This is a genomic window from Lignipirellula cremea (genome assembly GCF_056501455.1).
On the sequence record NZ_CM151415.1, the window covers coordinates 6,035,842 to 6,266,527 of the forward strand.

Here is a 230,686-nt window from a genome sequence, read left to right on the forward strand (position 1 = left end):
CTTCGCCGACGTGCTCATCATCGGCGGCGGACTGGCGGGGCTGCGGGCGGCGATCGCCGTCGACCCGTCGCTGACCGTCGTGGTCGCCACGAAGGACCGCCTGCGGGAATCGAACAGCCAGTACGCCCAGGGCGGCATCGCCGGCGTGCTCGATCCCGAAGACCGCTTCGAGGATCACGTCGAGGACACCCTCTCCGCGGGCGGCACCCTCTGCCATCGCGACGTCGTGGAGAAGGTCGTCCGCGAGGCGCCCGAGCGGATTCGCGAACTGGTCGGCTGGGGGACGCAGTTCGACGAGGCGGACGGCGCCATTTTGCTGGGTCGCGAAGGGGGGCACAGCCATAACCGAATCGCCCACGCGAACGGCGACTCGACCGGCAAGGAGATCATGCGGGCGGTGATGCAGCGCGTCCGCGAACTTCCCAACGTGATCGTCTGGGAGAACAGCTTCACGATCGACTTGCTCACCGACGACGAAGGCTGCCGCGGCGCGATCGTCGATCTGCCGTCAGGCGGGCCGACCCTCGTCTGGGCCAAGCAGACGATCCTCTGCACGGGCGGCGCGGGGCAGGTCTATCGCGAGACGACGAATCCGCCGGTCGCGACCGCCGACGGCCAGGCGATCGCCTTCCGCGCGGGCGCCGAAGTTCGCGATATGGAGTTCATGCAGTTCCACCCGACGGTGCTCTACATCGCCGGTTCGTCGCGCAGCCTGATCACCGAAGCCATTCGCGGCGAGGGCGCCTACCTGCTCGATCGCAACGGCCACCGGTTCATGCAGGATTACGATCCGAGGCTGGAACTAGCTCCCCGCGACGCGGTCAGCCGGGCCATCTTCAGCCAGATGGAGAAGACGCGGCACCCGAACGTCTACCTGAGCCTGCGACATCTCGATCCCGATCTGGTGCGACAGCGCTTCCCCGGCATCGACGCCACGGTTCGCGACTTCGGCTTCGACGTGACGCGGGATCTGATCCCGGTCCGGCCCGGCGCTCACTACATGATCGGCGGGGTCACCGTCGACATGGACGGACGGACCACCGTGCCCGGTCTGTGGGCCGCGGGCGAGGTGACCTCCTCGGGCCTGCACGGGGCGAATCGTCTGGCGTCGAACAGCCTGCTGGAGGGCCTCGTGTTCGGCGCGCGGGCGGGCGAGCAGGCTTCGCAGGCGGCGCTCGATTCGCCCGATTCGTTCGTCGTGTCGCCGATTCAGGCGGTCGCTCCCAAGCCGAGCGAGGCGACCCTCGACGTCGACGACCTGACGCGGGCGCTGAAGGCGCAGATGTGGCGCTCGGTCGGCGTCCGACGCGATCGGCCCGCTCTGCAAGAGGCCGACGAACAGTTGGCGACCTGGTCCTTCTTCGCCCTGTCGCAAACCTTCTACGCCCACGCCGGCTGGGAACTGCAAAACCTGCTGCAGGTCGGCACCCTGATGACTCGGGCCGCGCTCCTCCGCGAAGAGACTCGCGGCGTCCACTGGCGGGCCGACTTTCCCGATCTCGACCCTTCGTTCGAGCGCCACATCGCCTTCTCCGGCGGCGCCCTCGATCCCGTCGACACGACCATGCCTGCGCTCAAGCAGGAAACGGCGTGAGCGAAGGCTCGGTCGGCAAGGATTCTTCCGTCCGCACGACAGGTAAAGTCGCCCGGGCGACAGGTCGGCGTCTCTACCGCTCGATACCGCCGCATGAGTTGCGGGCGATCGCGGTGCGGCGGCGCTTCCTTTCGCTGGCGACGGTCGAACTCCTACATTCGATTCTGCTGACGATCTTCCTCTGCGTGCGGCACGCCGTCGTCACGTCGCCGCACCGACACGCTCCGATCTCTTCGGTGTCGGACGAAGCGTACGGTCTGTTGTTCATGGCCGGGCAAGTCGGCGTATGGGTCGGCCTGATCGCGATGTTCCTCGCCGGCAGACGCCTGCTGGAGACGACCGACGCGAGCCGAGTCGGCCTGAAGACGCTGGGTCTGCTGATCCCGGGGCTCAACGTGTTCGTCGCGCTTTCGATCCTCCGCGACGCGAAGCGGACGCTTCTCGATCGAGGCGTGCGCTTCCTCTGGCTCGGCTGCGACTATTCGCGACCTGACGCCGACTGGACCGCTTTCGTCCTCCGCGCGAGCCCATCCTCGCTCTCGCGTCTTCCCGTCGACGACGATCCGAACTGGATCTTCCGGAGCGCGACCCCGGAAGCGATCGTCCCCGAGCAGCCGAGCGGCTGGCTGTCGCTTCGGGACCTGAAGTCCGTCTCGGCAGGTCGTCGCTCGATCGTCCTGTTTCTGGCCGTTCAGATCGCGGGAGCGATGCTGTGCGGCGTCGCGGCCGCGCTCGATCCGTATAGTCAATTCATCGTCCTGAAGGACCTAACGCTGTTCGAGGGCCTCTCGATGATCGCCTGCCTGGTCCTCGGCGCCGCCGCGATCGGAACGCTCCTCTCCGGCATCCGCGTCATGGAGGCGCTGCGTTCGTCACGCTTCGAGTACAAAACATGCGGATTGATCTTCCCGGGCTCGAACGTCGTCGTCTCGATCCTGATCCTTCGCGAGGCTCGGCAGGCGCTCGAAGAGCGAAGCGTCCGCGTCGGCTGGCTGCGGTCCGACTTCTCCCGAGCCGTCGAGGAGGAAATCACGCTCGCCTCCGTGGTCGAACCATGAGCGAAGAGGACAATCCCTATCGATTCACCGGCGGCGCGCCTGAAGAACCGACGACAGCGTCGGAGATTCGCCGGCGTCTGACCCTGGCGGAACTACGAAGCATCTCTCGTGGGAGACGCTATCTCGCCGCGCTCGCGGGAACGATCTGCGGATGCTGCGCAACGTTTCTCTTCGTCCATTATCTGGTCTGGGCCCACGGAAAATCGGTCCAGGGCGTTCCCCATGGCACGTCGCTGCTGCACGATGTCGCGGGCATCCTCTGCTTGATCGCCGTGGTCGGCCTCTACGTCGTCGGCACGAAGATGATCCCGCTTCTCGACCGACGCGTCGCATGGCTGGAGTCGATCGGGCTGCTTTCTCCCGGAACGAACGTGTTCCTGGCGCTGCTCCTGATACGCGACGCGAAGCGAACGCTCCTCAGGCACAACGTCCGCTTAGGGTGGCTTAAGGACGACTTCTCCCAAGCGGACTCCGAACGCTCCTTCTGGCGACCCAGTTCGCTATGACCGACGACGCGAACAATCCCTATCGCTTCGCCGCGGTCGAAAGCGATCGCGAAGACGGCGACGACCCTGAGTCGCCCTTCCGGCAGCCGGAGACGGGAAGAAAGCTGAGCGCGAACGACGTCCGGATCCTGGCGTCCTCGCAGCGAGGCCTCTGGATCTGCGCGGTTCCGCTGGCGCTCTGGTCGTTCGTCTGGGTCGTGACGGCCGTCGCTCCGATCGAGGCTCCGGCGGCTTTCGCCAGCATTCCTGAGGGACAGCAAGCCCTCGTCGCGGCGCTGTTCGGGGCGATGGGCCTCGTCGTGCTGGTCGCGTGGGTCGGCGGCCTGGTCTTCGTCCTCGCGATCGCGTCGCGCACGCATCCGACCTGGCTCGGCTTCGTTCTCTGGTTCGTCGCGATGTACCCGCCGATCCTGCTGCTGATGCTGCCCTACCTGCAATCCCGGGCGGCATGGGCGCTGAACCGGCACGGCATCCCGGCGAACCTCTTCGGCGCCGACAGGAAGTCGCTTCCGAAAGCAGGCGCTCAGCCGCTCCCTTCGACGCCGACGCCATGACCGACGACGGGAATCCGTATCGCTTCTCCGGCGACGACGCAGCGAGCGCTCTGCCGGCCGACGGTTCGCTGGGGACGTACGTCCGTCCGAGCGGTCCGCCGATCCTGTCGCCGCGGGAGATCCGTCGCCTGGCGTTCGATCGCGGGTGGTTTCTGATCGCGTTCCCGCTGGCGATCGCCTGGACTTTCGTGGACTCGTACGTGCTGCCCGCAAGCGTCGTCGAGCGAGTCCCGGTCAATCCGCAAACGGCGCGCGAGATCGTCTGGTCGTTATCGCTCGCCATGCATGCGCCGGCGGCGATCCTCGCCTACCGCATGCAGGCGTTCTCCAACCGTTCGCGTCTGGCCGCCTTCATCCTCGCGGCGCTGATCTGCGTACCGCTGATGAAGGTGGTCGTCGCGTTCTTCCTCCTGCGCGACAGCCGGCAGATCCTCCGGCGGCACGGCATCCGAATGGGCCTGTGGAAGGTCGCGCACGGCTCGCTGCCGGGCCCGGGCGCGCGATGAGCGTCGCTTCGGCGGAAAGCCCCGGCGATTCGACTGCTTCGGCGTCAAATGAAAAAAGCCCTCGACGACGATCGTCGAGGGCGCAGAGCAGGCCTTCCGCGCGGGCCTACTTCACGAAAGAGACGGCGTAGTAGAAGTACTGCTGAGCCAGGTCTTCGTACGCCACGGCTCCGGAGACGACGTCCATGATCGTCTGCAGCTTGGTCGGGTTCTTCTGATAGGTCGGCAGGAGATAGTTGTAGATGGCCTGCTCGTAATTGCGCGACGCGACGGCCATATCGCCCGCCATGACGACCCAGTCCCGGTAGCCGTACTCGTAACCGTAGTAGCCGTAGTAGAAGCTGGAGTAAGCGTACTCCTGGCCCTTGGTGAAGGAGCCCTGGGTCGAGGCGTCGCCGTATCCGTTGTACAGAGCGATCTGCCGGGCGTAGTCGCAGTACTGCCAGCCGGTGTAGCTGAGCGTCGCCCCGGTCATGGAGTAGATCTTGAAGTACTCCATCGGCGTCTTGCTAGCCGGACGCTTCGGGCCGTTCGGACCCTTCTGAGCGAAGGCGTCGCTCGAGAACGCCGACAGAGCGATCACCGCGATCAGCGCGGGCAACAGGACTTTTCGAAACATCGATGCGGTCTCCGGAGACGGGGGCTTAGCTCGCTCGGGGGAAGCGGCTGCCGGCCCCCTCGCGTCGTCGTTCTGGAAGAGTGACGCGAAGCGAGCGCCGAGAAGCGCCCCACGCCCGTCCCTTCCTGCCGACGAAGCCGGTTCCCGGCGCCTCCAGCGCCTTCCCGATACGCCTCTGCTGTCGCGTTCACCCGGTATTTCGCGGGTTTTCGCAGCCTTTCTCCCGTCGTCAGAGGTCGCGGAAAAACTCTCCGCCCGCGGCTGGATCGGGCCCGATCGCGGAAACCGGACTTGCTCGCCGCGTGGCGAAAAGCGAACGGACGTTGCCGGGGCTCACCGGTTCGTTGCGTCAAGTCTCACCAGGAAGCGCTCGGTTTTCGGGTGGCGCCGGTTGTCTCAACCGGCGCGGGCGTAGCCCGTCGGAGGCCTCAGATCGCGTATGAAACAAAGTCGCCGTCTCGCTTACAAAAGCGCCGGAACCGACCCGGGCGAATGCGGCCCGGCTGCATGGGTTCTGGCACGCCCTTGAGGCCTCCGATCCGCTGCGCGGACGCTGGTTGGAGACAACCAGCGCCACCCGACGCTTTCGACTTGCCTCCCGACCGACAGCTTCCGGGCAATAAGCCAAAAGGGATGCAGCGACGCCCCCGAACTTTCCTCCGCTCCCGCTCAGGTTGTTGGCGGACGGGAAGAGACGATAATGTCGCGAGATGCGCCGGCCTCCCCTGCCCTCCCCTCGCTTCTGAGAGGGGCCGGAACCGCCGGTCGCGACGCTCTCTCCCCGACTCGCAACTGCCGCCCTGAAAGCATGGGCGTCGCATCGAAAGGCTCGCATGTCCGCCGTCACCGCCGATCGGATCGCGCTCGTCAAGGAGCAGCTCGCCGCCGCCCGCGAGGCTGGCCTGATGTCGGAATCGTCGGTGCGGAACGTGGAGATCTGGCTCGATCAGCCGCTCTACGCCCTCGCCGTTCCCGAGATCGTCGCCCACGTCGAACAGGCGAAGTGGAAGGAGCTCGACGCGGCCTTCCTGGAGGTCCTTCCCTTCGGCACCGGCGGGCGCCGCGGGCGGATGTACCCCATCGGATGCAACCGCATCAACGACATCACCATCGCCGAGAGCGCCCAGGGCCTGGCCGACTACGTCCGCGAGATTCTGCCGACCGAGTCGGGCCTGAAGTGCGCGATCGCGTACGACGTCCGGCACAACTCCCGGCGGTTCGCCGAGCTCTGTGCGGAGGTCATGGTCGCCGCCGGGTTCAAGGTCTTCTTCCTGGAAGACTATCGCAGCACGCCGGCGCTCTCGTTCCTGGTCCGGCTCAAGGGGTGCCACTGCGGGATCATGGTCACCGCCAGCCATAACCCCCCCAGCGATAACGCGGTCAAGGTTTACTGGTCGACCGGCGGACAACTGGTTCCGCCGCACGACAGCGCCGTGATCGAACGGGTGAAGCGAGTCAGCAAGATCGAACGCGTCCCGTTCGAGGAAGCCCTGCAGAAGAGCGACGTCATCTACTGTGCGGACGAAACCGATCGGGCGTACGTCGAAGCGGCCAGCGCCCAGGGCTTCCCCGGTCCCCGCGACGCGAAGATCATCTTCTCCCCGCTGCACGGCGTCGGCGCCTCGGCGGTCGTTCCGCTGCTCGCCCGGGCGGGCTTCAAGGAGGTCGAGATCTACGGCCCGCATGCCGAGACGCATCCCGACTTCCCCAACGTTCCCGGCCACAGCAGCAACCCGGAAAACGTCGCCGTGTTCGACGCGATCGTCGCGCACGCGAAGCAGACCGGCGCCGATCTGATCCTGGCGACCGATCCCGACGCCGATCGCATGGGCGCGGCCGCGCCGGTGACGACCGATACCGCCGGCGAGTGGAAGACCTTCACCGGCAACCAGCTCGGCGCCCTGCTGACGGATTACATCTGCGAATCGAAGAAGAAGGGGGGCGGTCTCTCCCCGAAGTCCTACGTCGTCAAGACGCTCGTCACGACGGAGATGATTCGCAAGATCGCCCACTCCTACGGCGTCCGGACGGAGGGCAACCTGCACGTCGGGTTCAAATGGATCGGCGAACGGATGGACGAGGTCGGTCCCGAGGGCTTCGTCTTCGGATCCGAAGAGTCCCACGGCTACCTCGTGGGAACCTACGCCCGGGATAAGGATGGCGCCGTCGCCTGCATGCTGATGGCGGAACTCGCCGCGCAGCTCAAGAGCCAGGGCAAGTCGCTGCACGAGAAGCTGGACGATCTTTACTGGCAGCATGGCCTGCATGCCGAGCGACTGATCAACCTGGGCATGGAGGACGGCGAACCTGGCGCGCGGAAGAAGGCGGCTTTGATGGCCATCTTCCGCGAGCAGCCCCCCGCGACGCTGGGCGGCATGGCCGTCGCGACGTCGCTCGATTTCGAGAATCAGCGCGCCTTGCCCGAGCGAAGCTCGACGAAAGAATATGCCTGGCCCCCCCGGGCGGACATGGTGATTCTGGAGCTGGCCGAGCCGGGGAATTACCTCGCTGTCCGCCCGTCGGGGACGGAGAATAAGGTGAAGATCTATCTCTTCGCCTGCCTCCCTGCCGAGCAGCTTTACGACCTGGACGTGCAGAAGGCCGAGCTGGAAACCCGCCTCGACGCCCTCTCCGCCGACCTCGCCGGGATGCTGAAGAGCCTGTAGGGGCGGGGCGAAAGCGTGACGCGGAAGCTCCTCTTTCGTAGGGTGGGTCTTGACCCACCTGTCGTTCTCACTGCGATTCGACACGGATTCGCGAAAGGCGCTTTGCGCTGCCTACGATCCCGACGAATCCAAGGCTTTTCTTCAACCGCCGGTAGCAGGCACCTTTCAACTCTAAGGATCGTCGAACCATGTTGAAGTTGTCGAGCCAGTCTTGTGTCGGCTTCGCGGGAACGCTCGTAGCCCTGCTCTTGTTCGCCTCGGCGGCGTATGCCCAGCCGCAGTTGATCGATAAGGAAGGCAGCGACGCTTCGAAGGCTGCCCAAGAAGACGGCGAGAAGGCCCCGGGGTTTTTCATTCCCGTTCCTGAGGCCAAGGACTGCGTTTACGACCACATCCGCGAGCGTCTCTACGTCACGACCCTCAAGCAGCTGGTCGTGGTCGACATGAAGGAGCGCAAGGTCCTGGAATCGATCGACCTCCTGGGCAATCTCCAGGGCATCGACATTGCGTCCGAAGCCAAGTTTCTGGCTATCGCACCCATCGAGGGGGAATACGTCTACAAGCTGAACCTGGACTGGAAGACTGCCGATGACATGGAATTCATTCGGATCCGATACAAAGCCGGACACGGCGAGCTAGGCGTATTCAGCGTCGGAGTCGGCGCCGACGACTCGATCCTGTTCTCGACCACCTATTCCGGTTCGGGCGGAGTGACGCTGCGCAGGATCAATCCGGATGACTCGGTCGAGGAGCTCGGCAGAGTCAGGATGGATTCTGTCATCGCGGTCAGCGGCGATCGTCGGACGGCTTTCATCGGCGAGGGAAACACTAGTTCCGGAGCGCTTCATCGGTACGACTTCGCAGGCAAGTCCTTGATCGAGCTGGCCAATCTGCAGTGCTTCTACTACGAGTTGGCTAGTTCCGCCGATGGGTCGCGCATGGCCCGCCCTGAGGAAGACGGATGCCACCTGTACGACGCGAAAGGCGGAAAACTCGGCACGCTTAGCGGAGCCCCCGTCATCGCTGCCGCATTCAATTCGAAGTCCGATTCGCTCTATGTAATGCGGCACAACCAACTCAGCATTCAGGAGTACGGCCCAGACGGTAAGCTGCTCGCCGATTCCTACCCTCTCGACAAGCCTCTGGTTATCGAAGGGGACGTGCGCAGCACGGTGATCGCCAATCTCCATCCCGTCGGTCGGGATTCGGTCATGGCTAATTTTCGGCGGGTCGTGAACGTCAACTTCTCGATGTACGAATCGGGCCGACTGCGCGTTTCCGAAGACGGCAAGTCGCTGTGTGCCGTGGTGCCGACGGGCGTCTACATCTTTCCCGTCAAGGAGCGCGAAGCGCAGGGGACGACTTCCAAGCCCAGGGTGAAGATCATCGACAAGTGAGTCAGACGCTTGAACGCTCTCTCGCCGGCTGCGTGCAGACGAAGATTTTCGCTGTCGACGGACTGACGACGGCTTCCTGAGTTCGACAGGTGCGGTTTGCCGGAATGGACGACACGGAGGAAGATCGCGAAGGCGATACGGAGCGCGACGACGAACCTTCCGCCGAAGATCCGATCGTCGCCGAAGCTGAAATCGTCGCCGAGGCCCTGACCCGCGAGAACTTCTCCCACGGCGAGGGGGGGCCGCGCGGCTGGGGGTTCGCCTCGGAAAAGGTCCGCAAGTTTCCGCAGACGCCCGGCGTCTACCTGATGAAGGACGCCCACGGTCGCGTCATCTACGTCGGCAAGGCGAAGAACCTCCGCAGCCGCGCGACCAGCTACTTCCTCAAGGCCGCGACCGAGGACGCCCGCACCGCCGTCTGGGTCGGCGAGATCGCCGACATCGACTTCCTGGAATGCGAAAGCGAGGTCGACGCGCTCCTGACCGAGTCCCGGCTGATCAAGGACATCCAGCCGAAGCACAACAAGGAGCGGAAGGACGACAAGACCTTCCCCTACCTGCAGATCACCACGCACGAGGATTACCCCCGGGTGGAGATCACCCGCACGCCCCGCTCCTCCGGCGTGAAGCTCTACGGCCCCTTCACCAGCGTCGGGGCGCTCCGCGGCGCCATGCAGGCCCTGCAGCGCGTCTTCAAGTTCCGCACCTGCGGGCTCGACATCGAAGAGGGCGACCAGAAGTGGCGCTGGTATCGCCCCTGCCTGCTGGCCCACATCGGCCAGTGCACGGCGCCCTGCAACTTCCGCATCTCGGTCGAGGATTACAAGCGCGACATTAAACGCCTGCAGCAGTTCCTCGAAGGGGGGAAGCGCAAGCTGCTGAAATCGATGACCGAGGAGATGATGGCCGCTGCCGAGGCCCGGCAGTTCGAACGGGCGGCGAAGCTGCGCGACGAGATCCGCATGCTCGAGAAGCTCGACAACCGGGGCGAACTGGACGAGCATGCCCAGCCGGAAGTCTTCTGGGTCGATCCGAAGAAGGGGCTGACCGGCCTGAAGAAGGCGCTGAAGCTCGACAAGACGCCGCGCACGATCGAGGGGATGGACATCGCCCATCTCGGCGGCACGCATACCGTCGCCAGCGTGGTGACGTTCCTCGACGGCCTGCCGTTCAAGCCCGGCTACCGGCGTTACAAGATCAAATCGGTCGCCGGCGTCGACGACTTCCGCAGCATGCACGAGGTCGTCGCGCGTCGCTTCCAGCGCCTGTCGGAGGACGACCAGCCCTTCCCCGACATCCTCCTCATCGACGGCGGCAAGGGCCAACTCAACGCCGCGCAGGCCGCTTTCGACGCGCTCCGCATCGTCCCCCCCACGCTCATTTCGCTGGCCAAGCGCGAGGAACTGATCTTCCGCCCCGGCGAGTCCGAACCCCTCGCCCTCACCCGCCGCAGCTTCGCCCTCCGCCTGCTCCAGTACGTCCGCGACGAAGCCCACCGCTTCGCCCAGCACTATCATCATTTGCTGAAGCGGAAGGCGGATTTGGAGTAGGGCGCGATCTCTTCGCGTGCAGTCCGCGTCCCGCTCATGCAGATCGTTAACGCTCTTGAATGACCTCCCAGAGCATGCAAACCCGTAGTAAACCTGACCGCGAACGCCGCGAAAGTGGGTCAGTCGCCTTGTCCAAGTGAAGCGTCATCCGTGAGCCTGAGGGAATGTTTCCCGTAGCCATACGACTTCACGATTTCCTTCGTTCTTGCCACTACGTCGTCTGTCATTCGCGTCGCGAATCCTGACCTCCCGCCTGAGACTTTCTTGCTCAGAATGCCAGCGACCAAGCGGTACTCGCCCTGCTGCCAGAACATCGGTCCGCCGCTGCATCCGTCATCGTTCGAGTGATAGTGAAAGAATTTGCGCGGAAAGACGCCGTGGTCTCGCTCTTCGAAATCCTCTCGCATTTGGGTCCCCGGGTAACCCAGAGACCTCAAGTCGCGTTTGCCCAACAACCCGTTGGGAAGACCTTTCCACGCCGGTTCGTCCTTGCCTTGTTTCGGATTCTTGATCGCATACTGAAAGGCGTACTTGATCCGACTTTTCCAAAACGTTTCGTCCGGCAGAACAATCCAGCCGAAGTCGTAGTCCGCAGAGTCCGGCCTATTTATGTACTCTTCCGTTATAAGAAATCCCTGAGACTCGATGGTCCCGTAAGGCGTAGCGGCGCCGTTCTGTCCGGGGGTGACATAAATCTTCTCGCAGTAGCCTGGCGACCAATGATTCTTTCCGGCGCGCGAGGTGTCCCAGATGTTGTGCGCGCAGGTCAAGAGTACGCGCGGCGCAACGAAGAACGCGGTGCCGAAGGTGTCACGACCTTTGTCCCATTCCGTACGAATGCGACAGACGGCGCGATACGGCTTCTTTCGGGTGTTTCGAACGATCGACCAGTTCCCGTCGCCTTCGGGCTCGAGTGACTCGCTCAGTCCGATCACGCGGTCGAAGGAAACTTTTGTTCGGTAGACGTAATCCTCGGCGATCGCAGCACCGAGGCCGCCAAGCTTGTTTTCGATCGACTTCGGCGGAAGCGGCACGAAGCAGGGAGGAAGCTCGGGCTCCGGAGCCAGCCGCCCGTAGACCATTTCGGCTACGACGAACGGGTAATACTCGGCTTGCGGCGCCTCGTCGTCGAACGCCGTTTGCCCGCGCACGGCGGCAACGATCGTAAGCGAGATTGTCGCGAGGATCGCTAGGCAGCGAATGGGCCGAGAGTCTCTCATTTCGATCTCCTTGACGCCTCGTGTGAACGGCGACGGCGATATCGAGGGCTGCTCGCACCTTCCACGAGAGGCGCTCGTGCCCGCCCATCTTAAACAATTGCGCGCGCAAACGGCCCCTTTCGCGGCTGAAAGTCGGCCGTGGGCGGCCCAGGGCGCTCGTCAACCTGGGCGGCGTAGCCGCAAGAAAGCTTGATGGCGCTGTGCCTTGAGCATCTGGGCCGGCGACGTCGATTTTCTTGTCGCCTGCGGCGACCCGGCTTGACGAGCAAGCCGGGCCACCCAACGTGCGAGACGACATCGGTCAGAGGACCGCCACAGCGAACGACAGCATCAGCAGCAGGCCGAGCAGGACGAAATTCAGAAAGACGGCCAGCATCGCCAGACATCCCGTCTCTTCGGCGGAAGTCAGCTCCAGCCCCGCGCAGGCGAAGCCGGCAGCGGCCAGCGCAATCGGGACCGCGACGCCCGCCGGCGGAATCAGAAGAGCGGCGATCGCGAGGAGGAACGCGATCCACGCGAAGATCGTTAGAAACGGAAGGCGGAGGATACCGGCGTTCGGTTTCGGTTCTTCGACCACTGCGCCGCCGATGTGAATGAGAGCGAAGTCGGGAGACCCGCGTCCGGCGTTGAGCAAGAATCGACGCCCCCTACGGATATAGAATCCGCGTCTCCTTCAAAATCCGCTGGAGCATGGCGAGGCCCTCGGGCGTGAGGCGGGTCTGCTCCAGGGAGAGGGTCTTGAGGCTGGAGAACCTGCCGAGGTTCTCGACGGAGGCGTCCGTGATCGGGGCGCCGTAGAGCGAGAGGGTGTTGGTGAGCTGCCGGGCTTCGGCGAGGGAGGCGATGTCGGCGTCGGTCAGCTCGTTCTCGTCCAGGTAGAGCGATTGCAGCGTCTTGATCTTCTCCAGCGACGCCAGCGATTCGCCGCCGACGCCGGTCGACTTCAGCGACAGGTAGACCAGCGACGGCGACGCGGAGAGCCGCTGCGGCGCGTCGGCATCGAGCGTCGTGCCGTCCAGCCACAGGCTCCGCAGCGCGGGCAACTTCGCCACGGCGTCGAGGCCCGGACCCTTCACCTGCGTCCGCGTCAGGTCGAGCCGTTCCAGCCGGGGAAGCGCCGCCAGCAGGACGAGCCCCTTATCCGAAACGAACGTATCGGCCAGATACAGGGCGTGAAGCTCCTTCAGGCCGGCGAGGTTCGCCATCGTCGCGTCGCCGATCTGCGCGCCCGAGAGGGTCACCTTCTCCAGGGTCGGCAGCTCGCTCAGTCGGGCCGCCGCGGCGTCGTCGACCGCGGGACCGGACGCGACGATCGCCGTCGGCGCGGTGAAGAACTCCTCGCCGAACAGGTCGGCCAGCCATCCGGCCGACGGCGCGGACCGCTCGTCCACCTTGAACCCCGCCTGCTGGAGCGCCGCGACGACCTCGCGCTGCCTCAGCCCTTCCGACCGGATCCTCCAGGCCTGAATCGACCCGAACAGCAGCGCCGCGAGCCCCGCCAGCACGAGCAGTTGCAGCGCCCGGCGCTTCAGCCGTTCCTCCACCGTTCCGCGCACGAACGAGCCGTCGGACGGCGCGTCGAAAGTCGACGGGTTGTCGGCGACTTCGAGATCGTCGCGGTCGTCGCTGGCGGAGGAAGAAGGCGGGGCGATCATCGCGAGTCGAAGCGGAACGAGAGCAGGTATCCGTAGGGTGGGTCATTGCCCCACCGTTCTCAGCTTTCGTGCAACCCAGGAGGAGGTGGGTCAATGACTCACCCTACGGTTTCGAAGCATTGTCCGCGACGCCTGAAGCGACGTCGCGGCTGGCTCTCATCCCCTCACGGACGGAACAGGATCTGATCGAGCTGCTCGACGATCTGCGGATCGGGCAGGTCGGGCGAGTCGAAGATCGCGTGGACGAAGTTCTCCGCCAGGATTTCGTCGGGATGGATGATGTAGGGGGTGTTCTTGCCGATCTTTTCGCCGAACGTCGGCACGCTCCGCGGATCGACCAGCAGAGGACGCTCGTCGGCCCGCATCGGCTTCCACGCGTCGCCGGACTTTTCGACCAGGAGCAGCTTGAACTCCATCGCCTCGAACAGGCTTCCTTTCGTCTGCGGCTCGCCGTCGCGAACGCGAGCGAGCAGAACCGGCACGCCGTCGACCTCTTCGCCCGCTTTGCCGATCTGGATCCGGGTGTTCCAGAGCGGCGCGTCGGGATTGGTGATCTTCCGCGACAGGAGCGACTCGGGGACTTCGGTCAGCTCGCACGGTTCGAAGCCGATGATGCGATAGAGATCCCACCGCACGGTCGGCTGCGCCCGGCTCAGGACATGGAACAGCTCATGCGCCAGCAGCCGCGCGAGCTTCGCCGGATCGCGGGCGAGCGCGTTTTCCGGCAGGATGATCGCGTTCGCCCTAGTGTAGGCGGCGTTCGATTCTTCGGCGCCGGTGGTGCGGATCATCAGGACCTCCGCCGGTAGCTTCGCCCTCAGATTCTGCAACGCCGGGACGACCTTATCCCACGCGGCGTTCAGCGCGGTCAGTTCCTCGGGCGACCAGTCGCGGGCGGCCTCGGACGCGTGTTTACGAAAGGCTTCGTCGCCCGGATCTTCCGCGGCCTGCATCCGGATCCGGCGGTCGACGCCGCTCAGGCTCTGCGTGTACTCGTCCTCCTGCCCCAGAAACTCCGCCGCCTGTTCTTTCGACGCATAGACCAGCGTCGTGCCGTCGACGAGGGGACGCGAGTTCGCGACGGGCTCCTCGGCGAGAAGCGGCACGACGAACAAGAGCAAGGCCATGCCGACCATCGGAGCGAAGAAACGAAGGCAGATGGGGAGCAAAGGAATGTCGGGTTGTAGGATGGAAACGCGAGGGCGAGCGCCGAGGGATCTGCCTTTCAGCATAAGCTCCGCGAACGGCGCCTGCATGTCAGCGACTCCGTGTGCCATCGCTGCCGCTCCGCACGGCTGGACAAGCCAGCCATGGCAAGCGAACGAATCGCAAGGTCCATCTCCGCAGAGGGGCGCCGCGACAGGGCTGTCGAATCCTCTCCGTCAAGAGCCGGGCTTGCTCCCTCCCGATCTGGCCTAGAATGGCCCGTCTGAACATTTTCGGATAACGGCCTGCCTTCGGGCCGAGCCCCGACGAGCCTTCTCCGTCGGCGAACAGGAACGCAGCGATGATTCACGCTCTTATCATGGCCGGCGGCACGGGCACGCGGTTCTGGCCTGCCAGCCGACGCGCTCGCCCCAAGCAGCTTCTCGCGCTCTCGGGTCAGAGGACGATGATCCAGGATACGGTCGCCCGACTCGACGGGCTGACCTCGCCGGAGAACGTGCTGATCATCACGAACCGGCAACTGGTCGACGCCGTTCGGGAGCAGGTCCCGCAGGTGCCCGAGAGCCAGATCGTCGGCGAACCGTGCAAGCGCGACACGGCGCCCTGCGTCGGGTTGGCCGCGCTGCAAATGCTGAAGGCGGACCCCGACGCCACGATGGTGGTGATGCCCTCCGATCACGTCATCCGCCCGGCGGCGACGTTCCGCCAGGCGCTGACGACGGCGGTCGATTTCGTCGAACGCAACCAGGACGCGATCGTCACGTTCGGAATCCTGCCGAGCTATCCCGCGACGAGCTTCGGCTACATCGAAGGGGGCGAGACGCTCGAGGCGACGCCGATGGGCGACGTGCAGCGAATCAAGACCTTCCGCGAGAAGCCCAACAGCATGGTCGCCGCCGAGTACATCGCGTCGGGCCATTACTACTGGAACGCGGGCATCTTCGTGATGAAGGCGAAGACCATCGTCGAAGCGCTGCGCAAGTTCGAGCCTGAGATGCTCGCGGCGCTCGAGCGCATCGAGGCCGCGCGCGGGACGCCGCAGGCGCGGGAAGTCTTCGATCGGGAGTTCGAATCGCTCTCCGGGAAAGCGATCGACATCGCCGTAATGGAACGCTACGATCGTGCGGCAGTGATGGCGGCGCCCTTCCAATGGGACGACCTGGGCAACTGGCAGGCGCTCGGCCGCATGGTCGAGAACGACGAGAACGCCAACGCCCGGCTCGGCCCGCACGTCGCGATCAGGACGCGCAATTCCATCGTGCGAACGGAGGACGATCACCTCATCGTGACCGTCGGCGTCGAGGATCTGATCGTCGTCCATACGGACGACGCGACCCTCGTCGCGCGGCGCTTCGACGAGGAGTCGCTGCGCGACGTGGTGAAGGAACTCGAAGCGCAGGGATACGATCGTTATCTGTAACGACGCGAAAGATGCGGTGTCCTGCTAAACGCGTGCGTGCCATGCCCACGTCGCTTAGCGGCGCTGGCATGCTACGCAGTCGGAAGCGCGTCAGCGCCCTCAGAACGATCGGCGTCGCAGACGATTCCGCTCGTCGATATCGCTTCGGCTGAGCGGATAACTAGCATGGAGCGATCGCCGATTCGTCTCGTTCGAAGAGCGCTCGCGGCGGGGATCCGCTTTCTTCGACAGCGACTCGGTATCGATTTCGTCAGGAGTTCCTTTCCCCTCGGACGGCGGAAGATGGCTCGCTCGCGAAACTCGTTCAAGGCGACTCTCCCCTCGGCAGCTTCGCCGAGGAAGAAGTCTGCCGCATCGTCCTACGCCGGCAGACCGCGGCTGGTCGTGTCGCGTCGGACCGCAGGTCCCGGTCGCAGTTCCATGGGGGGTTCGCCCGCTGCGGAGTCGGTGGAGGATTCGGAAGAGAGCCCCTACGAACGCCCGCTGGTTCCGATGCTTCGCGAAGTGAAAGCTCCCCGGCGGGGACGACGGGGGTGAAGGAATCTCGCTTCTCGTAGCGGTCCGTCGATCGTTCGGCGTCACTGATGTGTGCCATGCCCACGTCGCGCAGCAGCGTAAGCATGTTAGGTTCGGGCGGCCCATTGCATGCCCGCCCTGCCTCCGGCGATGTGGGCATGGCACACAGCGGCGCACGGCGACGAACCTCGGGCTGACGCTCCCCCTTCGACTTGCTTATCGAACAGTCGTGACGACGACAGGTGGGTCAAGACCCACCCTACGAAGAAGAACGCTCATGGCCTTCGCGACGCTCGACGTCAAGCTTCATCCTCCCTCGGGCACGATCATCCTGAGGCGGCCCGAGCGAAAGAACGCGCTCTCGCGACGGACGATCGCCGATCTGGAACTGGCGTTCTCCGATCTGCACCAGACGAAGTCCGTGCGGGCGGTGATCCTGGCGGCGGAGGGCGACGTCTTCTGCAGCGGGTCCGATCTCGTCGAACTCTCCAAGGCGCAGCAGGACGAGGATCCGTTCGAGATCTACCGCGAGGACGTCGCCGCGGTCCAGGCGCTGCTGGAGACGATTCTGCGATTTCCCAAGCCGGTCATCGCCGCGATCCACGGCCCCGCGATCGGCTGGGGCGCGGCGCTGGCGCTGAGCTGCGATCTGATCGTCGCCACGCCCGAGGCCAAACTCGGTCTGCCCGAGGCGAGGCGGGGACTGGCGGCCGGACACGCGGCGGCCCTCCTCGCCTTTCGCGGCGGCGCGGGACTCGCGGCGCGGGTCGCGCTCACGGGGGAGCCGCTCGACGCAGAGTCCGCCCGCGCGGCAGGCATCTTTCACGAGATCGTTCCGGAGCGGCAACTCTGGGTCCGAGCGCATGCTTTCGCCGAGACGATCGCGCAGAGCGCTCCCGAGGCGATCGCCATGACGAAGCGCCTGCTGAACGAGACCGTCGGCGAGGACGTGCTGACGTGGCTGGCCGCCGGTTCGGCGATGACCGCGACCGCCCGCACAACCGAAGCGGCACGTAACGGCGTACTCGCCTTCGTCGAGAAAACCGATCCGCCGAGCGCCTGAGGCGTCCGTTCCTGCGGACTTTGCGGACTGGGCGGACTGCGCACGCTAGCTGGTTCCCCGCGGCGTCTGATGGGGCGCCGCGATCCCGCAGACGGGAAATATGATGATCGGCAGCGTCCGACCGCGTCCGGCGCTGGCGCGGAGGCGTTCGGGCGGTCGATAAGTCGCTCATCGCGGATTCCGCGCCCTTCCCTCCCTGTGACTTATTCGAGTTTCGTCGAAATCGGGCCCGCGATTTCCGGGGCCGGCCGAACGGAATCCGAACGAGACTGACCAGGCGTCGCCGATCTCTATGTCCTTCTCCAGCCTGGTGACGCTCGCCCTGTCGTTCGACCTGCACGCCGCGGTTCATGCCTATGCCTGGCTGCCGCCGGCGATCGTGATCGTCGTGACGTGCCTGCTGCTGGCGACGCTGATCTGGGATCTGGTCGCGGCGGACGTCGCATTTCTGACCGCGGCGCTGACGTTCGCCATTCTGGGAATCGTCACGCCGACGGCGGCGTTCGACGGGTTCGCCAATCCCAGCGTCATCACGGTCGGGCTGCTCTTCATCGTCGCGGCCGGCATGCGCGAGACGGGCGTGCTGGATGTCGTCGGCGCGAGAGTTCTCGGAAAATCGTCGAGTTCCGCCGGAGCGCTGGCGCGGCTGTCGTTCGTGATCGTGCCGGCCTCCGCGTTCCTGAACAACACGCCGATCGTGGCGATGTTCGTCCCGATCGTGCTGGAGTGGTGCCGTCGACGAGAGATCAGCCCTTCGCGCCTGCTGATTCCGATCTCGTTCATGGCCACGTTGGGCGGCACCTGCACGCTGATCGGCACGTCGACCAACCTGCTGGTCAACGCCGAGATGCAGGAGAAGGGGATGCCCGGCATCGGGCTGTTCGAGATCTCGATGGTGGGCATTCCGTACGCGATCGTCGGCGTGCTTTACATGCTTGCGCTGTCGAAGCCCCTGCTTCCCGACCGCAAGGAACTCGTCGAGCAACTGGGCGAATCCCGCCGGGAGTACCTGGTCGAGATGCTCGTTCAGCCGACTTGCCGGCTCGCGGACAAGACCGTCGAAGACGCCGGCCTGCGACAGCTTCCCGGCCTGTTTCTGATCGCCATCGATCGGGGCGGCGAAGCGATCGGACCGGTCGGCCCGGAGGATTTCATTCGCCCGAACGATCGCCTGATCTTCACCGGCGTCGTGAGCAGCATCGTCGAACTGGAGAAGATCCCCGGCCTCGTTCCGGCGGTCGATCCGACTTACGAAGTCAATCCGAAGAAGCAGGTCAACCGCCGACTGGTCGAAGCGGTCGTCTCCCGGATGTCGCCGCTGACGGGCAAGACCATTCGCGAGGCCGACTTTCGTGCGGTCTACGGCGCCGCGGTCGTGGCCGTTCACCGCAGCGGCAATCGTCTGCGCGAGAAGCTGGGCGACGTCAGCCTGCGACCGGGCGATACGCTGCTGCTGCAGACCGATCCGCACTTCGAACGGGCCCATCGCAACGACCCGGCGTTCTACCTGGTCAGCGGCATCAGCGAGTGGCGCCCGCTCCGCCGCGATCGGGCGTGGCTCTCGATCGGCATCTTCGCCCTGCTTCTGCTGCTGATGACGACGGAACTGATTCCGCTCGTCGTCGCTGCGGCGCTGGCCGCGGTGCTGATGGTCCTGTTCGACTGCATCAGCGCGGGCGACGCGCGGCAGAGCGTCGAATGGTCGGTGCTCGTCACGGTGGCCGCCGCGATGGGCGTCGGCGCCGCGATCGAGAATACGGGCGTCGCGACCATGATCGCCGGCGGCCTGGTCGACATGGCCCTGCTGGTCCCCGCTGACTGGAAGCCCTACGCCGCCGTCGCGGCGATCTATATCGCGACGACCGTCCTCACGAACGTCATCACGAACAACGCCGCGGCGATCCTGATGTTCCCCATCAGCGTCGCGGCGGCGCATCAGTTGGGCGTCGATTCGCGACCGCTGCTGATGACGCTCTGCCTGGCGGCGAGCGCCGCGTTCGCGACGCCGATCGGCTACCAGACGAACATGATGGTCTACGGCCCGGGCGGCTATCGCTTCTTCGACTTCGTCCGCTTCGGCGTGCCGCTGAACCTGATCCTGGGCGTGCTCGCCACCGCGCTGGTGCCGCTCGTCTGGCCCTTCCAGCCGGAGGCCGTCACGGAGCCGAAGACCGACTCTCCTCCTGCCGCGGTCGCAGGCGAAATACCCAGAGTGGACGCCACGGAAGCGAGCGAGGCCGGAGAGCGAACCGTCGATGGGCCGGCGGACGCGGACGCGAGCGAGCGGTGAATCATTCCGGCGTCGACAGCCGGTCATCGTACAGCGAGCGCGGTCGATAGAACTTCCTGAGCGTCAGCTTCGCCGTGGTCATGACCAGCAGCGAAGGCGCCGCGATGCCGAGGAACGCCATCCAGGTCGGATGCGGGATCATCCAGAGATTGGCGATGCAGGCCGCGACGAACAGCAAGCCGAAGGCGTAAGCGGGGATCAGCGACCGACGCCGCAGCCAGCGAGCGGTGAGCAGCGCCGCGACGAACGATCCCGCCGCCGCGCCGGCGCACCAAGCGACGAGCACGATCGCGACGGCGTCGGCAGGGATCTCTTCCACGCGCAGCTTCGTGGGCTCCTGCATCTTCTCGGCAAGTTCCGGATGCAGGAGCGAACCGATCGCCTCGATCGCTGCCACGACCAGGCCCGCCGCCAGCAAGCCCGCGAGCGTCGCCGCAAGTCCCAGAAGCGCTCGCTTCGCCATCGTCGTCGTCGCCTGTCGCAGGAAGATCGTCGTCAGGCGTAGCGTAGCGCCTTGGGGGCGTCATCGGCGAAGCGAAGAGCGCGAGTACGCCGCGCGACGGTCGCTCCGCAACCGCGCGGGGCGACCGGCAACCCGAACGTACCGCAGAACGACCTCGTAAGCGTGCGACGAACTCTTGGCGCCTCGTTTGCGACCCTTCTTCTCGCGTAGTCACTTCGTCGAATGCACGCTCGGACGCGACTCTGCGTCGAGCGCTCGACGGCTCGAGAAGGAGAAGCATCATGTTGAAACGAACCTTTGCGACGATCGCGCTCGGCGCCTTAGTCGCGGCGCCCTTCGCGGTCGCCCAAGACCAGCCCGAGGCGCGTCCGGGCGTGAAAGTCCAGGCGCAGGCGGACGCCGACGCGAACCGAAGTTCGTCCTCGAATCTCGCCTTCCGCGCTTCGGACCTCGAAGGTCTCGACGTCCGGAACCAGCAGGGCGATACGGTAGGCTCCGTACACGATCTGGTCGTCGACGTCGAATCGGGCAAGATCCGTTACGTCGCCGTCTCCTACGGCGGCTTCGCGGGCCTCGGCGATAAGCTCTTCGCCATCCCGCTGAAGCAGTTCAAGGTGATGAAGGACACGGAGGACGACGTCTACTTCTTCTCCACGAGCCTGACCGAAGAGAAGCTGAAGAACGCGCCGGGCTTCGACGAAGACAACTGGCCCGCCATGGCCAGCCAGACCCAGTGGACGCAGCAGGTCGACGAGTACTACGGCGACGGTGACGACGTCGATCTGGTCGCTCCGCGCGTCGACGTCGACGTCACTCCGCCGCGCGTCGAACGCGATCGGTAAGAGGCCAACGATCCGGTTCTTACAGCCAGGGGCGCGGCGTCGCGAAGACGCTGCGCCCCTTCTTTTTTGAGCTAGCTTCACCAGGAGAAGGCGGCTTCATCCTGTGTGCCACGGCTGGCTTGCCCGGCCGTGATAGCGCTGCCGGACTCGGCACGACTGGACAAGCCAACCGTGGACCGCCGGACCATTCAAGACGCTGCACGGAAATGAAGAACGCGGCGCGGCGACTCAGCCCAACTCGTCCATCGTCACGACCACCTTCCCCTTCGCATGCCCCTCCTCGAGATGGGCGAAGGCCTCGGCGGTCCGGGCGAACGGGAAGGTCCGGTCGACCACCGGCTGCAGCGTTCCGGCTTCGATCATCCCGGTCAGTTCTTCGAGATCGCTGCCGCTGGAGTGCATGAAGTAGTACCGGTACTTCGCGCCGTTCCGCCAGGCCGCGAAACGCTCCCGGACGCTGATGGCCGCGAACATGGCGGCCAGCGCCGCTCCGCCGCCCAGGTCCTTCGCCGTGTGCGGCTCCGGCACGCCGCCGATGGAAACGACCGTCGCTCCCTTCTTCACGACGCGAAAACATCTTCGCAGCGTCGCTCCGCCGATCAGGTCGAAGACTCCGTCGAGGTCGGAGAGAACGTCCTCGAAGCTCTCCTGCTCGTAGTCGATCACGCGGTCGGCGCCCATTCGCTTCGCGAGCTCGGCCCCGCGCGAAGAAGCCGTCGTGACGACCTCCGCTCCCCTGCTCTTCGCGAGCTGAATCGCGAACGTACCGACGCCGCCGGTTCCGCCCGTGATGAGCAGACGCCATCCCGGCTGCACGTTCAGCACGTCGCGCAGCGCCTGAAGGGCCGTCAGCGCGGCGAGCGGAACGGCGGCGGCCTGTTCGAAGCTCGCGTTCGCGGGGATCTTCGCGACGACGGTTTCCGGGATCGCGGCGAACTCCGCCAGCGCGCCCATATTCAGCTCGGGCGTGCGGGCGAAGACGCGGTCTCCGACGGCGAACTTCGTCGCCCCGGCGCCGACGACCTCCACCGTACCGGCCAGGTCGCTCCCCAAAGTCATCGGCAGCCGGGGGCGATGGATCGCCCGCAGCATGCCCTGCCGGAACTTGTAATCGACCGGGTTCAGCGCCGCGGCATGGACGCGGACGAGGATCTCTCCCGCGCCCGGCTCGGGCCGTTCGATCGACTCCATCCGGCCACGTTCGGGACCGCCGTACGCATGAATTCGGAAAGCCTGCATGGCGCCGTTCTCTCCAGGGTCGGGCATCGATTTCTAAAGGGCATGCTAGCGATCGATCGCCGGATTTCTCAGGCGCCTGTCGACGTTTCGAACATCGAGAGCTGCGATCGAAGCCGCTACGGCGAGTCCGCTTCGCGACATGCGACGGAAGTTCGCCGAAGCGATTAGGATGAACGAGCTGCTTCTGGCGTCGAAGTCGGGCGGCCCGTGGAATCCGCTGCGCTCCCGCGGATCCGGGAACCGTCGCCTCGGTCCCCTGCTCGATCGTTCATTCCCTCGTTTACTCGCTTAAGAGCCTCTTCGATGCGAAGACGCGATTTTCTGCGAACCGCCTTCGCGGCATCCGCCGCCGCGCCTTTGCTCGCCAGCGGACCGTCGGGCCGGGCGCAGGATGCGGCGTCGCCGACTTCGAGCGGCGATCGACCCGTCCTCGCAGGCGCGCCCGTGCTGAGCGGGCCGGCGCCTGACGCCCTGACGATTCTGCAGGCGATCGATAGGCCGGCGACCGGCTTCGCGGAGATACGCGTCGGCGACGAAGCGTGGCAGCGAATCGATGCCGAGGCGGCGGGACTGCTGCCGTACGACTCGCACGTCCTGAAGTTCCGACTCCCTCCGCTGCCGGGCGGCGCCGCCGTCGCGTACCGCGTGACCGCGACGGCGATCGACTTTCAGAACGCCTACAAAATCGTGCGAGGCGGGACGGAAGTCTCCGAAGAGCGTACGTTTCGAACCCTCGATGCTCAGACTGACGCGACTCGCTTCGTCGTCTGGAACGATACGCACGAAAACCAGGAGACGATCGCGGCGCTTCATGCCCGAACGATCGCTGCGGCGCCTGACTTCGTGCTGTGGAACGGCGATCAGACGAACGACGTCTACGACGAAGCGAAGATGGCGAACCAGTACCTCTGTCCCGGAGGTCTCGCCATCGCTGACCGGAGCCCCCTCGCGTACGCCCGCGGCAATCACGACGTTCGCGGTCCCGCCGCGCGGTCGCTCGCGCGGTTTACGGGAACGCCGGACGATCGCTTCTACTACGCCTTTCGCAGCGGGCCGGTCGCCGTCCTGGTGATGGATACGGGCGAGGACAAGCCGGACGACCATCCCGTCTTCGCCGGTCTGGCTGACTTCGAGACGATGCGGCGCCGGCAGGCGGAATGGCTGGCGCGAATCGCGCAGGAAGCCTGGTTCGCCGAGGCGCCTCATAAGATTCTCTGCTGCCACATTCCGCTCTGGTGGCACGAAGAGTCGCCGTACGGACCGCCCTGGACGTACAGCAAGCCATGCCGCGAAGCGTGGCAACAGGCGCTGATCGACGCGGGCGTGACGCTGGTGATTTCGGGCCATACGCATCGCCACGCATGGCTGCCCGCGGAGAACGACCGCCCGATCGGCCAGCTCGTCGGCGGCGGCCCCCAGCCGAGCGGCGCGACCTTCACGCTCGCGACCGCGACTCGCGACCTGCTGACGGTCGAGATGAACGACCTCGCAGGCAAGTCGATTTATCGCATCGAACTTCCTGCAGGAAGCGCCTAATCCCGTAGCGCCTCCCTGCCGAAGGCTCAGGCGCTCCGGCCCGCCGCGAGTAAAGGAATGCGACCAGCCTCGGCGTCCTCCGTAGACGACTTCGGAAAATATCGCCTGTAATCCTCGAAACCGAACGCTGATCCGGCATCTTGGCGCTTCGCTTGCGTGGCCTCGTTCAGCGCCCTTCGATCGTGACGCGGCAGGAACGCCGCTCCGCGAGGGCGAAGCACCTAAAGGTCGAACCAAGGCGCGATGACGAAGGACGCGTATTCCCTGCTCCTGCTCAACGGGCAGTCGATTCCGATTTCGAACTTCGTCGGCGAGCTTGACCGCTTCGAGTTCGACTCATCGACGGACCTGACGAGCGAGCGCTCCTGCTGGCTTCGCGATTCGCGCGACGGAGAGCTCACCGAGGTCCGTATTCTCCGCTCCGACAACCAGTCGCCGCGAAGCTGGCGCTATGTCGCCGAGGCGATGAACGGCGCCCGCAAGACGGCTCCCCCGGCTGCCGAGGGACGTCGCGGCCTTCGCCGCTTTCTGATGCCCTGGAGCCGTGCCTGAGCCCGAACCCTGGCGCCTGATCGAGGGCTTCTCTTCGGTGCCTCCGACCGGCTGACGCGGTAGGATGAAAGCGTAGGCCGCCGAGTCGATGTGCGCGATCCTTGAGCGGGTCGTGGCGGATCGCCGGCGCTCGACGCTTCTCTCTCCCCTCTACCGATCAGGAGGCCGCAATGGCTGTCGTCGATCGACCGACGAAGGCTCCGCAGATTCGTCGCACCGAATGCTTCATCGGCGGGAAATGGGTTCCCGCCAAGAGCGGCAAAACCTTCGTCACGTATAACCCCGCGACCGAAGAGCCCATCGCCGACGTCGCCGAAGGAGACGCCGCCGATATCGACGCTGCCGTGCAGGCCGCGCGGAAGGCGTTCGAGTCGGGACCCTGGCGCCGGATGGACGCTCGCGACCGGGGCAAGCTGATGTACCGGCTGGCCGACCTGATCGAGGAAGAGATCGACGAACTCGCGGCGCTCGAATCGCTCGACAACGGCAAGCCGATCCGCGACGCGAAGGCCGCCGACCTGCCGCTGGTGATCGACACGCTCCGCTACTACGCCGGCTGGGCCGACAAGATCCACGGCAAGACGATTCCCGTTCGGGGCAACTACTTCGTCTATGGCCGGCAGGAACCGGTCGGCGTCGTGGGCCAGATCATCCCGTGGAACTTCCCCATGCTGATGGTCGCCTGGAAGTGGGGGCCCGCCCTCGCCGCAGGCTGCACTATCGTCATGAAGCCGGCGGAGCAGACGCCGCTCACCTGCCTGCGCATGGCGGAACTGGCTCAGGAGGCCGGCTTTCCCGACGGCGTCATCAACGTCGTGCCCGGCTTCGGACCGACGGCGGGCGGAGCGCTGGTCGCCAATCCCGACGTCGACAAAATCGCCTTCACCGGAGAGCATCGCACGGCCCAGCTCATCATGAAGAACGCCGCCGACTCGCTGAAGCGGCTGACGTTCGAACTGGGGGGCAAGAGCCCCAACATCGTACTGGCGGACGCGAATCTGGACGCGGCGGCGAAGGGCGCTCACTTCGGGCTCTACTTCAACCAGGGGCAGTGCTGCTGCGCCGGTTCGCGAGTCTTCGTCGACGCCAAGGTGCATGACGAGTTCGTCGACCGGATCGTGGCGAAGAACAAGACGGTCAAGCTGGGCGACCCGCTCGATCCCGCGACCGAACAGGGTCCGCAGGTCGACAAGGCGCAGTTCGACAAGATCCTCTCCTACATCGAGAAGGGGAAGAGCCAGGGCGCCGAGTGCCGCACCGGCGGCGGACGCTTCGGCGACCGGGGCTTCTACGTCGAGCCGACGCTCTTCACCGGCGTGACCGACGACATGGCCATCGCGACCGACGAGATCTTCGGGCCCGTGATGAGCGTGCTGAAGTTCGAGGACGAAGCCGACATCCTCCGCCGGGCGAACGACACGATGTTCGGACTCGCCGCCGCGGTCTGGACCCGCGACGTCGCGAAGGCCCATCGCATCGCCCACGGCCTGCGAGCAGGCACCGTCTGGGTCAACTGCTACGACGTCTTCGACCCCGCCGCGCCGTTCGGCGGCTTCAAGATGTCGGGCATGGGTCGCGAGCTGGGCGAGGAAGGCCTGAAGCCCTACCTCGAGCACAAGACGATCACGGTCAGCATGGATTGACGAGCCGCAGCGTCCGGCCCGACTCGCTTCGTCCGCTCGGATTGACGCAGCGATCCCGGTCGATAATCGTGAGGCCGGATCTGCCGCGGCGGGTCCGGCCCTTTTCATTTTTGACTTCGAGTCCCCCGCCCTCCCGTTATCGTTCTTCGCCGGAAGCTTACTCGTGAGCCGACCGTCCGACGCCTCGATCGATCCGACTGCCCCCTCGCGCGCCGACGATCCGCAGTGGCGGAAGTACGTCGACAGCCCGGGCCTGGTGCTGCTGTCGTGCTTCACCGTCTTCGCGGTCTTCGGGATCCCGCTGATCTTCATGTGCCGGAAATTTTCGCCGGTCATGAAGGTCTTCTGGTCGGCGGTCGTGATCCTCTACACGCTCTTCCTGTTCGCCTGCGTGGGGGGCATTCTCTACTGGACGTGGCTGCAGGTGACGCAGGCCTTCGCCTGAGGAACGGCCGAACCAAAGTGAAATAACGCCCCTAAGACAGGGCGACTGGGAGCGTCCGGCGGACTGCCAGAATCCTATCGCAATTCTCCGATGCAGTACGGCGCCGTGCATCGGGCGAGTCGCGAGGGTGGACGCCATGCGGACTGACGCCCCCTTGGATCCGCTTATCCGTGCCCTAAAGAGAACTTAACGTTCGCTAGCGACCGCGGGTCCTTCGGCGAAATCGCTTGACCCGCCGATTCGGCTCCTCTATAGAAGACGTACCTCTCCCACTGAATCGTCATTCGCTGCGAACGCTAACGGAATTCTAATTCCCGTTCGATAACGTAGCGGCGGCTCCCCACGCCGCGTCGACGGTTCGCGCTTCTCCGTCTCTCGCTTCGAGGACGGACCGCTGCCGGTTTCATCGGTTTCATCGCCGTTCGGAGAGAGGTCCGCATGCTCCTGCTCGCTTCCGCTCGCTTTCTTGCGCGCCCTTTAGCTCGCGTTCTCGAGTCCCCTGCGGTGCACGCTTCGGCGGCGACCGATTCGGCCTCTGCCTCGCGTCAGCCTCGCTTCGGCTCCGCTCGCGGCGGCTTCACGCTGGTCGAGTTGCTGGTCGTCATCGCGATCATCGGCGTGCTGGTCGCGCTCCTGCTGCCTGCGGTTCAGGCGGCCCGCGAGGCGGCCAACCGCATGTCGTGCAGCAACAACTTCAAGCAGATCGGCATCGCGCTTCATAACTACCACGACACGCACAAGAAGTTCCCGTACGCGTGGGTGGACAACGCCGCCATGATCACGCGCAAGCGCGATTCCTGGATGCAGCGGTCGCTGGCGTTCATCGAACAGCAGCCGATGGCCGACGCGTACGAAACCCAGAACCCGCAGTGGATCATGGACGTCGCCGCCGCGATCAAGGACAAGGAAGTCTCCGGCTTCCTGTGCCCCTCGGACGGCCAGTTGCCGGCAGTCGGCGCCAACGGCGGTCTGCGTGCGGGCGGGTACGGTTTCCAGGGGAACTACGTCCTCTGCTCCGGCAACGACATCATGCGGTTCGGCACGAACAACAACGGCATCGCCTATCCCGACTCGAAGCGCAACATGGCGAGCATCACCGACGGCACGTCGAACACCGTCATCGCCAGCGAAAGCATTCGCCGACCGGGCGACGCCGGCTGGGGCGGAGCGGGCGCCTACTGGGGCGGAGCCCGGTGGGGCGGCTTCGGCTTCACGACGCTCGAAGCGCCGAACACGAACCTGCCTGATCGCCACTACCAGTGCACGTCGACCACCTTCGTCCCGGCGCCCTGCACGTCGCTGACCGGTACGGACGACACCCGGAACTACGCCCGGAGCTGGCACTCGGGCGGCGTGAATGTCCTGCTGGGCGACGCGTCGACCCGCTTCGTGCCGGAGACGATCGACATCCTGGTCTGGCGGGCCTCCGGTTCGGTCAACGGCGGCGAATCGCTGCAGCTTCCGTAAGGAACTCGCCGCCGTCGGTCGCTTGCTTGATGAAGGGCGGACGAAGCAGCGCTTCGCCCGCCCTGCTCTGCTCTGACGTTCCGTCTTTCGTCGATCTGTTCGAAGGGATCTGGCCTTGAAGCGTTTTTCGTTCGTTCTCGCGCTCGGTTCGATCGCGCTGCTTTCGCTCGCCGGGTGCGAGCCCTCCGGTCCTGAAACGGTCCGCGTCACCGGCGCCGTGACCTTCGAGGGAACGCCCGTCGCGGAAGGCGACATCGTCTTCATCCCGCCCGATCCGACCGCCCTGTCGACCGCCGCCCGGATCTCCGGAGGCGTGTACGCCATGGACGCGACGCCCGGCGAAAAGAAGGTGGAGATCCGCGGCACGCGCGTCATCCCGGGAAAGGCGAACACCGACAATCCCGGTTCGAGCGAGCCGGCGATGGAGATGTTCATCCCCACGAAGTACAACACCGAAACCACGCTGAAACAGACCGTTCCTCCCGAGGGGGGCAAGATCGACTTCGCACTGACGAAGTAGGAGATCGCGCTTCGCGCTCGACGGATCGCTGACGGACGAAGTACAACGAAGGGGTTGCGCCGCGAGGCGCGACCCCTTTTTCGTACGAACTTCGCCGGCCCCTGCGACTACCGAATGGATTCGCTCTCGCTCCGTCCCCCCCTTTCGTCGCTTGCGCTGCACGTCGTGGCTTGGGCGGCGCGTGCGCTTCGCCTTGTCGCGCTGCTGATCGTTTCGTGCGGCGCCGCGTTCGCCGCGGACTTCCGCGAAGAGCGGGCGTTCCTCGACCGACTGCGCGAGACCCGGCTCTACTCCGTCGCCGAAGAGTATCTCGACGAGCGTGCGACGGCAGGGGATCTCTCTCCCGAACTGCGGGAGTTGTACGTCAAGCAGCGGATCGAGCTGCTGCGGGCGGTCGCGCTCGACGCCCCGGCGGAAGAGCGACCCGCGCGGCTGGCCAAGATCGAGCAGATCGCGACCGACTACCAGGCGACCGATCCGCCGCTCGAACCGGCGGTCGAGGTGACGCTCGCGGCGGCGAGGTCCCGACTGGCGCTCGCGGATCAGTGGCGTCAGGAGGCGGAACTCGGATCGGCGGACGCACGCGACCGGTCGCTCGCGGCGCTGCGAGCGATCGAGCGGGATCTCGACCAGGGGCGGGCCCTGTCGACGACCCTATCCGCAGAGGCCGCACGGAGGCCGGGATCCACCGCGGAACGCAGAGCCCTGGCCCTGTCGCAGGAGATCCGCTTCGTCTCGGCGCTCGTCTATCGCGTGCGAGCGCTTTCTTATCCGCCCAGCAGTCCCGACCGCTTCAACGCGCAGGGACAGGCGGCTGAATGGCTGGACGACCTGGCCAGTCGTATGACGCCCGATCAGGCCGCGTGGGTCCGCACGCTCTCGGAGCGTGCGCGGGCGTATCGCGAGATTCGGCAGTTCGACCAGGCGCGAGCGACGCTCGAACGGATCGCCGCCGAACGGAAGCCCGCCGAGTTCGACGCCGCGGAACGGGACGCCTATTACGAGGAGCGTCTGCGGCTGCTGATGGACGAAGGAGATCCGGACGCCGCGCTCGGTTTGTGGGAGCGAATCGCTCCCGGCGACGAACCCCCTTCCGCCGAACTGGGGCTCGTGGCCGTCGACCTGTTTCTCGCGAGGGCGAAGCAGCTTCGGGAGGAAAAGGACGAAACGCGAGCGGCCAACTGGGAACGCAAGGCGCAGGATGCGGCCAAGTACCTGGAGACGCGCTTCGGTCCCTACTGGGGCAGACTCGCCGGCAGGCGCCTCGTCGAAAGCGGCGGATCCTCCGTCGGCGGCGCGGGCGAGCTCGTGCGGCTGGCCGAAGTCCATCTCCGGCGGAAGAACCTGACCGAGGCGATCGCCGCGTACGACCGTGCCGCCGAACTGGCGCGCGAAGCCGGATCGCCCGACGCGAACCTGTTCGCCTACCGCGCGGCGCTCGTCGAGCAGGCGCGAAAGAACCATGGCCTGGCCAGCGATCGCTTCAGCACGCTCTCGCAGAAGTCGATGACGGCCGCCGAAGCGTCGGAGCGGCACTACCTCGCGATCTGGAACGCGGCCCAGCAGGCGCGGATCGAACCGGAGTGGACGCGCCGGTACGCCGATCTGCTCCTGGAACATCTCGACCGTTTCCCAGCCAGTCCGAAGATCGGCGCCGTGCGCCTCTGGAGCGCGCGGCTGGCTCTCTATCAGGGCGACTTGCGCAAGGCGTTCGACCTGCTCGTCGCCGTCCCACCGACCAGTGATGCCTTCGCCGAAGCGGCGCCCGAGGCTGTGCTCGCGGCGGAGCGTCTGCTCGCGAAGACGAAGCTGGAGGGCGCGAGCGTCGTCCGGGCCGCGTTGCAGCGAAGTCTGGAACAGGCCCTCGAGACGGCAGAAGCGAAGGCGCGCGGGCCGATCGATGCAGACGCGACCGAAGAGGGAGCGATCGTGACCGCCGCGCTCGGCGGGGCCGCGCTCGCGACCGGTGCGGGTCGCCTGGCGCTGGAAGCCGAGCCGCCTGCGTCTGCCGCAGCGGGCGCGCTTGCCGATCGCGCGCTGGCGATCCTGGAGCTGGCGGAGGGTCAGGACGTCTCGGCCCTGCGGTCGCACGCGCTGGCCGTGCGGGTGATCGCCGGCTTCGACGATCCGAAACGAACGCAGCAGATCGACGACGCGCTAGCCGAACTGGCCGCCAGCGGAACGGCCTCGCTCGAACCCGCGTCAGCCGGACTGGAGCGTGCGCTGCAGGACGCGGCCGTGCCGCGGCGCCAGGCGGCGGCGAACCGGATTCTGCAGGGTCTCGCGCTGCTGCCCGACAGCGAGCGGAACGACGCGACCCAGTCGGCCCGGGCGGCGGAGCTCCGCGCGAAAGCGCTCTCCGCGCTGGGACGCGGGAAGGAAGCCTTCGACGATCTGAAGCGTCTGGCCGCGGAGCGTGCGGACGACGCGGAGATCCAACTGCTCTACGCCCGCGTTCTGGGCGAATCAGCCGCAGCGAGCGATCAGCGTGCGGCGCTCGACCGGTGGCGAAAGATCGCCGCGACCGCCAGGCCGCGCTCGGAACTCTGGTTCGAGGCGAAGCTCGCCGTCGCGCAGCGGCAGATCGCGCTGGGGGAAACGGCCGAGGCGGCGACCCTGCTGCGGTACGTGCAACTCGCTCCGCCCGGCGTCGCCGGAACGAAGTGGGAGGCGCCCTATCGCGAAGCCCTGCGCCAGGCGGAAGCGAAGTAGCGCGTCGCGTGCAGCGTCAGTCCCTGGCGAGCGGAGGGTGTAAGCCCTCCGTGGCAGAGCCGACCTGGTTTTCGTCGATGAGACTTCTCGTCAAACGCAAGGGATCAGATCTCGTGGTTCTCGTAGTCGCCGATCGGACGGCAGACGCAGAAGAGGACGGAACCGACGCAGATCCAGGAACCCACGAACATCAACGCCGTTTCCAGCAACATTCTGCAAGACTTTCGGAGAGAGCGATTCAGCGACGCGGCGACTAAAAGGCACGTACCGGGCCGCACGACGCTCGCATTAAAGCAACTCTTCCGATGGTCTTGCCGGATATAGCGTTACGAATATCCAAAGAAATCGAACAGGCGAGCTCCGACGAAAAAAGCGCCGTCGAATCGACGGCGCCTTGAGGTAGTAATGACGGCGCGTCAGGCCGCCCGGCTTATGGTTCGCCCTTCGCCCTAGGGGGACTCGGGCTCGCCCTCTTCCGTCGTCGGTTCGGCAGCGGGAGTTTCCTCTTCGCTCGTCTCTTCAGCAGGAGCAGGCTCCGCCGAAGGTTCGGGCGACGTTTCTTCAGCATCAGCAGCAGGCGTTTCGGCGGGCGCATCGCCCGGTTCCGCAGGCGAGGTTTCCGCCTCTTCCGCAGGGGTCTCGGCGGCGGCGTCCTCTGCGGGCGTTTCGGTGCGGGGGGGCGGATAGGGCGACTCGCCGTCGACGATGGGACGAACCGTCGCAGGATCCGGCATGGGAGCCTTTCCGCCGCGGGAATTTGCGGCGTAGATCGTGTCCGGCTTGCCCTCTTCGCCGAGCTGCGAAACGAGCATTTCCTTGCTCTCGTCGCCGCGATAAAGCACCCACAGGTCGTACGTCATCCAGGGGATGCCGCGGCGCCACGAATAGCGCTCGTAGATCACGCCGTCTTCGGTCGTCGTTTCCGCCGGCTCCGTGCCGACTGCCTTATGCACGTCCGCCTGGGTCGTGGCGGGCTGGCCCGGATCGGTGATCCCGCCGGGAGAGCCCTGCACGGCGAGCACGCGGTCGTAAGCTTCGTCGCGCGGCTGCTTCGCGCCGTACCAGTCCCACAGGCCGCCCGCCACGATCAGCAGCAGCAGGCCGAGCAGAATCAGCGTCCTCAGCGCGGCGGAGGATTTCTTGGGGGGGGGAGCGGAGGGATCGTGCGCTTCCGACATGGAACGGTTCCTCGAAGAGACGGCGTGGAGGGGAGATTCGATGAGCGGCGCGCCCGATCGCTTAGGCAGCGACTTCCGGGCGTCGGACCGGTTCGCGTTCAGGAGTCGTCGGCAGGAGCGTCAGCCGCATCACCCGCGGGAGCGTCTGCCCCGGCATCATCGGAGGCGTCAGCCGGGGTTTCGGACGGCTCGTCCATCGGAGCTTCTGCCGCGTCGGCCGAAGGGCCGGCAGTAGATTCGATCGCAGGATCGGTCGCAGGGGCTTCGGGCGGGAGGGCCGTCGCGTAGTAGAGATCGGCCTCTTCGCGCACCGAAGTCGCGTTTCGGAGCGTGCGCCCGGCGTCGTCATCATAAATGACCCACAGGTCGTAGGTCCGCCAGGGAATGCCGCGGCGCCAGGAGTAGCGTTCCACCAGGTAAGCGCCCGCGGACTCTGTCACCGCCGGCGTCAGTCCGAGCACGGCGTGGACGTCCTCCTGCGTGGAAACCTTGAAGGGAGGCGACGTGGGAGATTCGCCTGCGACCTCGGCCCCTTCCTCGTCGTCGGCGTCGCCGCCCGGGAGCAGCGGCTCGACCTTCTCCAGCGCCTGTTCGTAACCGGGCCGGGCGATGAGGTAATCCCAGCCGGCGGCCAGGCCGACGACCAGCAGGATCAGCAGCAGGACGACCAGCCGGGTCGATGAACCGCTCGAGCGTTTGGCGGCGCCTTCGGGAGCCGACCGGGACTCGGGAGCGGACGAGCGAGCGTCAGGCGCGGACATGGCCTGGAACCGGAGAAGAGTGGGAAGCGACGGCCCTGCCCGTTTGCCCGGACGCGAACGATCGCGGCAGACGGCGGCGAATCGATCGCCAGTCTAGTCGGACGCTCGCGCGCGAACTACGGGCGTGCGAATGCGGAGAGCGCTTTGCGAGACGGAGGAGGCCGAACCAGTCCGTCCGACGGGCGCATTCGAGTGGCCCGTGTGCCATGGCTGGCTCGTCCAGCCGTGCAGCGCCTCGTACCGCTCGGCCCGATGCGAATCAACGCGTGGGGGAAGTTCGATTCGGCGACGGATGACCGTGGCGGACCGGGCCTGGATGCCGGCACGGCTGGACAAGCCAGCCATGGCGCACGGCGAACTTCACGATAGCCGCCGCTCAGCGACGCTCGCTACCCGGCAGCAGCGACGCGGCGGGAGCGGCCGGCGGCTTTTCCGACGCGGGAGCCTTCGCTTCGGTGGCTCCTGTGGTCGACACGGGCAGGAACTCGAAATTCTCCACGACCCAGCGATCGGCGTCTCCGAACGTCGTCTCGAACTGCGGTTCGTAGACGAAGATCATCGCCACGTGCCGGCCCGACGGCTCCGACAGGTGGTAATAGATCCACCGCATTTCCAGGTCCTGGGCCATACCGTCGACGTGCAGCTTCATCACGCGGACGCCCTTCTTCGTCTCGAACTCCCGCGTGTCGACGAAGCGTCCGAAGCTCTCGCCCAGCTTCTCCTGCACCTCGGCCTTGTAGTCGTCGAGCGAGTACACATCGTCCTTGGCCACGGGGGGGAGGCGAACCAGGCTGCACTGCGCGACGAGTTCGCCCCGGTCGATCAGCTTCAGCACGGCGCTCGTTTCGTCCGGCGCGGTCACGAACCACCGCCGGTCCTGCACGAAGCGGAAGTCCTTCGACGGCGACTCGTACTTCAGCAGGCCCATCTCCATGCGGTACTTCTTCGGCAACGGCTCGATGCGATCGTCCGCGAGCGCCTCGCTCGCATCGATGCGGGAGGTCGCCAGGCGAATGGTGGCCGTGACGTCGAACCCCGGCTCCGCATGCGCGATCGAGCGAACTTCCCGCCAGGTCATGGCGAACGTGAGCGGACGACGCTCCTTGAGCGAATAGACGGTCCGGGCGCGCAGGTTGACGTCCGTCGCGACGCCCGAGGCGGCGCCGGCGACTTCGCCTTCGCTGACGAGCGAGACGTTATCGCCGTCGACCGAGTCGATCCGCGTGGCGACGTCGCTTTCGCTCACGGCGTCGATGACCAGAAGCTTGGTCAGCGCCGTATTCTTCGCGGGCCAGGTCGCGTCTTTGGCGACCGGCTCTTTGGTGAGCAGATCCGCGACGAAGCCCGGGTTCCCCGGCACGTCGAGCATCTCCATCTCCTGCCGGAAGACCAGCCGGCGGGGACAGACCAGCGGCTGCGCTCCTTCGCGATCGAACAGCAGCCAGTCGGGACCGAACTTGGCGAGCGTCGGCTCGGCCTCGAGATCGCCGTAGCGGTAATCGCCGTCGGCGCTCGTGTAGTACCGCATGCTCCGCAGGATGCGTCCGTCGGGCGTCGTTTCCAGAATCCGCTCGTCGTACCGCTGCTTGATCGAAACCTTGAACGGCTTGCTCACCGGGTCGGCGTCGGGCGACGGCTTGGAGGAGAGCTCCCCCTTCAGTTCGACGATGATGTCGGTCCGGAACAAATCGCCTACGCGGTAAGCGGGCCGCAGGTCGTACGTCTGCCCGACGGCCGGCGAGATGGCGGGCGAAACGAGCAAGGCGCCGGCGAGGGCGCAGAGAATCCGAACGGCGGCGCGATTCGCGGCGAACTTCATGGAACGATCCATCGTCTCATTCAAGGATCGAATCGGCATCGACCGGGGCCGATTCGTGCGCGGACGGCAGCAACGCGACCAGCAGCGGTCCATCCGAACGGACGAATGCGGGCAACGCCATTGGAATTCGGCTGAAATATCCCGATGCGTTCGTGCGTTCGCGATCAGAACCGTAAGCGCCCCGGCGGGGTGAAACGCCCCGTTCAAGTTTTCCCGGATCGATCCACCGGTTTTGACCGCACGCGACTGCTGGCGCAGACAGACTTGTTACCGCGGAGGGCGTGTCGAGACAAGGCGAGTCGTCTGGCACGCGGATCCTCGTCCGGGCGCTTGCAAGCGCTCGATTTTGCGACGCAGCAGGGGCAGAATTCCCCATCGCGCGTCGGGCCGGAAAGTCCAGACGCTTTCCGGAAAAAGGGCGAATCTGCCGGCTTTCTGTCGCATCCAAAGGATACTTCTCCGCCGGCATAGTGCCCGGAGACGGCCAAAATACCGCGTTTCCGCGATGCTGGCCGAATCGGGGGAGATTCCGGCAACGAATCGAGTGGAATACCCGCAGGACACTTCGGACGGCTCTTCTGCCGGCCACGTTTTGCGGCGCAACGTTTGCGACTCTGACTGGCTCGGCTTCATCTCAAGTTCATCGACTTCATCTTTCGGACAGTTCTGTGACGACCAGGGATCCGTCGTTTTCGTCGCCCCGGAAGCGCCGGGGAGCCTCGCTCGCTTAACGGCCGAGGCCGCATCTTCTGCGGCGGGCTGTGGAGAGAGGTTTCCTGGGTGCGGTTGACATGTGCAGTCCGTTTTTCGGCGTCAGCGAACGCATGGACGAAGAACGGGCTCGAGCGCGAAAGCGAGAGGGAATCATGCAAAGCAATTATCTAAGTCCCGCGCTTCGGCAACTGCGCGACCAGCAGGTCCGCTTCACGCCGCGCGACAAGCAGATCGAACAGATGGATCGCGCCCAGTCGCTCCTTTCGGAGATCGACGCCGAGCGAGACTATCCGTACGACTATCTCTGCTACCGCATCACGGGGTACCGACCGTCAGCGGACGGTTCGTCTCCCGAACCGATCGCGGGCGAAGTCGTGCAGCACGACCTGCGGCGCTTCGTCGAGGACCTGTCCGACAAGATGAACCTCCGCGTGGAGGATCTCACGGACCGGGTCTACACGATCGAAGAGCTTGCCAAGCAGTTCAACGTATCGACCAAGACCATCTCGCGGTGGCGCGAGCAGGGCCTGGTCAGTCACCGGTTCATCTTCGACGGACGCAAGCGCGTCGGCTTCACCGACACGAACGTCCAGCGATTCGTGACCGACAACAAGGACCGGATCGAGCGCGGCGAGCGCTTCAGCCAACTGACGGACGAGAACCGGCACGAGATCGTCGACCGGGCCCGTCGCCTCGCGCAGCGCGGCGATTGCCCGAGCGAAATCGCGCGTCAGATCGCGTCGCAGATGGGGCGCAGCGTCGAAACGATTCGGTACACGCTCAAGAACCACGACGAACGAAACCCCGACCGGGCCGTCTTCCCCGACCGATCGCAGCCTCTCAACGAGGCGATGCGCGAGGCGATCTACAATCGTCACCGCGCAGGCGAAACGATCGAGGGGCTGGCCCGGCGCTACGGACGCACGAAAACGAGCGTCTATCGCATCCTCAGCGAAGTGCGTTTGCAAAAGATCGGACTGCTGCCGCTCGACTTCGTACCGAACGAGAGTTTCGACGACCCGGCGATGGAGGCGGAGATCCTCGCGGATATCTCCCTCGAAAACCCGGACGCCAAAAAGATTCGCGTCCCCGCAGGGCTGCCGCCGTACCTGGCGTCGCTCTACGAGGTGCCGCTCCTCAGTCGCGAACAGGAATACCACCTGTTCCGGAAAATGAACTTCCTCAAGAGCCGGGCTGCGAAGCTCCGCGAGGAACTGGAAGGTCGGCCCCGCGCCGCCCTGATGGACAAGATCGAGTCGCTCTACGAGGACTCGGTCAAGGTCAAGAACCGGATCGTGCAGGCGAACCTGCGCCTGGTGGTTTCGATCGCCAAGCGCCACGTCACGCCGTCGAACGACTTCTTCACGCTCATCAGCGACGGCAATATGTCGCTGATCCGCGCGGCGGAAAAGTTCGACTTCTCGCGGGGCAACAAGTTCAGCACCTACGCGAGCTGGGCGATCATGAAGAACTTCGCCCGGACCATTCCGGAGGAGTACAAGCGACAGGATCGTTTCCGCACCCTTCAGGACGAGGTCTTCCTCGCTCGCGAAGATTCGCGGAGCGATCAGTACGAACTCGAATCGGCGCAGGCGATGCGTCGCGAACAGGTGGCCAAGATCCTGAGCCGGCTGGACGATCGCGAAAAGCAGATCATCATCAGCCGCTTTGGCCTGAACCACAGCGACGAACCGCAGACCTTGAAGGAGGTCGGCGCCGAAATGGGCGTGACCAAGGAACGCGTCCGTCAGATCGAGTTCCGGGCGCTGAACAAGCTCCGGGCCGCGGTCAAGGACGAGAAGATCGACACGCCGGACTGACCTCCGGCGCGAACCGGTCGAGCCTGAATCCGGAAGCCCTCCGTCGCCCTGCGGCGGAGGGCTTTTTCGTAAACGCCGATCGCGGAGAGAACCTCGGATATTCCAAGGCGCTCTCTATCTCTTGGCGAGCGGGGATGTGAATCCCCCGAGTTCCCCGACGCTCGTCCGATTCGGGCTCGGGGGTTCACCTTCCCCGCTCGCCGAGTGCGAAGTTGATCGACGGATAACGGGAAAACGACGAGCGTTCCGACGATCGGCCTTGCGACGGTTCGGCCAAGCTGTAAAATCCCGGTTTTCGACTTTCGGCGTTCCGCCGGCGTAGCTCAATCGGCAGAGCAACTGATTTGTAATCAGTAGGTTGCGGGTTCAACTCCCACCGCCGGCTCTCGACGCCTCGCCGAAGAAGATTCGCCGGGAAGACTGACGCAAGAAACGCGATACCCCAAAGTCGCTGGACCCAAGCGATCGGAACGGCGAAAACGACGGATCGCGAGAGCCTGACGGGCGACGACGACCGCGACGGAAACTTGCAGGAGTCGGCACGAAAGAGACTGAGACGCGGCGACGAGAAACGGCGCAGAAGAGCGACGACGAGAAGAATCGCCGGGGGGTTACCGAAGCGGTCAAACGGGACAGACTGTAAATCTGTTGGCTATGCCTTCGCAGGTTCGAATCCTGCACCCCCCACTGGAATTCGCTTTTTCAGCGCCATACAAACGCGAGTCCGGCCCTGGTCGGACTGCGTAAGATTTGCCGCCAGCATGGCGGACGCACTTGCGGGCGTTGCCCGGAGAAGAATGATTCGCGGGTGTAGCCCGAAAAAACGATTCGCGGGTGTAGCTCAATGGTAGAGCAATAGCCTTCCAAGCTGAAGACGAGGGTTCGATTCCCTTCACCCGCTCATCCGTCCGGGGCATCCGTTCGACCGTGCCCTGGATACGTTTTGCGATACGAGATCCGCTGCTGTAGCTCAGTTGGTAGAGCGCTTCCTTGGTAAGGACGAGGTCATGGGTTCAAGTCCCATCAGCAGCTTTCCGTAGTCCGCGGCTGGTCGGTCTATCGAGTTAGAGTTTTCAACACTTTCCATCGGGTGAAGAAGCATGGCCAAGGAGGAATTCGTACGTACGAAGCCTCACCTCAATGTGGGCACCATCGGCCACATTGACCACGGCAAGACGACCACGACCGGCGCGCTCCTCGCGGTCCAGGCGGGCAAGGGTCTGGCGCAGGCGAAGAGCTACGCCGACATCGCCAAGGGCGGCACCGTCCGCGACGCGACCAAGACCGTCACGATCGCCGTCTCGCACGTCGAGTACGAGACCGAGAAGCGGCACTACGCCCACATCGACTGCCCGGGCCACGCCGACTTCATCAAGAACATGATCACCGGCGCGGCCCAGATGGACGGGGCGATCCTCGTCGTCTCCGCCGCCGACGGCCCGATGCCGCAGACGAAGGAGCACGTCCTCCTCGCCCGCCAGGTCGGCGTGCCGTCGATCGTGGTCTTCCTGAACAAGGTCGACCTGGTCGACGACCCGGAACTGCTCGAACTGGTCGAGATGGACATCCGGGACCTGCTCAACAAGTACGGCTTCCCCGGCGACGACACCCCGATCGTTCATGGCAGCGCCCTCCCGGCCTACCAGAACCCGAAGGATCCCGCCGCGAACAAGTGCATCAGCGACCTGCTGGATGCCGTCGACAGCTTCATCCCCGAACCGAAGCGGGAAGAGGATAAGCCCTTCCTGATGGCGGTCGAAGACGTCTTCTCGATCGAAGGCCGCGGCACCGTCGCGACCGGTCGTATCGAGCGCGGCGTCATCAAGCCGGGCGAAGAAGTCGAAATCGTCGGTCTGTCGGCCTCCCGCAAGGTGGTCTGCACGGGCGTCGAAATGTTCCGCAAGTCGCTGCCGCAGGGCATCGCCGGCGACAACGTCGGTCTGCTCCTCCGCGGTATCAAGCGCGAGGAAATCGAGCGCGGCCAGGTCATCGCCAAGCCGAACTCGATCACGCCGCACACCAAGTTCGAGGCGGAAATCTACTGCCTGTCGAAGGAAGAAGGGGGTCGTCACACCCCGTTCTTCAGCGGCTACCGTCCGCAGTTCTACTTCCGCACCACGGACGTCACCGGCACGGCCAACCTGTCCGGCGCCGAAATGTGCATGCCCGGCGACAACGTCAAGGTGACGGTCGAACTGCTCAAGCCGATCGCCATGGACGACGGCGTTCGCTTCGCGATTCGCGAAGGCGGACGTACCGTCGGCTCGGGCGTCGTCTCGAAGATCATCTCCTGATCTGAAAACGCTGCGGGCTCTCGCAGGTCGCTGCAAGAGCCCGGACCCGTCGCGGACGGTCGCCGATCGGCGTTCTTTTCGACCGTCAGAATCGGCGTCGCCCCGGCGAGCGGGAATCTATTACAATACGATCGACCTGGCGATCTTCGCCGGGTCGAGTCGTTTCGGCGAGGGAGTTTTTCCTCGCCGGACGAACGACCATCGCGGCGTCGGGCTTCGCGGCTCGCGCAGCGCGGTCGAAACAGGGGTGTAGCTCAATTGGCAGAGCAGCGGTCTCCAAAACCGCAGGTTGCGGGTTCAAGTCCCTCCGCCCCTGCTTACGCTACTGCGACTTTCTGCCTGTCGCATCGCGACCGAACCTGGAGGGGCGACCTTCGGGAGCCCCAGGCCGTCCGACATTCGGCGGACGCTCCAGGCGCGGTCGAACTGCGGCGGAAAACGAGTCGACCTTTCGCGACGAAGGTCGGCGCCTGATCTCCCGATGCCGCGCTCCGGCGTCGAACGTTCTGCCGAAAGCTCCTGACGAACTCCGTCCGGTCCGCGGCGACGCTTCCGCCCTCCGGTTCCGGATCGGCTGAGAAGCAGGAGCGAACGAGACGGGGCGACCGGCCTCCGAAGCGCTGACGAAACGGAACGACGAGCCGAACGACCGACGATTCGGAGCATCCGCCGAAAATCGCCGGATCCTCTCGGACAGAAGCCCGCGGCGAATCTCCCTGCGAGAACGCGGGAACGGAAACGGCGGACGAAGCGACCACGCACGGAACGTACGTAGCTGCCGAGGGATGGGCGGCAAGAAAGCGGATTCGATGGCCAAACAGAAGACGATGCCTGCCAACGCCCTGTTGCAGGCGATGTTCCAGTTCGACCTGTACAAACCCACGCAGGGACGTACGACGCGCAAGATCGTCGGCGGCGTGATCTTCTTCGGCGCGGCTCTCGCGTCGTGGCAGATCTACAACGCGCTGTCGAGCGATTTGGGCTGGCTCAGCCCGATCGAGGCCGTCTTCCCGCAGTACACGATCCCGCTGGCGGTGACGCTGCTCGGGCTCTGGCTCGGGTTCCGGATCGTCAACCTGCCGTCGTTCGCGGACTTCCTGATCTCGGTCGAGGCCGAGATGGACAAGGTCACCTGGCCGTCGACGGCGCAGGTCTACCGCGCGTCGCTCGTGGTGATCTTCGTGATCTTCGCGCTGATGTTCTCGCTCTTCTTCTTCGACATGGTCTGGCAGTGGCTGTTCCGCCTGATCGGCGTGCAGCAGTTCTGATCCGCGTTCCCTGCGCACGTTTCGTTCGCAGGGCCCCTGCCGACGGGAGAGCGACGCCGAATCGCGATCGGCTCCTCGTCTGACCGCTCTTTTAGAAATCTGCAGCCCTGCCGGTCATGACAGACGACAACGCCGACCGCCCTCGCGACGAAGCCCTCGACGCATCCGATCAGAACCCGACCGGTGACGATCCGCAGTACGTCGAACATGCAGGGGACGCTCCCGTGACCCAGGCCGACGTCGACGCGGCGGACATCGTTCCCCGCCCCGAGGACAGCGAAGAAGGCGAACAACTGGGCGCCGGAGCCCTCGACGAGATCGGCACCGTCTCGATCGACGGCGATCAGGCAGCGCCCGCGGCCGAATCGCCCGAAGAAACGCTCGCCCGCCTGGAAGCCGCCCCCGCCGCTGCCGAGGAAGCGCCTGCCGCGTCGAAGCAGCCGACGCCCGGCAAGCCGATGTTCTTCGAAGACGAGGAAGAGGCGAAGGGCGCTCCCTCCGAAGGCGAGAAGGACTGGTACATCGTCAAGTGCGCGGTCAACCGCGAAACGTCGATTAAGGACGCCCTCCAGCGGAAGATCCGGCTGGAGAAGATGGAAGAGTGGATCGACGACGTCCTGATTCCGGTCGAAGAGCAGATCGAATTCACCAAGGCGGGCAAGCGCCGCACGGTGAAGAAGAAGCTCTACCCGGGCTACCTGGTCGTCCACATGGCGATCACCGACGAGACGCGACTGCTCGTGCGCGACACGCCCGGCATCGTGGACTTCACCGGCGCCGTGGGCAAACCGACCCCGCTGGGCTCGGAAGAGGTTTCGCGGATCCTCGCCAAGGCTCGCCCCCCGAAGAAGGAAGAGGGCGCTGCTCCTGAGGAAGTCTTCGTGAACATCAAGTTCAAGGAAGGCGACAAGGTTCGCGTCAACGAAGGCAACTTCCAGAACTTCGAAGGCGAAGTCTCGGGCCTGGACCGCTCGAACGGCAACGTGACCGTGATGATCACCATCTTCGGTCGCTCCACTCCGGTCGAGCTGAAGCACTGGCAAGTCGAGCAGATGTAGTCGCGCTTCCCGCCGACGGCGTCCCGCGTGATCCACGCCGGCGAACACGGACTGCGTAACGGCGAACGCTTCGAGCGACCGCCTGCGATCCGTCGACTCCCGTCTCGCGTCTCTCCTGGGGATGCGAGGGCGGCTTCCGTGGCGATCGCCCTGCCGCCCGCCCGTTCTGAATGTCGTCAGGCGGGGGGAACTGCAGCGACTCCCGGGAGTTTTCCGGAAAAACTTCCGGGGCGGTCCTTCGCGCCGGCGGGGGCGCCGGGTACAAACAGCCCTTTTCCGGTTTTCCGCGGATCGGGCCCCTTTCGGCACGATTCCGCCACGGATCGAAGCGAAGAACTGGCAAGCGGCGATGGCCAAGCAACAAATCGGAGAGGCGAAGTTCAACGTCAAGGGAGGGCAGGCTACGCCCGCTCCCCCGGTCGGTACCGCCCTCGGTAAGTTCGGCATCAACCTCGGTCAGTTCGTCTCGCAGGTGAACGAGCGGACTCGCGAATTCAACGGGATCCCCATCCCGGTGGTCGTGCGGGTCTTCAACGACCGCTCGTTCGAGTTCGATACCAAGAGCCCTCCCGCCGCGGCGCTGCTGAAGATCGCCGCCGGGATCGCCAAGGGATCGGGCGTTCCGAACAAGACCAAGGTCGCCACCGTCACTCGCGAGCAGCTCGAATCGATCTGCGAACAGAAGAAGGCCGACCTGAACGCGCGCGATATCGACCATGCCCGCCGCATGATCGAAGGAACCGCGCGGAGCATGGGTATCGAGGTGGCCGAGGGCTGATTCGATCCGCTGAACGCCGAAACGGCAGTCGGAATCCTGACACGGGTTCCCCGCCCGGTTCGGCTGGAGCAGAACGAAAAGCTCGCGGCTCGCCGCGACTGAAAGCACCGCGTCCTCCGAAGTCGAGCCGAGGCCCAATGCCTTCCGGCTTTCGGGCGGTTCGCGGGAGGACTTACGAACACATACGCTCACCGCGAACATCGTCGCGATCGAGCGGTCCGTTTTCAGACGAAATCAGGAAACACATGACGAAGCGCTCCAAGCGTTACGAGGCGCTGACGGAGCTTCTGCCGAAGGGGCCTGTGGCTCCCGCGGAAGCGGTCGCGACGCTGAAGAAGTTCGCGACGACGAAGTTCGACCAGACGGTCGAAGTCCACATGCGTCTCGGAATCGATCCGAAGCAGGCGGACCAGATCGTCCGCGGCTCGATCGTGCTGCCTCACGGCATCGGCAAGATCCAGCGCGTCGTGGTCTTCGCCAAGGGCGACCAGGCGAAGGCGGCGGAAGCGGCCGGCGCCGATCAGGTCGGACAGGAAGACCTGGCCAACCGGATCAAGGAAGGCTGGACCGACTTCGACGTCTGCATCGCCGCCCCGGACATGATGGGCCTCGTCGGTCCGCTCGGTCGCGTGCTCGGCCCCCGCGGCCTGATGCCCTCCCCTCGCGCCGGCACGGTCACCCCCGACGTCGGCGGCGTGGTCAAGGAATACAAGGCCGGTAAGGTCGAGTTCCGCAACGACTCCTCGGGCATCGTGCACGCCCAGGTCGGCAAGCTGAGCTTCGACGACGGCAAGCTGCAGGACAACGTGCGGGCCTTCATCGATTACATCCTCGGCCTGAAGCCCAACTCGGCCAAGGGTCACTACGTCAAGTCGATCTACATCACCGCGACGATGAGCCCTTCGATCCAGGTCGCCGCCTAGCGGCGACGAGCGATCCAGGTCGCTGCGTAAGCGTCTTCTGGAACGAACTGCCATCCCTCGCGTCACGAACCACCCGACTCCGAACTGCTCTGCCTGATCTGCCGGCCGCGTCCTTCCCTGAGGAGCGACGATTCGGCCCGGACAGGCGGAGCGCCCGACCGGCCCCGCGTCTGACTTGCGGAGCGCCCGGTTAACAGAGCCAAAGAGAGCTTCCCATGAGTCGATACGTCAAAGGCCTGGTGATCGACGACATCCGTCGGCGTCTCGAAGGCATCGAAGATGCCGTCGTCGTCAACGTCGTCGGAATGACGGCGAACAACGCGGTCAAGCTTCGCAAGGAACTTCGCCAGAAGGAGTTCGGCCTGCTCGTCGTGCGGAGCAATCTGGCCCGCCTGGCGACGAAGGGGACGGGCCTCGAAAGCGCGTTCTCCGCCGGCACCGAAAGCAAGAATCCCTACTCGGGTTCCACGGCGATCATCTGGGGCGGGGCGGACTTCGTCTCCCTGGCCAAAGAGGTGACCCGCCTGGCCGACGGCTCGGACTACAAGCAGTTCGAGACCAAGGGCGGCGTGATGGACGGCGAGCATCTCTCGTCGGATCGCGTCAAGGAAATCAGCAAGTGGCCCAGCCGCGAAGAGCAACTCTCGCTGCTGGTCGGACAGATCCTCGGACCGGGTCGCAACCTGGCCGCGGCCCTGCTCGGACCGGGAGCGGCTCTCGCCAGCCAGGTCAAGAAGAAGAGCGAAGAAGCGGCCTGACGCTTTTTCGCTTCGATACGAACACGCGAGCCGACTGCGGCTCGATGCGAATAACGCGAGCCGACTGCGGCTCGACAGGAAACTCGGCGGGCCCCCGGGCTCGACACGAACTAAGGCGGGCGACAGGGCCCGGCTCCAATTCTCGGTAACGGTTCTCGGAAAGGGCATTAGCCAGCCATGTCGGACACTGCCACCCTCGAAGTCTCGGAAGATCTGAAGACGATCGGCGACAAGATCGCCGGCCTGACGCTGAAGGAAGCCAAGTCCCTCAGCGACTACCTCAAGGATGCCCACGGCATCGAGCCGGCCGCCGGCGGCGGCGTCATGATGGCGGCCCCGGCCGCTGCCGAAGCTGCCCCCGCGGCGAAGACCGAGTTCGACGTCGAGCTGACCAGCTTCGGCGACAAGAAGCTCGACGTCGTCAAGGTCGTCAAGGACCTGTGCGGCCTGTCCCTGATGGACGCCAAGAAGACGACGGAGTCCGCTCCGACCGTCCTGAAGCCGGGCGTCGCCAAGGACGAAGCCGAAGCGATGAAGAAGAAGCTCGAAGAGGCCGGCGCCACCGTCACCCTCAAGTAAGGGTTACGGCGCGACCAGCGCTACCGAGAAGATTCGCAGGGCGTTCGCGTTCGCGCCCTGTCGACGTCCCGTGCCGCGGCGGATCCGAGAGGCTTTTCCGCGGTTCGAACGGGACGTACGACGGGGTCCGGGGCGAGCGCCTTCCGAGTTTCCAGACTGTCCCGGCCTCTCCAGAGTTCGGTCGGGGCTCTTTCGTCGTCGAGATCCGGGATTTCGTCGGCACACCTGGCTCCGCGTCGGGAAAAACTGGCTTCGGGCTTGCATAATTCGGGCCAAACGATTTGCAACCCCTGCCCTTCTTTCCTAGAATGCGGATTGTCGGGTCGGCTCCGCGCCAGGTTCTGCGCCTCCGTCGTTCGCTGGAAGTTCGCCTGCGGGCTGCTGGCGGATGGATGACGCCTCCCGACCTGCCTTTCCTCGACGGGTGGTTCCTGTTGTTTTGCTGGTCGCCCCCGGAAGCAGCTCTTCGGAACTGTTTTTCCGCGCTACCCGGGTTGCCGCGCTTCCGGTGCGCGCACTTGGCGTCGCGCATCGCCGCGTCCGTCCTGTACTCGGTCTTGCCCGCGACCGCGGGGTCGTCGTTAGCGGCTCGCTGGGGCCTCGTCGCGATCGAAACGTTATCGGCATCGGTTGCCGGGATCCGCTCGATTTCGACGCTCGCCCGCCCGCTAATTTCGTACGGCTCCGCCTCCCGTTTCTCGCGTGCCTCTTGAAGGAGCTTTCGCGCTTATGGCTACTACGGCCCACCGCAGGTTGCAGCCGCAAGAGATCCGTCGCTTCGGCTCGGGTCTCGGGATCGATTTCGACCGGGTCAACCTGACCGAGATCCAGACTCGCTCCTACAAGGCGTTCCTGCAGGAGGACAAGGAGCCCACCGGTCGCGACGACGTCGGCCTGGAGGCCGTGCTGCGCGAGATCTTCCCGATCGAGAGCTACGACGGCTCGACCAAGCTCGAGTACCTCCGGTACGAACTGGGCAAGCCGCGGTTCACTCCCGAAGAGTGCCGCCAGCTTCGCCTGACGTACGGCAAGCCGTTCCGCGTCTGGCTGCGCCTCAACAAGGAACAGCCGGTCGAGGAAGAGGTCTACCTGGGCGACCTGCCGATCATGCTCGGCGGGGGCGAGTTCATCATCAACGGCGCCGAGCGCGTCGTGGTGAGCCAGCTTCATCGCAGCCCCGGCGTCGACTTCGTTCTCGAACAGGACGTCACCACCGATCGCAAGCTCCCGAGCTGCCGGATCATCCCGGAACGGGGAAGCTGGATCGAGATCAATATCACGAAGAAGGACTCGCTGACGGTCCGCATCGACCAGTCGGGCAAGTTCCCCGCCACGACGTTCCTCCGCGCGATGGACCCGCGGTACTCTTCGGACGCCGACATCCTCCGCGCCTTCTACAAGGCGGAATCGGTCAAGATCGTCGACAGCCGCAGCGCGGCGAAGATCGAAGGCAAGGTCGCCGTCGACGACGTCATCTACCCCGCCAGCAGCGACCGCGCGGGCGAGGTCATCGTCGAGGCCGGCAAGCGGATCACCCGCGACAGCGCGGAGACCATCGCCACCTCGGGCGTCACGACCGTCGAGATTCTCGAGCCGCCGAAGGGGAACCTCCTCTTCAACTGCCTCGACGATCCGCAACAGCCGCGAAGCCACGAAGAAGCCCTGCTCCGCATCTACCAGCGTCTCCGTCCGGGCAATCCGCCCAACCTGGAGAAGGCGCGGCAGCTCTTCAACGAAAAGTTCTACGACGTCAACCGCTATCGCCTCGGTCGCGTCGGTCGCTTCCGTCTGAACCGCAAGCTCGCGCAGAGCGTGCCGGAAGACGTGATGACCCTCCGCCCCGAGGATCTGATCGCGGCCCTGCAGTACCTGATCGAGCTCGGCTCGGGCGGGGACAATGCGGAAATCGACGACATCGACCACCTGGGCAACCGGCGCCTCCGCACGATCGACGAGCTGGCGGCCGAGGAAATGCGGAAGGGCTTCCTGAAGCTCCGCCGTACGGTCCAGGAAAAGATGAACATGAAGGACGTCACGGACCTCAGTCCGCGAAGTCTGATCAACCCCAAGAGCGTCTCGGCAGCGATCGAATACTTCTTCGGACGGGGCGAACTTTCGCAGGTCGTCGACCAGACCAACCCTCTGTCGCAGCTCACGCACGAGCGGCGTCTGTCGGCGCTCGGCCCGGGCGGTCTGAACCGGAAGCGTGCCGGCTTCGAAGTCCGCGACGTCCACATCTCCCACTACGGACGCATCTGCCCGATCGAAACCCCGGAAGGGACGAACATCGGTCTGATCTCCAGCCTGGCGATCTTCGCCGGCGTGGACGACTACGGCTTCCTGATCACGCCGTACCGGATCGTCAAGGACGGCAAGGTCACGGAGAAGACCGTCTGGCTTCGCGCCGACGAGGAAGGCGACGCCTTCGTCGCTCCGGCCGACGTCCGGATCGAGAAGGGGAAGATCGTCGGCAGCGAGATGATGGCGGGCAACGTCATCGCCCGCTTCCGGAGCGACTTCAAGCTCGTGCAGCCGAGCGAGATCAGTTACATGGACGTCGCCCCCAGCCAGATGGTGGGCGTCTCCGCGGGTCTGATTCCGTTCCTGGAGCATGACGACGCGAACCGCGCGCTCATGGGCTCCAACATGCAGCGTCAGGCCGTTCCGCTCCTCGTCACCGAGCCGCCGATCGTCGGCACGGGACTGGAGAAGGAAGTCGCCCGCAACTCGTCGATGGTCGTCGTCGCCGCGAACGCCGGCACGGTCTCCTACGCCGACGCCGAGCGGATCGAGATCGGCAACGACATCTACCGCCTGAAGAAGTACGTCGGCCTGAACGAGCGGACCTGCCTGAACCAGAAGCCCCTCGTCAAGCCGGGCGACAAGGTCAAGCAGGGCGACGTGATCGCCGACGGCGCCGCGACGTTCCAGGGCGAACTGGCCCTGGGTCGCAACGTCCTCGTCGGGTTCATGTCGTTCGACGGCTACAACTTCGAGGACGCGATCATCATCAGCGAAGAGCTGGTGAAGGCCGACACGTACACGTCGATCCACATCGAAGAGCTCGACGTCGAAGTCCGCGACACCAAGCTCGGACGCGAAGAGTTCACTCGCGACATCCCCAACGTCAGCGAGAAGGCGCTTCGCAATCTCGACGAACAGGGCATCGTGCAGGTCGGCACCTACGTCCGACCGGGCGACATCCTGGTCGGCAAGATCTCGCCGAAGAACAAGACGGAGCTGACCCCCGAAGAGAAGCTCCTGCACGCGATCTTCGGCAAGCACGGCGACGACGTGAAGAACGAGTCGCTGGAGGTCCCCTCCGGCATCGAGGGGATCGTCATCGACACGATGAAGTTCTCCCGCCGGCTCGGCATGTCGGACGACGAGCGCAAGGCCTTCGACAAGACGGCCCGCGACATGGAGTCCAAGGGGAACGAGCGCGTCGCGGCGATCTTCACCGAAATGGTCGAGGCCATGGAGAAGGTCACCGGCAAGGCGCTGACCGACGAGGACGAAGTGCCGCTGGTGCGCGACCAGACCACCAAGGCGGTCTACGAGCACGCGACGAAGTTCAAGCTGTCGCAGATCGTCGGACGCCTGCGGAGCGAGGAGCGCGTGGCCCAGATCGAAGAGATCTACGGCCAGTACTCCGGCAGGCTCGAAAACGCGATCGACGAACGCGACCGTTCGCTGAACAGCCTCAAGCGGGGCGACGAGCTCCGCCAGGGCGTGCAGCAGATGGTCAAGGTCTACATCGCGACCAAGCGGGTGATCTCGGTCGGCGACAAGATGGCCGGTCGTCACGGTAACAAGGGCGTCATCGCCAAGATCCTGCCGGTGGAGGACATGCCCTTCCTGCCGGACGGTACGCCGCTGCAGATCCTGCTCAACCCGCTCGGCGTGCCGAGCCGTATGAACGTCGGGCAGATTCTGGAGACCCACCTCGGCTGGGCCGGCTCGAAGCTCGGCTTCCAGTCGATCACGCCGGTGTTCGACGGCGCCTCGGAAGAGGACATCAACGAGGCGCTCGAGGCGGCGGGACTTCCGCGGCACGGCAAGGCCCGTCTGCACGACGGACGGACCGGCGAGCCGATGGATCAGGAGACGACCGTCGGCTACATCTACATGCTCAAGCTGCATCACCTGGTGGACGACAAGGTCCACGCCCGCAGCACGGGCCCCTACTCCCTCATCACCCAGCAGCCGCTGGGCGGTAAGGCCCGCTTCGGCGGTCAGCGGTTCGGCGAGATGGAGGTGTGGGCGCTCGAGGCGTACGGCGCCGCCTACATCCTGCAGGAGCTTCTGACGGTCAAGTCGGACGACGTCGAAGGCCGCACGAAGATTTACGAGTCGATGGTCAAGGGCGAGAACACGCTCGAAGCCGGCACGCCCGCCAGCTTCGACGTGCTCACCAACGAGATCCGCGGCCTCGCGCTCAACATGCAGCTCGAGAAGCGCAGCTCGTAAGCGACGTCGAAGCAGTCCCTGCCTGAGCGGAGGGCGTAAGCCCTCCGAGTCTGGATCCAATCAGCGACATCGGCCTCGGGGGACTCTCGTCCCCTGCTCGGGAAGATTCGCTTTCGAAATACAAGGTCCGCGCGGCGGACGGCTCCGGCGACCCCGGAACGTCCGCCTACTTTTCGGAGCCGTTCATGAGCGCAACAGAGACGTCGTACGACCGCATCAACGACTACGCCTCGGTCAAGATCAGCCTGGCCCGGCCCAGCGACATCCGCGGCTGGTCGTTCGGCGAAGTGAAGAAGCCCGAGACGATCAACTACCGCACGTATCGTCCGGAAAAGGACGGCCTGTTCTGCGAGAAGATCTTCGGGCCGGAGAAGGACTGGGAGTGCAGCTGCGGCAAGTACCGCGGCATGAAGTACAAGGGGATGATCTGCGACCGCTGCGGCGTGAAGGTCGCCCACTCCCGCGTGCGCCGCAAGCGCATGGGCCATATCGAACTGGCCGCCCCGGTCGTCCACATCTGGTTCTTCAAGGCGATGCCCAGTCGCTTGGGGAACCTGCTGGAGATGAAGACGACCAGCATGGAAAAGATCATCTATTTCCAGGACTACGTCGTCATCGATCCGGGTCAGACCGACCTCAAGCCGCAGCAGTTGCTCACGGACGAGGACTACCGCAGCGCCGTCGCGCAGTGGGGCGTCGGATCGTTCGAAGCCGACATGGGCGCCGAGGCCGTTCGCAAGCTCCTCATGCGGCTCGACCTGGTTCCGTTGTCGGAGCAGCTCCGCATCGAACTGGGGACCTCCAAGTCGCAGCAGCGCAAGAAGGACCTGGTCAATCGCCTGAAGATCGTCGAGTCGATCCGCGACAGCGATAACCGTCCCGAGTGGATGGTGCTCGACGTCGTCCCGGTCATCCCTCCCGATCTGCGCCCGCTGGTTCTGCTCGAATCGGGCAACTTCGCGACGAGCGATCTGAACGATCTCTATCGCCGGATCATCAACCGCAACAACCGCCTCAGGAAGCTGGTCGACCTGAACGCGCCGGACGTCATCATTCGCAACGAGAAGCGAATGCTGCAGCAGTCCGTCGACGCGCTGTTCGACAACAACCGCTGCAAGCGCCCGGTGCTCGGCTCCAGCAATCGCCCGCTGAAGTCGCTGACCGACATGATCAAGGGCAAGCAGGGTCGTTTCCGCGAGAACCTGCTCGGCAAGCGCGTCGACTACTCGGCCCGTTCGGTCATCGTGGTCGGTCCGCGGCTCAAGCTGCACCAGTGCGGTCTGCCCAAGAAGATCGCGCTGGAGCTGTACCAGCCCTTCATCATCCGCAAGCTCAAGGATCTCGGCCACGCCGACACGATCAAGAGCGCCAAGAAGATGCTGGAGCGCAAGGACGAGGAAGTCTGGGACATCCTCGAATCCGTGATCCAGAACCACCCGGTGCTGCTCAATCGCGCTCCCACGCTTCACCGCATGGGCATCCAGGCGTTCGAGCCGGTGCTGGTCGAAGGGAACGCGATTCACCTCCATCCGCTCGTCTGCCGCGGCTTCAACGCCGACTTCGACGGCGATCAGATGGCGGTCCACCTGCCCCTCTCGATCGAGGCGCAGGTCGAAGCGCACACGCTGATGATGTCGACCAACAACATCTTCGCGCCCTCGAACGGCAAGCCCATCATGAGCCCGTCGCAAGACACGGTCATGGGCTGCTACTTCATCTCGCTCATCCTTCCCGTCCGCAAGGGCGAGGGGATGACGTTCGCATCGCTGGAAGAGGCGGATCTGGCGTACTCGCAGGGGGTCATCGACCTGCATGCGAAGATCCGGGTGCGTCTCCCCGGCCATCGCAAGCTGAAGCTGGACGAGGACACCCTGATCCAGCCGAAGGGTCTCGTCGAGACGAGCTTCGGGCGCATCATGTTCAACCTGATGCTCCCCCCCGGCATGCCCTTCTACAACCTGCCGATCCGCGGCGCCGAGTTGTCGATGGTGATCTCGGATACTTATCAGTATCTGGGTCGCCGGGCGACGATTCAGCTCCTCGACGACATGAACCAGCTCGGCTTCCGCGAAAGCACGCGGTCGGGCCTCTCGTTCGCCGCCGACGACCTGATCACGCCGGTCGAGAAGGTGAAGATCATCGAGGAGGCGGAGAAGAAGGTCCTCAAGCTGAAGAAGGCGTACGAGAAGGGCGCCATCACCGACGACGAGCGTTACCGCCAGGTGCTCGACATCTGGACGCAGGTCCGCGAGAACATCTCGAAGACCATGCTCGAGCAGATGAAGAACGACGACCACGGCGGCACCTGGTACGTCAACCCGGTCTACCTGATGGCCCACTCCGGCGCCCGCGGCGGTATCGAACAGATCCGCCAGCTCGCCGGGATGCGCGGACTGATGTCCAAGCCGACGGGCGAAATCATCGAGACGCCGATCAAGGCCAACTTCCGCGAAGGCCTGTCGGTGCTCGAGTACTTCTCCTCGACGCACGGCGCCCGTAAGGGTCTGGCCGATACGGCTCTGAAGACCGCCGACTCGGGTTACCTGACCCGTAAGCTGGCGGACGTCGCTCAGAACGTCGTCATCACGGTCGAAGACTGCGGCACCAAGCAGGGCATCACCAAGGGCGTCATCTACCGCGGCGAAAAGGTCGAGGTGCGTCTGGCTCACGCGATCAAGGGTCGCGTCAGCCGGCACAACATCGCCGACCCCGTCACGGACGAGGTCATCGTTCGCGAGAGCGAGATGATCACGCCCGAGATCGCCCAGAAGATCGAGAAGCTCGGCCTGGAGAAGATTCAGGTCCGCAGCCCCATGACCTGCGAAGCGGCCCTCGGCGTCTGCCAGAGGTGCTACGGCATGGACCTCTCGACGAGCAACCTCGTCGAACAGGGCATGGCCGTCGGCATCATCGCGGCCCAGTCCATCGGCGAGCCGGGCACCCAGCTCACGATGCGAACCTTCCACATCGGCGGCGCCCACACCGGCGAACTCGAAGAGAAGGAAATCAAGAGCGGCAAGAAGGGCATCGTCAAGTTCACCCGCGTCAACGTCGTGTTGAACGAGGAAGGCAATCGCGTCGTCCTCAATCGAAACGGCGAAATCTCGATCGTCGACGCCAAGGGGCGCGAGCTCGAGAAGTACGCGATCCCCACGGGCGCCGTGCTGCGGGTGGCCGAAGACGAAGAGGTGAAGGAAAGCCAGGTGCTCCTCGAGTGGGACTCCCACTCGATCCCGATTCTCTCGGCCGTCGCCGGTCGCGTCCGCTACGAGGACGTCATCGAAGGCGAATCGATGCGGACCGAGCGCGACGCCGCGGGCGGTACGCGCCGCACGATCATCGACCACAAGGGCGATCTGCGTCCGCAGATGGTGCTCGAAGACGCGCAGGGCAAGGCGCTCGACGTCTACTACCTGCCGGAACGCGCGACGCTCGTCGCGGACGAAGGCGCCGAAATCCGCGCCGGCGCCGTGCTGGCGAAGATGCCTCGCGAAGCCCGCGGCATCGCCGACATCACCGGCGGTCTCCCCCGCATTACGGAAATCTTCGAGGCTCGCAAGCCGAAGGATCCCGCCGTGATCGCCGAGATCGACGGCGAGGTCGAAATCCTGCAGGAGAAGCGCCGCGGCAAGCGGACGTTCGTCGTCCGCAGCGACGCGGGGATCGAGCGGGAACATCTGGTTCCCCAGGGCAAGCACAACCTCGTTCACACCGGGGATTACGTGAAGGCGGGTCAGGCCCTCGTCGACGGGCCGCTCGTCCCCCACGACATCCTCCGCGTGTCGGGCGAGGAAGCCGTGCATCAGTACCTGATGCACGAGATCCAGCAGGTCTATCGCAGCCAGCGGGTCGACATCAACGACAAGCACCTGGAGATCATCGTCGCCAGGATGCTCCGCAAGGTGAAGATCGAGAACCCGGGCGACACCAAGCTCCTGTCGGGCCTGGTGATGGACAAGTTCGAATTCCGCAAGGCGAACGACGCCATCGCCAAGTGCGTCAAGATCGTCGAATCGGGCGACAGCGACTACGAAGTGGGCGCCATCGTTCCGAAGGAAGCGTACGAAGAGACGAACCAGCGGATCGAAGGCCTGGGAGGCGCTCCCGCCAAGGGAACGCGCACCAAGAAGGCGACCGCAAGCACGCAGTTGCTCGGCATCACCAAGGCCTCGGTGCAAAGCTCCAGCTTCATCTCCGCCGCCTCCTTCCAGGAGACGACGAAGGTGCTGACCGAAGCGGCGCTCGCCGGCAAGGTCGACCACCTGGTCGGCCTGAAGGAGAACGTCATCCTGGGTCACCTGATCCCCGCCGGCACCGGTTTCCGCCGGTTCCAGGACTCGGAAGTGAAGATCAAGCTGGAAGCCCTGCAGCAGTCCAGCAAGTCCGCCGGCAGCGTCCTGGAAGCGAGCTACCCGCTCCTCTCCAGCGCTCCCAAGCCGGGCGAAGAAGGCGAAGCCGAAGGCTGAACGCCTTCCTGACGATCGCCGCCTGAAAACGGCGAGTTGAAAACCGAAGAGCCCCGGCGGAATCCGCCGGGGCTCTTTCTTTATCCTGGCGAGCGGAGGGGGGAGCGTTCCGCGCAGGCCACGCCGGTCGTCGGACAACCCGCGATTCGGAACGAAACGCGGATCGAACCGCGTTCCGAGAGAAGCGAACGTCGCGAAACCCGAAAGATCACGGAACCTGCGCGACTTCGCCGCCGCCGACGCTGGATGCGTTGCGGTAGACGTTGATGTCGATCGTCTCCGAGACGAACTTCACGGCTCCGTCGCCCATGCAGAACTGGGCGCCGCCGGGATGCCGGCTGCGGAAGGAATAAACGTTCGGCCAGTCGCCGGCGTTGTTGTAACCAGGCTGTCCCGCCTTCAACGCGTTGTTCAGCGGAATCGCGCAGGTTCCGGTCGCATGGTTGGAATAGGCCCAACCGGAGTGAACGTTCCTGGCCGGAAGGTCCTCGCCCACCATCAGCGTATTGCTGAGACCGTCGGTGACGATGGCAAGGCGCCGCTTGCCCTTGAATACGTCGCGACGATAGAAAAACCCGTTGCCGGCGTCGAGACCGTTGTTGCCTCCGGTGGGCGGCGTGTAGACGAAGGTGCCCCACGCCCAGTTGGAGCCCGCCACGCCCTTGTAAGACGAGCCGGAGTATTGCGTGCCGCCCGGGAAGTTCGCACGGTCGGTGTATATTTCCGACCCATCGTCGCTCGGGCAGCGAAGCGTCGGAAGCACGGTAGCGAACAGAGGAAGCACGAGATCCATGCTGCCGTTCGCGATGTTCATTTGATCGTATAGCGGTTGCTGCTCCATGTAGGGAAGGCTCCGCGCGATCCAACTCCATTGCCTGACGCCGGTCGCGTAGCAGCACCCGCTGTTCGTGATCTCATCTCCGTTGTACGGCAGGCGTCGTTGGGTGTCATGGAAGTTATGAACCATGATCCCTGTCTGCTTCAGGTTGTTGCCGCAACTCATGCGGTTGGCCGCCTCGCGGGCCGCCTGGACGGCAGGCAGCAGCAGCGCCACCAGGACGCCGATGATGGCGATCACTACGAGCAATTCGACGAGCGTGAAGCCGCCGCGAGTCCTGGGATTCATGCGCGAGCCCTTTCGAATGACAGACGAGAAGATCGAATTAGAAAGCGATACCGAACGCCGCATTCCGAACGATCCCGCCTGGAACGTCGTCGACCGAGGCTGCCGGGCTCCGTGCGTTCGCCCTGGGTTCGTATTGGATGCGGAGAGTACGAGTCGTCAGGGTTTCCCGACGAGCGTCAGGTCGTACGCGCCGGGCGCCGCGTCGGAGACGACGTCCACGCGCAGGTCGGTCGTCTCGGCCTTGCCGTATTTCGCCGGAATGATCGACTTGGGAAGCGAGTAGGGATCGCCGGGGTTCATCGGCACCGACGAAGTGACGACGACCTTATACGCGCCGACCGGCGCGCCCGGGACGTCGCCCGTGATGAGCGTGTAGGTTCCGTCTTCTCCGATGGTTCCCACGACGAGAGGCATCGGTGTCGGAGGAGGAGTCTCCGGGACGAACGTGACCGATCCGCCTTTTAGCGGGACGCCGTCATGTGTGACCTTGCCTTCGACCTGAGACGTCGCGATCCCTCCGCAACCCGAGAGGCAAACAGCGACCAGCGCAAGACAGGCATAGAGAGGGCGTGCGGAGTTCATAGCGACCATCGCGAAAATGATTGAACTCGCCGCGCGGAATCCGTCGAACGATGGCGCGCAGAGCCGATCCGCTCATGAAGCGCGGCAGGTGCGGGGACGGCCGTACGGCGACCGAGTCGAAGAACGAGAGAAGAAGCTTCGACGTCTGCCGAGCGATCCGGACAGACGAAGAAGGTCGGTTATCAGATGAGCGATAGAAGAGGCCGTCTAAGCGTCCCCAACCGAGCGGAGGGGGGCGGTCGCACGCAACTCAGTCGCTCCCTGGCGAAATGTTTGCGTGCTTTCGATCGGCAGCATTCGTTGTAACCGGCGTCTTCGACGCCAACAAGAATAATTCTCTCCATGCGCCCTTTACGCACCGGGCGCTCCGCCATCCGGAAATGCCGCCCCAGCGTTCCTCACCCATCGGCCTGCGAAACCGGCATTGAACCGTTCCACGTATTTTTCGTACTCTCGCACGGAAGAAGGGACTTTTCTCTCCTGCGCGAGGGCGTCGGGACATGCGCGGACTTGCGGTCCATCTCGTCGCGCTCTGGGCGATCTGCGGCGGCGTTTTCTTTTACAGCCTCGATCGATTCCCGCTCTGGGATCGCGACGAACCGCGAAACGCGGGCGCCGCCATCGAGATGCTGGAACGGAACGACTGGGTCGTGCCGTATTTCAACGGCGAGGTCCGGGACGCCAAGCCCGTCCTGCTGTACTGGCTCATCATGGGCGCGTACCAGGTCTTCGGGGTCGGCGAGTTCGGCGCCCGGTTCTTCTCCGCCGTCGCCGCGACCGGGACGGTTACGTGCACCTACCTGATCGGTCGCCGCATCTGGAACGCCCGTGCGGGCGGCATGGCGGCGCTCGCGCTCGCGACGACGTTGATGATGAACGTCGCGGCGCACGCGGCGACGCCTGACAGCCTGCTCGTCTTCTGCGTCTCGCTCGCCCTCTGCCTGTACGTGCGCGGAACGTTCGCCCGGTCGGAGGCGAAGGATTTCGACGACAGTCTGGCCACCTGCGGCAAGCTGGAACGCGACTTCCCCCGCCTGGGAACGGCGACGCTGATGTTCGCCGTGCTGGGCGTCGGCCTGCTGGCCAAGGGGCCGGTCGCGTTTCTTCTGCCGATGGCGGCGATCGGGCTCTTTCGCCTGATCGTGCGACTGCCGAAAAGCGACGTCCCCCCCGTGGCGAACACGACCCGCGGCTCCTGGCTGATCGCGGGACTGGCCGTCGGCTGGATCGCCGCCGTGATGCTGGTCGAAGCGACGCTCGGGATGAAGCTCGCCCTGCTCGTCGCCGCCGCGATCGGTGCGACGCTCTGGTTCGTCGGGCCGCCGCAACTGACCAGTTGGCTGCGCGTCTTCGCGCCGCTCCATTTCTGGAAGACGCTGACGACGATGCGTCCGCTCTACGGGGCGCTGATCGCCTGCGTCGTCGCGGCGCCCTGGTACGTCTGGGTCGGCATCCGCACGAACGGAGAATTCCTGGAAGCCTTCTTCCTGTACGAGAACCTCGCCCGGGCGTCGACGCCGATGGAGGGTCACGACGGCGGCCTGTGGTTCTATCCCGGTACGATTCTGGTCGGCGCCTTCCCGTGGAGCGTGCTCGCCCTGCCGATCGTGATGGCGACTGTCCGGCGCCTGCGCGATCGCGGGGAGCCTTCGCGGCAGGCGCTGCTGTTCGCGATCTCCTGGTTCGCGGTCGTGGTCGGCCTGTTCAGTCTCGCACAGACCAAGCTCCCCAGCTACGTCACGCCCTGCTATCCCGCGCTCGCCCTGCTCTGCGGCCACTTCCTGTCGCGGATGCCGCGGCCCGGATTCGAGCCGCTGCCGTGGGTCCGTCGCCTGGCGTTCGGATCGATGATCGCGGTCGGCGTCGGGATGCTGATCGGCCTCCCCTTCGCGCTCGTGGACCTGCTGCCGAACTCGGTCTGGCTCGCGTCGCTGGGTCTGATTCCGCTGCTGATCGGCATCGCGTGCCTCTACTTCGCGGAGCAGCATCGCTGGTCCAGCGTACGCAACGTGTTGGCCTTCGGCGCCTTCGCCTGGACCATGCTCGTCTTCTCGGTCGCGCTCGCCGAAGTCGGCAAGTACCAGCGCTGCCAGGGGATGCTCTCCACCGTGCGCGTCGATTACGAGCGACAGAATCTGGTCGCCTTCGCGCGGCTGGAACCGAGCTGGGTCTTCTACAGCCGGCATCGCATTCCGCTCTTCGCGGGCGAAGAGTTCGAGAAGCTGAAGAGCCACCTGCAGGAACGCCCCGAGACGCTGGTCATCACCACGCGGACGCTCTGGGACCAGATGCCGGAGGAGTCCGCCCGCGACTTCGAATCGGTGATGGAGACGCCCTACTTCCTGCGGGACGAGACGCTGGTGCTGCTGGAGCTTCGCAAGGACTCCGCCATCGCCCGAGCGGACGCGTCCACCGACGGCGCGAGCACGAACGCCGACCCGGATCGAGACAAGGGCGACGCGCCCGTCGACGTCGCCCGCCGGCCGGACGAGATCGGGACGACGCGGTGACGCGACGGTCGATCTCCGACGTCGGCAGGCCTTCTTCGATCAACGCCGCCGCACGCAGACGACGGAGCGAAATCGCACGCGTCATGAGCCGATTCGCTTAACCGCGGTAGCGGCGAAACCTACAATCGGCAGGAACGCCAGTCGCGGCGCGGGAACGGTTTCACGCCCCGTGACTTCGGTAGCAGCCAAAGCGAAGAAGGGCGCGGAGCGCCGCCAGGAGGCGGTTCGGCTGACGAGTTCGGATGCCGTGGCGAAAAGTTCTGGACTGTCGGCGTCCGCCTTGAGATCCTCAAGGGAAGGCGACATCGATAGCCGTCGAGCAGTCCTCGGCCGCTCAAGCTGGTTCGAATTCGCGGTCCCTTGCGAGAGCGGCTACTGAACTCTAGCGTGAGGCGGGACGCGACTTTCGCCCGGAGGAGCGCTCGATGAAGCGGACAATCCGTCCACCGAAGCCGCTGAGCCCCGACGATCGGCTGAGACACCTTCCTTACGCATTCCGGCACACGAGCGCGACGCTCGGCTGGCATGGGCTTCGTGTCGAACACAACTCGCAGCAGCCCGCGAGCGACATCGTCCACCCGCCCCTCGAATGTCTGTGGCTCATGCTCACAGGCGAGACCTTTCCGGAGCGTACCGATCACGGTTGCGATGATGCCCGGCACCACGGGGACGGCATGCCGCACGCGGTGAATCTCCTGCCGCCAGGCGTGGAGAGCCGATGGCGGTGGCGCAACACGATCGACTCGACCCACTACCAGTTGTCGTTGACTCTGGTCGCCAAAGTGGCTGAAGAGGCATTCGATCTCGACCCGGACCGCGTTCATTTTCCGGTTCGCTACTACGACCGATCCAGCCCCGAGGTGATCGACACCCTCAGAGCCCTTCGCCGCGAGCTGCTCACCGGCGGGCCAGGCGGGCGACTATGTGCCGAGTCGCTGGCGAACGTGCTGGTCGTCCAGCTGATTCGACAGATGTCCAATCGGCAGAGTTCGAACGGGGTGGTCCGTGGGTCGGGCGGCCGACTGTCGCGACATACGTTGCGGGCGGTCGAAGAGTACATCCAAGCCCACCTCGACCGAAACATCGCCCTGGCCGACCTCGCCGATGTCGCCCACCTGAGCGAATTTCACTTCGCCCGGCTGTTCAAGCGGACGACGGGCCTGCCGCCGCATCAGTTCGTCATCCGCCAGCGCGTCGAGCGCGCCAAGCGACTCATCGCCGCGGGGCGGCTCTCGCTCGCCGAGATCGCCGTCGACGTCGGCTTCAGCGACCAAAGCCAACTCACCCGGCACTTCAAGCGGCTCGTCGGCGTCACCCCCAAGCGATTCTCCTGAAGAGAGCAAGAACCGCCGAAAGGTCCGCAAGAACCGCCGATACCCTCCTGATCCGGTCATCTACTCTGTTCTGCCAGACATCGCGGCGTCGCGGTGCAGAACCGACGACTCTTCTCTTCAGGAGAAAAGTGATGGCCGAAGTCAACAAGTGGATGATCGACCCGGACGACGCGGTGATGCTGCTGATCGACCACCAGAGCGGGCTGTTCCAACTGGTCCGGGACATCGATCAGCCCACCCTCCGTGCGAACGCCATCGCCCTCGCCAAGGTGGCCCGATTCTGCAAGATCCCGACCATCACGACGGCCTCCGTCCCTGACGGCCCGAACGGCCCGCTCATTCCCGAAATTCACCAGCAAAACCCGGAGGCCGTCTACATCCCGCGGACGGGACAGGTCAACGCCTGGGACAACCCGCCTTGGGTCGAGGCCATCGAGAAGACCGGCCGCAAGACGCTGCTCATCGCCGGTACGCTCACCAGCGTCTGCATGGCGTTCCCGGCGCTCAGCGCTGTCGAGGCCGGGTACAAGGTGTTTTGTATCGTGGACGCCTCGGGCAACTCGTCGAAGATGGCGACGGACCTGACCATCGCCCGCATCACCCAGGCCGGGGTTATGCCGATCGACACGTTCGCCGTTCTAGGCGAACTGATGAAGACATGGAACCGCCCCGACGCGATGGACTTCGCGGCGGTCATGGTGGGCCTCCTCCCGCCCTACGGAGCGCTGATGGAGAGCTACGACAAGGCCCAGAGCGTGCAACGCGACGGACACGAAACCAAACTGGACAAGTTCGAGGCCGGCCAGGCGAAGAAGTGATCGGCGCTCATTGAGGGAGCGAAGACGCCGAACCAGACGCTGCAGCCGACGGCGGGGGTAGGTAGGTTTTCCCATATTCGTAGCTCACTCGGCCCCCGCCGCTTCTGAGCTTGGTTGTTCGGCGGCGGAGGGCACACGGATGGTTCGCGACGGTTGGCATGATCTGGTCGAGCAACTTCGTGGCTCGGCCTATCAATTCGGCTTGATGACGCCCGACGCACCAGTCCACCGCATCGACTTCGATACGGGCCTCACCGATGCCGAGGTCGTCGCCGTTGAGAGTCGATACGGGTTCCGATTCCCGCCCGACCTTCGCGCGTTCCTGCAGACTGCCCTCCCGAAAGGACCACGATTTCCAGACTGGCGTTCGGGGGATGAGGCAGCGATTCGGGAGTGGCTCGACATCCCGCGTCGAGGCGTGCTATTCGATATCGAGAGCAACGGGTTCTGGTTGGATGCGTGGGGGCCGCGCCCCACGTTGGCGGTCGAGGCGCTACGTCGGGGCGACGAGCTACTGTCGGCCGCGCCGCGGTTGATTCCGATCTACGGCCACCGCATGATGCCGGACGAGCCGAACCTGCCCGGCAATCCGGTGTTCTCCGTCCACCAGACGGATATTATCCACTACGGGTTCGACTTGACCGACTACCTCCAGCATGAGTTCCACCTGCGGGGCCGAGAGCCGTGGCCCGACGAATTGCGGCCGATCCGGTTCTGGGATCTCGACCAATTCCAAGATGTGCGCTGGGGGCCGGACGGCAGTTGCGTCTTCGACAACAGTCGCCGTCAACTCCCGTAGCCAATGCACGCCGAACCAGGCGCTGCACCCGACCGGCGCTGCATGTTCGATTTCGGGAGTTCATGGTCGCTGAGCGGCCTCGGCTGCACAGCCGGACCGTTCCTCGACTTGGATGAGTATCGCAATGAAAGCGATGGTACTTACGTCATTCGGCGGCCCGGAATCGTTCGAACTTCGTGACGTACCCAAGCCCGTGCCGCACGCGGGCCACGTCCTGGTCCAGGTACATGCGACCTCCGTCAATCCGTTGGATTACCAGGTCCGACGCGGCGATTACTCCGACTTGACGCCGCTGCCGGCAATTACCGGGCACGACGTATCGGGCGTCGTCGAAGAGGTCGGTCCGGGCGTGACGAACTTCTCTCCTGGGGACGAGGTCTGGTACACCCCGCAAATATTCGACGGGCCAGGCAGTTACGCCGAGTATCACGTCGCTTCGGAAAGCACTGTCGGAAAGAAGCCTGCTTCGTTAAGCCATCTTGAGGCGGCGAGCCTGAGTTTGGTCGGCGGGACGGCGTGGGAAGCGCTGGTCGTACGCGCTGCGGTAAGAGTGGGGGAAAGCGTTCTGGTGCATGGCGGCGCCGGAGGAGTCGGACACGTGGCGATCCAGCTCGCGAAAGCCATGGGAGCGAGGGTGTTCACCACGGTGCGCGATGCGAACTTCGAGTTCGCACGAACGTTGGGAGCCGATGTGATCATCGACTACCGAAACGAGGATTATGTCGACGCCGTCATGCGGGAAACGAGCGGCCGCGGAGTCGACGTCGTGTTCGACACCATCGGCGGCGACGCATTGTCGCGCAGCCCCGGCGCGCTCGCGCAACTTGGCCGCGTCGTCACGATCGTCGACACTGCACAGCCGCAAGACCTTATGCAGGCCTGGGGCAAGAACGCGAGTTATCACTTCGTATTCACGAGACAGAACCGCGGCAAGCTCGATGATTTGAGCGCATTAGTAGAGCGCGGTCAGCTGCAGCCGCACGTCGGCGCCGTCTATTCGCTTGCCGATGTTCCGCTCGCCCATGCCCGGCTGGAGAGTCGCGACAACGGCGTTCAAGGAAAGATCGGGATCGCCGTCAGGGCTTCGTAGGGCTGGCGCCCTCGCCTGCCACGGCAGCGAGTACAAAGTTTCTGGCAGGCGAGGGCGCCAGCCCTACAAGAGAAGAGACGCTCAAGAGAAGCGAAGCTCAGAACAGCTTCCCTGCCGAACCGGCCGCGAGCATCTGCGCGATCTTCCGCGCCGTCACGGAGAGCGGAAGCGCCGCCATCTCTTCCGGCGACGCCCAGCGCTGGTCGGGGCGATGTTCACTGGGTCGCTGCGTTCGCCCTCCCCTGCCCTTCCGGCGCACCGTCGCTTCCAGGCAGACGAGCGTGATGCGGAACCGCGTCACGCCATGCTTGAGCACGGCGAACGCGCCCGCGAAGTCGAGCGCCTCGCCCACGATCGCCTCAGCCTGCGACAGCGTCGCCTCGGGCTTCGCGGGATCTCCCGCCGTCGCAGCGTCGTTGCCGCGGGAAGAATCCGTCGCGCCGAGTCGCACGAAATCCCACAGCCCGGCCCAGCGTTCGTCGGTCCCCCGCTGCCTGAGGAAGACGCGATCGCCGTCGCGCACGATCCAGAGCGTCTCTTCGACCGACTCCCAATTCGGCGGTCGCTTCGGCGTCGGGATGCGATCGACGCGATCCGAGGCGTAGGCGTCGCACTGCTTCGCGACGGGACATTCCGCACAGTGCGGACGCTTCGGCGTGCAGACCAGGCTGCCGAGGTCCATCAGCGCCTGATTGAACTTTCCCGGCTCTTCCCGCGGCAGCAGGGCCTCCGCGATCGCCCAGAGCCGACGCTGCGACGCGGGCTTCGTCAGGTCATCTTCGATCGCCGCTAGTCGCGCATAAAGCCGCTGCGTGTTCGCTTCGACGATGGGCGCTTTCGCGTCGAAGGCGAACGAGGCGACCGCGCCCGCGGTGTAGCGTCCGACCCCGGGCAACGTCTGGATCGTCTTGACATCCTGGGGAAAGTGTCCGCCGAAGCGCTGAACGGTTTCCTGGGCCGCCCGATGCAGCGATCGGGCCCGGCGGTAATAGCCGAGTCCTTCCCATAGCCGGAGCACGTCCTGCTCGTCGGCCGCCGCCAGCGACGCGACGTCCGGAAAGCGAGTCAGGAACCGTTCGTAGTACGGAACGACGGTCGCCGCCTGCGTCTGCTGGAGCATGATCTCGCTGACGAGGATCGCGTACGGATCGTGCGTCTCCCGCCACGGGAGCGACCGGGCGTGCTTCGCGTACCAGTCGCGGGCCGCCGCCCGGAATCGCGTCCTGACGCCTGCCGACGACTCGATGCGGCTCGCTCCGATAGCCAAGCGGGAGAACTCCGTTTCTCGAGGAAGGGGGACGGCACGGCCGAATCGCCCATTCTATCGGCGACGGGGAACGATCGGCGGACCTCGAATCGCCGCAGGGACGGAGCGGGGCGGCTTCGCGGGGAGATGAACGAAAGTCGGCGCAGGAACGGGATCGGCGACCCCCGGATGGGTAGAATGACGGACCGCCTCTCGTCCGATCGCTAGCTGACCGCTCGCCACGCGATGAACGATCTTTTCGCCACGCTTCTTTCGGTTCGTACGCTCGCTCTCCTGGGCGCCGCGTGCTTCTGTTTCTCCGTGGACGTGCGCGCGTACGACACGAAGAGTCCGGAAGTCGTCGACATGGTGAAGAAGGCGGTCGCCTTCCTGGAGTCGGACGAGGCGAACTCCAGCATGCACCAGTACGGCGCCCCGGGCGTGATCGCCTACGCGCTGCTCAAGTCAGGCGCTTCTGCGGACCATCCGAAGATCCAGTCCGCCGTCGCCAGCATTCGCGAGCGAGTGAAGGGGCCGCCCGAGTCCTGGGAAGGCGAAGAGGGATCGATCTATGCCCTCTGCGTCGCGCTGATTCTGCTTTGCGAAGTCGACGGCCAGCAGAACTCGACCGAGATCCAGAAGCTGCTCGACCGGCTTCTCAAGCGGCAGCACCAGTCGGGCTGCTGGGGCTATAGCCAGACTCCTTCGGAGGGCGACACATCGCAGCAGCAGTACGCGATCCTCGCCCTCTGGACGGCCGACTACAACGGCTTTCAGGTCCCGACCGACGCGATCGAACGGGGCCTGAACTGGCTCATGCGAGTGCAGGATCCCCAGGGTCGATACACCTACAAGCCTCAGGATCCCGGCAGCTTTCAGCCGATCAACCAGAACGCTCAGGCGTTTCGCCCCAGCCTCCAGGCGGCGGGCACGGGCTCGCTGTACGTCGCGGGCGACATGCTGAGACTGGTCTCGAAGTCGGAAGCGGACGACGAAGAGATTCTGCCGCCCGCGCTGCGAATGGTGAAGGAGGACACGACGCGTCCCGGCGCTCCGCGCAAGGTCGAGAACGTCCGCGAGGACATCTTCAAGCAGCGGGTCGGAATGGCCGACAACGGGTTCGCGGCGATGTACTCGATGACCTCGCCGTGGCAATTCTATTACCTCTACACGCTCGAACGCTACGCGAGCTTTCGCGCGAACTCCACTGGCTGGCGCGAAACCGGCTGGTACGACGACGGCGTCAAATTCCTGAAGGAGAAGCAGGCGAAGGACGGCAGTTGGTCCGGATCGGAACCGACCACGGGCAAAGGCGTCGACACGGCCTTCGGCGTCCTGTTCCTGGTCCGCAGCACGGCCAAGTCGATCCAGAAGAAGATCCAGCGCGAAGGTCTGCTGCTCGGCGGCATGGGTCTGCCGACCGATACGACCAACGTCCGGATCCGCGGCGGACGCGTCGTCGGGATGGAACTCTCCAAGAACCTCGATGACCTGATCGGTATGCTCGAAAGCGAGAACGCCCAGGAAGATATCGACGTCCTCGCCCAGCAGATCGAGCAACTGGAGATCGTGCCGGGCGCCAGGCTGGACGACGCGCAGACCGCGCGGCTCAATCGCCTGGCCGGCCATCCGGCTTACGAAGTCCGCATCCTCGCTGCGAAGGCGATGATGCGCTCGCGAGACGTTCGGACGGCGACCGCGCTGATCTACGCTCTCTCCGATCCGGACGAGCGCGTCCGCTCGGCGGCGGTCGACGGCCTGCGATTCATCAGCCGACGCTTCGACGGCGACGGCCTGCCGCCCGACCCGAGCAAGCTGGAGATCGAGAAGGTCCAGACTTACTGGCGCGCGTGGTATCGCAACGTCGCTCCGCCTGGTTCGCCGGTGCAATGATGCGCACGCTGATTCTCGTCGTCGCAGGCTCGCTGCTGGTCGCGGTCGCCGGCTGCGAGCCGCCGGAAGATCAGTTGCTCCCCGTCTTCGGACCGGAGGCCGTCACGACGGTCGAGTCCGCCGAATCCGTCACCGCGGAGAGGCTGATCCATAACAGTTTTCATCGCCCGCGGTCGAGCGAGTACGAAGCGCAGGGCCAGCCGGTTCCGCTCTCCGCCGATCAGCGGGCGCGCCTGAAGAAGATCCTCCTCGACCCGCGGTCGTATGACCTCGCCAGCGCGAAAGGCTGCATGCCGCTGTACGGCGTGCGCCTGCGATTCGAAGACGCTGCGGGCAAGATCGTCGACGTGCTCCTCTGCTTTCAGTGCAAGACGCTCGCCGTCTACCGCGACGACCTGGAAGTCGGCGACGAAGATTTCGATTCGGTTTCTGAAGAACTCGCCGAGTTGATGCAGGAACTCTTTCCCGATGACCCGGCGATCGCGGAACTCTGAAGCGGCTTCCTTGCGCTTCGCCGGCGCCGCCTCCACGACGTTGCAACCTGATGACGAAGCCCTCCGTTCTGGCGATCGCCGCCCATCCTGACGATATCGAAATGCTCATGGCCGGGACGCTGCTGCGTCTGGCCGAGCAGGGGTGGGAGTTGCACTACTGCAACCTCGCCAACGGCTGCAACGGCACGACGCAGTTCGATCGCGAGACGATCATCCGCATGCGCGAAGAGGAGGGACGCGCCGCCGCGGAGGCGATGGGGGCGACGTTTCATCCCTCGATCTGCGACGACCTGGGGATCTTCTACAACGACGCGCTGCTGCGGAAGGTCGCGGCCATCGTGCGCCAGGCGCAGCCCCGCATCGTGCTGACGCATGCGCCGGTCGACTACATGGAAGACCACATGAACGCCTGCCGGCTGGCGCTGACCGCGGCGTTCGCGCGAGGGATGCCGAACTTCGTCACCGATCCGCCCGAGGCGCCCTTCTCCGCGCCGGTCGCCGTCTATCACGCCCAGCCCTATACGCATCGCGACCCGCTGGGCCGCGTCGTGCACCCCGGCCTCTACGTCGACGTGACCGACGTCGTCGAACGGAAGGTCGAACTGCTCGCCCTGCATAAGTCGCAGAAGGACTGGCTCGACGAGAGTCAGGGTCTCGACTCGTATTTACAGACGCTCCGCGACCTCGACGCCGAGTGCGGTCGCATGTCGACGCTGTTCCGTTTCGCCGAAGGCTGGCGGCGTCATAACCCCATGGGCTACGGCCCCGAAGACGACGACCCGCTTCTAGAAGCGTTGCCCGAGCGGGCCTTTCCTGCGCCGAAGCAGGAGCATCAGGCATTCTGATGCGTAGGTCAGGCATTGCCTGACGACGCGGAAGAAACGTTCGGAGCGAAGAGAGCGGGACGTGGGAACGTTTCGCCGGATACGCGGGAACGCGACGAAAACCTGTGCCGCGAAGGCGCCCCGAAATAGCCGTCAGGCGATGCCTGACCTACGCGAGAAGCATGGATCGACGCGGACGAACCGGCTAGCATGAACCGGCGAATCGCGTGCTTCTCCCCCGCTCTCCCCGAGGTTCATCATGCTGCGACGTCGCGAGTTCCTCTCCCTCGCCGCCGCGGGCGGAACGCTGGCCGCCCTCTCGCCCCTCGCGTACGCCGCGCCGACGAACAAGCCCCGCCGGGTCGGCCTCATCGGCTGCGGCTGGTACGGCAAGGTCGACCTGCTCAGGCTCATCCAGGTCGAGCCGGTCGAGGTGGTCAGCCTGTGCGACGTCGACTCGGTCATGCTCGACGGCGCGGCGGAAATCGTCGCCAGCCGGCAGGTCTCCAAGAAGCAGCCGCGGAAGTACGGCGACTGGCGGAAGATGCTGGCCGAGAAGGATCTCGACATCGTCCTCGTCGGCACGCCCGATCACTGGCACGCGCTGCCGACGATCGCCGCGATTCAGAACGGCGTCGACGTCTACGTGCAGAAGCCCGTCGGCGTGGACGTGATCGAGGGGGAAGCCATGCTCGCCGCGGCGCGAAAACATAAGCGCGTCGTGCAGGTCGGCACCCAGCGCCGCAGCACGCCCCACCTGATCGACGCGCGGGACAAGATCATCCGCGAAGGCCTGCTCGGCACGATCGGTCACGTCGAAATCTGCTGCTACTACCACATGCGGCTGAAGGGCGCTCCGCCGAACGAGGCGCCCCCCGAGACGCTCGACTACGAGATGTGGACCGGCCCCGCGCCGATGCGACCCTTCAACCCCAAGCTCCATCCGCGAAGCTGGCGCGGATTCATGGCGTACGGCAACGGCATCGTCGGCGACATGTGCGTCCACATGCTCGACATGGTGCGGTGGTCGCTCGACCTGGGCTGGCCGAACAGCGTCTCCTCGACCGGCGGCATCCTCGTCGACAAGCAGAGCATCGCCGACATTAGCGATACCCAGGCGGCGACGTTCGACTTCGACGGATTGCCCGTCGTCTGGCAGCATCGCAGTTGGGGCGCCGCGCCCGATCCGCAGTATCCCTGGGCCGCGTTCATTCACGGCGACAAGGGGACGCTGAAGATGAGCGTCAACAGCTTCGACTTCATCCCCCACGGCAGCGGCAATCCGATCCGTCAGGACGTCGTCATGGAGCTCGAAGAGTATCCGGAGGACAAGACCGAGAAGGATCTGGAGAAGCACGTCGCCCCCGCCGTTCGCAAGCACATGCGCGACTTCCTGGGCGCGATCGATAACCGCTCGAAGCCCGTCGCCGACATCGAGCAGGGGCATATCTCGTCCGCGAGCTGCATCCTGGCCAACCTGTCGGTCGACCTGGGGCGTTCGCTCGCCTACGACCCCGCGACGCGGACGATCCCGGGCGACGAAGAGGCGACCGCCGCGCTCGCCCGGGCCTATCGCGCCCCGTGGACCCATCCCACGCCGGAGGCGGTCTGATGAGGAACGCTGCCGGGAAGACGCTTCGTGCGATCGGCCTATCTGCGATCTGCCTCTGCGCGGTCGCTCTGTCGCTTCGGTCGGTCGTCGCTCAGGAACAGCCGCCCGCTGCTCCGAGAAATTCCTTCGACGTCCTCGTCTACGGCGGCACGCCCGCCGGCATCGCCGCGGCGGTGCAGGCGGCGCGACATGAATCAGCAAGGGGCGAGGTCACGAGGGGCGCAGCGAAGGTCATTCTGATCGAGCCGACCGGCCATATCGGCGGCCTGACGACCAGCGGCTTGTCGCACGTCGACTACCGCACGTACGAAGGCGTGACCGGGTTCTATCTCGAGTTCACGAAGCGGGTCGAAGCCTACTACCGCGACAAGTACGGCGAGGATTCCGAGCAGCTCGCGACCTCGCGGAAGGGAACGCACGCCGAGCCCCACGTCAACGAGCTCGTCTTCGAGGCGATGCTCGCCGAGTCGAAGTCCGTCACCGTCGTCAAGAATCTGCGATTGAAGAACGTCAGCTTCCGGCAGCTGAAGCCCGATAGCGTTCCGGCTTCTTCGAGGGAAATCGCGCTCCAGCTCGAAAGCGCCACGTTCGTCGCGCCCGACGGCAGCGAGCGGTCGATCGCCGCGGACATCTTCATCGACGCAACGTACGAAGGCGATCTGATGGCGGCGGCGGGCGTCCCCTACCGCGTCGGTCGCGAGGGCCGCGACGAGTACGGAGAAACCCTCGCGCCGGAAAAGCCCGACAGCCAGCTTCAGGCTTACAACTATCGCGCGATCATGACGAAGGTTCCCGAGAACCGCGTCGCGATCGAGATGCCTGCGAATTACAAGCGGGAGAAGTTCGCCGGCATCCTGGAGCTCTTCGCCGACCGGCGCCTGACGAAGGTCTTCGGCTATCCCAGCAAGTGCGTCTTCAAGGCGCAGATCCCGACGCTCCCCAACGGCAAGTACGACATCAACGACGTCTCGCACGGACACGTCCGGCTGTCGCTCCCGGGCGACAATCTCGCCTGGCCCGACGGCGACGAAGCGACCCGCGCGAAAATCGCCCAGCGACACCGCGACTGGCAGGTCGGCCTGCTCTATTTCCTGCAGCATGACGAGGCCGTGCCGCAGGCGATCCGCGACGAAGCTCTCTCCTGGGGCTGGGCCAGGGACGAGTTCGTCGACAACGGCCACTTCCCCTGGCAGCTCTACGTTCGCGAAGCACGACGGATGGCCCGCGCTCCCCAGTTCCAGGGTAAGCCGAACACGGTCTTCGCCCAGGAGGAATGGCACGTCTTCACCGAGCGTCACGTGCAGGCTTCGCCCGACGGCGTCCGAGCGCGGTGGGTCCCGAGCTCGATCGCGATGGGAGACTACGGACCCAACTGCCACGGCACGGCGCACGAGGGCCCCTACTTCGGCGGCAAGCACGTGGGCGAGTTCTACAAGGGCGTCGCGCCCTATCAGATCCCCTACGGCTGCATGCTCGCGCCGGAGGTCGAAAACCTGATCGTGCCGGTCGCCTGCGCTTCGTCGCACGTCGGCTTCTGCGCCCTGCGACTCGAACCGATCTGGTCGTCGATGGGCCAGGCGGCCGGCGCGGCGGCGGGGCATGCAGCGGCCAACCATTTCCGCGAAGTCACGAGAGTTCCGACGAGCAAGATCCGGGAGCGCCTGCATGCGTCAGGCGCGGCCACGATCTACGTCTCCGACGTGCTGCCGGGCGACGAACGGTTCGAAGCCGTGCAGTGGCTCGGCAGCGTCGGCGGTCTGCACGCTCGGTCCGACCAGATCGAAACCGTGCGACGGCTCGGCAAGCAGAACGGAACGCCCGCCCCCGCAGGCGAGCCGTATCCGAAAGGCTACGGTCAGCGCGGCAAGAACGAGACCGGCCAGTACTACGAGGCCTATCCCGGTCATGCCTTCGAGCCGGACGCGACCGCGGAGCATTCCGATTTCGTCCGCTGGTGGAATCTCGTGCCCCGGCGACAGGACGACTCCGAAGCCGGCTACCTGCTCGGCGAGCGCGTGAAGCGGAAGGAACTGACGCGGGGCGAACTGGCTCAGGCCCTGTACGAGTTCGGTCGTTGAATGCAGGTCGCAAGAACGCCGATTCGAACTGCGGCACACCGGCGGACGCTCTTCACTTTTCGTGACGCTGCGACATCTGCCGGCGAACCTACTTGCCGATCGGCTCGATCTTCATCTGCAGCGCCAGGACGGACCCGAATTTCAGTTCGCCCGTTCCCTCGGCCAGGGTTTCCTTCGTGATCTGAATCTGCATCTCGCCGACCAGATCGTGGGCCGCGAGGTCGATGTCATGGACAAAAATCGAGACCCGATCGCCGAGCGCGACGGGTAAGCCGCCCCCTTCCAGTCGCGCCAGCGTGGCGTCGCTCGCGGCGGCGGTGTCCGCCGCGAATCGCGCGCGGGCTTCGTTCAGCTTCGCGTCCTGCAGCGTCGCGACGGAGGCGCCGCAACGCAGAGCCTGCACCGCGCTTCTGGCGATAGCGGGCTCGAACCCGGCGGGAATCGGCCGGCCCGTCTCCTCCATTCGACGCAGCGTCGCCGCGACGTACAACTCGGCGGCGGCATTCAGCGCCTGTTCGTCATGCCTCATCAGCGTCACCTGCACGTCGGGACGCGAGTACGAACCGATCGCCGTATCCCACGGTTCGCCGTTCGACTTCGCGGCGGCGACCTCGACCAGGACGCCCCGGAGGACATGCGTCGGCTTCGCAGGCGGATCCGCCGAGCGAACGTCGACGCCCAGCGTCCCGGCGACCGAAGCGGCAACCGCGATCAGAAGACGGCGCATGGGAGTTCCTTCGAAGAGAGAGGAGGAACGGACGCGAAGAGGAGATGACGAGGCGAGACGGCGCGTTACGAGCGAACGCCGAAGTCGCCGTCGATCCGTTCGATCATACCCCCTGCGATTCCGCCGATCCAACCTGCGAGTCGGATCGATCGCGGACGCACGGGAAGCTTCAGGCCCTGCGCTCCGCCGGAGGAGCGTCCGCGACCACCAATGACGCGGCACCGGTTCCGCCTGCGTTGAATCGATCGCGCCTCGCCGGCCTCTGCAGTCGCCACTCCCCTGTGGCGCCACGCGTCAAGACACTGCCGTGAGGCCGTTAGATTCCCTCCGAGACGCGAAGGTTTCGCCGATGGAGGAAAAATAGCTGAAATGCAGGACGATGGGAATTTGAAAGTTTTTGCGATGGACCGCGTAGTCGCATTCGAGAATATCGATATATTTGATCCTGAGGCCTTTTGGAGTCTTGCTGTGCCGTTTCAGTTCACACGATTCGTAGACGTCGATTCGAGCTTCGCAGCTCGGGTGTCAATCCGCCAATCAACGGGCCAGTTGGGATTCAATGCGGGGGCCGTAAATCTCTATGGCATCGCAGGACACAGGTTTGCCGTCCTTTTCTTCGATGAGGCGGCACGCGTGGTGGGCATCAAGCTGACCCACGATCAAGAACCGGGGGTTCTTGAAATCCGCAAGGGAACAGCGAACACCTATATCCGAGCGAAGAACTTCCTAGATCGCTACCAGATCGACTACAGCAAGTCGCGGCGATTTGAACTGAAGCGGGAGGACGTGAGCGGCCTTCTCTATTTCGACGTTAGCCAGTTCGACGAGGAAGACGACGACCCCTTACCGGAAGGAGACGCTCGACAAATCGAATTGCTCTAGGGTGAACGCGAAAGGCCGCTCGCTCCACGGGGGAGCGGCGGCCCAACTTCGAGTCAGCGCGGCAAGAACTTTACCAGAGCACGAGCTGCGACTGCCTCAGCACAACAGGATTCTAAGCTCAATGAATACGTTTTCAAACCCTGAAGACGCGATCCGGGACGTTTACGGGTGGAAGGCCTACGCGGCTCACGCTGCGGATGCCATCGCTCGTCTCCCGAAGGTGGCCCAGGCGTTTCACGTCGACGTCAACAGCCTGCTTCCTCCGTCGAAGCATCTGAGTTACGAGGAATGCATTCGCATCCTCGTCAACATGCGGCGCCGCGGAGCCGGCAAGGGCGGGTTGCCTCGCAAGTTCCACTAGGCCTTCGCCTAAACACCTCACCGAGAGGCAGGGCGCTCAAGCGCCTTGCCTCTTTTCGTGTAACGAGGAGTCACTCAGGCCTCTACTTACTCACCCCGATCTGATCCCCCTTCTGCGGGCCGAGCTTCGTGATCGTGAGGGGCTCAGGACCGTTCTCGGTCATCAGGATCGTGTGCTCGAACTGGGCGGAGAGCTTGCCGTCGATCGTCCGGACGGTCCAGCCGTCCTTCTTGTCCAGCAGCGTGCCGGGCTTGCCTTCGTTGATCATCGGCTCGATCGTGAAGCAGGTGTTCGGCTCCAAGCGGTTCTCCCGGGCGTACTGGTTCACCACGTGCGGAACGTTCGGGCGCTGGTGAAACTTGCGCCCCAGGCCGTGCCCCACGTACTGCTCGACGACGGAGAAGCCTGCCTGCCGCGCGGTCGCGACGACCGCCTTGCCGACCTCGGCGATCCGGCAGCCGGGCGTGATCGCGTCGATCGCGGCCCAGAGCGCGTCGAAGCTGCACTGCGTCAGCCGCCGGGCCGTTTCGCTGACCTCGCCGATGAGGAACGTTTCCGACTGGTCGCCGTACCAGCCGTCGACGATCGACGTGACGTCGACGTTGACGATGTCCCCTTCCTGCAACGCGTACTTCCCGGGGAAGCCGTGGCAGATCACCTCGTTGACGCTGGTGCAGCAGCTATACGGATAGCCGTGGTAGCCGAGCGTCGCGGGCCGGGCGCCCCGGGCGACGGTGTAGTCGTAGACCAGCTTGTCGATCTCACCCGTCGTGAGCCCCGCCTTCATGTAGGGGCGAACGTAATCGAGCAGCGCGGCGTTGAACGCGCCGGCGGCGCGCATCGCATCGGCTTCGCCCGGGGTCAGTCCGGTCGTGGCGTTCCGTTTCAACATAGGCATGAGCGAAGGCTTTCCGGCGGCAAGGCGAATCGACCGTTGAATTATCGACAGCCTACGTCGCTCCGTCGAGTCTCCGAAAGCCGAATCCGTCGCGTCGAAGTCGCGTCCCCGCCGGTACTTGCGCACCTCGCCAGAGACCTGTTCGCCATTAGTCCCGTCGCGCGATCGACTTGGGGAAAACGGGCCTTCGACGGGAAGGCGCCGACGCGAGTCGGCCCGGACGGAGGAATTTTTTCGGCTGCGCGTCAGCGGGCGCCGCGATGCAACTGCGGAGCGAGCCACAGTCCCCAGTCGGAGCCCGTTCCGTCGGCGGTCGGCGAGACGAGCAGTTCCAGCGTTTTCACCCCCCGCAGATCGACGTCGAAGTCGCGCCCCTCGTTCGCTTCGACGACCGGAGATTTCCACAACTCCCGCCCGTCGCCGCGGATCGTGAACTCGACGGTCCCTTCATGTCCCGCGGCCAGACCGACGCGGCCGTCGAGCCGCTCCCAGGCGCCGCCCAGCGAATAGACATGCCGGGCCGGCGCGTGGGCGTAGATGCCCGAGGCGTAGAACGCGCCGCCCGATTCGATCGCCCGGGAGTCCTCCGGCACGCGGTCGAACGCCGGGCGCCCCCATCCGACCTCGGACACATCGGGGCGGAATCGCGTCAGGTCGATCGAAGCCGCGTCGCCCGAGTATTCCGCCGGCGTCTCCGTCGGACGCGTCGCCTCGGTCAGTCGGGCCGCAATCGCTGCCGCCTGGGGGAGTTCGATCTTCGAGGCGATCGCCTGGGCCTCGCTCCGATCGTCGGCGTTCAGCGCGGCGATCACCGGCGCGAGCGCCTGCCGGATCTGGATCGTCGTCAGGTCGGGCGTTCCGTCTTCGGCGACGTCGTAGGAAAACCGCATCCGAGAAAGCGTGGCCCCGTCCGGCACGGCGCCGTCGGCATGCAGCGGCACGAGGCGCAGCATCCCCTTCTTCCCTCGCGCCAGATCGTCCGCGCGAAGTTGAAATCGCCCGTCCGCATCAGGAACCGCCGACGTCACCGCGGCATCGTAGTCGCCCCCTCCGTCCGGATCGAAGTAGGCGACCACGCCGTAGATCGGCGGCGAACCGGCGACCTTGCCCGCGACGACGATGGCTGAACCGTCGGCATCGATTTCGACCTCGTCGAGCGTCGCCTGCGCCCGTGTCGCCTCCTTCGCGGCCAGTCCGCTGAACATCGGATGCGAGGCCAGGCGCAGCGCATGGGCGAACGTCAGGAAGCTCCCCTTCCCTTCGTCGCGCAGCTCGTCGCCGTAGGTGCGGTTGCCCGAGCCCATCAGAGCCGTCCCGAGTTCTTTCTCCGCGCCGGTCTCGCGACAGTGCGGCAGGCCGAACGCGTGCCCCAGTTCATGGGCCATGCCGCCGATGAAGATCGAATTGTGACGCCCCAGCGAGATCCGCCCGTACTGGGCGTCGCGGAGCATCGGCTCGTTCTTGTCGAGATGGACTGTATCGAGCTCGGGCGAATCGAGCTGCCACGCCGTCCCCCGGCGGAAATCGCCTCCCGCGTAGTAAGGCGAATGGTGGGAGAAGCGCAGTTGCTCCTGGTCCCAGTTCGCCAGGTTGCAGAAGATGGCGATCGTCTCGCGATCGGCGTCGATGCCCGCTTCGCGGAGAACCCGCAGGCACTCCCGGCGGATGTCGCTGCCCGATTCGTTGGCGTACTCCTTCTCCGGATCGTCGCCGCGGACCTCGTGGATACGGACCAGACCCGCGTCGTCGAGCTCCAACTGGTACGGCGCCTGTTCGAAGCCGTTGCGTTGCATCTCCCGCGCGTAGAACGCCTGAATATGGAGCAGCATGCGGCTCAGCCGGGCCTGGTGATCGGCGGGGAACTCTCGATCCGACGGCGTCCAGCAGACGATGTGCAGGTACCGTTCGACCGGCTCGGCCTGCTCCTTCCGCCAGTCGTCGAGGATCGCGTTCGCGGCCCTGGACTGCGACTCGCGGCCTTCGAGATCGACTGCGTAGGAGGCGACGGGAAACAGCAGCAAACAGGCCAGCGACAGAATCGAACGCTTCACCGATGCTCCAGACTTCGAACCGAGCGCGAACCACGGGACCGCCCCTTCGCGGCCCGTCGCTCTCTGCAGAATAGCCGAGCGCGCGCCGCATCAGGCGAGCGCCGACCGAAAGCGGGGAATCGCCCCAAGAAGGAAGAAGTCCTCGCGCGGCTTACTTCGGCGCGGACTTCTTCTCCGCTTCGATCCTCGGCCAGTCCTTGAGCGTCAGGACGTTCTTGAGGAAGCGTGCGTTGTCGCTTTGTTGCGATTCCGGATCGTCTCGGCGGGGATAGCCGAGGGGCTCCTTGATCCAACCCGCCCAGAGCGATTGCCCCAGAACGACGATCTCTCCGTCGCCTAGTTCGGCCCAGGCGGCGTACGACCGATCTTGCAAGTCAGGCGCCGCGATCAGGCTCTTCGCGCGAAGGGGATCGACGATCTGAATCGGCGAGGCCCGACGATGGACGATCACTTCGACGCCCTCGAGCGCAGGATGTTCGGCCAAGTAGTCGTCTTGAATGATCTGCTTCGCGGCGTTGCCGGCATTCTCCGAATCTTCCATTCGCAGACCGACCGAATCCAGCAACTGATTGGCGCCGTCGACCGAGCCCCTGAAGAAGTAATTTGCGGCGACGACGATGCGTCCGCCGTCGCGGGCGAACTGCAAAAGCGACTCGACGTCGCGCGGGCTGAGTTTCAGCAGATTTTCCGGGCCGACGATGACCACGTCGTACCCGTCGAGCGTCTCCGGCCTGAACCGAAAGCCGCCTTGGGCGTTCCGATACGTCGGATCGAGATCGGTCTCTTTCACTAATTCGCGCCAGCGCTCGAAGTCCGCGAAGTCGCCCGCGTACCGATCGAAAGGCGAGTCGGGAATCAGGACTTTTCGCGAGTCCTTCGAGGGCTCGACCACTTCGACGCGAACCGGAACGGATGCCTGCTTATCGCCGACGACGACCGTCGCATCAGATTCGGAAACGCCCAACTGATCCGTCGCAATCTTCAAGTAAACCGCTGCGACGACGCGATCGTTCCCCGGACCGAATTGCTGGCGATAAAGACGCGTGCTGCTGACGGTGGCGAACGGCGGCGGATAGACCTGCAAGGGCACGCCGTCCGTCCATGTCCCTTCGAAAAAGAAGTTAACGCTCCCTTCGACAGTCGCCCCCACGCGGACCTGACCGAAGTCGAGCCGATCCGGCGTCGAGGTCCCCTCCTTCGGCTCAGCCCATGCCGAAGCCGCGCCGGAAAGCGCCGCGAGAGCGAACGCGAGCTGGAGCGTCGTCAGGAATCGAACACGACGAACTGCGAACATCGAAATCTCTCCTTGTAATGGGCTGAGGGATCCATCGACGAACCCGCCGCGACGCGGCGCCGTCCGCGTCCAGCGCTCAGGGAGAGAGAGCGAACGTTCGGCGTTCTACGACCTCGACTACGCAGGCGTCAGCGAATTCGTTCGCCAAGCTACGAAGCTCCGACCGCCATGCCTCTCTATAACCCCGCGACCGTCGAGCCGAAGCGGCAGCGCTTTCGAGAGGAGAACGCGACGTTCGCAGGCGGTCCAGTCGAAAGACTTTATGTCCGGGACCGATTCGCCCTCTCCGCCGACGGCGATCCATGCGATGCCTACTTGCGATCGCGCAACGTGATGACGTTCTCGAAGAAGCGGGCGTTATCGCAATTCTCCGGAAGTTCGTGACGCGACTTGAGCGGCTCGTACGGCATCTCGATCCATGAGTTCCACCCGGACTGTCCGATCGCGACGACGTCGCCTTCGCCGATCCGTCCGATCGCGAGGTAACCCTGGTTCTCGAAGTCGGGCGCGCTGGCGAGCAGCTGCCCACGCAGCGAGTCGATCACCGAGATCGGCGAGGCCCGGAAAAGCTGAACCGTCGCGACGTCTTTCAACAGCGGGTGCGGGCTCAACCTGTCGCCCTCCAACTCGTATATCGGCGCGACCTGACTTTCGACGTCGTCCATCCTCAGGCCGGCAGCCTGCAGAATGTCGTTCGCGCCGGCTACCGATTCGCGAACTGCGTACTGAGCGCCGAGGACGACGCGCCCCCCGTTCTCCGCATAGGCGATTGCCGCCGCCGCGTCGCTTTTGTGAAGGCTAATCAGTTCGATTCCATCCAGCACGATGACGCTATAGATCGACAGATCGTGTTGCCCGATCCTCGACCCGCCCGGCGTTGACCAGTAGTCGGGATCCAGGTCGTTCTCGATCACCATCCGACGCCAGACGTCATTCGATGGATACTCCTGCGAGAAGGGGGAATCGACGACGAGCACGCGATTCCGTACGGGCGACGGTTCCGCGACTTCGATGCGGATCGGAACGCTCGCCTTGAATTCGCCGACGACCACGGCCAGGTCGCCTTCGTGCGTACCGACGACGGTAGTGTTCACGTCGAAGTTCACCCGCAACGACACGCGAAGACTGCGGGGATTGCCCGGATAGTGGTAAAGAGCCGTGAACCGCACGTTCACGAAGTCGGGCGGAGAAACCTGGACTGCCAGTCCGTCGACGGATTCGCCTTCGAAGGCGAACGTCGCGTACGTTTGAGCGATCGAGCCTGTACGAACGCGCCCGAAATCGATCCGTTCGGGGAAGATTCGCTGCTCGACCTGAGCGCGCTCGACGCCGAACGTCGGCTTCGCGAAGTCCACCATCAGGACGCACGATGAAACGACCGCTGCCGCTCCGACGAGTCCGAAACGCTTCCTGCCCATACCATCCTCCCTGGCGAGAACCCGAAAGCCGATTCAGTCCGAATTTAATGCGCTAAGCGTGTACGTCGTCGACGCTCGAGTAGTTCCGGACGAGCTTCGGCGTAAGCTCGTCTGACCGAATTAAGGCGTTGACTCGGCGGTCTCTTGATCGGAAGTTCCCCCTGCCCTTCCTCGCGTCAGCCCGACGGTGACGAAGTTCTTCATCATCGCCGGATTGTCGAGCGACCGGGATCGCTCGCTGCCCATCCAGCCCCATGCGCCTGGCTGGGTCACGACGATCAGTTCCCCCGCGCCGATCTTCCCGACGGCGACGAGTCCCTGCTGACCGTTCGACGGATCGAGGACCAGCAGCTTCGCTTTGGTCGCATCCGTGATCGATAGGGGGCTCGGGTTCGTGAACGAGAGGCTACGCACGCCCTGGGTCAACGGATCCTGAGCGATGTGCGTCTCTTCGACGACGCCTCCGAACGGCAGGGCGAACACGTCGCCTGCCATCACGTTGATCCCCGCAGCCTTCAGCAGCGGTTGCGTCGTGGAAAGCATCGCCGTGAAGTTCCCGTTGACGCAGAGCAAGATACGTCCGCCCCCTTCCGCGAAGGAACGCAAGGCCTCCGTCTGCTCGTCGCTCCAGTTGGAAAGCGCCCGAAGCGACAGGATGACGACTTCGTAGTTCTTGAGGTCCAGATCCCCGGTAAGACGTCGCGGCGGGCGGACGTCCCGATACGTCGCGTCGAAATCGCCCGCGCTGATCATGTCCGTCCATGGACGAAAGGATTCCGCGGATACGCCTTGGGTAACCGGCGATTCGATCACGAGGATTCTCAAGGCCGACGCGCTCGGCTCGACGACGTTTACGGAAAACGGAACCTCGCGCGACTCGCTGCCGATCCGAACCTTGATCGAGCCGCTGCGCTTGCCGACTTCGCTGGTGTCGATCGTGAAACAGGTCTCGACGCTGCGCACCGGAGTGCGTACGCCGCTGCGGCTGAGGACCGACATGTTCGAACGGACGTCATGGAGCTTCACTCCGTCCGGCAGCGACGTCTCGACCGTCGCGTCGTCGCTTTCCGCCATCTCGACCAGCGATGTGAAGGACCCTTCGCAAGGCGTGCCGACCCGCACGGTCCCGAGATGAATCTCTTTGGGCCGATCCATCGGGAACTGCGCCAGCGCTGGCGCGACGAGCTGATTCCCCGAGAAACCGACGGCAAGAAGCAGAACCGAACGCCAGACCTGCCGCGTACCGATCGACATGCGCTGTCCCTCCGCTACGAATTCAAGAGTGCGGAGATCCGTCGGGACTTCCGCCGATTCGACTGCTGCGACGCGGGAGGGACGTCGGCTGACCGTGCCGCGTTCAGCGAACCTCAGGGCACGGCTACAATCTCAGTTTCTAACCTCGCGATTCCCGCGTCGCCAGCGAATTCGCTCGACGGACGAACAGCAGGCCAATCCCGCGCCTGCTCGTTAGATCCGTTCGCGCCTCGGCGACCTGACGATACGAAACCACTCCGCCATGCCTCTCTATAACCCCGCGACCGTCGAGCCGAAGTGGCAGCGCTTCTGGGAGGAGAACGCGACGTTCCAAACGCCGCGGCTTCCTCAAGACTCCGAAAAAGGGACGGGCGAGAAGCTGTACGTCCTCGACATGTTCCCCTACCCCAGCGGGGAGGGGCTGCACGTCGGGCATCCGGAGGGGTATACGGCGACGGATATCTACTGCCGGCACTGGCGGATGCGGGGGAAGACGGTCCTGCACCCGATGGGCTTCGACTCTTTCGGCCTGCCTGCCGAAGAGTACGCGATCAAGAACAACCAGCAGCCCCGCGGCTTCACCGAGAAGAACATCGCCACGTTCGTCCGGCAGCTCAAGAGCCTGGGCTTCAGCTACGACTGGTCGCGGCAGCTCGCGACGACCGACGTCGAATACTTCCGCTGGACGCAGTGGATCTTCCTGGTCCTGTTCGATACCTGGTTCGACGAACAGACGCAGAAGGGTCGCCCGATCGCGGAGCTCCCCATCCCCGACGACGTTCAGGCGCAGGGCGAAGCGGCGGTCGAGGCTTACCGCGACGAGCGGCGCCTGGCGTTCCAGTCCCACGCCCCGGTCAACTGGTGCCCCGACCTGGGGACGGTGCTGGCCAACGAAGAGGTGATCGACGGCAAGTCCGAGCGCGGCGGCTATCCCGTCCAGCGGATCCCGCTGCGGCAGTGGATGCTGAAAATCACCGCCTACGCCGACCGGCTGGAAAAGGATCTGGAGACCGTCGACTGGCCCGAGAGCGTCAAGGCGCTCCAGCGAAACTGGATCGGCAAATCGATCGGCGCGGAGGTCGATTTCTTCCTGCCCGGCGACGGCGGACCCGAAGCCGCGACGAAAGCGTTCGAGAGCTGGAAGGCCGCTCGGAAGCAGTCCGGCTTTCCGCGCAAGGCGGGCGACGACGCGCTCCGCGTCTACACCACGCGGCCCGATACGCTGTTCGGGGCGACCTACATGGTCCTCGCGCCGGAGCATCCGCTGGTCGATCGCCTGACGACGACGGCGCAGCGAGGCGCGGTCGAAGACTATCGCCTGAAGGCGGGCGGCAAGAGCGATCTCGAACGGACGGAACTCGCCAAGGAGAAGACCGGCGTCTACACCGGCGCCAGCGCGATCAATCCGCTGAACGGCGAGCGCATCCCGATCTGGATCGCCGACTACGTCCTGATCAGCTACGGCTCGGGCGCGATCATGGCCGTGCCCGCGCATGACGAGCGCGACTGCGAATTCGCGCTGAAGTACGACCTGGCCATCGTGCCGGTCGTGCAGCCGCCCGAGGGCTACGAACCCTCAGACACCGAGAAGGCCCTGTCGCACGATCGCGAAGGCGCGACGGCTCTGCCCTACTTCGGCGGCGAAGGCGCGGCGATTAATTCCGGCCCCTTCGACGGCATGCCGACGAAGGAGTTCAAGCCCCGCGTGGCGCAGGACCTGGAGGCCGCCGGTCTCGGTCGCGCGGCGACGAACTACAAGCTTCGCGACTGGCTCTTCAGCCGGCAGCGCTTCTGGGGCGAGCCGTTTCCGATCCTGCACGAACTGGGCGCCGACGGTCAGCCGAACGGTCGCGTGCGGGCCGTGCCCGTGGATCAGCTTCCCGTCGACCTGCCGCACCTGGACGACTTCAAGCCGCACGGACGGCCCGAGCCTCCTTTGGGCAAGTCGCCCGAGGAGTGGCTGTACGTGACGCTCGACGGTAAGCGTTATCGGCGGGAGACCAACACGATGCCGCAGTGGGCCGGATCGTGCTGGTACTACCTGCGGTTCCTCGATCCGAAGAACGACCAGGCCTTCGTCGATCCCGAGATCGAGAAGGCCTGGATGCCGGTCGACCTCTACATCGGCGGGGCGGAACACGCGGTGCTCCATCTGCTCTACGCCCGGTTCTGGCACAAGGTCCTGTTCGACCGCGGCTATCTGAGCACGCCCGAACCGTTCCGGCGCCTGATCAATCAGGGGATGATCTTGGGCGAGATGGAGTTCACCGGCTATCGCTACGGCGAACCGGCGCAGCCCCGGGCGGAAATGGGCGAGTGGATCAGCGCTCGGGACGTGACGAAGGACGAGACCGTCGGCTTCATCGACGCGAAGAAGAAGATGCCCGTCGTCGCCGTGACGCTGGAGGCCGACGAAGTCGAGAAGGCCTCCGGAGCCGACGCGTGGATCCTGAAGGCGAACCCGGAGATCCGCATCGACGCCCGGTCCTACAAGATGGCGAAGAGCCGCGGCAACGTGATCAATCCCGACGCCATCGTGCGCGAGTACGGCGCCGACAGTCTGCGGCTGTACGAGATGTTCATGGGCCCGCTGGAGGCGACCAAGCCCTGGGACATGAGCGGCGTCGGCGGCGTGCGGAAATTCCTCGATCGATCGTGGCGCCTGATCGTCGACGCCGATGCCGAGGCGATGACGCTGCATCCGTCCGTGCAGGACGTCGAACCGACGGCGGACCAGCTTCGCATCCTGCATCAGACGATCGGCAAGGTGACGTCCGACACGGAGACGCTCGCCTTCAACACGGCCATCGCGCGGATGATGGAGTTCGTGAACTACTTCACGCCGCAGACGGTGCGACCGAAGTCGGTGATGGAGTCGTTCGTGCTGCTGCTGTCGCCCTACGCCCCGCACCTGGCGGAGGAGTTATGGGCCGCGCTCGGCCATGCGCAGACGCTGGCCTACGAACCGTGGCCCGAGTTCCGCGCGGACCTCGCCGCCGAGAGCGCGGTCGAGATTCCGGTGCAGGTCAACGGCAAGACGAAGACGGTCTTAAGCCTCCCCATCGACGCCACGAAGGCGCAGATCGAAGCGGCCGCCCGCGCGGACGACAAAGTCCTCGCCGCGCTGGCCGGCAAAGAACCGACGAAGGTCATCGTCGTCGAGAAGGGGGCGACGAAGCTGGTGAGCTTCGTGGTGAAGTGAGCGACGCCTCCTGTAGTGGTTCGTCTAGCGTCCGACGTCACTCATGTGTGCCATGCCCACGTCGCGCAGCAGCGTGGGCATGTTAGGTGCGGGCGGCCCTTTGCATGCCCACCCTGCCTTCGGCGATGTGGGCATGGCACACAGAAGTCGAAGCCTGCCGTCGGACGATAGACGAGCCACTATGCCGATCGCCGCTCAGCCTCACTTCCGCGAGGTGGCTTCGAACGTGTACTCGTTGGGGCTGCTGGTGTTGACGCTGGCCGTCAGCTTCGAGTTGGTGTTGAACTGGGGGTCGACGTAGTTGATCTTCGAGATCGGCGCGGCGTCGCCGTACATTTCGACGCCCTGCTTCTCTTCGCGATAAGCCGCGATCTCGACCTTTCGCTGCCCCGCCCGGATCTCGCCCTGAAACTTGCCGTCGCGGACCGGGATCGTGTCGCGGAGGGCGTCCTGTTGCGAAACGAAGGAGATCTCGCCTTCCGCCATCGGCTTGCCGTCGAGATTGACCGTTCCGCTGACCGGGTAGACCGGCGGAGGGGGCGGTTCGCAACCGGAGAAGAGAGCGACGAGAGCCAGGCTGGCGACGATGCCGGTGAGCGCTTGGAGCCGCATAGTTCGATCGAGGAAGGATGTCGGGGTGTCGGGAAACCGTCCGGCGACCGAAGACGCCGGACGGCGAAAGACGAAGCGCTTCCGTACGCCGCAAGTTACGGCAGCTGCGTCGCCTGGCCGTCGTCGCGAGTCGCGGCGGCGGCGACGATCGCCATGGAGGTCGTCTCCGAGATGAAGCGGACCGAACCGTCGCCCATGAGACCCATCACGCCGCCCGGGTGAGCCGAGTTCAGCGGCAGATTCGTGCTGGCGTTGTCGCAGACGCCGACGCCGCCGCAGTTACCGGGAGCGTTGGGCCAACCGGCCGATCCCTGCGAACGGCCCTTCTTGTCGTTGATCGGCCAGCGAACGGTCGTCATGTTGAACGTGCGGTTGTCGCCGCCGTTATTCGCGGGCGGCGGCGAGGTGTTGTGCCAGCCGATCAGGAAGGAGTGCAGGCCGCCGCTGCGCCAGTCGACCTTCGTGCCGTTCTGCGTGGTGAGGAAGTCCCCGTTCTCGCTCACGATCAGCGTGTTGCTGAGCCCGTCGGTCACGCTGGCGAACTTGAGCTTCGCGTTGCCGGGCACCAGCGTACCGCCCCCGGAAGCGATGCCTCCCGAGCAGCACCCGGCGGAACCGCCGGGATTCGCGTTGCGGGTTTCGTTATAGCCCGGGATCAGACCGTTCACCGCGCCCGAGATGCCGACGTAGGTCGGCCCCGTGATGGCGGTTCCGTTATGCGGGCTGGATGCGGTGTTGCTGAGCGGCGACGACGGGCAGAAGTAGGTCGAGATGCCGGCGTTGCTCGCTGCGTTGTAGTTGTTCGTCGCCGAAGCGCCCCAGCCCGATCCGCCGTTGAAGACGAACTTGTCGTACATCGGACCCTGTTCGATGTACGGCAGGATGAAGACCAGCCAGGAGCTGCCCCAGCCGCCGCCCGTGCCGTACGGAGCCTGGTCCGAATAGCCGCCGGGCGGCAGCAGCTTCCGCGTGTCGTGGAAGTTATGAATGCCGATCCCGAGTTGCTTCAGATTGTTGCCGCACGACATGCGGTTCGCCGCTTCGCGAGCGGCCTGGACGGCCGGCAGCAGCAGCGCCACCAGCACGCCGATAATCGCGATCACGACCAGCAGTTCGACCAGCGTGAAGCCGGCCCTTCCGCGCACGAGCGAACGACGAGCAGACATGGGAACGCCTTTGACGAAGAGTGAAGAAAAGGCGAGAGGAGGCGACGGAATGACCGGGGTCGTCGATAAAAGACGCACCCGTGCGGATAAGAACGCGGAGCAGCTTGGGATTCGGAGCGGAGTCCGCTGACGAACCGGCAGCCGCCGATCGAAAAGAATCGGAAGAGGCAGGCGTGGAAAAGGCCCCTTTAAAAGCGGCTTTTCCGTAGCCGATCTTCACGTTATCGATCCGAAGGGACCGACGCAAGCCATTTTTTTCGTGAAGGCGGCAGAGTCGCGTCGCGCGCTACTCATTTCCGACGGAAAGCCGAATACCCCAGTGGCCCAGGGCATCGCCTGACGCGATGGAAGCGCCTTCTCGCGAGAGCATCGACGTCGTCGGCTATAGGCGACGACGACATGTGCCATGCCCACATCGCCGAAGGCAGGGTGGGCATGCAAAGGGCCGCCCGAACCTAACATGCCCACGCTGCTGCTGCGCGACGTGGGCATGGCACACATGCGCTGTCGGAAACCGCACCGCGATAGCCGTCAGGCGATGCCTGACCTACCGAACACCGCTCAGTCGCCCGTGGCGAGCACGGCCATGAAGGCCTTCTGCGGGATGTCGACCGAGCCGACGGACTTCATCCGCTTCTTGCCTTCCTTCTGCTTGGCCCAGAGCTTGCGCTTGCGGCTGATGTCGCCGCCGTAGCACTTGGCCGTCACGTTCTTGCGGAACGCCTTGATCGTTTCGCGGGCGATCACCCGGCTGCCGATGGCGGCCTGCAGGGCGATCTCGAACATCTGGCGATCGACTTCCTCTTTCAGCTTCTTCACGATCGCCCGACCGCGACGGTCCGCGTCCGCCTTGTTGCAGACGAGCGCGAGGGCGTCGACCTTCGATCCGTTGACCAGGATATCCATGCGGACGAGGTCCGCCGCCTCGAAGTCGATGACTTCGTAATCGAGCGTCGCGTAGCCCTTGGTCGAACTCTTCAGCTTGTCGTGCAGGTCGTAGATGACGTCTGCGAGGGGCATGCGATAGGTCAGGATGGCTCGCGTGGCGGAGACGTACTCCTGGTTCATCAGCGAACCCTTGCGATCCTGACACAACGTCATGACCGTACCGATGAACTCGGTCGGGACCATCACGCTGACCTTCGCCATCGGCTGGCGGAACTCCTGGATGTCGCCCGAGTCGGGCACCTCCTGCGGACGATGGATCGCGAGCGTCTCGCCCGATCGCGTGAGAATCTCGTACGTGACGTTCGGCGCCGTCTGCACGAGGTCGATGTCGAGTTCGTTCTCCAGCCGCTGCTGCACGATCTCCATATGCAGCAGGCCGAGGAATCCGCAGCGGAAGCCGAAGCCGAGCGCCTCGCTGCTCTCCGGTTCGAACGAGAAGCCGGGATCGTTGAGCCAGAGCTTTTCGAGTCCTTCGCGGAGCTCGGTGAAGTCCTGCCCGTCGGAGGGATAGAGCCCGCAATAGACCATCCGCTTCGGCTCTTTGTAGCCTTCCAGCGGCGCCGCGGCCCGTTCGCCGGCGTAGGTGATCGTGTCGCCGACGCGGACGTCGTGCAGGCTCTTGATGTTGCAGATGACGTAGCCGACTTGCCCTGCCGAGAGCCGGTCGCACTTTCGCTGGGCTGGCGCGAACTGGCCGACCTCCAGCACTTCGTGCGTCATCTGCTGCTTGATGAAGCGGACCTTCTGCCCCTTTTCGATCGTCCCGTTCATCACCCGGACGTACGTCACGACCCCGCGATAGGAGTCGTAATGCGAATCGAAGATCATCGCCTGGAGCGACTTGCTCGGATCGCCCTGCGGCGCGGGGACGCGTTCGATCACGGCGTCCAGGATCTCAGGGACGCCGACGCCCGTCTTGGCGCTGCACTTCAGCGCCAGTTCGCGCTCGATGGCGAGCGTCTGCTCCATCTCGTCGAGGACTTCGTCGATCCGCGCGTATTGAAGGTCGATCTTGTTGACGACCGGGATGATGAGCAGGTTCTGGTTCATCGCCGCGAACGCGTTGGCGACGGTCTGCGCCTCGACCCCCTGGAACGCGTCGACCAGCAGCAGCGCCCCTTCGCAGCAGGCGAGCGAGCGCGAGACTTCGTACTGAAAATCGACGTGGCCCGGCGTGTCGATCAGGTTCAGCTCGTACGTTTCGCCCTTGTAGACGTAGCGCATCGCGACGGCGCGGGCCTTGATCGTGATGCCCCGTTCCCGCTCCAGTTCCAGATCGTCCAGGATCTGGTCCTTCATCTTGCGCTTGTCCATCGTGCCGGTCGATTCCAGCAGACGGTCGGCCAGCGTGCTCTTGCCGTGGTCGATGTGCGCGATGATGCAGAAGTTCCGGATCCGCGAGCAGGGAATCGAAACGTCAGCGGACTTCGACGAGGAAGCGTCGATCGACAAAGGTGCCTCGGAGGGAAAGACAGCGTACGACCCGCGCCGGTCGACCCGCGAAAGGCGGAAGGGACTTTGCGGGGGAAAGCGAGCGTCCTACAGCGACATCAGGACCGGAAGGCGGTCAGCGCCGCCCGGAATAGCCGCGTCAGGAGGGGCGATGGATCGGATTTCGCCGCAGAACGCAACGTATCAATATAAAATCGGATCGCGACGGAGACAATTCGCGTTTGCCGGAGGAGGGGCAGAGTGACCGGTTTTCTAAGGATTGCGCAAAGTTCGCCGATCGGACTGTTTTTCGCGACGATCTCCCTGCTGGCCGTGGGATCAGCGGCGGCACAGGCTCCCGACGCGCCGATCGAGTCGGCCTGGGCGCTCTGGGAAGACGATCAGGTAATGGACCGTGTCGAGGCGCTCTTCGCCAGCGGCGACTCGCTCGACGTGACCGAATCCAGGAAGGCGCTCCGCACGCCGGTTCCCGCGAAAATCGAGTCCGTCCCCCCGCGGACGCAGGAACTGAAGGGAGGCGACGTCGCGCGGCTGGCGCGGAAGTCGTTCCTCCGGCTCGGCTGGTACGGCGGAGAAACGAAGGACGACCTGGGCCTGTTCCTGGGCGCCGCCTTCGCGATCGACGAGGACATCTTCGTCACCTGCCGGCATGTCGTCGCCCCCGGAGAGATCAAGGTCGGCTGCCTGGCGGCGATCGATCTGGCGGGGAACGTCTATCCGGTCGAGGGAATCGTCGCGGCGGATCGGGTGGCCGACGTCGCCCTGGTCCGGATCGTCGGGACGTCGTGCGAACCGCTCTCCCTGTCGACCGACGCCTCGCCGGGCGACCGGGTCTATTGCTTCAGCGAGCCCCTCGACGCCTACGGCTATTTCGACGAAGGGATCGTCAACCGGTTCTTCCGGCTCCCGCCGCCTGAGAAGCGGCCCGTCGGGGAAAACGCCCCGGCGCTGGTGCGCATGCACGTCAGCGTCGACTGGGCGCCGGGATCGAGCGGCGCGGCGACGCTCGATCGCTACGGCAATGCGATCGGCATCGTCTCCGCCGTGCAGACCCTCTCCGAGGACGAACCGTTCATCCCCCTGCTCGAACCGGAACCGCGCGAGCCGCCGAACGGCAAGCCCGGCAGGCCCGCGGCAGAGAAGCCTGCCGCGCCGACGCAGGGGGGAGCCAGCTCGCCCCCTGCGGCTGAGCCGCCCACCGAGCCGCCTGCGGTGCAGCCTCCCGGCGAGCAGCCCGCGCCCCGTCCCCGGCGCCGCCCCAAGGCGCCGACGCTGATGGTGCTGCACGAGGCGACGCCCGCGAAGGCCGCGCTCCACCTGATCGAGAAGACCAACGCCGCCGTCGAGGGGAAAGCGGAAGCGAGCGAGTAGCTCGTATGCGTTTGACGCTTCGCAGGAGTCCGTTTGCCATGGCTGGCTTGTCCAGCCGTGCAGCGCCGGCGAACGTTCGTCCATCCGAGGACTCGTCGCTTCCTGAGCGGAGGGTGCGCCTCCCCACAGGTTCAAGTCGGTCGCCGCATCGAAGACTCGGGGGGTTCGAACCCCCCGCTCAGAAATCGTTCCTGCTTTCACCGCCTTATGCAATGCCAGCAGCGGCACACGAGCCCTTCGCTTACTCCGACTCGCCCACAGGCAGCGACTCGGCCTTCATTCGTTCGGCTTCTGAGAGAAACGTGAAGCCGAGCGTCTCGAGCGGCACGTCGAACGTTTTCCACCGCTCGTCGGCGGCGAGCATCCGCTGTTTCAGGTCGTCATCGCGACCGTAGATGTACAGGCCCGGCATACCGCCCGGTCGGGAGCTGACGTCGACCGCGGCCAGCAGGTCGAGCGCCGTGCGGCAGCCCTCGTCGTAGAGTCGTTCTACCTCCGACCGTTCGCACGACAAATCGAGCGACGATACTTCGACGACGGACTCCGCAACCGTCTCGAATAATGAGGAAACCTCGCCATTGGGATCCGCCGGATCGCCTGCGGCGTCGGCGGAGACCATTTCGTCCGGCATCAGATGCAGGATCTCGTCGACGATGGCCAGCCCGTCGGCAGCCGGCGTCTGCGGGAACGTGACGTCAGCCGGAATGGCGTAACGAAACAGGCTGATCTCCATTTCGTCCTTCTCGAACGTCGCCTGCCCGGAGACGAGCGGGGTCAGCGTCACCTGCTCCGACTCGGCATCGAGAAAGTCGTAATACTCCGCCACGGCGAAGTGCGCCTTCGCCCGCGCGAGCGCTTCGCCGGTCGGCAGATCGACCTCGTGCGTCCGGCCCGCGCGACCGAGCCCGTTCAGCGCCGCGACGGCGTACCGTTCGTCTACCGCGGCCTGCTTCAGCGCATCGAGCGCGTCGGCGCTGCCCGATCGCTTGAACCATTCGAAGGCGGCCTCCAGTCGCACCAGCCCCGCAGGCCGCTCCTTCGCTCCCTGCCAGAGCGCTTCGCCCGTCTCTTCGTCCAGGATCGGAAGCTGCCCGAGCAGGTCGTACAGCTCGCCGGGCTCCTGGGCTTCGCGCATCCTGCGGGCCAGCAGTTCCTTGCCCTGCGCCGTGGCGAACGGATGCCCTGCGAAGGGCGCGTCGCTCCAACTCAGCCGATGGAGGATCGCCCGCCCGAGCGCGTTGTCCAGATCCTGCTTCGACGCGGCGGACCAGGCGTCGCTCCAGACCAGGTCGGAAGGATTCGCGACGGACGAGAGAACCGACTCCCAATGTTCGCTTTCCGGGCTCCAGCCGTCGCGGATCGCCTGCGTCAGACGCGCGGCGGCATTCGGATCGGGCTGCCGCACGAGCGCCGCCAGCGCGACCAGCCGCTCCTCGACCAGTTCCGGTTCGCTCCCCTGCGCGAGCGCGTCGTCGATTCGCTCCCACAGGGGAAGCTGCTTCGATGACTCCGAAAGCCCGCCGCCCTGATTCAGACCGAGATAGTAAAACACGTCCGCGCGCGAACGTTCGCCTGCGGCCAGCGATTTCGCGTAGGCGCTGCGCATCCCCGGGTCTTCGAGCCCCGCGGCGAAATCTTCCATCCGATCGAGCAGCGCCCGCATCTCGGCCGGATGTTCGACGTCGTATCGGGTGAAGCTTCCGTCGAACGGCTGATCGAGGGGCATCGGCTGTTCGAGCGCCGTGAGCAGGCCCTTGTCGCGGATCTCCTGCGGCACGCCGAGGTTCGAGATCCATTCGCAGCCTGCCGCGCTGATCGCGACGAACGCGATGATGCCTAGCAGGCTACTGCGAAAAGCAGCCAGCCTGCGGTTCGTCGCACGGATGCGACGACGAAAGGGGAGTTCACGACCCTTTCGCGAGCCGTGAGGAACTTGTTCCGAACCTGGCGAAGCTGCACAACGCCACGAGGGCGTTTTGCAGCAGGCTGCTTGGGCGCTGACTTCGCGAGCGAACATGGAGGGCGATCCCTGCGAACGGACTTGATGCACGGCTCAATCGGAGGAGGAATCGACGTCGCGCGAATCCAGCGGCACGCGCAGTTCGCCCCAGCGCCAGTCTTCCTCGACCAGATCGTCGACGTACTTCGCATGCTCCGCGGCTTCGGGCAGCGGCGTCGTCCCGTACTCGCCCTCCTCTTCCCGAAGGACCAGCGCCGCGACGTCCAGCGCCGTCGCGTAACCCTTGCCGCGGACCTCTTCCTCGGAATACGAGAAGCTTTCGTAGGGAGTGATCACGAGGTAGCCTTCGACGTCTTCGTAGCTGGTTCGAACGCCTTCGCCTCCGGGTCGCGATCCATCCAGCTCCGGGTCCTCTAATGCATACTCCGGCAGGCCATAGCGGAAGACGCGCACCATTTCGTCGTCCCCTTTCCAGGGAACGGTCGCCTCGGCGATCAGCGTCAGTTCTTTAGGCGTCGAATCGACGTCCCGCCGCAATCCGGCGCCGATCCAGAACGCCTGTTCCCGCATCGTCGGAAGCGACGACCAGTCCATCTCCCGATCGCCGTCGAGATCCATCTCTCGCAGGTTCGCACGGACGAATCCGGCATACCGTTCGTCGTCGCAAAGTTCGCGCAGCAGCCGGACTCGCCTTGCGTCTCGGCCTTCGCGACAGCCTTCGACCAGCGCGATCGCCTGGATCCGCTTCGACGGATGATTCTCTCCCAGGCGATAGAGTTCTTCCGCGCGATCGGGGCGGAGATGCTTCGCGTTCTCGAGCGACAGTCGCTGAAATCGAAAGTCGGTCGGCTCGCTCGATTGGAGCCACGCTTCGAATCGGTCCCAACCCGCTTCGTTATCGAAGGGATGGGGAACGCCTCCCATCTCGTCGAAATACTCGAGCGCATCGAGCATCTGGTAGGCGATCTCTCCCTCCGGTTCCAGGCGCTCGTCGGCGATCGCACGCCAGATCGGGCGTCCCTCCGACGTCGTCGGTTCCGGCAGATCTCCCAGGATCCACCGCCACTCCTCTTCGTCCTTCCCCTCGCCGTTTCGGAGCGCTTCGAGAAGCCGCGGCGTCGCTCGTGACTGGTCGACGTTCAGCATCGCCGAAAGGATCAGCAGGCGCTGCCGCTGGACCCATGCATCCTGCTCCAACTTCGCGTACGCCTGATCGAGCCGCTCCCATTCCTTCCAGACTTCGTCGTCGTGGACTCCGTCGTCGAACCGGCGAGCGAACAGATCGCGAAGCGCCTCGGCCCGGGACGTCCGGCGTTCACGATCGGCCTGGAGAAAGTCTTCCCGGGTCGTCGGATCTTCGAGTTGGTCGATCGTGTCGCGCAGTCGCGCGAGCGCGTGATGCACTTCGCGGGGATGCGACATTTCCCGTCGGTCCCAGGAGGCCAGCCTCGCTTCGAGATCTTCCTCCGGCGCGAGCGGCTCCCACAGCACGGTCAACAGGCCGTTCTGTTCGACCGCCCGCCACTCCGCCCGAACCTGACGAATCGTAGGGCGCGGCGTCTCCTCGACGGCGCCGTTCTGGTTCAGGCAACCGATCGTCAGAAGACAAACCGTCGCGACCGAGAGCAGATGAACGCCGGCGCCGACCGTGCGGCCCTGATTCCGTGCGAGAAAACGCATCGCTGACGTCGCGAAGAGAAGCGGGCGCCGATCGTCGATCGAGAAATCGAGCAGGCTTCGTCGCCCCGTCGCCGCTGAGGCGCCGATCGACGACGCATTGATTGAAGAGCGCCGGCGCGAAAGGTTCAACGTCCCGACGTCGGAAGGCGAACGGTCCTCGGGAAGTAATGCGCGGGGACTGGTCGCCACCTTCGTCGTCATTCGCTATTCTGAAACGGCAACGATGATCGCCAGGATGGCCGTACTCACTGGAACCCTGCGACCGGCGCCGCGTCAGCCCACGACGCGACCGACCGGACGCCGCTCGACCGCACGAACGATCTCCTGCCTCCCGGCCTTCGACGCCTGATGAATCGTCACTTCGCCGTCACTCGCCGTCGGACCCTCGTTCCCTTTCCGAAAGAACTCGGGAAGCGGGCCTGGTCAGACCGGCTGGCTTCGTTCGGAATCTTCGTGCCGCGCGCGGCCCTGTCGCGGTACAAGCGCTCGCGAAGTCGCTCGGGCGCGAAGCGGCTGTCGACCCTCCGCTGGCTGCAGTGGGTCGAGTCCGCGGGCGAAGACGAATCGGAACGGATCATCGCCGCGTCGGTCATCCGCTGGATCGCCTTCCCGCAGCGGATCTCGCTCGACTGGATCGCCGTCGCGCCGGACGAGCGCGGCCAGGGCGTCGGCGCCGCCTTCCTGAACGAGACCGAACGCTACGCCCGATCGGTCGTCGAGAAAATCGAAACGTTCAGCGATCTGCCGCAGATCGAACTGACCGCGGTCGTGCCCGAGACCAACCTCGCCGCCCAGCGGCTGCTTCGCGGCGGCGGCCTCCGCTGCGTGCGCACCGAAACCGACCCGCTCTCCGGCATCGATTACTACGTCTTCGAGAAGACCATCGAACGCCGAGAGTAAGTCGCCTCTTTCGTAGGTCAGGCATCGCCTGACGACGCGGAGAGCCTGTTCGGCGCGAGGCTGCCGGGTCGTGGGAACGTTCCTCAAGCGGCGAGAACGTTCGCCACGAAGGCGCTCCGAAGTCGTAGGGTGGGTCATTGACCCACCTGTCGTTCACGCGATTGTCGATATCGAGTTTCTTGCGATCCCGCGCGACGCTGGATTCGAACCGGTCCGGCGAGGCACGTTCGTATCAAGAAAAGTTGGGTCAATGACCCACCCTACGAAGAAGATCTTTCGCGCCCCGCTCACTCGCCGATGCAGACGAGGCGTTCCTGCCGCGTGCCGGACGAATCGTCGCCGATGCGGAGATAGATCCGCGAGTCGCAGATGACGGGCGTGGCGTAGGCGTCGGTCCCCAGCGAATTCACCGCAACCTCGCGATACTCTTCGCCGGTCGCCTCGAAGACGTAGGTCTCGCCGGCAGCGTTCGCGACGTAGAGGTTCCCGCCGCAGAGGAGGGGCGAGGCGCTGAAGCTTCCCTTCAGCCGCGTCTTCCAGCGCTCTTCGCCGGAGAGGGCGTCCCAGCAGATGGCGATGCCGACGTCGGTCACGGCGAACACGAGGCCCTTCGTCGCGAGCAGCGACGGCTCGTAGACGCGCTCCTTGTTGGACCAGAGGATGGTCCCCGACCCAGCGGCGGAAACGGCCCACGTTTCGTTACTCGGATGACCGCCACTGGCGAAGACCCGCTCGTCGTCGAAGGTCGGCGTGCCGCAGGTCGTCTCAGGTCCTGCGGCGACGCGCCATAACTCTTCGCCCGTCTGCGGATCGTACGACGTCATCAGTTTGCCGCCCGTCAGGACGATCTGATCCCGCCCCGCGATCTCGCCGACCGCGGGAGAGGAATAGCTGGCCCAGGGCGTCCGCTCGGCGACCCAGGCGATCTTGCCCGAGCGTCGATCGATCGCGACCAGTCGTCCGCCCGCCAGGCTGTCGAGCGCGACGAGAACCGCCGAACCGTAGATCGCCGGCGAAGGGGCATAGCCGAACTCGGGCGCGAAGTCGCCCGCCTTCGTGGACCAGACGACCTCGCCCGCCAGATCGAGGGCGTAGAGCCAGATCTCGTCGTGATGCAGGAAGACGGCGAAAAGCCGCTCGCCGTCGCAGGCGACGGTGCTGTTGGCCTGCGTATTCTTGAAATGCGCATGGCCGGCGAACCCGCCCTGATTCACGACCGTCTGCCAGCGCTCTTCGCCCGTCGCGCGATCGTAGGCTAGAACGATCTGACGCTGGTCCGCTTCGTCGGCGGTCGCCAGGTAGACGCCGTCGCCGCAGACGGTCGGCGAGGCATGGCCGCGACCCGGCACCGGCACGTTCCAGACGACGCCGGTCTTTTCGTCCCACGACGTCGGCGCCGATTCGCAGACGGCGACGTTGTTCCCCAGCGGCCCCCGCCACCAGGGCCAGTCCTTCGCCAGATCGACCGCCGGCGGCTCGTCGATCACGTCGACGCCCGGCATGCGGGTCACCGCGGGCGCGGAAGGAGGCGGCGGAGCGCCGCGACCGCAACCGATGTAGAGCGCGACGAGCGCGATCAGCGTAAGCGCCGCGGGGAACCCGCGTGCCGCGGCTGGCTTGTCCAGCCGTGCCGGAAGCCTGCGGAGGACGGTCCCTCGACAAGCGGATTGTTCAGAAGCCATGACGCAGATCGATCGAGGGGGAAGACCGCTTGCAGGAGCAGCACGGCTGGACGAGCCAGTCATGGCACACGAAGGCGAGACGTCGCACGCGAAGACACGAGCGCCCTCCGCGGACTCTTCTCACTTTACCGCTCGGCGATGTCAGGGAGAGTCTTGTTCGCGCCGGCTTCGTCCGCCTTCGCGATCGGAAGCGGATCGCTACTTCGGCGAAGGCTGCTCTTCCTCGACCGGGATCAGGCGGATCTGCCGGATGTCGCAAGCCGCCGCCTTGGCGATCTTGGCCGGCTTGACGACCAGCGACGCGGGACCGGCATCGCTGGCGACGACGCGACCGACGATGCGCGGCACGAAGTTCTGAAAGTGGCCCGTCTCCTCGACGACGAACTCCAGGTTCGTCCCGACGCCGCGGGAGAAGAGCAGGCTCATCGTCGACCCCCCCTGCCCCGTTCCGCAGCCCTGCAGGACTTCGACGTCGAACGTGCCGGGACGATCGACTTGAAACTCCCACCGCGCCTGGTCGCCCGCCTGGGTCCAGTAGCCGAGCGTGTTCTTTTCCGGCTTCGGTTCGTACCGCAGCTTGACGCCGTTGACCACGGCTTCGGAGGCCTTCAGCGTGAACGATCCGTCCTCGGCCTGCCTGGGTCGCTCCGGGCTCTCGAACGTCGGCTCAAGCACGACGGCCTTGAGGTTCATGAGGGCGGCGCCCGAGAGCTTCTTCGCCCTCACGACCAGTTCGACTTTCCCGTCCTTCGCGAGATAGATTTCGCCCGCCGGCAATCGACGGTAGCGATACCAGCTTCCGGTCGAGGGGAGTTCGACTTCGATCTTTTCGCCTGCGAGTTCGATCTCGGCGACGGCGCCGTCGGGCGCTTCGGTCGAGTAAACCAGCGACACGGCGTAGCGCCCCCACCGCGTGGCGTCGAACGACCAGACGACTTCGTCTTTCGGGTCGGTCCAGAAGCCGATGCGGACGTTGCTGCCTGTGGATTCAAGTTTGGCCGTCTTTCCTCGCACGCTCGCGGAGTGAGCCGGAAGAACGATCGAGCCGGTCGGATGCTGAGCGATCTGCTTCGCGTAGGCGAACATGCCCCCTTCGACGTTCGCGCGTTCGTCGACGCTCTCGGGCAGCCGCAGGATCAGCGCGCCCGTTTCGGGATCGAACTCGAACGGCTGATCGACGGGGTTCGGCCCCTTATCTCGGAACGTCAGCGCCGCATCGACGATCGGCGGCAGATCGTTCGGGAAAACGAGATCGTCCGTCGGCGGTCGCCCGTCCTCCGGTTCGGCGTATCCGATCCCGGAACCCTCGCCGACCTCCTTGATCCAGCCCTTGCCCCACGGGGTCTCGTAGGGATCGCCCAGCAGGATGGGAGCGCCGGCCGAACAGATCGTCGCGCCGGCTGCGAGCAGGATCGAAGCGAGAGAAACAAGGGGAACTCGGAGCATGACGGCCTCACGGGAGAAGGATTCGCGTCCTCCCAGAATACTCCGCCGCCGCGGCGCCCGTTTCAGCCGAGCGCCGCATCGAGTTGCGGACTATCGATGACGCGGTCGTCCGATCCAATACTCGATCTCTCTTGCTGCGTCATCTAGATTGACCCGAACTGCACGTACGACTTTCGCCGCTGCTTCTTGGGAACTAGTCGATGTACGCCGCCGCGGAATTAGCCGGCTTCTTCGCTGCGCATGCGATCTGGAACCTTTCTGACGGCATGGGCCTGACTCCGATGTACGCCTACGTTAGGGACGGCGATCGCACGATGGAGCGTCTGATCTCCGACGATCCCGCCCGCGGTGTGGAGTCAGGTCGTCGAAAACTCGAGGAGAACTCCGTGGACGCCGAAGAAGCGGTACTCGTCTACGACGGCCGCGTCGACTTCGGCCACGGGATGACTGACGCCGTGGTTCTGGAGATGCGAACCTATTTTTCCTTCTGGTCGCTGGCGGCGTTCGCCGTTCCTTACGCGTCTGCAGAAACATGTCGGTTTCGAGCGGGCCGGGCGAAGATCGTTCGCTGGGAAGAATGCGACGACTTCGATCTGAACCTCGTCGCCGAGGCGTTCGAGCATGGCGTCGAGGGCCACGAGGAAGGCGCCGCGATCTGGAAGCGGGAGGAAAACCCGTAGGGCTCTCCGCGCCCGCTCTTTCGCCCCTACTTCGGCATCACGTCGGCGAAGGCTTCCTTGAGCAGCTTCAGCGCGGGTTCGCCCTGCGAGCCGTCGACGATGACGTTCACGCGGACTTCGGACGTGCTCACCATCTGGATGTTGATGCCCGCCTCGCCGAGGGCGCGGAACATCCGTTCGGCGACTTCGGTATGCGAGTGGACGCCGATGCCGGAGACCGACAGCTTCGCCACCTGCCGCGCGCCGTCGATTTCCCGGCAGAGGTTCTTTTCCACCAGCTTCTTCGCCACGGTCCAGGCGTCGTCGTACTCTTCGCTGGGGATCGTGAACGACAGGCAGGTCCGCTCGTCCTCGATGTGGCTCTGCACGATCATGTCGATGAAGATGTCTTCGCGAGCCAGCTCGTCGAAGATGTCCGCCGCGACGCCGGGCGTGTGCGGCACGCCGTCGATCGTGACGCGACCCTGCGACGAATCGAGCGAGATGTCGTAGATCGTCAGCCCCTCCATGTCGAGGCGCAGACGCTTCAGAATTTCGTCCAGATCGGCGCCGTTGACCCGGGGAGGAATCGTCGCCTCCTCCGGCGCGTCGTCGGGCGTCTCGTCCAGTTCGAACGCTTCGTGCACCGCACGCAGCGCGTCGAGCGCCTGGTCCCGCTCGACCAGCACCGAGATCTTGATCTCCGACGTGGTGATCATCTGGATGTTGATGCCGGCGTCCGACAGCGCGCGGAACATCTTGTCCGCGACGCCCGACGCGTGCGCCATGCCGAGGCCGACGACCGAGATCTTCGACACGTCCGCGTCGTGCGAGATCAGCGTGATCCCCAGTTCCTCCGCGACCTCGTTCACGGTCTCGAGCGCGTCGTCCAGTTCGTCGCGCGGCACGGTGAAGGAAATATCGGCCAGCCCCTTCTCGCCGATGTCCTGCACGATCATGTCGATCGTCAGGTCGGCCTCGAACAGGCGATCGAAGATCGTGTAGAGCGTCCCCGGCACGTCGGGCAGATCGTACAGCGTGATCCGGGCCTCGTTGCGGGTGATCGCCGCCCCGGAGACGGTCCGCGACGCGCTCTCGGGCTGGTCGACGATCATGGTGCCGGTGATGTCGGAGAAGCTGCTCCGGACGTGGATCGGCACGCGGTACTTCTTGCCGAACTCGACCGCCCGATTGTGCATCACGCCGGCGCCGAGCGACGCCAGTTCCAGCATCTCGTCGTAGCTCACCTGCACCGTCCGGCGGGCCTCGGGCAGCGCGCGGGGATCGGTGGTATAGACGCCGTCGACGTCGGTGTAGATCTCGCAGGCGTCGGCATGCAGCGCCGCGGCGAGCGCGACGGCGGTCGTATCCGATCCGCCCCGACCGAGCGTGGTGATGTTGAAGTTCTCGTCGATCCCCTGGAAGCCCGCGGCGATGACGATGTTGCCGCCGTCGAGGTACTCCCGCACCCGGCGATCGTCGATCGACTTGATGCGGGCCTTGCCGTGGGAGCTGTCGGTCCGAATGCCGAGTTGGGCGCCGGTCAGGCTGATCGCGTCGTAGCCGAGCGAAGCGATCGCCATCGCCATCAGCGAGACGCTGACCTGCTCGCCCGTCGCGAGGAGCATGTCCATCTCCCGGGCGCTCGGTTTCTCGTTGACCTGCTTGGCCAGCTCGATCAGTTCGTCGGTATGGTGGCCCATCGCGCTGACCACGACGACGACCTGATTCCCCTCGTTCTGGGCGCGGATCGCCTTCCGCGCGGCGGCGAGAATCTTGACCGGGTCGGCGACGCTGGTTCCGCCGAACTTCTGAACGATTAGGGGCATGGAGGGAGGGGTTAGCGAAATGTGAATGAATCAGGCGAGCGGAGGGCGCCGTTCTGTAGGGTGGGTCATTGACCCACCGTTCGCGAAAGCTGTTTAAAGCGGCACGTCAGTCGAGAGCGCGTACTGAAACTCGAAAGAGGTGGGTCAATGACCCGCCCTACGAAGAAGGGGATCACCCGAACTTCGGCGTTTCGGTTCCGAGGAAGTACGACATCAGTTTCCAGCCGTCGGGATAGTCCAGGCTGGACGCTTCGGCGGAGGCTTCGCTGTAGGCGCCCATCCCCTGCGATTCGATCCCCGCGCCGCAGATCGTGAACGGCACGAAGCCCCGGCTGTGGGTCTTCGTCCGGCAGGGCGTGGGGTGGTCGGGGCTGACCAGGACGCGATAGTCGCCGATCGTCTGCAACTTCTCGAACAGCGGGCCGACGATCAGTTCGTCGATCCGCTCGAGCGACTCGACCTTCGCGTCGACGCGGCCTTCGTGCGACGCTTCGTCGGGCGCTTCGATATGGACGCAGACGATATCCACCTCGTCGAGCGCGGCGATCGCCGTGCGACCCTTCGAGGCGTAGTCGGTATCCAGGTAGCCCGTGGCGCCGGGCGCTTCGATGCGACGCCAGCCGAGCAGCGCCGCCAATCCGCGGAGCAGATCGACCGCCGTGATCATCGCGCCGGTCTTGCCGTAAAGCTGATCGAAGGGCGTCAGGCTCGGCGCGCGGCCCAGGCCCCAGAGCCAGACGTTCGTCGCGGGAAGCTTGCCCCCCTTCTGACGTCCGACGTTGACCGGATGCTCGGCGAAGACCGCGGCGCTGGCGTTCATCAGCTCGACCAGCAGATCGCTGCCCGGCCCGCGGGGGAAATCGTCCGCGACCGTCTGATCGGTCAGGTCGTGCGGCGGCGTGGTGCGAGTTTCGCGGGAGAAAGGCGCCTTCGCTCCCCGACCGCCCCGATACAGCAGCAGATTGCGATAGCTGACGCCGGGAACGAATTCCAGTTCGGGTCGCTTCTCGCCGAGCCGTTCCTGCGCCGTCTTGAGCAGGAAGGTCGCTTCGTCGGTGGAGATATGATCCGCCGTGAAGCTCTTCATCGTCTGGTCCTGCACGGTGACCAGATTGCACCGCACGGCCCAGTCGTCGGGCCCCAGTTCGATTCCCTGCGCCGCCGCTTCGAGAGGGGCGCGACCGGTGAAGCAGATCTCCGGGTCGTAGCCCAGCAGCGACAGATTGGCGACGTCGGAACCGGGCGCATACCCGGGCGGAACGTGGCTCGCCCGACCGACGACGCCGCGACGGGCGATCTCGTCCATCCAGGGCGTGCGCGCAGCCTGCAGCGGGGTCTTTCCGCCCAGGCTCTCCTGAGGCTCGTCGGCACAGCCGTCGGGAATGACGATGACGTATTTCATGGCGACCGTCGGCGGAACGACTCGCACGCACGCTTCCGCGGAAAGATCGCGAAGGCGGCGAAATCGACAAAGTCGTCCATCTTACCGACGGCCGCTTCCCGCTAGTAGGGCAGGCGCCGCGTCAAGAGAGGCAGGCGTCCGGCGCGAGCGAGCGGGGCGAGCGGCAGATTGAGCCCTCCGCTCGCCGTTCCGTTTCAGGTCTCACTTTCAATGGTGTACGGAAAAAGGCCGACGTCGGCTGGCGGGGGCGCGCGGTCGTCGTGGGCCAGTCGAGGGTCGAGTATCTAGAATTTCGACCGCGACGCCTGGGCCGGCGCTTATCCCCGCCAACTGAACGATACGCGCTGTCCGGTTCAGAAGGCGACACTTTTCTTTCGGGCCCAAGTCCCAGGCGAGCGGAGGGCGTCAGCTCTCCGAGTCCGAAGCGCCGACGAAGGTCCAGACACGGAGGGCTCAGACCCTCCGCTCGCTTGCCGCAATCTGCCCGCGCCGGCGATCTCGAAGCGCCGTTCACGACCCCCCGGCTTCCTGCGACAATAGCGCCGCCGCGGCGTTCGCTCCCGCGCCCGGCTCTTCCTCGCTTCTCGCGAGCCGCGACATCGCTTTGCGCGTCGGGCGATCGCGGGAAGCCTGCACGAACCATGCGTCCGCGACGGCGAAGCCGGATCCGGCGATCCGTACGCCCTGCGGACCGGCGCATTCCAAGGACTGGTACGCGATGAGCGACGAAACGTACGACGTGGTCGTGATCGGAACGGGGCCGGGCGGCGAAGGCGCCGCCATGCAGGCGGTGAAGCTGGGCAAAAACGTCGCCGCGATCGAACGCTACCACAAGATCGGCGGAAGCTGCACCCACCGCGGCACGATCCCGTCCAAGGCCCTGCGGCACGCCATCTTTCAACTGACCAGCCTGCTGCATAACAAGCTCTTCCGGCAGGCCGGGCTGACCCACATCCCTGACTTCCCCGAACTCCGCCGGTCGAGCGCCGCGGTGATCGAGAAGCAGGTCGACATGCGGCTCAACTTCTACGAGCGCAACGGCGTGCCGATCTATTACGGTCACGCCCGGCTGGTCGATCCGCACACCGTCGAGGTGGTCGACCAGTACGGCGGTCGCCGGCGGCTGCGAGCGAACTGCATCGTGCTCTCCACCGGCGCGCGGCCCTATCGCCCGAAGGATATCGACTTCACCCATCCGAACATCTTCGACAGCGACACGATCCTGGATCTCGCGAGGACGCCCCGGTCGATCCTGATCTACGGCGCCGGCGTGATCGGGTGCGAGTACGCGTCGATGTTCCGGAACCTCGGCGTGAAGGTGAACCTGATCAACAGCCGGGAGAAGCTGCTGGAGTTTCTCGACGACGAGATCATCGACGCCCTGTCGTATCACCTGCGCGACTGCGGCGTGCTGATCCGCCATCGCGAGACCTACGATCGGGTCGAACCGGTCGACGACGGCGTCGTACTGCATCTGAAGAGCGGCAAGCAGATCAAGACCGACATCCTGTTCTGGGCCGCGGGCCGCGTCGGCAACACGGAGAACATGGGCCTGACCGAGATCGGCGTCGAGGTCAACGACCGGCAGTTGATCATGATCAACGCCGACTTCCAGACCTCGATCCCGCACATCTACGCCGTCGGCGACGTGATCGGCGTGCCGTCGCTCGCCAGCGCGGCTTACGTCCAGGGGCGTTACGCCGCCCACCACTTCATCCACGGCTCGTGCGAGCGGGCGATGGTGACCGACATCCCCAGCGGCATCTACACCAGCCCCGAGATCAGTTCGCTAGGGAAGACCGAGCGGGAACTGACCGCCGCCGGCATCCCCTACGAGGTGGGCCAGTCGAGCTTCAAGCACCTCGCCCGCGCGCAGATCACGGGCCAGACGACCGGCATGCTGAAGCTGCTGTTCCATCGCGAGACGCTGCAGGTGCTGGGCATCCACTGCTTCGGGGCGAACGCGACCGAGATCATCCACATCGGTCAGGCCATCATGTCGCAGCCCGGCGAGCAGAACAGCCTGATGTACTTCGTGAACTCGACCTTCAACTACCCCACCATGGCCGAAGCGTATCGGGTGGCGGCGCTGAACGGGTTGAACCGGTTGTTTTAGGGAATGAAAGAACCGCGCCATGCCGGCTATGCTTTTTCACATGCGATCACGATCGAACTGAAACCAATTCTGTTTCGGCGAAGCGCCGGATGACGACGAGCATCGGCAGCATGCAATTCCGCGGACTATTCACTGACGATCCGGAGCTTTCAGATGCCGTCGAACGGATGGCGGAAGCTTCCGACGAGGATCGGGGAGCGGTCTTCACGCGTCGTGCCGTAGTCGAATTCATCCTCGATTTGGCCGGTTACACGGCGAACGAGCCGCTGCATCGACAGCGACTGCTCGAGCCGGCCTGCGGCGCCGGAGACTTCCTGCTGCCGGCTGTGGAAAGGCTCGTATCGGCGTGGCTTCGGGAAGGCGGAAAGACGTCGGAGGCCGTCGACGAATTGAGTGCCTGCGTGCGAGCGATCGAGCTGCATCGTTCGTCGTGCGAACGACTGCGAGGCGTTCTGGAGGAACGCCTGCAACAGTTCGGCTTGTCGGCGAGTTCTTCGAAAACTCTCGCGAAGACCTGGTTGGTCCAGGGCGATTTTCTCCTGCTCGATCTGCCGCACGCGTTTACCACGGTGGTCGGCAATCCGCCTTATGTCCGCCAGGAGCGTATCGACCCGATTCTTCTCCATGAGTATCGCGCTCGATTTCGCACGCTTTATGACCGCGCGGACCTCTATGTACCATTCATAGAACGTTCGCTTAGCGCGCTAGAGCCGAACGGCGTCCTCGCCTTCATCTGTGCCGATCGCTGGATGAAGAATCGCTACGGCGGACCGCTGCGGCGGATGATTTCGGAACGCTATCGTCTGAAGACGTACATCGACATGGTCGATACGCCCGCGTTTCACTCCGACGTGATCGCCTACCCTGCGATCACGATCATTACCCGCGAGCCCGGCGGATCGACGCGTATCGCCCATCGCCCGACGATCGACGCGAAGAGTCTCTCCGATTTGACGACAGCGCTGACGGCGGTCGACGCGTCGGCGTACGCTTCGATAAGCGAAACCCAGTGCGTGCTGAACGGCGACGAGCCCTGGCTGCTGCAATCTGACGACCAGTTGGCGATCGTGCGCAGACTCGAACGCGACTTCCCCGTTATCGAGGACGCCGGCTGTTCGGTGGGGATCGGAGTCGCGACAGGCGCCGACAAAGCCTTCATCGGCCCGTACGACGAACTCGACGTCGAATCGTCTCGCAAGCTGCCGCTCGTCGGGACTCGAGATATCGCCGGCGGCTCCGTCCGGTGGCGGGGTCTCGGCGTGATCAATCCCTTCGAGGACGACGGTCGTCTGGCGGACCTTGATCGATACCCGCGGCTTCGACGCTACCTGCTCGATCGCAAGGAGCAGATCGCCGATCGACACTGCGCGAAGAAGGCTCCGGCCAACTGGTACCGCACAATCGACCGCATCCATCCGGCGTTGACGAAGAGTCCGAAGCTGCTCATCCCCGATATCAAGGGCGAGGCGCACATCGTCTTCGAAGAAGGGAAGCTCTACCCGCACCACAATCTGTATTACGTCACATCCAGCGAATGGGACCTTCGGGCGCTTCAGGCCGTCCTTCGGTCCGGCATCGCTCGACTGTTCGTATCGACTTACAGCACGCGCATGCGAGGCGGATTCCTGCGGTTTCAGGCACAGTACCTCCGCCGCATTCGCATTCCGCGGTGGAGCGACGTGCCGCAGATCGTTCAAAAGAAACTGGTCGCCGCCGTCGAACGCGACGATGCGTCCGCCTGCACGCTGGCGGCATTCGACCTTTACGGACTCTCTCGTCCAGAGCGCGAAGCTATCGGCGGAAACGGGAAATAGCGCTCATGGCGATCAAGCTCTCCAACTACGAACGCAAGGCGAAGGCAGCGGTCCAAGCCTTCTGGGGCAATCGCGATCAGGCGATCAAGAAGCAGCTCGAAGCCGGCAGGAGCGATCAGGGCGAGCGATCGGGCGTGACCGCCGGAAGGAACATGGACGGCTTCCGAGCCCTGCTGATCGATCTGGTCAAGGCGAACGGCCTCGGTCGCGCAGACGTTCACCAGCAACGTTCGCTCGTAACGCTACCGGGTTTCTTTCGTCCGACGAAGCTTTGGGATCTGATCGTCATTCATCGGGGAACGCTCGTCGCGGCCATCGAACTGAAGAGCCAGGTCGGGCCGTCGTTCGGGAATAACTTCAACAACCGGACAGAAGAAGCGATCGGCACGGCGCACGATCTTTGGACCGCGTATCGCGAGAACGCTTTCGGCGAGCAGCCGCGTCCGTTCGTGGGCTGGTTGATGCTGGTCGAAGACGAGCCGAAATCTCGAAATCCGGTGCGCGACGCGTCTCCGCACTTCCCGGTCTTTCCCGAGTTTCAGGGAGCGTCGTATCTGAAGCGATACGACCTGCTGTGCCAGCGTCTGGTCAAAGAACAGCTCTATACGTCTGCGAGCTTGCTGGCTTCTCCGAGATCCGCGATCACGACCGGTCGATACGCGGAACTTTCGGACATGACCGGGCTGAGAGCGTTCGTCGCCTCGTTCGCGGGGCACATCGCAGCGGAAGCGGCTCGAAGCGCCTGACCGATCGGTTGACGCTCACCCCCGCGGTTCCACCCCCAGCAACTTCCTCACGAAGAAATCATTCGTCCTTCGCGTGCCGTAAGGGCCGGAGCCGATGCCGTGGCCGGCGCCGGGGACGATGAGGAGGTCGAAGTCCTTATCGGCGCGGATCAGCGCGTCGACCACCTGCATGGTGGAGGCGGGGTCGACGTTCCGGTCGAGCTCGCCCACGATCAGCAGCAGATCGCCGGTCAGGCGGGGGGCGTTGGTGACGTTCGACTGCGCTTCGTAGTGCGGTCCGATGGGCCAGCCCATCCAGGCCTCGTTCCACCAGATCTTGTCCATGCGGTTGTCGTGGCAGCCGCAGTCGGCGACGGCGGCCTTGTAGAAGTCGCCGTGCGTGAGCAGCGCCCCGAGAGCGCTCTGACCGCCTGCCGATCCGCCGTAGATGCCGACCCGCGAGAGGTCCATCGCGGGATGCGCCTCCGCGGCCGCGCGGATCCAGGTGACACGATCGGGAAAGCCGCTGTCGCCGACGTTCTTCCAGCAGACGTCGTGAAACGCCTTGCTCCGCCAGTTGGTCCCCATGCCGTCGAGCTTGACGACGATGAAGCCGAGCTCCGCCAGCTTCTGCGGGCCGTGCACGGCGCGGAACGACTTGGGAGCGAAGTAGTCGTGCGGCCCGGCGTAGATCGCCTCGATCACGGGATACTTTCCGTTCGGATCGAAGTTCGACGGAAAGAAGATCGCGCCGTGGATGTCGGTCTCGCCGTCGCGTCCCTTCGCCACGAACGGCGTCGGCAGAGGAACGCCCGTCTCGATCAGCCGCGTCGCGTCGCCCCGCTCCAGTTCGCAGACGAGCGACCCGTCGTCCGTCCGCCGCAGTTCGGTGACCGTCGGCTGATCGATCCGCGACCAGCGATCGAGGAAGAGCTTGCCGTCGGGTGACGTCTCGATCTGGTGCGTGCCGTCGCCCTGCGTAAGCGCGACGAAGTTCGAGCCGTCGAAGTCGACCCGGCAGAAGTGCTCGAAGTAGGGATCCTGCCCCGGATGAACGCCCATGGCCCAGAACCAGACCTGCCGGGCCTCTTCGTCGATCCGCTCGACGCGACGCATGACCCAGTCGCCGGAGGTGATCGGGTTCTTCACGACCCCGCTCGCCTGGTCGTAGAGATAGAGATGATTGAAGCCGCTGCGCTCCGAGGCCCAGATGGCTTCGCCGGTCGCGTCGAGTCGCTTGAAGACGGTCTTCTGCGAATAGTCCACGAAGGTCGGCGAAGTCTCGTCGATCATGCAGGAGACCTCGCCTGACAGGGCGTCGATCTTCAGGACCTTCAGCGACTGATGCCCCCGCTGGTTGTAGAGGCAGGAACAGAACGTCGAATCGGGCGACCACGCGAAGTCGCCGACCGACCAGGAGCTCGCGAAGGCCGACTCGTCGACGGCGATCGGTGCGAGTTTCTCCAGGTTGAACAGCCGGGGACGCGTCTGCTCGACCTCGTCGCCCGGCTTGGCGTAACGCATCTCATGCAGTTTGGGCTGCAACTGATCCTTCGGCGACGATTCGATCAGATGCACGATCCGCTCGTCGACGACCGTCCGGCGAAGGGCGATCAGTCGCTTTCCGTCGGGCGAGACGAAGAACCGCGACTGGTAGGGATCGTCCGCGCTGCCGTCCTCGGAGAGCCTGCGCTCTTCGCCTGATCGCGCATCGCGAACCCAGACGTCGTGGTCGCGCAGGAAGGGCTTCCAGTCGGTTGACTTTGCTTCGGGCGAATCCGCGGGCGATTGGTCCGCGTCGGAATCTTCTTTATCGACGTCGGCTTCGGCAGACGGATCGCCGGGCGTTTCGCTCCCCTTGCTTTCAACCACGGGAGGGCCGATGCGGAAGCGGCCTTCGGGCCGGGCAGGCCGACGCAGGAGGGTCTTGCCGTCGGCGCTTTTCACGACCCAGACGTGGCCGACGAAGGTGTGCTGCCGGCGATCGGCGCCGGGGTCGAGCTTCCCGTACGAGACGAGCGAGCCGTTGCCGCCGTCCCAGAAGAGTTCGACCGGACCGTCGGTCGCGTTGACGAAGCGGACCGACGTTTCGCCGGTCGGGCCGCCGCGCTCGCGTCCGCGGGTTCGCTGCGGCGCCGGCGGCAGTTCTTCGTCAGTGACTTCGGTCAGCGTCTTCGCCTCGCCGTTCCAGCGCAGCCAGTCCCCCTCCGTGCGGAGGACGCAGGCGGCATCGTCGTCGAAGCGAAGCTCCGAGATCGGAAGATCGCTTGCCGGGATGTCCTTCCCTTCGCGATTGGAAAGGGCCTGAGCCAGCGCCGCGTGATCGAACGCGGGGCGACGCTTTCCTGCCTCGGCGTCGACGAAGACGAACTCCCGTTCGCCCGGACCGGTCGCGATCGCGTACCAGAGCCAGGGCTTCGTCGGGTGCCAGTCGGCCTGGACGTCGACGCGAAAGACCGTGTTTCGCGTCAGGTTTTCGAGCGAAGCGGAGCGTTCGTAGTCTGCCGCCGTCCCCTGCCCTCGAACGGAAGCGAGTCCGAAGAAGCAGTTCGCGGCCAGTCCGACCCCCAGCAGGGTCGAAACGAAAACACGACGGACGCGCATGGTCGATCCCGGAACCGATCGCGGCAGAAAGGACAGGCGGGAGAGAAAGCGATCGGACGCCGCATCCGACCGCTTCGAGGAGCTATTAGCCTAGTTCATCAGGCGGTGGAACGTCGTGTCCGAGGCGGCTTATGCTTGCGACGTCCCTGCTTCGCCCTGCTGCGAAGAGCGGTTCCCGCCGCAACTTGACTTTAGTATCACCACACAGTATCATTGAGCGCTTATGAACGCGAAGGCACGTCGTACGCTGCAAGCCGTCTTCGACGTGCCCGTACGCGCGAACATCCCGTGGGACGATATCGAGTCCCTGTTCGACGCCGTCGGCGCCGAAATCACGGAAGGGTCCGGATCGCGCGTCCGCGTGGCGCTGAACGGCGTCCGCGCCGTTTTTCATCGCCCGCATCCGCAGAAGGAAACCGATCGCGGAGCCGTTCGTTCGGTCCGGCGGTTTCTGACGGAGGCAGGAGTCAACCCATGATGCAATACAAAGGCTACGTCGGTCAGGTCGAACTCGACGCCGAGGCCTCGCTGCTGCACGGCGAGATCGTCAACATTCGCGACGTCGTGACGTTTCAGGGACGAAGCGTCGAGGAACTACAAACCGCCTTCCGGGAGTCGGTCGACGACTACCTCGCCTTCTGCGCCGAACGGGGCGAAGAACCTGACAAACCCTTCTCCGGCAAGTTCGTGACGCGGATCGATCCGGTCCTGCATCGGCAGGCGAGTTCCGCCGCGGCTTCGGCAGGCAAGAGCCTGAACGCCTGGCTGACCGAACAGATCGAACGAGCCGTCGCGACCGAATCGAGCGATCGCGAAACGGTCCGGGTCGCCGCCGCGTCGAAACGCCGACCCGATCCCAAGAAGCCGCTGCGCAAGAAACGCGCGTAGCGGCAGGCGCGGACCGTCAAGGTCGACGTCGGGTTTACGCTTCCTTCGCGCCCGCTTCGCCCGCCTCGACGACGAACGAGGCTCGCGTGACGAGGGGCGCGCCAGGCTTGTCGATGAACTCGACGGCCTGGTAGTCGCTCTTCCACTCGGTCGGGGTGACCGTGCAGGAGACGTAACCGCGCTCGGCGGAAAAGAACTTCAGGAAGGGGTTCTCCGCCTTGTGGGCCGCTTCCTGCTCGGCCAGGCGCTTCCCGTTGCCGCCCGAGCTGATCGACGTGCCGACGAACTCGGTCGCGACGGTCTCGACGCGTACGCCTTCCCAGTCGAGTTTCAGGTCGTTGACCCAGTTTGAATGGATGTCGCCCGTCAGCACGACGGGATTGCTGATCTTCGCGTCGGCGAGCCCCTGCAGCAGCTTGCGGCGCGGCAGTTCGTAGCCGGGCCACTGGTCCATGCTGTAGGCGACTTCCTCGCCCACCTTGCGATCGACGCGGCCCATCATCACCTGCTGAGCCAGCACGTTCCAGGTCGCCGGAGACGCGGCGAGCGTGCGGTCGAGCCACCGCTCCTGCTCGGTTCCCATCATGGTCGACTCGGGCGCCATGGCCTCGGGCGGAGGAACGATGTTCTTGCCGCCGCCCGGCTGGTCGGTGCGGTACTGCCGCGTGTCCAGGACGGCGAACTCCGCCAGCCTGCCCCACGGCGCCCGACGATAGAGCCGCAGGAACGCGCCCGACGGCGACTGCTGCCGACGAAGGGGCATGTGCTCGTAGTAGGCCTGATAGGAGTTCGCGCGACGCTGATAGAAATGGTCGGGGTCGATCCCCTGCTCTTCGGAGATCAGCTTGGCGTAGTCGTTGTCGAACTCGTGATCGTCCCACGTCACCAGCCAGGGGAAGAGCCGGTGCGTCTCCTGCAGATGCTCGTCGGTTCGGTACTGGGCCAGCCGGTTGCGATAGTCGTCGATCGATTCGATCTCCTGGCCGACATGCTTCCGGACCAGCCCGTCCTTGCCGGCATATTCGTAGATGTAATCGCCGAGGTGGATCACCAGGTCGAGATCCTCCTTCGCCATGTGTTCGTAGGCGGTGAAGAGGCCCGATTCCCAGTGCTGGCAGGAAGCGAAGGCGAAGCGGAGCTTGTCTGGCGTGGCGTCGAGCGAGGGCGCGGTCTTCGTATGACCGACGGGGCTGACGTGATCGCCCACGCGGAAGCGATAGAAGTAGGGCCTGCCCGGGGCGAGACCTTCGACCTCGACATGGACGCTGTGGGCCAGATGGGGCGAGGCGATGGCCGTCCCCTTCCTGACGACCTTTTCGAAGCCTTCGTCGGCCGCGACTTCGTAGTCGACCTCGTACGCTTCCGCCGGCAGGCCGCCGCCGGTCGTCGGCTCGGGCGCCAGGCGGGTCCAGATCACGAAGCCGTCAGGAGCTGGTTCGCCCGAGGCGACGCCGAGCGTGAAGGGCTCGCCCGGGAGCTTCGCGTCCCGCTTCGCCTGGCCGTAGACGGGGTAGCCCCAGAAGGGCGTCGACGCCAGCGCCGAAGCGACGGCGAGGAACCGCCGGCGAGATTCCTGACGGGCGGTCGGCAGGTCGAGGCGAGACTTCACGGGAAGATCCTTGCGGGGATGAGCGGCGGGGATGTACGTCAGGAGCGCTTCAGGGCGGCCTTCGCATTGAAGCATCGCGGCGGACTCGCTGCCACGTTTCTTCATGAGACTTTCGCGAGGACGGACCGATCGAAGGACGTCGAAGTTTGCGAGAGAAGCAGCGAGGCGTCGGCTCTTCTCGGGTGGCACTGGCTCCGCCAGTGTGCAGCGGAGACAGGCCGGCCTTGGGGCGTATCGTTTTAAGGACGAAACTGGCAGAGCCAGTGCCACCCGAAGGAGCAAATGATCTCTCAGGGATCGTCCGTCGCCGCGGGTACGTCCGGCAGCTTCACGCTCGTCCGATCGAACTCCGCCTCGACGACGACCTGGTTGTCGATCTTCTCGATGGTCGCGGGGTCGGTCGAGTTGTACGCGATGGGAGGCGTCTGGGCGTCCTTCGTGACGAGCACGTTCTTCTCCACGCGGACGGAGAACGCCTTGTGAAACCGCAGGGGCGACTTCGCGATGCCGTAGATCGTGTTTCCCGCGATCAGCGTCTGGTCGGTTCCTTCGTCGAGGAACATGCCGTTCGACTCGGCCCGGCCCGCGTTCAGCGGCACGTCGTGAATCACGTTTCGCAGGAACTTCGACCCTGGCTGGCGGCCCAGCGTGTAGATCCCGCCGCCGTCGCTGAGAACCTGCATCACCGTATGGATGTGGTTGTCCGCTACGACGTTCCCCGCCGCGGGCGACGGCGTGGGGTTCCAGATCCAGCCGACGGAGACGCCGGTGTAGGGATGATGGGCGATCAGGTTGTGCGAGATCTCGTTCTCCGCCGCGATGCCGACCCAGACGGCCACGGCGCCGAAGAACTGCTGACCGCAGCGTTCGATCCGGCAGCGCGTGATCACGTTCTTCGACGCGACCTGATCGGGCGCCTTCTTCCACCAGACGTCGCCGTCGACCCGCCGGGCGCTGTCTTCGCCGATCATGACACCGTTGCCGGAGACGTCCTCGATCGCGCAGCCTTCGATGCGGCAACCCATCGAGCGACTGCCGAAGGAGACGCCTCCGCCGCCCAGATGGGCGAAGCGGCAATCGGCAAGGAGGCAACCCTCCGCCTGCTCGAAGGTCACGGCGCACGGCACGAAGCGCCGCATCGATCCGACCTGCGACTGTACGCGATCGTCGTGATAGGTCGCCTGCCCCGCGGCGTAGCCCTTCGCCGGAAGCGGCCAGGCGCAATGCTCGAACGCGAGGCCGTGCAGGCGGACGTTCCTGATGGGCGAAGCGTCGTCCCCCTTCGCCTCGAACAGCGACCGGGCCAGCGGCAGCGTGACGCGGAAGGCTTCGAGCGACTCGCCTTCGCGCGGTCGGTAGAGAACCTTGCCGGCAGCGGCATCGATCAGCCATTCGCCGGGCGCGTCGAAGAAGGCGGGATGATTCTCGACGTAGTACCGCGGATGGGCCTCGAAATGATCGATCGCGTAATGAGCCGCCGCGCTGCCGATCGGATGGGCGACGGTCAGCGTTCGCGAAGCATGATCGACCGACGTCACGTCGATGCGGCTGATCGACCAGTCATGCAGGAAGACCAGCTCGCCGCCGCCGGTCCAGCCTTGCGGCAGGTCGCCCGCGACGAAGGTGAACCCGCTGCGCCGGTCAGGAAGCGCGGCGTCGATCCGCACGTAGCCTTCGTTCGGGTGCCGGGCGCGGGGACGACGCTCCCCGCCGATGAACAGTTCGCGAGGAAGCGGTCGGCTCTGACCCTCGCTGGCTGAGCGGAAGACTTCCGGCAGCGGCGCCTGCCAGACGCCGTCGCCCGCGTCGGTCCAGCCGGAGACTTCGACGCCGCCCGAGATGACCGGATCCGCGCCGTCGGCTGCCTGGAAGGCGACGCTTCCCTGAGCCGGAACGTCGTTCGGCACGAGCACGATCGGGCGATCGATGCGATGCGTCCCCTCGGCGAAGAGGATCGTGATCTGAGCGTCGGGCTGTCCCTTCGCGAGCTTCGCCAACTCTTCGACCGCCCGATGCGGCGACGCGAAAGGCTTCTCCGCGCTGCCGTCGGCGGAGTCGGACCCGCTCGGCGAGACATGGAGCGCGATCGCCTCTGCACGAAGGGAGGCAGGAACCAGAGAGGCGCTGCCGAGGAGAAGCACGATCGACGACAGCCGCGCGAGCGCAAGGGGACGAAGCATCGGCGGGAGGGGGCGGGAGGAAGAGGAGGGAGCGCCCTGAGACGCTTCCGCCACTATAGCCCGGGCCGTAGAGCGTCGCCATGAAAGGCATTTCGTCAGTAGGCGTCGATGTCGAAGTCGCTAAGGACAAACCATGGAAGCGCTGTCAATGCCGCGACAATCAGCGCGATATAGATCGCGACCACCGCAACGATCACGGCCAATCCCTTGGCGAGCGAAAGGGCGAGATTCAAACAGGCGTAGGTCCAGGAACGCTCGCTCGGCGTCGTCGACTCGCCTTCGTCTTCACGACGATGCGGCTCTTCCGCTAGAGGGGCCGAGGGCGGCGTATAGGGATTGTCCATCGGTCCTCACTCTCGCATCTTCGCTTGGCCGCGGGGTACGGCGTCGTAGGCTTCGATCTCGAAGGGGTTGTCGCGATAGGCGCGGCCTCCCTTGAGCCAGGCGTAGAGCGATCCGCCGAAGTAGGCCGGCCCCATCAGCGGACCCCACCGCTCGAACTGTCGCACGTGGACATGCTCGTGGTCGCGGGCGACGTCGAGACTGGCGTCGGTCTGGCCGAGAATGCAGTGGCCGAGCGTCATCGCCATGGTGAGCGGCCCGGTGGGCAGACGCTGAATGGCCCACTGGACGAAGCCGCCGTAGAACTCCACGACGCCCCGGCGGACCTGCACCTTGCCGCCCGAGACCAGGCCGAGCAGACCGACGCCGATCCCGATCAGCGTGTAGGGCGACGCCCAGAGCAGCAGCACGCCGCGACCCAGCATCTTCAGCGCCTGCATCGTCGCCCCGGGTCTTCGGATTCGAACCGTTCTTGATCCCTGCCGTCAGAGAAAGCATGATCGAACGACCGGTCCGCGCAAGCAAGAAGCCCGGCGGAAACCGGGCTTCGAGTGACTTGCAGGGACGCACGACGCTCGAAGGCGTCAGTCGTTCATGCGAGGCTGCGACAGGAAGCTGTTGACGTCCTCGTAGACGACGGTCTCTTCGGCGGGGTAGAAGACCCCCAGCGGGTCCCACCAGGCGCCGCCCGTCGACTTCACGTACTTGGCGTTGTCGAGCGTGCTTCCGTTGTACCGGTTGGTCTCGCCCAGGCCGTTGCGGCGGGCGGGCTGCTTCGACTCGGGTTCGCTCGAACCGGTGAAGAGGCCCATCGGATCGTACCAGGCGGAACGCGAAGTCGAGCCGGAGGCGACCGCCGGAGCGCTGCTCGAGGACTTGCCCCACGAAGGGAGCCAACTTCCCGAGGAAGCTTCCTTCTTGACGTCGTCCTTGGCGATGCTGCTGACGTCGAGGTCCTGAGCGCTCGCGGTCGACGCCGCCAGCAGCGCTACCAGAGCCGCCGCCTTCAGCGACGCGATAACCTGACGAAGCATGGTCCGCTCCTTCCCTGGAGATGACGTGCGCAAGATTGACAGAAGGGGGCGGCGAATCGTCCCTGATCCCCGAACCGCCGTCCAGAGCGAATCCGACAGGCTTTCGACCGCCGGACCGTCCGTCGTTTTCTATCGTCCGCCCGCGGGAAAAGGTTGAACGAATCGTGCGGTTCGACCGAAAGCCTACCGCAGCAACCGCTTCAGCCGCAAAAACCCCATCGGCAGCGACGTTCGCCCCAGCACGGCGTAGTCCGCCAGCGCTTCCCCCAGCGCCGGCGCCAGCTTGAAGCCGTGACCCGAAAGCCCGGCAGCGAACGCCACCCGGGGATGCTGCGGGTGGCGGTCGACGATGAAGTGTCCGTCGGGCGACATCGTGTACAAACACGTTTCGTGGCGCCCGGGCTGGCCCAACCCCGGCAGATGCGTCCGGGCGAACGCGATCACGCGGCCGCGCTCGGACTCGTCGACCTCCCGCGAGACCTGATCGGGGTCGGCGATCTCCTCGCCGCCGGAATGCTCGGCGATCTTCACGCCGTCGGATACGCCCTCCCCCTCGGCGGCAAGAGCGGGAAAGCCGTAGTAAGCGCCTTCGGGCAGGTCGAAGAAGTAGCCCGGCAGCGCTCCTGCCGCATGTTCCGGACGCTCGGTCGGAAACCAGTGGAGATGCTTTCGCAGGACGCGCAGCGGCAGACCCAAATCCGCCAGCAGCGAGGCGCTCCAGCTTCCGCCGGCGATGACCAGGCTTTCCGCTTCGTACCGTTCGCGATCGGTTTCGACGACGACCGACTTCGGCGACGCCGACCAGTTCACGACCCGCTCGCCCCAGCGGAACGTGCAGCCGACGTGCTTCGCCCGGGCGAGATGGGCCTCGACGCAGGCTTCCACGAACAGGTAGCCGGCCGCCGGTTCGAAGGCGACGTCGAAGTCTTCCGGAATCGCCAGCGCCGGATAGCGCCGCATGGCTTCCGCCGGCGACAGGTTCTCGAGCGCCAGCTTATGCCGCTCCGCCGAGCCGCGGACGCCGGCAAGCACTTCGCTCCCCTGCGGTCCGGCCATCAGCACGCCGGACCGGACGAGCAGCGACCGCTTGGTCTCAGCTTCGAGCGTCTCCCACAGGGCGTACGACCTCAGGAGGAGCGGGACGTAGTCCGGATGCTCGAAGTAGGCCTGACGGATCATCCGCGTCTGGCCGTGCGTGCTCCCCTGCTTGTGCGGCGGCTCCCAGCGATCGATGCCGATCGTCTTCACGCCCCGGCGAGCGAGTTGGTAGAGCGCCGCGCTCCCTACGCCTCCGCATCCGATGACGATCGTTTCGGCGGTGAGGGGCATCGGCGATCGGCATCCTGGAAACGTGGCGGGGAATAAAGTCGCCGGATTCTATCGCGAGAGCGCCGATCACGGCGTCGGGACGTCTGGCGCTGCGCTTGCGAGACGTTCGCATCGACGAATCACCCCGTGTGCCATGGCTGGCTTGTCCAGCCGTGCAGAGCCCCTCGAACGGCTCCTCCTTTCGCACGCGTCCGTTAGGGCTTCCAGATCGCGAGACGCGCAAGCCTGTCGTTCGGTCGACGCCCGGTCCAGGCACGGCTGGACAAGCCAGCCATGGCACACGGTCCCCTCCGAGGCGCGAATGCCATTGCCCGGTCGACGCCCCGGAGGCAATAATCCTCCAGCAAGGGCGACATGGCCACGCTTACGGCGATCAGGATTGAATCAATGGCGGGGATTACGACGAACGGACTGACGGCTCCCGCACAGCTCGGGGCGACCGTGCGTCGTGCCGGATGGCCCCCTGCGCTGTTCGCCTTGTCCCTGGGGAGTTTCGCGCTCGGCACGACGGAGTTTCTGCCCGCGGCCCTGCTGCCGACGATCGCGGACGATCTGAACGTGACCGTCGCGTCCGCGGGCTTGTTAATCTCGGGTTATGCGCTCGGCGTGACGCTGATGACGCCGGCGCTGACGGCGGCGTTCTCGGGTTATCCCCGGAAGAAGCTGCTCGTGGCGCTGATGGGCGCCTTCTTCGCGACGAATGTGCTGGCCGCGTTCGCGCCGGGATTCTCGACTCTGATGGCGATGCGGTTCCTGACCGCGTTCTCGCATGGCGTCTACTTCGCCGCGGCGTCGACGGCGGCGGCCAGCCTGGTCGCGAAAGGACGCGAAGCCCAGGCGATCTCCATCCTGTTCGCCGGCCTGACGATCGCCATGGCGACGATCGTCCCCACGGGCGCCTTCATCGGTCAGATCCTCGGCTGGCGCTTCGCCTTCGCGGCGACGGGCTTCCTGGGCCTGCTGACGATGATCGGCATCGCGATCTACGTTCCCGCGCTGCCGGCGTCGGAACATCGACTGAGCCTGGGCAAGCAACTCTCCGCCCTGCGGCATCCGCCGCTGCTGGTCGCGCTGGCGATCACGACCATCGGGTACGCCGGCACGTTCACGACGCTGACCTATCTCGCGGCCACGCTGGGCGAGATCTCCGGGTTCAGCCCGTTCATGGTGACGATTCTGTTCGGCGTGCTGGGAGCGGGCGTGACCGTGGGCAACCTGCTGGGGGGACGCGCCGCGGACTTCGGCATGTACCCGGCCGTCGCGGCGCTGTACGCCTTGAACGCGATCAGCCTGCTGGCCCTCTGGTTCGCGGCGCCCTACCCGGCGTTCGCGGTCGCCGCGCTGATCTTCTTCAGCGTCGTGATGTTCAGCCCGGGCGCCGGGCTGCAACTGCTCGCCCTGCGACAGGCCGCCCGCTGCATGCCGGGTTCGGAGGACGTCGCCGCGGGGCTGAATCAGTCGGCGTTCAATCTGGGGATCGCCATCGGCGCGTTCGTCGGCAGCCAGATCGTCGCCTCCTCCTGGGGCCTCGCCGCGACGCCTGGCGTCAGCGTCCTGCTGCTGCTCGCCGCCGTCGCGGTGACCGCCTGGTCCTGGCGAAGGGATGGAAGGAAGTTCCGCCACGCGTCCGCTTCGATCGACTTGGAATCCGACGCGGCCTGCTCCTTCGATCGCTGCGAGGAAGCGGCGGCGTCGAGCGCGGCGTAGCATCGAGGCTACCTCCGGACCTTCTTTCGTAGGGTGGGTCATTGACCCACCTTTTCGGACGCGCGTGAAGCGATCACATCGTCATTCATATCCGACGAATTCGTCGCCGTACCATTCCGCCGCGCCGCCCCAGTCGGGCGAATACTCGCCCAGCCGGACGTAACGATGAAACGACGACCAAGGCCAATCGGCGACTCGACCGACGAGACCGTGTTTAAGCGGGTTGACGTGAACGTAGTCGACGCATCGTCGAAGATCCCGCTCGTCGCGCACCGTGTGCTCGATGAAGCGGCGTTGCCAGACGCCGTGTTCGCCCTTGCTGTTTCGACTTCCCGAAACAGCGGCGCCGATCGCTCCGCCCGCGAGCCACGTTCGCGTGAACCGCGCCTTGATATGTCGCCAGCGTAACGAGTAGTCGCGATCGTCGTCTGGGAGCTGCCAGACGGCATGCAGATGATCGGGCAGCAAGACGAACGCGATGACCTCGAACGGATGGGCATTGCGAGTCGCGCGGATCGCGTCGCGCAATGCCGACCGACCGAGGTCCGTCCAGAGGATGCCGCGACGTTCGTGCGTTACGACGGTAAAGAAGAACGTGTTGCCGTCATAGGATCGGCGATACCGGCTCATCGATTCGATCGTCGACGGGAAAAGGAAAAGGTGGGTCAATGACCCACCCTACGAAAAGGTCGCGCGCCTTAACGCCTACTCCACCTCATACGTCCCGATCAGCGTGGCGCTGTCGAGGATGCGGCCGCGCATGGCGGTCAGGACGTCGGCGTGAGTGGCCTGGGCGGGGTCGAGGTCCAGGCGGGAGTCGAGGGCGTAGAGCGTGAAGACGTAACGATGAGCGCCCGAGCCGGGAGGGGGATCGGGACCGCGATAGCCGCGGTTGTCGTCAGGCCAGGAGTTCGTCCCTGACCGCCCGATGTCGATCTTGCGGGACAGGACCTCGCGATCCCAGTCTTCCGGCAGTTCCCGAAAGTCGGCCGGAAGATCGTACAGAACCCAGTGGATCCAAGGATGATCCGCAGGCTGCTCGGGCGATGGGGCGTCGGGATCGCTCATGAGCAGCGCGAAGGCGACGGTTCCCTCCGGCGCGCCTTCCCAGGCCAGAGGCGGAGAGACGTCTTCCCCCTGGGCTGTGAAGCGCTTCGGAATCGCCTGGCGATGCTCGAACGCGTCGGAGGTCAACTGCATCGTGGAGCCTGCCGGGGCGTTCTCTGCCTGGATCCGGGCGATCTCCTCTTCGACGTCGGACCGAACGGCGTTCTGTTCGCCTCCGCAGCCGGTGACGGCGATCAGCAGGGCGCATCCAAGCGCGAAGGCCGGTCCGATCGATCGAAGAGAGAACATGACCGACCTGTCTGTTTGAAGGTTCCGTACGTGCGAAGCGATCGTCCGACTTCCGCCTGACGTCCTCGGGCAGCATACGCCCGCGGTCCGATGGCCTCAACCAAGGGCTGGCCTCAGGCCGACGCAGCGCTCTGGCGGGCCCCGCCCTTTTCGAACTTCGTTCGACCCAGATCGACGAGCGCTCTGGGCCGCCCCGAAGGAACTCACGCCAGGCGAGTTCGCACGACCATCTCTCTCAACCATTCGTGACCGTTCACCAGCGCGATGCCGAGCAGGACCAGCGCGGCGCCGGCCAGGAAGCGGGGCTCGACCGGTTCGCCCAGCAGCCAGACGCCGAACGCCACCCCGAACAGGGGCGTCATGAACGACAACGCGCCCAGCCGCGAAGCCAGGTACTCTCGCAGCAGCCAGAACCAGGCGAGGTAGCTGGCGAAGGTGACGACGAATCCCTGAAACAGCAGGCTGCTCCACGCCAGCGGCGTGTGCCGAAAGCCGGTCTGCCCCATCAGGACTGCCGCGATCGTCAGCAGCACGAACGCACCGACAAGCTGATACAGGAGCGTCTTCGACGCGGCGGCGTTCGTCAGGTTCGTACAGCGAATGACGACCGTCGTGGAGCCCCACGCGAGGCCCGAGAGGAGCGCCAGAAGATCGCCCCAGAGAGCGTTCCGCGCTGCCGCGTCGCCGGTCGCCGCGCTGACGGGAGAGTCGATCGCCCCTCGCCAGAACGCGAGAACGATCCCAAGGAACGCGATCGCGATGCCGATCCATTGTGCGACGTGCAGCCGCTCGGTCGGCAGCCGCCACTGCAGCCCCAGCGCGGCGAAGATGGGCGCCGTATAGAGGAACACGACCGTGCGGGAGGCCGTCGTGAAGCGAAGCGCCTCGCCGATGAGCAGGAACTCTGCCGCGAACAGAATCGCGACCAGCAGGCCGGGGCGCCACGTCGGCCCCGTCGCGGTCGTCGCCGGATCCGCCGGTCGGCCTCTGCGGACCAGCATCAGCGCGCCGACCAGGAGGGCCGCGATGCCGGATCGGAGCGCGATCTGGAACAGGGGCGTGATATCGTCGGCGACCGCCTTGATGGCGATCTGCTGAAAGCCCCAGGTCATGCAGAGCAGGACCATCAGCGAGGCCGCTCTCGCGTCGATGGCCTTGCGAACGGTCAAGGAACTCTCTCTTCAGGAGCGTCGCACGGAGTTCGATCCACGTCCGGGCCGCAGCCGGTTTCTTCGGCGTCGCTCATTCTAGAGCGTCCTCGTTCGAGCGGAGTTCGCGGGAGCGTCAAGCGTCCGGCGTGGCGTCACGATCAGGCCCTCGCCGGCGGGCTCTCGCCGGACGATCGGGCCTGCGGCCGGCCCTCCGGCGCGGTTCGGTACGTTGACGATCGGGGCCGGCGCTGATAGGTTCGTCGAAGATTGTTTGCGCGTCGCCCGGCCATCGCCGCGGGAGAATTCCCGCCCCTCCGACGCGAACGCCGCGATCGACGTTTCTCCAGGACTGCGTCAGACCACGCATTCGGCCCCGATTTCCAGAGGAATCGGCCCCGATCCAGGTCATGACGAAGCGAAAAAGAACTTGTCGATCGCCTCTTCCGGAAGGCTCGACTTGGAATCCGCTGAACCCCTCGACCCCGCGTCGCTGCCGCAGACGTTCGCGGAACTCGATCTGTCGCCCGAGATGCTGCGGTCGCTGAATCGGTGCGGCTACGAACGCCCGACCCCGATCCAGGCGGCGCTGATCCCGCTGGCGCTGGAAGATATCGACGTGCTGGGCCAGGCCCGCACGGGCACGGGAAAGACCGCCGCCTTCGGCATCTCGATCCTGGAACAGATCGCTCCCGCGGACGAAATCCCGGGCGTTCAGGCGATGATCCTGGTGCCGACCCGCGAACTGGCCGTTCAGGTCCGCGACGAAATCGACAAGCTGGCGACCGGCCAGGGGGTCACCGTCACCGCGGTCTACGGCGGCAAGCCGATCCGCGGACAGATCGAAAAGCTCCGTCGCGGATCGATGGTCGTCGTCGGCACGCCGGGGCGGATCCTCGATCATATTTCGCGCCGGACGATCGACCTGTCGGAACTCTGGTGCCTGGTGCTGGACGAAGCCGACCGGATGCTGGACATCGGCTTCCGCCCGGAGATCGAGAAGATTCTCCGCCAGTGCCCGAAGGAAGGCCGCCAGACGCTGCTCCTTTCCGCGACGATTCCGCCCGAGATCGAGCGGATGGCCCGGCGCTACATGCGGGAGCCCCAACTGATCAACGTGTCGCCGAAGGAAATCTCGGGCGACACGATCGAGCAGTTCTATTACACCGTCGATCACGAGGACAAATTCCTCCTGCTGACGGAGCTGCTGCGGGAGCATAACCCCACGTCCGCGATCATCTTCTGTCGCACCAAGCGCCGCACGGACGCCATCGCCAGGAAGCTGGAAAAAGCCTTTCCGCGCGAAGCGTGCGCCATGCACGGCGACATGGCCCAGACCGCCCGTGATCGGGTGATGAAGGACTACCGCGAGAAGCGCTTCCGGTTCCTGGTCGCGACGGACGTCGTCGGACGCGGAATCGACATCTCGGGCATCTCGCACATCGTCAACTTCGACGTGCCGAGCTTCAGCGACGACTACGTCCACCGCGTCGGACGTACGGGCCGCATGACCAAGGACGGCGTCACCGACGGCGTCGCCTTCACCTTCATCGGTTCCGACGAGGGTGGCGAGCTGACCAAGATCGAACTTCGCATCAACCGCGAACTGAAGCGGCTGGAAGTGCCCGAGACGGTCAAGGAACAATCGCTCGGTCGCCGCAACGCGATCCCCGACCTTCCCCCGCCCGTCGACCCCCTGACCAAGCATCCGCCGAAGAAGTACCGCCGGCGTTTGTAGGAACGGTTGGCGTCAGGTATTCGATCCAGGCGAGCGGAGGGCGTGAGCCCTCCGTGTCCGGAACGAGAGCCGAAACGCAGAAAACACGGAGGGCTCACGCCCTCCGCTCGCCTTCGAAGCACGAAAAAACGCCTGCCGAATTCCGGCAGGCGTTTTCAGTTTCAGGATCACGTCGGCGACTTACGCCTTGGCCTTCATCCGCGATTCGCGGAGGCCGCGGCTGAGGATGTCGCGGAGGAGGGGCGAGAAGTCCTCGTACGACGCCTCGTCGGGCGAGCCGGCGGCGAACTGATAGATGGCGTCGCGGGGCTTCTTGCCGAGAGCGAGCAGCGTGGAGCTGACCGTTCCCCGGTTTGGCCCGCGGAGAATCATCTGCGGACGATCCGGGTGCATCGGAGCCCGGGCGAAGACCTTGCTCGCCATCGCCAGGAACTTCACCGGCGAGTCGAGCGTCTGCAGCGTGAGAAGCCGGTGCGCCAGTTGCACGCGTTCGTCCCGCGGATCGTTGACGTTCCGGTTCCCGATGATCGAGAGCCCGTCCCGCAGTTCGATCGCTTCCGGTTCGTCGCCGCCATGAATGGCCCAGCCCGATTCCGAGTCCGCGACGATCAGATTGACGCCGTCGTACTTTTCGGACGAAAGCTCGTCGAGCGCGACGTCGACCGCCTGACGCGAGGTCTGGCAGCGGGCGAGTTCCCGCACGAGCAGACCGCGGGACCGCGGAACGATCGGAGCGTCGAGCTTCGGACGGTTCGCCGCAGCGACGAACAGGCCGTGCTGGTTGACCGTGAGCCACGAGCCGCGCGTCTGCTGGTCGACGCCGCAGAGCACGCGGGGCTTGCCCGATTGGATCGACGGGGGCAAACTGGCACGACTATAAGCTTCCTCGCGGTTGGCGGCGACCAGGATGGGCGCTTCCGGAACGAGGCGGTACTGAATGGCAATCAGGCTCATGCCAAGGCGCCGTTTCTATCGCTAGAGGACGAAGAGCCAAAGAGCGGGGGCCGACCGAGAGTCCGCAGAGGGCGAAACGCAGTTCGGCCTCAGGCTCCCGACCAGCCGGCGACCGAGGGCCGCCGATGAGCCTATTTAAGCGGAGTTCCGCCAAACTAACACCCCTTTTCGGGAAGCGTGCGACAGTTTTTCCCGCGTCAAGGGCGGATTCGACTGCGCTAATGCGTCCATAGACATCGATAAGACTGCGCGAGCTGGCAACGAATCGAATCGTTTCGACCGCACCTCTCTTCAGGCCCCGTCACCCTATGCCCCGAAGTTCCGCTTCTCCGATCGGTATCGCGATGGTCGGCGTCGGCGCCGTGACCGACTATCACCACATTCCCGCCGCCCGGCTCGACTCAAGGTGCCGCGTGGTCGCGATTTGCGACGCCTCGGCGGAACTGGTCGAACGACGTCGATCCGAATGGGGCGTCGAGTTCGCAACCACTGACTACCGCGAGCTTTGCAACCGGGACGACGTCGATGCGGTGGTGATCGCTACGCCGAACTGGACCCACCGCGAGATGGCGGTCGATTTCGCGAAAGCGGGCAAGCACATCATGTGCGAGAAGCCGCTCGGCCTGAACGCGGGCGAAGTCCGGCAGATGTACCACGCCGCGCGGGACAACGACGTCGTCCACATGACGGCATTCACGTACCGCTTCGCTCCGTCGATGCTTTACCTCCGGAGCCTGCTGAAAGCTGGACAGCTTGGCGAACCCAGGCACTTTCGCAGCCAGCGCTTCCTGGACTGGCCGGAAACGAGTTGGGGCTGGCGCCAGTACAAGAGCAAGGCCGGGGCGGGCGACCTGTTCGACATGACGATCCACCGGATCGACTTCGCGATCGATCTGCTCGGCCCGATCAAGACGATCAGCGGCGCCGTCGCCACCTTCTGTCCGCGGGACAAGGACAAGGACGGCAACGCCTGCCCCCCGTCGGAGGTCGACGACTGGTCCTGCCTGATCGGGGAGTTCGAGAGCGGCGCGACCGGCGTGTGGGAAGGCACGACGCTTGCCAAAGGCTATCACCGTAACGGCTTCGGTCACGAGTGGGCGGAGATCAACGGGTCCGAAGGGTCCGCCGTCTACCAGCTTCACGAGCCTAACCGGATCCTCCTGGGCAAAACGGGCAGCGATCTGGCCCCGGTCGACGTTCCGGAGGAGTTCCTCAAGCCCGCCAGCAGTCCGCGAGTCCTGGGCGAGGGCCTCCCCGCGACGGTGTTCCGGTACGACCTGATGTGGGAATTCGTCTCAGCCATCGTCGAAGGACGCCAGGCCGTGCCGAATTTCTACGACGGCCTGCGGTCGCAAGTGGTGGCCGACGCGACGCTCGACTCCTATGCCCAGCGGCGCTGGATCGAAATTCCCGCCGAGCCCCTATAGTTCCCGTGTCCCCTGGTGCGCCGAACCCTCGGGTCGATCGGCTCCAGAGAAGCGGCTTCGGCGGCAGAAGCATCGAAGGAAGCTGAGGCGTCGGCAGCCATGTCGATCGCCTGCCGCGACTTGGCGGAGGAGGTCGCCGACCGGTTTCAGAGTGTGCCGGCGATTCGGCCTTCGCTATACTTTCACCTCCGACCGTGCTGTCCGAACGCGAGCCAGCGTCAGCGCGCTCGCACGAAACCGAGCATCGATGGCCGATACGCTTTCGCGGAATTCCCTACCTGGCGACGGGCCGTCGTTGTCTGACGACTTTCCGTCCGCTGCAGGCCCGAATTCCCGGGTCGGCACGTCCGCTCGCGCTGCGACTTCGACGCTGACCGGTTTCCAGGTACTCGCGACGGGCTCGTACGCGCCCCCTCAAGCGGTCACGAACGAAGCGCTGGGCGAGCTCGGTTACGACGCCGACTGGATCGTGCAACGAACGGGCATCCGCGCCCGGCGTCGGGTCGCGGAGACGGTTTCGGCCAGCGACCTCGCCTACGAAGCCGCCCGCGCGTGCCTGGATGCCGCCGAGGCGACGCCCGAGGAGATCGACCTGATCCTCGTGGCGACGATGACGCCCGATCACAAGACGCCGTCGACCGCCTGCCTGCTTCAGGCCCGGCTGGGCGCCACGGCGCCGGCGATGGACCTGAACGCGGCCTGCTCCGGGTTCGTCTACGCGATGGTGACCGGCGGAATGTTCCTGCAGCAGCCGGGGTTCTCCCGCGTGCTGGTGGTGGGAACTGACGTCATGAGCCACCTGCTCGACCCGGAAGACCGCAAGACGTTCCCGCTGTTCGGCGACGGCGCGGGAGCGGCGCTGCTCGGCAAGGGATCGTCGACGCAGGGAGCGCTGGCGTACGAACTGGGCGCCGACGGCACGAACAACGAACTGCTGATCGTCCCCGCCGGCGGGTCGCGCGAGCCTGCGACCTGCGCCTCGCTCGAGGCGAAGAACCATTTCCTGCGAATGGACGGGCGACCGGTCTTCAAGTGGGCCGTGCGCACCATCCGCGAGTCGTGCGAGCGGGTCCTGCGCGAGGCGGGCGTGGCGCCGGAGGAGGTCGACCTGGTCGTCCTGCACCAGGCGAACCAGCGGATCCTCGACGCCGCGTCGAGCGAGCTCGGCTTTCTGCCCGAGCGGAACTTCATGAACCTCGACCGCTACGGCAACACCTCCGCGGGAAGCATTCCGCTCGCCCTCGACGAGGCCGCCCGCGAAGGTCGCATCGGTCCCGGCTCCCGCGTGCTTCTCTGCGGCTTCGGCGCCGGACTGACCTGGGGCACGATGCTGCTCCGCTGGTAGCGAACGGAGCTCGCATGGGTAAGCGCCGTCGCCAGCGAGATTCTTCACGTCGCGCCGACGCTGCGCCGAATACCAGGCAAGCACGAGCGGCGACGCCGGCGATCGAAGCGAAGCGACCGGTCCGCTTCGAAGACCAACTGACGGTCTTCTGGATGATGACGACGCTCTTCACGCTGGCGACGATGACGCTGGATCTAGGCGCGACGGCGTACGAAGCCTTTCGCGACTCGCCGACGGGCGACGGAGCAAGCCTCGCGGTCGCCGACTACGCCCGGCTCGCGACGGCGATGACGAGCCTGCTGCTGCTCGTGATGACGCCGATCGTACTCAACGTTCGCCAGGTCGCTCCGCCCCGGGCGATCACGATCTTCGTGCTCGCCGTGGCGATCGTCGGGCTCGGGTGGGCCCTGCTGACCGGAGCGACGGCCCAGGATTTCTTCGGCGCCGATCGATCGTCCGATCCGGCTGGCGGTCCGTCGATCGCTACCGGTCATGTTCTCCTCCGGGTGCCACTGGCTCCGCCAGTGCGTCCCGGATGCCGGATCGCATCGAGTTCTAAGTTTGACGATCATCCAAGCTTCGGCACTGGCGGAGCCAGTGGCACCCGAACCTCTTCGATCAACCTGACATTTACGGATAGACGCACCACCAGCGTCCGCTCGATCCGAGGATGACCGCCTCGGACGACCATGTTGATGGCGGAGACGTCGACAGCGGAATCGAACGCTATCTGGTTCGTCATGGCGCGCTGGGAAAGCGTCGGCTGGTCGGCGCGATCCGCTCGCTGGCGCTGCTGCGCGGCGACCGGGTCCTGATCCGTACGGAGCGGGGCGTCGAGGCGGCGGAGACCCTGCTCGCGCCGCAGGAACTTCCCCGTTCGCTCGCCGAGCGTCCTCCGGCAGGCGAGGCGCTCGAGAAGTTGCCGGAGAGCGCTGGAATCGTCAGCGCCGAAGCCGCGAGCGAAGCGTCGCTTCGTGAACGCGAACGCATCGAAGCGCTGGTTCAGCGCCTGATCGCCTCCCGGGCGCCGGAGACGGTGATCGTCGATTCGGAGCTGCTCTGGGAGGGTCGCGATCTGATCTTCTACCTGGCGTTCGCCGGCTCGCACGAACTGGGGCGGATCGCCGTCGAGGCTTCGACGCCGACGCTCCACGTTCGCTTCGAGACGCATGACCCGCCCGAAGACGAAGCGGTCGAACGGTTCGACGGCGCCGCTGCGCCGGTCGCTCCGCCTGCGCGGTCCGATCGACTGCCGCGGGAAGAGCGCTTCAAGGAGATCGCCGACCCGCTCGTCGCGGGGCTGCCGGACGCTCTCGCGAACCCGGGCGGGAAGATCGACTACGAAAACGGCTGGCGGCTGCAGCATCACGGTCTGTACGTGCAGCGGCGGCAGGAACGTTCGACAGAAAGAGAACCGCGCGCCGAACGCGGAACGCAGGAGGCCATGCTGCGCGTCCGCGTGCCGGGCGGAAGGCTTTCGGCGATGCAGTTCGTCGCGCTCGCGGATCTGGCCCAGACGCTGGGACGGGGAGATTTGCGCCTGACCTCTCGGCAGACGGTGCAGATCCACGGCCTGCCGATCGGCGCGCTCGGCGAAGTGCAGCGACGACTGGAGGGGGCGGGCCTCTCCTCCTGGGCGACCTGCGGCGATACGGTTCGCAACGTCGTCGCCTGCCCTGCCCTGCCCCGCCGCGCGAGCTGGGCGGCCGCGTTCCGCAAGGCGACGCAGGCGCTCGACCAGGCGCTGCAACCCGAACGAAGTCCGTACGAACGCCTGTGGCACGGCCCTTCGTCGATGCCCGCCGAAGCGGTCGACGATCCGCTGTTCGGTCGCGATCTTCTGCCGCGGAAGTTCAAGCTGGCCCTCGCGGCGCCGGGCGACTGCTGCACGGATTTGCTAGCGCACGACCTGGGCTTCGAGGCGACGCTGTCGAGCGGAACGCTCGCGGGGCTGTCGGGCGCGTCGCTCGCCGGCTGGAACGTCGTGCTGGGGGGCGGCCTGGGTTACACGCTCGGACGAGACGACACGGGTCCGCGGCTGGCCGAGCCGCTCGGTTGGGTTCCGGCGGAAAGGATCTTCGACGTCGCGCAGGGCGTTCTCCGGTGGTATCGCCGGGAGGGAGATCGGACCGACCGTCGACGTGCGCGGCTGAAGTACCTGGTCGCCGACCTCGGAATCGATCAGGTGCGCGAGACGCTGGAACGCGACCTCTCGCTTTCGTTCGCCCCCTTTCGAGGACGCGAGGCGGGAGCGTCGCGTTTCCCCGACGATCATCTCGACCCGATTCGACAGGACGACGGTCGTTACCGCATTGGCCTGCACCTCACGGCAGGACGGCTTGGCGGTTCGAACGGCGGGGAGTTACAGCCGCTTCGAGACCTGCTGGCGCGACTGCGACCGGCGGTCGCCCTGACGCCGCAGCAGAACCTGCTGTTCCTCGATCTATCGCGCGAGCAGATCGACGAAGTCAGCACGGCGCTGACGGAGGCGGGCTACAAGCCGACGCCGCCGGGCGATTCGCTCCGCCGTAACGCGCTCGCCTGCCCTGCGGCGCCGACCTGCGGTCTGGCGCTGGCAGACGGGGAACGCCTGCTGCCCCAGGCGCTGACGGCGCTTCGGTGGAGTCTCGATCGCGCAGGGCTGAAGGGGGCGTCGCTCACGCTCAGCCTGACCGGTTGTCCCAACGGATGCGCGCGGGCGTACCTGGCGGAGCTCGCGATCGTCGGCGTAGGCCCCGGACGCTATGCCCTGCGCGTGGGCGGGATGCCGTCGCGCGAGCGATTGAATCAGGAGATCGCCGTCGTCCCGCAATCACGGCTGAACGACGCGTTCGACCAACTAGCCCGCTGGTGGACCGAGCGACGCAGCGGCGAGGAACCCCTCGGCGAGACGGTCGCACGCCTGGGAACGACCGAACTGGCGGAGCGGCTGCGAGCGACTTGATCGCCAGGGAGATCTCTCCGCGTTGCATCGGGGCGGGCGACGTTCGATGATGGCGCGAAGCGTTTCTCATTCTTACGAACGGCTCTTCGATGGATCGCGGTCGACGCCTGAAGACGATCGGCGCGTCGCTCGCTATCGGCGCCGGGATGTGCGCGCTGGCGTGCGGAATCGGGGGACTGTTTCTGGCGGCTGCGGGCTTGCGGTCCGCGACGCCTGCGGCGGCGATCGAGCGGGTTCTCGAAGCCGACCGGCTCGCGTCGCAGGGAACCAGCAGTCCCGGCGAGGTCGTCGCGAACATGCGGGCGATCGATCTCGCCCGGTGCCCTGAAGATTTTCAGAACGCCTTCCTGAGGCACATCGCGGCCTGGGAAGGACGGGTCGCCGCCCATGCCGAGGCCGAGGCCTGGATTGCCGAGTTCGCGCCCGGTCAGGGAACGCCGGACGACGTGCTCTACACGACGAACCTGCCCGAGGGCGCTTCTACCGAAGGAGAGATGCGGCGCCAAGCGATCCAGCGCAGCAGCGCGAACGCCCAGCAGGCGATTCAGTCGACGTTCGAAGCGGTCGAACGCCTCGCCGCGGAGCATGGCGCCCGCGTGCGGTAATCGCGCTTCGGACGCCTTGCGTGGGCGCGATGCCGATTGCCCCCGACGCAGCTCTGGACGAACTATTTGGGCTACCCGGCACTCCGCTGGACCACGGAGGGCTTACACCCTCCGCTCGCCTGGGAGCACGAGCTTACGCCACGCGCACCGACGCCAGCCAGATGGCGGCGAAGTGGAACGCCGAGGCGGCCATCACGAGCACGTGCCAGATCGCATGGTCGTGCCGCTGATGGTCGTCTCTGAGCAGGAAGTAGACGCCGACGGTATAGCAGACGCCGCCCGCGACGACGAGTCCCATGATGTCCGACGGAGCCGCCAGGATCACGTCCCACAGGCCGATCGCCGGAATCCAGCCGAGCGCGAGGTAGAGCCCGGTCGAAATGCCGTAGATCCTCTGGGCGAAGAAGGTCTTCGAGACGAAGCCGAAGATCGCCGTCGCCCAGACCGCTGCCAGCAGCCAGTAGTGCCGCTCGTTCATCAGGAACGGCGCCATCAGCGGCGTGTACGTCCCGGCGATGAACAGGTAGATGAACCCCTGGTCCAGCATCCGCAGCCAGCGGTTGATCGACCCCGCATGGAACGCGTGCGACGCGGTCGACGCGGCGTAGGTGCCGATGAAGCCGAACGCGTAGAGCCCGATCGCGGCTACCTGGTAGCGGTTTTCCGATCCCCAGGCGGCGTACAGCAGCGCCGCGCAGGCCGGGATCGACATCAGCAGACCGGCGCCGTGCGTGATCGAGTTCACGATCTCGGCAGGCCGGGCACGCAGCTCAAGCGCGTGAGCGGATAGGGATCTTGGAATGCTCATGGCGATCGAGGCGGGCTCGCTGACAGACGGCAGGCGCCACCCATTCTCTCCAGATTCTCGTCGAAATCCAGTTCCGGGGAGACGTTAGACCGGCGTCGAACCGGCACCGTCGCTTCTTTGGATGCCCGACGCTCGGGCGGAAGATTCGACGCTCCCGTCATTGCTTATCGGAAGATCGGCAAACGGAGCGCCGGATCGTCAGTCGTCGTCCTAGAAATGGCGCTCCCGGAAAAGTCCGCCGCCGCAGACGCCGCGTTTCCGCAGGAAGCCCTTTTCCGCCGGACAGCCCCTTTCCGAAGGACAGTCTGAGTACGCGGGCCCCGGCCGGGCGTTAGAAAGCGTCGGCTGCGCCTGACGTTCGGGCGATTCGCCGACCGGCCCGCGTGCGGGTATTCCCGCGTTGAGCCGGTTCGTTGGCGTCGTGGAACGGATCCGCCTATACTTCGGGTTCTCTTCGCCCGGCGCGTCGTCCCTTCGCGATTCTCTGGCCCCCGTCGTCGGTCCGACGACATTCGAGCCATCACTATGAACGCTCTTCGTGTAACCCTCGCGTTCGCCCTGCTGGCGCTGCCGGCTGCCGGTCTGCGGGGTCAGGACGCGCCCGCCCTTTCGCCGGAAGTGGCGAAGATCCACGTGGAGCTTCGCGAGGCGAGTCGCGAGTTCTCCGCGAAGAACTTCGACGGTGCCGCCGCGCGGATCGCCGGCGTTCAGGAGTCTCTCGACGCGCTGCTGGAAGAACCCCCTGCCGGGGCCGCCGAACAGCTCGAACCGATCTACCTGGTCCTCGAACGGGCGCATGGCCTGATGCAGGCCGAGGGGCAGACGCTTCCGCCGCTGAAGAAGCCGAACCTCGCGCTGCTCGCGCGGATGAACGAATCGATCCCCGATCCGAGCACGATCTCGATTCCGATGCCGACCCCGACGCCCGGGCCGGCGCCCCCGATGGCGACCGGCACGGTCAGCTTCGTGAAAGACGTCGCGCCGATCCTGACGCAGCGCTGCGGCGGCTGTCACGTCGCGAAGGCCTCCGGCAGGCTCAGCATGAAGGACTACGAAACCCTGATGAAGGGGCATCCGGTCAACGGCATCATCGTCGCGCCCGGCAATCCGCCCGGCTCGGTCCTGCTCGAAATGATCCAGGACGGCCAGATGCCTCCCAGCGGAGGCGTTCCGCCTCAGGAGCTTCAGATCCTCACGACCTGGGTCGCCGAAGGCGCTCAGTTCGACGGCTCGAATCCGAAAGTCAACTTGGCCCGTCTCACCCCCGGGAGCGCCCCGACGCCGGAACCGCCTCCCGCGATGGCGATTCCGACCGGCAACGAGTCGGTCAGCTTCGCGCGGCACATCGCGCCGCTGCTGGTCGAGAACTGCAACGGTTGCCACTTCCAGCCGAACCAGGTTCGCGGCGGGCTTAACTTCACGATGTTCGCCGGTCTCATGGAGGGGGGCGACAGCGGCTCCGCCATCACGCCGGGCCAGCCGGACCAGAGCCTGCTGATCGGGAAACTCAAGGGAACGGCCGACGGCGCGCAGATGCCGATGGGTCGCGCAGAGTTCTCCGAAGAGCAGATCGCGATGTTCGAGAAGTGGATCGCGGAGGGCGCCAAGTTCGATGGCCCCGATCCCGCGGCCCCGCTCGATCAGGTCGCCGCGCTCGCGATCGCCGAAGCCTCCACCCCGGAGCAACTGACCGAGATTCGTCGCGAGAACTCCGACGAGAAGTGGCGGCTGGGGATGGGGACCGTCGTGCCGGACAAGGTCGAGACCGATCAGTTCATGTTCTACGGCAACGTCGGCGAGAACACGCTTAAGGAACTGGCTGACGCGGCGGAAACGCTATCGGCAGACGTCCGCGACGCGCTGGATACGCCCGCGTCGGATCCGCTCGCTAAGGGCAAGATCGCGATGTTCGTCACGTCGCAGCGTTACGATTTCGGCGAGTTCGGAAGCATGGTCGATCGCCGCCGGATGGCCGGAGACCGGTTCGGCTACTCCCGCTACACGATCATCGACGCGTACGGGGTGCTCCTGCCCTCGCGCGACGGCGCGTACTCGAACGAGGCCCTGCTCGCCGAGCAGATCGCCGCGGTGCATGTCGGCGCCCAGGGGAAGGACATTCCCGAATGGTTCTACAGCGGCGCGGGCCAGATGGTGGCCGCCGCGCTGTACGAGGACGATCCGCGGATCGTCGCGTGGACCGATCAGCTCGCCGACGCCATGAAGCAGATGAAGAGTCCGGACGACTTTCTGACGGGCAAGGTTCCGCCCGAGACGGCGTCGCTCGCCAGTTGGAGCTTCGTCGACTACCTTTCGCGAGACAAGCGGAAGTTCGGAGCGCTGATGACCGCGCTGCGGGGCGGCGAAGGGTTCACCCCGGCGTTCATTCGCGCCTACGGCGGCCCGCCGCAGCAGCTCGCCTACGTCTGGGCGCCGAACGCTTTGAGGCGCCGCTAGAAAACGGGCTTTTTCGAGTCTTCTCCGGGTGGCCGCGATTGCTCTGCAATCGGGGTCGCCGAAGGCGACAGGAGGAGACGATCCGTCATCGAAGAGAACGCATCGGACTCGTCGCGAGGTCCGAACGCCTTCCTCTTGCGGCTGACGCCGCCCCGATTGCACAGCAATCGCGGCCACCCGGATCGAGCATCCATTGCCGGCGTACGATCGGTCGTGCCGAGGGCGAGGCGCAACGTGCGCCTCCGCGGTCGAATCTCGCGGGAATTGCGAGTCCCGCCGCCGCTGCGATCGGGTAAACTGGCTTCCCGAAATCGAGACCCGCCGCAGCTCCGTCCGGCTGAGCGGCTCCCTTCGAAGCGATCGAACGCGCGCCCATCGACGATGCCTGACGACGCGGCTGTTTTCGACCCCGTCGTCATCACGGGCATCGGACTGATCACCTCCCTCGGCCACGACCGCGAGACGGTCTGGAACGCCATCCGGGCGGGACGTCATGGGTTCGCGCGGGTGACCGACCTCCCCTGGTTCCGGGGCGAGGAAATCATCGCCGCGCGGGTGGAGTGGGACGATCCCGTTCCGGGACAGCTCAAGGCGATCTCGCTGGCGCAGCATGCAGCGCGGGAAGCGATGGCGGACGCCGGCCACCCCCTCGCCTGCGGAATGGACCCGACCCGCTTCGGCATCGCCGTCGCGGGGCACATGGGCGACAGTTCGGGCATCGGCGGACCGCCCGACACGCCGAAGACCTCGCCCGATCAGATTCGCTGGTGGGAGCAGGTGCTGCCCAACACGGGCTGCTCGCATATTGCTAACGAATTCGGCATTCTCGGCCCGCGGGTGACCCATTCCGTCGCCTGCGCGAGCGGCCTGGTCTCGCTGCTCGTCGCGCGCCGGGCGATTCTCGACGGGCAATGCGACGCCGCGCTCGTCGGCGGCGCCGAAGCGCTCGACCCGATGTTCGTCGCCTGCTTCCGGAACATGCGGGCGCTCTCGCCGTGCGAGGATCCCGACGAGGCCTGCCGACCGTTCGATCGCAATCGCACCGGCTTCGTCATGGGCGAAGGGGCGGCGATCTTCGTGATCGAGCGGCTGTCGCACGCGCTCGCCCGGGGCGCGAAGGTTTACGCCGAAGTCCAGTCAGGCCGCATCCTGTGCCAGGCCCATCACGTGACCGGCATGGACCTGGAATCAGAGTCGCTGGCCAAGCTGATCGAGTACTGCCTGGAGAGCGCGAAGTTGGAGCCCGAGGCGATCGGCTACGTCAGCGCGCACGGCACCGGCACGATGCAGAACGACAGCGCGGAGATGCGCGGCATCGCGTCGGCGATGGGGAACGCGCTGGGCGACGTCTGCGTCAGCGCGACGAAGTCGATGATCGGCCACCTCGTCAACGCGGCCGGTTGCGCTGAACTGGCCGTCACGGCGCTGGCGATGCGGGACGGCTACGCGCCGGCGACGCTGAATCTGACCCATCCCGACGCGGAATGCTCGTTCGACGCGCTGCCGCTGGTCGGGCGCAAGCGGCGCTTCGACTACGCCATGAAGCTGTCGATGGCCTTCGGGGGCCACCTGGTCGGCGCGGTGCTCAAGCGCTGGAACGATCCGGCGACCGGGTTCGCCTATCCCGAGGAACCGCGCGTGCTCGCAAGCAGGCGGGGGCTGCGGCTTGAAGCCTCGGCTCCGCACGCCCTGTCGTCGCGCGCCGACGCAGCAGCCGCGGCGGCGACATCGGTCGAGAGCTGACCGCGAGCCGGTTCAGCCAGGGACGCGTCTCAGGAGGCCGACGGACAGCGTCCGTAGCGGACGAGTCGCACCGCTTGTCCCCGGCTGGCCCACTCGGCGAGACAAGCTTCCGCTAATTCGCGGCGCGGGAAGATACGGACCAGACGCCAGATCGCGGCGCTCGCGTCGAGGCGCTGCACGCGATAGTGGCGGGCGAGACCGCCCGGCACCGGCGGAGCGACCGCGTGACCCTGAGCCTCGACTGCACACGACGACCTGACCATGCTTCGCTCCCTCGATGGCTGGGCGCCCTTCTGACCGGGCGCACCTCTCGCAGCGGCGGCGCCGTGCGTCCGAGGCCGTTCGGCCCGGGCTGCTCGCCTCTGCTCTGTCATTGATCGAAACGTCCGGGCCCGGCGGTTCAACGAATTCCGCATCGATCGAAGGGATTCGTTCCGCGGCCCCGCGACGAACGGCACGTCTTCGCAGGAGGGCTGCGTCCGGGCGAAGGTTCGCGTTCGTTTCGGCGCTGCAGCCGTTAAACTTGAGCCAGAAGAGAGAACGGCGACGCGATTTCGCTACTCGCCCGATTCTCCGCCGCGATCCGACGCTTTTCGCTTCTCCCGGGAGAGTTCCGATGGTCCGCCCCTGCCCGTTTCGCTCGTGCTCGTTCTTTTCGATCGTCGCGGCCCTGTCGCTGGCGTTCGTCGGCACGCTCACCGCCGACGCGACGCCCGATCCCTGCACGGCGGCCTGCACGGATTGCCGCACGGCCTGCCTGATCTGCGTTGCGGACTGCCTGGAGGAGGCGACCGGCGATCAGGAGATCCGGAAGGAATGCATCAGTCTCTGCCTCGACTGCGCGGACGTCTGCGGCGCCTGCGCGAGCGTTTCGGCGCGAGGCGGATCGCTCGAGCCGATCATCGCCGCGGCATGCGCCCAGGCCTGCGACCGATGCGCCGCCGAATGCGCGAAGCACGCGGACCACGACGAAGCGTGCGAGGCCTGCGCGAAGGCCTGCAAGAAGTGCTCCGCGGCCTGTCGCGAAGCGGCGACCGAGAGCAAGTAACGTCCGCCGGGAGGAGAGCGTCTCCTCAGGGTGCACCTTGCGGTTCGCGTTCGGCACGACGAATCTCGCGACGGCAGCGCCGCTTCTCGAATCGTCGACCGTCTCGGCGAGACGCACGATCCGGGTGGCCGCGATTCCTCGTCAATCGGGGCGGCGCCAGCCGCAAGAGGGATGAGGCCGGACCCGTCGTTAGGGTCCGGCCTCATCCCTCTTAACTTCGAGTCGATTCCTCTTGTCGCCTTCGGCGACCCCGATTGCAAAGCAATCGCGGCCACCCCTAAAACGCGCGCGGGAAGCATCGGCGGTCGCTGCCGCCGTGAAGAGGCTGGCCCCTCGTCAGGCGGGGGGCGACAGCCGCTGGCGGGTCGCGGCTTTCACCAGCCCATGACCATGTTGGATTCGATCGCCTTGCGGGCGTTGTCGAGATCGGTGCCGGTCTCGTGCATGTAGAGCCGGATCGCGTGGACCTTGTCGCCCGACGCCTTCGACAGGCAGTCGCGAGCGGTGCTGCACGGGGTCGTCTTCTCTTCGACCAGACCGAGCGCCCCCTTCGAGATGACCCAGGAGTTCCGCGGCCGTTTGGTCATCCTCAGGACCGTATCGTGCGGGTAGTAGTCCCGCACCGTGGTCTTCGCCTCGTTCTCGTCGGCGGCCCACGTGATGATGATATGTGCGTCCGTTTCGATCTCGTACAGCGGCATAACGAGCGCTCCTCCCCGATAGATAAGGTGGTCGCATCTTCGCGTCGTCAAGACGATCACGTCCTTGGACGGACGCCTGCGACGACGGCGAAGAATATCCCGTCCGCTCCGCACGATGGGGCCGTCGTTTAGGGCGGCGAGATTCGCGCGGAAGGGGACGCCAGTCTCATTATTGCCGCGCTGCCGTCGGCCTCCCAACGAAAATCCGCCCCCTTAACGACACTTTTCGGGGGCGATGCGTCGCAACGGCCGACTCGGAAAGCCGTAACGTCGCAGAGAGAAGTTTTCGACGGCGTACAATCCCTAAGCGGGGGACCAGAGTCCCCCGAGTCCCAGCCGCCGGCGCACAAGCTCGGGGATTTACATCCCCCGCTCAGAAAGCGTCATTCGTCGGCGTCTGACTGCATCGCGATCGCTTCCGCGGCGTCGATCTCGCCGTCGCCGTCCCGGTCGAGCTGCTGAAACTTCTCCGGCGGGCCGGGGAACTCTCTCCGCGTGACGACGCCGTCTTCGTTGCGATCCATCCGCGTCAGCCACAGGGGAGCCTCGCCTGCGTTCCGCGGCGCGACCCGCTCGGGCGCCCGGCGAAAGAGCTCTTCCGACTGCTGCAGGTCGCCGCGAATGAAGATCAGCGACACGACCGCCGGCAGCTCGCCGACCGAGGCCTGATCGTCGGCGTTCGCGTCGTACTTTTCGAGCAGGGCTTCGGCGGCCTGCTGCTCTCCCGGCTGAAGTCGCCCGTCCAGATTGCGATCGAGCGCGACCAGGAGGGCGTCCCGATCCTCCATCGCCAGGCCGCGGACCTTCGCCCTTTGCGCGCCGGCGACGCGGCGGAAATAGCCGGTCAGCTCTTCCAGGCTGTACGCCTCGTCGGCGTCCAGATCGACCGCCTCCGCGGGGATCTGCAGCAGGAACGGGTTCGCTTCGCGCTCCGTCTTGTCGATCGAGTCGTCGCCGTTCGCGTCCGCCTGGCGAAACACGCCTTCCGCCTGCGTAAACGACGGCGCGCCGTCGTTGGCGGCGATGCGGAGCAGAACGCCGTCCAGTTCCAGTACAGTCCGCGACGGGACGCTCGCATGCGTCCTGACGCTCGCATGCGTCCTGACGCTCGCATGCGTCCTGACGTTCGCGAGGCTCGCGCCGCCCGCTTCGCCGTTCGTCGCTCCCGGAGCCGCCAGGATCGAGACGCGCGTCCTTCCGCTCCCCTGCCCCATGTAGAGAGCCGCCGGATCTTCCGAGACGGCGTCTTCGCCCGACCCGACGTCCGCGCCGAACTCCGCCCGCACGACGACGTCGGCGGGAAGCGTGCGGAACGCTTCCAGTTCGGCGTTCGCGAACCTTCCGTCGCCGTCAGTATCGAGCGCCGCCTCCAGATCGGGTCGCCGCGGAAAGATGCCGGCCTCGACTCCGCCGCTGAAGGCATAGGTTTCCGACAACCAGCCTCGGATCTGCTCCGTCTTCAGGCGATCGTCGACCAGCAGCGCCGTTTCGGGATCGGTGCGGGAGTTGAGCGGACGCTGCCGGCGAAAGCTCTCGCGGTCGTCCATCTCGATTTCGTCCGAGGTCAGGATCTCGTCGTCGTCGGCGTCGTAAACGGCCAGTCGCGACTTCGCCCCGGCCAGTTCTTCGCGGGTCAGCTTGCCGTCGCGGTCGTCGTCCAAGATCAGTCGCAACGCCGATTCGGTCTTCTGGTAGAAGCGAAAGTAATTCGCCGTCTGCAGCGTGAACGGCCTCGCGGCGCCGGCGTTTCGCGTGACGAATCGCGGCACTTCGTCTCCCTGCACGACGTTGTCGCGATCGGTGTCGTACAGTTCGCGTGCGCGCTTCGCCTCGGGCTCGCCCGGGATCGCGTCGTTGCCGAGCGTGCCGGCCTTGAAGACCTGGCTCTCGAAGACCTCGTCCCAGGTCGGCGTGCCGTCGCCGTTCGTATCGGCCAGCTTCAGGATCTCGTCGACGAACTCCGCCAGCGCCTGCTCGGGCGTCTCGCCGTCGACGAGCAGTTCGGCGTCGACGATCGTCGGCCCGCCCGGCGTCGCTACGAGCAGCCGCGCCGTCGGTTCGTAGCCCGGGGCGGCCGTCTCTTCGCTTGCTGACTCCGGATCGGGCGACCCCTCGGCGGCCGCGCCTTCGCCGGACGCGACAGACTCCGTCGTTTCGGCGGCAGCCGGGGCTGCGACGTCAGGCGTTTCGGCTTCGCTCGAAGTCGCCGGCGGAACGGGCTCTTCGGACGCGGGTTCGACCGGAGCGGCAGGCAGGGACTCCGTCGTGACGACCGGAGGCGGTGCGGGAGTCGGCGGCGGCGGAGCGGCATTCCGCGGACAACCGCCGAGCCCGATCAGCAGCCCGGGAAGCAGCGCCGCCGGAAGCGTCCGACGCATGGCGACGCGAAGGGAAGCGGCAGACATGGCAGCGGTCCGAACCGTTCAAGGAAAAACGCCGAGGGTCCCGCGAGGAAGCCCGTCGCTCCATCGTATTCGTCAGGCGGCCCATGGTCTTGTCGCCGCCGATCGGCCTGCCGTGCAACGCGCTGACTTTCCCTGCGGGGCACTAACGCAATCTTCGCAAGCAGGATAAATCTCGCGAGTAAGATTGGGGCCGCGTCTCTCCCTGTCGCCAGAGCTTCGCCCACGATGCCCTCCCGTTCGCCCGACGACCGCCGCGACGCGTCACCGCGTGCAACTCGATCCGGGAAGGGTCCGGCGAAGCCGACCTCGTCGATCGGTCCGTCCGGTCCGCCGTCGCTTCGGCGGCGCTTTCTTCCCGGCCTGGCGTTGTTCGGGCTCGCGTGCCTCGTGTATCTGCCGGCCCTCTGGCAGGGATACATCTGGGACGACGATCAATATCTTACGCGGAATCCGAACCTCGACGATTTCGCCGGTCTCTGGCGGATCTGGTTTTCGCCGAAGACGTCGCCGCAGTATTACCCGTTCGTCTACACCGGTTTCTGGATCGAGAAGAAGTTCTGGAATCTGGAGCCGGCAGGATTCCATGCGGTCAACGTCCTGCTCCACGCGACGAGCGCCGTCCTGGTATGGAAGCTGCTCAGCCGACTCGCCGTTCCGGGAACCTGGTGGGCGGCGGCCCTCTTCGCGGTGCATCCCGTGCATGTCGAATCGGTCGTCTGGATCACCGAACGCAAGAACGTCCTGTCCGGCGCTCTCTATCTGACCGCCATGCTGGCGATGTTCGCCTGGACGCGAGCGGTCGAGTCGCCCGACGAAGCGTCAGGCGAGGCGCCGCAGGAACTCGCCGCGCGAAAGGCGACCGCCCGTCGAAGCTATCTGCTTGCGCTCTTCGCGTTCGGCGGAGCTTTGCTCAGCAAGTCCGTCACGGCGACGTTTCCTGCCGCGTTCCTGCTCCTGCGATGGATGCAGACCGGCCGCGTTCGTCCGCGGGACGTCGTCGCGACGCTGCCGTTCTTCGCGCTCGGCATGGCCGCCGGCGTTCATACCGCCTACTTGGAAGTCACGCACGTCGGCGCCGACGGATCGGAGTTCGATCTGTCGATCGTCGAGCGACTGCTGCTCATGTGCCGCACGTCGTGGTTCTATATCCAGAAACTGGTCGTCCCCTGGCCGATCATGTTCTTTTACCCGCGCTGGCAGATCGACGCGGGCGACCCCAGGCTGTGGGCGTTCGCGGCGGCGACGATCGGTCTGTTCGCCGGATTGATCCTCTTGCGAAAGAAGCTGGGTCGCGGACCGCTCGCGGGCGTGCTGTTCTTCGCCGGCACGATCCTGCCGGCGTCAGGGATTTTCAACGTCTATCCCTTTCGGTTCTCGTTCGTCGCCGATCACTTTCAGTACCTGGCGAGCCTGGGGATCCTGGCGACGCTCGCGGGACTCGCCGCCGGATGGGCGAATCGCGAGCGAACGCCGGAGGCCGCACGCAAGGCCGCGCTCGCCGCGGGGACGCTGATCCTGGCGACGTTCGTCGCGATCGCGTTCGTGCGGATCCCGGTCTACCGCGACGCGCTGACGCTCTGGGAAGACACGGTCGCCCAGAACCCGGACTCGGGCGGCGCCTGGCTGAACGTCGGCGACCGGCGACTAGTGCGCGGCGACCTCGACGGCGCCGAGAGCGCGTATCTCGCAGCGATCGAACTCGACTTCGATCCCGACACGGCCAACCTTAATCTGGCGCTCGTCGAACTCCGCCGCGGAAACGTCGAGAACGCGACGCGACGCCTCGAACGGGCGCTCGAACTCGATCCGAAGGAGCCGACCGCGTGGCTTTCTTACGGCAACCTGGCCTACAGCCACGGAGAGTTAGACAAGGCTCGGGAGCGCTATCTGCGCTCCGCCGAGATCAAATCGACCTTCCTCGCCCAGTTCAGCCTCGGCGTCGTGGCGTTCGAGCAGAAGGACTACGCGGAATCTGCGAAGCGCTTTCGCCTGGCCCTCGACCGCGAGATCCTTCCCCCCGAAGCCGAAGACGCGCGCGTCAATCTGCGCCTCGCCGAAGAGGCGCTGGCGGCGGAGCGAACGGCGCCTTCCGCCGTCGCTCCGTAAGAATTCGCTGCCCGCAGCGCCCTACTTCGCGAAGACCGGATCGTTCGGGTTGCCGCGGGAGTAGAGATAAGCGAGCAGGTCGCGCAGCTCTTCGTCGTTCAGGCCGTCGATCGTCCCTTCGGGCATCAGCGAGACCTTCGAAGGCTGCATCAGCTCGATGTCGTCCCGCTTCACTTCGACGACCTTGTTCGGGTCGACGGGGTCGACGCCGATCGTGATCATCTCGGGCGTGTCGAGCAGCAGGCGACCGGTGACGTTGCGACCGTCCGAGGTCAGGACCTGGTGGGCCTGGTACTGGTCGGAGACGACCTTGCTGGGGAGGACCAGCGCCTCGGCCAGGTCGGCGATCGGGAAGCGACCTGCGACGTTCGACAGGTCGGGACCGGTCGCCCCGCCCTCGCCGGCGAAGCGATGGCACGCGACGCACTGCGACGCCGCGAAGGCACGCTTGCCCGCTTCGAAGTTCCGCGGACCCTCCGATTCGCCGTAGGTCGCCACGACGGCCGCGACTTCCCGCTTCTTGCCCGGACCGATCGGCTTGGGCAGTTCTTCCGTGCGATAGACGGGCGCCTTGGTCGCGTCTCCCAGAGCCAGCTTCTCCGCCTCGGAGAGGGTCTCCATCGCGTCCTTGCGGATGTTGGCGATGAAGCCCTCGTAGCTGTTGCCGCCCGACTTGGTCTCGGCGGCCTTGAGCCACTCGAAGTAGGCCCGGCGCTGCTCCAGCGTCCAGCCGAACTTCGCGTTGCGAAGCGTGTAGGCGAGCGCCATCTTCTCCGCCTCGGGCGCGTTCTTGATCGTCGCGGCGACCGCGCTGCCGTAGCCCGGGTTGCGCGAAAGGAGTTCGGTCACTTCTTCCTGCGACCGCTCGGTCGGCTTCTCGAACAGCGCGAGCGTCCGTTCGATCACGACCGGCGAGTCCAGATAGACGAGCACGATCGCGAGTTCGCGATCCATCCGCGGATCGGCGTTCGGGAACAGGGGTTCGAGCTGCGCGAGCACCTGCTTCGTCCGGTCCGCGTCGGGCCGGCCCTGTCGACCGAAGGCGAGCTGGTACGCCCGCACGGCGCCGAGCTGCTGCTCGACGGAGAGATCCGCCAGCGGCTGGCTCAGCAGCGAATCGACGATCAGCGACAGGTCTTCGGGCTTGCCCTGACGGGAAAGACCGATCGCCGCCTGGATGCAGGCCTGCGGATGATTCTGCGTCGCGTCCGAAGACTTCAGAACCTCACGAAACACGTCGACCAGTTGCTGTTCGATCGCGACCCGCGAGGCGTACCGCAGGAAGCGATCGGACGAGTCGAGGTTCTTGACGGCGAGGTTCATACGCTCTTCGTCCGCCGGAGCGCCCTGCTCGTGCAGAGCCTCGATCGATCGTCGCGTTTCACGAAGCTTCGCCGCTTCGGGATCGGAGACCGGAACGTCGGCGAAGCTATCGATCTCACCCGCCGGTTCCTTGCCGACGTACGTCACGCGATAGAGTTCGCTCTGCGTGCCGCGACCGCCGACGGTGAAGTACATCGCGCCGTCGGGTCCGATCGCGACGTCGGTCAGGGGGAGTCCGCCGCGGGCGACGAACTCTTCCTTCTCGCCCGTCCAACTCGAGCCATCGGGCTTCAGGTGAATCGCGTAAAGCGTGCCGAAGGTCCAGTCGGCGCAGTAGAGCGCCTGCTGCCACTTGGCCGGGAACTTGGCTCCGTAGCCGAACGTCACGCCGACCGGCGAACCGGGGCCGATGTCGACGATGGGGGGGAGGCTGTCTTCGTACCAGACGGGCCACTTGCCGGCGCCGCTGCGCCAGCCGAATTCGCTGCCGCTGGTCGCGTGGACAACGCGCGTCGGGCGATACCAGGGCGTCCCGTAATCCCATTCCATGTCGGCGTCGTACGCGAACAGCTCGCCGTCGGGACCGAGGTCGAAGTCATACGGGTTGCGGTAACCCATGCTCAGGATTTCCCACGTCTTCCCTTCGGGATCGGTCTTCGCGATCCAGCCGCCCGGCGCCAGGATCCCGGCGGCATGACCGCGGGCGTCCCACTGCCGCGGGAGGAGCAGGTCCTCGCCCCAGTTCGACGGAATGCGGCTGGCCTGGAAGTCCGCAGGGGGCTTGGTGTGATTGCCCGCGATAGCATAGATCGACTTGCCGTCCGGAGAGAGCCGCAGCGCGTGCGGGCCATGCTCGCCGCCTCCCTGGAAGTCCTTGAGCTTGCGAACCGCGTCCCACTCCCCGTCGTCGTTCGTATCCTCGGCGACGTACAGGCCGCTGCCCGGTCCGCCGTTGACGCTGAGGTAGAGCTTGCCGAAGGCGCACAGCATGCCTTGAGCGGAAGTGATATCGAGCGGGAGCTTCTCGACCTTCGTCGGCTCGTTGGAACCGATCGGCGAGGGCGTGATGCGGAAGATGCCCTTATCGCCCTGGTCGCTGGCGAGAATGCGTCCCTGCGGATCGAAGGCGATCGAGACCCACGAGCCTTCGACGTCCTTGGGAACGACGTACAGCTTTTCGACCTGGAAGCCTTCAGGCACGCGGAAGGCCTTGGTATCGGCGACCGGTCCGCTCGGCGCGGAGAAGACGTCGCCCCAGGGCTGATCGCCGAGAGCGCCGACGACGCGGGTCTCGGACGGAACGGGCTTCGTTCCTTCGGCTTCGCGCGAGGAGGCGAGCCACGATTCGTCAGTGACGACCCAGATCGGCTCGCCCGATTCGAGTTCGATCTTGAGCTTCAGCGCGGCCGCGGCGGCGCCTCCCTGGTTCTCCGCGACGAGCTGGATCATGTTCTCGCCCGGCTGCACGGGCGCGGCGCCCTGCATCGGCTGCTGCCACTCGGAGCTGTTCGCGACGTTCTGGCGGTTGATCATCACCCGCCCGACGTTGTCGACCGAGGCGATCACCCGGGCCGACTTGACCTTGGCGGTCGCGGGCAGGCTGAACGTCTTTCGCAGGATGTAGTTCTTGTCGGGAGACGCGCCCCAGATCCACTTGGCGGGCGGACCGGCCTTCCAGTCGGTCGGCTCGACCGGCGCCGCGGGAGCCGTACCGATCAGGGGCTGAATCTCCGGAAGCTGAGCGTCCTGCGCCCGAAGCGTCGAAAACGTCAGCGACGGGCAGGCGGCGACTGCCGCCGCGGCGAACAGGAAGAAACGAAGAGAGCGCATCGGCGATCGGCGGGGAAAGGAGAAGCGGGCCGCACGGCGACGGACGGGTCGAAGCCGTCGTCGCGGCAGGCGGGAATGTCGAGCCGCATTATAGAGCGTGTCAGGCGGCGAATCGACCGTTGATCGACGGAGGGAATGCGCATCTTGCGGTTCGCGGGCCTTCTCCCGGGTGACCCCGATTGCTTGCAATCGGGGTCGACGAAGTCGACAAGAGGAATCGACCCGACGTTTAAGGAAATCTTACGGACCCGAACGAATCTCCCGCCGCACTCCTCTTGCGGCTGACGCCGCCCCGATTGCACAACAATCGCGGCCACCTGGATCGCGCCACTCGCCGAACCTGCGCTCCTTCGCATCCGGCATACTGAAGCGCTGTTTCCGAGCCGGTTCGCTCCCGCCGTCGCTTTCGACTCGCCGCCGATGGTTCATTCGCACGGACATGGTTCGCACGCGCTGCACGACCACGCGCCGGCGCGGTACGACGCGGCTTTCGCGATCGGCATGGCGCTGAACGGCGCCTACATCGCGATCGAGGCGGGATTCGGGTTCTACGCCGATTCGCTGGCCCTGCTGGCCGACGCGGGGCATAACCTTTCCGACGTGATCGGCCTGGGCATCGCGTGGGGGGCCTACTGGCTTTCCGGCGTGCGCCCCACGCCCCGGCGATCGTACGGCTGGCGCAGCTCGACGATTCTCGCCGCGCTGATCAACGGGGTGCTGCTGCTGGTGGCCGTGGGAGCCATCGCGTGGGAAGCCGTGCGCCGCTTCGGCGATCCGGGCGAGCCGATCGGCGCCACGATGATGGTCGTGGCCGGCGTCGGCGTGGTCATCAATCTCGCCACGGCCCTGCTCTTCATGCGAGGCCGGCACGACGATCTGAATCTGCGAGGCGCTTACCTGCACATGCTGGCCGACGCGCTGGTCTCCGTCGGCGTCGTCGTCGCGGGGCTGCTGATGCTGCTGACCGGCTGGCTCTGGATCGATTCGGCGACCAGCCTCGTCGTGGCGGCGGTCATCCTGTGGGGAACCTGGGGCCTGCTGACCGAGAGCGTCAACCTGGCGCTCCATGCGGCGCCGCGAGGACTCGACCCCCTGGCCGTGCGGGAGTGCCTCGAAGGCCTGCCCGGCGTGACGGCCGTGCATGACGTTCACGTCTGGGCGATGAGCACCACCGAGACGGCGCTCACGGCCCACCTCATCCGCCCCGGCGAAACGAACGACGACGCGCTTTTAAAACAGGCGATCCGCGAGCTGCACGACCGCTTCGGCATCGAGCAGGTCACGCTGCAGATCGAACGCGACCCCGCCGGCTTCGCCTGCTGCGAGGACCGGCAAGGCACCGAGAAGCCGCATCGGTGCGAGGAGCATCACTGAGTCGAAGCGCTCCGAGCGCCGTGGCTGGCTTGCCCCAATGCTGCCAGGAGGAAGCTGGGGCGAACTGTGTGCCATGGCTGGCTTGCCCAGCCGTGCAAGGCGTCGGCAATTCGTTCGTCCATCCGATTCCCGCAAACTCCCTCCGCCTTCGAGACGCTATCGTCGAACGATTCCTTCAAGCCAATTTCGGATCTCGCTGCCCTGCACGGCTGGACAAGCCAGCCATGGCACACGGGCGTCGCTCGATTGCCACGAAGCGCAACACGGAGCCACGGAGGGCTGACACCCTCCGCTCGCCTGAGACCGACGCGACGCGCGACGAAAGGCGCGTCGTTCGAATCGACGGAATCGACGGAATCGTCGTCGCGTCCTTACGGCGTCCACCACGCGTCCAGCTTCTTCCTCAACTCCGCGACCCGCTCAGGCTGCTCGGCGGCGAGGTTCTTTTCCTCGTGCGGGTCGGCGGAGAGGTCGTAGAGTTCGACCGGCTCGCCGGGGAGGCGCTTCGCGTCGGGGACGATCAGCTTCCAGTTCCCTTCGATCGTCCAGCGCCAGCGGAGGCTCGCGGCAGGGTCGTCCATCGCGACGATGTCATGCTCGAAGATGTCGCCGAAGATCTGACGTCGGCCTTCCACGGCGGCCCGGTCGAACAGGTCGATTCCCTCCATCTCGGGCGTCGGTTCCAGGCCGGCAGCGCGAAGGATCGTGGGGGCGAGGTCGATCGAACTGGCGAGATTCGCCTCGTCCCTCTTCGGTTCGATCTGGCCCGGCCAGCGGAGCATGATGGGCGTGCGCAGTCCGCCGTCGTACTGGGTCTTCTTCGATTTGGGGGCGAACTGGCTGGCGTTCGGATCGTTGATCCAGCCGTTGTCGGTGACGTAGACGACCAGCGTGTTCTCCGCGAGCCCGCGCTCGTCGAGCGCCTTCAGCAGCGTTCCGACCGAGCGGTCGAAGCGTTCGCAATTGGCCCAGTACTTCGCGATGGGGAGCGTCGGCGCCTTGTCCTTGTACTTCGCGAGCAGCTTCGGTCCCGGATCGTGCGGCGTGTGGGGCAACATCGGCGCGTACCACAGGAAGAAGGGCTTTTCATGCCTGGCCGCTCCGTCCAGGAAGTCGATCACCGGCTGCATGGTCGAGCGACCGATCTTCAGCCCCTCGTCGCCGTGCCGCCCGCCGCGAGCCGGATCGCCGTGCGTCATCCCCTCGTCGAAGCCGCCCCGTTCGGCGCTCCCTTCCCACCACTTGCCCGACTGAAAGCTGACGTAGCCCTTCGCCTTGAGCAATTCGGGCAGGGTCTGCAGCTTGTCGATGTGGAGCTTCAGATACTCCTCGCGAACTTGCAGGTAGTCGACAGGAGTCGCTTGGCCCGACGCGTCGTTCATGTACAACGCGTTCCGCGGGGGATCGTTGCCGACGATGCCGTGCTGCCGCGCGTAGAGGCCCGTGATGATCGACGCCAGCGACGGCCGGCAGAGCGAGTAGGGAACGTAGCCGCGCGTGAACGTCAGCGACTCCCGCGCGAGGCGGTCGATGTTCGGCGTCTCGATCGCCTCGTGTCCCATGAACCCGTAGTCGGTCCACGCCTGATCGTCCGACAGGATCATCACGACGTTGGGGGGCGAGGCGGGCGGCGTCTGAGCGGACGCTTCAGCCGCCAGGATCGCCGGCACGGCGAGAGCGAGGACGACGAAGAGCGGTGCGAAGAATCGGATCGACATGGCGGAAATCGAGGCAGAGCCTGGACGGCGGAGGAGGGAATGCCGTGTGCCATGGCTGGCTTGTCCAGCCGTGCGAGGCGAAGAGTACCGACTCGCAGTTTACATGGACGTCGGCCCACGAACTTGCGTTTCGGAGATCGACGTCGACTGCGGGAAGCGCCCATTCAGTGGATGAACGCTTGCCGGGGTCCGGACACGGCTGGACAAGCCAGCCATGGCACACGAGCCGTGCAAGCTCCGCGGCGAACGCATCGAGACTGGTTCGTCGTCACTCCGCCTGCCGCTTCAATTCCAACTGCCGAATCTCCGGCAGCGCCTTGCCGACCTGCTTCGTCGCACGCAGGGTCAGCGTCTGCCGACCGGCAGGCAGCCTGATCGTGCCAAGTTCCAGCGGAGCGAAGGGTTTCAGGTAGGACTCGGTCCGGGGGGCGTAGTCGGGGCTCTCGATCAGCGGCGGATCGAAGGCCTCGGTCACGGCGCTTTCCGCGGAGACGCCCGTCGTTTCGAGGCGCAGGACCGAGCCGACCGTCTCCGCAGGCGCGGCGTAACGGAGCGTCGCCGCGTACTCGCCCGCCTCGGCGACTTCGACGTCGAAGGTCAGCGTCTCGTCGGTCGAGGTCCAGTTCGTCGCGTACGAAGCGTTCGGGTGCTGCGACGAGTAGGAAAGCGTCTTACCGTGCAGTTCGGCGTCCTGCACCGGCAGGATCGTCGCGATTTCGGGTCGATAGCCGACCGGATAGGGGCGGTCGAGCGTCTGGCCCGCCGAGGCCTCCGCATGCCACGCCTCCAGCTTCGCGAGGAGGGCCGCATGCACGTCGGGCGACCGCTTCGCCAGGTCGACCTTCTGCAGCGGATCGGCCTGCAGGTCGTACAGCGACTTCGCGTCGGCCATCCACTTCCCTTCGCGAATCGCGCGACGGTTGCCCCAGCCGAGATGGATGGCCCGCTCGGGCCACGCGGCTGACGAATCCGTGAGCAGCGGAGCGAAGCTGCGACCGTCGAGCGGCTTGGGCGGACGGGGAGCGTCAGCCAGCGAAAGGCCGCACAGATCGAGCAGCGTCGGCAGTAGATCGATATGCGCGATGGGCTGCGTCACGACCGTGCCCGGCTCGATCGCCTGCGGATACCGCACGAACAGCGGCGAGCGCACGCCCCCCTCGTCGAACTGCCCCTTCTTCCCCTTCAGATCGCCGTTCCAGCGCCAGGTGTTGGGGCCGTTATCGGTCAGGTAGAGCACGATCGTGTTCTCGCGCACGCCGGCGTCGTCGATCGCGGCGAGGATCTCGCCCGCGTTGCGATCGAGGTTCTCCATCATCGCGAGCGCGGCGATCGTCTCGTCCAGTTTCTCCTGCTTCGGCTCGGTCGCCCGCAGCTTGATCCCGCGCGCCTTCACGCGGTCGTAATCTTCTTTCGGAACCTGAAACGGCGCGTGGGGCGTGTTGAACGCGACGTAGCAGAAGAAGGGTTCGCTCCGATGCGCCGAGATGAAATCGACTGCATGGTCGGTCATATCGTCGGCGAGGTAGCCGCGGCCCGTGGTTTCGACGCCGTTATGGTCCATCGGCGCGTCGAAGTAGTTGGCCCAGTGCCCGCAGCAGAAGCCGTAGAACTCGTCGAAGCCGCGACCGTTGGGGTGATAGGGATACTGCGACCCGTTGTGCCACTTGCCGAAGGCGCCCGTGGCGTAGCCGTTCGCCTGCAGAATCTCGGGCAGCGTGACCTCGTCCAGGTTCAGCCGTTCCTGGCCGCGGGTCACGCCGACGACGCCTGTTCGGACGGAGTCTCTTCCCGTCAGCAGGCTCGCCCGCGTCGGCGCACAGAGGGGCGAGACGTAGAAGCGTTCGAACCGCGTTCCCTCCCTGGCGATCGAATCGAGATGGGGCGTCTCGAGGTTCGTATTGCCGTGCAGCGAAACGTCCCCCCACCCCGCGTCGTCGGCGATCAGGAGGACGATGTTGGGGCGAGGCTCGTCAGCCTTCATCGCCGCGCAGAGTGCAAGCGACGCGAACAGTATGGTAGCGATCGAGCGTGCCATGGTCGGAGATGCTGACGAGAGGAGACCCGATGAGACGAGCGACGGCTCTCTCTCAAGATACTCTCGCGACTTCCGCCGTGTGCCGCTGCTCGCTTGCTCCCATGCTGTCGGGTGAGTCGTTCGCTCGGTCGGTGTGCCACTGCTGGCTTGCCCCAGCAGTGCAGCGGGCGGAGGTTCGTCAAACCAGCCAAGCGATCGCTTCCCGAACGAAATCGTCGATATTCGCGCGACGACTTCGTGCTGGATCTGTTCGCGATCTCGTACGCGCATCCGGCACGGCTGGACAAGCCAGCCATGGCACACGGCCCCGCCGCCCCTCGACGCGAGACGTCTATTCGCCGAAGCCTTACGGCAAATACGGCCAGTAGGTCAGCTTGTCGTCCTTATGCGCGACGAAGCGGACGCCGCCGTCCTGGCTGACGACGAGGGCGATGGCCTCGGGCGCGGCGCTGACCAGGCGATAGGCGCTCCGGTGCCGGGTTCCGGCCCGGTCGGCGGGTTCCAGGCTCGTCTGCGACGCTTCCAGATCGAGCGCCCGATGAATCTCCTGCACGTGCGATTCGCCCAGGATCTCGGCGCCGAAGCCGATGATGCGGAACTGGCGATCGAGCACCAGCGCCCCGTCCGCGGCCATCAGGTCGGCGAGAAAGTGCGCGAACTCCGCCAGAGCGTCGTCGAGCTCGGCGAGCAGCGCGTCCTGCATCTGGCGATAGATGCCCCACGTCACCTCGGCGACTTCCTGTTCGAGACCGATCTCCAGCACGCGCTGCAACAGCTTCCGCATCAGGTGGCGAAACCGCAGCGTCGAATCGTCGTTCTGAAAAGCGACCCGAAATCGAAACAGGCCGCTGGTATGCGCATCGCGGCCTGCGTCGGCGGAGAGATAGACCAGCGTTCCGCCGTGGCCTCGCGAACGGACCAGGTTCAGCGTGCGTCGGATCACGTTCTGTGCGGCGTCCTTGACGAACGAATCGCACAGCCGGGTCCCGTTCAGACCGGACGGCAGCGGCGCGGACGCGTGATCCTCCAGCAGCGACGACCGCTCGGGCTGGAACCGAAAGGGCAGCCACTCCGATCGGAACGGGTCGAACGCTTCCGAAAGGAGCTCCCCGCCTGACGTTTCGAGCAGGCGCCGATGGCCCGACGCGACGATCAGGTGGCCCGGGGCGACGACCTGGATCGCCAGGTTCGAAGGGAGCGGGCTCACGTGCGCGTCGGCGTCGTGAATCTGACTGAGCCACCGCGTTCCGGTGAAGATCATCCCCCAGATCTGAGCGCAGCCGTCGGCATCCCGATCGACGGCGATCGTCGAACGATAATAACCCGCAGCCGAGGAGAGCTTTCGCAGTTCGTGCGCGGCGAAGGGGGCGGGTCGGCGGAACCGCATCGCGGCCAGGCCGTCGCGTCCGACCGCTTCGTACGGGAGAAACTCTTCGGGCGTCGCCAGCATCACCCGGCAGCGGACGGGCTCCGCCTCTTCACGGAGGAGACTGGCCTGGTAGGTGACGTCCGCCGCCTGCTCGAGCAGGTCCGGATCGGGCAGCAGCGACGGCTCGAAGGCGGACTTGATCCAGTTTTCGCGAATCGCGGCAGCGAGTTCGCGCGGGTAGAACGAGGCGGACGAATGCATGGAGCCTGGCGAAGAATCAGGGCGCGCGAGCCGCGCGGAATCGTCCGACCCGAACAGGATGGATGCGCACATGGGCTCGGCCTCAGTCTATTCTTTCCGTCGACGCCTCCCGACGCCATGCGAGTTTTCCCGCCTTTAAGTCCGGAATCGCCCATGCTTCCGCCTGCCTTTCCATCCATTCGCCGCCCGCGATCCGTCAGGTTCTTCGCGATTCAGGCGACGGCTGCGGCGCTGTCGCTGCTGTTCGCCGGCTTTTCGTTCGCCGAAGAGAGCGTGCCGGCCGCGAACGCGACGCCGACGAGACTGCCGATCGTCGATCTCAGCCGAGACGGAATGCAGGCGGACATTTCGCTGCGGATCGACCGCGCGGTCGAAAAGGGAATCGCCGAGAAGAAGCTCCCCGGCGCCGTCGTGCTGGTCGCGGTGCATGGGAAGATCGTTCACCTGAAAGCCTACGGCGACGCGGAGATCCTGCCCGAGCGCGTCCCGATGACGGTCGACCGGGTGTTCGATCTGGCTTCGCTGACCAAGCCCCTCGCGACGGGCCTGGCCGTGGCGCGACTGATCGAGGAGGGAAAGCTTTCGCTCGACGACCCGATCGCGAAGCATTGGCCCGAATTCGCGGCCGAGGGGAAGGACGTCGTCACGATCCGCCACCTGGCGACGCACCAGGGAGGCCTGATCGCCGACAACGCGATGCGCGACTACGCAGGAGGACGCGAGGAGGCGCTCGCGAAGATCGCGGAGTTGAAGCCGATCGCGGCGCCGGGAGAGAAGTTCGTCTACTCCGACGTCGGCGCCATCGTGCTCGGCCACGTCGTCGAACGGGTCACGGGCCAGCGGCTGGACGAGTACGTCGCAACGACGATCTATCGACCGCTGGGTCTTACAACGACCGGCTATCTGCCCAACGACGATCTGAAGCGACGGGCCGTCCCGACGGAGCGCCGAAACGACGCCTGGATGCGGGGCGAAGTGCACGACCCGCGGGCCTATGCGATGGAGGGCGTCGCGGGGCACGCGGGACTCTTCTCCACGGCGGAAGACCTGGCCGTGCTCGCGCAGGCGTTGCTCGACGAGGGCGAATATGCGGGCGTGCGCCTCTTCGAACCGGCGTCGGTCGCGCTCATGACCGCGGACTACGAAACGCCGCGCGGCGTGCGGGGTCTCTTATGGGATAAGGACTCTCCCTATTCGTCCAATCGCGGCGCTCGTCTGTCGTCTGCGTCGGTCGGGCATGGCGGCTTCACCGGAACCTCCTTCTGGATCGATCCGCAGCGCGAACTGTCCGTGATCTTCCTCAGTTCCCGCGTGCATCCGGACGGCAAGGGATCGGTCAATCCGCTGGCAGGCCGCATCGCGGAGATCGCCGTCGAGGCGCTCGAACCGACCGACAAGTCGCGGCCCCTTTCGTTTCACCGTCGCGACGGGTCGGTGGGTCGGATCGAATCGGAGGAAGCCTGGCGCCAGAAGCGGGCGGAGATCCTCGAACGGATGCAGGAGGCGATGGGCCCGCTGCCGGATCGAAGCGAGTGGCCCGACTTCGACGTGCAGACGAAGGAAGAGTTTCAGGGCGACGGCTTCGTCCGCAAGACGATCCGCATCGCTGCCGACGGGGGCGATCGCATCCCGGCGGACCTCTACCTTCCGAAGGAGATCGGCGAAAACGCGAAGCTGCCCGCGATGCTCGCGCTGCATCCGACGGGCCCGCTCGGCAAGCGGATCGTGGCGGGCGAGGGGCCGCTGCTCCATCGCGGCTACGCCGTCGAACTGGCGCAGCGTGGCTATGTGGTTCTGGCGCCCGATTACCCGTCGTTCGGCGACTATGCGGACTACGACTTCGCGGAGGACGACTACGTCTCCGGGACGATGAAGGGAATCGCCAATCACATGCGGTGCGTCGACTATCTCCAGTCGCTGCCCGAGGTCGACGGCGAGCGGATCGGCGCGATCGGCCACTCGCTGGGCGGGCACAACGCCATCTTCCTGGGCGCCTTCGACGAGCGCGTGAAGGCGATCGTCTCAAGCTGCGGCTGGACGCCGTTTCACGACTACTACGGCGGCGCCCTCGCCGGCTGGACGAGCGACCGGTACATGCCCCTCCTCCGCGATCGCTACGGCCTCGATCCTGATCGCGTGCCGTTCGACTTCTACGAGTCCGTCGCCGCGCTCGCTCCCCGGGCTTTCTTCACCAACTCCCCGCTTCACGACGAGAACTTCGACGTCGCCGGCGTCCGCAAAGCCGAACCCCGCGTGCAGGAGGTCTACGCCCTGCTGAACGCCGATTCGAAGCTGACGTTTCGCTATCCCGACTGCGGGCATGATTTCCCGGACGAGGTGCGCGAAGAGGCGTATGAGTTCCTGGACGAATCATTCAAGAAGAACTCGAAGTAGTCGCTCTCGCTCGCAAAGTCCCCGCCTCTGGTCGCTCGCAGACATGCGCAGAAAACGATTGTCACCGTCGACCGAGCTAAGGATCCTCGAAAGATCGCGGCGGCGGTGTGCTCTTTGCTGGGGCCTCGACCATGATCTGAGCGTGAAGTCAGTCCAGATCGCCCATGCAGACCAAGACTCTGCGAACAACGAGGAGGAAAACCTCGTCGCCTTATGTCTCTCGCATCATGATTCCTATGACACGAAGCCGAGGCAGACGAAGCGGTTGACTGAAGCAGAGGTAAAGCTGTTCCGACAGCGGCTCTACGACCTCATCGACAAGAAATCGCGCGTCGTCGAGGCCTCATTCTTAGGTCCGACTGGTGAGCGAACCTTATCGACGACCAACTCGCGTCGCCTCGGGCTGATTCTCGAAGCCTACGACGAAGACGTCGCTCGCGAACAACCGAACGGCGTACGCCTCGCTTCGCTGGTCGTGCGTTTCGCCGCGGAGGACGGTGATTTTGCCGCGGCTCGGCAAGCCGAACTGGAGCTCTGCCGTGTCATTGACGCGTCGGACGCGAAGGCACCTTGGTTCTGCGATTCGCGGAACTGGAGCGATCCCGTGCCCGATCCTGCATCAATGCTTTTGCGAGCCATTAGTGAAGTGAACCGAGTCGACTCCAACCATTGTGAGGGATTCGTACATGTCGTAGCGCGAAGAGCGCTCATGGGAGAGCACGAAAGCAATCGAGGGCTCTCCATTCTTGATCTGCCGAGTGACCGAGTGCGGACATATGCAGCTCTGTTGACTGCCGTGGCAAAGGGTAAGCCCTATCCATTCAGCGAGCGAGTACGCGATACTGCACTTTACGTCTTGATGAATCTGGCCTGCAGCGTGACAGCCACAGTAGTCATGCACGGCATTGCGTTGCCAGATGCTCTCGGCCGCATGTCGAAGCGTGATGGATGGCGAGTGGTGGCTGACGGTCCGGAGTCGACGACGGACGTAGCTATGTCGAGGGATTTGTGGACGGGAATGCTCCACGAAGTCGCCAAGCTTGATCCCGTTAGCTTTCAGCAGCTTCTCAGTCGCCTGCCGTCTACCGCTGGGGATCGATCAGACGTCTTCGGAATGGAAAAGGATGCGACGGTAATCGGCTTGCGCGAAGCGAAGGCAATGGCCGATCTCTGGCTGACTCGCTTCGGCACGGTGTTCTACCCTACCCGGCGGTGGAGGCTTCCAGACGAAGCTGACTATCGAGAACTGACAGCTCATATCGAATCGCGGGTCAGTTTGATTGCCGATTCGCTACGACAACTGAAGAAGTGCTTGGTTGAGGAGCGTACAAACGTCGAAAAGATGTCTTGCCGGTAAGCGACATGGCAACACCCCCCCCTCAGTCGGCCGGGAAGGGGATCGGCGATCGATCGGTCGGGTCGAGAGAGACCTGTGAGATTTAAGCTCTCTCCGCGGGCAACGCGGCTCCGCAACGCTTGCAGTGCAGCGCGTCGCGGTCGTGGCCGGCGGTTCCGCAGCCGGAGCAGCGCCGCAGGCCCTGGGCCGCCCGTTCGCCGCGGACGAGTTCCGCCGTCACGATGCCGGTCGGCACGGCGATGATGGCGTAGCCCAGGATCATCACGGCGGCCGCCAGCGTTCGTCCGGCAGGAGTCTGCGGGGCGATGTCGCCGTATCCGACGGTCGTCAGCGTCACGATCGCCCAGTACATGCTGATCGGGATGTTGGCGAAGCCGTGCTCCTCGCCCTCGATCAGGTACATCAGCGCGCCGACGATCAGCGTGATCGTCACGACGGTGAACAGGAACACGACGATCTTTCGCTGGCTCGCCCGCAGAGCGACGATCAGATAGTTCGCCTCCTGCACGTAGTTGGGCAGTTTGAGGATCCGGAAGACTCGCAGCAGACGCAGCGCCCGCACCACGGCGAGCGTCTGGGCGCCGCCGATCAGCACGCTCAGGTAGGTCGGCAGGATCGCGAGCAGATCGACGAGCCCCAGCGGGCTGAACACGTACCGCAGCGGATGGCGGACGCTGATCAGGCGCAGGAAGTACTCGACGGTGAACAGAATCGTGAACGTCCACTCGGCGACGTAGAGTTCCCGCCCGAACCGGGCGCGGATCTCCGCGACGCTTTCCAGCATCACCGCTGCGACGCTGCCGCAGATGGCGACGAGCAGGACGATGTCGAACGCTTTGCCCCCTTTCGTGTCGTGACCGAAGATCACGATGAACAGCTTGCGCCTGGCCGTGACGAGCAGGGGCGTGCGTCGAGGGGTCGGCGAATTCATCGGGAGCCTGGTCGAAGCGGTCAGAGCGTCAGAACGCCCCTCCACTCTATCGTGCGACCCCGACGCCGAATCGGAACCTCCGACCTCGACCCGACGTGGGGCGCTCGTTCTCCAGCGACCTTCCGAGCAATTTCCGGCAAGCTTCCCGAACGAGCGTAAGCTTCCGCCCCCGCCGTCGTCTTCTCATCCGACAGATCGCGTCGGAGCGGGGTCGCCAGGCGGACGATGTCCCGCGGCGGGATCGAGGGGCGTCCGGTACGGGCGCTCGAGAGGCTCGGTGAACGTCCTTTCAGGAGCGGAAGATGGTTCGCAGGTACGCGTCGGTGATGGTGCTCGGTTCGGTCGTCGGTCTCTGTGCCCTGGTCGGATGCGAAGGCGGGGGAGGCGACATGGCGCCTGTCGAAGGGGGCGCAGCCGACGATGCGATGATGAACGACGGCGCCATGGCGACCGAGTCGATGGAAGGCGCCATGGCCGGAGAGTCGATGGCAGGCGAATCGATGGCCGAGCCGGCGATGAACGAGGAAAAGATGGCCGAACCGGAGATGACGGAGCCGGAGATGGCCGAGCCCGGCAACTGACGCGCGCCCGCTTGAGGCATGCGGAAGGTTCCTGCGCGCGAGGGGCGAGCTCGCGCGGGCCCTTCGTCTCTGCGGATCCCCATTCGGTCGTTCGGTTCCCGTCTCTTGCTTCGGTCGCCTGTAATGACTTCTCCCGACTCCGTACCGCGCGAGCCGGACGACGCGATCACGCCCCCGTGGCTCTACTTCAACCGCCGAAGATTCCTGAAAGGCGCGGCGCTCGCGGGAAGCGTCGGCGTCACGGCAGCCGCTTACCGCGCGTTCGCCGGAGTCTCGGAGGAAATGCCCGAGATGCCGGAACTGCCGGGCCTGATTCGACCGGAAGGAACTTCGAACGGCTTCCGCACGGACGAGACCAGCACGCCCCTGGTCGACGTCGCGCACTACAACAACTTCTACGAGTTCACGACCTCGAAGACCGATGTCGCCTCGGCGGCTCGCGCTTTCCAGGTCGGCGACTGGAAGATATCGGTCGAAGGGCTGGTCGACCGGCCGAAGGTCTTCAGCCTCGGCGACATCGCCGCTCTCGGCCCGCCGGAAGAGCGAGTCTATCGGATGCGGTGCGTCGAAGCCTGGTCGATGGTCGTTCCCTGGGCCGGTATCCCGCTGTCGCGACTGATCGAAGCCGTCCAGCCTATGTCGGCGGCGAAGTACGTCGCCTTCGAGACCCTTTACGATCCCGTCCGCTTCCCGGGACAGAAGGCGGACGTCCTGGAGTGGCCATACGTCGAAGGACTGCGACTGGACGAGGCGATGCACCCGCTGACGCTGCTGGCGACCGGGCTCTACGGACGCGAACTGCCTCCGCAGGACGGCGCGCCGATTCGCCTGATCGTGCCGTGGAAGTACGGGTTCAAGGGAATCAAGTCGATCGTGAAGATCTCCCTCGTCGCCGCCCGTCCGGAGACGTCCTGGTCGAGGAGAGCGCCGCGCGAGTACGGCTTCTACGCCAACGTCAACCCGGAGGTCGACCATCCGCGGTGGAGCCAGGCGACGGAGCGCCGTATCGGACGATCGGGACGCATCCCGACCCGGAGGTTCAACGGCTACGAGGAACAGGTCGGCGAGCTCTACGCCGGTATGGACCTGACCGAAAACTTCTGACGCGCCTCGCTTCGTCAGCCGCCTTACCGCGCATACAGGCGCGCTCTATGAACGATCTGAAATTCTGGAAGTTCCTGGTCATCGTCAACGGCTCCGTTCCGGTAGCCCTGCTGGCGTGGGACGCGTGGAACGGGCGACTGGGCGCCGACCCGACGAATTTCGCCCTGCACACGACGGGCTGGCTGTCGCTCCTCTTTCTGACGCTCTCGCTGGCGGTGACTCCGCTCCGCCGGATCTCCGGCTGGAACGCGATCGTCGGATTCCGCCGTGCGCTGGGCCTGTTCGGCTTCTTCTACGCCTGCGTCCACCTGCTCATCTACGTCGCGTTCGACCAGGCCATGGATCTGGCAGGCGCGGCGAATGAAATCTGGATGCGGCGCTTTCTTCAGATCGGCATGCTGGCCGTCATTCTGATGCTGCCGCTCGCCGTGACTTCGACGGCCCGAGCGATCGCCTGGATGGGAGCGAAGCGCTGGAAGCTCCTGCATCGTCTTGCGTACGTCGTCGCCGGGCTGGCGGTCGTTCACTTTCTGCTGCTGGTGAAGGCCGATCTCCGCGAGCCGCTGATCTTCGCAGGCGTGCTGGGCGGACTGATGTTCGCGCGGGCGGGGTGGCACTACTACGACTTGCGGAAGGCGGCCAGCGCGGGAAAGAGGCCCGCCCCGAATGCGACGCTGCCGCCGCGAAAGAAGTTCTGGTCGGGCGAACTGCGTCTCGCGAGGATCTTCGAAGAGACGCCCGACGTGAAGACGTTTCGGCTGGTCGATCCCGCCGGCGGCGCGCTCCCCTTCGACTACGCGCCCGGACAATATCTCAACCTGCAACTCGACGTCGACGGTCAGACCGTTCATCGTTCGTATACGATCGCCTCCACGCCCACGCGGTGCGGCTATTGCGAGGTCACGGTGAAGCGCGAGGACCAGGGGACGGCCTCACGGTTCCTGCACGATCGCCTGAAGGAGGGCGACCTGCTGCGCGTCTCGGCGCCGGCGGGCAAGTTCGTCTTCCGCGGAGACGAGGCGAACGCCGTCGTCCTCATCGCGGGAGGCGTCGGCGTCACCCCGATGATGTCGATCGTGCGCTACCTCACCGATCGCGGCTGGCCCGGCGAGATTCATTTCCTGATCGGAGTTCGAACGACCGCGGACCTGATCTTCGCCGAGGAGATCGCCAGTCTCGAGAAGCGCTTCCCCCGCCTGCGCGTCCATCGCACCTTCAGTCGGGTCGAAGAAGGAACGGGCGCCGGCGCTCGCCGCGGTCGAATCGATCTCGAATGGTTCCGCGCCTGCGTGCCGGAGCCGGACAAGACCGTCTGCTTCGTCTGCGGTCCCCAGCCGATGATGGACGCCGTCTGCGAAGTCCTGCGCGAAGCGGGGACGCCGGAAGAGTTCATCCGGACTGAGGCGTTCGTTTCGCCCGCGCTTTCGCTGCAGCGAACGGGCGACGACAGCGCTTCGGAGATCTCCGCGTTCGAGGCGCCGGTCCCCGGAGAACGGCGTTCCCTCGACGTGATGGCGGCGACGGCGAACTTTCGCCGATCCGCTCGCAGCGCGACCGTCGATGCGGGAATGACCTTGCTGGAAGCGGGCGAGTCGATCGGGCTCGACCTTCCCTACGAATGCCGCTCCGGGGTCTGCGGTCAGTGCAAGACCCGGCTCCTGGCCGGCTCCGTCGCGATGCGGGTCGAAGCGGCGCTGTCCGAATCCGAGAAGAAGAACGGCTTTATCCTGACCTGCCAGGCCTGCCCGCTGGAGGATGTGACGCTGGACGCCTGAGGCCCCGCTTTTCAGCCGCGGAAGGAATCGGGAGGCTTGCAGCGTCCGGCGAAGGTAGAATGACGGGCGCGCGACGGCGTTCGCGTCTCGCCTGCTTCGGCGCTTTCTCGCGGCAGTTCCTGCCGCGGGGCGTCGAGAAACCAATCCCTCCTTCGTCTCCCGCTCCGCTCATGCTTCGTCCTTGCGCCGTGCGCTGCCGCGTCTTCGTTCACGCGCTGAACGCTCTTTCCGCCCTGGCGGTATCGCTTTTCCTCCTGATCGCCGGCGGCGCCCGCGCCGACGAACCGGCGCAGGAAGCGCCCGCCGGCAAGCCGATCAGGGCGCTGCTCGTCACGGGCGGGTGCTGCCACGACTACGACCGGCAGAAGCTGATCATCCCCAAGGGCGTCTCGGCGCGGGCGAACGTCGAGTGGACCGTCGTCCTGCAAGGGGGTACGACGACCGACACGCCGATCCCGCTCTATAACGATCCCGACTGGGCCGACGGCTACGACATCGTCATCCACAACGAGTGCTTTTCCGGCGTCGGCGACAAGGCCTTCGTCGAGCGCATCCTGAAGCCCCATCGCGAGGGACTCCCCGCGGTGCTGATTCATTGCGCGATGCATTGCTACCGCACGGGCGACGACGCCTGGTTCGAGTTCTGCGGCTTGCAGTCGCCCAACCACGGCCCGCACTACGCCTACACGATCGACAACCGCGCGCCGGACAGCCCCATCATGCAGGGCTTCGGCGATAGCTGGGCCGTGCCGAAGGGGGAGCTTTACAACTCGGTCAAGCTCTGGCCCACGTGCAAGCCCCTCGCGACCGCGAACCGTCAGCCCGACGGTCAGCCGCAGACCTGCGTCTGGACCAACGAGTACGGCAAGGCCCGCGTCTTCGCCACGACGGTCGGCCACTACAACGAGACGATGGCCGACCCGAAGTACCTCGACATGCTGACCCGCGGCATCCTGTGGGCCTGCGGTCGCGACGTCGAACAGGAATTCACGAAGACCGACGCCGAGACCGACGAAGCGATCAGGGCGCTGCTGGCCGTCGATCCGAAGACGGGAGGCGCCGTGCTGGAGAAGCCGGCGGAGTCGACCGCCTGCTGCGGCGAAGGGAACCTGGCGCTGAACAAGCCGACCAAGGCCAGCAGCGAAGAATCGGGCAAGAACAACTTCGCGAAGAACGCGACCGACGGCGACCTCGCCACGCGCTGGTGCGCCAACCAGGCGGACGCGGGCGAATGGTGGCAGGTCGACCTGGGAACGGTGCAGCCGATCGAGTCGGTCCGCATTCGCTGGGAAGGCAAGGCCGCCGCGTACCAGTACCAGGTCGAAGCCTCGACCGACGGCGAAGCCTGGACGCCGATCGTCGACGCGAAGAGCAACGTAAAGGCGAGCCCCGTCTCGTCGCACGAACTGCCGCAGCCCGTCGACGCGAGGTACCTCCGCGTCACCTACTTCAGTTCCAGCACGAAGGCCTGGGGGAGCTTCTACGAGTTCGAGGCCTACGCCGGCAAGCTCCCTGCTTTGGCCGGCGCGGCGAAGGATACGCCCTTTCTGCAGTGCTGCTCCGACGACAACCTCGCCTTCCTGAAGAAGGCCCAGGCGACCAGCGAAGAGACGGGCAAAGGGAACTTCGCGAAGAACGCGACGGACGGCGATCTCGGCACGCGGTGGTGCGCGAACGGTCCCGGTCCCGATCAGTCGCTGGAGGTCGATCTCGGCGGCCCGACGCCGGTTAAGTCGCTTCGCATTCACTGGGAAGGGAACGCCGCCTACCGCTACAAGATCGACGCCGCGAAGAACGGCGAGTGGACCACGATCGTCGACAAGACGTCGAACGGCGACGCGAAGCGAATCGTCGAGCACACGCTCGATCAGCCCGTCGAAACCGATAAGCTGCGCGTGACCTACCTCGGTTCGAGCACGGGGGGCTGGGGCAGCTTCTACGAGATCGAGGCCTATGCGGGCGATCTGCCGAAGTTGCCTGAGGGCGCGGATAAGCCGACCCCGGCAGCCGGTCCGCCGGCGGGCATCGCCGACGTCGCCGCTCCGGCGGAGTTCGAGGTCAAGCTGTTCGGCGCTCCGCCGGAGGTCAACTATCCCACGTGCCTGGCCGCAGGCGTGAACGGCGAGGTCTACGTCGGCGTCGATCCGCAGGGGTCGCTCGGAAAGAAGGCGAACGAAGGGAAGATCCTGCGCTGCCGGGATATCGACGGCGACGGCACGGCGGACGAAATCACCGAATTCGCCCGGGTCGATCATCCCCGCGGCCTGATCGTCGACGGGAACAAAGTCTGGTGCCTGCATCCCCCCTTTCTGTCGGTCCTGACGGACGCGGACGGCGACGGCGTGGCCGAGGATCGCAAGGTTCTGGTCACAGGAATCAGTACGCCGGAGCAGGTGGAGAAGCGAGGCGCCGACCACACGACGAACGGCATCCACCTCGGCATCGACGGCTGGATTTACGTCGCGGTCGGCGACTTCGGCGTCTTCGAATGCACCGGAACCGACGGCACGAGGATCTCCAAGAAGGGGGGCGGCGTCCTCCGCGTGCGACCCGACGGCAGCGAGCTGGAGGTCTACGCCTGGGGCATGCGGAACATCTACGACGTCTGCATCGACCCGACGCTCAACATCTTCACCCGCGACAACACCAACGACGGCGGCGGGTGGAACGTCCGGGTCTCGCACATCCTGCAGTCGGGCGAGTACGGCTACCCCACGCATTACGATCGCTTCGCCGACGAGACGCTCCCCCCGCTGGCGGATTACGGCGGAGGCTCGGGCTGCGGCGGCATGTACGTCCACGACGCCCGGTTGCCCGGCGTCTTCGGCGACGCGGCGTATACCTGCGACTGGGGACGCAGCGAAGTCTATCGCCACAACTTCCCCGCCGCCGGCGCTACGTTCGCCCCGCATCAGGAAGTCTTCGTCAAGATTCCGCGCCCGACCGACATCACGATCGACGGGTCGGGCCTGATCTACGTCGCGAGCTGGAAGAACGGCAACTTCGCCTACGAGGGGGAGAACGTCGGCTTCGTCGCGCAGCTTCGCCCGGTCAACTTCGCCCCCAAGCCGGCGCCCGATTTCGCGTCGCTCTCGGAACCGGAACTGGTCGAACAGCTCTCCGGCCCCAGCGCCGTGCTGCGGATCGCGGCCCAGCAGGAACTGCTCCGCCGGGAAGAAAGCGAAGCGACCGTGAAGGCGCTCTACCAGAGCGCCCGGGACGAGAAGGCTCCTCTGTACGGACGCGTCGCGGCGATCTTCACGCTCAAGCAGCTGCTCGGCGAACGGGCGAACGAGGGGCTTGCGCGACTGGTCGAGGATCCGTCGATTCGCGAGTGGGCGTTAAGGGCGCTGACCGATCGCAAGAACGAGCTTGCCGGCGTCACGAAGGACGCCTTCGTCGCCGCGCTCGCCGACGAGAACCCCCGCGTCCGCGCGCAGGCGCTGATTTCGCTCGGTCGGCTGGGCGACGCTTCGGCGGCGGAGGCGATTCTGCCGCTGACGGTCCGGTCGGCCGACGAACCGATGCCGAGCGGTTCGCCCTTTCATGCTCAGCCCGATCCGGCCCGCGTGATTCCGCATCTCGCGGTGAGGGCGCTCGTCGCGCTCGGGTCCACGGATAAAAGGGCCGTCGACGCGACGCTCGCCGGGCTCGACGGTCCGCACCGCGCGGGCGCCCTGCAGGCGCTTCGGTACCTCCATTCGCAGCAGGCCGTCGACGGAGTCGTCGCGCGCGTGAAGACCGCGAAGGACGAGCCGGCGAGGCAGGAACTGCTCGACCTGCTCGTGCGACTGCATTCGCGCGAAGGCGACTACAAGGGCGACTGGTGGGGGACGCGACCCGATCACAGCGGACCCTACTACGACGCCGTCGCCTGGGAAGGAACGCCTGCCGTCGCCCAGGCGCTGGCGAACGCTTTTCGTTCGGGCGCTCCCGAGACCCGCAACGCGATCGCGACCGAGCTAGCTCGCCTGAAGGTCAAGCTCGACGGCATCGAGATCGCGAGCGCGGAAGCGATGGCCGAAGAGGCGACGCCGATCTCGCTTCCCAAGACGTCGAACGATCCCCGCGCGATCCTGAATCTGTCGTACGAGGACGCCTTCCAGGCGGCGACGAAGACTGCCGGCGACGCGTCGCGAGGGAAGGAACTGTTCGCAACCAAGCAGTGCAACGCCTGCCACACCGACGCGGAGGGCCAGTCGCCGAAGGGCCCCCACCTGGTCGATATCGGCAAGCGCTACAAGCGGGCGGAACTCGTCGAATCGATTCTGCGCCCGAGCGCCAAGCTCGCTCAGGGTTTCGAATCGTGGGCCTTCGTCACCTCGGAAGGCAAAGTGATTAACGGCTTCGTCGTCAGCGAAAGCGCGAACGAAATCGAAATTCGCCAGGCCGACGGCAAGGCCGTAAGCTTGAAGAAGGACGACGTCGAGACCCGCAAGAAGATCGAAATCTCCGTCATGCCCGAGGGTCTCGTCGGCGATCTGACGCCCGAGCGGCTGGCAGATTTGCTGGCGTATCTCGAGTCGTTGAAGAAGGAATGACCTACCTTGGCGAGCGGAGGGTGTTAGCCCTCCGTGTCTTTTTCCGGGGCGCTCAACGCCGCGATTCGAGAGACCTCGCCGAACTGCTTTCGACGAACACGGAGGGCTGACACCCTCCGCTCGCCTGAGAGAAAAATGTCCGTGAAACGCCTGCTTCCGCTGCTCTTCCTGTCGTCGGTTCTCTCGGCGACAGCCGAAGAGCGTCCGCCCGTCGACTTCAATCGCGACGTCCGGCCGATCCTGTCGAACCGCTGCTTCCTCTGTCACGGTCCGGACGAGGAATCGTTGCAGGGGGGGCTCCGGCTCGATCTTCGCGAGGCGGCGCTCGAGGCGGTCGACTCCGGCGCGGTCGCGATCGTGCCGGGCGATCCGGGCGCCAGCGAACTGATCGCCCGCGTCGCGTCCGACGTCGCATCGCTCCGCATGCCGCCCGAGGGGCACGGCGAAGCGCTGACGCAGGCGGAGGTCGAGACCCTTCGCCGGTGGATCGCCGAAGGTGCGAAGTACGCCCAGCACTGGGCCTACGAATCGCCGGTCCGTCCGACGCCGCCGGAAGTCGACGGCGCCGTCGATCATCCCGCCTGGTCGCGCTCGGCCGTCGATCGGTTCATCCTCGCGCGGATGCGGCAGGAGGGACTCGAGCCTTCGCCGCCTGCCGACAAGTACGCCCTCATTCGCCGCGTGTCCCTCGACCTGACCGGCCTGCCGCCGACGATCGAGGAGGTCGACGCGTTCGTCGCCGACGAAGATCCGCTCGCGTACGAACGGCTGGTCGATCGGCTGCTGGCGAGCGAGGCGTACGGCGAACGCTGGGCGAAGGACTGGCTCGATCTCGCGCGGTACGCCGATAGCGCAGGCTACGCCGACGACCCGGGCCGAGAGATCTGGGCCTATCGCGACTGGGTCATCCGCTCGCTGAACGCGAACAAGCCCTTCGACGAGTTCACGATCGAGCAGCTCGCCGGCGACCTTTTGCCGGACGCGACGCAGGACCAGCGGATCGCGACGGCCTTCCATCGCAACACGATGACCAACAGCGAGGGGGGCACCGACGACGAGGAGTTCCGCAACGTCGCCGTCGTCGATCGCGTGAACACGACCTTCGCCGTCTGGATGGGGACGACGATGGCGTGCGCGCAGTGCCATACGCACAAGTACGATCCCCTCACGCAGCACGACTACTTCCGCTTCTTCGCCATCCTGAACCAGTCCGCCGACGCCGATCGTCGGAACGAGGAGCCCCTGCTGACCGCGTTCACCGAAGACCAGACGCAGCAGAAGCTCGCCTGGGAGGCCGAGGTCGCCGAGCTTCGCCCGAAGCTGGCGGTGACCGACGAAATGCGCCTCGACTACGACGCCTGGCGGGCGAAGTTCGCCGGAGCGCCGGGCGGCTGGGCGAACTGGATCCCGGCCAGCGTCTCCTCGAAGGAGGGCGTCCCCTTCGACGTCGACGGCGAAGGCAAGATCCTGGCGAAGAAGTCCGCTGGCAAGGATGACTATGCTGTCGCGCTCTCGCGCGATCGGCTGGCCGATCCGACTCAGCCGATCCGCGCGCTCCGCATCGAGACCTTCCCGCACGCGAGCCTGCCCGGCAAAGGAACCGGATTCGGCGGCGGCAACTTCGTCGTCACCGCGGTCGAAGTCTTCGTCCGCAAGACCGGCGCCGAGATCGCAGCCGATGCGGCGCCGCTTCCCTGGGCCGTAACGAAGTCCGACTACGACCAGGACGGCTTTCCTGCCGCGTCGCTGATGCAGGCGAAGGAGTCGCGTCCCGGCTGGGCCGTCGCGGGGCAGACCGACAAGCCGCATGAACTGCTCCTCGTGCCGAACGAACCGATCGCGCTCGCCGAGGGCGAAGAGCTGTTCGTCCGCATCGAGCAGCGGTCGCCTTACGAAAACCACACGCTGGGAAGTTTCCGTTTCGGAGCTACAGCCGCCGAGGGCTTCGCCGAAGCGTCGAAGCTGCCTAAGGAGATCGCCGAACTGCTGAAGAGGCCTCAGGCAGAGCTGAAGGACGAAGGTCGTAAGAAGCTCGAAACGCACTACGCATCGACCACGGCGCCGGAACTGGCCGCCGTTCGCGATCGCCTGGCGCAGGTCGAGAAGTCGCTCGCCGAACTGAAGCCGGGAATCTCCGTGCCGATCATGGAAGAGCTGGCCGAGAACAAGCGTCGCGAGACGTTCGTGCAGCTTCGCGGCGCCTTCAACGTACATGGCGACAAGGTCGAGCCGGGCTTGCCCGAGGTCTTCCCGCAACCGCCGGAAGGGACGACGCCCAACCGGCTGGCGATGGCGCAGTGGCTCGTCAGCGCGGAGAACCCGCTGACCGCGCGCGTCACGGCGAATCGTTACTGGGAAAGTCTGTTCGGCGTCGGCATCGTCCCGACCAGCGAAGAGTTCGGCAGCCAGGGCGATCCGCCGAGTCATCCCGAACTGCTCGACTGGCTCGCGACGGAACTGGTCCGCCTCGACTGGGACATGAAGGCCTTCCTGAAGCAGCTCGTGATGACCGAGACCTATCGCCAGGCCTCGACCGCCACGGAGGAGAAGTTGGCCCTCGATCCTGACAACCGCTGGCTCGCTCGCGGACCCAGGCAGCGTCTCGCCGCCGAGGCGGTGCGCGACCAGGCGCTGTTCGCGGCGGGACTCCTTTCGCGAAAGATGTTCGGCCCGCCGGTGCGTCCTCCCCAGCCGACGACGGGCCTCAACGCCGCGTTCGGCGGACAGATCGACTGGACCACCAGCGCGGGCGAGGACCGCTACCGCCGGGGACTCTACGTACAGTGGCGGCGCTCGAATCCCTATCCCTCGATGGCCAGCTTCGACGCGCCGACACGCGAGGTCTGCACGCTCAAACGCGTCCCGACCAACACGCCCCTGCAGGCGCTCGTGACGCTGAACGACCCTGTCTACGTCGAAGCCGCCCAGGCCCTCGCGCGTAGAATCATGAAGGAAGCCTCCAACGACGCCGACCGCGCCGTTCGCGGCTTCCGCCTGGTCGTCAGTCGTCCCCCCAGCGATGCCGAACGCGACGCGATCCTCGCGTTGTACGCCGACGCGAAGGCGAACCTCGACGGCAAGCCGGAAGAAGCGACCAAGCTCGCGACCGACCCGCTCGGGCCGCTTCCCGAAGGGATGGACCCGGTCGAACTGGCGGCTTGGACGACCGTCGGTAACGTGCTGCTGAATCTCGACGAAGCGTTGATGAAGCGGTGATCTCTCGTAGGGCAGGCGCCCCGCCTGCCTTGCGGCGTGTACCAGGAATCGTGGCAGGCGGGGCGCCTGCCCTACAAGAAGCTGCCTGCGAAGCGACCCCCTTCCCAGCGAAGGTTAAACGATATGCGACCCGACCTAAATCATCTCACGAACGCCACTCGCCGGCACTTCCTCCAGGCCTCCGGTCTCGGCGTGGGGGCGATGGCGCTGTCGTCGATCCTCTCCGACGAAGGCTACGCCGTCGCTGCTGAAAACAGGGGGGCGCCGGCGATCGACAGCATCGATCCGCTGGCCGCCCGGGCGCCGCACTTCCCGGCCAAGGCGAAGCGGGTGGTCTATCTGCACATGACCGGTTCGCCGCCGAACCTGGACATCTTCGACTACAAGCCCGAACTGGTGAAACGGACCGGCGAGGAATGCCCGCAGCAGTTCCTCGAAGGGAAGAAGTTCGCCTTCACCTCGGGCACGCCCAAGCTGCTCGGCACGCCGCGGAAGTTCGAGCAGGTCGGCCCGGGCGGCCTCTGGATGTCCGACGCGATCCCGCATCTGAAAGAGGTCGCGGGCGACGTCGCGCTGGTCCACTCGATGTACACCGACCAGTTCAATCACGCCCCCGCGGAACTGCTGGTCTACACGGGCTCGCCCCGCTCGGGTCGCCCCTCGATGGGGAGCTGGGTCACGTACGGCCTGGGGTCGGAGAATCGCGACCTGCCCGGGTTCGTGGTGCTGATCTCCTCCGGCGTGCAGCCTAACAGCGGCAAGAACGCCTACGGCAGCGGCTTCCTGCCGTCGGTCTTCCAGGGCGTGCAGTGCCGCTCGAAGGGGGACCCTGTGCTGTACGTCTCCGATCCGCCCGGCATGGACCGGACGCTTCGCCGCCGGACGCTCGACGCGCTCGGCGAACTGAACCGCCTGCAGTCGGAGCAGGAGAATCATCCGGAGACGCTCACCCGCATCGCACAGTACGAACTGGCCTTCCGGATGCAGACCAGCGTGCCCGACGTGATGGACCTGTCGAAGGAAACTCAAGAGTCGCTCGACGCTTACGGCGCCAAGCCGGGCGAATCGAGCCTGGCCAACAACTGTCTTCTCGCCCGGCGTCTTCTGGAGGCGGGCGTCCGGTACGTGCAGCTCTTCGACTGGGGCTGGGACTTCCACGGCACCGGCGCGGGCGAGAACCTGACCCAGGGTCTCACGAACAAGTGCGCGACCATGGACAAGCCCGTCGCCGCGCTGATCAAGGATCTGAAGCAGCGCGGCCTACTCGAAGACACGCTCGTCGTCTGGGGCGGCGAGTTCGGTCGTACGCCCTTCCGCGAGGGACGCACCGCCGGCGGCGACAACCTGGGCCGCGATCACTACCCCGACTGCTACACCATGATGCTGGCGGGCGGCGGCACGAAGGGGGGCTTCGAGTACGGCCAGACCGACGAACTGGGCTTCGGCGTCGCCGAGAACCCGGTCCACGTCCACGACCTCCAGGCCACCATCATGCACCTGCTTGGCTTCGACCACGAACGCCTCACCTTCCGTTTCCAGGGCCGGGACTATCGGCTGACCGACGTGCATGGGAGCGTGGTGAAGGAGTTGATTGCGTAGCGAATGCTCTCGGTGAATGTCGCAAAGGAATTCGCTAATGGTCGTTGAGAGTGATCTCGTAATTCCCGTCTATCTCAATCAGCGATTCGTCTTTGACCTAGTGGCTGTACTTCAAGGCGGGATCTCTTCCGTCACTCGCGTCTCTAACGCCGAATCGAAGTCGTCGCAGAGCGACACGACCATTGGCTCTAACTTCGGAATCGCCGATGCTTTTGCCTCCTTGTTGAAAATAAGCGTCGGAGGGCAGAAGAATCGTCAAGTCGGCGATGGAATGAGTCGGACGACAGAGGAAGAGAAGATTCACACACCGGCGTCATTGTTCGTGCTGTTGAGATCCATTCTCCGCGAACGAGAATTCATTAAAACACTCGGGACAGGAACGGACTTGAAGGCGGGCGACCTCGTTGAGTTCTCGTCGACGCTCACTCGCAACCCTCTCATCGAGTCGCTCGGTGCGTTCGAGCAGTTGATGGAGATGTTCGCTTCGTTCGCCGAAAAGAAGCCGAAGCCCGGAGCGATCTCCACGAGCGACGTCGGAAAGCTACGGGGCCAGATTTCCAGCTTTAACCGAGCCCTCAACGCAGGCGATACGGTAGATCTAATCACTCCTCCTCTTCCCTCGTCCCACAGGGCAGTCGTTTCGATCGAACGACAGTTTCTCAACGATCCAACTATGTCCGACCTCGTTGATGGGACATTCTGTGTAGTGGGAAAAGTGACTCGGTGTTTAGAGGACGACAGCGAAGCTATTAATCTCAATCGAAAGTCGGCGGTCGGAAGGCTGCCTCCCTCGCTGCTGGGAGGCCTGCAGCAGGCACTTAACTCTACCGAGATGGCCGGCTTCGTCTTGCCACCGCCTGAGTGGGACATTCGGGGGCCGGCTATCCAGATTCTTCCCATCGCAATCTTTGCTTAGTTGGACGCTCGCGAGCGACGTACTCTCGGCCGCGAATGAACCTCGTTACATTCGTCGAATTCGCGGCGGTGGTCTCTTCGGCGATCTTCGGCGTGCTGCTGGGATCGCGGAAGCAGATGGACTTCGTCGGCCTGTTCGCGATGGCCTTCGTCGTCGCGTTCGGAGGGGGCACGCTGCGGGATCTGTTCCTCGATCGGACGCCCCTGTTCTGGATCGAGAAGCCGCACTATCCGGCGATCGTGTTCGGCATCGCGCTCTTGGGGGCGCTGGCGCCGCGACTTCCCGCGGCGCTCGAACGCTGGCTGACGGTGCCCGATGCGCTCGGCCTGGGGCTGTTCGCGGTCGTGAGCGTCGATTTCGCACGGCAGGCGGACGTTCCCCTGTTTCCGGCGGCGCTGATCGGCACGATCGCGGGCACCTTCGGCGGCGTCATCGCGGACATCATCTCCAACGAAATCCCGTCGCTCTTCCGGCCCTCGACGCCCCTGTACGCGACGTGCGCCTTCTTCGCCGCCTGGGTCTACCTCGGTCTGGCGGCGATTCAAGCGCCGGAATCGATCGCCTACGGCGTCGCCGCCGGGAGCGCCGTCGCGTTGCGACTCGCCGCGCTCCGCTGGAACGTTCGCCTGACGCGAGAGGGAATGCGATTCTCGAAACATCGCCCCGGCCCCGTCGATCGCCGTCGCGCGGTCGATGACGAAGGCGAATGATCCGACGCGTTCTTCTTGCCTGTCTTACTCTCGATCGCACCCATGCCGCCGACCGAATCTGCCTCGGGCATCGCCTACGCTCTGGAACCCGATCTCTCGGTCGAGGAATTCACGAGCGTGCTGATCCGTTCGACGCTGGCCGAGCGGCGCCCGATCGACCAGCCGGCGCTGCTCGATCGCGCGCTTCGCAACGCGACGGTCATCGTCACGGCCCGCGACGAGCAGGGCGCCCTGGTCGGCGTCTCCCGGGCGCTGACGGACGCTTCCCTGGCGACTTATCTCGCGGATCTGGCCGTCGACGAGGCCCAGCAGGGTCGCGGCATCGGGCGCGAACTGATCCGCCGGACGCACGAAGCGGCGGGGCTGCACACGTTGCTGGTTCTGATCGCGGCCCCGAAGGCCCGGACGTATTACCCCCACATCGGCATGCGTCCGCACGATTCATGCTGGGTAAGAGATCGTGAAGAACCGAGAATCGAGACGAACGGCGCTTAGCGCCTCTCAGGCGAGCGGAGGGTGTCAGCCCTCCGTGTGCGACCAGACTACGCGATCGACTCGTATCGCGCACGTTCGAAAGCGCGACGGAAAGCACGAACCGATCGTGTTCCATGAAGCTTCGCTGCGCGGGACACGGAGGGCTGACACCCTCCGCTCGCCATTCATGCGCCCTCGTTCGCCGCGAATTGCAGCGTCTCGAAGCCGGCGAGGCGGGCGCCGTCGTAGAGGCGGATGACGTGCTTCACGGCGACGTCGGGATCGGGGGCGAGCACGACCGGGGCGTCGGATTTCAGCTCGGCCAGCGACTGCAGGAAGGCGAGCGTCGCGGCCTCGCTCTCCATCGGCGAGCCGTTGACTTCGATCGCGATCCCTTCGCCCGCGCGGTGCAGGCGTACGACGACCGTGTCGAAATCGGCCTCGGGCGGCGGCACGTTGACGACGGTGGGGCGCGTGCCCGCGGCGGTCGAAAGCGGACTGGGGAGCAGGTACTCCACCGCCTGAAAACCGGTCGTCCAGACGAAGAAGACCAGCAGCAGGAAGATCACGTCGATCATCGGCGTGAGCGCCTCGCTCAGGCTGGCGCCGCCCGATCGCGAACCGACGGGAACCCTCATCGCGCTTCCTCCTCGCGGAAGACGGAGATCTGCACGTTCCAGATTTCCGCCCGCGCGCAGGCGACGAGGGCCGGTTCGAGCGCCTCGTAGGGAAGCTCGCGGTCGAGCCGGATCCGAATCCGCACGTCGGCGCCCGATCCCCGCCTGAGTTCGGCCAGTCGATCGGCCAGCGCCTCGACCGGGACCGGTTTGCCGGCCAGCATGACGCTGCGATCGGGCAGGACGTTGATCGTGGCGGAGGGGAGGTCGTCCGGCGCGTCGCTCTGGCCGCTCGCCGCGACGGGCAGCTTCAGCGGGAACATCGACTCCTGCTGCGACAGGCTCGACGCGACCAGGAAGAAGATGATCAGTTGAAACACGACGTCGATCATCGGCGTCATGTCGAAGCCGACCGAGCGGGACCGGGATCGCGAAGGGATCTTCATCGCGAGGGCGGGGGAGGCGGCGCCTGGGGACCGGAAGAGACGCCCGGCTTCGGCGAAGGAACGGGCGCGGGCGCCGGAGCGTTCGCTGGCGCAGGACTTCCGCCCGCGCTACGACGCTTCAAAGGTCGCAGGACGTGCAGCGCTTCGTACGCGACTTCGGCGACCAGTTGATCGACCCGGTTTCGCAGTACGGCGAAGGCGCCCAGCGCGGGGATCGCGATCAGCAGACCGCCCACCGTGGTTATCAGCGCCTGGTAGATCCCTTCCGCCAGGTCGCCGGCTCCTGCCGATCCGCGGGAGAGCGCCACCTGCTGGAAGGCGAAGATCATGCCGACGACGGTGCCGAGCAGGCCGATCATCGGGGCGATGTTGCCGATCGCGGTGAGGTACTCGATCTTGCGGAAGAGCCGCGCGGACTGTTCGGCCAGCGCGTCTTCCATCGACTTCTCCATCGAAGCCCAGCCGCTGTCGACCTCTTCCAGGCCCTTCGCGATCACGAACGCCAGCACGCTCGGACGGTCGACGCATAGCTGCCGGGCGAGTCCGATCTGCCCCGAGCGAACGGCCTCGCTCGCCTCTTCCGCCAGGCCCGGCGGCAGGATGACCGACCGCCGGAGAACGAGGGACTGCTCTACGATCAGGTAGACCGCGATCGCCGAGAGCGCGAACAGAGCGACGACGAACGCGATGCCGAGCAGGCCGCCCGAGAAGACGATCTCGAAGAAGCCGGTCGGGACGTGATCGTCGGCGCCGGCAGAAGCCTCCGCCGCTGCGGTCTCCGGCGAGGTTGCAGCAGGCTCGGTCGCAGGAGCGGCGCCATCTTCCTGCGCCAGCGCTCCGCCCGACCAGCAGGCGAGCGCGAACAGCAGCAGGAGGGTCCCGCCAATCGCGGTCCGGCGGATCGCTCCCAAAGCTGCCTGCGTCCTTGCTAGGATGCCGCTCAAGACTCCCTCCTATTTTGGATGACCATCGCGAAAGGCCGGGCCCTTCCCGGGCGGCAGCGGCGGTCGTTCGTCGAACAAGCTACTCGGTACCAAGCCAGTGCCACCCGAAGGAGCGAGTCGAGGCAACCCGTCCTATCGAGACCTTGTCGCTTCGCTGCGCAGGTTCTCGAGCAGGGTCCGGGCTTCGCGACCTGACGTGGTCTCGCCTCCCCGTTCGACGGCGAATTGTAGCAGCCTCGCCCGTTCGCTCGCAGGCAGGACGCGGGGGGCCTGTTCGGATCCCGAGGGAACTTCGGCGCCGGAGCGAGCGGCGGCGACCAGCGCCGAGGCGACCGTCTCCCGGGGAAACGAATACCCGAGCCCGCAGCGCAGGTAGGCGATCCGCGCGGCGGAAGTATCGCCGGCCCGTTCGTACTCGCGACCGAGCAGCCAGTAAGGCCCCGCCTTGACGCCGGTCGGCAGCTTCTCGACGAGCGCCGCCAGATCTGCCGGCGACTGCGACGGATCGCGCCGTGCCAGTTGCAGCTTCGCGAGCGTGGCGATGATCCGGTCGATCGACGCGGAGAGGGTCTTCAGCTTCGCCTGCGCAGCCGCGGCGAACTCCGGATCGCCCAGCAGCCAGCTCGCCGCGAGCAGTTGGGCCGGTTCGCTGTCGGAATCGAACCAGCCCTTCGCGGCTTCGCGTTCGGGGACGCCCAGCGGCTCGTCCTGCCAGACCAGCGGCAGCGCCTCCGCGTGGGGCGAAGCCGGATCTTCGTCCAGCAGGTAGAGCCCGAACTTCGCCGCGCCCAGCCGGTCCCCCTGCTCTCTTCGAGCCGCCGAGGCGAGCGCGAGAATTTCCCGCTTGACCCACTCCCGCGGCTCCTTCGTTTCCGCGTCGACGAGCGCGTCGAAGGCCTCGGCGAACTGATGCTTCGCGAGGAGTTCCTCTGCCGTTCGCTGGCCCTCGGACTTCGTCGCCTCGACGGAGACGACCTTCTCGCCCGGGATCTCCTGCGTTCGCCCCGGCGCCGTCTGGATCGTCACGACGGATCCGGTCCGTTCCAGGATGGCGCCCTCGATCTTCGTCGGCGGATCTCGCGGATCGTCAGGTTCGACCAGGACGTGATCGGCACGGAGGGGAACTGCCGTGCTCGCAAACATGAGCAGGCCGCACGCTGCCGCTACGAAGCTCCAAGCGGCCCCGTGTGCCACGGCTGGCTTGTTCAGCCGTGCTTTTCGCGCGAGATTGCTTTCGCCCACTGGTCTCCTCCGTGTGCCACGGCTGGCTGGCCCAGCCGTGCTGCCGCTCGTGTCGATGCGGCTATGCAAGTTCGTAAGGCACGGGCGAGACGGGTCGCTCCCTACGGAAAGATCGAGCTGTCGCTCTTGGCGGCCTTCTCGCTGTCGGGCTTCGATTCGTCGGAGGCTTCGTCGGCGTGGACCTGCGAATCGAGCGTCTGCGCGCGGAAGGCCTGCTCCTCCGCCGCTTCGATCTTCTCCTCGATTTCCGCCTCCGTGACCAGTTCCTCGGGATCGATTTCATGCACCGGCGGAAGGGGCTGCGCGGGCGAAAGGTCCGCGTCGTCCAGCGGCAGCGAATCGCCCAGCGGGTCGATCGGAACGCCCGAGTAAAGCTCGTCGCCGACGCTCTCCTCCTCGGCCAGCGAGGCTTCTTCCATGTCTGCCTCTTCGATCACCTCGTCCGAGAGGTCCATCGACTCGATCTCGTCGTGCTGCGTCTCGAGATCGGCGATCGCCTCCAGTTCGCTCTCGCCCGGCGCTCCGACTGCGGCTAGCGCTGCGGCGGAGGAACCGGCGGAAGCGAGCGCGTTCAGCGGCGGCTTCGACGCGGGGGTCTCCTTCGGCTCGTGAGCGCCGACCTTGAAGATCTCCTCCGTGTTCCGTTTCAGAATCCGCGTGCCGAGCTCGATCGCGTGGACTTCGCTCCACCCCAGGTCGAGGACGTACTTCTCGGCGAGCACCTTCGCCAGAACGCGGCGGTACATCGCGAACTTCGGCAGCGCGAACTCCAGCTTGTACATGTCGCTGTAGTAGCCGACCAGCTTCGTTCGCGGCACGGCCTCGATCCGGGCGGACAGATCCCGCTCGATGACCGACGGCGTGTTCGAGTACCACCAGTGCCCGTTCGCGACGACGTTCGGGAAGATCCAGGAGTAGCTGGCCAGCTCCTGGTTCGTCACGCTGGCGAGAACCGAGACCGGGAACGTCACGCCGGGGAAGGCGTTGAACAGCTCGGCGTACTGGATCAGCGAGACCCGGCTGTCGTACAGGTCGCGGCCCTGGTGGACGCCGTCGCGATAGACGTTGCGGTTGACGCCGATCATCAGATCGAACGGCAAGTCGTGCTGATCGCAGAGTTCGGCCAGCGACCAGAAGACGAACCGCGCCGCGGCCTGGCGCTGGGCTTCGCTGGCCTCTTCGCCCTTGGCGTAGAGATCAGCGACGGCGGTGTCCGCCCGCTTGAGCGTCACCGGCGCCGGCGAGAAGTCGGGCGGCAGCGAGATCGCGCAGGCCTTGCACCCCTTCGCATAGAAATGCTTGAAGAGCGCGGCGAGCGCATCCTGCAGCGATCGCGCGTCCTTGACGTCGATGCCCGACGCCTTCGCCAGACGCTCCCGCACGGACGGCTTGGCCAAGTGAAAGACCAGGTCGTCCGTCCTGAGACAGGGGACGTACTTCTTCGTGTCGAAGCCTTCGAGCGGATCGTCGAAGTCGTTGGTCAGGAAGACGGCCGAAAGCTTGCTCTGCTTCAGAACGTCGTCGGCCCACGTGGGCGAGGCGGCCTTCTTCTCGGCAGCGTCGTACAGATCCTGAAAGTTGTGCGGCGTGAGCCAGTCGCCCTGGAAGCCGAAGAACTGCTGCGCGATCTCGATCAGCCAGCGGTACTGGATCGTGTTCTCCAGCGGGCTGAGGTTCTCGACCAGCCGGCGGACCTTCTCCTGCGGGTCCAGACCCGCCGCTTCGATCGATGCCTTGGGCATCCCCGCGGAATGGGCCAGTTCCGTGTAGTAGTGGTAGCCCAGCAGGTCGGCCAGGTTCGTCGACGCCGGCGCATGGGGGTCGATGTGCGTGTGCGGATCGACGATGACCAGCGACGAAAGTTCGCGATAGATGCGGTCGACGAGCTGACGGCTCATGAGATCTTCGGGAGAAGCGAAGAAGCGAAAAGTACCCCCTCAGCCGCAGGTTACCGCCGCGGCGAACGGTCCATCTTACTTGCCGGTTCCGGGGACGGAAACGACGGACCGGGACCGCGGGGAACCTCTTCCGGTCCGTCGCCGGGAAGCGAGCGAAAGTACCTCGTCGAGAGCTTCCCATTCGGATTGGAGGGATCCGGTCGAGCCGTTAACCTTCGTACAGTCGAACTTCGATCGTCCGCCGATTCCAATCGGGTCGATGCGTTCGCCTTTCAGAACATAGGGGAGAGGGACTCCTTTATGGACGAACTAACGGCCAGGCCGCGTCGGTTCTGGAAGTTGTCGCTCGCCGGCTGCTGCGCGGCGATGCTCTGGCTCGGCGCCTACTTCGGCGGCAGGAACGCTGGCTTCGACACGGGTCATATCGAAGGGATTCAGTCGGCTCGTCCGCGAGCGGTCGCTATCGGCTGGGTCCAGGGCTTTCGAGAAACCAAGGAGCGGCACTCCGGGGACAAGATCTACGAGTACGTCTTCGAGGTCGAGGACGCGATGTACGAACGCCTGAAGAAGCAGCCGGGCGAGGCGCTCTCCCCCGCCGAGATCAACGCGGCTTTCACTCAACTGATCCAGGAGATCACCCAGACGGTCGACCCGAAGAGTTGGCCCGCGATCGGCGGCACGGGCGCCGCAGCCATCCGCGGCTTTCCGACGAATCGGACGCTGGTGGTTTCCCAGACGGCGGGGAATCAGGCGGAGATCGCGAGTTATCTCTACGCGAGGGACGACTATCTCGCGTGGAAGAAGTCGACCGAGACGCGCTGACGCCCGGCGCCGCCGCTCGTCCTGCTGTCGAACAGGAAATCGGACCGCCATGGAAGCACGTCCCCGGCTCATCTATCGCCTGCTCCAGTGGACCTTCGTGGCATGCGTCGCCGCGGCGCTCTGGACGGCGGGGTATTTCGGCGGACGCCCGGTCGGACGCGAGCAAGGCTACGCCGACGGCCTGGTCCCGGCGGCGGAAGGGATCGAGGCAGGACGCGTCGATGCGATTCAGGACCTCATCGAGGGGCGGACGCGCGAATCGTGGTACGCGCACGTCTACGACGTTCAGCCTCTGATCGCGAGGCGCCTGGGCAAGAACCCGGTCGAACCGACGAACTCCGAGCAGGCGAACGAGGCGCTGGCGGAACTTGCCGAAGAAATCTACCGCGACGTGGGGCCAGAGACGGACTTCATCGACGGTCCCCTCTTCCGCGTTCGGGCCGCTCCGGCCGATCAGAGCCTCGTCGTGGAGGCGACCGCTCCGCGACACGCCGAACTGGCCGTCTATCTGAAATCGAAAGAGGACTACCTCGCCTGGAAGGCCGCCTTCGAAGAAACTTCGCCGCTTCCTCAGGGCGATAACGCCGGGGGGAGAGGGCTGCGCTGAACGCTCGCCGGACCGCGCACCATGAAAGCATGAATCCGAACTGTGATTCGGAGGCGCAGTAGCTTACTCTCGTCCGATATCGCTCCGAACCGTTCATGCGAAGGAGGCGGATCGGCCATGGATTCGAAACCTCGTCTTTCCGCACGGGCGCTGCGGTGGTCGCTTGCCGGCCTTTGCACCGCCCTGCTTTGGGTCGCCGGTTACTTCGGCGGACGACACGCAGGGTACGACCGTGGGCACGAAGCGGGTTTCGCGGCGGGACAGTCGGAAGGCTACGAGCGCTCGCTCGATCTTTCTGCCATTCTTCAAGAACGCGAAGGCGTGTTCGACGTCGCTGATCTGATCGACCAGCGGATCTCCCGCTCCGTCGGCAGCGGCTGGAACCAAACGGTCGTCGATGCCGAAATGGCGAAAGTGATCGAGGAGATACGTACCGAGGTGGAGCCCGACCGCTGGAAAGCGGAGCAGGCCGGTCCGACCATCCAAGGTTTGCCGAATCTGGTCGTCGTGGTGAATGCCGAGCCTCGACTCGTTGCCGAAGTCGGCGCCTACTTGAGATCGAAGGATGAATACCTCGCCTGGAAGCGGGCCGAGAGCGAAGGCCCCTGACGCTAACTGCGCATGTCCAACAACCCCGTCGTGAAGTTCCTGACCGCCGTGCTGATCTTCGCCGCCTGGGCGTGGGTGGCGATCATGATTCCGGTCGGCGTGCTGGTCTGGTACTTCTGGCCCCGGTTTCAGGAGCCGGAGATCGTTACCGTTCCGACGCCGGAAGTCGCGACGTCGCCCACGGAGAATCAACCTCCGCCGGTCGCGCCGCCTGCCGGCCTGCCGCCCGGGATGCGTCGGGCGGAAGGGTATGTCGTCGCGGACGATGCCAGCGATTCGCCCGGACCGTCGTCGATGGGAGGGCCGACGAATCCGGTCGCCGGCGTGCCCGTTCCGGAGTTCCCCGACCCCGCGGACGTCGTCCCCTGGTCGCCCAAGCCGGGGGCCTTTCTGTACCAGATGGCGTGGCCGGGCGATCTGTCCCTGCCGGGAGGCGTCGGGACGATCTGGCTCTACCTGCCGCCGGGCGAACTGACCGAGGCCTCGCTCCCCTGCGTGCTGATCGGAGCGGGCGGGTCGAACCTGCTCTCGGGCAAGGCGCTCGACGACGACGACATGGCCGAGCACATCCCCTACGTGCAGGCGGGCTTCGCGGTCGTCGCCTTCTCCATCGACGGCGACCCCCGGTATACCGACCAGCCCTATCGCAAGTTTCGTGACGCGTTCGGCGGCATGGTCAACGCCCGGAACGCGCTGGAGTTCGTGCTGGCGAAGACGCCCGAGGTCGATCCCGAACGGATCTTCATCGCGGGGCACAGCAGCGCCGCGACGTTGGCCCTGCTCTACGCGGAGCACGAACCGCGGCTGAAGGGCTGCGTCGCCTACATGCCGGTGTACGACGTCGTCGGCGCGCTCGGAAAGGCGCCGGCATTGCGGTCGGTCGATCCCGACGCGCCGCAGTTCCTTTCGAGAAGCTCGCCCCGTTCGTTCGCCGATCGCCTCCGCTGTCCGGTCTTCCTGTTCGGGTCGGAGAAAGACGGCAATGTCCCGGTCGCGACCGTTCGCCGTGCGGCCAGCGATCTTCGCGTCCGCGGGAAGGACGTGACGACCGAGATCGCGCCGACGGGCGACCACTATCGCGCGATGATCGAGAGCGGCATTCCAGCCGGGATCGAGTGGTTGAAAGCGCGGACGTAACTGATCCAGGCGAGCGGGGGGTGTCAGCCCTCCGTGTCTGCGCCGAAGAAAGCATTCCCTAGCACGGAGGGCTCACACCCTCCGCTCGCCGAAGAGCCGAATCGTCGATGAATAATCCGTCGAATCCGACTCTCAAAATCGTCGGCATCGTCGCGGCGATAATCGCCGTCGCGGGCCTGCTCGTCTGCTGCGGATGCGGCGGTCTGATGTACTGGGTTTCGTCGACGCCGGCCGCTTCCGCCGCGGCTCTCCAGCCGTTCGAACCGGCCAGCGTTCCGATCCCGCCGATGCCCGACCGCTCGGCGGTCGAACCGTACGAGGTCGATTCCGGCGTGCTGCTGACGGAGTTGCAGTTCGCGGGATCGGGACCGGGTCAGACCGGTCAGATCTGGCTCTACCTGCCGCCCGGCGATCACGCGCCGGGGTCGCTCCCCTGCGTGCTGATCGGCCCGGCAGGGACGACGATGATGGAAGGCATGGATCTCGGCGAAGGGGACCAGGCAGAGCATATTCCGTACGTGCAGGCCGGCCTCGCGGTCGTCGCCTACTCGCTCGACGGGCCCACCGACGGACTGTTCGAACCGGCGGCGTTCGACGCTTTCCGTGACTCGATGGCCGGCGTCGTGAACGGACGCAACGCGATGGAGTTCGTTCTGGCGAAGGTTCCTGAGGTCGATCCGAATCGCATCTTCGCCGCGGGCCACAGCAGCGCCGGAACGGTGGCGCTGCTCTTCGCCGAGCACGAACCGCGCCTCGCCGGCGTCGCGGCCTACATGCCGGTCTACGATATGCCGGCTCGCTTCGGACCGGCGCTTCGCGGCATCGAAATGCAGTTGACCGGGGCGACCGACTTCGCCCATCGCAGCTCGCCGAAGACGCATGCCGACCGGCTGAACTGCCCGGTGTTTCTCTACACCGCGGACGACGACGGCAACGTTCCCGCCGCGGACGTCAAAGCGGCCGCCGGGGATCTCCGCTCTCGCGGCAAGGACGTCACGATCGACGTCGCCCCCTTCGGCGATCACTACCAGCCGATGATCGACAGCGGCATTCCCGCAGCGATCGAGTGGATGAAGACGAAGGGAGCGTAGGCGGAGCTGATTTCGAAAACGAGCGGAGATCCGATGACGACACCCGACGACTGCGATCGAATCCGGCGAGTCTTCGATCGCTTCGAGGGGGGCGAGTTCGTTCAGCACGGCGACGAGGCTCCTTACGCCGACGTCCCTGCGAACGGACAGATGGGACCGCTCGTCTACTGCACGAAGCGAAGCGTGCTGCCAGAAGCGTCACGGCGCGAACCCGCGTTTGTGCCGTTCGACGCTTTAACCAAAGCTGGCCTACCTTCGGAGAGCGAGCGCGCTACTCTTGTCCAGCGCCTGCTCGCCGAACGGCAGGTCTTCTTCCTGGGGGATCTCGATCCGCCGGATCTTCTCATTTATGCCTGGTTGCGAGGCGCGGCGCCTGACGCGAACATCGCCTACCTCGGCATCGACGATCGAACGTTGCAGGAAGCGGGCCTCCTGCAGGATGATCGCGTTCTCGAGAGCGCGACGCAATCCTTGTCGCCTGAGGAACGAGAGGCCTTGCCGCTGACGGCGCCGTTCCTGCGGGCGCCCCTCGAAGAGCTTGTCGGTCCCAGCAGCGCCAGAGTGTTGCAGTCGGGCCGGAAGATCGAGCTCGAAGCGCTGCTGCTTCGGGACCCTCTGCTTCAGAGCAAGCTGAGCGTGCGACTTCGCGACGACTAAAATCCCAGAACGTCGTGCGTCTCCTCGAGTTCGGTTTCGTCATGCGATCTCTGACCGCTGCCGCCATCCTTTCGATGATTGCGCCCTGTCTCCTGGCAGGCGTCGCGTCGTGCGAGGAGCCGTCCCGCAAGACGAACTCCCCCGTGAAAATCATCTTCGACACGGACATGGATTCCGACTGCGACGACGCAGGCGCGCTGGCGATGCTGCATGTCCTGGCGGATCGCGGGGAGGCGGAACTGCTGGCGACGATATGCTCGGCCCGGCACGCCTGGTCGCCCGCCTGCGTCGACGCGATCAACGCGTTCTATGGCCGACCCGATCTGCCGATCGGCGTTCCTCGCGAAGGGGCGACGACCGCGTCGAAGTACGCCCGAAAGCTGGCCGAGGCCTTCCTGCACGATACGCCGACCGACCTGACGAAGGTTCCGGCGGCGGTTGACGTCTACCGCCAGGTTCTCGCCGCGCAGCCCGACGGCAGCGTCACCATCGTCAGCGTCGGCGACCTGACGAATCTGGCCGCCCTGCTGAAGGCGCCGGCGGACGGCGATTTGCCGAGCGGACGCGATCTGGCCGCGAAGAAGGTCAAGCTCTGGGTCTGTATGGGAGGCAACTTCATCGGCAGACCGGCGGTCGACGATCTGAAGCTGGGCAACAACAACTTCACCGTCGACGCCGCATCGTCCTACGACGCGGTGCAGAACTGGCCGGGCGAGATCGTCTTCGTGGGCCGCGAGATCGGCTCGGTCCCCAGCGGCCTGGCCGTCGGCGCGCGGCTGAAGGAGTTGCCCGAGGCGCACCCCGTCCGCTTCGCCTACGCCGCGTACTTCGGCGGCGAACCGCGCGATCGCCACGTCGCCGACCAGACGGCCGTGCTCTACGCCGTGCACGGCCTCGGGCCCTATTGGGGCGGCGAGACTCGCGGGACGATGGACCTCGCGCGGGACATGACCTTCAGGTTCGAAGAGTCGCCGACGGGCCGTCACCGCTATCTCGTGAAGGCGCCGCGTGACTCCGCCGCAGACGACGCCCGGGTCGAGCAGGCGATCGAGGAGTTGATGACGGCGCCGGCGCGTTGACGGTCACCGTCGGCGCACGAAAAAAGCCGCCTCGCGGAGACGAGACGGCTTGCTGGCTTCGTCGACGAGGCGCCGACTCGATCGTTACTGCAGCGGGAAGGCCGCGATCGTGCCCTGCCCGAAATCGTAGTCGCCGATTTCCGCCGCATCGAGGGCGTTCTCGAACGTTCGCTTCTCGCGAGCGCTCCAGCTCTTGCCCTTGCCGTAGAAGACATGGAAGGCGACGCCTTCGTGATGCTCGACCTGGATCTGCCGCGCCAGCAGGTAGTACTCCATCACGACCGAGTCGTATTCCGCCTTGCTGGGATAGAGGAATCGCATCGCCTGGCAGAAGTCCTCGTACGCCTTGGCGACTTCGGCGGCGTTCTGTGCGGTCTGGAAATTCTGGTTGCCCGGCTCCAGCGCTTCGAGAGCGTTGCAGTCCGACAGAATGAACGCCCCTCGGGAGGGAAGGTCGCTGGCCCAAGGACGATAGTACGACACCAGGGAGAGGTAGCGCTTATCGGTGATCTTGATCGCGACCGTATCGGTGGCGGTCACGGGATTCAGGGGGTCGGTCGCGTCCGTCACCGTCAGCGTGACCGTGGTGGTACCGACCGGGAAGAACGCGATCGGGTTCTTCCCTTCGTTGACGCCGTCGAGCCAGAAGAACGCGATCTGCGGAGGATCGCCGACGAACCCCGTCGCCTCCCAGGTGAACGAGGTGATCGTTCCCGTCGATTGGCCACCCTTCAACTGGACGAACTCGCCCGGATGGTAGGTCGCGGCCACCGTTCGGTCGTTGCCGGCATTCGCCACCGGTTGTGCGACGGCGACCGAGGCGCCGAGAGCCAGCGTGACGACGGACAGGAGCGCTAAAGTTTTGCAAGTCTTCAATGGAGTTCCCTTCGCAACGTTCTGCGCCTGTCGGGACTGCAGCGACCGCGCGCTGCGCTAACAGCCCGTTGATTTTCGCCCTGCCTGCGCTATCCTCGCGTGATCTCGACGCGGGGGAGGAATCGCGATGGGCTTGGGCAAGCGGAAGCGGGAGACGCAGGGGACGTTCTGGGTTCCGACGGACAAGCTGGGGAGCGGTCCGCGAAACGTCTTCTACGACCGTCTGAACGGGCTGCTGGCCGAGATCGAATTCGACGGACGGCTCGAAGAGGCGGCCGCTCCGTACTACGAAACGACGGGGCGAAAGAGCCTGGCGCCGGGCGTCTACTTCCGGATGCTGTTCATCGGTTACTTCGAGGGGATCGACAGCCAGCGCGGCATCGCCTGGCGCTGCGACGACAGTCGCTCGCTGGCCCGTTTCCTGGGCTTCGGTCCCGGCGAGGAGACGCCGGACCATTCGACGCTCACGCTGACGCGAAACCGGCTGCCGCTGGAGATCCATCAGCTCGCGTTCGACCTGGTTCTCGGCCTCTGCCACGAGAAGGGTCTGCTCAAGGGCAAAACGCTCGGCGTCGACGCCAGCGATCTCGAAGCGAACGCTTCGATGAAGTCGATCGTCCGCCGGGAGAACGGCGACGACTGGCAGGAGTACGTTCGCAAGCTCTACGAAGCCGAAACGGGCGTAAGCGACCCGGACGACGAGGAGCTGCGCCGCTTCGACAGGAAGCGGAAGGACAAGAAGGTCTCCAACGACGAGTGGGTCAATCCGCACGATCCCGACGCTCGGATCGGGAAGATGAAGGACGGTCGCACGCATCTCAAGTACAAGGTCGAACACGCCGTCGATCTGGAGACGGACGTGATCGTCGCGGCGGAAGTCTACGAAGGGACCGCCGGCGACTGCCGGACGATCGAAGATACCGTGAACGCCGCGCGAACGAACCTGCGCGAGGCGGGCACGGGCTGCGACGTGGAAGAGGTCGCGGCGGACAAGGGCTATCACAGCGAAGAGTCGCTCGACCGGCTGCAGCACGAGACGCACGTGCGGACGTATATTCCGCAGCCGAAGCGAGCGAAGTCTCGGAAGCGAAAACGCAAGCCGCCGAGTCGTCAGGCGGCCTATCGTCGCAATCGCCGGAACGCGCGCGGACGTCGCGGTCGCAGGCTGCAGCGTCTACGAAGCGAGAAGGTCGAGCGGACGTTCGCGCACGTGCTCGAAACGGGCGGCGGCAGGAGAACCTGGCTTCGCGGGCTGGCCAAGATCCGCAAGCGCTACCTCGTCGCCGCCGTCGCTTACAACTTGGGACGGATCCTGCGCCAACTCCTCGGCGCCGGTAAGCCGAAACAGTTCGGAGAACTGGGAGCAGCGCTTTCCGCCGCGTTTGGGCTCTCCAGCTTCGCTGATTTCGCCGTCGGATCGCATCGAGCGATCTTAAGCATCTCGGTCGCCGTCCGGCTCCCGCTCCTGATGCCTCGACGCTCAGCGACCTTTTGAACGCTCAGGCTCTCGCGAACAGGGAAATCAACGGACTGGGACTGCTAAACGCCCCGCACAAGCATCAAAATCGGTCCGGGCGGGCCGGTCGAAGACTGGCGGCCCCGGGCGATCGCGATCATGACGCTGGTCGGGGCGGGCGTCGCGCTGCTGATGGCGCTGGCGAACGTTGTCGCGGCGCTGGTGGTCTGCGTGACGCTGCTGACCGCGGCTTACAGTCTGGCCGTGGGGGTCGTCTGCCTGATCAACGGGCTCAACCTGCTGAACAAGCCGCTCGGTCAGCAGCGCCCGCCCTACCCCAGCGCCATCATGCAGGTGATCAGCATCGTCTCGTGCGACGTGGTCAACGTGGCCCTCGGGGTCGCGATTCTCGTCCTGTTGAACGAGCCGCAGGTCAGGTCGAAGTTCCTGCCATAAGCGAACGCCGACTCGAATGAAGACAGTTTCCGTTGCTCGCCGTCCTGCCGGCCGGTAAGGTGAACCGGCTGACCGTCGGATGTAGAAAACGCCGTGCTGAGGAATGGTCGATGGATGCGATGAATTGCAAGCATTGCGGAACGGGCATCGAATACCTCGCCCAGGATCAGGGGCGGCAGTTCGTCTGCACGAGTTGCGGCAAGCCGGGGATCTACGGCTTCGGCGCTGACGAAGCGAATCCGTCGTTCGCCACGCCCAGCACGAGTCCGTTCGCGGCGGCGAACGCGAGCGGTCAGCCGGTTCCCGCGCCGATGAAGCCCAAGTCGTCCGGCGGAGTTCTGACCTGGGTCGGCGGCGGCGTGATCGGCCTCGCGGCGATCTTCGGACTCGTCGGTAAGGGCGCCAAGCACGCGGGCAAGGCGGCGAAAGCGATCCCCACCCGCACGATCCCGGCGCAGCTCCCCTCGAAGTTCATGGCGTCGCCCTACAAGGCCGCGCCCTCCTCGACCGGCTTCGCACCCTCGGTCGCTCCCGGCTCGACCGGCGGGATGACCTACGTCCCCATCGGCGCCGGCATCCACGCCAGCCGCGCCGCTTCGCGCGTGATGAGCGACGACGAGAAGAAGAATCAGCCTCTCGCCGCGCCGCAGCCGGTGCCGGGACTGCCGGTTCCCGGTCAGCCGTAGGGCGAGGCGATGACGGAACTCTCGTCCGGTTACGTCGGACTAGCTCGCAGCTTCGCAGCGCCGGCCGAATCGGAGGAGCATCGCTGGCTGCGAATCGACCTTCTCGAGCTGGGACTGCTGGGAAGCGACGGCGTTTGTCGTTACTGCTATAGCAAGCTCAGCGGGAAAAACGGATTCGCGATGCACTTCGACGAGATTCGTGCGGAGTTGCGTGTGTTTCTCGAACGCGAACTTCCGGCTGTGACGACCAACGCGGTCTTCGAAGACAGGAACTCGCTGGAAGTTGTAATGGAGTATCTCCGCAACAGCCTCCACGTCGTCGAAACCGGCGAGCCGCTGCCGAATCGGAGCAAGGAAGATCGGGCGATCGACGCCCTGCTTCTCGACCCGACGCTCTCGGACGACGACGTTCGAGAACTGCTGAAGACGACCGAGAAACAGATGCGGCGCTGGTCGACCTACGGCATCCTTCGCCGCGCGCTGACTCGAAACGCGGTGGCGTGAAGATTTGCACAGAGCAGCAACGCCAGCGCTGAATCCTGGGCCGATTCGTGCCGCTCAATCGAACGATCCGCCCATCGCCAGGCAGGGGCTTCGATCGCCGGCGAAGCCGAGGATCCTCCCGTGGGCGACGCAGCGGGCGCCCTCGTACAGCTCGAATCGCCGTCCCGTCGTCAGCGATTCATGCGGCGCTTCGTCAACCAGAAACGCGATCTCGGCGAGCCATTCCGCCTCCCCGTCGTCGCTCTCTTCGCTCTCGTCTTGCGCTCCTTCGAGTTTCCTCACGACGAGCGACCAGATCGCCCCGTCGATCTCCGGCTCGTCAGGATCGAGCAGTCGTATGATCGGCGCATAAGGCGGTTCGCCGACGCCGGACGGCAGGCTCTGTCGCCCGCCCTCGCTGGCCGGGATCCAGCGGATTTCCGCCAGTCGGGATCGTCGATCAAGTTTCTTCATAGCCCCTCGCTGGCGACGCCTCCTGCGAAGGGCCGCACGAACGCCAGACGACTCCGTCATCGCAACGGCAGCCCATGACGACGGTCTCGATCGCCTGCACGAAGTAACGATCGTCGCGCAAGACAAGCCGGAGCGTCGGCACGTACGTGACCCCGTCTCGCGATTCGGTGAACTCTGCTTGAACGAGCGAAAACGGCAGTCCTTCGAACGCGCGGTAATGCGGCGGAACCACTCCGGGCGCCGTCGTCAGCCCCTGCTCGCCGATCGAGACCAGCGTTCGGTCAGCTATCCACGACGCCGCGAGTCGTGCGAACTCCCTTTGAGGTTCTTCGAACGTCGCGGAATCCGTCAGCTCGAAGGCCCTTTCCGGATCGCCGTTCGACAGTCGCTTCAAGAACTCTCGGGACACGTCGACGCAGCGATCGTCCGCGACAAGCTTCCACGACCATCCGCCCGACTCGATCCAGTTCAAAACGATGTAGACGTATGCGATCAGCGTCGCGAACGGGAGCAGTCCGCCGATCCCCGAAAGTTGATCGCGAGTCAGCCAGCCGAGTTGCGACCCCGCGATCGCGAACGCCGCAGTCCCGATCGTCAGTACGACGATCGCCGCGAACGCGACCGACCAGCGATTGACGAGGCTACGGCGAACGATGAAGGGCATGGCGACCAACGCGAACCAAAGGCGACCTCTGCCATCCATGCCAGCCGCTCATTCGCTGCCGGAGATGCCGAGAATGGCCAACGCGTCATCGGCCTTCGTATTGCGGATGGGATAGAGTTCCGGCCAGTACCAGCCATTTAACTCTTGAACGCAGGAATCGCCGAACATCTCCAGTTTGTTCAAATCGCTCAGGGCGTCCTGCAGCCGGAGTTCAATGGGAGCATTCCCGTGGAGCAGCGCTCGCCAAGTGCTCCGCACTTTCTCGATGCGATTCTTGGCGAACTTCCTATCCCACCCCAACCAGCCATTCATCGTATCGACGCTATGCAGGCACTTATATGCTTCTAAAGCACTGTCCATCGACAGGGATTCGATCGAATCTGGGTTTAAGAGCCTTCGCACGAGGCGAAGTCGCTTCGACTGTATGTCGCGGAAACCCGTGCCGGACTCCCATTCGACATAACGACGAAACAATTCTCGCAGCCCGGGGACGAAGCCCTCGGTAGCCAAAAGCCCCGTCGCCCTCTCGGGTTGCTCCCGATACTCGACGAAGATGAAATGCCAAAAGTGGTCTATCGATATGTAGATCGGCAGCTCTGGGTAGTGTTCCCGGGCCAGATCGCCCACCGCACTCCTGACGCAGTCGACGGCGCCTTTGAATCGCATATACTCCGATGCCAATTTGCGAAGGCGCCGAGCCGGCTTCTGTTCATCAGCTTCTCGCCGACAATACCGCGCGAATGCGTCGAATTCCTCTTTATAATCCGCAAGTTTTGAGTCGGAGAGTATCGTGCTTTTCGATAATATGTGTTCGTAGTGTGCGGCCAGGTCCAGAAACCCGACTTCCCCCTCCCTGAAGACCACGTTCGTTTCGATATTCGAGTCCAGACCGGAACAGGTTAGGTTCGAGGAACCGACTGTGGCGACGCTGCCGCCATTCGATTCGCACAAGTATATCTTGGAGTGAAAAGCGTCTCGAATGTATCGCACGTCAGCCTTGCCGGACTTGCAGACGGCGTCCAGCGCGTAGTAACTGGTTGGAGGCCTTAAAGAGACAACTAGTTGTACTTCGCAATCAGGAGAGTCGAACGCTGCCTCCAACGCCGTCCGATCCACGAAAAACGCGACGGCGGCTCGAAATCGGCGAACAGGAAACCCAACGCTCGCCAATGTTCCTCGCAGACTCTTTCCGTCCATTCCGTTCGTAACGATATCCACAAAACCTCCTGAGACGTCTACGCCCCCATCGCCGGTTCGTCCTCGATGCTGGTTTCAGGCGTGCCGGGGAGTTCGTCGTCGCCGCGACGGACGATCAGGACCGAGCCGCCGAAGTCGTCCTCGGTCAGCTCCTCGACGGCGCGGCCGCGCTTGTCGATCTTCAGATCGGCGGTCTTCGTCTTGTCCTTGGCGTAGTCGAGCAGCTTGGCGTAGATCGCCGTGCGATCGGTCTTCTGCAGGTAACCGACGGCGTCGGCCACCTCGCCGAGGTAACGCAGGAAGATGCTGCGGCGCTCGCCCTCGGCCTGCACCTGCTGGCGGCGCTTGAGGAACATGGCCAGCTTGCGACCGACCGTCTGCAGCGCGAGTCGCAGTTCCTTCTCGATCTCGGGATAGGCGGCGATCGCCTCCTTCGATTCGCTGGTGAAGGGGACCCAGACGCTGGCGATATGGACCATCAGCGTGATCGGGCCCTGCGGCAGCGAGCCCCGCGACTGCGACAGGCCGTACGAGCGCCAGTTCGTGGCGATGATGGCCTGCGTGATCGCACAGGCGCCATGCTGGAACTGCAGCGGCACCCGGTTGGCGTAGCGCAGCGTCAGGCAGGACTGGCCTTCGGAAAGGTTGATCTGCGTGAGCGCGACGAGCAGACGTTCGCGTTCCTGCTTCGACAGGTTCGCGGGCGACTTCCTGGTCGGCGTCTTCGCCGTGGCGAGGATCTTGTCCGCGCCGTCGGGTCCGATGCCGGCGAACGAGGTCATCAGGAACTTCCGCAGCGTTCGCGCGTCGCTCTGGTTGAGCATCTCCTCCAGTTGCTCGCGAGAGATGCGGGTCGGGGCCGTGCCGCCGTAGGCGAGCGCGACCTCCACGACGAACGGGTTTCCCCGATAGACCCCGGGCGGACGCGTCGCGGCGGCGTAGAACTCGCCCGGCACGACGTGGCGGACCCCCTTGAGCAGATGCTCCTCGCCGATCGGAACGATGCAGTCGGTGGCCGGCGGGCGGATCTTCGTTTCCTGGATCGCCTGGAACAGGCTGTCGACTTCCTTGTGATGCGCCTTGGTCGTGCTCATCCGCGTCGAGACGTTCGCCGTCTCGCAGATCTTCCTCGCGACGCTCGGCGTGACGCAACTGAAGGAGTCCTGCAGGAACTGCGTGACGGTCCCCCCGTTGTACGACTGGAGCATCGTCTGCAGGCGACCCAGTTCGACGCCGTACGGATGCGGCTTGATCTCCTTCGGCTCGGGCGGAAGATCCTGCGACGAGCGGAGATAGCTGATTCGCTTCCCTTCCGGATCGCGATAGTGGATCGTGACGTGCGGGTTGGCGATCGCCGTCTGTTCGAGATACTCGTCGACCGAACCGCGGCCGCGCTGGTAACGGCCTTCGAGTTCGATGGCGACGCGCGTGCCGCTGGCGATCGGCTGCGGCGCCTTGCCCGTTTCGGCGTCGTACTCGGCGACCCAGTCGATCCCCTTGGCCGCGAGGACGGCGCGACCCTTGTCGTTGGCTTCGAAGTCCTCGCCCTGACCTTTGCCGTTCAGGATCTCGGGCTTGTTGGTCTTCGTGTCGATCTTGATTTCGTAGAAGTGGATCGGCTTGCGGATCGACGTCTTCGACAGGATCCGGACGGGCTGCCCCGTGGTGAGCATGCCGTACATGCCCGCCGCGCTGATGCCGATGCCCTGCTGGCCGCGGGACATGCGGAGGCGGTGAAACTTCGACCCGTAGAGCAGCTTGCCGAAGATCAGCGGGATCTGCTTCGGGACGATGCCGGGGCCGTTGTCCTGCACGGCGACGCGGAAGCGGTTGTTGCCGAGGGCGTCCATCTGGACCCAGATCTCGGGCAGGATGCCGGCCTCCTCGCAGGCGTCGAGCGAGTTGTCGACGGCCTCCTTCACGGTCGTGAGGAGGGCCTTCCTGGGATTGTCGAAGCCGAGCAGATGCCGGTTCTTCGCGAAGAACTCGCTGACCGAGATCTCCCGCTGGCCGGCTGCCATCGACTGCGCCGTCGCGCGGCGCTTCGTCGAACCGGCGGGCGTGGAACCGGAGGTTTCGTCCGTGATTTCGTCTTCGGCTTCCATCGAGCGGGGCGAGCTTCCTAAAGAGACCGGCGGCGGATCGACTTCATTATCCGCCCCTTACTGATCGTTCGTCCAGATGGCGAACCGGCGACCCTGCCGACCGCACAGGACCCTGCCGATTACCCTGAGCAGGCAGATTATATCGATGCCTCCGTCGGCGCCATGCCGCCTGCGACCCGCCTGGGGGGCGCTGCGTCGCGAACGGGCTGCGTCGCAGCGTGCTCCCGATGAGGTTGATTCGGCGCTCGGGGCCGTGAACTTCGTCGTTCGATCTCTTTTGCCGGCTCGGCGGGAAGGGATAGCGACCAAGACTCTTCCCGGCAGGGCGATTGGACTTCTCCTGCGCCTCGCAACAATGGGGGAACGTTCGCGGCGATTCGCGAACAGACAACACCTGGCAGGCTGCTGCAAAAGGCAGTCTGCCTGCCAGGTCGTCGCAGGATGCGACGACGAAAGGGGAGTCGCGACCCTTTCGCGAGCCGTGAGAAACTTGTTTCGAACTTGGCGAGGCTGCATAACGCCACGCTGGCGTTTTGCAGCAGCCTGCTTGAGAAGCCTCGTGGCGGAAGCATCGGACAAATTCGAAGGAATCGGCCTCCGGACGCGGCAGAGTCTCCGTAGCCAGGTGATCGGTTACGGCGTCGCCGTGCTCGCGACGGTCGTCACCACCGCGATCGCGATCGTCATCGCCCGAACGACGGGCGGCTACGTTCCGCCGCTGATCTACGTTCCGGGAATCGTCCTTGCGGCAGCCGTCGGAGGGCTGGGGCCCGGGCTCGTGGCGACGACGCTCGCCGGGCTCGCCGCTACGTACTTCCTGCTCCTGCCGATCGGTTTCGCGATCGCCGATCCGAACGACTTCGTTCGGCTCTGCGTTCTGGTCGGCGTCGGCATTCTGGTCAGCTCGCTGCTCGCGGTGACGCGTCGCCGCCGCGAAGACGTCGACGAAGAACGGGAGCGGCTGCGGATCACGCTCGCAAGCATCGGCGACGGGGTCATCCGGACCGACGCGATGGGCCGCGTCACGGGTCTCAACGGGGTCGCCGCGGAACTGACGGGCTGGGACGAAGCGGAGGCGCTGGGCCGCTCGCTGACGGAAGTCTTTCGCATCGTCAACGAGACGACGCGCGCGGAGGTCGACAACCCGGCGCTGAGGGCGCTCAGGGAAGGTCGCATCGTCGGACTGGCCAATCACACGCTGCTGATCTCGAAGGACGGAACCGAACGCCCCATCGAGGACAGCGCCGCCCCCATTCGCGACGCGTTCGGGCGCGTCGTCGGCGCCGTGCTGGTCTTTCGAGACGTCACCGCTGAACGCCGGGCCGCGAAGGCGTTTCGTTCGATCGACGCCCGGCGGGCGGCGATGCTCGATTCGGCGCTGGACGGCATCGTGGCGATCGACGTCGACGGACTCGTCATCGACTTCAACCCGGCAGCGGAGCGGATCTTCGGCTACTCCCGCAGTCAGGCGATCGGGCGCGACGTCACGCAGTTCATCCCGCCGACGCGCCGATCGGATAGCGCTCCGGAAAACGACGCTCCGGAAAGCCTCGCCGCGGCCCTGAAGAGGGGCGAAGCTCGCATCCTGAACCAGCGGCTCGAATTGACCGCGATCCGGGCGGACGGGACGGAGTTTCCGGCGGAGATTTCGATCGCCCGGGCGTCGCTGGACGATTCGCCGATTTACGTCGGCTACATCCGCGACATCTCGGAGCGAAAGCTGGCGGAGCGGGAACGGACATTCTTCGTCGAACTCGCCGCCGCGACGCAGCCGTTGGAAGATCCGGCGGAATTGACGCAGACCGCTGCGAGGTTGCTGGCGGAGCACGTCGGCGCCGACCGCTGCGCGTATGCGGAGATCGAAGACGAATCGGTCTTCGTCATCACAGGCGACTATACCCGCGACGTTCCGAGCATCGTCGGACGCTGGCCGGTGGAAGACTTCGGCGCCGAGTGCGTGCGGAGCCTGCTCGCCGACGAAGCCTTCGTCGTCGAGGATTCCGAAAACGATCCGCGCATCGGACCGCAGGATCTGCCCGCGTATCGAGCGACGGCGATTCGCGCGGTGATCTGCGTCCCGCTATTTAAGGGGGGCCGCTTCACCGCCGCGATGGCCGTCCATCAGAAGACGGTCCGCCGGTGGACCGATCACGAGATCGCCTTCGTCCGAACGGTCGTCGCGCGGTGCTGGGAGGCGCTCCAGCGCAGCGGCGCCGTGCGGCAGTTGCGCGAAAGCGAAGAACGCTATCGCTCGCTCATCGCGGCCACGAGCGCGATCGTCTGGGATACGCCCGCCTCCGGAGAATTCGAAACGCCGCAGCCGAGTTGGACGGAATTCACCGGCCAGACCTTCCAGCAGTTCCGTGAGTGGGGCTGGCTCGACGCCGTTCATCCGGACGACCGGGCGGAGACGACGGCGACCTGGCAGAGAGCGCTCGCGACCGCTTCGCAGTACGTCGTCGAACACCGCCTCCGCCGGAAGGACGGCGAGTACCGCGTGATGAGCGTCCGCGGCGTGCCGATCCTCGACGAGTCGGGACAGGTGCGGGAGTGGGTCGGAATCCACACGGACGTGACGGAAAGCAAGCGGGCCTCGGCAGCGCTGCGCGCGAGCGAGGAACGCTACCGGACGCTCTTCGAAACGATGGACGAAGGCTTCTGCGTCGCCGAAGTCGTCTATGACGATCAGGGGCGCGCGGTCGATTATCTGTTTCTCGAAGCGAATCCGGCGTTCGAGAAACACTCCGGCCTGTCGAACGTCGTCGGCAAAACGGCAGGCGAGCTGGTGCCCGGCCACGAAAGTTTCTGGGCCGAGATCTACGGCGAAGTGGCCCGTACCGGAAAGCCGGTCCGCTTCGAGAACGAAGCGCAGATGCTGCGTCGCTGGTTCGACGTGAACGCGTTTCGGATCGGAGGCGATGGGAGCGTCCGCGTCGCGCAGCTCTTCACCGACATCACCCAGCGCAAACGAGCCGAAGCCGAACTCCGCGAGAGCGAGGAACGCTTCCGCCGGATGGCCGACGACGCGCCGGTCATGGTCTGGGTCACCGATCCCGAAGGCGTCTGCACCTACCTGAGCAAGTCCTGGTACGAACTGACGGGGCAGACGCCGGAGACAGGACTGGGCTTCGGCTGGATCGACGCCACGCATCCCGACGACCAGGCGATGGCTCACGACGCTTTCGTCGCCGCCAACGCCGCTCGGGCGCCGTTTCGCATCGAGTACCGCCTCCGTCGCAAGGACGGCGATTACGGCTGGTTCATCGACGCGGCGACGCCTCGGCTAAGCGCGAACGGCGAGTACCTCGGCTACATCGGTTCCGTCGTCGACATCACCGATCGGCGACTTGCGGAGCAACTTCGTCAGGAACACGAAGCACGCTTCCGCACGCTCGTCGAGCAGGTCGAGGATTACGCCATCTTCATGATCGATCGCGAAGGGCGGCCGACCAGTTGGAACGAAGGCGTGCGGCGCGTCCTCGGCTTCGAGGAAGAAGACTTCCTGGACAGGGACGTTTTTCCGGTCATCTTCACCCCGGAGGATCAGGCGGAGGGCGTTCCCGAGAAGGAGTTAGCTCAGGCCGCCGCGACCGGCACGGCGAACGACGATCGCTGGATGCGGCGGAAGGACGGCACGCGGTTCTACGCGACGGGCGTGACCAACAGCCTGCGGGACGATCGCGGCGAACTGCTCGGCTATATGAAGGTGATGCGCGATCACACCGAGCGAAAGCAGATGGAGGACGAACTGCGACGCGTCGCGGCCGATCTGTCGGAGGCCGATCGCCGCAAGAACGAATTCCTCGCCACGCTCGCGCATGAACTGCGCAATCCGCTCGCCCCGATCCGCTCCGGTCTGGAACTGATGCGGCTGACCGGCGACGACCCGCAGGAGACGGCGGAGATTCGCGACGTCATGGAGCGTCAGGCGCAACAGATGATGCGCCTGATCGACGATCTGCTGGAAGTCGCGCGGATCACGCAGGGCAAGCTGGATCTGCGCACCGCCACAGTGAACCTGTCGGACATCGTGCGAAGCGCGGTCGACGCTTCGCGGCCCTTCATGGAGGAGGGAGGCCACGAACTGGTCGTATCGATCCCGCCGGAGCGGGTGCGCCTGACGGCCGATCCGAATCGGCTGCAGCAGATCTTTTCGAACCTGCTCAATAACGCCGCCAAGTACACGCCCGACGGCGGGAAGATCGAGTTCCTCGCCGAGATCGAGGAGGGGGGCGTCGTCGTGCGGGTGCGCGACAACGGCATCGGCATCCCGCCGGAAATGAAGGACCGCATCTTCGAGATGTTCACGCAAATCGACCGTTCGATGGAGCGCTCCTATTCGGGCCTCGGCATCGGACTGACGCTGGTCAAGCGACTGGTCGAAATGCACGGCGGCACGATCGAAGTGAAGAGCGAAGGCCGCAACCAGGGGAGCGAATTCATCGTCCGCCTGCCGACGGAAAAGGCGCCGTCGGAACGGGACGATGCCGAAGCAGGAGGCGACGCCGCCGCTGCCGGAGGTCTGCGCGTGCTGGTCGTGGACGATAACCGGCCGGCGGCGGACATCCTCGCGAAGGTCATCCGCCTGCTCGGCAACGAGGCGAGAACCGCCTACGACGGTCGCGAAGGGGTCGCCGCCGCGGACGACTATCGACCCGACGTGATCCTGATGGACCTCGGCATGCCGACCATGAACGGCTACGAGGCGACTCGCGAAATCCGCAAGGCCGACTGGGGCGGAGGCATCACGATCGTCGCCCTGACCGGCTGGGGTCAGGACGAAGACCGCCGCCGGACGGAGGAAGCCGGCTTCGACCGTCATCTGGTCAAGCCGGTCGAACCGGCCACGCTGCAGAAGCTGCTCGCGGAGACGCGAAAGAAGCCGACGGAATGACTGCGGAGGTGGGGTGGCGCCGGTTGTCGCAACCAGCGCGGGCGCAGCCCGTCGGAGGCCTGCGCGCGCGTAAGGCGCCGAATCGCGGGCTTCCATTCAGGACGATCTATGCCGATCGACGCTCGAGTTTCCGAGTTCTCCCTCCTCCTGAGGCCTCCGATCCGCTTCGCGGACGCCGGTTGAGACAACCGGCGCCACCCAGTCTCCGCTCCGGGCCCTCTTTCCGGGGCCGGTTTTTCCGCCTGTAGCGGTCGGTCGCGAGCGGAAGAAAACGCTGCTTTCGCCGAAAAGGCGAGCCGATTTTGAGACGAGACAGCCGGGGCGTCCGTCGATCGGTCGCTACCCGCCGGCTCCCCGGAAAGAACGGGCGCTTTTGCGCGTTCAGACGCTCCGGATCGTACACGAATTCGGCCGACGGCCCGTCGCCGCTTCCGGCGTTTCGGCCCGACCGCTGCCAGGAGAAACCTCCATGCGTATTCGAATCCCTCGGGCGTTCCGGTTCGCCGGGACGCTGCTGTGCGCCGGCGCGGCGTCGGTCGCGCTGGCTCAGGAGCCGACCCCCGCGGCAGGCGTTTCGGCCGGCATCGCGGCCGAAGCAGGCGCTTCTGCCGGCGCGGCCGCCGCGGCTGACGTCGACGCCCCGAGCGTCCTCGGCGGAATGGCCGACGGACCCGTTCCCGGTCCCGTGCTCGGCGAAGGGATCGTCATCGAGGGCGACGGCTACGGCTACGCCGACGGGGGCGCCGGCGAGCTGTTCTACAACTACTACGTGCCGCCCGTGAACGGCGGAGTCGGCGCCGCGATGTACCCGGCTCCCCTGCCCGTGCCGCCGCACGTCGGGCACACCTACTTCACGTACCAGCCCTTCTACCCGCACGAGCACCTGTACGCCCACAAGCGGACGTACTATCGCTATCACCCGGGCTTCGAAGGCTACTCGTACAACGGCGTCTACGGCAACTGGCCGAACTACGCCGGCCTGGGCGGCAACGGCTTCGCCGGTCCGGACGGCTTCACGCCGTACACGAAGACGACCGTGCGGTGGCAGACGTCGCGTTTCGCGAACTTCAACAACCGCGTCTTCGGCAAAGTCAATAACTTCAATGCATTCGACCCGAGTCCGTAAGAACTTGGGCCTCGCGGGGGCGGATGGCTGATGCCTCGCCCCTTCGCGGATCGATCGCATAGACGGACATCGAAACAACCGCGACGAAGACTCCCCCGGCGCGGACGCACGCATCGATCGAGAGGAACGAAGCATGAAGACTGCTCTGAAACTCGCCGCCTGCGGGCTGGCGCTCGCCGTCGCGGGCGGGCAACTCTCCGCCGCTGACCCCGTCCTGCAGACCGTCGGCGTCGACAACTGCGAGAACTGCGAAAGCGGTTACTCGGGCGACGCCTACTACGCCTCGAACGCCGTCCGCGTCGGCTTCATCGGCGGACACATCGCCCGGGCGAAAGCGGCCAGCCCCTATCACATGGACCGATTCACGTACGACGCCTCGTACGGGTACATCGGCGATACGGGCCACGGTCTGGGCATGCGTCAGAACGAAGCCCGGATCTACAACAACCAGTGGGTTCAGGGCGTCGCCCAGTCGACCCCCTGGCACGGCGGATACAACTACATCAACTACGGGCGCCCCACCGCGCTCGTCGTTCCGCCGACCGCCGCGCTGCAGACCAAGTGGGCCTGGGGCGTGGGCAACACGGTCAGCATGCCGGTCTATCATCAGTTCGGTCGGTCCTATCCCGGCGCCTATCCGATGGAAGCCGGCGTCGGATACAACGGCATGCCGTTCCAGGCGACGCCGCTCTGGCCGTCGAGCACCGATCAGTTCGGCGTCTACTACGTCCGCGGCCCCTGGTGAGCTGCTGACCCGGTCCCTGCGACGCGAACACCTCTCGATCCGCGAAAACGCCCGCGCCGACCTGATCGGCCGCGGGCGTTTTTCGTTTTGCCGCTGCCTTCGGACAGTCGGAGCAGGCTGAACGTCCCTTTTCCCCCGGGAGCGGCATTCCTAGAATCGAGGGCGACCCGATCGCTACAATCGGCATTCTCGGCTCCGGCCGATTCGTCCGAGATCCGTCTGCCCTGGTTCGCCGATGCCTGGCGCCGCTCGAAATCTTCTTCGCACGTTCGCGACCTGCGCGGCCCTCCTGCTGACCGCAGCGACGGCGAGCGCCGCGGGACCGCCGAACGTGGTGTTCCTGGTGGCGGACGATCTCGGCTGGGGCGACACGTCGCTGCTGGGTCACAAGAATCTGGCGCCGACCCCCAACATCGATCGCCTGGCCGCGCGGGGCATGACCTTCACGCGAGCCTACGCGGCAGGTCCGCTCTGCTCGCCGACGCGCGAGAGCCTAATGACCGGCCTGCATCCGGGCCGCGTCGGCATGCTCGACGCGACCGGCCACGTTCCGCAGGTCGTCCTCAAGGCGCAGCGCGAACCCGTGGGACCGCCGAGAAGCAAAACCACCCCGGTCGTCAGCGTCACGCGGCTGAAGACCGGATACCTGACGATCGCCAAGTCGCTGCACGCCGCCGGCTACGCGACCGGTCACTTCGGGAAGTGGCACCTCGGACGCGATCCCTACACGCCGCTGCAACAGGGCTTCGACGTCGACTTTCCGCACACGTTCACCGCCGGACCTCCGGGCGGGTATCTCGGCTGGCGGACGAATACCGCGAAGCCGTCGCCCTCGCACGAGCATATCGAGGACCGGACCGCGAAGGAGGCGGTCGAGTTCATCAAGGCGAATCGCAACCGACCCTTCTTCCTGAACTACTGGCTCTTCTCGGTGCACGGGCCCTTCGAGGCGAAGCCGAAACTCGTTCAGAAGTACAAGCGCGTCGCCGCGAATCGAGGCTCTACCCAGAGCCCGACCTACGCCGCGATGATCGAGTCGATGGACGCCGCCGTCGGGCATATTCTGAACACGCTCGACCGGCTGAAGCTGTCGGAGAACACGATCATCGTGTTCCTGTCCGACAACGGCGGCAACGTTCACTCCCGCGTCGACGGCGTGCCGCCCGCGAACAACGGTCCGCTGCGCGGCGGGAAGGGGACGCTCTGGGAAGGCGGCACGCGCGTTCCCTGCGTCGTGATCTGGCCGAATCAGGTGTTGGGGGGAACTTACAATTCCCAAGTCATCCAGAGCACGGACTTCTATCCCACGGTTCTGGACATGCTCGCAGTGCCGCCGCAGCCGGGGCAATCGTTCGACGGCATCAGCATCGTTCCGGCCTTGAGGAGCCAGCCGCTGCAGCGCGCGGGCATCTTCACGTACCTGCCTCGGCGCGGATCCGACGGCTCGCCGCCCGGCATCTCGGTCACGGCAGGCGACTGGAAGCTCCTGCGGTTCTTCCATGACGGCCCGGGCGGCGCCCACCGCTACGAGCTCTACAACCTTGCGGAGGACGTCCGCGAAAGCGTCGACCTGGCGAAGGAGCAGCCGGCACGGGTCGCGCAGCTCGACGCGCAGATCGAGCGGTTCCTCATCGGTACCGCGGCCGTGGTTCCCGTTCCCAATCCGCTCTACGGTCTCGAACTGTAGCCGCCGGCAGGCCGGCCTCTTCGCCGATCGTTACCGGTCCGTTACCGCCGCCCACTGGTCCTTCGCGTAGAGTGATCGGAAGAGGCAGCGAACGATCGAGCTTTAGCAGGCTGCTGCACCGGGCAGCCTGCCTGCGGTTCGTCGCACGGATGCGATGACGAAAGGGGAGTTCACGAACCTTTTGCGAGCCGTGAGGAACTTGTTCCGAACCCGGCGAGGCTGCACAACGCCACGAAGGCGTTTTGCAGCAGTTGGATCGATGGGAGGCGAGGGATGATTGCGGAGAGCCTGCTTTCCCTGACGCTTATGCTCGCGGCGCCCCCTCAGCCGGAGCCGAATACGCCCGATGCGCCGGAAGGCGTTCCGACGCTCGCGCTCGCGGACCTGAACGCCTTCGTCAGGGCGGGGAACTACCACCGCATCCGCATCGAAAAGCTGGGCCATGTTCTCGAAGCGACGGGAAAGGTCGAAACGCTCGCCGCGTACGACGGCCTGCCGATCGTCGATCTTCCCGGCTTCCTCCATGCCGGGCTGCAGGGGCTGCCGAAGGATCACGGCCTCGCCGTCGGCGATCGCGTCCGTTTCCGCGGCATGATCGTGAGCGAAGGGTACGCCTGCCTGCAGGTCTGGACGTACGACTTCGAGAAGCTGCCGCCGGTCTCTGAAAAAGAAGCCGAACCCGAGGCCGCCGCGCCTGCCGACAGCGTGCCCGCTGCCCCTTCTCCTGCCTCGCTCGCGAAGTCGAGCGAGGAACTGCTGCCCAAAGTCACCGCCGACGATCTCGATGCGGCGAAGGAGAAGGGCGACTACCTTCGTGTCCGAAAGGAGATGATCGGACGCCGTCTCTTCGCCGACGCCGTGGTGGAACAGGTCGGCGCCTGGCCGCTCGTGCGGCTGAGCGAGAACTGGCAGGCCCATCTGCGCAGCCATTCCAGCGACTGGCGACTGAAAGCAGGCGACCGCGTCCGCTTCCATGGTCTGATCGTGGACGAAGCCTATTCCGCCGTCACCGTCTGGGTCGAGCGGATCGAGAAGCTGCCTGCCGAGGCTGCGCCGGCGAAGTAGACCGCGAGCGGTCTTCGACGCAGATCGTCCCGTTCGCCCGCCTCACACTGTCGTCCACGGTACGAGAATCCACTGCCCGGCGGAGCGGTCGTAGTCGAGCCAGACGGACTGCGCCGCGCTGACCGACAGGCCGGAAGGATGCGACGGATAGCGCGCGGTCACGCGGCGTGCGGGGCGTCCGGTCGTCGCCAGCAGCGTCGCCGTCACCGAACCGCCCGGACTGACGGAGGTCTCCGTGATCGCTTCCGCGAGCGAGGCTTCGCGCGGCGCGACCGACGAACGATGGATCAGCGTCGTCGGCAGGTCGGCCGTCGTCCGGGTCTCCACGATCGTGCGACAGGTCCGCCCGCGATCGATCCAGCGGACCGTCCGGTCGCGAGCGCTCGGATGCCAGGTCGCGAAGCCGGCCAGTTGAACCTCGTACGTTCGCCCCGTCCAACTCTGCGCATCGGCGAGAAGCGCTTCCGCGAGAGCCTGCAGTTCGTCCGCGTTCTCCTGCGACGCGTCGACCGGCGCCCGCTCCCACAAAGCCGTCGTCCGCGGGCTCCATCGCATGCCCGCATCGACTGTCGGATCCGCGCTGACGTCGAAAGAATCATCTCCCCGCGGCCAGGGGACGGCGCCGCGTGCCTCGCGCACGCAGAGTCGCACGGAGGCGATCGGACGGACCGGTTCCTGGTCGTAGCGTCCTTCGATCAGACCCGGCGCTGCCGCGCGATTGTCCGCTTCGACGTCCTCCGCCTGACTCGGCGACTGGAGTTCCAACTCGCCCGACGATCGCAGGCGCCAGCCGCCTCCGACGGACCAGGCCGCCGCTTCGAGCCATTCGCCCCGCGTCATCGCCAGCACGCTCGCGTCGTCGATCTCCGGCACGAGACGATCGGCGATCGCATGCGACAGGATGCGGTCGGGCCCCTCGGAGCCGCCGACGCCGTCGATCGCCGTGGCCCAGTCGACGAACGCCGAATCGCTGACCGGGGCGAAGCGAGCCTCCTGCAGCGCCCGCCGGGCGTCGGTCAGCGCCGCGAGGAAGAGCCCGCCGGTCGCGCCGTCGATCGGCTCCAGCGCCGCCAGCGAAGCCGGCAGCGTCGGGGCGTCGTGGAAGTGCAACTGCGGCAGGTCCGCAGGCTCGGGCGCCGTTCCGTCCCGCCAGGGCTCCCAGAGTTCGCGCAGGGCCGCGACGCGTCCTTCTTCGATCAGCCCGATCATGCCGCCGAAGCGATCGGCGCCGGAGGGCCAGACCAGTTCGTTGACGCCCTGCACGTCCAGCCCGATCCGCCGCGCCAGACGCCTCGCCGCGCTGCCGACGTTGCGTGCCCCGGCGCTCGGCACGCTGAGCAACGTCATTCCGCCGTAGGTGATGGCCAATTCTCGGCTCCTCTGTTGTAGGGTGGGTCTTGACCCACCTGTCGTTGTCACGACCGATCGATGGGCAAGGCTCGCGGTCGCGTCGTCCCGTCGCGGCGTCTCCTCCCGCCGCTGGTCGAGCCGGAACCGAACTCGCAACGGCGGCATCGCGCCGGAGTCAGGTGGGTCAAGACCCACCCTACGAGAGCAAGAACGCTCCCCGATCGAGCGCCGCTTCGATCACGATTCCCGCGCCGCGATAGGCGGGACCTTGCGGCGAGCGATGAAGCTGCGGCGGGAGGCTTCGCTTCGGCACGAGAGGTTCGACGAGCAGCGCCCTCCCCTCGTGTCGCGGCTCCCACCGTTCGAGCAGCAGCGCCAGCAGAGCCTCCCGCTCGGCCAGCAGGCTTTCCGAGAGAGCGTTCGCTGGCGGGCGGACGGGCTCCTGCAGAGACTGCCGAAAGACCGTCACGACGATCGAGAGTCGCTCGACCAGCACGTGCGGTCCCCCCGCGTCGAACGACGGGTCGAACGTTCCCTCGCCCGGCGCGACGGTGCAGAAGCGATCGAACGCCGGCGTCGGCTCCGGAAAGACCGACTCCGCGGCGAAGCAGGTCGCAGGCGACCACCGCGGCGAAGACGCAGCGATCCGCTCCGCCATGCGGGAGAGGAGGATGTCGATCAGACTCATGGGTCGCTGCCTCGTTCTTGTAGGGCAGGCGCCCCGCCTGCCATCGACGTGAGTACCAGCTTCGTGGCAGGCGGGGCGCCTGCCCTACGGGAGGGAGCGAATGCACCGCTCACCCTTCGCCTGCCTGACTGGCTCGCGGATACGGATCCAGCACGAACGCCGGATCGAGCGCCGGAAGGCTCCCGACGCGGAGTAGCTCCGCAGGCCCGGGCGCCCGCGACAGGGCGTAGCGGTACCGCGCTTCGACGCGATAGAGCAGCCGGCCCCCGTCCGGCAGCAGCTTGGGAAGGTGCGGAGTGATCCGCTCTTCCAGCAGCGTCTCCACGATGCCGTTCGCGTCGATCTGATCGACGGCCCGGGGAATCTCCGGCCAGGCGCCGACCCGTTCCGCCCGCACGAACAATTCACGTTCCGCGATCGGCGGATGACGCGTGACCACCACGCAACTGACGCCGTCGATCGCCTGCGATAACGCGATCGGAAGGCGCCCGTGATCGATGCGGTAGCGCCGCTCCTGCTGCATCAGCGTGTAGGGACTCGCCAGATGATCGAGCCGATAGAGCGTCGGCGAATCGAGCGGCATCTCGCCCGTCGCTTCCCAGTGCAGAATCGTCGGCGGGTCGACCTCCGTCCGCTCAGGTCCTTCGACCGGATCGAGTTCCTGCACGTCGGGCATCGCCTGAAGCTCGGGTTCCGTCGGCGCCAGCCACGCCGAGAAGACGCCCAGCAGCGACGCCTCGTCGAACGGTTCCGCCGCGCGGGCGATCCGCGGGTCGTACCCCTCCCAGCCTCCGAACGCGGCCAGCGCGGTGGTCCTCAGATTCATCGCCTTCGGCGCGAGGGCCGTGCGCAGAACCGTGACTTCCAGTTCCACGACGTTGTCGTGCAGGTCCTGTCGCAATCGCGCGTCGCGCAGCACGCCGTCGCCCGCCAGGCCCGCGCCGGGACGGAGATCGCCCAGCCGTGCATAGGCGACCTGCACGCAGGCGATCGCCAGGTCGCTCGGGCGCGAACGGGGACCGCCGAGCAGCTTCACCCGGAGCGACGCTTCGCCGAGGAACGCGTTCTCGCCCGCCCGCTCTTCGTAGTGCGCTTCCCAGTCGACCGCGGGAGCCGGCGGCGCGGCGTGGAACTGCCGATCGCGGACGACGTAGGCCAGCGACAGACCGTCCGCCGCGGCGAGGAACTCCATTCGCTCCCGGCGGAAGTAAGGGAGCTGCGGCGGCAGCACGAGCGCCCGCATCGCATGCGCCGCCCGCAACCGGTCGCGCAGCCGCAGCGTTCCCCGCCAGGTCCGGACCGCATAGAAGCGCTCGTCGCGGACTTCCTCCAGCGACCACGTATGAAGCAGGATCTCTTCGAGCGGATCGTCCTCGCCCGGCTCTTCGGGATCTTCAGGGTCTCCCGGATCTTCCGGGTCCTCAGGATCCTCGGGATCGCCCGGGTCTTCGGGATCCTCTTCGTCCGGATCGCGATCGAAGTCGCCGGCGAGAGCGACCTCGACCTCCCACGTCGCCCGCAGCAGCGAGGCGCCGGCCACCGGCGCGAGCGTCAGCGACACCGGCCGCGGACCGCCGCGGAGATCGCGCGGCGCCGCTTCGTCTTCGTCGACTGCGACTCCTCTCGCTTCCAGCAGCGCGACCTCGCCGACGCCGTAGAAGAGCGCCCCGCCCGGTCGCATCAGCCGGCGACGAAGCGCGGCGCTGGCGGCGCCCACGTCGTCGATGACCGTCGACGGCGAGGAGGAAGGCAGCCAGCCGACCGGAGCGTCCTCCTGAAGGTGAACGAGTCCCTCGACGGCGAGCGCGATCCGACGCTCGGCCAGCCCCGCACCTTCCGGATCGTACAGACAACGTTCCTCGAACTTCAGCGTGCGGACCTGCCGCAGTTCGACGCCGTCGTAGGTCAGGCGATAGGTATCGGTCATGGCGGTTCTGGAATTTAACGGCGGAAGGACGCAGCGATCGGCGCCCGGGTCGCTTCTCGATGCGTTCGTGTGCCATGGCTGGCTTGTCCAGCCGTGAATCCGGCGACCATCGGGTCGAACGCGGACGCCTGAATCGATCGACTCTGCTGGTTCGGCGCTTCCTCGCATCGCACGGCTGGACAAGCCAGCCATGGCACACGGGAGGATTCCGTGCCTGGCCTGCAAGACTTAAGCCTCGACCGTCTCTTCCTGCCAGAACCTGCCGGTCGCGGGATCGACGGGCGAGCGCCAGGCGAGCGTGAGCGTCCCGGCGCGACGCGAAGGAGAGACGTCCCCCGGCCCGATCAGCAGCGACGCGGCGAGCGTCCTTCGGAGGCGATCGCCCTGCACCGCGACGCGCCAGGTCTGCACGCCCGGCACGAACAGCTTGCCGAGCATTCCGTCGGAAAGCGTCCCGTCGTCACGAAAGCCCGCGACGGTGCGCAGCGCGACCAGTTCCTCCGCGTCCCACCGCGACAGCGCTGCCGACCATTCGAGCGCCGCGCCCGCGAGGATCCACGCCGCCGGCCCGCAGGCCTCGCCCTGTCCGTCGGTTCGCCAGGGAAGCCAGTCGTACTTCGGCTGCCAGCGCACGGGCTCCGCCAGCCAGCCCACCGTCCGCCAACTTCCATCGCGGAAGTGCAACAGCCGTTGGGCGCCTTCGGCATACGATTCGACGGTCATAGCATCTCACTCTTGTAGGGCTGGCGCCCTCGCCTGCCACGAACTGGGGAATGACTTGGACAGCAGGTCCGGCTCCTTCGGGTGGCGCTGGCTTTGCCAGTGTCGAAGCGAGAGAAGATCCTCTCTTGCCGCCGATTCTGACCAGGGACAACACTGGCGGAGCCAGCGCCACCCGAAGGAGCGGATACCATGCGATGTTCGTTCAACCGTCCTACGGACGGTCCTTCGGAAGACGTCCATGTCGCGCGGGAAAGTAGTTCCGCACGCGATCGGGCAGCAGATTCAGCCGGTCGTATTCGAGCGCCGTGGGACCGTTCACGGTGGGCAGTCCCGCTCCCTCTGCCTCCGATCCCGGCAGCGCGGCCGAGCCGTCGCGAAGCTGATGCAGCCAGTGCTCGGCCAGCTCCCGCGCACGGACCGTCTCTTCAGCGTCCCGAGCCGGATTCCGTTCCATCAGAAAAGCTGCCGCCAGGTCGCAGGCGATCCGCACGAGCAGCGCTCGCGACTCTTCCGGCAGGGCGTCGATCTCTGCCGGCAGGTAACGCTTCCCCGCCGCAAGGGCCGCCCGGATCGCCGCGTCGGCATCGCCCAGCGCGGCCAGCAGCGCCGGATGACGACGCACTTCCGCCGGCGACAGCGCGACGCCGTCGTCCGCGATCAGGTCATGCACCAGCGCCGAGCGCTTCCGGGCGAGCAGGTCTTCATGAGTCGCGAGCGGCATGAGAACTGATCCTTGACGATGACCCGAACGATAGACCCGTGTGCCACGGCTGGCTTGTCCAGCCGTGCGAACGAAGGAGGGATGTCAGAGGCGAGGCGCGATCTGTCCCAAGAGATCGACCTCCGCCTCTGTGGGCGCCGCATCCACGGCTGGTCAAGCCAGCCATGGCACACGGCCAGCTTCGTCTTCGACGAACGTCAGGCACGGCCTGCCCTACAAGACTCGGGGGACTTACGTCCCCCGCTCAGACGGAACTCGCTGCAGAGTCTTACGCTCCGCTCGTCGTCACGCCCTGGAACAGAAAGCCGGTCGCGGGCGCCGTCATCACCACCGCGAGGTCGTCGACGACGTGCCCTTCGGTCCGGCGATTCCGCTGGTCGTAGAGCGTCTCGACCGCCATCTCCTCGTAGGCGAGCAGCATCAGCGTGGAGAACGTCGGCCCGCCGCCGGGAGAGACCAGATCGCCCGGTCGCGAGACGAGCACGGCGACGTCGTCCGGCATCAGGTAAGTCCGCTGCACGGACGCGGCGCCCTTCTTGCTGGTCACCTTGACCGCGTCCTCGACGACGACCTCGACGCCGTAGAGATAGTCGGGCAAGCCATAGTCGGCGTTACGTCGCGGCGCGAGGCCGCGGACCTGTGCCGTCGCCCGTTCCGAGTGCGCGACGTACTCCACGATCTCCGGCGCGAGCGCGATCTGCCGCGCGACGTCGGGCCCCAGCACCAGCCGCAGATCGCGGGTCTTCACCACGCCCAGCGTGTCCTTGCGGATCAGGCTGGCCGCGAAGGCGAGCGAGCGCCGCACGTCCTGCGTCTCGACGGTCGACTCGTGCCACGGGCCGGTCGCCCCGTCGATCTCCGCCACGTCGGCGACGTGACTGGCGTCGTAAGCGGCCGCATCCGTCATCGCGACGACGGCCCGCTGCGTCCGCGCGGTCATCGCCTGCTGGGCCTTGATCCGCCCGTGGCTTTCGAGGACGTCCCAGTCGGCCTGGTCGATGGCCTTGTCGCCTAGGACGAAGCCGTAGTCGAAGCGCTCGGTCCGGTATTCGCGGAAGCGGAACGACTCCGTGCCGTCGGGATGGCTGGGCCGATCCTGACCATCAGGCCAGACGAAGTCGGCGAGGTCGGAGTGCAGCACGCGGCCCGCCTCCTCGACCGTCATCTCCAGGTAGTAGCCCGATTCCTTGCGGACGGGCCGGATCTGGACGTACCGGTTCAGCGCGAAGTCTTCGACGTTGCGACTGAAGTCGACCACCAGACCGCCCGTGGCCTGATGATCCTTGACGAACGTGTTCGATCCCGAGGGATACGCAGCGGACATAGGGAATATCTCTTCGTGTGCGAGTTAGACGGATGGCCCGTGAAACAGACCCGTGTGCCATGGCTGGCTTGTCCAGCCGTGCAGAATGCAGAGTCTTGTAGGGTGGGTCATTGACCCACCGGATACGGCAACGCGGTCTCAGGAGCAGGTGGGTCAATGACCCACCCTACGAAGGCGACGACTACGTCAGCGCCGGGCGAAGCACGCCGGGTTGAATCAACACGCGGATCCGTTCGCCCGCGGCGCCCGGTTCCAGGGCGACGGCGCCGTAGCGCTGGAGGTCGGTTCCGCTCGCGGCGATGGCGACGCCCTTGCCGCTGGCGTCGCTCTTGAGCAGAGCCCCGGTCGTCACCGTGCCGCCCAGTTCCAGCAGCGCCGTTTCGCCCGGTCCCCAGATGGGACAACCTTCGCCGGCGATCGCCAGCAACGGCGACGCGGACGGAACCGGCGCCTCCCGCGTGCCGGAGAAGCTCACGCCGATCGGAGGCTGGTTTGCGGTCGCGGCCTGAATGGTGAAGGCCGACGCGGCCAGCGTGACGAAGCGACAGGGAGCGACGTCTCCCCCCGCACGGAATGCGACGGTCAGGTTCATGAAGGTTCCTCGAAAGCTGGAAGCGCTGAAAGTTCGGGTGGCGTCAGAACGCACCCGTGTGCCATGGCTGGCTTGCCCAGCCGTGCTTTCCCGGTAGGTCAGGCATTGCCTGACGGCTATCTCCGTCGATCAACCGCTACGAAGGCGGCTGACCGTTTCATGTCGTCGTCAGGCAATGCCTGACTTACGATCGCTCACCCTTCGCCGCGAACGTGTGCGAGCGCCGCACGGAAGCGGACGGGCGAACCCGATCGACGCATGCGGTCGGCGTAGTCGACGGCGGCGGCGATCGTGTCGGGACGAGCGGGCCGGCTGTCGGAGCTATCGGGTTCGATTCCGACAGGGAGGGATCGCCCGAGCGGCAGCGACTGGGCGTAGCGAGCGAGCGTCTCGGCATGCCGCTCGAAGTCCTCGTCGGACATCTTCGAACCCCGGGCGAACAGGCAGCGGCCCTTCTCCGCTTCCAGGTCGAGCGCCTGCGAAGCGGCGAGCCGTTCCAGCCGCGCTTCGCGGCGCACGTCGGAGGTTTCGCGCTGCAGCCGCTCCATCGAAAAGCAGAGCGCCGCATGAGCCTTCGCCAGTTCCGCGTGCGACTCCGCCGCGGAGGCATCGATGGCGGCAGGATCCGAAGACGGCTGCGTCGTCTGTCCTTCGACGTTCGCCGTAGCGACGCGCACCGCGCCCGCTCGTTCGGCGAAGTAGCGTTCGAGCACCTGCTGGACCTCGCCGCGCTGCAGCCAGGACTGAACCTCCTGACGAAGTGCATCGGGAGAGACTGCCCTCGCATCGACGCTCGATGCCATCGGCGCCGCTTCCTCGAAAGCGACTTGCGGAGCGGCGGCGGCGTAGCGAAGAACGGGCGCCCCGCCCTGCATCGAATAGTTCAGTCCGAGGGCCAGTCGCGGCGTCTCGGCGCCGAGCGCTGCGATCGGATCGAAGAAGGCGCTCTGCGGCTCGGCCGCTCGCCAGAGTTCGACCGACCGCCGCGGCAGACGCGACAGCCGCTCGACCGAGTCCCGTCGTCGCCACTCGTCGGCGAAGATGGCCGTCTTCTGGCTGGCGCCGAATCGCCCCAGGCGGAAGGGTCCGCAGAAGCCGACGACGTCGGGCACGGGAACACCGCTCGCCTTCTCTTCCGGCGTCGGCGTGTGCCCCGCGGAGAGGGTCGGGAACGAACCGCTCTCCGCGATCCGGGCGTTGCACGATTCGACGATCCCCGCGAGCGCCGCCGCGTCGAACTTCAGCGGCTGACCGTCGGCGCCGAGCGTCTCATGCTCCACGAAGACGCAGACGCCCTCCGCGTGGACGAACTGACTGGGAGGGAACTGTTCGCGGGCGAGCGTCGCCAGTTCGCGAACCGATCGGCGGGACGGCGGGGCGATTTCGGCGTTGCCCGCAGAAGCGGCAGCAGGCGTCGACATGTGGAATCTCCGGAGCGATGCGAATCGACCCGAATAGGGATCACGCGTTCACTATTCGTTCGACGCTTGCATCGTAGGGAGCGTCCTGTTCGAAAGGCGACACTTTTCTTTCGCCGCTCCGTTTCGCGAGTCAGATCGGTCGCCCGCTCGCGAATAGAGACTCGCGACCGACGCGCAGTCGCTCTCTCTTCAGGCGGTTACGATGAAGGTCCTAAGGCGTCCGCCCCTCCCGATTCCGCGCCGCTCGATCAGCTTCAGCCCGATGCTTTCTGCCGCGACGATCCTTCGCCTGCGCGCTTCGGCCGGTCTCTCGATCGCTCGCGCGAGCCTCCTTCTTCTCGTGCTCGCGGGGACCGCTTCGACGGCGGTCGCTCAACCGGCGCCGACGCTGCCCGGGACGACCATCGAGAACTGGCAGGTCGCGGGGTCGCGGCTCTACTCCGGGTCGCAGCCGACGACGGACGCCGACTTCGCCGAATTGGCCAGGCGGGGCGTGAAGACGATCGTCAGCGTCGACGGCATCGCGCCCGACCTGAAGATGGCGAAGAAGCACGGCCTCCGCTACGTCCACATTCCGATCGGATACGACGCCCTTCCGCAGGCCGCGGGCGACGCCATGACGCACGCGCTGCGAGCGATCGATGGACCGATCTACGTTCACTGCCACCACGGCAAGCATCGCGGACCGGCCATGGCCGCCATCGCGGGCAGAGCCTGCGGCGAGCTGACGCCCGAGCAGGCGGTCGACTATCTGAAGCGGGCGGGCCTGTCGCCGAAGTACGACGGTCTCTGGCGAGACGTGCAGGCCTATGTCGTTCCGCCGGCGGACGCCGAACTTCCGCCGCTGCTGGAACAGGCGCCGGTCGAAGCGCTCGCCGAGCGGATGGCCGCGCTCTCGCGGAAGACCGAGGCGCTGGAAGCCCTCTTCCGGACGAAGCGGGCGCTAAGCCGGGACGACTGGACGCAGGCCGATTCCGACAGTCTGCTCGCGCTGGAGCAACTGGTCGAGACGCAGCGCGAACTGCCCGACTCGGACGAGCAGTTCAAGGACGACGCCGCATTTCTCGCCGAGCTTACGCGGTCCGTCGAAGCGTCGACGCTCCTGCACGAAGCCGCGCGGGGCCACGATCGCGAACGGTCCGAAGCCGCGCTCGGAGCGCTGATGAAGACCTGCGTCGAGTGTCACACGGACTATCGCGACTGAATACGGAACTGTTGCTGTAGGCCCCCGTGTGCCATGGCTGGCTTGTCCAGCCGTGTTTTCGACGTGAGGTTAGTCTCGGATGCGCTACCCGATGATTCCTCTAGCTTCGACGCAGCAGGGACAGCACGGCTGGGCAAGCCAGCCATGGCACACCGGCCTGTCCTGGATCCGTCGATCCATTCGCTCGCACCTTTGGCGTTGACGCCGTCGGGCGGGGATAAGTAACGTTCCGCCGCCTGAGAGGCGTCGGGGGCCGGCGTCTCGCGACAGGCGTACGGACCTGCGTCAACGCCTGCCGATGAGCGTCGAACCCGCGAAGCCTCTCCCCTCGCGGCGAACGTTCGTCGTCGCGTCGTCGGCGTTGTTCGCAGCGGCGGCGACGGGTTGCGGCACGCTCATGCATCCCGAACGCGTGGGCCAGACGCGTCGCGGGAACGTCGACTGGACCGTCGTCGGGCTCGACGCGATCGGTCTCTGCTTCTTCTTCCTTCCCGGGATCATCGCGTTCGCCGTCGATTTCGGGAACGGAGCGATGTTCTTCCCGGCAGAGTCCGACGCCCCGGCCACGGCGACCGGTCCGACCCCCCAGGTCCAGCCGGCGAGCACGACGCAGGCAGCCGCGGAAGCTCCGCCCGAGCTGCGATCGGTTCCCCTTCCGCCCGGCAAGCTGACGCTCGCCGATCTGGCGATGATCGCTTCGCGGGAGACGGGCCGGCGAATCGAACTGGAACAGGGAACGTTCGAGACCGAGCCGATGGAGTCGCTCGACGACTTCTGGACGCTCGAGCGGCGACTCGCTGCCGAAAGCGAAACGGTCGGCTGATCGCGTACCGGCGGGGCCGGCTACCGCAGGGGCTTCTTCGTCATTTCGACGAACGTTCCGCCCTTGCGCTCGTCCATCAGGCGCTTGCCGGCGCGGCGGTCCTGATGCCAGGCGGCCAGGATCGGCACGATTTCGTCTGCCGGCATGCCGCGGGCGACCATTTCGTTGACCAGGCGAAAGCCCATCTCGCGGGTCCGCATGCGACCCCGATAATTGATCAGGTAGGCGCCGGCGATCGCGACGACGGAGATGATCCCGATCGTCGAGAAGATCACCGTCACGATACCGAAAGCGACCATCGATCCGTCCTCACCTGCGCCCATGACGAGCCTCGTCTCATCGAAGAAGGGCCCGTCACGTGCCCTGCGGCGGCTCCCTGTCCCTTCGATCTTAACGAATCAGCTCTCGCCGACGAATAGAAATCGGGGAACGGTTCGCCCGGCGACCTCGACGGTTTCCAGAAACATCGCCTTCGGTCGCACCCACAGGCTCCGGTCGCCGTAGTCGGTGCGATAAACGACGAGTTCCTCCTCCGTTTCGCTATGCCGCGCCACGCCGATCACGAGGTAGTCCTGTCCCTTGTAGTGGCGATAGCGACCGGGCGGAACGTGCATGGTCGGCGGGCGATCCGTGGGGAGGGTTCTCGAAACTGAGGGACGGGGAGCGTATCGTAACGCCATTACCGTAGATCCGTCTCGCTCGAATCCTCCTACCGCCGCTTCGACCTAGTGGAGCGTCAAGCCCAGCTTCGCTGGGCGACGCGCAACGACCGTCGATCACGAAGTGATTCGGCGGCAAATGATGACAAGTGCGTCGATGCGGCGCCGAATCCTAAACCCTTACGTTGACGACGCCCTAGCTCGATGACCGAACTGCACATCGAACGAGAAAACCTCACGCCCTCGCTGGAGCGCCTGACCTTTCAGCGGGGCGATCGCGTCCTTTCGTTCCGCGAAGCTTGCGTAGCCTGGCGCAGCGACGACGCGTTCGCGCGGATCTTCGCCCAGGCGCTCGCCGATTCGCCCTTTCGGGGCTACCGCTGGGAATGCCCTGCGGTGAAGGCCGCGACGCTCGACCGACCGTTCGAGTGCGTGCTGTCGCAATTCGACGCGATCGATTCGCGCAGTCCCGACAGTTCCTCGTTCGCGGAGGCGTTCGAGCTGGCGACGCTCCCGAACGTGACGATCGCCGGCTTCGAAAACCTCAGCGGCGACGCCTACCTGATCGCCCCGCTGCCGGTCTCGGAGACGGCGAACTACGTCCATCTGGCCGCGTTCGTGCGGACCGCGCCTGAGGAGCAGATTCGCGAGCTCTGGAAGGTCGTCGGCGAGACCCTGCTCGAGCGGGCCGGCATGCAGCCGATCTGGCTCAGCACGGCGGGCATGGGCGTCGCGTGGCTGCACATCCGCCTGGACGAGCGCCCGAAGTACTACTCGCACAAGCCTTACGCGGTCGCGAAGTAGCGGCCCCGCCCTCGCTTGTCGCGAACGAACGCGCTCTCTAAGCTAACCCACTTCTTTCGTTCGTTCCCTCTCGGCCTGCGGATCATGCTCGCGTTTTCCGGCCAGGCGACGCTGCTCGACATCGAGGGGACGGTCGCCCCGATCGCGTACGTCTTCGACGTGATGTTCCCGTTCGCCCGGCGGGAAGTCCGCCCGTTTCTGACGGAACGACTGGACCGCCCCGAGGTACTCGCCGCCGCGAAGCAGATCGCCGTCGACGCCGGTTTTCCCGATCTCGATGCGCTCGTCGCGAAGGAACGGGAAGCTTCGCCCGACGTCGATCCGGCGGAAGCGGTCGCCCGGGAGGTCGAGCGGCAGATGGACGCCGACAGGAAGTGGACGGGCCTGAAGACCCTGCAGGGGATGATCTGGAACGCGGGCTTCGCGTCGGGTGAGTTGATCGCCCAGGTCTTCGACGAGGTCCCGGAAGTTCTCCGCGACTGGAAGGCCGACGATCGCGACGTGCGGATCTACTCCTCCGGATCGGTCGCGGCGCAGAAGGCCTTCTTCGGCCATACGCAGGCGGGGAACCTGTTGCCCACGCTGCGCGGCCACTTCGACACCACCGTCGGCAGCAAGAAGGAAGCCCGGAGCTACCGCCTGATCGCCGAGGCGATGGAGTACGACCCTTACGAGATCCTGTTCGTCAGCGACGTCCCTGCCGAACTGAAGGCGGCGGAGGAAGCGGGCCTGGCGACCGCGTTCGCCGTTCGACCCGGCAATCCGAAATACGCCGGCGACGAGACGTACGGCCTGCGCCGGATCGCGTCGCTGCGGGATATCGATTGGTCCGCCTGAGTCGGAACATCGACTGGTCCGCCTGACGCGGAACATCGACTGGTCCGCCTGAGGTTTTCCGCCCAGGTTCGCCGACGCTTCGGCAGGACTGCTCTTCGCACGGCGCGCCGCTAGAATCTGAAGCGAAAAGTCGATCGTTCGACGACGCGGCAGCTATTCGGCGGAGCAGGGTCATGCGCTGGCAAGGGCGAAGGCAGAGCGGCAACGTCATCGATAGCCGCGGCAGAGGAGGCGCCCGCGGTATCGCCGGCGTGGGGGGCGGCATCGGGATCGTCGGCATCCTGCTGATGATGGGCGTCGTCTACCTGATGGGCGGCAACCCGCTCGTCGTTCTGCAGCAGGTTCCGCAAGGGGGCGCTCCGCAGGCGCCGGTCGACCCCGCGGAACTGGAGCGCCAGGAACCGATCAAGCAGTTCGTCTCCGTCGTGCTGGCCGATACGGAGGACGTCTGGAACGCGGAGTTTCCCGCGCAGCTGAACGCGGAGTATCAGCAGCCGCAAATGGAGCTCTTCACCGGTTCGGTGAACTCGGCCTGCGGCACCGCCAGCAGCGCCGTCGGCCCCTTCTATTGCCCCGGCGATCAGAAGGTCTATCTCGACCTGTCGTTCTTCGAGGAGCTTTCCGGCAAGCTCGGCGCCCGGGGCGACTTCGCGATGGCCTACGTCGTCGCGCATGAGGTCGGCCACCACGTGCAGAACCTGACGGGCTACTCCGACAAGGTCAACGCCGCGCGCGGCGGACCGGAGGAGAACCGCATGTCGGTCCGGCTGGAGTTGCAGGCCGACTACCTCGCCGGCGTCTTCGCCCATCACGCACAGAAGACGAAGAACATCCTCGAACAGGGCGACATCGAGGAAGGGATGGTCGCCGCGCAGGCCGTCGGCGACGACAAGCTGCAGCGGGAGGCCCAGGGTCGCGTCGTGCCAGACTCCTTCACGCACGGCACCTCCGCCCAGCGGGCCAGGTGGTTCCGCGCCGGCTTCGAATCCGGCGACCTCAAGGCCATGGATCAGCTCTTCAAGCTGCCGTACGAGAGGTTGTAGAACGCGTGGGCATCTTCGATTTTTTGAATCGCAAAAAAGCGTCCCCTCCCGACGAAGGCGAGGGACCGTCGACGCACTACGCGCTAGCGCATCTTGCGCTTCGCGGGTTCGCCCTGGCGCAGCCCGTGCCGTTCCTGGCCATTGCCGCCTCGCCGGATGCCGGAAGGTTGATCCAGGACTTGATGAGCGACGTCGAGAAAGCCTGCGGGCGACCGATGGGCTTCAAGGCCGACGAGGTGAAGCTCCATCGCGTTCGGGTCAAGACGTTTCCGAGCGTCGTCGTCGAATTGCCTCCGCCGACCCGACTGGCGGAGGCGCACCTGACGGCGCTGGTCGCATTCATCGATCTCACGAGCAACGAACGTCCCGATCCGAAGGACGTCACCGGGCGATACTTCACGCTGGAGAAGAGCGTCCGCCAGTCGGGAACTGTCCTCGCTGAATGGACCGCGAGCGAGCATCTCAACTACGGCGAAGGTCCACGACCGACAGTAGAAGAATTCGTCGCCGCACTCGCCGAGCACGTTTAGGAGCGGAGTTCTACCCGCCGTACACCCACTCCAGCACCTCGCCGTCCTCCGGATCGACGACGACGCCAGAGCTTTGGAAGCCGGCCTTCGTCAGCACGCGGTGCGACGCGTTGAGCTCGATCAGCTTGCGGGCGTTGACGAGGATGCGAGCGTCGGACTTCCGTGCAATCTGGACCAACGCTTGGGCCACGCCGGTCGCGACGCCTCGCGATTCTTCGCCCGGAAACGTGAAGTAGGCGATCTCGACTTGCCCCTCCTGCGGCGGGCCCTTGAACGCCCCGGCTCCGACGAAGCCCGTCGCGAGACTCCGGTCATCATCGATCGCCAAGGCTAGATAGCTCACCCACGGCGGATGAAATCCCACGCGATCGTAGAATGCGATCGTGCTGTCGAGCGCCTGCCGCAAAACGTCGGACAGCGGCTCGTCGGGCGAGAAGGCTCCGTCACGCGGAACTTGGAGAAGCCCGATCGTTCGATTCGTCGTCATGCCAGCTGCCTTCCGTCCCGACCGGCGTCCCGGACCTGCGGCGTTCGATCGCGGACAGGACAGCGCTGTCGCCGCTTCGGATCTCGCAGTCAGGAAGTATACGGACAGAGTTGGCCGAGGCCGCCGCGTTAACGTCTACGCGGCGCGCGCTTCCTCCCGATCCAGCACGAACTCGAACCGCACCGTCGTCCCCTTCGCATCGGGGAAGTTGAACGTCTTCAGCGGCTCGATGAGATCCGTCGTCAGGGTCTCGGCCAGCTTCTGCGCGTCGTAGCGGACGACGTCGTCGAAGGTCGATTGATGGGCCCTCGCGACGCCGCTGCCGAGGCCGGTCGCTTCGGATTCGCTCGTCAGCGTCTGGCCCAGGACGTAACGCTTGATCTTGCGGCTGAAGTAGTCGGTGATGACCGATTGCAGCGCCTCCGCTCCGCCGAGGCCCGGTTCGATGTGCTGCACGCCGAACTGCTGGGCCTGGTCGCCGGGCGGCTTGGGGACGAGCACGATCGACCGCCCTCCTCCGATCCGCTCCTGGGCCGCCTTCCGCGTCGCCTTCTCGGCCTCGGCGTTGCCGGAGGGGTACGACCAGATCTCGATCCCCAAGGCCGAGCGTTCGAGGAACTCCATCAGGTAGGAGAGGCACTCCTGCAGCGAGTACCACGACCAGTAAACCCGGCTGCGAATGCCGACGCCGAACCGCGACCCCGCCAGCGCCTGTTCCTCCGGCGGACCGTCCTCGATCAGATGCTGATGGAGCGCGAGCAGCGGTCGCTCTTCCCGCGCCAGAAAATAGACCCAGCCTTCCGACGTGCGGACGTAGCGGTCACGTCCCTCCGCCCCTTCCGCCGGCGGCTTCGACACGCGGATGCCGACGCCGCGGGGGTCGCCGTCAGGAAACGAACGAGGCGAACGGAAGACGAGTTTGTCGCCGCAGCGGGGTTCCCAGTCGACGATGGCGTAACGGCGCTGGCCGGCGATTTCGACCGACTCCCAGACATGCGTCACGGCGTAACGTCCGTACCAGAGCGCCTCCAGCAGGTTCCGTCGGTACTCCAGAAACCTCGGCACGCGCCGCACGAGCATGGTCAGATCCTCCGCGAGCGCTCGCTGCGCAGGATCGTTCGGTCGCTCGGGTACGAGCCGCCAGGGCAACAGCGCCGAACTCCGCTGCCGGGTCTCGAGGCATTCCATGATCGAGCATTCGTTCCGCATGAACCGGGCGTTGTCGATGCGGTGCCGCAACGCCTCGTCAGGATGCGGAAACGTGCGGACCATGCGTTCGCCCCCGAACGAACCAGGAGAAGCGAAGTCGGGCAGCGAAAGCAGTTCAGGAGCGGCGATCATGGGTGACCCGTGGGCAAGCAGTTTTTGTAGGGTGGGTCATTGACCCACCAGATGCGGCGAAACGGATTGCGATAAAGGTGGGTCAATGACCCACCCTACGAAGAACGTCAAGCAGCCGAGTCAAGTCGCGACAGGACGACCCCTTCGTAGCGCAAACGCCAGGGCGAACCGGCGATTGGTTCGAAGACGAACTCCACGACGATCGGGCCGGGCTCTTCGAACGCGGCGGCGGGCAGCGTCGCGCGGAAGTTGTAGCCGACGGAGTCCTCCTCCCACCGCGGATCGGGCGAAGCGGGAGTTCCTGCGAGCGAGGCGAGCAGGACGTCGTCCGGTTCGAACGCCTGCTCGAACACGATCTCGCCCGCGGCGTTCTCCACGAGGGCGCTCACGCTCGCCAGCGTCGCCGCCTGCGCGAGCGACCCGTCGTCCTGCACGACGCGGGCGAGCGCCGTCCAGCCGCATTTCTGCACGGCGGTCATCGGGAAACGTTGGGGCTTGGGCATGGAGAGCCTTTCGTGTTGCTGGGAGTCTTAATCTTCGTAGGGTGGGTCTTGACCCACCTGTCGTTCTCACGATCCTCGACACGGAGCCGCATGGGGATGACGGCGCGAACGCCCGAAGCCCCTCAAGCGGCAACTGGCCTCCGAAGGAAGGTGGGTCAAGACCCACCCTACGGAAGGACACTTCACTTCCGCCACGCGATGCCGTGGCGGCGAGCGTCGATCGGTTCGCGAATCGTTCGTTCGGGCGGCGCGGTCGCGTCGAGGCCTCGCGCAAGCTGCGCGAAGGCGCCCGACGAAGCGTCGACCTGGTCGGCATAGGGACCTTCCGGAAAGGCGATCAACTCTTCGAGGTAGTCGTCGTTCCACTCGCCCGGTGCGAGAGCGACGTTCCCGGCTTCGGCCTGCGCGGCGAACGGCAGCGCGCGGAGCTTTTTGGCGTGATAGCGACCCGGCGTTTCGAGCGGCGCGGACGAGCCCGATCTGCCGACGACGTCTCGGACGACGGGATAGCCCGCGAGCAGACGGATCGTCTCGTCTGCCGACTCGCGTCCGCCGCTGCCCCCCTCCTGCTCGAAGGCGATCACGACTTCGCCGTCGTACGTCGCGGCATCCCGCTGCGCCGTCTGAAGCATCCGGCGATTTCGCTCGGCAGGCGACCACTGTCCGCGGACGACGTCTTCGACCCACCATTTCCCCGCACGCTCGGCCATCAACAGGCCGACGGAGTAAGCGCCTCCGCCCGGGGTCGCCGCTTTGTCCCAGTACCGTACGCGCCGCGCCCGGCGAGGGGGCAGGTCGAAGGCGAACCACTCCCGGCGGAAGAACGACCCGATCATCTCGACGAACTCGCCTCCCAGTTCCTGGCGCCGCATCGTGTCGCCGTACTGCGGCGCGAGACGCTTCACGAACTCCCGCGGAAGAAACGGATTCTCCGACGCATGCGCCTGGATCAGGTGCGTGTCGGGTCGCACGTTGCCGGCAGAATCGAAGAACAGGTCGTAGGTCCAGTGCCGCTTGCCGCGGGGCGTGAAGGTGAGCGTCAGAAAGCCCATCCGCCCGCGACTGCGCAGCACGGGCAGCGCCCAGCGGAGCACGTCCCGGCTCATCAGGCTGGCCTCGTCAAGCCAGAGTCCCGCCTTGTTCGGTCCGCGGAGACGATCGGGCCGCTCGGCAGTCCGGAAGGCGATGCGGGCGAAGCCGCCGCTGCGAGTGCGTACCTTCGCTCGCGGGAAGGGCGACTTGGTTCCTCCGATCCACAGGCCGAGCGTCTCCGCCGCTTCGCGGAAGGCGGTCCAGGTCGTCTCTTCGAGAATCGCGTAGGTGGGCGAGACGACCATCAGTTCGTCCCCAGGCCGCGCTCGTAGAAGCAGGTCCACGGCGCCGATGCGGGTCTTGCCCGCGCCGCGCCCCGCACAGAAGCCGCGGATCCAGGCCTTCGACCGCCGGAACTCCGCCTGCTTCGCCGAGACGGGAAGCGGCCGCACGGAGCGCGCGTTTCGTTTCGCCCCTTTGATGACTCGCTTCGTCATGCCGTCGCCTCCTGATCCGGGTCGCGACCGTCGGCATCCGGCGTTTCGGCGCCTGCAGCGAGAGAGTTCATGAGGGTCTGCACCGGATCCTCCTTCGACGCTTCCTGCTCTCGCCCGAGACGTTCGAGCAGGTCGTCGACCGACCAGAGACGTTCGAGTTCGTCGGCGTCGCGTACGACGACCTCGATGGCCGGCAGCGGATGCTCTCCGGCGTTCTTTTTCTGAGTCGTCGCCGACAGGCCGAGCAGTCGGCAGCGGCGATCGACGCAGTCCTTCACCACGACCAGGAATCGCGGATCGCCGGACTGCTTGCGCAGCGTTCGCTCCGCCTTCTCCTTCGCGCCGTCGCGGCTCACCTTGGTGGAGTCGAGATCCTGTTGCGAGCGGACCCACGCTCTCCAGGCCTCGCGTTCCAGGCGATCGATCTTGCGCAGTTCCAATTCCAGCCGGGCGTCGCCTTCGCTCGCGCGCTCCAGAGTCCAGGCGATGCGAATGCAGCGCAGATCGTTCGCGACGACGTTCTGGGAAACGCCCAGCTCCGCCGCGATCTCCGCGATCGAAACCCCCTGGACGTATCGATCCTCCGCCCGACGCCGGCGTTCCTGTAGTTGGGCTGGCGAAGCGACGGCGGGCATGCGGCGATGAACTCTCGGGGCCTGGTTAAATGCCGACGCGTAGAACTCGTGGGGGTGCCACGGCTGGCTTGTCCAGCCGTGAATGCGGCAACCACTTAAGTCAATTCAAGATCGTGAGAGGGCGTCTCTGCACGACGAACGCCTTGCGGTTCGCACGGCTGGACAAGCCAGCCATGGCACACGGCCTGTTCGAGGCATCGCCCGCGACCTCGTACGACCCGACTCACGCCGCCGCGGCTTCGATCCCGGGAAGTCGATATTCGAACGAAGCGACGCAGCGGCCCAGCGAATGCGAGACGTACTTGCTGGCGAAGCGAGCGTCGCGGGGGAAACCGTGCGGCCGGAAGTCGATGCAGCGCCAGAGCGCGCTTCGCCGGAGCGAGGCGATCATCGCGGGATGCCCCGTCACCAGGTTCATGCGAAAGCTCTGTTCGACGTACATCTGGGCGACCGCGTCGAGAAAGCGTCTGCCGACGCCGATCCCCTGCCAGTCGGGCAGCGTCACCAGCCGGCTGATCCGCTTGCGACCGCGACGACCGACCAGGTTCATCACCGCGCAAAAGGCGACCGGCGTCCGTTCGTGCGTCGCGACCCAGCAATGGCAGCTTGAATGAACGTCGGAGCTCAGATAGTGATGACGCGCGAAACGGGACCAGACGTCCCGCCGGCAGCGTCGGATCGCCAGCTCGATCGGGGGTCGCCGAAGTCGCCTCCGGGAGAGCTCTCCGGTCGCGAGGTCGAGAACCCATTCGGGCTCCAGCCAGTCGAGCACGTCGTAATGGCACGTCCGCCCTATTTGCGGCGCTTGCGGGGCTCGTGTTTTGCGGGCCTGTCGTTCACGCGGCTAACGCTGCTGCGCGTGCGAATCGATCAGATAGCGGACGCATAGCGTACACGCCGCCGACTCCCGCCGGAGTCCTTTCCCATCCCCGTCCGGCAGCGGCGCCGGAGGTCTGTTTCGAAGGAGCGTTTTGATGAGCAATCGAGTTGATCGGGCATGGCGGGCCGTTCTCGACAGCGACGCGAAAAACGAGCGTCTTTCTATCGATCGCGACCGTCCGCGCGTTGTTCGCTGAGATCGACCGTTATCGCCACGCGATCGAACGCCACGCCGCGAGTCGCGGTTCCGTGAGTGGATCGGGCCACGGCGCCGACGCGGAACTCTGGGGCATCCTCGAAGAGGATGCGCCTGATGAAGTGCCGTACCGCAAGGTGATCGGAAACGACGACTGAGGCCCTTCTCTGCCATGTCGAAACGAAGACGACTCGAAATCCTTTTTGCAAGAAGCCCGCTCTGCCACTGGTGCAAGGTGAAGACATTCCTGCCACGCGCGGGACCGGCGGTCAATCACCCCCGGCGCGCGACGCTAGACCATCTGTACGAAAGAACGCATCATCTTCGGGGCAGGGTCGAAGGCGAGACGACCGTGCTGGCTTGCGCGAAGTGCAACAGCAGTCGGAGCACGGCGGCAGGCCACGCGGCCCTCGTGCGAAAGCGATCGCGAGCGACTACGCAACAGCGTCGAAGGGATAAGCGAGCCGCACAGTCGCAGGCCGCTCAGCAACGAAAGAGCCTGACGCCCCATGCGTGACGACTTCTTCCGCGCCCTCCCTCGCACCGACTGGCGTGGCCCCTTCACGGCCGCGTCCAAGCGGCGTTCGCATACGCACTTCTCGGTGAGCCTCGGGCAGACGCTTCAGGCGATCGAAGACGAGCTGCGGGGCTATCGCGCGAAGGGCGCCACGATCGAGCTTTCGATGGAGCCGAACCTGATCGGCTACAACGGACTGCCGGTCTCGGGAGCGAAGCCGGTCGACCCGGGAATCGTGCTGCGGTTCGCGTGGTCCGGCGGCTGGATGCGGCTGCAATGCGATTCGTCGATGACTGGAGGGCCAATCTTCGCGCGATCGGGCTCTATCTGGAGCGGATGCGGCTGGCGAATTCGTACGGGATCAAGATCGAAGGCGGCTGGGAGCGGGAAGTGATTGCGGAGGGGGAGACGCTGGGGATCGAGGATGCGACAATGCACCCGTCATACGCCGCGTCTGACGCCGACGCCGTCCCGCTGGAGAACCGGGGCGGCGTTTTGCGTTCGGGCAGTTCCGTCGCGCAATCAAGTATCGGCGGCAACAAGACTTCCGGCGTTCGATGCTTGCAAAACGGCCTTTTCTGTCGCGCTAGCCATCAACGAAAAAAGCCGACGTCGAATGAACGATGTCGGCTTCAGTGATCTTTCGGCGACGCGTGTTAGCTCTTCATGGTCCGGCCTGCTGTTGCGAGGGTAGTCGGGCTCGAAGGATTCTGTCGCATGCCCTGTGGGCTAGAGGACTCTATGTTACCGGCGCGGCGACTTCGGTCAATCGTTTTTTAATGGCCGGACGGCAGAGTAAAATCCGGGGGCGATTTCTTTAACGGGGAGCGGGGCATGATCTGCGATTGCGAGTACGTCGGCGGACCGTGGGACGGCTACCAGTTCCCGCAGCGGAAATCCCTTCGCGTGATCGAGAACGAAGACCTTAAGGGTGGTTCGTACGTCCGCGACGGCCTTCCGCAATGGGCTGGTGATTCCCTCAGGACCGCTCGCTATATCTGGATGCCGACGCCTTCCACGCCCCCATGCGAATCGCTCTGACGATCGAGCTAAAGCCGCCGCGTTGGCGTCGCTGGCTGGTCCGCGTCCGCCGGGAATGGCGAGACGTCAGGAGCGGGGCGTACCGGCTGATCTGGCCGGACTAGCGGGCGAATCCTTGACGCACGCTGGGCGTCGCTTGAAGATACGAATGCGAGGTAGCTCAGAGACAGAGCGCCGGGTGATCCTAGGAAAGCTCCCGGAGGTCGCTGGTAAAAGTCCAGTCCTCGCATTTTCATATAGACGCCGCTCCATCCGGGGCGGCGTCTATCGTTTAGCCAGCCTCCTCTCTCGCCTCGTAGAACCGGCAGCTCCCGCACGTCTCTCCCCGCGGTTGGGCATGTCTCCAGCGGGCTTCGCTGACTTCCGGCGCCGGGCCTTCCGGATGCTCGCACGCGAAGATCGAAATCAGCTTCTCGCGACTGCCGCAGAACTGGCAGAGCTCTACGCGGATCACCTGGCCGCGGCGGACGCACGGACCGCGCGACAGATCGTTGAAGACGAGCCCGGGACCGTCGCAATTCCGGATCGGCACGCGTCCCTTCCGATCGAGTCGGTGCGGAACCTTGCAAGTCGGGCAGCGGAAGCCGGCGCCGTGCGGTTCAGATTCGCAGCAGGCGTCCATCAGAAGTAGATCACGAGGGGTTCGGCGGCGTCCCAGTAGTCGCCACCTGAGTCGGTCGCCGCGAAAGTGCAGGGGAGCGACACCGGGCCGCTTAGATCGGCGAGCGTGCTGGTCAACTCAAAGCGGGCGTAGATCGCACGATCGAAGATACTGCTCGTGCTGCAGGCCGCGAGGGCCTTGATATAGCCGAAGAAGCCCTTGTAGCTGCCCGCCGCAAGGTAAACGCCCATGACCGGACGCCACTCCTGACCAGAGAACGTGCAGGCGTTCGTGGCGAACCTGCCGGACCACAAGCACGATCCGCCTGTCGAATCGCCAGCGGTGAAGCAATCCGACGAGTTCGGGACGGAGTACGTGCCGTTCCCGCGACAGCCCGAGACTCCCGCGAAGTCCCGAATGTGCCCGTTGATCTCGACCATCAGGTTCGAGAAGTCCGGGAGCGTGCAGTCGGTATCGATGATGGCGCTGGTCGGCACTTCGACGACGTCGCCGTCCAGTAGGCAACAGTCCGATAGAGCCGTCCCTTCTCCGCAGCACGTACATCCGGGCGCCCAGCGTTTCGTCATTACGGGCAAGCCTCCGAAACGACGAACAGCCGACCGCTTCGCTTGTCCCGGGCGTAGACGATCTTCCGGTTCTCCGCGACGTTGCCGAGCGGGCTGTAAACCTCGTCCTCGATCGGGTCGTCGTTCTCGTCTAGGGCCGTCGACAGCGACCCGTCCGAATTCAGGATCTTCGCCGTGACCGTCGCCGCGGCGCTGGTACTTATTCCGCCGGATTGTGTCTCGCCGATCATCAGCCCTTCCGAGGCATCGACGATGACCCACATGCCCTTTTCCGTCTGCTCCACGAAGATCGTCGTGCCGATTCCCAGAGCGATCGGTTCGAGAGAGTAGGCCCACGCCTGCCGCACGGCGCTCTTGGCGGTCAGGTCGATCTCGTCGTCCATCGCGTCGAACGCGGCGTCCAGGAAGACGATCGGGAAACGGACCGTGACGCCGGGATACTCGCCGTCGTCGAACGTCTGCGCGAGACGGACCTGCGACCAGTGCGTGCGAGGCTTCGGCCTGAGCAGGTTGTCGATCTGCTGCTGCTGTCGCCGGACCGTGCTTTCCAGCAAGGCGAGCCGATCATCCGGGCGGACCGGCGTGCGTTGCGTTCCCTTGGGCATCAGCCGAACCCCTTTCGCCGCATGTCGAGTTCGACGAAATCCGTCTTGAAGGCGAACGTCGGCGCCGGGGGATTCGGACCGCTGGCCGTGCCGAAGCGTGCGGTGACCTCCGTCACGACCGATTCGATGTCCTGATTGTGGTTCCCGTCCAATACGCTCTCGCGTCCGATCGAACGGATATAGCCGCCCAGGGGAAGCTGCAGCGTCCGCTCCATGTCGCCGGTCTGATACGCCAGAGCGACGCGGCCGAGCTTGTAGAACTCGAATGCCAGCCGGGCCGTTTCGTTCAGGAGTTTCGAGTCGTCGCGAACGTAGCCGCCGCTGGTCGTGCGGATCAGTTGGCCGGTCACTCCGTCCACGCCGACCACGGTATTCGGCACGACGTAGTCTTTGCGGAAGTCGTCGCCGGCGTCCAGGATCAGCGTGCGGACCGCGTCGGCCCCGATGGTCGGTTCTTCTTCGTACTTGCCCTCGCAGAACCGGTCCTCTTCGATCGCGACCGTGAAGATAAACGTCTCGTAGTCGAAACGTCCTTCGATGGCCGGCGTTTCGGCAGGAGCGAATCGTTCGCTGGCGATGATGTGCTGGGGAGCGCCGCGGACCGGCAGCGTGAAGCCAGGCACGTCCCGCGTCGGCTCGACTTCCGCCGACCAGCGTAGATCGACGTCTTCGCTCGTGGCGGTCGCGAACCCGGCCATGTTTTCGAGCGTGTCGGTTCGCAGCCAGCGGGCGACCTCCGGCGTCTCGCCGACCGCTTCCGTGATCACGAGCTTCAGCAAGGCGAACGGCGCCATCTCCGGCAGCGTTGGCTCGTCGTTGTTGATCGGCGTGTCGGTCGCGGCGTAGTCGGAGATCTCCGTTCCCGAGTAGTCGAGCGATTCGAGCAGCGGGACCGTCCGCTGGACGCGAACCTCCGGCAGGAACAGCGACGGCGATTCCTCTTCGTCGCCTGCGTCCGGCAGGAGGATCGGCTGCTGCTCTTCGATCCCCTCGCCGTCGCCCGCCGTCAGATCCCATTCTTCCGGGACGCGGAACCTCGCGAACACGTCGCGCAGTTCGGGAGCGTTGCGGGCCTCTTCGTCGCGGCGCTGCTGATCCTCGACTTCGGCAGGATCCGGGTAATCGACCGCCTCGCTCGCGCCGAGGTTGTAGGCCTCTTCGTCTTCGGCTGACCAGTCGTTCTGTAGCGTGCCGTCCGCGTAGCTCAGGGAGAAGCAGCTTCGCCGTCTCGCCCCCTGGACGATAACCCGATCGAACCGCTCGTCCGTCCGCTTGATCAGCCGGGCGCCGCCGCTGCTGCGATCGGCTTCGATGTCGACCAGGTAGACCGCGGGGTTCGCCGGCAGAACCTTCGACTCGTCTTCCGGATCGAGCTCCACCGCTTCCCGCACGAAGGTAAACGGCCGCAGCTCGACCGCCGACTCGTCGCTGGTCGGATCCAGGTAGAAGCCGTAGCCTCGCTGCCGGCTGATCAGCGTGCAGAGCAGGTCGTAGACGGACCGGCCATGCGTTTCGAGTTGCGGGAAATCGAAGTCGGGCAGCACGGGCGAACCGCCGTCGAACAGCCGAAACGGGATCTTCGCTTCGCCCGCGAACGACAGCGGAGCGTGCCGCTTGAGCAGGTAGCGAACGGCCTGATGCGTCGTCCAGTGGATCGAGTCGACGCCCTCGTGGAAGAATCGCCCGCCTTCGATGTCGTCCACGTCGGCACAGTTCGGCAGGCCGTCGCGGTTGAACGTCAGCCCCCGCTTCGTCTCGACCGATTCCGTCGCGTCCAGATTCTTCGCGATCCAGCTCGACCGCATGAACGTCGTCGACAGCAGGTATTCGAGACCGAGGGCCCGGAACGTCTGGACGCCCTGAGAGACGCCTGCCGTGTCGCTCTCGTCCGTAACGAAGGCCGTGCCGATGCGGTCCTGCGTGTCGTCGCCCAGCACGCCGTACCACTTCCGCGTGATCAGATTCTGCGTGAGCGTGACGCGGATGAACTTCCGACTGGCCGAATCCTCCCGGTCGAGACTGGCGATCACCGACTCGCCGTAGTCGATGCCGCGCCCGTACCGCTTGCGGAACGTCGCCGATCCGATCTTCCCGTCGCCGCCGGAGACCCAGGTGCACTCTTCCAGCGACAGCGGCGCAGGCTCCCATTCGTCCGCCCAGTTCGTCCGCCATTCGACGACGTAGGTATCGGCGTCGACCGTGCGAGCGTTTTGGTCCGGGTTGAATTTCAGCGTGGCTTCGGCCATGGAATCAGGCGGGGGTTCCGAGAACGATCTGGTAGTTCAGGACGTCGGTCGCGGTCCCGGTGATGTCGATGTTCTTCACGCTTCCCGAGACCGCCGGCAGCGGGCTGACGACGCCGACGAAGCTGATCACGACATGACCGCCAGGCGGAATCGAGATGTCGTTCCCCGTGCCGAAGATCGGGTACGGGTTCGATCCGCCCGGGGTGATCACGATCGCCGCGGCGTTATCCGCAGGGCAGGAGAAGAGCGCCGCGACGACCTTCTTTCCCGTCATGTCTGCCCCGCCGCTAGGGAGAGCCGCCGTCTTGCAGTTCGTCAGGTCGATCGTGTCGGTCCCGTCCGTTTCTAGGTCGTCGAACACGACAGCATCGACCGGGGGAACAGACGACGCGTTGAGAGACGAGCCCGAACGGTTGAAGGCGCTGTGGACGACGCGACTGGCGCCCGTGTTGGCACTGGAAATCGTCGGAATGGACGCGGCTGCCAGCGTCTCCGTCGCGGTGAGTTGCTGATTGATCGAGAGCGATACGGACATCGTTTCATGCCTCGGGTTCTAGTACGAGTTCGGGGACGAGTACCCATTCGGCCAGGAGCATGGCACCGCCGGATCCTGAGCCGCTGACGCCGCCGACCCGCCGCAGCGTCGGCACGATCCCGAGCTGGCGAACGTCGACCACCTGGTACTGCCAGTCGGTGATCTCGTCCAAGCCGGCCCATTGCACGGGGACGCGCGTGCCGATCAGCCTCTGGTAGTTACGGAACGTCACCATCGCGGCGCCGATGCTCGGCAGGTCGACTTCCGTGCGATAGGGCATGGGTTCGCCCTTCTCGCCCAGGAGCCAGTACGAATGGCCGTCGACTCCGGCGGCGGATTCGATGGCGGTGACCTTCCGCGGACCCTGCGGCGCGGGGTCGATTCGCAGGACGTGATAATCGCCGATGCGGTTGGTGAGGACGGACATGCTTATTGCCTTACCCCGGTGTCGACGGTATGAGACGGGGCGGCTTGATTTCGATCTAGGTTCTCAAGAGCGATGACGGCCTTCCGCAGAAGGTCGATCTGCTCTTTCGTGGCAGGGTCAGATTCTCCGCCGAACCGCTGGCGCCCCATGATCTGGTTTTCAAGGATCGCCTTGCCTGACGAGACGGGATCAGCTCCGAAGCCTAAGCCTGTACGGTATTCAAGCTCTGGCCCCATCCCGCCGAACGTCCAGCTCACCAAGTCGGGATTCGCGAGGCGAAGGGCTTCGACGACCTTATCCTGAGCCTTCGCCTGCCGGCTCATGCGAGGCGCCCCGAGGTAGCCTTCTACGTCGGCGGCGAACTGATTTCCCGCTGTCTCGCCCGCGAGTTCAGGCGTGGCGGTGCCCAGTTGCTTAACCAGTGAGTCGTAGGCGCTGCGGTCGGTCGTGATGTTCGGGAATGCCGCTTCAAGCTGTGCGTCGGCGACGCTTCCGCCGGTAAGCATTTGCTCGAACGGGATCTTGAACCGCTGCTCGAAGCTGGCCCCCTTAAGGAACTGCTCCCGTAGCTTCGGGTCTGATTGAAACGCCTCGAATCGACCGAAGATCGTTCCAGGCTCGCCGCCTTGCTCGCGAAAAAAGTCCCGCATCTGCGTCTGGAGCGACGAAGTAGACGTTCGGGTCGCTTCGCCCTCCACGTCCTTCGCGAGGTTAGATGCGACGGCGAAAACCGCCGCGGCTTCGCGGGAAGCAAGAACCTTGTCGCCGTCGACCGTGCCGACCATCGAGTTGACCGCGGGAGCGATGTTCTTCGCCTGCATGCGAAGGTTTGTCTGCCGGGCCTGAGCGCCAGCCTGAAGCAGGAAGCTCAGGTTCTCTTCTGCCGAGAGCCCCGTGGCCGACTGCATGTCGAGAGCGGCGCCAGAAAGAATCTCCAGCGAGTCGGGGGTATGTGACGAGATTCGAGCCGCAGCCCCGACGGCGGACAGGGACGCGTTGAGATTGCCGCCGCTGGCCGACACTGCGGACGCCGCAGCCATGTTGAGCTGCGACTGATCCGCGAAGCCCGTCCGGCTTTGAATTCCTCGCACCGACGCCAGGAAGTCGTTCTGTCGTCCGGCGTCCACGCCCGTTAGGTTTTGCAGAAGGACGGCCTGAGAGCGGGCGACTCGCTGAGCCTGCGAATTTGCCTCCTCTGAAATCCTCTTTTGGTGCTCTATCCCCGATGTCAGAACGCCCACTGCGGCATTCACGGAGAGGTACTGGAGGGCCAGATTCCTAGCCCCGATGGCACCGCGGGAGAACATTGAATCTTGCGACTGTGCGTTCTTCTCGATCTTGGCGTTCAGGCGCTCAATCTCTTTGGCCTGCTTCTCCGTTTCCTTGCCGAGCTTCCGCGCCTCTTCGGCTGCCTCCTTCTGCGCGACCTTCGCCTTGTTCGCCGCCTCCATCTCCTTCAGCTTTGCGGCGGTAGCTCTCTCAGTCTCCTTTATCGACGCCTGTAGTAGCGACGTCAGGGTCTTCTCCGACTTCGCGATCTTGTCGTATTCCGCGCGCAGCTTGGAACTGTCGCCGCCGAATTCGATCTTGACTGCCATCGCGAAGCCTCTTACCGCATATTCAGGATCACCGGCTGAACGATCGGTCGCCGCCGACTAGCGTCGATCCGTCCAGCAATCGCTAGCTCGCCGCGACTGGGTCGCCAGCCAGGGTTTCGCCCTTCAATCCATGCAAGGAATCCGAACCAGTCGGCATCTCGTCGTTTTTTAGGTCGGAGCCTCGCAGTGTCGCGACGTCCCATGCGATCATCGCGTAGCAGATCTTCCCGATCGTCGTGTCGTCGATGACCGGTTCGCCCGCGTTCTCGTATGCGTTCAGCTCGGCGGGGCCGATTCGATAGTTCCACGAGAGCGCCGCGGCGGCTGCCTTCGCCAATTCCGCAAGCGACATCTCCCGGCCTTCGATTCCGTTCAGGGAGTCCCAGACTCTGCCCGATGCCTCCCATAGGGCGACGGCGTCGCGACGAATGGTCGCTTTCGCGTTCTCGTTCTCGTCGAAGGCGTACTGCTTCGGCAGCGTACCGTACGTCTCCTCCGGCATGCGGGCGATCGGCACTAGCCACTGACGCCCGAACGAATCAGTTTGCGTCTGCCCCAGATCGGGCGTCAGGCGGCGAATCCATTCAGGCCTCGGCAGAGCTTCGTAGCCGACCCACGCCGACCCGAACGTCTTGGCCCATGTCTGCCGATCTGCGAAGAACCCGAGTCCCTTCGGCTCCTCCCCGTCGTTCCGTCTCGCCGAAATCACGACACCTGACCCACCGTCCGGGCCGCCGCGGATGACGTCGCATCCGACGAACTGCTTCGGTTCGCGAACGTCAGATAGGGCCTTGTTCAGTCCATGCGTTTCGCGAGCGGCAAGCCACTTCTTCGGATCGAGAAGCTTCGCGGCGCTCTCGCCGGGGAGGTAATATAGGAACCCGCTCATCCGGTCCTTTCGTCAGAGGAATTCAACGTGTCAGTCCCCGAGCCGATTCCGCCACGGAAGCCAGACCGGTCGCTCGCAAATACCACAGCGATCAGGGCGCTCCGTCGCGACCAGGGATGTGCTCGCTGGCTGCTTGTCCTGGTGTTTCTCGTGCTCGCGTTCGTGCTATTTGGCACCCTTAGTTGGGTGCAGTCGCGACTCGACAGGATCGACGACCGGCTCGATTCGATCGGCGCTCCCCGTTAGGCAATCGCGCTCGTCGAATCGATCGTCCACCAGGCGGTATTCGCCGACGGACGCTTGATCGGAATGTCGAACGTCTGCGCTCCGTCGGCCCCTCCGATCGCTCGCGGAATCACCATGCCGCCGCCGCTGGCGATCGAGAAGCCGATGTGCTCCGCCGTCGCGTCCGCGACTCGCGCTGTGCCGTTCGCGGCCATCTTGCGGAAGTAAATCAGCAACGCGGTGATCGGCGTCGGCGACAGGAACGCTCCGCTTTCGAGCGTGCTGACCATGACGCGGGGAGCGACGGACGCGACGTGAGCGTGCGACGGTCGCGAGTCGCCGCCCGCCGCCGTCAGTCGCATCTGAGCCCCGGTCTCGATCGTCACCTCCTGGACGCCGTCGACCCACGAACCGTTGACCTTCACCGGGCCGAGCGTGAACAGCTCCGTCACCGCGGCGGCCGTCGTGATCGCCTGAGCTGTGGCGATCTGCAGCGGCGAGTTCGTTCCGTCGTAGACGGCGGCGATGCTCGCGGTGATCTCCGCCAGTCCTCCCTGCGACGCACGCAGCGTCGACCAACACATCATCGAACTCGGCATGCGCGATCGCAGGTGAGCCGACGACGCTTCCGCGACCAGTTGGCCGAACGGATCGACCAGGCGATGGAACGCGTCGGTATTGCCGCCCGACAGGTCGGCAGAGATGCCGTCCTGCGTGCAGTGCGTCAGCACGCGAGCGATCTGGTGCGTCGTGAACGGGAATTCCGGACGCTCCTCCATGATGCCGATGAAGCCCGGCGCGATGTCGCCCGACGGCGAGACGACCGATTCCGCGATGCCCGGATTGGAACTCAGGTCGGTCAGTTGCGTGATCGGGTCGCCGGACGGGAACGCCAGCGAGTGCATGCGGTAAAGATTGCCGACAGTCATTTCAGCTAGCTCCGTTGGCGGTGATTCGTTTTCGGGATCGCCCGTTCTTCATCTCGATCTGGATCCGCCGCTGGTACGACTTCTCCGCCACGATGTCGAGTTCGTGGATCTCGTCCGGCGTCGTCGCGGTGATCTCGTTGTGCATGTTCGGACGGTTGCGGCCCCGTCCGGTCGGGTTCGGGCGGCTCTTGACGTAGAAGGGCGTGTCCATCTCGACCGTCGCCTTCGTGGCCGTGGCGCGGATCTTCTTCGATCGCAGCACCTGCCGCTTCAGCGTGCCGGTGAAGACCAGCGGCAGGCGTGCGTCGGACGCGGCGATCTTGCTCCGCATCTTGCGACGGACCCACGCGTTCGTTCTCGGCTTGTACCCGTACTTCGTGGCGGCGCCGGACCGGAAATGCCGGCCCTTCATGTGCCGATTCCAGTGAGCGCCGACGTCGCCCGTGACGCCCTTCATCACGCGAGCGTGGGCGCGGGCGGAGAGCTCGCCGTCGTGGGTGATCGTGCAGTTGATGCGGATCGGCATCAGGCCGCATCCTCCGTATTTCGGACGAACGCCCGCAACGAAAACGCGCCGCCCGGCGGATCGATCGGAACTGTAACGATCGCCCTTTCGACTTTCGTGCGTCCGAACGCCTCGCCCCATACGAAATACTGCCAGCCCTGCAGCATGCCGCGGGCGGCTTCCTCTTCCGTCAGGTCGTCCTTCTCCGGCGGGCCGAAGAGAACGCGTCCCTCCGCATCGCTGATCTCTTCCCAGGGATCGTTCGGGGGAAGGACTCCGGCCGCGTTGTCGCCGGTCGATGCGGCCTTGATCGCACGCACGAAGACCGACGCCCCTGCGATGGGGACTCCCTTCTCGTCGACCAGCACGGCCCAGCCGGCGGCCTTGGCGAGTTCCGGCCAGGTGATCGGCATCGCGATGAACTCCACGTCGAAAGCGTTCGTGCCGCCGTCCGTGACGACGATCGATTGAGTCGGGTTCGCAAGCTGCCAGGCGCCGGGGAACGACGGCGACGAAAGGTCGTACGTGCCGGCCAGTAGATGCAGCACGATTTCGCCGTTCTCGTCGCTGACACCCTCGCCGGCGAATCGTCCGTTCGCGCCGTAGGCCGTGACGCGAATGCCCTGAATCGGAACTTCGTCGTCGTCCACGACCGTCAGCGTGACGATCAGCGAACCGCTGCCGGCGCTCCCCGGCTCCACGCCGATCGTCAGTTCGTCGGTCAGGATCATGCCGCCGTAGCCTTCGTCGCCGTCGACCTCGATGTCATAGACCGCGGCACGGATCCGCTTCCCTTCGGCGTAGAAGCCGGAGCCCTGCATCGACTCGTCGGACGAATCGGCGTCGGCGAAGAACAGCCCGGGGATCGTCGCGCCGTCGTTCCCGTCGGCAGCGCGGACCGTGACCGACTCGCCGGGCGTCGTCTGCATGACGTCGTCGGCGAACAGCACGATCTTCACGGCGTCCGGATTGGCGAGATTGCCGAGCGTGTTTCGCACGTCGAACGGAAAGCTCAGGACGCTGCCGAGGGCGCGGTAAGGCACGATCAGCGGACCTCCGTCACGGTCAGCGTCGGGCGATAGCCGGCGCCGGTTTCCGTGTTCGTGGAGACGCCGTTCTCGTGATAGATGCCCAGCCCGACCGTGTCGCCAGCGGTCGCCTGAAACGTGAAGGTGGATGGGAAGTCGACCAGCTTGGTGGCGCCGGAGCCTGCCGTTCGCGTCACCCGGATCGTGCTGCCGTTGTGGATCAGGTAGGTCAGAAAGACGACCTGATCGTTGATGATCATGCCGGCGGACCACTCGGCTCGGTACAGCCCGGTTCTCGCGATGGTAATCGGCGTCGTGCTGTTGGCCGTCGTGATGCCGCTGGAGTAGACGGTCGAGCCGAAGCTGATCGGCGTGCCGGTTGCGTTGCTGATCGATTGCGTCGTCGTGCGAACGACCTGGGCGTAGTGCAGCGCCGACGGCGCGTCGAACGTCGAATCGAACGAGAGGTAGACCGTCTCGTCGTCGGCGAACGTCCCGGTCGTCAGAAGCGAAGACGTAGCGTAAACACGATAGGATCCGCTGTCCGTTTCGCTCGCCAGCCTCAACACCCAGACCTTGGACGCGTCGGAGTTCCGGACCGTCACGAATCCGGTTCGGGATCCCTGCAATGAAGCGGCGTCGATCCAGTCATCGAAGTAACTCGCCAGCCCGTTCGCGTCGGCGTCCGTTTCGCTGATGCGAAGCTGAATCCCGAGGCCGGGAGAGTTGAGATTGAGCTTTCCGGTTCCCGGGTCGCCGGTCGTCGTCGTCTCGAACGCGAACTCGAATCCGGCGTCGCGACCGTCAGCTCCATCGCTTCCCGCGGCGCCAGTGCTTCCGGTGGCTCCCGTCGGACCGCGCAGCGCCACGCCGGCAGGCCATGAGCCGGAAGCTTTCGGCCCGAAGATCTTCCACTCCGACGGGTCGCCGCTGGTTTTGATGTAGAAGTCGCCGTTGACGCCTTCCGTGGTCGGGTCGGCGGTCCCGTTCAGAACCGACTTGCCGTCCACGCCAGCGGCTCCCGTGGCTCCGACCAGCGACGCGAGCCACGCAGCTTCGTCGCCCATGAAACCTTCGGCGACGGCGATTTCGTAGGCGGAATCTCCGTCAACGCCATCGCTTCCATCGCTACCCGCGGCTCCCGTCGGGCCGATCAGCGACGTCGGTCCGGTCCCCGTCCAAGTTCCGCCGGCCTTCGGTCCGTAGTACGCGTGATCGTCGGTATCGAGGTAGTAGTCGCCGTTCTGACCGGTCGCGTCGGACGGCGGCGGCGTGCCGCTGTACCACGTCCGCCCGTCGGCTCCTGCAGCGCCCGTGGCGCCGGTGGGGCCAGTGTCGCCCGTCGGTCCC

The 230,686-nt window shown here is 65.6% G+C and carries 185 protein-coding genes and 5 tRNA genes (2 of these 190 running past the window's edge); 104 read left to right on the plus strand and 86 right to left on the minus strand.

All coding sequences use genetic code 11. The features are described 5' to 3' along the window. The 5 genes in view from nadB to SH602x_RS23760 are tightly spaced (each overlapping or abutting the next) and all read left to right on the plus strand, a layout consistent with a single transcriptional unit that may run on beyond the window. On the plus strand, positions 1 to 1,594 hold the 3' portion of the coding sequence (gene nadB / locus SH602x_RS23740; RefSeq protein ID WP_479474628.1) for an L-aspartate oxidase. Its footprint begins 59 nt before the window's first position; only the last 1,594 of its 1,653 coding nucleotides appear in the window; the start codon falls outside the window, past its left edge; its stop codon occupies positions 1,592 to 1,594. Further along, the gene (locus tag SH602x_RS23745) at positions 1,591 to 2,652 is read left to right on the plus strand and encodes a hypothetical protein (protein WP_479474629.1); all 1,062 of its coding nucleotides are present in this window, start codon (positions 1,591 to 1,593) and stop codon (positions 2,650 to 2,652) included. Before nadB ends, SH602x_RS23745 begins: the two co-directional genes overlap by 4 nt. Next, positions 2,649 to 3,158: a hypothetical protein gene (locus tag SH602x_RS23750; protein ID WP_479474630.1), complete on the plus strand. Its 510-nt coding sequence runs from the start codon at positions 2,649 to 2,651 to the stop codon at positions 3,156 to 3,158. The genes SH602x_RS23745 and SH602x_RS23750 overlap by 4 nt, the downstream gene beginning before the upstream one ends. Further along, positions 3,155 to 3,712 (plus strand): hypothetical protein, encoded by a 558-nt coding sequence (locus tag SH602x_RS23755; protein WP_479474631.1) that lies wholly within the window; start codon positions 3,155 to 3,157, stop codon positions 3,710 to 3,712. Before SH602x_RS23750 ends, SH602x_RS23755 begins: the two co-directional genes overlap by 4 nt. Next, complete coding sequence (locus tag SH602x_RS23760; RefSeq protein WP_479474632.1) at positions 3,709 to 4,218, plus strand: hypothetical protein; 510 nt, start codon at positions 3,709 to 3,711, stop codon at positions 4,216 to 4,218. The genes SH602x_RS23755 and SH602x_RS23760 overlap by 4 nt, the downstream gene beginning before the upstream one ends. A 106-nt stretch (positions 4,219 to 4,324) precedes the next feature. On the opposite strand, the gene SH602x_RS23765 is transcribed toward SH602x_RS23760, so the two are convergent. Continuing rightward, positions 4,325 to 4,837, minus strand: a complete 513-nt coding sequence (locus SH602x_RS23765; RefSeq protein ID WP_479470638.1) for a hypothetical protein — start codon at positions 4,835 to 4,837, stop codon at positions 4,325 to 4,327. 833 nt (positions 4,838 to 5,670) lie between these two features. Between SH602x_RS23765 and SH602x_RS23770 the strand changes: the two genes are divergently transcribed. The 3 genes from SH602x_RS23770 (at position 5,671) to SH602x_RS23780 (ending at position 10,450) form a co-directional block, all read left to right on the plus strand. Beyond that, entirely contained in the window at positions 5,671 to 7,503 is a 1,833-nt protein-coding gene (locus SH602x_RS23770) for a phospho-sugar mutase (protein WP_479474633.1), read from the plus strand. Positions 7,504 to 7,691: 188 nt separating this feature from the next. Continuing rightward, positions 7,692 to 8,900 (plus strand): YncE family protein, encoded by a 1,209-nt coding sequence (locus tag SH602x_RS23775; RefSeq protein WP_479474634.1) that lies wholly within the window; start codon positions 7,692 to 7,694, stop codon positions 8,898 to 8,900. 104 nt (positions 8,901 to 9,004) lie between these two features. Further along, the gene (locus tag SH602x_RS23780) at positions 9,005 to 10,450 is read left to right on the plus strand and encodes an excinuclease ABC subunit UvrC (RefSeq protein WP_479474635.1); all 1,446 of its coding nucleotides are present in this window, start codon (positions 9,005 to 9,007) and stop codon (positions 10,448 to 10,450) included. A 119-nt stretch (positions 10,451 to 10,569) separates the two neighbouring features. Here SH602x_RS23780 and SH602x_RS23785 read toward each other — a convergent pair whose 3' ends face one another. From SH602x_RS23785 to SH602x_RS23800, 4 genes are all read right to left on the minus strand, one after another. Beyond that, complete coding sequence (locus SH602x_RS23785) at positions 10,570 to 11,670, minus strand: trypsin-like serine peptidase (RefSeq protein WP_479474636.1); 1,101 nt, start codon at positions 11,668 to 11,670, stop codon at positions 10,570 to 10,572. Positions 11,671 to 11,971: 301 nt separating this feature from the next. Beyond that, positions 11,972 to 12,304, minus strand: a complete 333-nt coding sequence (locus SH602x_RS23790; protein WP_479474637.1) for a hypothetical protein — start codon at positions 12,302 to 12,304, stop codon at positions 11,972 to 11,974. Positions 12,305 to 12,317: 13 nt separating this feature from the next. Then, positions 12,318 to 13,325 (minus strand): leucine-rich repeat domain-containing protein, encoded by a 1,008-nt coding sequence (locus tag SH602x_RS23795; RefSeq protein WP_479474638.1) that lies wholly within the window; start codon positions 13,323 to 13,325, stop codon positions 12,318 to 12,320. A gap of 164 nt (positions 13,326 to 13,489) precedes the next feature. Further along, entirely contained in the window at positions 13,490 to 14,452 is a 963-nt protein-coding gene (locus SH602x_RS23800; protein WP_479474639.1) for an eCIS core domain-containing protein, read from the minus strand. Positions 14,453 to 14,832: 380 nt separating this feature from the next. Here SH602x_RS23800 and SH602x_RS23805 point away from each other — a divergent pair, with 380 nt between their 5' ends. From SH602x_RS23805 to SH602x_RS23820, 4 genes are all read left to right on the plus strand, one after another. Continuing rightward, a complete protein-coding gene (locus SH602x_RS23805; protein WP_479474640.1) occupies positions 14,833 to 15,912 on the plus strand; it encodes a mannose-1-phosphate guanylyltransferase in 1,080 nt (359 codons plus the stop codon). Between the two features lie 282 nt (positions 15,913 to 16,194). Then, positions 16,195 to 16,449: a hypothetical protein gene (locus tag SH602x_RS23810; protein WP_479474641.1), complete on the plus strand. Its 255-nt coding sequence runs from the start codon at positions 16,195 to 16,197 to the stop codon at positions 16,447 to 16,449. 256 nt (positions 16,450 to 16,705) lie between these two features. Continuing rightward, entirely contained in the window at positions 16,706 to 17,491 is a 786-nt protein-coding gene (locus SH602x_RS23815; protein ID WP_479474642.1) for an enoyl-CoA hydratase/isomerase family protein, read from the plus strand. 292 nt (positions 17,492 to 17,783) lie between these two features. Then, positions 17,784 to 19,781, plus strand: a complete 1,998-nt coding sequence (locus SH602x_RS23820; RefSeq protein ID WP_479474643.1) for an SLC13 family permease — start codon at positions 17,784 to 17,786, stop codon at positions 19,779 to 19,781. 1 nt (position 19,782) lies between these two features. Here SH602x_RS23820 and SH602x_RS23825 read toward each other — a convergent pair whose 3' ends face one another. Continuing rightward, on the minus strand, positions 19,783 to 20,244 hold the full coding sequence (locus SH602x_RS23825) for a hypothetical protein (protein WP_479474644.1): 462 nt from the start codon (positions 20,242 to 20,244) through the stop codon (positions 19,783 to 19,785). Between the two features lie 281 nt (positions 20,245 to 20,525). Between SH602x_RS23825 and SH602x_RS23830 the strand changes: the two genes are divergently transcribed. Then, positions 20,526 to 21,086: a PRC-barrel domain-containing protein gene (locus SH602x_RS23830; RefSeq protein ID WP_479474645.1), complete on the plus strand. Its 561-nt coding sequence runs from the start codon at positions 20,526 to 20,528 to the stop codon at positions 21,084 to 21,086. Between the two features lie 228 nt (positions 21,087 to 21,314). Here SH602x_RS23830 and SH602x_RS23835 read toward each other — a convergent pair whose 3' ends face one another. Next, positions 21,315 to 22,325, minus strand: a complete 1,011-nt coding sequence (locus SH602x_RS23835) for an NADP-dependent oxidoreductase (protein WP_479474646.1) — start codon at positions 22,323 to 22,325, stop codon at positions 21,315 to 21,317. Positions 22,326 to 22,628: 303 nt separating this feature from the next. Here SH602x_RS23835 and SH602x_RS23840 point away from each other — a divergent pair, with 303 nt between their 5' ends. From SH602x_RS23840 to SH602x_RS23870, 7 genes are all read left to right on the plus strand, one after another. Continuing rightward, positions 22,629 to 23,861, plus strand: a complete 1,233-nt coding sequence (locus SH602x_RS23840) for a metallophosphoesterase family protein (protein WP_479474647.1) — start codon at positions 22,629 to 22,631, stop codon at positions 23,859 to 23,861. A 243-nt stretch (positions 23,862 to 24,104) separates the two neighbouring features. Beyond that, the gene (locus SH602x_RS23845; protein ID WP_479474648.1) at positions 24,105 to 24,413 is read left to right on the plus strand and encodes a hypothetical protein; all 309 of its coding nucleotides are present in this window, start codon (positions 24,105 to 24,107) and stop codon (positions 24,411 to 24,413) included. 170 nt (positions 24,414 to 24,583) lie between these two features. Next, positions 24,584 to 26,056: an aldehyde dehydrogenase family protein gene (locus SH602x_RS23850; RefSeq protein WP_479474649.1), complete on the plus strand. Its 1,473-nt coding sequence runs from the start codon at positions 24,584 to 24,586 to the stop codon at positions 26,054 to 26,056. A gap of 163 nt (positions 26,057 to 26,219) precedes the next feature. Continuing rightward, positions 26,220 to 26,501: a hypothetical protein gene (locus tag SH602x_RS23855; RefSeq protein ID WP_479470622.1), complete on the plus strand. Its 282-nt coding sequence runs from the start codon at positions 26,220 to 26,222 to the stop codon at positions 26,499 to 26,501. Positions 26,502 to 27,005: 504 nt separating this feature from the next. Beyond that, complete coding sequence (locus SH602x_RS23860; protein ID WP_479474650.1) at positions 27,006 to 27,968, plus strand: DUF1559 family PulG-like putative transporter; 963 nt, start codon at positions 27,006 to 27,008, stop codon at positions 27,966 to 27,968. 115 nt (positions 27,969 to 28,083) lie between these two features. Beyond that, a complete protein-coding gene (locus SH602x_RS23865; protein ID WP_479474651.1) occupies positions 28,084 to 28,488 on the plus strand; it encodes a YajG family lipoprotein in 405 nt (134 codons plus the stop codon). 114 nt (positions 28,489 to 28,602) lie between these two features. Further along, the gene (locus tag SH602x_RS23870; RefSeq protein WP_479474652.1) at positions 28,603 to 31,200 is read left to right on the plus strand and encodes a hypothetical protein; all 2,598 of its coding nucleotides are present in this window, start codon (positions 28,603 to 28,605) and stop codon (positions 31,198 to 31,200) included. Between the two features lie 449 nt (positions 31,201 to 31,649). On the opposite strand, the gene SH602x_RS23875 is transcribed toward SH602x_RS23870, so the two are convergent. The 3 genes from SH602x_RS23875 to SH602x_RS23885 all read right to left on the minus strand — a co-directional run bounded on the left by SH602x_RS23875 (position 31,650) and on the right by SH602x_RS23885 (position 34,970). Then, positions 31,650 to 32,378, minus strand: a complete 729-nt coding sequence (locus SH602x_RS23875; RefSeq protein ID WP_479474653.1) for a hypothetical protein — start codon at positions 32,376 to 32,378, stop codon at positions 31,650 to 31,652. A 98-nt stretch (positions 32,379 to 32,476) separates the two neighbouring features. Then, complete coding sequence (locus SH602x_RS23880; RefSeq protein ID WP_479474654.1) at positions 32,477 to 33,139, minus strand: hypothetical protein; 663 nt, start codon at positions 33,137 to 33,139, stop codon at positions 32,477 to 32,479. Positions 33,140 to 33,515: 376 nt separating this feature from the next. Next, positions 33,516 to 34,970, minus strand: a complete 1,455-nt coding sequence (locus tag SH602x_RS23885) for a hypothetical protein (protein WP_479474655.1) — start codon at positions 34,968 to 34,970, stop codon at positions 33,516 to 33,518. An 854-nt stretch (positions 34,971 to 35,824) separates the two neighbouring features. On the opposite strand from SH602x_RS23885, the gene SH602x_RS23890 reads away from it, so the two are divergent. The 15 genes from SH602x_RS23890 (at position 35,825) to rpoC (ending at position 54,086) form a co-directional block, all read left to right on the plus strand. Next, positions 35,825 to 37,492: a sigma-70 family RNA polymerase sigma factor gene (locus SH602x_RS23890; protein WP_479470615.1), complete on the plus strand. Its 1,668-nt coding sequence runs from the start codon at positions 35,825 to 35,827 to the stop codon at positions 37,490 to 37,492. Positions 37,493 to 37,804: 312 nt separating this feature from the next. Next, positions 37,805 to 37,877 (plus strand) — tRNA-Thr (locus SH602x_RS23895). A 220-nt stretch (positions 37,878 to 38,097) separates the two neighbouring features. Beyond that, positions 38,098 to 38,179 (plus strand) — tRNA-Tyr (locus SH602x_RS23900). 143 nt (positions 38,180 to 38,322) lie between these two features. Next, positions 38,323 to 38,393, plus strand: a tRNA-Gly gene (locus tag SH602x_RS23905). 58 nt (positions 38,394 to 38,451) lie between these two features. Further along, a tRNA-Thr gene (locus SH602x_RS23910) sits at positions 38,452 to 38,524 on the plus strand. A 68-nt stretch (positions 38,525 to 38,592) separates the two neighbouring features. Beyond that, positions 38,593 to 39,786: an elongation factor Tu gene (gene tuf, locus SH602x_RS23915; RefSeq protein ID WP_479474656.1), complete on the plus strand. Its 1,194-nt coding sequence runs from the start codon at positions 38,593 to 38,595 to the stop codon at positions 39,784 to 39,786. Between the two features lie 243 nt (positions 39,787 to 40,029). Beyond that, positions 40,030 to 40,102: transfer RNA gene (locus SH602x_RS23920), tRNA-Trp, on the plus strand. 493 nt (positions 40,103 to 40,595) lie between these two features. Further along, positions 40,596 to 41,054 carry a preprotein translocase subunit SecE gene (secE, locus tag SH602x_RS23925; RefSeq protein ID WP_479470613.1) on the plus strand — a complete coding sequence of 153 codons (459 nt, stop codon included), beginning with the start codon at positions 40,596 to 40,598 and terminating at the stop codon, positions 41,052 to 41,054. Positions 41,055 to 41,170: 116 nt separating this feature from the next. Continuing rightward, positions 41,171 to 42,112, plus strand: a complete 942-nt coding sequence (gene nusG / locus SH602x_RS23930; protein WP_479474657.1) for a transcription termination/antitermination protein NusG — start codon at positions 41,171 to 41,173, stop codon at positions 42,110 to 42,112. A 349-nt stretch (positions 42,113 to 42,461) separates the two neighbouring features. After that, positions 42,462 to 42,890 (plus strand): 50S ribosomal protein L11, encoded by a 429-nt coding sequence (gene rplK / locus SH602x_RS23935; protein WP_479470611.1) that lies wholly within the window; start codon positions 42,462 to 42,464, stop codon positions 42,888 to 42,890. 245 nt (positions 42,891 to 43,135) lie between these two features. Next, a complete protein-coding gene (gene rplA / locus SH602x_RS23940) occupies positions 43,136 to 43,813 on the plus strand; it encodes a 50S ribosomal protein L1 (RefSeq protein ID WP_479470610.1) in 678 nt (225 codons plus the stop codon). Between the two features lie 215 nt (positions 43,814 to 44,028). Continuing rightward, complete coding sequence (gene rplJ, locus SH602x_RS23945; protein WP_479474658.1) at positions 44,029 to 44,571, plus strand: 50S ribosomal protein L10; 543 nt, start codon at positions 44,029 to 44,031, stop codon at positions 44,569 to 44,571. Between the two features lie 177 nt (positions 44,572 to 44,748). Further along, the gene (rplL, locus tag SH602x_RS23950; RefSeq protein WP_479470608.1) at positions 44,749 to 45,150 is read left to right on the plus strand and encodes a 50S ribosomal protein L7/L12; all 402 of its coding nucleotides are present in this window, start codon (positions 44,749 to 44,751) and stop codon (positions 45,148 to 45,150) included. 729 nt (positions 45,151 to 45,879) lie between these two features. Next, positions 45,880 to 49,620, plus strand: coding sequence for a DNA-directed RNA polymerase subunit beta (gene rpoB, locus SH602x_RS23955; protein ID WP_479474659.1), 3,741 nt, complete (start codon positions 45,880 to 45,882; stop codon positions 49,618 to 49,620). A gap of 185 nt (positions 49,621 to 49,805) precedes the next feature. Continuing rightward, positions 49,806 to 54,086, plus strand: a complete 4,281-nt coding sequence (gene rpoC / locus SH602x_RS23960; protein WP_479474660.1) for a DNA-directed RNA polymerase subunit beta' — start codon at positions 49,806 to 49,808, stop codon at positions 54,084 to 54,086. Positions 54,087 to 54,294: 208 nt separating this feature from the next. Here the strand turns inward: rpoC and SH602x_RS23965 are convergent, their stop codons facing one another. Beyond that, positions 54,295 to 55,212: a DUF1559 family PulG-like putative transporter gene (locus tag SH602x_RS23965; RefSeq protein ID WP_479474661.1), complete on the minus strand. Its 918-nt coding sequence runs from the start codon at positions 55,210 to 55,212 to the stop codon at positions 54,295 to 54,297. A gap of 156 nt (positions 55,213 to 55,368) precedes the next feature. Beyond that, entirely contained in the window at positions 55,369 to 55,626 is a 258-nt protein-coding gene (locus SH602x_RS23970) for a hypothetical protein (RefSeq protein WP_479474662.1), read from the minus strand. Positions 55,627 to 56,294: 668 nt separating this feature from the next. Between SH602x_RS23970 and SH602x_RS23975 the strand changes: the two genes are divergently transcribed. The 5 genes from SH602x_RS23975 to SH602x_RS23995 all read left to right on the plus strand — a co-directional run bounded on the left by SH602x_RS23975 (position 56,295) and on the right by SH602x_RS23995 (position 62,345). Further along, positions 56,295 to 58,304, plus strand: coding sequence for an ArnT family glycosyltransferase (locus SH602x_RS23975; protein WP_479474663.1), 2,010 nt, complete (start codon positions 56,295 to 56,297; stop codon positions 58,302 to 58,304). 425 nt (positions 58,305 to 58,729) lie between these two features. Beyond that, the gene (locus tag SH602x_RS23980) at positions 58,730 to 59,638 is read left to right on the plus strand and encodes a helix-turn-helix domain-containing protein (protein WP_479474664.1); all 909 of its coding nucleotides are present in this window, start codon (positions 58,730 to 58,732) and stop codon (positions 59,636 to 59,638) included. A gap of 131 nt (positions 59,639 to 59,769) precedes the next feature. Then, a complete protein-coding gene (locus SH602x_RS23985; protein ID WP_479474665.1) occupies positions 59,770 to 60,456 on the plus strand; it encodes an isochorismatase family protein in 687 nt (228 codons plus the stop codon). A 139-nt stretch (positions 60,457 to 60,595) separates the two neighbouring features. Next, the gene (locus SH602x_RS23990) at positions 60,596 to 61,255 is read left to right on the plus strand and encodes an SMI1/KNR4 family protein (protein WP_479474666.1); all 660 of its coding nucleotides are present in this window, start codon (positions 60,596 to 60,598) and stop codon (positions 61,253 to 61,255) included. Between the two features lie 124 nt (positions 61,256 to 61,379). Beyond that, positions 61,380 to 62,345 (plus strand): zinc-dependent alcohol dehydrogenase family protein, encoded by a 966-nt coding sequence (locus SH602x_RS23995; protein WP_479474667.1) that lies wholly within the window; start codon positions 61,380 to 61,382, stop codon positions 62,343 to 62,345. Positions 62,346 to 62,442: 97 nt separating this feature from the next. Here the strand turns inward: SH602x_RS23995 and mutY are convergent, their stop codons facing one another. Then, positions 62,443 to 63,612 (minus strand): A/G-specific adenine glycosylase, encoded by a 1,170-nt coding sequence (gene mutY / locus SH602x_RS24000; RefSeq protein ID WP_479474668.1) that lies wholly within the window; start codon positions 63,610 to 63,612, stop codon positions 62,443 to 62,445. Positions 63,613 to 63,837: 225 nt separating this feature from the next. On the opposite strand from mutY, the gene SH602x_RS24005 reads away from it, so the two are divergent. From SH602x_RS24005 to SH602x_RS24025, 5 genes are all read left to right on the plus strand, one after another. After that, complete coding sequence (locus SH602x_RS24005; RefSeq protein ID WP_479474669.1) at positions 63,838 to 65,484, plus strand: HEAT repeat domain-containing protein; 1,647 nt, start codon at positions 63,838 to 63,840, stop codon at positions 65,482 to 65,484. Continuing rightward, entirely contained in the window at positions 65,481 to 65,978 is a 498-nt protein-coding gene (locus SH602x_RS24010) for a hypothetical protein (protein WP_479474670.1), read from the plus strand. The genes SH602x_RS24005 and SH602x_RS24010 overlap by 4 nt, the downstream gene beginning before the upstream one ends. A gap of 50 nt (positions 65,979 to 66,028) precedes the next feature. Beyond that, positions 66,029 to 66,823: a PIG-L family deacetylase gene (locus SH602x_RS24015; RefSeq protein WP_479474671.1), complete on the plus strand. Its 795-nt coding sequence runs from the start codon at positions 66,029 to 66,031 to the stop codon at positions 66,821 to 66,823. A gap of 238 nt (positions 66,824 to 67,061) precedes the next feature. Further along, entirely contained in the window at positions 67,062 to 68,414 is a 1,353-nt protein-coding gene (locus SH602x_RS24020; RefSeq protein WP_479474672.1) for a Gfo/Idh/MocA family protein, read from the plus strand. Next, positions 68,414 to 70,492 (plus strand): FAD-dependent oxidoreductase, encoded by a 2,079-nt coding sequence (locus SH602x_RS24025; protein WP_479474673.1) that lies wholly within the window; start codon positions 68,414 to 68,416, stop codon positions 70,490 to 70,492. Before SH602x_RS24020 ends, SH602x_RS24025 begins: the two co-directional genes overlap by 1 nt. Before the next feature lie 88 nt (positions 70,493 to 70,580). Here SH602x_RS24025 and SH602x_RS24030 read toward each other — a convergent pair whose 3' ends face one another. Then, positions 70,581 to 71,219 carry a hypothetical protein gene (locus SH602x_RS24030; RefSeq protein WP_479474674.1) on the minus strand — a complete coding sequence of 213 codons (639 nt, stop codon included), beginning with the start codon at positions 71,217 to 71,219 and terminating at the stop codon, positions 70,581 to 70,583. Between the two features lie 369 nt (positions 71,220 to 71,588). On the opposite strand from SH602x_RS24030, the gene SH602x_RS24035 reads away from it, so the two are divergent. Then, positions 71,589 to 72,101 (plus strand): hypothetical protein, encoded by a 513-nt coding sequence (locus tag SH602x_RS24035; RefSeq protein ID WP_479474675.1) that lies wholly within the window; start codon positions 71,589 to 71,591, stop codon positions 72,099 to 72,101. A 121-nt stretch (positions 72,102 to 72,222) separates the two neighbouring features. Continuing rightward, the gene (locus tag SH602x_RS24040; protein WP_479474676.1) at positions 72,223 to 72,462 is read left to right on the plus strand and encodes a hypothetical protein; all 240 of its coding nucleotides are present in this window, start codon (positions 72,223 to 72,225) and stop codon (positions 72,460 to 72,462) included. A gap of 82 nt (positions 72,463 to 72,544) precedes the next feature. On the opposite strand, the gene map is transcribed toward SH602x_RS24040, so the two are convergent. From map to SH602x_RS24065, 5 genes are all read right to left on the minus strand, one after another. Beyond that, positions 72,545 to 73,360, minus strand: a complete 816-nt coding sequence (gene map / locus SH602x_RS24045; RefSeq protein WP_479474677.1) for a type I methionyl aminopeptidase — start codon at positions 73,358 to 73,360, stop codon at positions 72,545 to 72,547. A 245-nt stretch (positions 73,361 to 73,605) separates the two neighbouring features. Continuing rightward, positions 73,606 to 75,411, minus strand: coding sequence for an NPCBM/NEW2 domain-containing protein (locus SH602x_RS24050; protein WP_479474678.1), 1,806 nt, complete (start codon positions 75,409 to 75,411; stop codon positions 73,606 to 73,608). A gap of 151 nt (positions 75,412 to 75,562) precedes the next feature. After that, complete coding sequence (locus SH602x_RS24055) at positions 75,563 to 76,705, minus strand: DUF4350 domain-containing protein (RefSeq protein ID WP_479474679.1); 1,143 nt, start codon at positions 76,703 to 76,705, stop codon at positions 75,563 to 75,565. A gap of 311 nt (positions 76,706 to 77,016) precedes the next feature. Next, on the minus strand, positions 77,017 to 78,123 hold the full coding sequence (locus SH602x_RS24060; protein ID WP_479474680.1) for a hypothetical protein: 1,107 nt from the start codon (positions 78,121 to 78,123) through the stop codon (positions 77,017 to 77,019). A 120-nt stretch (positions 78,124 to 78,243) separates the two neighbouring features. Then, positions 78,244 to 79,377: a hypothetical protein gene (locus SH602x_RS24065; protein ID WP_479474681.1), complete on the minus strand. Its 1,134-nt coding sequence runs from the start codon at positions 79,375 to 79,377 to the stop codon at positions 78,244 to 78,246. 262 nt (positions 79,378 to 79,639) lie between these two features. Here SH602x_RS24065 and leuS point away from each other — a divergent pair, with 262 nt between their 5' ends. After that, a complete protein-coding gene (leuS, locus tag SH602x_RS24070) occupies positions 79,640 to 82,579 on the plus strand; it encodes a leucine--tRNA ligase (RefSeq protein WP_479474682.1) in 2,940 nt (979 codons plus the stop codon). Positions 82,580 to 82,780: 201 nt separating this feature from the next. Here leuS and SH602x_RS24075 read toward each other — a convergent pair whose 3' ends face one another. The 3 genes from SH602x_RS24075 to lepA form a co-directional block, all read right to left on the minus strand. Continuing rightward, a complete protein-coding gene (locus SH602x_RS24075; protein ID WP_479474683.1) occupies positions 82,781 to 83,191 on the minus strand; it encodes a hypothetical protein in 411 nt (136 codons plus the stop codon). Positions 83,192 to 83,286: 95 nt separating this feature from the next. Then, complete coding sequence (locus SH602x_RS24080) at positions 83,287 to 84,357, minus strand: DUF1559 family PulG-like putative transporter (protein WP_479474684.1); 1,071 nt, start codon at positions 84,355 to 84,357, stop codon at positions 83,287 to 83,289. A 561-nt stretch (positions 84,358 to 84,918) separates the two neighbouring features. Then, complete coding sequence (gene lepA, locus SH602x_RS24085) at positions 84,919 to 86,751, minus strand: translation elongation factor 4 (protein WP_479472279.1); 1,833 nt, start codon at positions 86,749 to 86,751, stop codon at positions 84,919 to 84,921. Positions 86,752 to 86,997: 246 nt separating this feature from the next. Between lepA and SH602x_RS24090 the strand changes: the two genes are divergently transcribed. Continuing rightward, complete coding sequence (locus SH602x_RS24090; RefSeq protein WP_479474685.1) at positions 86,998 to 88,128, plus strand: S1 family peptidase; 1,131 nt, start codon at positions 86,998 to 87,000, stop codon at positions 88,126 to 88,128. 241 nt (positions 88,129 to 88,369) lie between these two features. On the opposite strand, the gene SH602x_RS24095 is transcribed toward SH602x_RS24090, so the two are convergent. Both SH602x_RS24095 and SH602x_RS24100 read right to left on the minus strand, forming a co-directional pair. After that, positions 88,370 to 90,145 (minus strand): hypothetical protein, encoded by a 1,776-nt coding sequence (locus SH602x_RS24095; protein WP_479474686.1) that lies wholly within the window; start codon positions 90,143 to 90,145, stop codon positions 88,370 to 88,372. A 36-nt stretch (positions 90,146 to 90,181) separates the two neighbouring features. Beyond that, complete coding sequence (locus SH602x_RS24100) at positions 90,182 to 91,768, minus strand: DEAD/DEAH box helicase (protein WP_479474687.1); 1,587 nt, start codon at positions 91,766 to 91,768, stop codon at positions 90,182 to 90,184. A 348-nt stretch (positions 91,769 to 92,116) separates the two neighbouring features. Here SH602x_RS24100 and SH602x_RS24105 point away from each other — a divergent pair, with 348 nt between their 5' ends. Continuing rightward, complete coding sequence (locus SH602x_RS24105; protein ID WP_479474688.1) at positions 92,117 to 92,668, plus strand: GNAT family N-acetyltransferase; 552 nt, start codon at positions 92,117 to 92,119, stop codon at positions 92,666 to 92,668. A gap of 287 nt (positions 92,669 to 92,955) precedes the next feature. Here SH602x_RS24105 and SH602x_RS24110 read toward each other — a convergent pair whose 3' ends face one another. Both SH602x_RS24110 and SH602x_RS24115 read right to left on the minus strand, forming a co-directional pair. Beyond that, entirely contained in the window at positions 92,956 to 94,350 is a 1,395-nt protein-coding gene (locus SH602x_RS24110; RefSeq protein ID WP_479474689.1) for a PQQ-binding-like beta-propeller repeat protein, read from the minus strand. Between the two features lie 198 nt (positions 94,351 to 94,548). After that, positions 94,549 to 95,796 carry a carbohydrate-binding protein gene (locus tag SH602x_RS24115; RefSeq protein WP_479474690.1) on the minus strand — a complete coding sequence of 416 codons (1,248 nt, stop codon included), beginning with the start codon at positions 95,794 to 95,796 and terminating at the stop codon, positions 94,549 to 94,551. A 200-nt stretch (positions 95,797 to 95,996) separates the two neighbouring features. On the opposite strand from SH602x_RS24115, the gene SH602x_RS24120 reads away from it, so the two are divergent. Further along, on the plus strand, positions 95,997 to 96,476 hold the full coding sequence (locus SH602x_RS24120; protein WP_479474691.1) for a hypothetical protein: 480 nt from the start codon (positions 95,997 to 95,999) through the stop codon (positions 96,474 to 96,476). A gap of 26 nt (positions 96,477 to 96,502) precedes the next feature. On the opposite strand, the gene SH602x_RS24125 is transcribed toward SH602x_RS24120, so the two are convergent. Both SH602x_RS24125 and SH602x_RS24130 read right to left on the minus strand, forming a co-directional pair. Beyond that, complete coding sequence (locus tag SH602x_RS24125; RefSeq protein ID WP_479470580.1) at positions 96,503 to 98,284, minus strand: aspartate kinase; 1,782 nt, start codon at positions 98,282 to 98,284, stop codon at positions 96,503 to 96,505. Positions 98,285 to 98,456: 172 nt separating this feature from the next. Beyond that, positions 98,457 to 99,686, minus strand: a complete 1,230-nt coding sequence (locus SH602x_RS24130) for a cofactor-independent phosphoglycerate mutase (RefSeq protein WP_479474692.1) — start codon at positions 99,684 to 99,686, stop codon at positions 98,457 to 98,459. A 718-nt stretch (positions 99,687 to 100,404) separates the two neighbouring features. Here SH602x_RS24130 and sthA point away from each other — a divergent pair. From sthA to SH602x_RS24145, 3 genes are all read left to right on the plus strand, one after another. Then, the gene (sthA, locus tag SH602x_RS24135) at positions 100,405 to 101,802 is read left to right on the plus strand and encodes a Si-specific NAD(P)(+) transhydrogenase (protein ID WP_479474693.1); all 1,398 of its coding nucleotides are present in this window, start codon (positions 100,405 to 100,407) and stop codon (positions 101,800 to 101,802) included. A gap of 167 nt (positions 101,803 to 101,969) precedes the next feature. After that, complete coding sequence (locus SH602x_RS24140; RefSeq protein ID WP_479477138.1) at positions 101,970 to 103,616, plus strand: Eco57I restriction-modification methylase domain-containing protein; 1,647 nt, start codon at positions 101,970 to 101,972, stop codon at positions 103,614 to 103,616. 5 nt (positions 103,617 to 103,621) lie between these two features. After that, positions 103,622 to 104,362, plus strand: coding sequence for a PaeR7I family type II restriction endonuclease (locus SH602x_RS24145; protein ID WP_479474694.1), 741 nt, complete (start codon positions 103,622 to 103,624; stop codon positions 104,360 to 104,362). Between the two features lie 15 nt (positions 104,363 to 104,377). Here the strand turns inward: SH602x_RS24145 and SH602x_RS24150 are convergent, their stop codons facing one another. Then, a complete protein-coding gene (locus SH602x_RS24150; RefSeq protein ID WP_479474695.1) occupies positions 104,378 to 106,945 on the minus strand; it encodes a prolyl oligopeptidase family serine peptidase in 2,568 nt (855 codons plus the stop codon). Positions 106,946 to 107,168: 223 nt separating this feature from the next. Here SH602x_RS24150 and SH602x_RS24155 point away from each other — a divergent pair, with 223 nt between their 5' ends. Then, complete coding sequence (locus SH602x_RS24155; protein ID WP_479470574.1) at positions 107,169 to 107,423, plus strand: type II toxin-antitoxin system HicA family toxin; 255 nt, start codon at positions 107,169 to 107,171, stop codon at positions 107,421 to 107,423. After that, the gene (locus SH602x_RS24160) at positions 107,420 to 107,833 is read left to right on the plus strand and encodes a type II toxin-antitoxin system HicB family antitoxin (protein WP_479474696.1); all 414 of its coding nucleotides are present in this window, start codon (positions 107,420 to 107,422) and stop codon (positions 107,831 to 107,833) included. Before SH602x_RS24155 ends, SH602x_RS24160 begins: the two co-directional genes overlap by 4 nt. Positions 107,834 to 107,867: 34 nt before the next feature. Here SH602x_RS24160 and SH602x_RS24165 read toward each other — a convergent pair whose 3' ends face one another. The 6 genes from SH602x_RS24165 to solA all read right to left on the minus strand — a co-directional run bounded on the left by SH602x_RS24165 (position 107,868) and on the right by solA (position 114,327). After that, positions 107,868 to 109,547, minus strand: a complete 1,680-nt coding sequence (locus tag SH602x_RS24165) for an alkaline phosphatase D family protein (protein WP_479474697.1) — start codon at positions 109,545 to 109,547, stop codon at positions 107,868 to 107,870. Between the two features lie 185 nt (positions 109,548 to 109,732). Then, a complete protein-coding gene (locus SH602x_RS24170; protein ID WP_479474698.1) occupies positions 109,733 to 111,622 on the minus strand; it encodes a right-handed parallel beta-helix repeat-containing protein in 1,890 nt (629 codons plus the stop codon). A 95-nt stretch (positions 111,623 to 111,717) separates the two neighbouring features. After that, positions 111,718 to 111,966, minus strand: coding sequence for a hypothetical protein (locus tag SH602x_RS24175; protein ID WP_479474699.1), 249 nt, complete (start codon positions 111,964 to 111,966; stop codon positions 111,718 to 111,720). Between the two features lie 6 nt (positions 111,967 to 111,972). Next, positions 111,973 to 112,404 (minus strand): hypothetical protein, encoded by a 432-nt coding sequence (locus tag SH602x_RS24180; protein ID WP_479474700.1) that lies wholly within the window; start codon positions 112,402 to 112,404, stop codon positions 111,973 to 111,975. Between the two features lie 144 nt (positions 112,405 to 112,548). Then, positions 112,549 to 112,998 (minus strand): hypothetical protein, encoded by a 450-nt coding sequence (locus tag SH602x_RS24185; protein ID WP_479474701.1) that lies wholly within the window; start codon positions 112,996 to 112,998, stop codon positions 112,549 to 112,551. A 183-nt stretch (positions 112,999 to 113,181) separates the two neighbouring features. Beyond that, positions 113,182 to 114,327, minus strand: a complete 1,146-nt coding sequence (gene solA, locus SH602x_RS24190) for an N-methyl-L-tryptophan oxidase (RefSeq protein WP_479474702.1) — start codon at positions 114,325 to 114,327, stop codon at positions 113,182 to 113,184. 387 nt (positions 114,328 to 114,714) lie between these two features. Here solA and SH602x_RS24195 point away from each other — a divergent pair, with 387 nt between their 5' ends. Continuing rightward, on the plus strand, positions 114,715 to 116,034 hold the full coding sequence (locus SH602x_RS24195; RefSeq protein ID WP_479474703.1) for an MFS transporter: 1,320 nt from the start codon (positions 114,715 to 114,717) through the stop codon (positions 116,032 to 116,034). 81 nt (positions 116,035 to 116,115) lie between these two features. Here SH602x_RS24195 and SH602x_RS24200 read toward each other — a convergent pair whose 3' ends face one another. The 3 genes from SH602x_RS24200 to SH602x_RS24210 form a co-directional block, all read right to left on the minus strand. Beyond that, positions 116,116 to 116,664, minus strand: a complete 549-nt coding sequence (locus tag SH602x_RS24200; protein ID WP_479474704.1) for an REP-associated tyrosine transposase — start codon at positions 116,662 to 116,664, stop codon at positions 116,116 to 116,118. Positions 116,665 to 116,739: 75 nt separating this feature from the next. Beyond that, entirely contained in the window at positions 116,740 to 117,390 is a 651-nt protein-coding gene (locus SH602x_RS24205) for a YbhB/YbcL family Raf kinase inhibitor-like protein (protein WP_479474705.1), read from the minus strand. A 203-nt stretch (positions 117,391 to 117,593) separates the two neighbouring features. Next, a complete protein-coding gene (locus tag SH602x_RS24210; protein WP_479474706.1) occupies positions 117,594 to 118,559 on the minus strand; it encodes a DMT family transporter in 966 nt (321 codons plus the stop codon). A 439-nt stretch (positions 118,560 to 118,998) separates the two neighbouring features. Between SH602x_RS24210 and SH602x_RS24215 the strand changes: the two genes are divergently transcribed. Beyond that, positions 118,999 to 120,276, plus strand: a complete 1,278-nt coding sequence (locus SH602x_RS24215; protein WP_479474707.1) for a DEAD/DEAH box helicase — start codon at positions 118,999 to 119,001, stop codon at positions 120,274 to 120,276. 180 nt (positions 120,277 to 120,456) lie between these two features. Here the strand turns inward: SH602x_RS24215 and SH602x_RS24220 are convergent, their stop codons facing one another. Beyond that, a complete protein-coding gene (locus SH602x_RS24220) occupies positions 120,457 to 121,230 on the minus strand; it encodes an NRDE family protein (protein WP_479470562.1) in 774 nt (257 codons plus the stop codon). A gap of 308 nt (positions 121,231 to 121,538) precedes the next feature. On the opposite strand from SH602x_RS24220, the gene SH602x_RS24225 reads away from it, so the two are divergent. The 5 genes from SH602x_RS24225 to SH602x_RS24245 all read left to right on the plus strand — a co-directional run bounded on the left by SH602x_RS24225 (position 121,539) and on the right by SH602x_RS24245 (position 127,551). Further along, positions 121,539 to 122,657: a Gfo/Idh/MocA family protein gene (locus tag SH602x_RS24225; protein WP_479474708.1), complete on the plus strand. Its 1,119-nt coding sequence runs from the start codon at positions 121,539 to 121,541 to the stop codon at positions 122,655 to 122,657. Between the two features lie 295 nt (positions 122,658 to 122,952). Beyond that, positions 122,953 to 124,002, plus strand: coding sequence for a beta-ketoacyl-ACP synthase III (locus SH602x_RS24230; RefSeq protein WP_479470560.1), 1,050 nt, complete (start codon positions 122,953 to 122,955; stop codon positions 124,000 to 124,002). Between the two features lie 14 nt (positions 124,003 to 124,016). Then, positions 124,017 to 124,676, plus strand: coding sequence for a hypothetical protein (locus SH602x_RS24235; protein WP_479474709.1), 660 nt, complete (start codon positions 124,017 to 124,019; stop codon positions 124,674 to 124,676). Continuing rightward, positions 124,673 to 126,946, plus strand: a complete 2,274-nt coding sequence (locus SH602x_RS24240; protein WP_479474710.1) for an assimilatory sulfite reductase (NADPH) hemoprotein subunit — start codon at positions 124,673 to 124,675, stop codon at positions 126,944 to 126,946. The genes SH602x_RS24235 and SH602x_RS24240 overlap by 4 nt, the downstream gene beginning before the upstream one ends. A gap of 89 nt (positions 126,947 to 127,035) precedes the next feature. Beyond that, the gene (locus tag SH602x_RS24245; RefSeq protein ID WP_479474711.1) at positions 127,036 to 127,551 is read left to right on the plus strand and encodes a hypothetical protein; all 516 of its coding nucleotides are present in this window, start codon (positions 127,036 to 127,038) and stop codon (positions 127,549 to 127,551) included. A gap of 133 nt (positions 127,552 to 127,684) precedes the next feature. On the opposite strand, the gene trhA is transcribed toward SH602x_RS24245, so the two are convergent. Beyond that, complete coding sequence (trhA, locus tag SH602x_RS24250) at positions 127,685 to 128,359, minus strand: PAQR family membrane homeostasis protein TrhA (RefSeq protein ID WP_479474712.1); 675 nt, start codon at positions 128,357 to 128,359, stop codon at positions 127,685 to 127,687. A gap of 525 nt (positions 128,360 to 128,884) precedes the next feature. Here trhA and SH602x_RS24255 point away from each other — a divergent pair. Together SH602x_RS24255 and SH602x_RS24260 are read left to right on the plus strand one after the other, a co-directional pair. Then, positions 128,885 to 130,813, plus strand: a complete 1,929-nt coding sequence (locus SH602x_RS24255) for a c-type cytochrome domain-containing protein (RefSeq protein WP_479474713.1) — start codon at positions 128,885 to 128,887, stop codon at positions 130,811 to 130,813. Between the two features lie 381 nt (positions 130,814 to 131,194). Then, the gene (locus tag SH602x_RS24260) at positions 131,195 to 132,556 is read left to right on the plus strand and encodes a beta-ketoacyl-[acyl-carrier-protein] synthase family protein (protein WP_479474714.1); all 1,362 of its coding nucleotides are present in this window, start codon (positions 131,195 to 131,197) and stop codon (positions 132,554 to 132,556) included. Positions 132,557 to 132,585: 29 nt separating this feature from the next. Here SH602x_RS24260 and SH602x_RS24265 read toward each other — a convergent pair whose 3' ends face one another. Continuing rightward, positions 132,586 to 132,819, minus strand: a complete 234-nt coding sequence (locus SH602x_RS24265) for a hypothetical protein (protein ID WP_479470553.1) — start codon at positions 132,817 to 132,819, stop codon at positions 132,586 to 132,588. Positions 132,820 to 133,172: 353 nt separating this feature from the next. On the opposite strand from SH602x_RS24265, the gene SH602x_RS24270 reads away from it, so the two are divergent. Next, positions 133,173 to 133,604, plus strand: a complete 432-nt coding sequence (locus SH602x_RS24270; RefSeq protein ID WP_479474715.1) for a four-helix bundle copper-binding protein — start codon at positions 133,173 to 133,175, stop codon at positions 133,602 to 133,604. A gap of 374 nt (positions 133,605 to 133,978) precedes the next feature. Here SH602x_RS24270 and SH602x_RS24275 read toward each other — a convergent pair whose 3' ends face one another. Further along, positions 133,979 to 134,305, minus strand: a complete 327-nt coding sequence (locus SH602x_RS24275) for a DUF6793 family protein (protein ID WP_479470550.1) — start codon at positions 134,303 to 134,305, stop codon at positions 133,979 to 133,981. Positions 134,306 to 134,688: 383 nt separating this feature from the next. Next, positions 134,689 to 136,710, minus strand: coding sequence for a hypothetical protein (locus SH602x_RS24280; RefSeq protein ID WP_479474716.1), 2,022 nt, complete (start codon positions 136,708 to 136,710; stop codon positions 134,689 to 134,691). Between the two features lie 387 nt (positions 136,711 to 137,097). On the opposite strand from SH602x_RS24280, the gene SH602x_RS24285 reads away from it, so the two are divergent. After that, positions 137,098 to 138,816, plus strand: a complete 1,719-nt coding sequence (locus SH602x_RS24285) for a tetratricopeptide repeat protein (protein WP_479474717.1) — start codon at positions 137,098 to 137,100, stop codon at positions 138,814 to 138,816. Positions 138,817 to 138,837: 21 nt separating this feature from the next. On the opposite strand, the gene SH602x_RS24290 is transcribed toward SH602x_RS24285, so the two are convergent. Then, positions 138,838 to 141,969, minus strand: a complete 3,132-nt coding sequence (locus SH602x_RS24290) for a c-type cytochrome (RefSeq protein ID WP_479474718.1) — start codon at positions 141,967 to 141,969, stop codon at positions 138,838 to 138,840. 420 nt (positions 141,970 to 142,389) lie between these two features. Here SH602x_RS24290 and SH602x_RS24295 point away from each other — a divergent pair, with 420 nt between their 5' ends. Continuing rightward, the gene (locus SH602x_RS24295; protein ID WP_479474719.1) at positions 142,390 to 143,343 is read left to right on the plus strand and encodes a cation diffusion facilitator family transporter; all 954 of its coding nucleotides are present in this window, start codon (positions 142,390 to 142,392) and stop codon (positions 143,341 to 143,343) included. Positions 143,344 to 143,714: 371 nt separating this feature from the next. Here SH602x_RS24295 and SH602x_RS24300 read toward each other — a convergent pair whose 3' ends face one another. The 3 genes from SH602x_RS24300 to SH602x_RS24310 form a co-directional block, all read right to left on the minus strand. Beyond that, on the minus strand, positions 143,715 to 145,061 hold the full coding sequence (locus SH602x_RS24300) for a sulfatase family protein (RefSeq protein ID WP_479474720.1): 1,347 nt from the start codon (positions 145,059 to 145,061) through the stop codon (positions 143,715 to 143,717). Positions 145,062 to 145,329: 268 nt separating this feature from the next. Continuing rightward, a complete protein-coding gene (locus SH602x_RS24305; RefSeq protein ID WP_479474721.1) occupies positions 145,330 to 147,096 on the minus strand; it encodes a sulfatase-like hydrolase/transferase in 1,767 nt (588 codons plus the stop codon). 346 nt (positions 147,097 to 147,442) lie between these two features. Continuing rightward, positions 147,443 to 148,726 (minus strand): putative sensor domain DACNV-containing protein, encoded by a 1,284-nt coding sequence (locus SH602x_RS24310; RefSeq protein WP_479474722.1) that lies wholly within the window; start codon positions 148,724 to 148,726, stop codon positions 147,443 to 147,445. A 153-nt stretch (positions 148,727 to 148,879) separates the two neighbouring features. On the opposite strand from SH602x_RS24310, the gene SH602x_RS24315 reads away from it, so the two are divergent. Both SH602x_RS24315 and SH602x_RS24320 read left to right on the plus strand, forming a co-directional pair. Continuing rightward, the gene (locus SH602x_RS24315; protein WP_479474723.1) at positions 148,880 to 151,120 is read left to right on the plus strand and encodes an alpha/beta fold hydrolase; all 2,241 of its coding nucleotides are present in this window, start codon (positions 148,880 to 148,882) and stop codon (positions 151,118 to 151,120) included. Positions 151,121 to 151,262: 142 nt separating this feature from the next. Next, complete coding sequence (locus tag SH602x_RS24320; protein WP_479474724.1) at positions 151,263 to 152,477, plus strand: hypothetical protein; 1,215 nt, start codon at positions 151,263 to 151,265, stop codon at positions 152,475 to 152,477. Positions 152,478 to 152,559: 82 nt separating this feature from the next. Here the strand turns inward: SH602x_RS24320 and SH602x_RS24325 are convergent, their stop codons facing one another. Beyond that, on the minus strand, positions 152,560 to 153,408 hold the full coding sequence (locus SH602x_RS24325) for an ion transporter (RefSeq protein WP_479474725.1): 849 nt from the start codon (positions 153,406 to 153,408) through the stop codon (positions 152,560 to 152,562). Positions 153,409 to 153,710: 302 nt separating this feature from the next. On the opposite strand from SH602x_RS24325, the gene SH602x_RS24330 reads away from it, so the two are divergent. From SH602x_RS24330 to SH602x_RS24370, 9 genes are all read left to right on the plus strand, one after another. Next, the gene (locus SH602x_RS24330) at positions 153,711 to 153,989 is read left to right on the plus strand and encodes a hypothetical protein (protein WP_479474726.1); all 279 of its coding nucleotides are present in this window, start codon (positions 153,711 to 153,713) and stop codon (positions 153,987 to 153,989) included. Positions 153,990 to 154,112: 123 nt separating this feature from the next. Beyond that, positions 154,113 to 155,093 (plus strand): protein-methionine-sulfoxide reductase catalytic subunit MsrP, encoded by a 981-nt coding sequence (msrP, locus tag SH602x_RS24335; RefSeq protein WP_479474727.1) that lies wholly within the window; start codon positions 154,113 to 154,115, stop codon positions 155,091 to 155,093. A 47-nt stretch (positions 155,094 to 155,140) separates the two neighbouring features. After that, positions 155,141 to 156,868, plus strand: a complete 1,728-nt coding sequence (locus SH602x_RS24340) for a 2Fe-2S iron-sulfur cluster-binding protein (protein ID WP_479474728.1) — start codon at positions 155,141 to 155,143, stop codon at positions 156,866 to 156,868. A gap of 170 nt (positions 156,869 to 157,038) precedes the next feature. Next, positions 157,039 to 161,409 carry a discoidin domain-containing protein gene (locus tag SH602x_RS24345; protein WP_479474729.1) on the plus strand — a complete coding sequence of 1,457 codons (4,371 nt, stop codon included), beginning with the start codon at positions 157,039 to 157,041 and terminating at the stop codon, positions 161,407 to 161,409. Between the two features lie 135 nt (positions 161,410 to 161,544). Then, positions 161,545 to 164,625, plus strand: a complete 3,081-nt coding sequence (locus SH602x_RS24350) for a PSD1 and planctomycete cytochrome C domain-containing protein (protein ID WP_479474730.1) — start codon at positions 161,545 to 161,547, stop codon at positions 164,623 to 164,625. Positions 164,626 to 164,748: 123 nt separating this feature from the next. Continuing rightward, the gene (locus SH602x_RS24355) at positions 164,749 to 166,224 is read left to right on the plus strand and encodes a DUF1501 domain-containing protein (protein WP_479474731.1); all 1,476 of its coding nucleotides are present in this window, start codon (positions 164,749 to 164,751) and stop codon (positions 166,222 to 166,224) included. Positions 166,225 to 166,261: 37 nt separating this feature from the next. Then, on the plus strand, positions 166,262 to 167,140 hold the full coding sequence (locus SH602x_RS24360) for a DUF6414 family protein (RefSeq protein WP_479474732.1): 879 nt from the start codon (positions 166,262 to 166,264) through the stop codon (positions 167,138 to 167,140). Between the two features lie 35 nt (positions 167,141 to 167,175). Then, entirely contained in the window at positions 167,176 to 167,850 is a 675-nt protein-coding gene (locus tag SH602x_RS24365; protein WP_479474733.1) for a trimeric intracellular cation channel family protein, read from the plus strand. A 42-nt stretch (positions 167,851 to 167,892) separates the two neighbouring features. Further along, positions 167,893 to 168,345 carry a GNAT family N-acetyltransferase gene (locus SH602x_RS24370; protein ID WP_479474734.1) on the plus strand — a complete coding sequence of 151 codons (453 nt, stop codon included), beginning with the start codon at positions 167,893 to 167,895 and terminating at the stop codon, positions 168,343 to 168,345. Positions 168,346 to 168,509: 164 nt separating this feature from the next. On the opposite strand, the gene SH602x_RS24375 is transcribed toward SH602x_RS24370, so the two are convergent. The 5 genes from SH602x_RS24375 to SH602x_RS24395 all read right to left on the minus strand — a co-directional run bounded on the left by SH602x_RS24375 (position 168,510) and on the right by SH602x_RS24395 (position 173,471). Next, the gene (locus SH602x_RS24375; protein WP_479474735.1) at positions 168,510 to 168,962 is read right to left on the minus strand and encodes an ExbD/TolR family protein; all 453 of its coding nucleotides are present in this window, start codon (positions 168,960 to 168,962) and stop codon (positions 168,510 to 168,512) included. Further along, positions 168,959 to 169,387 (minus strand): ExbD/TolR family protein, encoded by a 429-nt coding sequence (locus SH602x_RS24380; RefSeq protein WP_479474736.1) that lies wholly within the window; start codon positions 169,385 to 169,387, stop codon positions 168,959 to 168,961. The genes SH602x_RS24375 and SH602x_RS24380 overlap by 4 nt, the downstream gene beginning before the upstream one ends. Beyond that, complete coding sequence (locus tag SH602x_RS24385; protein ID WP_479474737.1) at positions 169,384 to 170,331, minus strand: MotA/TolQ/ExbB proton channel family protein; 948 nt, start codon at positions 170,329 to 170,331, stop codon at positions 169,384 to 169,386. Before SH602x_RS24385 ends, SH602x_RS24380 begins: the two co-directional genes overlap by 4 nt. A 132-nt stretch (positions 170,332 to 170,463) precedes the next feature. Next, positions 170,464 to 171,474 carry a hypothetical protein gene (locus SH602x_RS24390; protein ID WP_479474738.1) on the minus strand — a complete coding sequence of 337 codons (1,011 nt, stop codon included), beginning with the start codon at positions 171,472 to 171,474 and terminating at the stop codon, positions 170,464 to 170,466. 200 nt (positions 171,475 to 171,674) lie between these two features. After that, on the minus strand, positions 171,675 to 173,471 hold the full coding sequence (locus tag SH602x_RS24395; RefSeq protein ID WP_479474739.1) for a glucuronate isomerase: 1,797 nt from the start codon (positions 173,469 to 173,471) through the stop codon (positions 171,675 to 171,677). Between the two features lie 300 nt (positions 173,472 to 173,771). Here SH602x_RS24395 and SH602x_RS24400 point away from each other — a divergent pair, with 300 nt between their 5' ends. The 7 genes from SH602x_RS24400 to SH602x_RS24430 all read left to right on the plus strand — a co-directional run bounded on the left by SH602x_RS24400 (position 173,772) and on the right by SH602x_RS24430 (position 179,473). Beyond that, positions 173,772 to 174,293: a hypothetical protein gene (locus SH602x_RS24400; protein WP_479474740.1), complete on the plus strand. Its 522-nt coding sequence runs from the start codon at positions 173,772 to 173,774 to the stop codon at positions 174,291 to 174,293. A 49-nt stretch (positions 174,294 to 174,342) separates the two neighbouring features. Beyond that, the gene (locus SH602x_RS24405) at positions 174,343 to 174,900 is read left to right on the plus strand and encodes a hypothetical protein (protein WP_479474741.1); all 558 of its coding nucleotides are present in this window, start codon (positions 174,343 to 174,345) and stop codon (positions 174,898 to 174,900) included. 117 nt (positions 174,901 to 175,017) lie between these two features. Continuing rightward, the gene (locus tag SH602x_RS24410; protein ID WP_479474742.1) at positions 175,018 to 175,509 is read left to right on the plus strand and encodes a hypothetical protein; all 492 of its coding nucleotides are present in this window, start codon (positions 175,018 to 175,020) and stop codon (positions 175,507 to 175,509) included. Positions 175,510 to 175,521: 12 nt separating this feature from the next. After that, a complete protein-coding gene (locus tag SH602x_RS24415; RefSeq protein ID WP_479474743.1) occupies positions 175,522 to 176,646 on the plus strand; it encodes an alpha/beta hydrolase family protein in 1,125 nt (374 codons plus the stop codon). A 107-nt stretch (positions 176,647 to 176,753) separates the two neighbouring features. Continuing rightward, the gene (locus tag SH602x_RS24420) at positions 176,754 to 177,737 is read left to right on the plus strand and encodes an alpha/beta hydrolase family protein (RefSeq protein ID WP_479474744.1); all 984 of its coding nucleotides are present in this window, start codon (positions 176,754 to 176,756) and stop codon (positions 177,735 to 177,737) included. A 33-nt stretch (positions 177,738 to 177,770) separates the two neighbouring features. Continuing rightward, positions 177,771 to 178,394, plus strand: a complete 624-nt coding sequence (locus SH602x_RS24425; protein WP_479474745.1) for a hypothetical protein — start codon at positions 177,771 to 177,773, stop codon at positions 178,392 to 178,394. Positions 178,395 to 178,537: 143 nt separating this feature from the next. Next, positions 178,538 to 179,473: a nucleoside hydrolase gene (locus SH602x_RS24430; RefSeq protein WP_479474746.1), complete on the plus strand. Its 936-nt coding sequence runs from the start codon at positions 178,538 to 178,540 to the stop codon at positions 179,471 to 179,473. An 84-nt stretch (positions 179,474 to 179,557) separates the two neighbouring features. Here SH602x_RS24430 and SH602x_RS24435 read toward each other — a convergent pair whose 3' ends face one another. Then, on the minus strand, positions 179,558 to 180,349 hold the full coding sequence (locus SH602x_RS24435; RefSeq protein WP_479474747.1) for a hypothetical protein: 792 nt from the start codon (positions 180,347 to 180,349) through the stop codon (positions 179,558 to 179,560). Positions 180,350 to 180,476: 127 nt separating this feature from the next. Here SH602x_RS24435 and SH602x_RS24440 point away from each other — a divergent pair, with 127 nt between their 5' ends. From SH602x_RS24440 to SH602x_RS24455, 4 genes are all read left to right on the plus strand, one after another. Beyond that, entirely contained in the window at positions 180,477 to 181,844 is a 1,368-nt protein-coding gene (locus SH602x_RS24440; RefSeq protein WP_479472661.1) for a transposase, read from the plus strand. Between the two features lie 120 nt (positions 181,845 to 181,964). After that, positions 181,965 to 182,261, plus strand: coding sequence for a hypothetical protein (locus SH602x_RS24445; RefSeq protein WP_479474748.1), 297 nt, complete (start codon positions 181,965 to 181,967; stop codon positions 182,259 to 182,261). A 110-nt stretch (positions 182,262 to 182,371) separates the two neighbouring features. After that, positions 182,372 to 182,947, plus strand: a complete 576-nt coding sequence (locus SH602x_RS24450; RefSeq protein WP_479474749.1) for a hypothetical protein — start codon at positions 182,372 to 182,374, stop codon at positions 182,945 to 182,947. Positions 182,948 to 182,956: 9 nt separating this feature from the next. Beyond that, the gene (locus SH602x_RS24455; protein ID WP_479474750.1) at positions 182,957 to 183,451 is read left to right on the plus strand and encodes a hypothetical protein; all 495 of its coding nucleotides are present in this window, start codon (positions 182,957 to 182,959) and stop codon (positions 183,449 to 183,451) included. Between the two features lie 54 nt (positions 183,452 to 183,505). Here the strand turns inward: SH602x_RS24455 and SH602x_RS24460 are convergent, their stop codons facing one another. Genes SH602x_RS24460 through SH602x_RS24475 form a run of 4 tightly spaced genes read right to left on the minus strand, consistent with a single transcriptional unit; the run spans position 183,506 to position 187,870 of the window. Continuing rightward, positions 183,506 to 183,904: a hypothetical protein gene (locus SH602x_RS24460; protein WP_479474751.1), complete on the minus strand. Its 399-nt coding sequence runs from the start codon at positions 183,902 to 183,904 to the stop codon at positions 183,506 to 183,508. Next, positions 183,891 to 184,568 (minus strand): hypothetical protein, encoded by a 678-nt coding sequence (locus tag SH602x_RS24465; RefSeq protein ID WP_479474752.1) that lies wholly within the window; start codon positions 184,566 to 184,568, stop codon positions 183,891 to 183,893. Before SH602x_RS24465 ends, SH602x_RS24460 begins: the two co-directional genes overlap by 14 nt. A gap of 48 nt (positions 184,569 to 184,616) precedes the next feature. Continuing rightward, a complete protein-coding gene (locus SH602x_RS24470) occupies positions 184,617 to 185,786 on the minus strand; it encodes a phospholipase D family protein (protein ID WP_479474753.1) in 1,170 nt (389 codons plus the stop codon). A 17-nt stretch (positions 185,787 to 185,803) separates the two neighbouring features. Then, entirely contained in the window at positions 185,804 to 187,870 is a 2,067-nt protein-coding gene (locus tag SH602x_RS24475) for a DNA topoisomerase VI subunit B (RefSeq protein ID WP_479474754.1), read from the minus strand. A gap of 76 nt (positions 187,871 to 187,946) precedes the next feature. On the opposite strand from SH602x_RS24475, the gene SH602x_RS24480 reads away from it, so the two are divergent. From SH602x_RS24480 to SH602x_RS24500, 5 genes are all read left to right on the plus strand, one after another. Further along, the gene (locus SH602x_RS24480; RefSeq protein ID WP_479474755.1) at positions 187,947 to 192,764 is read left to right on the plus strand and encodes a PAS domain S-box protein; all 4,818 of its coding nucleotides are present in this window, start codon (positions 187,947 to 187,949) and stop codon (positions 192,762 to 192,764) included. Positions 192,765 to 193,233: 469 nt separating this feature from the next. Further along, a complete protein-coding gene (locus SH602x_RS24485) occupies positions 193,234 to 193,890 on the plus strand; it encodes a hypothetical protein (protein WP_479470516.1) in 657 nt (218 codons plus the stop codon). 133 nt (positions 193,891 to 194,023) lie between these two features. Next, positions 194,024 to 194,635 carry a hypothetical protein gene (locus SH602x_RS24490; RefSeq protein ID WP_479474756.1) on the plus strand — a complete coding sequence of 204 codons (612 nt, stop codon included), beginning with the start codon at positions 194,024 to 194,026 and terminating at the stop codon, positions 194,633 to 194,635. Between the two features lie 235 nt (positions 194,636 to 194,870). Beyond that, the gene (locus SH602x_RS24495) at positions 194,871 to 196,322 is read left to right on the plus strand and encodes a sulfatase (protein WP_479474757.1); all 1,452 of its coding nucleotides are present in this window, start codon (positions 194,871 to 194,873) and stop codon (positions 196,320 to 196,322) included. A 273-nt stretch (positions 196,323 to 196,595) separates the two neighbouring features. After that, positions 196,596 to 197,387 (plus strand): hypothetical protein, encoded by a 792-nt coding sequence (locus tag SH602x_RS24500; RefSeq protein WP_479474758.1) that lies wholly within the window; start codon positions 196,596 to 196,598, stop codon positions 197,385 to 197,387. A 42-nt stretch (positions 197,388 to 197,429) separates the two neighbouring features. Here the strand turns inward: SH602x_RS24500 and SH602x_RS24505 are convergent, their stop codons facing one another. From SH602x_RS24505 to SH602x_RS24540, 8 genes are all read right to left on the minus strand, one after another. Beyond that, positions 197,430 to 198,755 (minus strand): hypothetical protein, encoded by a 1,326-nt coding sequence (locus SH602x_RS24505; protein ID WP_479474759.1) that lies wholly within the window; start codon positions 198,753 to 198,755, stop codon positions 197,430 to 197,432. Between the two features lie 178 nt (positions 198,756 to 198,933). After that, the gene (locus tag SH602x_RS24510) at positions 198,934 to 199,425 is read right to left on the minus strand and encodes a hypothetical protein (RefSeq protein ID WP_479474760.1); all 492 of its coding nucleotides are present in this window, start codon (positions 199,423 to 199,425) and stop codon (positions 198,934 to 198,936) included. A gap of 109 nt (positions 199,426 to 199,534) precedes the next feature. Then, positions 199,535 to 201,352, minus strand: coding sequence for a hypothetical protein (locus SH602x_RS24515; protein ID WP_479474761.1), 1,818 nt, complete (start codon positions 201,350 to 201,352; stop codon positions 199,535 to 199,537). Positions 201,353 to 201,580: 228 nt separating this feature from the next. Further along, entirely contained in the window at positions 201,581 to 202,075 is a 495-nt protein-coding gene (locus tag SH602x_RS24520; protein WP_479474762.1) for a hypothetical protein, read from the minus strand. A 211-nt stretch (positions 202,076 to 202,286) separates the two neighbouring features. Further along, on the minus strand, positions 202,287 to 202,796 hold the full coding sequence (locus SH602x_RS24525; RefSeq protein WP_479474763.1) for a phage protein Gp36 family protein: 510 nt from the start codon (positions 202,794 to 202,796) through the stop codon (positions 202,287 to 202,289). A gap of 268 nt (positions 202,797 to 203,064) precedes the next feature. Next, a complete protein-coding gene (locus SH602x_RS24530) occupies positions 203,065 to 204,120 on the minus strand; it encodes a hypothetical protein (protein WP_479474764.1) in 1,056 nt (351 codons plus the stop codon). A 181-nt stretch (positions 204,121 to 204,301) separates the two neighbouring features. Further along, positions 204,302 to 204,712 (minus strand): hypothetical protein, encoded by a 411-nt coding sequence (locus SH602x_RS24535; protein WP_479474765.1) that lies wholly within the window; start codon positions 204,710 to 204,712, stop codon positions 204,302 to 204,304. A gap of 194 nt (positions 204,713 to 204,906) precedes the next feature. After that, the gene (locus SH602x_RS24540; RefSeq protein ID WP_479474766.1) at positions 204,907 to 206,133 is read right to left on the minus strand and encodes a hypothetical protein; all 1,227 of its coding nucleotides are present in this window, start codon (positions 206,131 to 206,133) and stop codon (positions 204,907 to 204,909) included. A gap of 262 nt (positions 206,134 to 206,395) precedes the next feature. Here SH602x_RS24540 and SH602x_RS24545 point away from each other — a divergent pair, with 262 nt between their 5' ends. Together SH602x_RS24545 and SH602x_RS24550 are read left to right on the plus strand one after the other, a co-directional pair. After that, a complete protein-coding gene (locus tag SH602x_RS24545) occupies positions 206,396 to 207,337 on the plus strand; it encodes a phosphatase domain-containing putative toxin (RefSeq protein WP_479474767.1) in 942 nt (313 codons plus the stop codon). A gap of 298 nt (positions 207,338 to 207,635) precedes the next feature. Beyond that, the gene (locus SH602x_RS24550; protein ID WP_479474768.1) at positions 207,636 to 208,160 is read left to right on the plus strand and encodes a hypothetical protein; all 525 of its coding nucleotides are present in this window, start codon (positions 207,636 to 207,638) and stop codon (positions 208,158 to 208,160) included. Positions 208,161 to 208,180: 20 nt separating this feature from the next. Here the strand turns inward: SH602x_RS24550 and SH602x_RS24555 are convergent, their stop codons facing one another. Beyond that, positions 208,181 to 208,459, minus strand: coding sequence for a hypothetical protein (locus SH602x_RS24555; RefSeq protein WP_479474769.1), 279 nt, complete (start codon positions 208,457 to 208,459; stop codon positions 208,181 to 208,183). A 99-nt stretch (positions 208,460 to 208,558) separates the two neighbouring features. Continuing rightward, positions 208,559 to 208,774, minus strand: coding sequence for a DUF1653 domain-containing protein (locus SH602x_RS24560; RefSeq protein WP_479474770.1), 216 nt, complete (start codon positions 208,772 to 208,774; stop codon positions 208,559 to 208,561). 249 nt (positions 208,775 to 209,023) lie between these two features. On the opposite strand from SH602x_RS24560, the gene SH602x_RS24565 reads away from it, so the two are divergent. The 4 genes from SH602x_RS24565 to SH602x_RS24580 all read left to right on the plus strand — a co-directional run bounded on the left by SH602x_RS24565 (position 209,024) and on the right by SH602x_RS24580 (position 212,033). Continuing rightward, entirely contained in the window at positions 209,024 to 209,623 is a 600-nt protein-coding gene (locus tag SH602x_RS24565) for a DUF6940 family protein (protein WP_479474771.1), read from the plus strand. 84 nt (positions 209,624 to 209,707) lie between these two features. Beyond that, a complete protein-coding gene (gene mtnC / locus SH602x_RS24570) occupies positions 209,708 to 210,460 on the plus strand; it encodes an acireductone synthase (protein ID WP_479474772.1) in 753 nt (250 codons plus the stop codon). Between the two features lie 173 nt (positions 210,461 to 210,633). After that, entirely contained in the window at positions 210,634 to 211,503 is an 870-nt protein-coding gene (ypfJ, locus tag SH602x_RS24575) for a KPN_02809 family neutral zinc metallopeptidase (protein WP_479474773.1), read from the plus strand. Positions 211,504 to 211,508: 5 nt separating this feature from the next. Further along, complete coding sequence (locus SH602x_RS24580; RefSeq protein WP_479474774.1) at positions 211,509 to 212,033, plus strand: hypothetical protein; 525 nt, start codon at positions 211,509 to 211,511, stop codon at positions 212,031 to 212,033. A gap of 10 nt (positions 212,034 to 212,043) precedes the next feature. Here SH602x_RS24580 and SH602x_RS24585 read toward each other — a convergent pair whose 3' ends face one another. From SH602x_RS24585 to SH602x_RS24610, 6 genes are all read right to left on the minus strand, one after another. Next, a complete protein-coding gene (locus tag SH602x_RS24585; RefSeq protein ID WP_479474775.1) occupies positions 212,044 to 212,520 on the minus strand; it encodes a GNAT family N-acetyltransferase in 477 nt (158 codons plus the stop codon). Positions 212,521 to 212,655: 135 nt separating this feature from the next. Continuing rightward, on the minus strand, positions 212,656 to 213,861 hold the full coding sequence (locus tag SH602x_RS24590; protein WP_479474776.1) for a phage portal protein family protein: 1,206 nt from the start codon (positions 213,859 to 213,861) through the stop codon (positions 212,656 to 212,658). 107 nt (positions 213,862 to 213,968) lie between these two features. After that, positions 213,969 to 214,364 (minus strand): hypothetical protein, encoded by a 396-nt coding sequence (locus SH602x_RS24595; RefSeq protein ID WP_479474777.1) that lies wholly within the window; start codon positions 214,362 to 214,364, stop codon positions 213,969 to 213,971. Between the two features lie 182 nt (positions 214,365 to 214,546). After that, on the minus strand, positions 214,547 to 215,848 hold the full coding sequence (gene terL / locus SH602x_RS24600) for a phage terminase large subunit (protein ID WP_479474778.1): 1,302 nt from the start codon (positions 215,846 to 215,848) through the stop codon (positions 214,547 to 214,549). A gap of 41 nt (positions 215,849 to 215,889) precedes the next feature. After that, a complete protein-coding gene (locus tag SH602x_RS24605) occupies positions 215,890 to 216,528 on the minus strand; it encodes an ECF-type sigma factor (protein ID WP_479474779.1) in 639 nt (212 codons plus the stop codon). Between the two features lie 223 nt (positions 216,529 to 216,751). After that, positions 216,752 to 217,300, minus strand: a complete 549-nt coding sequence (locus tag SH602x_RS24610; RefSeq protein ID WP_479474780.1) for a GNAT family N-acetyltransferase — start codon at positions 217,298 to 217,300, stop codon at positions 216,752 to 216,754. Between the two features lie 293 nt (positions 217,301 to 217,593). On the opposite strand from SH602x_RS24610, the gene SH602x_RS24615 reads away from it, so the two are divergent. From SH602x_RS24615 to SH602x_RS24625, 3 genes are all read left to right on the plus strand, one after another. Then, positions 217,594 to 217,761, plus strand: a complete 168-nt coding sequence (locus SH602x_RS24615) for a hypothetical protein (protein WP_479474781.1) — start codon at positions 217,594 to 217,596, stop codon at positions 217,759 to 217,761. Positions 217,762 to 218,112: 351 nt separating this feature from the next. Next, on the plus strand, positions 218,113 to 218,514 hold the full coding sequence (locus SH602x_RS24620; protein ID WP_479474782.1) for a hypothetical protein: 402 nt from the start codon (positions 218,113 to 218,115) through the stop codon (positions 218,512 to 218,514). Positions 218,515 to 218,954: 440 nt separating this feature from the next. Further along, positions 218,955 to 219,161, plus strand: a complete 207-nt coding sequence (locus SH602x_RS24625) for a hypothetical protein (RefSeq protein ID WP_479474783.1) — start codon at positions 218,955 to 218,957, stop codon at positions 219,159 to 219,161. A 271-nt stretch (positions 219,162 to 219,432) separates the two neighbouring features. Here the strand turns inward: SH602x_RS24625 and SH602x_RS24630 are convergent, their stop codons facing one another. From SH602x_RS24630 to SH602x_RS24685, 12 genes are all read right to left on the minus strand, one after another. After that, entirely contained in the window at positions 219,433 to 219,693 is a 261-nt protein-coding gene (locus tag SH602x_RS24630) for a hypothetical protein (protein WP_479474784.1), read from the minus strand. An 89-nt stretch (positions 219,694 to 219,782) separates the two neighbouring features. Then, on the minus strand, positions 219,783 to 220,349 hold the full coding sequence (locus tag SH602x_RS24635) for a hypothetical protein (protein ID WP_479474785.1): 567 nt from the start codon (positions 220,347 to 220,349) through the stop codon (positions 219,783 to 219,785). Beyond that, positions 220,349 to 220,954, minus strand: coding sequence for a hypothetical protein (locus SH602x_RS24640; protein WP_479474787.1), 606 nt, complete (start codon positions 220,952 to 220,954; stop codon positions 220,349 to 220,351). Before SH602x_RS24640 ends, SH602x_RS24635 begins: the two co-directional genes overlap by 1 nt. Next, the gene (locus tag SH602x_RS24645; RefSeq protein ID WP_479474788.1) at positions 220,954 to 223,200 is read right to left on the minus strand and encodes a hypothetical protein; all 2,247 of its coding nucleotides are present in this window, start codon (positions 223,198 to 223,200) and stop codon (positions 220,954 to 220,956) included. Before SH602x_RS24645 ends, SH602x_RS24640 begins: the two co-directional genes overlap by 1 nt. A gap of 4 nt (positions 223,201 to 223,204) precedes the next feature. Beyond that, positions 223,205 to 223,735, minus strand: coding sequence for a hypothetical protein (locus SH602x_RS24650; RefSeq protein WP_479474789.1), 531 nt, complete (start codon positions 223,733 to 223,735; stop codon positions 223,205 to 223,207). A gap of 4 nt (positions 223,736 to 223,739) precedes the next feature. Beyond that, positions 223,740 to 224,162, minus strand: coding sequence for a hypothetical protein (locus SH602x_RS24655; protein WP_479474790.1), 423 nt, complete (start codon positions 224,160 to 224,162; stop codon positions 223,740 to 223,742). Positions 224,163 to 224,164: 2 nt separating this feature from the next. Beyond that, the gene (locus SH602x_RS24660; RefSeq protein ID WP_479474791.1) at positions 224,165 to 225,760 is read right to left on the minus strand and encodes a hypothetical protein; all 1,596 of its coding nucleotides are present in this window, start codon (positions 225,758 to 225,760) and stop codon (positions 224,165 to 224,167) included. 82 nt (positions 225,761 to 225,842) lie between these two features. Next, positions 225,843 to 226,649, minus strand: coding sequence for a hypothetical protein (locus tag SH602x_RS24665; protein ID WP_479474792.1), 807 nt, complete (start codon positions 226,647 to 226,649; stop codon positions 225,843 to 225,845). Positions 226,650 to 226,891: 242 nt separating this feature from the next. After that, complete coding sequence (locus SH602x_RS24670; protein ID WP_479474793.1) at positions 226,892 to 227,803, minus strand: hypothetical protein; 912 nt, start codon at positions 227,801 to 227,803, stop codon at positions 226,892 to 226,894. Position 227,804: 1 nt separating this feature from the next. After that, a complete protein-coding gene (locus tag SH602x_RS24675) occupies positions 227,805 to 228,329 on the minus strand; it encodes a hypothetical protein (protein ID WP_479474794.1) in 525 nt (174 codons plus the stop codon). Continuing rightward, positions 228,329 to 229,351 carry a collagen binding domain-containing protein gene (locus SH602x_RS24680; RefSeq protein WP_479474795.1) on the minus strand — a complete coding sequence of 341 codons (1,023 nt, stop codon included), beginning with the start codon at positions 229,349 to 229,351 and terminating at the stop codon, positions 228,329 to 228,331. The genes SH602x_RS24675 and SH602x_RS24680 overlap by 1 nt, the downstream gene beginning before the upstream one ends. Before the next feature lie 2 nt (positions 229,352 to 229,353). Next, positions 229,354 to 230,686, minus strand: the 3' portion of a protein-coding gene (locus tag SH602x_RS24685; protein ID WP_479474796.1) for a collagen-like domain-containing protein. It continues 755 nt past the right edge of the window; only the last 1,333 of its 2,088 coding nucleotides appear in the window; its start codon lies beyond the right edge, outside the window; the stop codon is at positions 229,354 to 229,356.

Bases quoted from the DNA above. Each gene is read 5' to 3' on its own strand.
- SH602x_RS24555 (WP_479474769.1), bottom strand. From the start codon at position 208,459: ATGGTCGCTTTCGGTATCGTGACGGTGATCTTCTCGACGATCGGGATC.
- SH602x_RS24425 (WP_479474745.1), top strand. From the start codon at position 177,771: ATGACGACACCCGACGACTGCGATCGAATCCGGCGAGTCTTCGATCGC.
- rplA (WP_479470610.1), top strand. From the start codon at position 43,136: ATGACGAAGCGCTCCAAGCGTTACGAGGCGCTGACGGAGCTTCTGCCG.
- SH602x_RS24415 (WP_479474743.1), top strand. From the start codon at position 175,522: ATGTCCAACAACCCCGTCGTGAAGTTCCTGACCGCCGTGCTGATCTTC.
- SH602x_RS24270 (WP_479474715.1), top strand. From the start codon at position 133,173: ATGGTCCGCCCCTGCCCGTTTCGCTCGTGCTCGTTCTTTTCGATCGTC.
- SH602x_RS24035 (WP_479474675.1), top strand. From the start codon at position 71,589: ATGCAGGACGATGGGAATTTGAAAGTTTTTGCGATGGACCGCGTAGTC.
- SH602x_RS24365 (WP_479474733.1), top strand. From the start codon at position 167,176: ATGAACCTCGTTACATTCGTCGAATTCGCGGCGGTGGTCTCTTCGGCG.
- SH602x_RS23775 (WP_479474634.1), top strand. From the start codon at position 7,692: ATGTTGAAGTTGTCGAGCCAGTCTTGTGTCGGCTTCGCGGGAACGCTC.
- SH602x_RS24665 (WP_479474792.1), bottom strand. From the start codon at position 226,649: ATGAGCGGGTTCCTATATTACCTCCCCGGCGAGAGCGCCGCGAAGCTT.
- rpoB (WP_479474659.1), top strand. From the start codon at position 45,880: ATGGCTACTACGGCCCACCGCAGGTTGCAGCCGCAAGAGATCCGTCGC.
- SH602x_RS24030 (WP_479474674.1), bottom strand. From the start codon at position 71,219: ATGCGCCGTCTTCTGATCGCGGTTGCCGCTTCGGTCGCCGGGACGCTG.
- SH602x_RS24530 (WP_479474764.1), bottom strand. From the start codon at position 204,120: ATGTCCGCTGCGTATCCCTCGGGATCGAACACGTTCGTCAAGGATCAT.
- SH602x_RS24340 (WP_479474728.1), top strand. From the start codon at position 155,141: ATGAACGATCTGAAATTCTGGAAGTTCCTGGTCATCGTCAACGGCTCC.
- SH602x_RS24520 (WP_479474762.1), bottom strand. From the start codon at position 202,075: ATGACCGTCGAATCGTATGCCGAAGGCGCCCAACGGCTGTTGCACTTC.
- SH602x_RS23805 (WP_479474640.1), top strand. From the start codon at position 14,833: ATGATTCACGCTCTTATCATGGCCGGCGGCACGGGCACGCGGTTCTGG.
- SH602x_RS24410 (WP_479474742.1), top strand. From the start codon at position 175,018: ATGGATTCGAAACCTCGTCTTTCCGCACGGGCGCTGCGGTGGTCGCTT.
- SH602x_RS24460 (WP_479474751.1), bottom strand. From the start codon at position 183,904: ATGAAGAAACTTGATCGACGATCCCGACTGGCGGAAATCCGCTGGATC.
- SH602x_RS24195 (WP_479474703.1), top strand. From the start codon at position 114,715: ATGGCGGGGATTACGACGAACGGACTGACGGCTCCCGCACAGCTCGGG.
- SH602x_RS23765 (WP_479470638.1), bottom strand. From the start codon at position 4,837: ATGTTTCGAAAAGTCCTGTTGCCCGCGCTGATCGCGGTGATCGCTCTG.
- SH602x_RS24220 (WP_479470562.1), bottom strand. From the start codon at position 121,230: ATGAGCCTGATTGCCATTCAGTACCGCCTCGTTCCGGAAGCGCCCATC.
- SH602x_RS23815 (WP_479474642.1), top strand. From the start codon at position 16,706: ATGGCCTTCGCGACGCTCGACGTCAAGCTTCATCCTCCCTCGGGCACG.
- SH602x_RS24295 (WP_479474719.1), top strand. From the start codon at position 142,390: ATGGTTCATTCGCACGGACATGGTTCGCACGCGCTGCACGACCACGCG.
- SH602x_RS24080 (WP_479474684.1), bottom strand. From the start codon at position 84,357: ATGTCTGCTCGTCGTTCGCTCGTGCGCGGAAGGGCCGGCTTCACGCTG.
- SH602x_RS24255 (WP_479474713.1), top strand. From the start codon at position 128,885: ATGAACGCTCTTCGTGTAACCCTCGCGTTCGCCCTGCTGGCGCTGCCG.
- SH602x_RS24595 (WP_479474777.1), bottom strand. From the start codon at position 214,364: ATGCCCAAGCCCCAACGTTTCCCGATGACCGCCGTGCAGAAATGCGGC.
- SH602x_RS24635 (WP_479474785.1), bottom strand. From the start codon at position 220,349: ATGACGAAACGCTGGGCGCCCGGATGTACGTGCTGCGGAGAAGGGACG.
- SH602x_RS24115 (WP_479474690.1), bottom strand. From the start codon at position 95,796: ATGCTCCGAGTTCCCCTTGTTTCTCTCGCTTCGATCCTGCTCGCAGCC.
- SH602x_RS24245 (WP_479474711.1), top strand. From the start codon at position 127,036: ATGGATCGCGGTCGACGCCTGAAGACGATCGGCGCGTCGCTCGCTATC.
- SH602x_RS23850 (WP_479474649.1), top strand. From the start codon at position 24,584: ATGGCTGTCGTCGATCGACCGACGAAGGCTCCGCAGATTCGTCGCACC.
- SH602x_RS24290 (WP_479474718.1), bottom strand. From the start codon at position 141,969: ATGCGCTCTCTTCGTTTCTTCCTGTTCGCCGCGGCGGCAGTCGCCGCC.
- trhA (WP_479474712.1), bottom strand. From the start codon at position 128,359: ATGAGCATTCCAAGATCCCTATCCGCTCACGCGCTTGAGCTGCGTGCC.
- SH602x_RS24525 (WP_479474763.1), bottom strand. From the start codon at position 202,796: ATGCCGCTCGCGACTCATGAAGACCTGCTCGCCCGGAAGCGCTCGGCG.
- SH602x_RS23820 (WP_479474643.1), top strand. From the start codon at position 17,784: ATGTCCTTCTCCAGCCTGGTGACGCTCGCCCTGTCGTTCGACCTGCAC.
- SH602x_RS24510 (WP_479474760.1), bottom strand. From the start codon at position 199,425: ATGAGTCTGATCGACATCCTCCTCTCCCGCATGGCGGAGCGGATCGCT.
- SH602x_RS24560 (WP_479474770.1), bottom strand. From the start codon at position 208,774: ATGCACGTTCCGCCCGGTCGCTATCGCCACTACAAGGGACAGGACTAC.
- SH602x_RS24540 (WP_479474766.1), bottom strand. From the start codon at position 206,133: ATGTCGACGCCTGCTGCCGCTTCTGCGGGCAACGCCGAAATCGCCCCG.
- SH602x_RS24260 (WP_479474714.1), top strand. From the start codon at position 131,195: ATGCCTGACGACGCGGCTGTTTTCGACCCCGTCGTCATCACGGGCATC.
- SH602x_RS24120 (WP_479474691.1), top strand. From the start codon at position 95,997: ATGTACGCCGCCGCGGAATTAGCCGGCTTCTTCGCTGCGCATGCGATC.
- SH602x_RS24300 (WP_479474720.1), bottom strand. From the start codon at position 145,061: ATGTCGATCCGATTCTTCGCACCGCTCTTCGTCGTCCTCGCTCTCGCC.
- SH602x_RS24565 (WP_479474771.1), top strand. From the start codon at position 209,024: ATGACCGAACTGCACATCGAACGAGAAAACCTCACGCCCTCGCTGGAG.
- solA (WP_479474702.1), bottom strand. From the start codon at position 114,327: ATGCCCCTCACCGCCGAAACGATCGTCATCGGATGCGGAGGCGTAGGG.
- SH602x_RS24165 (WP_479474697.1), bottom strand. From the start codon at position 109,547: ATGAAGAAACGTGGCAGCGAGTCCGCCGCGATGCTTCAATGCGAAGGC.
- SH602x_RS23990 (WP_479474666.1), top strand. From the start codon at position 60,596: ATGGTTCGCGACGGTTGGCATGATCTGGTCGAGCAACTTCGTGGCTCG.
- SH602x_RS24670 (WP_479474793.1), bottom strand. From the start codon at position 227,803: ATGACTGTCGGCAATCTTTACCGCATGCACTCGCTGGCGTTCCCGTCC.
- SH602x_RS24445 (WP_479474748.1), top strand. From the start codon at position 181,965: ATGACGCTGGTCGGGGCGGGCGTCGCGCTGCTGATGGCGCTGGCGAAC.
- SH602x_RS24275 (WP_479470550.1), bottom strand. From the start codon at position 134,305: ATGCCGCTGTACGAGATCGAAACGGACGCACATATCATCATCACGTGG.
- SH602x_RS24355 (WP_479474731.1), top strand. From the start codon at position 164,749: ATGCGACCCGACCTAAATCATCTCACGAACGCCACTCGCCGGCACTTC.
- SH602x_RS24395 (WP_479474739.1), bottom strand. From the start codon at position 173,471: ATGAGCCGTCAGCTCGTCGACCGCATCTATCGCGAACTTTCGTCGCTG.
- SH602x_RS24500 (WP_479474758.1), top strand. From the start codon at position 196,596: ATGATTGCGGAGAGCCTGCTTTCCCTGACGCTTATGCTCGCGGCGCCC.
- SH602x_RS24405 (WP_479474741.1), top strand. From the start codon at position 174,343: ATGGAAGCACGTCCCCGGCTCATCTATCGCCTGCTCCAGTGGACCTTC.
- SH602x_RS24585 (WP_479474775.1), bottom strand. From the start codon at position 212,520: ATGACGACGAATCGAACGATCGGGCTTCTCCAAGTTCCGCGTGACGGA.
- SH602x_RS23870 (WP_479474652.1), top strand. From the start codon at position 28,603: ATGGATTCGCTCTCGCTCCGTCCCCCCCTTTCGTCGCTTGCGCTGCAC.
- SH602x_RS23800 (WP_479474639.1), bottom strand. From the start codon at position 14,452: ATGGCCTTGCTCTTGTTCGTCGTGCCGCTTCTCGCCGAGGAGCCCGTC.
- SH602x_RS24315 (WP_479474723.1), top strand. From the start codon at position 148,880: ATGCTTCCGCCTGCCTTTCCATCCATTCGCCGCCCGCGATCCGTCAGG.
- SH602x_RS23980 (WP_479474664.1), top strand. From the start codon at position 58,730: ATGAAGCGGACAATCCGTCCACCGAAGCCGCTGAGCCCCGACGATCGG.
- tuf (WP_479474656.1), top strand. From the start codon at position 38,593: ATGGCCAAGGAGGAATTCGTACGTACGAAGCCTCACCTCAATGTGGGC.
- SH602x_RS24155 (WP_479470574.1), top strand. From the start codon at position 107,169: ATGAACGCGAAGGCACGTCGTACGCTGCAAGCCGTCTTCGACGTGCCC.
- SH602x_RS24605 (WP_479474779.1), bottom strand. From the start codon at position 216,528: ATGCCCGCCGTCGCTTCGCCAGCCCAACTACAGGAACGCCGGCGTCGG.
- SH602x_RS24455 (WP_479474750.1), top strand. From the start codon at position 182,957: ATGACGGAACTCTCGTCCGGTTACGTCGGACTAGCTCGCAGCTTCGCA.
- SH602x_RS23890 (WP_479470615.1), top strand. From the start codon at position 35,825: ATGCAAAGCAATTATCTAAGTCCCGCGCTTCGGCAACTGCGCGACCAG.
- SH602x_RS24055 (WP_479474679.1), bottom strand. From the start codon at position 76,705: ATGTTCGCAGTTCGTCGTGTTCGATTCCTGACGACGCTCCAGCTCGCG.
- SH602x_RS24325 (WP_479474725.1), bottom strand. From the start codon at position 153,408: ATGAATTCGCCGACCCCTCGACGCACGCCCCTGCTCGTCACGGCCAGG.
- SH602x_RS24095 (WP_479474686.1), bottom strand. From the start codon at position 90,145: ATGTTCGCTCGCGAAGTCAGCGCCCAAGCAGCCTGCTGCAAAACGCCC.
- sthA (WP_479474693.1), top strand. From the start codon at position 100,405: ATGAGCGACGAAACGTACGACGTGGTCGTGATCGGAACGGGGCCGGGC.
- SH602x_RS23835 (WP_479474646.1), bottom strand. From the start codon at position 22,325: ATGCAGGCTTTCCGAATTCATGCGTACGGCGGTCCCGAACGTGGCCGG.
- SH602x_RS24200 (WP_479474704.1), bottom strand. From the start codon at position 116,664: ATGAGCCGGTATCGCCGATCCTATGACGGCAACACGTTCTTCTTTACC.
- SH602x_RS24350 (WP_479474730.1), top strand. From the start codon at position 161,545: ATGTCCGTGAAACGCCTGCTTCCGCTGCTCTTCCTGTCGTCGGTTCTC.
- SH602x_RS24060 (WP_479474680.1), bottom strand. From the start codon at position 78,123: ATGGGCAGGAAGCGTTTCGGACTCGTCGGAGCGGCAGCGGTCGTTTCA.
- SH602x_RS24040 (WP_479474676.1), top strand. From the start codon at position 72,223: ATGAATACGTTTTCAAACCCTGAAGACGCGATCCGGGACGTTTACGGG.
- SH602x_RS23770 (WP_479474633.1), top strand. From the start codon at position 5,671: ATGTCCGCCGTCACCGCCGATCGGATCGCGCTCGTCAAGGAGCAGCTC.
- SH602x_RS24310 (WP_479474722.1), bottom strand. From the start codon at position 148,726: ATGCATTCGTCCGCCTCGTTCTACCCGCGCGAACTCGCTGCCGCGATT.
- leuS (WP_479474682.1), top strand. From the start codon at position 79,640: ATGCCTCTCTATAACCCCGCGACCGTCGAGCCGAAGTGGCAGCGCTTC.
- SH602x_RS24480 (WP_479474755.1), top strand. From the start codon at position 187,947: ATGGCGAACCGGCGACCCTGCCGACCGCACAGGACCCTGCCGATTACC.
- SH602x_RS24185 (WP_479474701.1), bottom strand. From the start codon at position 112,998: ATGCTTCGTCAGGTTATCGCGTCGCTGAAGGCGGCGGCTCTGGTAGCG.
- SH602x_RS23840 (WP_479474647.1), top strand. From the start codon at position 22,629: ATGCGAAGACGCGATTTTCTGCGAACCGCCTTCGCGGCATCCGCCGCC.
- SH602x_RS23755 (WP_479474631.1), top strand. From the start codon at position 3,155: ATGACCGACGACGCGAACAATCCCTATCGCTTCGCCGCGGTCGAAAGC.
- nusG (WP_479474657.1), top strand. From the start codon at position 41,171: ATGACAGACGACAACGCCGACCGCCCTCGCGACGAAGCCCTCGACGCA.
- SH602x_RS24010 (WP_479474670.1), top strand. From the start codon at position 65,481: ATGATGCGCACGCTGATTCTCGTCGTCGCAGGCTCGCTGCTGGTCGCG.
- SH602x_RS24515 (WP_479474761.1), bottom strand. From the start codon at position 201,352: ATGACCGATACCTATCGCCTGACCTACGACGGCGTCGAACTGCGGCAG.
- SH602x_RS24265 (WP_479470553.1), bottom strand. From the start codon at position 132,819: ATGGTCAGGTCGTCGTGTGCAGTCGAGGCTCAGGGTCACGCGGTCGCT.
- SH602x_RS24130 (WP_479474692.1), bottom strand. From the start codon at position 99,686: ATGAAATACGTCATCGTCATTCCCGACGGCTGTGCCGACGAGCCTCAG.
- rplJ (WP_479474658.1), top strand. From the start codon at position 44,029: ATGAGTCGATACGTCAAAGGCCTGGTGATCGACGACATCCGTCGGCGT.
- SH602x_RS24235 (WP_479474709.1), top strand. From the start codon at position 124,017: ATGGGTAAGCGCCGTCGCCAGCGAGATTCTTCACGTCGCGCCGACGCT.
- SH602x_RS23810 (WP_479474641.1), top strand. From the start codon at position 16,195: ATGGCTCGCTCGCGAAACTCGTTCAAGGCGACTCTCCCCTCGGCAGCT.
- SH602x_RS23795 (WP_479474638.1), bottom strand. From the start codon at position 13,325: ATGATCGCCCCGCCTTCTTCCTCCGCCAGCGACGACCGCGACGATCTC.
- SH602x_RS24075 (WP_479474683.1), bottom strand. From the start codon at position 83,191: ATGCGGCTCCAAGCGCTCACCGGCATCGTCGCCAGCCTGGCTCTCGTC.
- mtnC (WP_479474772.1), top strand. From the start codon at position 209,708: ATGCTCGCGTTTTCCGGCCAGGCGACGCTGCTCGACATCGAGGGGACG.
- SH602x_RS24020 (WP_479474672.1), top strand. From the start codon at position 67,062: ATGCTGCGACGTCGCGAGTTCCTCTCCCTCGCCGCCGCGGGCGGAACG.
- SH602x_RS24110 (WP_479474689.1), bottom strand. From the start codon at position 94,350: ATGGCTTCTGAACAATCCGCTTGTCGAGGGACCGTCCTCCGCAGGCTT.
- SH602x_RS24625 (WP_479474783.1), top strand. From the start codon at position 218,955: ATGATCTGCGATTGCGAGTACGTCGGCGGACCGTGGGACGGCTACCAG.
- SH602x_RS24125 (WP_479470580.1), bottom strand. From the start codon at position 98,284: ATGCCCCTAATCGTTCAGAAGTTCGGCGGAACCAGCGTCGCCGACCCG.
- SH602x_RS24330 (WP_479474726.1), top strand. From the start codon at position 153,711: ATGGTTCGCAGGTACGCGTCGGTGATGGTGCTCGGTTCGGTCGTCGGT.
- SH602x_RS24305 (WP_479474721.1), bottom strand. From the start codon at position 147,096: ATGGCACGCTCGATCGCTACCATACTGTTCGCGTCGCTTGCACTCTGC.
- SH602x_RS23880 (WP_479474654.1), bottom strand. From the start codon at position 33,139: ATGTCCGCGCCTGACGCTCGCTCGTCCGCTCCCGAGTCCCGGTCGGCT.
- SH602x_RS23875 (WP_479474653.1), bottom strand. From the start codon at position 32,378: ATGTCGGAAGCGCACGATCCCTCCGCTCCCCCCCCCAAGAAATCCTCC.
- SH602x_RS24225 (WP_479474708.1), top strand. From the start codon at position 121,539: ATGCCCCGAAGTTCCGCTTCTCCGATCGGTATCGCGATGGTCGGCGTC.
- ypfJ (WP_479474773.1), top strand. From the start codon at position 210,634: ATGCGCTGGCAAGGGCGAAGGCAGAGCGGCAACGTCATCGATAGCCGC.
- SH602x_RS24140 (WP_479477138.1), top strand. From the start codon at position 101,970: ATGGCGGAAGCTTCCGACGAGGATCGGGGAGCGGTCTTCACGCGTCGT.
- SH602x_RS24400 (WP_479474740.1), top strand. From the start codon at position 173,772: ATGGACGAACTAACGGCCAGGCCGCGTCGGTTCTGGAAGTTGTCGCTC.
- SH602x_RS23845 (WP_479474648.1), top strand. From the start codon at position 24,105: ATGACGAAGGACGCGTATTCCCTGCTCCTGCTCAACGGGCAGTCGATT.
- SH602x_RS23780 (WP_479474635.1), top strand. From the start codon at position 9,005: ATGGACGACACGGAGGAAGATCGCGAAGGCGATACGGAGCGCGACGAC.
- SH602x_RS24640 (WP_479474787.1), bottom strand. From the start codon at position 220,954: ATGCCCAAGGGAACGCAACGCACGCCGGTCCGCCCGGATGATCGGCTC.
- SH602x_RS23975 (WP_479474663.1), top strand. From the start codon at position 56,295: ATGCGCGGACTTGCGGTCCATCTCGTCGCGCTCTGGGCGATCTGCGGC.
- SH602x_RS24240 (WP_479474710.1), top strand. From the start codon at position 124,673: ATGACCGCCTCGGACGACCATGTTGATGGCGGAGACGTCGACAGCGGA.
- SH602x_RS24025 (WP_479474673.1), top strand. From the start codon at position 68,414: ATGAGGAACGCTGCCGGGAAGACGCTTCGTGCGATCGGCCTATCTGCG.
- map (WP_479474677.1), bottom strand. From the start codon at position 73,360: ATGCCTATGTTGAAACGGAACGCCACGACCGGACTGACCCCGGGCGAA.
- SH602x_RS24150 (WP_479474695.1), bottom strand. From the start codon at position 106,945: ATGCGCGTCCGTCGTGTTTTCGTTTCGACCCTGCTGGGGGTCGGACTG.
- rplK (WP_479470611.1), top strand. From the start codon at position 42,462: ATGGCCAAGCAACAAATCGGAGAGGCGAAGTTCAACGTCAAGGGAGGG.
- SH602x_RS23785 (WP_479474636.1), bottom strand. From the start codon at position 11,670: ATGAGAGACTCTCGGCCCATTCGCTGCCTAGCGATCCTCGCGACAATC.
- SH602x_RS24160 (WP_479474696.1), top strand. From the start codon at position 107,420: ATGATGCAATACAAAGGCTACGTCGGTCAGGTCGAACTCGACGCCGAG.
- rplL (WP_479470608.1), top strand. From the start codon at position 44,749: ATGTCGGACACTGCCACCCTCGAAGTCTCGGAAGATCTGAAGACGATC.
- SH602x_RS24490 (WP_479474756.1), top strand. From the start codon at position 194,024: ATGAAGACTGCTCTGAAACTCGCCGCCTGCGGGCTGGCGCTCGCCGTC.
- SH602x_RS24535 (WP_479474765.1), bottom strand. From the start codon at position 204,712: ATGAACCTGACCGTCGCATTCCGTGCGGGGGGAGACGTCGCTCCCTGT.
- SH602x_RS24485 (WP_479470516.1), top strand. From the start codon at position 193,234: ATGCGTATTCGAATCCCTCGGGCGTTCCGGTTCGCCGGGACGCTGCTG.
- SH602x_RS24550 (WP_479474768.1), top strand. From the start codon at position 207,636: ATGAGCGTCGAACCCGCGAAGCCTCTCCCCTCGCGGCGAACGTTCGTC.
- SH602x_RS24205 (WP_479474705.1), bottom strand. From the start codon at position 117,390: ATGTTCTCTCTTCGATCGATCGGACCGGCCTTCGCGCTTGGATGCGCC.
- SH602x_RS24005 (WP_479474669.1), top strand. From the start codon at position 63,838: ATGAACGATCTTTTCGCCACGCTTCTTTCGGTTCGTACGCTCGCTCTC.
- SH602x_RS23965 (WP_479474661.1), bottom strand. From the start codon at position 55,212: ATGAATCCCAGGACTCGCGGCGGCTTCACGCTCGTCGAATTGCTCGTA.
- SH602x_RS23825 (WP_479474644.1), bottom strand. From the start codon at position 20,244: ATGGCGAAGCGAGCGCTTCTGGGACTTGCGGCGACGCTCGCGGGCTTG.
- SH602x_RS24345 (WP_479474729.1), top strand. From the start codon at position 157,039: ATGCTTCGTCCTTGCGCCGTGCGCTGCCGCGTCTTCGTTCACGCGCTG.
- rpoC (WP_479474660.1), top strand. From the start codon at position 49,806: ATGAGCGCAACAGAGACGTCGTACGACCGCATCAACGACTACGCCTCG.
- SH602x_RS24545 (WP_479474767.1), top strand. From the start codon at position 206,396: ATGCTTTCTGCCGCGACGATCCTTCGCCTGCGCGCTTCGGCCGGTCTC.
- SH602x_RS24465 (WP_479474752.1), bottom strand. From the start codon at position 184,568: ATGCCCTTCATCGTTCGCCGTAGCCTCGTCAATCGCTGGTCGGTCGCG.
- SH602x_RS24645 (WP_479474788.1), bottom strand. From the start codon at position 223,200: ATGGCCGAAGCCACGCTGAAATTCAACCCGGACCAAAACGCTCGCACG.
- secE (WP_479470613.1), top strand. From the start codon at position 40,596: ATGGCCAAACAGAAGACGATGCCTGCCAACGCCCTGTTGCAGGCGATG.
- msrP (WP_479474727.1), top strand. From the start codon at position 154,113: ATGACTTCTCCCGACTCCGTACCGCGCGAGCCGGACGACGCGATCACG.
- SH602x_RS24105 (WP_479474688.1), top strand. From the start codon at position 92,117: ATGAATCGTCACTTCGCCGTCACTCGCCGTCGGACCCTCGTTCCCTTT.
- SH602x_RS24420 (WP_479474744.1), top strand. From the start codon at position 176,754: ATGAATAATCCGTCGAATCCGACTCTCAAAATCGTCGGCATCGTCGCG.
- SH602x_RS24655 (WP_479474790.1), bottom strand. From the start codon at position 224,162: ATGTCCGTCCTCACCAACCGCATCGGCGATTATCACGTCCTGCGAATC.
- SH602x_RS24675 (WP_479474794.1), bottom strand. From the start codon at position 228,329: ATGCCGATCCGCATCAACTGCACGATCACCCACGACGGCGAGCTCTCC.
- SH602x_RS24170 (WP_479474698.1), bottom strand. From the start codon at position 111,622: ATGCTTCGTCCCCTTGCGCTCGCGCGGCTGTCGTCGATCGTGCTTCTC.
- SH602x_RS24180 (WP_479474700.1), bottom strand. From the start codon at position 112,404: ATGCAGGCGCTGAAGATGCTGGGTCGCGGCGTGCTGCTGCTCTGGGCG.
- SH602x_RS24360 (WP_479474732.1), top strand. From the start codon at position 166,262: ATGGTCGTTGAGAGTGATCTCGTAATTCCCGTCTATCTCAATCAGCGA.
- SH602x_RS23970 (WP_479474662.1), bottom strand. From the start codon at position 55,626: ATGCCTCTCGTCGTGGGAACCATCGGAGAAGACGGAACCTACACGCTC.
- SH602x_RS24660 (WP_479474791.1), bottom strand. From the start codon at position 225,760: ATGGCAGTCAAGATCGAATTCGGCGGCGACAGTTCCAAGCTGCGCGCG.
- SH602x_RS24065 (WP_479474681.1), bottom strand. From the start codon at position 79,377: ATGTCGATCGGTACGCGGCAGGTCTGGCGTTCGGTTCTGCTTCTTGCC.
- SH602x_RS24650 (WP_479474789.1), bottom strand. From the start codon at position 223,735: ATGTCCGTATCGCTCTCGATCAATCAGCAACTCACCGCGACGGAGACG.
- SH602x_RS24380 (WP_479474736.1), bottom strand. From the start codon at position 169,387: ATGAAGATCCCTTCGCGATCCCGGTCCCGCTCGGTCGGCTTCGACATG.
- SH602x_RS24375 (WP_479474735.1), bottom strand. From the start codon at position 168,962: ATGAGGGTTCCCGTCGGTTCGCGATCGGGCGGCGCCAGCCTGAGCGAG.
- SH602x_RS24390 (WP_479474738.1), bottom strand. From the start codon at position 171,474: ATGTTTGCGAGCACGGCAGTTCCCCTCCGTGCCGATCACGTCCTGGTC.
- SH602x_RS24280 (WP_479474716.1), bottom strand. From the start codon at position 136,710: ATGTCTGCCGCTTCCCTTCGCGTCGCCATGCGTCGGACGCTTCCGGCG.
- SH602x_RS24145 (WP_479474694.1), top strand. From the start codon at position 103,622: ATGGCGATCAAGCTCTCCAACTACGAACGCAAGGCGAAGGCAGCGGTC.
- SH602x_RS24100 (WP_479474687.1), bottom strand. From the start codon at position 91,768: ATGCGTTTTCTCGCACGGAATCAGGGCCGCACGGTCGGCGCCGGCGTT.
- SH602x_RS23985 (WP_479474665.1), top strand. From the start codon at position 59,770: ATGGCCGAAGTCAACAAGTGGATGATCGACCCGGACGACGCGGTGATG.
- SH602x_RS24015 (WP_479474671.1), top strand. From the start codon at position 66,029: ATGACGAAGCCCTCCGTTCTGGCGATCGCCGCCCATCCTGACGATATC.
- SH602x_RS23760 (WP_479474632.1), top strand. From the start codon at position 3,709: ATGACCGACGACGGGAATCCGTATCGCTTCTCCGGCGACGACGCAGCG.
- SH602x_RS24370 (WP_479474734.1), top strand. From the start codon at position 167,893: ATGCCGCCGACCGAATCTGCCTCGGGCATCGCCTACGCTCTGGAACCC.
- SH602x_RS24175 (WP_479474699.1), bottom strand. From the start codon at position 111,966: ATGGACAATCCCTATACGCCGCCCTCGGCCCCTCTAGCGGAAGAGCCG.
- SH602x_RS24620 (WP_479474782.1), top strand. From the start codon at position 218,113: ATGCGTGACGACTTCTTCCGCGCCCTCCCTCGCACCGACTGGCGTGGC.
- SH602x_RS23830 (WP_479474645.1), top strand. From the start codon at position 20,526: ATGTTGAAACGAACCTTTGCGACGATCGCGCTCGGCGCCTTAGTCGCG.
- SH602x_RS23995 (WP_479474667.1), top strand. From the start codon at position 61,380: ATGAAAGCGATGGTACTTACGTCATTCGGCGGCCCGGAATCGTTCGAA.
- SH602x_RS24495 (WP_479474757.1), top strand. From the start codon at position 194,871: ATGCCTGGCGCCGCTCGAAATCTTCTTCGCACGTTCGCGACCTGCGCG.
- SH602x_RS24440 (WP_479472661.1), top strand. From the start codon at position 180,477: ATGGGCTTGGGCAAGCGGAAGCGGGAGACGCAGGGGACGTTCTGGGTT.
- SH602x_RS24475 (WP_479474754.1), bottom strand. From the start codon at position 187,870: ATGGAAGCCGAAGACGAAATCACGGACGAAACCTCCGGTTCCACGCCC.
- SH602x_RS24450 (WP_479474749.1), top strand. From the start codon at position 182,372: ATGGATGCGATGAATTGCAAGCATTGCGGAACGGGCATCGAATACCTC.
- SH602x_RS23750 (WP_479474630.1), top strand. From the start codon at position 2,649: ATGAGCGAAGAGGACAATCCCTATCGATTCACCGGCGGCGCGCCTGAA.
- SH602x_RS23885 (WP_479474655.1), bottom strand. From the start codon at position 34,970: ATGGATCGTTCCATGAAGTTCGCCGCGAATCGCGCCGCCGTTCGGATT.
- SH602x_RS24590 (WP_479474776.1), bottom strand. From the start codon at position 213,861: ATGATCGCCGCTCCTGAACTGCTTTCGCTGCCCGACTTCGCTTCTCCT.